Source organism: Stenotrophomonas sp. pho, assembly GCF_006228405.1.
Classification (GTDB): domain Bacteria; phylum Pseudomonadota; class Gammaproteobacteria; order Xanthomonadales; family Xanthomonadaceae; genus Stenotrophomonas; species Stenotrophomonas sepilia.
The window spans coordinates 3,450,539-3,681,224 of the sequence record NZ_CP029759.1 but is presented as its reverse complement, the minus strand read 5'-3'; the positions used below and the strand labels follow the sequence as shown (position 1 = coordinate 3,681,224).

General features: G+C 66.5%; 172 protein-coding genes, 2 tRNA genes, 1 other RNA gene and 27 pseudogenes (2 of these 202 cut by a window edge). 128 read left to right on the top strand and 74 right to left on the bottom strand.

Annotated features, from left to right (window positions below):
* The 5 genes from DL544_RS17190 to DL544_RS17170 all read left to right on the top strand — a co-directional run.
* A protein-coding gene (locus DL544_RS17190; protein ID WP_050562719.1) for an ion channel crosses the window boundary here: on the top strand, positions 1-380 show its 3' portion. 292 nt of this gene lie to the left of the window's left edge; 380 of the gene's 672 nt are visible here — the last part of the coding sequence; its start codon lies beyond the left edge, outside the window; it ends in the stop codon at positions 378-380.
* 259 nt (positions 381-639) lie between these two features.
* A complete protein-coding gene (locus DL544_RS17185; RefSeq protein ID WP_065185348.1) occupies positions 640-2,958 on the top strand; it encodes a winged helix-turn-helix domain-containing protein in 2,319 nt (772 codons plus the stop codon).
* Between the two features lie 115 nt (positions 2,959-3,073).
* Positions 3,074-3,973 (top strand): helix-turn-helix transcriptional regulator, encoded by a 900-nt coding sequence (locus DL544_RS17180; RefSeq protein WP_053497516.1) that lies wholly within the window; start codon positions 3,074-3,076, stop codon positions 3,971-3,973.
* 49 nt (positions 3,974-4,022) lie between these two features.
* On the top strand, positions 4,023-6,893 hold the full coding sequence (locus DL544_RS17175; RefSeq protein WP_032954497.1) for a TonB-dependent receptor plug domain-containing protein: 2,871 nt from the start codon (positions 4,023-4,025) through the stop codon (positions 6,891-6,893).
* Positions 6,894-7,059: 166 nt separating this feature from the next.
* On the top strand, positions 7,060-7,269 hold the full coding sequence (locus DL544_RS17170) for a hypothetical protein (protein WP_032954496.1): 210 nt from the start codon (positions 7,060-7,062) through the stop codon (positions 7,267-7,269).
* Positions 7,270-7,337: 68 nt separating this feature from the next.
* Here DL544_RS17170 and DL544_RS17165 read toward each other — a convergent pair.
* Together DL544_RS17165 and ppa are read right to left on the bottom strand one after the other, a co-directional pair.
* A pseudogene (locus DL544_RS17165) lies at positions 7,338-8,458 on the bottom strand (HDOD domain-containing protein).
* 152 nt (positions 8,459-8,610) lie between these two features.
* A complete protein-coding gene (gene ppa, locus DL544_RS17160) occupies positions 8,611-9,147 on the bottom strand; it encodes an inorganic diphosphatase (RefSeq protein ID WP_005410935.1) in 537 nt (178 codons plus the stop codon).
* A 184-nt stretch (positions 9,148-9,331) separates the two neighbouring features.
* Here ppa and DL544_RS17155 point away from each other — a divergent pair, with 184 nt between their 5' ends.
* From DL544_RS17155 to DL544_RS17135, 5 genes and pseudogenes are all read left to right on the top strand, one after another.
* Positions 9,332-9,823 carry a hypothetical protein gene (locus DL544_RS17155; protein ID WP_005419076.1) on the top strand — a complete coding sequence of 164 codons (492 nt, stop codon included), beginning with the start codon at positions 9,332-9,334 and terminating at the stop codon, positions 9,821-9,823.
* A 35-nt stretch (positions 9,824-9,858) separates the two neighbouring features.
* The gene (locus DL544_RS17150) at positions 9,859-10,314 is read left to right on the top strand and encodes a hypothetical protein (RefSeq protein WP_081275746.1); all 456 of its coding nucleotides are present in this window, start codon (positions 9,859-9,861) and stop codon (positions 10,312-10,314) included.
* A gap of 84 nt (positions 10,315-10,398) precedes the next feature.
* A complete protein-coding gene (locus DL544_RS17145; protein ID WP_065178353.1) occupies positions 10,399-10,899 on the top strand; it encodes an RNA polymerase sigma factor in 501 nt (166 codons plus the stop codon).
* Positions 10,900-11,002: 103 nt separating this feature from the next.
* A pseudogene (locus tag DL544_RS17140) lies at positions 11,003-11,937 on the top strand (FecR family protein).
* Between the two features lie 252 nt (positions 11,938-12,189).
* Positions 12,190-15,108 carry a TonB-dependent receptor gene (locus DL544_RS17135; RefSeq protein WP_139727622.1) on the top strand — a complete coding sequence of 973 codons (2,919 nt, stop codon included), beginning with the start codon at positions 12,190-12,192 and terminating at the stop codon, positions 15,106-15,108.
* A gap of 93 nt (positions 15,109-15,201) precedes the next feature.
* Here the strand turns inward: DL544_RS17135 and DL544_RS17130 are convergent, their stop codons facing one another.
* Positions 15,202-15,459: a DUF2789 domain-containing protein gene (locus tag DL544_RS17130; RefSeq protein WP_065185344.1), complete on the bottom strand. Its 258-nt coding sequence runs from the start codon at positions 15,457-15,459 to the stop codon at positions 15,202-15,204.
* 107 nt (positions 15,460-15,566) lie between these two features.
* Here DL544_RS17130 and DL544_RS17125 point away from each other — a divergent pair, with 107 nt between their 5' ends.
* Together DL544_RS17125 and DL544_RS17120 are read left to right on the top strand one after the other, a co-directional pair.
* The gene (locus tag DL544_RS17125; RefSeq protein ID WP_065178357.1) at positions 15,567-16,154 is read left to right on the top strand and encodes a biliverdin-producing heme oxygenase; all 588 of its coding nucleotides are present in this window, start codon (positions 15,567-15,569) and stop codon (positions 16,152-16,154) included.
* Positions 16,155-16,185: 31 nt separating this feature from the next.
* Positions 16,186-16,629 carry a YbaN family protein gene (locus DL544_RS17120; protein ID WP_065185343.1) on the top strand — a complete coding sequence of 148 codons (444 nt, stop codon included), beginning with the start codon at positions 16,186-16,188 and terminating at the stop codon, positions 16,627-16,629.
* Positions 16,630-16,748: 119 nt separating this feature from the next.
* On the opposite strand, the gene DL544_RS17115 is transcribed toward DL544_RS17120, so the two are convergent.
* Complete coding sequence (locus DL544_RS17115) at positions 16,749-18,776, bottom strand: sodium-translocating pyrophosphatase (protein WP_065185342.1); 2,028 nt, start codon at positions 18,774-18,776, stop codon at positions 16,749-16,751.
* Positions 18,777-19,084: 308 nt separating this feature from the next.
* On the opposite strand from DL544_RS17115, the gene DL544_RS17110 reads away from it, so the two are divergent.
* The gene (locus DL544_RS17110) at positions 19,085-19,588 is read left to right on the top strand and encodes a hypothetical protein (RefSeq protein ID WP_061480501.1); all 504 of its coding nucleotides are present in this window, start codon (positions 19,085-19,087) and stop codon (positions 19,586-19,588) included.
* A gap of 52 nt (positions 19,589-19,640) precedes the next feature.
* On the opposite strand, the gene DL544_RS17105 is transcribed toward DL544_RS17110, so the two are convergent.
* Both DL544_RS17105 and DL544_RS17100 read right to left on the bottom strand, forming a co-directional pair.
* On the bottom strand, positions 19,641-20,030 hold the full coding sequence (locus DL544_RS17105) for a DUF488 domain-containing protein (RefSeq protein WP_005419050.1): 390 nt from the start codon (positions 20,028-20,030) through the stop codon (positions 19,641-19,643).
* Between the two features lie 117 nt (positions 20,031-20,147).
* Entirely contained in the window at positions 20,148-21,404 is a 1,257-nt protein-coding gene (locus DL544_RS17100; RefSeq protein ID WP_139727620.1) for a 6-phosphofructokinase, read from the bottom strand.
* Positions 21,405-21,540: 136 nt separating this feature from the next.
* Here DL544_RS17100 and DL544_RS17095 point away from each other — a divergent pair.
* The 3 genes and pseudogenes from DL544_RS17095 to DL544_RS17085 all read left to right on the top strand — a co-directional run bounded on the left by DL544_RS17095 (position 21,541) and on the right by DL544_RS17085 (position 24,371).
* Positions 21,541-22,103: pseudogene (locus tag DL544_RS17095) on the top strand (adenylate kinase).
* Between the two features lie 328 nt (positions 22,104-22,431).
* A complete protein-coding gene (gene mpl / locus DL544_RS17090; protein ID WP_005419043.1) occupies positions 22,432-23,796 on the top strand; it encodes a UDP-N-acetylmuramate:L-alanyl-gamma-D-glutamyl-meso-diaminopimelate ligase in 1,365 nt (454 codons plus the stop codon).
* Positions 23,793-24,371: an LON peptidase substrate-binding domain-containing protein gene (locus DL544_RS17085; protein ID WP_005419042.1), complete on the top strand. Its 579-nt coding sequence runs from the start codon at positions 23,793-23,795 to the stop codon at positions 24,369-24,371. The genes mpl and DL544_RS17085 overlap by 4 nt, the downstream gene beginning before the upstream one ends.
* A gap of 122 nt (positions 24,372-24,493) precedes the next feature.
* Here the strand turns inward: DL544_RS17085 and DL544_RS17080 are convergent, their stop codons facing one another.
* On the bottom strand, positions 24,494-26,491 hold the full coding sequence (locus tag DL544_RS17080) for a bifunctional DedA family/phosphatase PAP2 family protein (protein ID WP_139727617.1): 1,998 nt from the start codon (positions 26,489-26,491) through the stop codon (positions 24,494-24,496).
* An 85-nt stretch (positions 26,492-26,576) separates the two neighbouring features.
* Between DL544_RS17080 and DL544_RS17075 the strand changes: the two genes are divergently transcribed.
* Positions 26,577-27,239 carry a serine/threonine-protein kinase gene (locus DL544_RS17075; RefSeq protein WP_065178361.1) on the top strand — a complete coding sequence of 221 codons (663 nt, stop codon included), beginning with the start codon at positions 26,577-26,579 and terminating at the stop codon, positions 27,237-27,239.
* Complete coding sequence (locus DL544_RS17070) at positions 27,236-27,742, top strand: DUF2867 domain-containing protein (protein ID WP_065178362.1); 507 nt, start codon at positions 27,236-27,238, stop codon at positions 27,740-27,742. Before DL544_RS17075 ends, DL544_RS17070 begins: the two co-directional genes overlap by 4 nt.
* Positions 27,743-27,797: 55 nt before the next feature.
* Here the strand turns inward: DL544_RS17070 and DL544_RS17065 are convergent, their stop codons facing one another.
* Positions 27,798-28,481, bottom strand: a complete 684-nt coding sequence (locus DL544_RS17065) for a hypothetical protein (RefSeq protein ID WP_065185339.1) — start codon at positions 28,479-28,481, stop codon at positions 27,798-27,800.
* A 108-nt stretch (positions 28,482-28,589) separates the two neighbouring features.
* Between DL544_RS17065 and DL544_RS17060 the strand changes: the two genes are divergently transcribed.
* The 3 genes from DL544_RS17060 (at position 28,590) to DL544_RS17050 (ending at position 31,604) form a co-directional block, all read left to right on the top strand.
* Entirely contained in the window at positions 28,590-29,408 is an 819-nt protein-coding gene (locus DL544_RS17060; protein WP_139727615.1) for an SDR family oxidoreductase, read from the top strand.
* A gap of 93 nt (positions 29,409-29,501) precedes the next feature.
* Positions 29,502-30,494, top strand: a complete 993-nt coding sequence (locus DL544_RS17055) for a YiiG family protein (RefSeq protein ID WP_139727613.1) — start codon at positions 29,502-29,504, stop codon at positions 30,492-30,494.
* 159 nt (positions 30,495-30,653) lie between these two features.
* Positions 30,654-31,604 carry a YiiG family protein gene (locus DL544_RS17050; protein WP_065185337.1) on the top strand — a complete coding sequence of 317 codons (951 nt, stop codon included), beginning with the start codon at positions 30,654-30,656 and terminating at the stop codon, positions 31,602-31,604.
* Positions 31,605-31,665: 61 nt separating this feature from the next.
* On the opposite strand, the gene DL544_RS17045 is transcribed toward DL544_RS17050, so the two are convergent.
* Entirely contained in the window at positions 31,666-32,538 is an 873-nt protein-coding gene (locus DL544_RS17045; RefSeq protein ID WP_065185336.1) for an ion transporter, read from the bottom strand.
* 63 nt (positions 32,539-32,601) lie between these two features.
* Between DL544_RS17045 and DL544_RS17040 the strand changes: the two genes are divergently transcribed.
* Positions 32,602-33,828 carry an acetylornithine transaminase gene (locus DL544_RS17040; protein ID WP_053497478.1) on the top strand — a complete coding sequence of 409 codons (1,227 nt, stop codon included), beginning with the start codon at positions 32,602-32,604 and terminating at the stop codon, positions 33,826-33,828.
* 53 nt (positions 33,829-33,881) lie between these two features.
* Here the strand turns inward: DL544_RS17040 and DL544_RS17035 are convergent.
* Positions 33,882-34,483: pseudogene (locus tag DL544_RS17035) on the bottom strand (HAD-IA family hydrolase).
* A 123-nt stretch (positions 34,484-34,606) separates the two neighbouring features.
* Here DL544_RS17035 and azu point away from each other — a divergent pair.
* The gene (gene azu / locus DL544_RS17030) at positions 34,607-35,056 is read left to right on the top strand and encodes an azurin (RefSeq protein WP_139727611.1); all 450 of its coding nucleotides are present in this window, start codon (positions 34,607-34,609) and stop codon (positions 35,054-35,056) included.
* A gap of 101 nt (positions 35,057-35,157) precedes the next feature.
* On the opposite strand, the gene hemL is transcribed toward azu, so the two are convergent.
* Together hemL and thiE are read right to left on the bottom strand one after the other, a co-directional pair.
* Positions 35,158-36,447 carry a glutamate-1-semialdehyde 2,1-aminomutase gene (gene hemL, locus DL544_RS17025; RefSeq protein WP_065178366.1) on the bottom strand — a complete coding sequence of 430 codons (1,290 nt, stop codon included), beginning with the start codon at positions 36,445-36,447 and terminating at the stop codon, positions 35,158-35,160.
* Between the two features lie 16 nt (positions 36,448-36,463).
* Positions 36,464-37,089 (bottom strand): annotated as a pseudogene (thiE, locus tag DL544_RS17020) (thiamine phosphate synthase).
* Positions 37,090-37,123: 34 nt separating this feature from the next.
* Here thiE and DL544_RS17015 point away from each other — a divergent pair.
* Complete coding sequence (locus DL544_RS17015; RefSeq protein ID WP_080375060.1) at positions 37,124-37,351, top strand: rubredoxin; 228 nt, start codon at positions 37,124-37,126, stop codon at positions 37,349-37,351.
* Positions 37,352-37,388: 37 nt separating this feature from the next.
* Here DL544_RS17015 and DL544_RS17010 read toward each other — a convergent pair whose 3' ends face one another.
* From DL544_RS17010 to DL544_RS16975, 8 genes are all read right to left on the bottom strand, one after another.
* Entirely contained in the window at positions 37,389-38,234 is an 846-nt protein-coding gene (locus DL544_RS17010) for a SirB1 family protein (protein WP_005419007.1), read from the bottom strand.
* 135 nt (positions 38,235-38,369) lie between these two features.
* Complete coding sequence (locus tag DL544_RS17005; protein WP_005419005.1) at positions 38,370-38,816, bottom strand: DUF192 domain-containing protein; 447 nt, start codon at positions 38,814-38,816, stop codon at positions 38,370-38,372.
* Between the two features lie 20 nt (positions 38,817-38,836).
* The gene (gene rpiA / locus DL544_RS17000; protein WP_005419003.1) at positions 38,837-39,484 is read right to left on the bottom strand and encodes a ribose-5-phosphate isomerase RpiA; all 648 of its coding nucleotides are present in this window, start codon (positions 39,482-39,484) and stop codon (positions 38,837-38,839) included.
* A gap of 23 nt (positions 39,485-39,507) precedes the next feature.
* Positions 39,508-39,987, bottom strand: a complete 480-nt coding sequence (locus DL544_RS16995; RefSeq protein WP_005419001.1) for an EVE domain-containing protein — start codon at positions 39,985-39,987, stop codon at positions 39,508-39,510.
* Positions 39,984-40,577 (bottom strand): 5-formyltetrahydrofolate cyclo-ligase, encoded by a 594-nt coding sequence (locus tag DL544_RS16990; protein WP_111200510.1) that lies wholly within the window; start codon positions 40,575-40,577, stop codon positions 39,984-39,986. The genes DL544_RS16995 and DL544_RS16990 overlap by 4 nt, the downstream gene beginning before the upstream one ends.
* Positions 40,578-40,660: 83 nt before the next feature.
* Positions 40,661-40,846, bottom strand: a non-coding RNA gene (ssrS, locus tag DL544_RS16985) — 6S RNA.
* A gap of 153 nt (positions 40,847-40,999) precedes the next feature.
* Positions 41,000-41,296 (bottom strand): cell division protein ZapA, encoded by a 297-nt coding sequence (locus DL544_RS16980; protein WP_005410899.1) that lies wholly within the window; start codon positions 41,294-41,296, stop codon positions 41,000-41,002.
* Positions 41,293-41,514, bottom strand: coding sequence for a TIGR02449 family protein (locus DL544_RS16975; RefSeq protein ID WP_005418996.1), 222 nt, complete (start codon positions 41,512-41,514; stop codon positions 41,293-41,295). The genes DL544_RS16980 and DL544_RS16975 overlap by 4 nt, the downstream gene beginning before the upstream one ends.
* A gap of 154 nt (positions 41,515-41,668) precedes the next feature.
* Between DL544_RS16975 and DL544_RS16970 the strand changes: the two genes are divergently transcribed.
* Together DL544_RS16970 and DL544_RS16965 are read left to right on the top strand one after the other, a co-directional pair.
* A complete protein-coding gene (locus DL544_RS16970; RefSeq protein WP_005418994.1) occupies positions 41,669-42,217 on the top strand; it encodes a UPF0149 family protein in 549 nt (182 codons plus the stop codon).
* A 5-nt stretch (positions 42,218-42,222) separates the two neighbouring features.
* Positions 42,223-43,545: an aminopeptidase P N-terminal domain-containing protein gene (locus tag DL544_RS16965; RefSeq protein WP_088123875.1), complete on the top strand. Its 1,323-nt coding sequence runs from the start codon at positions 42,223-42,225 to the stop codon at positions 43,543-43,545.
* Positions 43,546-44,069: 524 nt separating this feature from the next.
* Here DL544_RS16965 and pepQ read toward each other — a convergent pair.
* The 7 genes from pepQ to rph form a co-directional block, all read right to left on the bottom strand.
* A complete protein-coding gene (gene pepQ / locus DL544_RS16960) occupies positions 44,070-45,401 on the bottom strand; it encodes a Xaa-Pro dipeptidase (protein ID WP_065185332.1) in 1,332 nt (443 codons plus the stop codon).
* Positions 45,402-45,476: 75 nt separating this feature from the next.
* Entirely contained in the window at positions 45,477-45,851 is a 375-nt protein-coding gene (locus DL544_RS16955) for a PilZ domain-containing protein (protein WP_005418979.1), read from the bottom strand.
* Entirely contained in the window at positions 45,848-48,127 is a 2,280-nt protein-coding gene (locus DL544_RS16950; protein WP_139727609.1) for a DUF1631 family protein, read from the bottom strand. Before DL544_RS16950 ends, DL544_RS16955 begins: the two co-directional genes overlap by 4 nt.
* A gap of 202 nt (positions 48,128-48,329) precedes the next feature.
* The gene (gene hemW / locus DL544_RS16945) at positions 48,330-49,556 is read right to left on the bottom strand and encodes a radical SAM family heme chaperone HemW (protein ID WP_139727607.1); all 1,227 of its coding nucleotides are present in this window, start codon (positions 49,554-49,556) and stop codon (positions 48,330-48,332) included.
* Between the two features lie 56 nt (positions 49,557-49,612).
* Positions 49,613-50,209, bottom strand: coding sequence for an RdgB/HAM1 family non-canonical purine NTP pyrophosphatase (gene rdgB / locus DL544_RS16940; protein WP_005410891.1), 597 nt, complete (start codon positions 50,207-50,209; stop codon positions 49,613-49,615).
* Entirely contained in the window at positions 50,206-50,595 is a 390-nt protein-coding gene (locus DL544_RS16935) for a VOC family protein (protein WP_065185328.1), read from the bottom strand. The genes rdgB and DL544_RS16935 overlap by 4 nt, the downstream gene beginning before the upstream one ends.
* On the bottom strand, positions 50,592-51,317 hold the full coding sequence (gene rph / locus DL544_RS16930) for a ribonuclease PH (protein ID WP_049426699.1): 726 nt from the start codon (positions 51,315-51,317) through the stop codon (positions 50,592-50,594). Before rph ends, DL544_RS16935 begins: the two co-directional genes overlap by 4 nt.
* A 124-nt stretch (positions 51,318-51,441) precedes the next feature.
* On the opposite strand from rph, the gene DL544_RS16925 reads away from it, so the two are divergent.
* A complete protein-coding gene (locus tag DL544_RS16925) occupies positions 51,442-52,302 on the top strand; it encodes a YicC/YloC family endoribonuclease (RefSeq protein WP_005418965.1) in 861 nt (286 codons plus the stop codon).
* Positions 52,303-52,359: 57 nt separating this feature from the next.
* Here DL544_RS16925 and selD read toward each other — a convergent pair whose 3' ends face one another.
* From selD to fdnG, 8 genes are all read right to left on the bottom strand, one after another.
* Positions 52,360-53,439 (bottom strand): selenide, water dikinase SelD, encoded by a 1,080-nt coding sequence (gene selD, locus DL544_RS16920; RefSeq protein WP_053497458.1) that lies wholly within the window; start codon positions 53,437-53,439, stop codon positions 52,360-52,362.
* Between the two features lie 26 nt (positions 53,440-53,465).
* A tRNA-Sec gene (locus DL544_RS16915) sits at positions 53,466-53,561 on the bottom strand.
* A gap of 24 nt (positions 53,562-53,585) precedes the next feature.
* Positions 53,586-55,517 carry a selenocysteine-specific translation elongation factor gene (gene selB / locus DL544_RS16910; protein ID WP_139727604.1) on the bottom strand — a complete coding sequence of 644 codons (1,932 nt, stop codon included), beginning with the start codon at positions 55,515-55,517 and terminating at the stop codon, positions 53,586-53,588.
* Positions 55,514-56,938, bottom strand: a complete 1,425-nt coding sequence (gene selA, locus DL544_RS16905) for an L-seryl-tRNA(Sec) selenium transferase (protein WP_414603958.1) — start codon at positions 56,936-56,938, stop codon at positions 55,514-55,516. Before selA ends, selB begins: the two co-directional genes overlap by 4 nt.
* A gap of 3 nt (positions 56,939-56,941) precedes the next feature.
* Entirely contained in the window at positions 56,942-57,925 is a 984-nt protein-coding gene (fdhE, locus tag DL544_RS16900; protein WP_139727602.1) for a formate dehydrogenase accessory protein FdhE, read from the bottom strand.
* Between the two features lie 547 nt (positions 57,926-58,472).
* Entirely contained in the window at positions 58,473-59,120 is a 648-nt protein-coding gene (locus DL544_RS16890) for a formate dehydrogenase subunit gamma (protein WP_005418959.1), read from the bottom strand.
* Positions 59,117-60,034 carry a formate dehydrogenase subunit beta gene (gene fdxH, locus DL544_RS16885; RefSeq protein WP_053500839.1) on the bottom strand — a complete coding sequence of 306 codons (918 nt, stop codon included), beginning with the start codon at positions 60,032-60,034 and terminating at the stop codon, positions 59,117-59,119. Before fdxH ends, DL544_RS16890 begins: the two co-directional genes overlap by 4 nt.
* 10 nt (positions 60,035-60,044) lie before the next feature.
* A complete protein-coding gene (gene fdnG / locus DL544_RS16880) occupies positions 60,045-63,113 on the bottom strand; it encodes a formate dehydrogenase-N subunit alpha (protein WP_139727597.1) in 3,069 nt (1,022 codons plus the stop codon).
* A 290-nt stretch (positions 63,114-63,403) separates the two neighbouring features.
* Here fdnG and gmk point away from each other — a divergent pair, with 290 nt between their 5' ends.
* The 15 genes and pseudogenes from gmk (at position 63,404) to DL544_RS16805 (ending at position 83,572) form a co-directional block, all read left to right on the top strand.
* Complete coding sequence (gene gmk / locus DL544_RS16875) at positions 63,404-64,069, top strand: guanylate kinase (protein WP_005410878.1); 666 nt, start codon at positions 63,404-63,406, stop codon at positions 64,067-64,069.
* A gap of 110 nt (positions 64,070-64,179) precedes the next feature.
* Positions 64,180-64,479, top strand: a complete 300-nt coding sequence (gene rpoZ, locus DL544_RS16870; protein ID WP_005410877.1) for a DNA-directed RNA polymerase subunit omega — start codon at positions 64,180-64,182, stop codon at positions 64,477-64,479.
* A gap of 106 nt (positions 64,480-64,585) precedes the next feature.
* Positions 64,586-66,748 carry a RelA/SpoT family protein gene (locus DL544_RS16865; protein ID WP_005418955.1) on the top strand — a complete coding sequence of 721 codons (2,163 nt, stop codon included), beginning with the start codon at positions 64,586-64,588 and terminating at the stop codon, positions 66,746-66,748.
* Positions 66,749-66,928: 180 nt separating this feature from the next.
* Positions 66,929-67,315: a RidA family protein gene (locus DL544_RS16860; protein ID WP_005418954.1), complete on the top strand. Its 387-nt coding sequence runs from the start codon at positions 66,929-66,931 to the stop codon at positions 67,313-67,315.
* A 7-nt stretch (positions 67,316-67,322) separates the two neighbouring features.
* Positions 67,323-69,434, top strand: a complete 2,112-nt coding sequence (gene recG, locus DL544_RS16855) for an ATP-dependent DNA helicase RecG (protein ID WP_005418953.1) — start codon at positions 67,323-67,325, stop codon at positions 69,432-69,434.
* 331 nt (positions 69,435-69,765) lie between these two features.
* Positions 69,766-70,704 (top strand): nucleoside hydrolase, encoded by a 939-nt coding sequence (locus DL544_RS16850; RefSeq protein WP_065179092.1) that lies wholly within the window; start codon positions 69,766-69,768, stop codon positions 70,702-70,704.
* A gap of 88 nt (positions 70,705-70,792) precedes the next feature.
* Entirely contained in the window at positions 70,793-71,035 is a 243-nt protein-coding gene (locus DL544_RS16845; protein WP_005418951.1) for a type B 50S ribosomal protein L31, read from the top strand.
* Between the two features lie 296 nt (positions 71,036-71,331).
* Complete coding sequence (locus DL544_RS16840; protein ID WP_005418950.1) at positions 71,332-72,609, top strand: citrate synthase; 1,278 nt, start codon at positions 71,332-71,334, stop codon at positions 72,607-72,609.
* A 238-nt stretch (positions 72,610-72,847) separates the two neighbouring features.
* Positions 72,848-73,210 carry a NirD/YgiW/YdeI family stress tolerance protein gene (locus DL544_RS16835; protein WP_005418949.1) on the top strand — a complete coding sequence of 121 codons (363 nt, stop codon included), beginning with the start codon at positions 72,848-72,850 and terminating at the stop codon, positions 73,208-73,210.
* Between the two features lie 281 nt (positions 73,211-73,491).
* A complete protein-coding gene (locus tag DL544_RS16830; protein ID WP_065185323.1) occupies positions 73,492-74,001 on the top strand; it encodes a CS1 type fimbrial major subunit in 510 nt (169 codons plus the stop codon).
* Positions 74,002-74,052: 51 nt separating this feature from the next.
* Positions 74,053-76,778: pseudogene (locus tag DL544_RS16825) on the top strand (TcfC E-set like domain-containing protein).
* Positions 76,775-77,908, top strand: a complete 1,134-nt coding sequence (locus tag DL544_RS16820) for a CfaE/CblD family pilus tip adhesin (RefSeq protein ID WP_139727595.1) — start codon at positions 76,775-76,777, stop codon at positions 77,906-77,908. Before DL544_RS16825 ends, DL544_RS16820 begins: the two are co-directional and overlap by 4 nt.
* An 18-nt stretch (positions 77,909-77,926) precedes the next feature.
* Entirely contained in the window at positions 77,927-78,637 is a 711-nt protein-coding gene (locus tag DL544_RS16815) for a pilus assembly protein (protein ID WP_139727593.1), read from the top strand.
* Positions 78,638-78,703: 66 nt separating this feature from the next.
* The gene (locus DL544_RS16810; protein WP_139727591.1) at positions 78,704-82,756 is read left to right on the top strand and encodes an ESPR-type extended signal peptide-containing protein; all 4,053 of its coding nucleotides are present in this window, start codon (positions 78,704-78,706) and stop codon (positions 82,754-82,756) included.
* Between the two features lie 69 nt (positions 82,757-82,825).
* On the top strand, positions 82,826-83,572 hold the full coding sequence (locus DL544_RS16805; RefSeq protein WP_139727589.1) for a hypothetical protein: 747 nt from the start codon (positions 82,826-82,828) through the stop codon (positions 83,570-83,572).
* Positions 83,573-83,800: 228 nt separating this feature from the next.
* Here the strand turns inward: DL544_RS16805 and DL544_RS16800 are convergent, their stop codons facing one another.
* Entirely contained in the window at positions 83,801-84,445 is a 645-nt protein-coding gene (locus DL544_RS16800) for a hypothetical protein (protein WP_139727587.1), read from the bottom strand.
* Positions 84,446-84,634: 189 nt separating this feature from the next.
* A complete protein-coding gene (locus DL544_RS16795) occupies positions 84,635-87,058 on the bottom strand; it encodes a penicillin-binding protein 1A (RefSeq protein ID WP_111128205.1) in 2,424 nt (807 codons plus the stop codon).
* Between the two features lie 219 nt (positions 87,059-87,277).
* Here DL544_RS16795 and DL544_RS16790 point away from each other — a divergent pair, with 219 nt between their 5' ends.
* The 14 genes and pseudogenes from DL544_RS16790 (at position 87,278) to tkt (ending at position 103,521) form a co-directional block, all read left to right on the top strand.
* The gene (locus tag DL544_RS16790) at positions 87,278-88,336 is read left to right on the top strand and encodes a pilus assembly protein PilM (RefSeq protein WP_014038321.1); all 1,059 of its coding nucleotides are present in this window, start codon (positions 87,278-87,280) and stop codon (positions 88,334-88,336) included.
* Positions 88,336-89,220: a PilN domain-containing protein gene (locus DL544_RS16785; RefSeq protein WP_065185317.1), complete on the top strand. Its 885-nt coding sequence runs from the start codon at positions 88,336-88,338 to the stop codon at positions 89,218-89,220. Before DL544_RS16790 ends, DL544_RS16785 begins: the two co-directional genes overlap by 1 nt.
* On the top strand, positions 89,217-89,873 hold the full coding sequence (locus tag DL544_RS16780; RefSeq protein WP_057493352.1) for a type IV pilus inner membrane component PilO: 657 nt from the start codon (positions 89,217-89,219) through the stop codon (positions 89,871-89,873). The genes DL544_RS16785 and DL544_RS16780 overlap by 4 nt, the downstream gene beginning before the upstream one ends.
* Positions 89,873-90,406 carry a pilus assembly protein PilP gene (locus DL544_RS16775; RefSeq protein ID WP_005418914.1) on the top strand — a complete coding sequence of 178 codons (534 nt, stop codon included), beginning with the start codon at positions 89,873-89,875 and terminating at the stop codon, positions 90,404-90,406. Before DL544_RS16780 ends, DL544_RS16775 begins: the two co-directional genes overlap by 1 nt.
* 21 nt (positions 90,407-90,427) lie before the next feature.
* Entirely contained in the window at positions 90,428-92,398 is a 1,971-nt protein-coding gene (locus DL544_RS16770; protein ID WP_139727585.1) for a type IV pilus secretin PilQ, read from the top strand.
* A 173-nt stretch (positions 92,399-92,571) separates the two neighbouring features.
* Positions 92,572-93,596: pseudogene (locus tag DL544_RS16765) on the top strand (AAA family ATPase).
* A gap of 8 nt (positions 93,597-93,604) precedes the next feature.
* Positions 93,605-94,534 carry a DUF58 domain-containing protein gene (locus DL544_RS16760; protein ID WP_065179082.1) on the top strand — a complete coding sequence of 310 codons (930 nt, stop codon included), beginning with the start codon at positions 93,605-93,607 and terminating at the stop codon, positions 94,532-94,534.
* Positions 94,531-94,980, top strand: coding sequence for a DUF4381 family protein (locus tag DL544_RS16755; RefSeq protein ID WP_139727583.1), 450 nt, complete (start codon positions 94,531-94,533; stop codon positions 94,978-94,980). Before DL544_RS16760 ends, DL544_RS16755 begins: the two co-directional genes overlap by 4 nt.
* Positions 94,977-95,980 (top strand): annotated as a pseudogene (locus DL544_RS16750) (vWA domain-containing protein). Before DL544_RS16755 ends, DL544_RS16750 begins: the two are co-directional and overlap by 4 nt.
* Positions 95,977-97,808, top strand: a pseudogene (locus tag DL544_RS16745) (VWA domain-containing protein). The pseudogenes DL544_RS16750 and DL544_RS16745 overlap by 4 nt, the downstream one beginning before the upstream one ends.
* Positions 97,805-99,520 carry a BatD family protein gene (locus DL544_RS16740; protein WP_235646243.1) on the top strand — a complete coding sequence of 572 codons (1,716 nt, stop codon included), beginning with the start codon at positions 97,805-97,807 and terminating at the stop codon, positions 99,518-99,520. The pseudogene DL544_RS16745 and the gene DL544_RS16740 overlap by 4 nt, the downstream one beginning before the upstream one ends.
* Before the next feature lie 57 nt (positions 99,521-99,577).
* Entirely contained in the window at positions 99,578-100,897 is a 1,320-nt protein-coding gene (locus DL544_RS16735) for a dicarboxylate/amino acid:cation symporter (RefSeq protein ID WP_139727579.1), read from the top strand.
* Positions 100,898-100,974: 77 nt separating this feature from the next.
* Complete coding sequence (locus DL544_RS16730) at positions 100,975-101,397, top strand: hypothetical protein (protein WP_227837915.1); 423 nt, start codon at positions 100,975-100,977, stop codon at positions 101,395-101,397.
* 126 nt (positions 101,398-101,523) lie between these two features.
* The gene (gene tkt, locus DL544_RS16725) at positions 101,524-103,521 is read left to right on the top strand and encodes a transketolase (RefSeq protein WP_139727577.1); all 1,998 of its coding nucleotides are present in this window, start codon (positions 101,524-101,526) and stop codon (positions 103,519-103,521) included.
* 127 nt (positions 103,522-103,648) lie between these two features.
* Here tkt and DL544_RS16720 read toward each other — a convergent pair whose 3' ends face one another.
* Entirely contained in the window at positions 103,649-105,601 is a 1,953-nt protein-coding gene (locus DL544_RS16720) for an acetyl-CoA hydrolase/transferase C-terminal domain-containing protein (protein WP_139727575.1), read from the bottom strand.
* A 34-nt stretch (positions 105,602-105,635) separates the two neighbouring features.
* Complete coding sequence (locus tag DL544_RS16715; protein WP_065179076.1) at positions 105,636-106,193, bottom strand: flavin reductase family protein; 558 nt, start codon at positions 106,191-106,193, stop codon at positions 105,636-105,638.
* A gap of 118 nt (positions 106,194-106,311) precedes the next feature.
* Between DL544_RS16715 and DL544_RS16710 the strand changes: the two genes are divergently transcribed.
* From DL544_RS16710 to DL544_RS16700, 3 genes and pseudogenes are all read left to right on the top strand, one after another.
* Complete coding sequence (locus DL544_RS16710; protein ID WP_065179075.1) at positions 106,312-106,677, top strand: BlaI/MecI/CopY family transcriptional regulator; 366 nt, start codon at positions 106,312-106,314, stop codon at positions 106,675-106,677.
* Positions 106,670-107,871 (top strand): annotated as a pseudogene (locus DL544_RS16705) (M56 family metallopeptidase). Before DL544_RS16710 ends, DL544_RS16705 begins: the two are co-directional and overlap by 8 nt.
* Positions 107,868-108,431, top strand: a complete 564-nt coding sequence (locus DL544_RS16700; protein ID WP_139727573.1) for a hypothetical protein — start codon at positions 107,868-107,870, stop codon at positions 108,429-108,431. The pseudogene DL544_RS16705 and the gene DL544_RS16700 overlap by 4 nt, the downstream one beginning before the upstream one ends.
* Before the next feature lie 53 nt (positions 108,432-108,484).
* On the opposite strand, the gene DL544_RS16695 is transcribed toward DL544_RS16700, so the two are convergent.
* From DL544_RS16695 to DL544_RS16685, 3 genes are all read right to left on the bottom strand, one after another.
* Positions 108,485-109,285: an MBL fold metallo-hydrolase gene (locus DL544_RS16695; RefSeq protein WP_139727572.1), complete on the bottom strand. Its 801-nt coding sequence runs from the start codon at positions 109,283-109,285 to the stop codon at positions 108,485-108,487.
* An 11-nt stretch (positions 109,286-109,296) separates the two neighbouring features.
* Positions 109,297-110,115 (bottom strand): S1/P1 nuclease, encoded by an 819-nt coding sequence (locus DL544_RS16690; RefSeq protein WP_111201929.1) that lies wholly within the window; start codon positions 110,113-110,115, stop codon positions 109,297-109,299.
* 425 nt (positions 110,116-110,540) lie between these two features.
* On the bottom strand, positions 110,541-111,170 hold the full coding sequence (locus DL544_RS16685) for an OmpW/AlkL family protein (RefSeq protein WP_005418891.1): 630 nt from the start codon (positions 111,168-111,170) through the stop codon (positions 110,541-110,543).
* A gap of 192 nt (positions 111,171-111,362) precedes the next feature.
* On the opposite strand from DL544_RS16685, the gene gap reads away from it, so the two are divergent.
* The 11 genes and pseudogenes from gap (at position 111,363) to DL544_RS16635 (ending at position 124,378) form a co-directional block, all read left to right on the top strand.
* Positions 111,363-112,367, top strand: a complete 1,005-nt coding sequence (gap, locus tag DL544_RS16680; protein WP_005418885.1) for a type I glyceraldehyde-3-phosphate dehydrogenase — start codon at positions 111,363-111,365, stop codon at positions 112,365-112,367.
* Positions 112,368-112,492: 125 nt separating this feature from the next.
* Positions 112,493-115,164 (top strand): annotated as a pseudogene (locus DL544_RS16675) (DUF2339 domain-containing protein).
* A pseudogene (locus DL544_RS16670) lies at positions 115,161-116,536 on the top strand (DUF3999 domain-containing protein). The pseudogenes DL544_RS16675 and DL544_RS16670 overlap by 4 nt, the downstream one beginning before the upstream one ends.
* Positions 116,537-117,005: 469 nt before the next feature.
* Positions 117,006-117,299, top strand: a complete 294-nt coding sequence (locus DL544_RS16665; RefSeq protein WP_032954795.1) for a transposase — start codon at positions 117,006-117,008, stop codon at positions 117,297-117,299.
* Positions 117,296-118,156, top strand: a complete 861-nt coding sequence (locus DL544_RS16660; protein ID WP_065185370.1) for an IS3 family transposase — start codon at positions 117,296-117,298, stop codon at positions 118,154-118,156. Before DL544_RS16665 ends, DL544_RS16660 begins: the two co-directional genes overlap by 4 nt.
* A 280-nt stretch (positions 118,157-118,436) precedes the next feature.
* Entirely contained in the window at positions 118,437-119,612 is a 1,176-nt protein-coding gene (locus DL544_RS16655; protein ID WP_005418866.1) for a phosphoglycerate kinase, read from the top strand.
* A pseudogene (locus DL544_RS22085) lies at positions 119,609-119,767 on the top strand (HAD hydrolase-like protein); the annotation flags it as partial. The gene DL544_RS16655 and the pseudogene DL544_RS22085, both read left to right, overlap by 4 nt.
* Positions 119,752-120,261, top strand: coding sequence for an HAD family hydrolase (locus DL544_RS16650; RefSeq protein WP_479692450.1), 510 nt, complete (start codon positions 119,752-119,754; stop codon positions 120,259-120,261). The pseudogene DL544_RS22085 and the gene DL544_RS16650, both read left to right, overlap by 16 nt.
* Positions 120,262-120,439: 178 nt before the next feature.
* Positions 120,440-121,906, top strand: a complete 1,467-nt coding sequence (gene pyk, locus DL544_RS16645; RefSeq protein ID WP_005418863.1) for a pyruvate kinase — start codon at positions 120,440-120,442, stop codon at positions 121,904-121,906.
* Positions 121,907-122,101: 195 nt separating this feature from the next.
* Positions 122,102-123,106, top strand: coding sequence for a class I fructose-bisphosphate aldolase (locus tag DL544_RS16640; RefSeq protein ID WP_005418861.1), 1,005 nt, complete (start codon positions 122,102-122,104; stop codon positions 123,104-123,106).
* 129 nt (positions 123,107-123,235) lie between these two features.
* A complete protein-coding gene (locus DL544_RS16635) occupies positions 123,236-124,378 on the top strand; it encodes a hypothetical protein (protein WP_005418859.1) in 1,143 nt (380 codons plus the stop codon).
* Positions 124,379-124,470: 92 nt separating this feature from the next.
* Here DL544_RS16635 and DL544_RS16630 read toward each other — a convergent pair whose 3' ends face one another.
* A complete protein-coding gene (locus DL544_RS16630; RefSeq protein WP_111201764.1) occupies positions 124,471-125,070 on the bottom strand; it encodes an O-acetyl-ADP-ribose deacetylase in 600 nt (199 codons plus the stop codon).
* A 210-nt stretch (positions 125,071-125,280) separates the two neighbouring features.
* Positions 125,281-126,240 carry a cysteine synthase A gene (cysK, locus tag DL544_RS16625; protein WP_061479314.1) on the bottom strand — a complete coding sequence of 320 codons (960 nt, stop codon included), beginning with the start codon at positions 126,238-126,240 and terminating at the stop codon, positions 125,281-125,283.
* Between the two features lie 209 nt (positions 126,241-126,449).
* Here cysK and DL544_RS16620 point away from each other — a divergent pair, with 209 nt between their 5' ends.
* From DL544_RS16620 to DL544_RS16575, 10 genes and pseudogenes are all read left to right on the top strand, one after another.
* Complete coding sequence (locus DL544_RS16620; RefSeq protein WP_005418854.1) at positions 126,450-127,433, top strand: LysR family transcriptional regulator; 984 nt, start codon at positions 126,450-126,452, stop codon at positions 127,431-127,433.
* Between the two features lie 622 nt (positions 127,434-128,055).
* Complete coding sequence (locus tag DL544_RS16615) at positions 128,056-128,475, top strand: DUF2946 family protein (protein ID WP_005418850.1); 420 nt, start codon at positions 128,056-128,058, stop codon at positions 128,473-128,475.
* 72 nt (positions 128,476-128,547) lie between these two features.
* A pseudogene (locus tag DL544_RS16610) lies at positions 128,548-130,610 on the top strand (TonB-dependent copper receptor).
* Between the two features lie 273 nt (positions 130,611-130,883).
* Positions 130,884-131,990, top strand: coding sequence for an efflux RND transporter periplasmic adaptor subunit (locus tag DL544_RS16605; RefSeq protein ID WP_139727569.1), 1,107 nt, complete (start codon positions 130,884-130,886; stop codon positions 131,988-131,990).
* Positions 131,987-135,111, top strand: a pseudogene (locus DL544_RS16600) (efflux RND transporter permease subunit). Before DL544_RS16605 ends, DL544_RS16600 begins: the two are co-directional and overlap by 4 nt.
* Positions 135,104-135,688 (top strand): GNAT family N-acetyltransferase, encoded by a 585-nt coding sequence (locus DL544_RS16595; protein ID WP_065179506.1) that lies wholly within the window; start codon positions 135,104-135,106, stop codon positions 135,686-135,688. Before DL544_RS16600 ends, DL544_RS16595 begins: the two are co-directional and overlap by 8 nt.
* A gap of 178 nt (positions 135,689-135,866) precedes the next feature.
* On the top strand, positions 135,867-137,375 hold the full coding sequence (locus tag DL544_RS16590) for an alanine/glycine:cation symporter family protein (protein WP_005418815.1): 1,509 nt from the start codon (positions 135,867-135,869) through the stop codon (positions 137,373-137,375).
* The gene (locus tag DL544_RS16585; RefSeq protein WP_139727567.1) at positions 137,376-138,209 is read left to right on the top strand and encodes a TrmH family RNA methyltransferase; all 834 of its coding nucleotides are present in this window, start codon (positions 137,376-137,378) and stop codon (positions 138,207-138,209) included. It begins immediately after the preceding gene.
* 355 nt (positions 138,210-138,564) lie between these two features.
* A complete protein-coding gene (locus DL544_RS16580) occupies positions 138,565-139,377 on the top strand; it encodes a hypothetical protein (RefSeq protein WP_255312989.1) in 813 nt (270 codons plus the stop codon).
* A 10-nt stretch (positions 139,378-139,387) separates the two neighbouring features.
* A pseudogene (locus DL544_RS16575) lies at positions 139,388-140,838 on the top strand (alanine/glycine:cation symporter family protein).
* A gap of 127 nt (positions 140,839-140,965) precedes the next feature.
* Here DL544_RS16575 and DL544_RS16570 read toward each other — a convergent pair.
* From DL544_RS16570 to DL544_RS16555, 4 genes and pseudogenes are all read right to left on the bottom strand, one after another.
* Positions 140,966-142,387, bottom strand: a complete 1,422-nt coding sequence (locus DL544_RS16570) for a M28 family peptidase (protein ID WP_065179503.1) — start codon at positions 142,385-142,387, stop codon at positions 140,966-140,968.
* 244 nt (positions 142,388-142,631) lie between these two features.
* A pseudogene (gene mscL / locus DL544_RS16565) lies at positions 142,632-143,035 on the bottom strand (large-conductance mechanosensitive channel protein MscL).
* A gap of 54 nt (positions 143,036-143,089) precedes the next feature.
* Positions 143,090-143,806 carry a fumarylacetoacetate hydrolase family protein gene (locus DL544_RS16560; RefSeq protein WP_019660190.1) on the bottom strand — a complete coding sequence of 239 codons (717 nt, stop codon included), beginning with the start codon at positions 143,804-143,806 and terminating at the stop codon, positions 143,090-143,092.
* A gap of 75 nt (positions 143,807-143,881) precedes the next feature.
* On the bottom strand, positions 143,882-144,163 hold the full coding sequence (locus DL544_RS16555) for a hypothetical protein (protein WP_005410817.1): 282 nt from the start codon (positions 144,161-144,163) through the stop codon (positions 143,882-143,884).
* A gap of 178 nt (positions 144,164-144,341) precedes the next feature.
* On the opposite strand from DL544_RS16555, the gene DL544_RS16550 reads away from it, so the two are divergent.
* Entirely contained in the window at positions 144,342-144,677 is a 336-nt protein-coding gene (locus DL544_RS16550) for a Rieske (2Fe-2S) protein (protein WP_065196708.1), read from the top strand.
* A 246-nt stretch (positions 144,678-144,923) separates the two neighbouring features.
* Here the strand turns inward: DL544_RS16550 and DL544_RS16545 are convergent.
* The 4 genes and pseudogenes from DL544_RS16545 to thiS form a co-directional block, all read right to left on the bottom strand.
* Positions 144,924-146,769 (bottom strand): annotated as a pseudogene (locus tag DL544_RS16545) (SLC13 family permease).
* A gap of 27 nt (positions 146,770-146,796) precedes the next feature.
* Positions 146,797-147,530, bottom strand: a pseudogene (gene trmB / locus DL544_RS16540) (tRNA (guanosine(46)-N7)-methyltransferase TrmB).
* Positions 147,530-148,324, bottom strand: coding sequence for a thiazole synthase (locus DL544_RS16535; protein WP_005418798.1), 795 nt, complete (start codon positions 148,322-148,324; stop codon positions 147,530-147,532). The pseudogene trmB and the gene DL544_RS16535 overlap by 1 nt, the downstream one beginning before the upstream one ends.
* 117 nt (positions 148,325-148,441) lie before the next feature.
* Positions 148,442-148,642, bottom strand: a complete 201-nt coding sequence (thiS, locus tag DL544_RS16530) for a sulfur carrier protein ThiS (RefSeq protein ID WP_005418796.1) — start codon at positions 148,640-148,642, stop codon at positions 148,442-148,444.
* 240 nt (positions 148,643-148,882) lie between these two features.
* On the opposite strand from thiS, the pseudogene DL544_RS16525 reads away from it, so the two are divergent.
* From DL544_RS16525 to DL544_RS16490, 7 genes and pseudogenes are all read left to right on the top strand, one after another.
* Positions 148,883-150,702 (top strand): annotated as a pseudogene (locus tag DL544_RS16525) (autotransporter outer membrane beta-barrel domain-containing protein).
* A 116-nt stretch (positions 150,703-150,818) separates the two neighbouring features.
* Positions 150,819-150,892, top strand: a tRNA-Gly gene (locus tag DL544_RS16520).
* 253 nt (positions 150,893-151,145) lie between these two features.
* Positions 151,146-152,608: pseudogene (locus DL544_RS16515) on the top strand (site-specific integrase).
* Between the two features lie 1,036 nt (positions 152,609-153,644).
* A complete protein-coding gene (locus tag DL544_RS16505; RefSeq protein ID WP_231109041.1) occupies positions 153,645-154,292 on the top strand; it encodes a CPBP family glutamic-type intramembrane protease in 648 nt (215 codons plus the stop codon).
* 360 nt (positions 154,293-154,652) lie between these two features.
* A pseudogene (locus DL544_RS16500) lies at positions 154,653-156,771 on the top strand (peptidase domain-containing ABC transporter).
* Positions 156,768-158,012 (top strand): HlyD family secretion protein, encoded by a 1,245-nt coding sequence (locus DL544_RS16495; protein WP_065185271.1) that lies wholly within the window; start codon positions 156,768-156,770, stop codon positions 158,010-158,012. Before DL544_RS16500 ends, DL544_RS16495 begins: the two are co-directional and overlap by 4 nt.
* Positions 158,013-158,514: 502 nt before the next feature.
* The gene (locus tag DL544_RS16490; protein ID WP_010481480.1) at positions 158,515-158,736 is read left to right on the top strand and encodes a DUF2188 domain-containing protein; all 222 of its coding nucleotides are present in this window, start codon (positions 158,515-158,517) and stop codon (positions 158,734-158,736) included.
* Positions 158,737-159,038: 302 nt separating this feature from the next.
* Here DL544_RS16490 and DL544_RS16485 read toward each other — a convergent pair whose 3' ends face one another.
* A complete protein-coding gene (locus tag DL544_RS16485; RefSeq protein ID WP_139727565.1) occupies positions 159,039-159,542 on the bottom strand; it encodes a hypothetical protein in 504 nt (167 codons plus the stop codon).
* A gap of 145 nt (positions 159,543-159,687) precedes the next feature.
* On the opposite strand from DL544_RS16485, the gene DL544_RS16480 reads away from it, so the two are divergent.
* The 8 genes and pseudogenes from DL544_RS16480 to DL544_RS16445 all read left to right on the top strand — a co-directional run bounded on the left by DL544_RS16480 (position 159,688) and on the right by DL544_RS16445 (position 165,873).
* Positions 159,688-159,930 (top strand): hypothetical protein, encoded by a 243-nt coding sequence (locus DL544_RS16480; protein WP_005418653.1) that lies wholly within the window; start codon positions 159,688-159,690, stop codon positions 159,928-159,930.
* 97 nt (positions 159,931-160,027) lie between these two features.
* Complete coding sequence (gene rimK, locus DL544_RS16475; RefSeq protein ID WP_005418651.1) at positions 160,028-160,906, top strand: 30S ribosomal protein S6--L-glutamate ligase; 879 nt, start codon at positions 160,028-160,030, stop codon at positions 160,904-160,906.
* 258 nt (positions 160,907-161,164) lie between these two features.
* Entirely contained in the window at positions 161,165-161,644 is a 480-nt protein-coding gene (locus tag DL544_RS16470; protein WP_005418649.1) for a hypothetical protein, read from the top strand.
* Positions 161,645-161,738: 94 nt separating this feature from the next.
* Positions 161,739-162,209, top strand: a complete 471-nt coding sequence (locus DL544_RS16465; protein ID WP_005418647.1) for a hypothetical protein — start codon at positions 161,739-161,741, stop codon at positions 162,207-162,209.
* Positions 162,210-162,324: 115 nt separating this feature from the next.
* Complete coding sequence (locus DL544_RS16460) at positions 162,325-162,786, top strand: hypothetical protein (RefSeq protein ID WP_065178936.1); 462 nt, start codon at positions 162,325-162,327, stop codon at positions 162,784-162,786.
* Between the two features lie 161 nt (positions 162,787-162,947).
* A pseudogene (locus DL544_RS16455) lies at positions 162,948-163,624 on the top strand (response regulator transcription factor).
* Positions 163,587-164,957, top strand: coding sequence for a sensor histidine kinase (locus tag DL544_RS16450; RefSeq protein ID WP_061479297.1), 1,371 nt, complete (start codon positions 163,587-163,589; stop codon positions 164,955-164,957). Before DL544_RS16455 ends, DL544_RS16450 begins: the two are co-directional and overlap by 38 nt.
* 529 nt (positions 164,958-165,486) lie before the next feature.
* Positions 165,487-165,873: a hypothetical protein gene (locus tag DL544_RS16445; protein ID WP_065196692.1), complete on the top strand. Its 387-nt coding sequence runs from the start codon at positions 165,487-165,489 to the stop codon at positions 165,871-165,873.
* A gap of 79 nt (positions 165,874-165,952) precedes the next feature.
* Here DL544_RS16445 and coaE read toward each other — a convergent pair whose 3' ends face one another.
* From coaE to DL544_RS16430, 3 genes and pseudogenes are all read right to left on the bottom strand, one after another.
* On the bottom strand, positions 165,953-166,564 hold the full coding sequence (coaE, locus tag DL544_RS16440) for a dephospho-CoA kinase (protein WP_139727563.1): 612 nt from the start codon (positions 166,562-166,564) through the stop codon (positions 165,953-165,955).
* A 10-nt stretch (positions 166,565-166,574) separates the two neighbouring features.
* Positions 166,575-167,438 carry a prepilin peptidase gene (locus tag DL544_RS16435; RefSeq protein WP_005418626.1) on the bottom strand — a complete coding sequence of 288 codons (864 nt, stop codon included), beginning with the start codon at positions 167,436-167,438 and terminating at the stop codon, positions 166,575-166,577.
* Positions 167,439-167,445: 7 nt separating this feature from the next.
* Positions 167,446-168,704, bottom strand: a pseudogene (locus tag DL544_RS16430) (type II secretion system F family protein).
* A 356-nt stretch (positions 168,705-169,060) separates the two neighbouring features.
* Here DL544_RS16430 and DL544_RS16425 point away from each other — a divergent pair.
* The 3 genes and pseudogenes from DL544_RS16425 to pilB all read left to right on the top strand — a co-directional run bounded on the left by DL544_RS16425 (position 169,061) and on the right by pilB (position 171,939).
* Positions 169,061-169,473: pseudogene (locus DL544_RS16425) on the top strand (pilin).
* A 103-nt stretch (positions 169,474-169,576) separates the two neighbouring features.
* Complete coding sequence (locus DL544_RS16420; RefSeq protein ID WP_139727561.1) at positions 169,577-169,984, top strand: pilin; 408 nt, start codon at positions 169,577-169,579, stop codon at positions 169,982-169,984.
* Between the two features lie 224 nt (positions 169,985-170,208).
* On the top strand, positions 170,209-171,939 hold the full coding sequence (gene pilB, locus DL544_RS16415; protein ID WP_065185262.1) for a type IV-A pilus assembly ATPase PilB: 1,731 nt from the start codon (positions 170,209-170,211) through the stop codon (positions 171,937-171,939).
* Between the two features lie 169 nt (positions 171,940-172,108).
* Here pilB and DL544_RS16410 read toward each other — a convergent pair whose 3' ends face one another.
* Both DL544_RS16410 and DL544_RS16405 read right to left on the bottom strand, forming a co-directional pair.
* Positions 172,109-173,482 (bottom strand): sigma-54-dependent transcriptional regulator, encoded by a 1,374-nt coding sequence (locus DL544_RS16410; RefSeq protein ID WP_065178929.1) that lies wholly within the window; start codon positions 173,480-173,482, stop codon positions 172,109-172,111.
* Positions 173,483-173,542: 60 nt separating this feature from the next.
* Positions 173,543-175,155 (bottom strand): annotated as a pseudogene (locus tag DL544_RS16405) (sensor histidine kinase).
* A gap of 407 nt (positions 175,156-175,562) precedes the next feature.
* Between DL544_RS16405 and sucC the strand changes: the two are divergent.
* The 3 genes from sucC (at position 175,563) to DL544_RS16390 (ending at position 179,499) form a co-directional block, all read left to right on the top strand.
* Positions 175,563-176,732 carry an ADP-forming succinate--CoA ligase subunit beta gene (gene sucC, locus DL544_RS16400; RefSeq protein ID WP_005418614.1) on the top strand — a complete coding sequence of 390 codons (1,170 nt, stop codon included), beginning with the start codon at positions 175,563-175,565 and terminating at the stop codon, positions 176,730-176,732.
* A 24-nt stretch (positions 176,733-176,756) separates the two neighbouring features.
* Positions 176,757-177,632, top strand: a complete 876-nt coding sequence (gene sucD, locus DL544_RS16395) for a succinate--CoA ligase subunit alpha (protein ID WP_005418610.1) — start codon at positions 176,757-176,759, stop codon at positions 177,630-177,632.
* 232 nt (positions 177,633-177,864) lie between these two features.
* The gene (locus tag DL544_RS16390; RefSeq protein ID WP_065178926.1) at positions 177,865-179,499 is read left to right on the top strand and encodes an NAD+ synthase; all 1,635 of its coding nucleotides are present in this window, start codon (positions 177,865-177,867) and stop codon (positions 179,497-179,499) included.
* A gap of 114 nt (positions 179,500-179,613) precedes the next feature.
* Here the strand turns inward: DL544_RS16390 and DL544_RS16385 are convergent, their stop codons facing one another.
* Both DL544_RS16385 and DL544_RS16380 read right to left on the bottom strand, forming a co-directional pair.
* Positions 179,614-180,819 (bottom strand): lipase family protein, encoded by a 1,206-nt coding sequence (locus DL544_RS16385; RefSeq protein WP_139727559.1) that lies wholly within the window; start codon positions 180,817-180,819, stop codon positions 179,614-179,616.
* Between the two features lie 199 nt (positions 180,820-181,018).
* Positions 181,019-181,906 carry an outer membrane protein assembly factor BamD gene (locus tag DL544_RS16380; RefSeq protein ID WP_032960726.1) on the bottom strand — a complete coding sequence of 296 codons (888 nt, stop codon included), beginning with the start codon at positions 181,904-181,906 and terminating at the stop codon, positions 181,019-181,021.
* 113 nt (positions 181,907-182,019) lie between these two features.
* On the opposite strand from DL544_RS16380, the gene rluD reads away from it, so the two are divergent.
* Genes rluD through DL544_RS16360 form a run of 4 tightly spaced genes read left to right on the top strand, consistent with a single transcriptional unit; the run spans position 182,020 to position 184,718 of the window.
* Positions 182,020-183,009 carry a 23S rRNA pseudouridine(1911/1915/1917) synthase RluD gene (rluD, locus tag DL544_RS16375; protein WP_081275742.1) on the top strand — a complete coding sequence of 330 codons (990 nt, stop codon included), beginning with the start codon at positions 182,020-182,022 and terminating at the stop codon, positions 183,007-183,009.
* On the top strand, positions 183,009-183,779 hold the full coding sequence (gene pgeF, locus DL544_RS16370) for a peptidoglycan editing factor PgeF (RefSeq protein ID WP_139727557.1): 771 nt from the start codon (positions 183,009-183,011) through the stop codon (positions 183,777-183,779). The genes rluD and pgeF overlap by 1 nt, the downstream gene beginning before the upstream one ends.
* A 20-nt stretch (positions 183,780-183,799) precedes the next feature.
* The gene (locus tag DL544_RS16365) at positions 183,800-184,306 is read left to right on the top strand and encodes a DUF4166 domain-containing protein (protein WP_065178922.1); all 507 of its coding nucleotides are present in this window, start codon (positions 183,800-183,802) and stop codon (positions 184,304-184,306) included.
* Positions 184,281-184,718, top strand: coding sequence for a thiol-disulfide oxidoreductase DCC family protein (locus DL544_RS16360; RefSeq protein WP_005418590.1), 438 nt, complete (start codon positions 184,281-184,283; stop codon positions 184,716-184,718). Before DL544_RS16365 ends, DL544_RS16360 begins: the two co-directional genes overlap by 26 nt.
* A gap of 71 nt (positions 184,719-184,789) precedes the next feature.
* Here the strand turns inward: DL544_RS16360 and otsA are convergent, their stop codons facing one another.
* The 4 genes from otsA to DL544_RS16340 form a co-directional block, all read right to left on the bottom strand.
* Positions 184,790-186,154, bottom strand: coding sequence for an alpha,alpha-trehalose-phosphate synthase (UDP-forming) (gene otsA, locus DL544_RS16355; protein WP_065178921.1), 1,365 nt, complete (start codon positions 186,152-186,154; stop codon positions 184,790-184,792).
* Entirely contained in the window at positions 186,151-187,932 is a 1,782-nt protein-coding gene (locus DL544_RS16350) for a glycoside hydrolase family 15 protein (protein ID WP_139727555.1), read from the bottom strand. The genes otsA and DL544_RS16350 overlap by 4 nt, the downstream gene beginning before the upstream one ends.
* 41 nt (positions 187,933-187,973) lie before the next feature.
* Positions 187,974-188,714: a trehalose-phosphatase gene (gene otsB / locus DL544_RS16345; RefSeq protein WP_139727553.1), complete on the bottom strand. Its 741-nt coding sequence runs from the start codon at positions 188,712-188,714 to the stop codon at positions 187,974-187,976.
* Positions 188,715-188,938: 224 nt separating this feature from the next.
* The gene (locus DL544_RS16340; protein WP_139727551.1) at positions 188,939-191,374 is read right to left on the bottom strand and encodes a TonB-dependent receptor plug domain-containing protein; all 2,436 of its coding nucleotides are present in this window, start codon (positions 191,372-191,374) and stop codon (positions 188,939-188,941) included.
* A gap of 214 nt (positions 191,375-191,588) precedes the next feature.
* On the opposite strand from DL544_RS16340, the gene DL544_RS16335 reads away from it, so the two are divergent.
* From DL544_RS16335 to DL544_RS16315, 5 genes are all read left to right on the top strand, one after another.
* Positions 191,589-192,071 (top strand): DUF3574 domain-containing protein, encoded by a 483-nt coding sequence (locus tag DL544_RS16335; protein WP_021202058.1) that lies wholly within the window; start codon positions 191,589-191,591, stop codon positions 192,069-192,071.
* Between the two features lie 36 nt (positions 192,072-192,107).
* Entirely contained in the window at positions 192,108-192,965 is an 858-nt protein-coding gene (locus tag DL544_RS16330) for an SH3 domain-containing protein (protein ID WP_139727549.1), read from the top strand.
* 189 nt (positions 192,966-193,154) lie between these two features.
* Positions 193,155-194,084: an SH3 domain-containing protein gene (locus tag DL544_RS16325; RefSeq protein WP_134955699.1), complete on the top strand. Its 930-nt coding sequence runs from the start codon at positions 193,155-193,157 to the stop codon at positions 194,082-194,084.
* Between the two features lie 109 nt (positions 194,085-194,193).
* Positions 194,194-195,912, top strand: a complete 1,719-nt coding sequence (locus DL544_RS16320; RefSeq protein ID WP_065185255.1) for a thiamine pyrophosphate-dependent enzyme — start codon at positions 194,194-194,196, stop codon at positions 195,910-195,912.
* A gap of 757 nt (positions 195,913-196,669) precedes the next feature.
* On the top strand, positions 196,670-198,274 hold the full coding sequence (locus DL544_RS16315; protein WP_139727544.1) for a SulP family inorganic anion transporter: 1,605 nt from the start codon (positions 196,670-196,672) through the stop codon (positions 198,272-198,274).
* 197 nt (positions 198,275-198,471) lie between these two features.
* Here DL544_RS16315 and DL544_RS16310 read toward each other — a convergent pair whose 3' ends face one another.
* Positions 198,472-199,182: a glutathione S-transferase gene (locus DL544_RS16310; protein ID WP_065196686.1), complete on the bottom strand. Its 711-nt coding sequence runs from the start codon at positions 199,180-199,182 to the stop codon at positions 198,472-198,474.
* 169 nt (positions 199,183-199,351) lie between these two features.
* On the opposite strand from DL544_RS16310, the gene DL544_RS16305 reads away from it, so the two are divergent.
* The 3 genes from DL544_RS16305 (at position 199,352) to DL544_RS16295 (ending at position 203,591) form a co-directional block, all read left to right on the top strand.
* Positions 199,352-200,173 carry a DUF3014 domain-containing protein gene (locus DL544_RS16305; RefSeq protein WP_139727542.1) on the top strand — a complete coding sequence of 274 codons (822 nt, stop codon included), beginning with the start codon at positions 199,352-199,354 and terminating at the stop codon, positions 200,171-200,173.
* Positions 200,174-200,354: 181 nt separating this feature from the next.
* Positions 200,355-202,940 carry an ATP-dependent chaperone ClpB gene (clpB, locus tag DL544_RS16300; protein WP_005418568.1) on the top strand — a complete coding sequence of 862 codons (2,586 nt, stop codon included), beginning with the start codon at positions 200,355-200,357 and terminating at the stop codon, positions 202,938-202,940.
* Between the two features lie 93 nt (positions 202,941-203,033).
* A complete protein-coding gene (locus DL544_RS16295) occupies positions 203,034-203,591 on the top strand; it encodes a hypothetical protein (RefSeq protein WP_235646283.1) in 558 nt (185 codons plus the stop codon).
* Between the two features lie 39 nt (positions 203,592-203,630).
* On the opposite strand, the gene DL544_RS16290 is transcribed toward DL544_RS16295, so the two are convergent.
* The 3 genes from DL544_RS16290 to DL544_RS16280 all read right to left on the bottom strand — a co-directional run bounded on the left by DL544_RS16290 (position 203,631) and on the right by DL544_RS16280 (position 206,595).
* Positions 203,631-204,431: a MipA/OmpV family protein gene (locus DL544_RS16290; protein WP_069139331.1), complete on the bottom strand. Its 801-nt coding sequence runs from the start codon at positions 204,429-204,431 to the stop codon at positions 203,631-203,633.
* Positions 204,432-204,571: 140 nt separating this feature from the next.
* Positions 204,572-205,861, bottom strand: coding sequence for an ATP-binding protein (locus DL544_RS16285; protein WP_065178912.1), 1,290 nt, complete (start codon positions 205,859-205,861; stop codon positions 204,572-204,574).
* The gene (locus DL544_RS16280) at positions 205,858-206,595 is read right to left on the bottom strand and encodes a winged helix-turn-helix domain-containing protein (protein WP_005418539.1); all 738 of its coding nucleotides are present in this window, start codon (positions 206,593-206,595) and stop codon (positions 205,858-205,860) included. Before DL544_RS16280 ends, DL544_RS16285 begins: the two co-directional genes overlap by 4 nt.
* Positions 206,596-206,775: 180 nt before the next feature.
* Here DL544_RS16280 and DL544_RS16275 point away from each other — a divergent pair, with 180 nt between their 5' ends.
* Positions 206,776-208,062 (top strand): O-acetylhomoserine aminocarboxypropyltransferase/cysteine synthase family protein, encoded by a 1,287-nt coding sequence (locus DL544_RS16275; protein WP_065178910.1) that lies wholly within the window; start codon positions 206,776-206,778, stop codon positions 208,060-208,062.
* Between the two features lie 598 nt (positions 208,063-208,660).
* On the opposite strand, the gene ybaL is transcribed toward DL544_RS16275, so the two are convergent.
* The 4 genes from ybaL to DL544_RS16250 all read right to left on the bottom strand — a co-directional run bounded on the left by ybaL (position 208,661) and on the right by DL544_RS16250 (position 214,414).
* Entirely contained in the window at positions 208,661-210,358 is a 1,698-nt protein-coding gene (gene ybaL, locus DL544_RS16265) for a YbaL family putative K(+) efflux transporter (RefSeq protein WP_065178909.1), read from the bottom strand.
* Positions 210,359-210,549: 191 nt separating this feature from the next.
* Entirely contained in the window at positions 210,550-211,431 is an 882-nt protein-coding gene (locus tag DL544_RS16260) for an XVIPCD domain-containing protein (protein ID WP_005418536.1), read from the bottom strand.
* Positions 211,432-211,440: 9 nt separating this feature from the next.
* On the bottom strand, positions 211,441-211,749 hold the full coding sequence (locus DL544_RS16255; protein ID WP_005418535.1) for a hypothetical protein: 309 nt from the start codon (positions 211,747-211,749) through the stop codon (positions 211,441-211,443).
* Positions 211,750-212,026: 277 nt separating this feature from the next.
* Positions 212,027-214,414, bottom strand: a complete 2,388-nt coding sequence (locus DL544_RS16250; protein WP_139727538.1) for a TonB-dependent receptor plug domain-containing protein — start codon at positions 214,412-214,414, stop codon at positions 212,027-212,029.
* Positions 214,415-214,747: 333 nt separating this feature from the next.
* Between DL544_RS16250 and DL544_RS16245 the strand changes: the two genes are divergently transcribed.
* Positions 214,748-216,613, top strand: coding sequence for an ABC-F family ATP-binding cassette domain-containing protein (locus DL544_RS16245; RefSeq protein WP_139727536.1), 1,866 nt, complete (start codon positions 214,748-214,750; stop codon positions 216,611-216,613).
* Positions 216,614-216,691: 78 nt separating this feature from the next.
* Here the strand turns inward: DL544_RS16245 and ampR are convergent, their stop codons facing one another.
* Positions 216,692-217,558, bottom strand: a complete 867-nt coding sequence (ampR, locus tag DL544_RS16240; RefSeq protein ID WP_053501019.1) for a LysR family transcriptional regulator AmpR — start codon at positions 217,556-217,558, stop codon at positions 216,692-216,694.
* A 173-nt stretch (positions 217,559-217,731) separates the two neighbouring features.
* On the opposite strand from ampR, the gene blaL2 reads away from it, so the two are divergent.
* The 4 genes and pseudogenes from blaL2 (at position 217,732) to DL544_RS16220 (ending at position 222,321) form a co-directional block, all read left to right on the top strand.
* Complete coding sequence (gene blaL2 / locus DL544_RS16235; protein ID WP_005418531.1) at positions 217,732-218,646, top strand: L2 family extended-spectrum class A beta-lactamase; 915 nt, start codon at positions 217,732-217,734, stop codon at positions 218,644-218,646.
* Positions 218,647-218,730: 84 nt separating this feature from the next.
* On the top strand, positions 218,731-219,960 hold the full coding sequence (locus DL544_RS16230) for a cation:proton antiporter (protein WP_065178906.1): 1,230 nt from the start codon (positions 218,731-218,733) through the stop codon (positions 219,958-219,960).
* Between the two features lie 104 nt (positions 219,961-220,064).
* Positions 220,065-221,620: pseudogene (locus tag DL544_RS16225) on the top strand (hypothetical protein).
* Positions 221,621-221,679: 59 nt separating this feature from the next.
* Positions 221,680-222,321, top strand: coding sequence for a hypothetical protein (locus tag DL544_RS16220; protein WP_053501011.1), 642 nt, complete (start codon positions 221,680-221,682; stop codon positions 222,319-222,321).
* A 133-nt stretch (positions 222,322-222,454) separates the two neighbouring features.
* On the opposite strand, the gene DL544_RS16215 is transcribed toward DL544_RS16220, so the two are convergent.
* On the bottom strand, positions 222,455-223,201 hold the full coding sequence (locus DL544_RS16215; RefSeq protein ID WP_139727533.1) for a DUF3011 domain-containing protein: 747 nt from the start codon (positions 223,199-223,201) through the stop codon (positions 222,455-222,457).
* Positions 223,202-223,358: 157 nt separating this feature from the next.
* On the opposite strand from DL544_RS16215, the gene aspS reads away from it, so the two are divergent.
* The 8 genes from aspS to DL544_RS16180 all read left to right on the top strand — a co-directional run.
* A complete protein-coding gene (gene aspS / locus DL544_RS16210; RefSeq protein ID WP_065196678.1) occupies positions 223,359-225,110 on the top strand; it encodes an aspartate--tRNA ligase in 1,752 nt (583 codons plus the stop codon).
* Between the two features lie 16 nt (positions 225,111-225,126).
* Positions 225,127-225,447: a hypothetical protein gene (locus DL544_RS21335; protein WP_005418522.1), complete on the top strand. Its 321-nt coding sequence runs from the start codon at positions 225,127-225,129 to the stop codon at positions 225,445-225,447.
* A gap of 30 nt (positions 225,448-225,477) precedes the next feature.
* Positions 225,478-225,999, top strand: coding sequence for a GNAT family N-acetyltransferase (locus DL544_RS16205; protein ID WP_049415346.1), 522 nt, complete (start codon positions 225,478-225,480; stop codon positions 225,997-225,999).
* Positions 226,000-226,074: 75 nt separating this feature from the next.
* A complete protein-coding gene (locus DL544_RS16200) occupies positions 226,075-226,707 on the top strand; it encodes an esterase/lipase family protein (RefSeq protein ID WP_032954421.1) in 633 nt (210 codons plus the stop codon).
* Positions 226,708-226,882: 175 nt separating this feature from the next.
* A complete protein-coding gene (locus tag DL544_RS16195; protein ID WP_005418519.1) occupies positions 226,883-227,614 on the top strand; it encodes a YebC/PmpR family DNA-binding transcriptional regulator in 732 nt (243 codons plus the stop codon).
* Positions 227,615-227,719: 105 nt separating this feature from the next.
* The gene (gene ruvC / locus DL544_RS16190) at positions 227,720-228,241 is read left to right on the top strand and encodes a crossover junction endodeoxyribonuclease RuvC (RefSeq protein WP_005418518.1); all 522 of its coding nucleotides are present in this window, start codon (positions 227,720-227,722) and stop codon (positions 228,239-228,241) included.
* 13 nt (positions 228,242-228,254) lie between these two features.
* Entirely contained in the window at positions 228,255-228,848 is a 594-nt protein-coding gene (gene ruvA / locus DL544_RS16185; RefSeq protein ID WP_005418517.1) for a Holliday junction branch migration protein RuvA, read from the top strand.
* Positions 228,849-228,897: 49 nt separating this feature from the next.
* Positions 228,898-230,686, top strand: the 5' portion of a protein-coding gene (locus DL544_RS16180) for a potassium transporter Kup (protein WP_032954420.1). 131 nt of this gene lie beyond the right edge of the window; the window shows 1,789 of its 1,920 coding nt (coding positions 1-1,789); its start codon is at positions 228,898-228,900; the stop codon falls past the right edge of the window.

The following is a 230,686-nucleotide window of genomic DNA, read 5'->3' as shown; positions in this document are numbered from 1 at the left end:
TGCTGGAGAGCCTGCTGTACTTCTATACGGCCGGCGCCCTGATTGCCTACATGCTCCAGGACCACAAGGTCACCCGCGACGAACTGTTCGCCGCAGGCGCGACATTCACCTTGCTTGCATGGGCATTTGCGTTCGCATTCGCGGTATGCCAGCAGTGGTACCCGGGCAGCTTCCAGGGCACCGGCGGAGGCTCGCAGCGCAGTTGGATGGAGCTGCTTTATCTCAGCTTCAGCTTGCTGTCTGGCGTCGGCTTGAGTGACGTCGTGCCGTTGCATCCACAGGCACGCGCACTGGTCATGCTGGAGCAGTTTTCCGGCGTGATGTACGTGGCTTTGGTGGTTTCGCGGCTGGTCGGATTGACCATGTTGCGGCGCATGTGAAAATGAACGCCAGATAAAAATTTCGCGCCCGATAGGGCGCGAATGATGTCGCAAATTATGTGAATGCGTCGGCGAGAGAGAGCCTGATGTCGACCACGCGATAGGCGAGGTAACTTGCATAGGCTAGTATTCGCGCGCTCGATTGTTTTTGCGGTATGCGCCGATGCTTTGTGCGGAGTCTGGCTTTTCGCTGTTCCCAGGACGGGGCGGTATCGAAGGCAAACACTGCCCGGGACCTGTCTCTACTGTGTAGCAGAAAATGAACAGCAGCGAAATCCAGTTCCCGGTATCCGATCGGATCCGGATAGGAGAGTGCACCGTCACTCTGTCCTCGCGCGAAGTCGAGGTCGTCGGCGCGCGTCGCCCGCGCCGGCTGACGCCGAAGGCGCTGGGCGTGCTGCGCGTGCTGCTGCGGCAGCCGGGTCGCGTTGTCACCCGCGACGAGTTGTTCGCCGAGGTATGGCCGGACACGCTGCCGACCAACGATGTGCTGACCCAGGCCGTCACCCAGCTGCGCAAGGCGTTCAGCAACGACGACGACAACGGCCAGGCCTACATCGAAACCATCGCCAAGACAGGCTATCGGCTTCTGGTCCCGGTGCAGGTGCTGGACGATGCCGAGCCCGTGGCCGCAGGCGTCCCCGACGACGAAGGCATGGCCGCGCAGCCGGTGACCACTGCTGCGTTGCCTGCGCATCCACAGGCAGCGCGCCGCCGCTGGCGCCATATCCGTCGGCGCGTGCTGCTGGTGCTGGGCGTGTTGATGCTGGCCACGCTGCTGGTGTTGACCACGCTGCTGCTGCGTCGTGCACCGGCCGGCAGCTCGCCGGTGGAGGCTGCCGTGGAGAACGGTACGCGGGTGATCGGCAGCCCGCAGCGACCGTATCGGTTGATCACCGCAACCAGCGGCTTCGAAACCTATCCCACGCTGTCACCGGACGGTTCGCTGGTGGCCTATGAGGGCGCCAACGAGGATGGCAACGGCGGTGGCGCGATCAAGCTGCAGACCTCCGGCAACGCACCGGCGCGCCAGTTGCTGGCGCCACCGGCCGGTGCCGTCGATCGCTTCCCGAACTGGTCGCCGGATGGTCGCGAAATCGCCTTCGCGCGGTTCTCCGCCGACGGCGGCTGCCAGGTACTGATCGCCAGCGCCACCGGTGGCGCACTGCGCCAGGCCACACGCTGCGATGGCACGGAGCTGCTCAGTTTCGACTGGACGCCAGATGGGCGTGGCCTGGTGTTCGGCAGCATGGTCGGTCGCTACGCGCACCGTGGCATCCGCGTGCTGGACCTGGCCAGTGGCCAGTGGCGCGCGCTGGCCTACAGCGTCGACCAGGATGACTTCGACTACGCACCGCGTTATTCGCCTGATGGGCAATGGCTGGTGTTCGTGCGCAACCCGCAGCTGGGTGATCTGTGGCGGGTGCCAGCCGCAGGCGGTACGCCCGAGCAGTTGACCAACGAAGCGGCAGAGCTGCGCGGCTGGGCCTGGCTGGACGATGGCCGCACCATCGTCTTCGGTCGCCGCGTCGACAGCGAGGCGCGGCTCTATTACCTGGACGTCGAGCGGCACACGTTGCGCGATGCCGGCCTGGATGATGCGCAGTGGCCAGCGGTGTCGCGACGCGGTGGCATGCTGGCGTTCGTCCACCGGCGCGCGCAGTTCGGCGTGTTCAAGGTGCCGATGCAGGGCAGCGGCTCGCCCGAGCGACTGTTCGCCTCCAGTGGCCGCGATGGGCAGCCGATGGCAGCGCCTGATGGCCGCCAGCTGGTCTTCACCTCCGATCGTTCCGGCAGCTTCGCCCTGTGGTGGGCGGACATGCAGCGACCGGATTCGCTGCGTCCCATCGAAGGGCTGCGGCCGGAAGCGCGGCAGGCGCCTGACTGGTCGGCCGACAGCCGGCAGTTGCTCGTGGTTGGCCGCGATGCGCATGGGCGCACGGTGCTCTATGAAATCGCGCCACGCGATGAACGCCTGCAACCCTTGCCGGTTCCTGCCGAACAGCCGTTGCAGGCACTGTATGGCGCCTCGCCGCAGCAGCTGTTTGTGGTCGAGCGCGATGCCGACCAGCGCACGCGGTTGAGCCTGTTCGATCGCAGCGTCCAGCCCTGGCGCCGATTGGCCAGCATCGATGGGGTGTCGCAGGCGCGCTTTGACCGGAGCAGTGGCCGCGTGTTGTTCACCCGCTTGGCCGCCGGTGGCCTGTGGTCGGCGGATGCCGCGTTGTCCCCGGCCAGCGTGCAGCAGATCAGCGATGACCGGCCCAGCCGCTGGCGATACCGGGCCTGGACCGTGACCGGCAACAGCGGCATCGGCTACCTCGGTACCTCGACCACGTGTGGCACCACCTTCGTGCGCATCCAGCCCGGCCGCGAGGAGCCGGAACGTTGCCTGGACGCAGAACGGCTCAGCGCCGGCAACGGGCTCAGTGCCAGCGCCGACGGAAAGGACCTGTTCGTGGCGATGGCGGTCAGCGATGGCGCTGACATCGGCGTGATGCGGTTGCCCGAACGCCCGCCTGCACTGTTCCCCGCATTCTCCAAGTTGTTGTTGTTCAAGGGAAATGGGCCTTCGTAATTTCTTCGTCGGGATCTCGTCGCGAATTCGTGGCGATCTCGTCGGACCTTCCTGACGCAGTGCCGCCTGATTTGGCAAAACGGAGTCCTGTACTAGGCAAATCCGTGGTGCCCCCATGCGTCAACTCTCGCTGGCCGATCGCGGCCAAACTGTTTCCCTGGACCGGTCGCTCGACGACGTCGCACCGACCTGCCTGGGCGTGGCCCGGCTGGGCAGCCTGCAGACCGCCGGCTCCAGCTTCACTGTCTGGATGCAGGTGCGTGGCAGCTCGTGGGTCGAGGCCAAGGAAGGGCGCTTCCGCCTGCGCCAGGGCGAGTGGATCGCGTTCGAGAAGGAATCGCGGCCGCTGGTGCAGGCCGGTCGCAACGGGTTGTGCGTTGGCCTGAACCTGAACATCGAAGCGCTTCGCGTGCTGACCGAGATGGCCGACTGCGGCCTGTATGCAGGTCGTGGCCGGATGAACCGCACTGATGCGCGCGTGGCGCTGCGCCTGTGGCGCGACGCGCTGGCCAGCGGCCAGCCGGCACAGGCCCTGCGCCCGCTGCTGCTGCACCTCGCGGGCCTGCAGCGCGGCCTGGCCGACAACGTGCAGCGCTGCCCGGGCCGCTCGCGCAGCCGCAAGCGCCAGGTGTTCGGCCGCATGCAGCGCGCGCGCCTCTATCTGGAAGGCAACAGCCACCGGGTGGTGCGCATCGGCGAACTGGCCGAGCTGACCAACTTCTCCAGCTGGTACCTGTCCAAGACCTTCCAGAGCCTGTACGAGGAAAGCCCGCAGTCGCTTTCGGCACGACTGCGCCTCGAACGCGCCGCTGATCTGCTGCGCGACACCGACATGATGGTGGGCGAGGTCGCTGCCGCCAGCGGTTTCGACAACTGCTGCAGCTTCGCGCGTGCGTTCCGCGCCCGCTACGGCCAGTCCGCATCGCGCTTCAGGGAGAACGGCGGCTTGCTCCCGCCACAATCCGCAAAGTCTCCGGTTGGTTCGCGCAAATACAGCGCTGCAACGCAATCGTAACGTGCTGGGGTGTTTTAACACGCTGCTAACACGTACCTTGGAGAGATAGATGAACGTTCGTAATCCCGCAGTGCGGTTCGGCTTGCTGCCGGCCGGCATTGCGCTGGCGCTGGCGCCGGCCTTTGCTTCGGCGCAGGAAGCAAAGGGCACCACCGACCTGGACCGCATTTCGGTCACCGGCTCGCGCATCCGCGGCGCTGCCGTTGAAACCCAGCAGCCGATCGTCACCCTCAGCCGTGAGAACCTGGAAAAGCAGGGCTACACCTCGGTTGCTGACGTCCTGCAGAACCTGACCTCGGCCGGTTCCCCGGCCATTTCGCGTTCGGAGTCGCTGGCTTCGGGCGAGAACGTGGGCGGCTACTACGTCGACATCCGCAACCTGGGCGCCCAGCGCACCCTGGTGCTGATGAACGGCAAGCGCCTGGGCGCAACCACCGCCGGTTACCAGGATCTGAGCCAGATCCCGATGGCGGCCATCGAGCGCATTGAGATCCTGAAGGATGGCGCCTCGGCCATCTACGGTTCGGACGCCATCGCGGCCGTGGTCAACGTGATCACCCGCAAGCGCTTCGACGGCGCTGAAGCCAGCGTCTATGTCGGTCAGTACGGCAAGGGCGACGGCGACACCGAAACCTATTCTTTCACCCTCGGCAGCATGGGCGAGCGCGGCGGTGTCACCATGTCCGCCGAGTATTCCAAGCAGGATCCGGTGTGGGCGAAGGATCGTTGGTTCAGCCGTGACGGCAACGCCGGCCCGAACTACCCGCGTTCGGGCGCCAGCCCGATCAACCAGAAGGGTGGCTTCTGCGACCCGTGCGTCACCCCGAACTTGAAGCAGGGCGAGCCGGGCTATGTCGGCCCGAGCGACCAGCGCTGGTACACCCTGCGTGACGGCGGCAACCCGGCCAACCGCGCCGACTACCGTCTGGAAACCTCTGCTGACGCCGTCAATGCCAACGAGCAGATGATGGTGCAGACCGGTATCGAGCGTAAGTCGCTGTACGTCAACGGCAACTACGACTTCACCGACGCGATCTCGTTCAACGCTGACGTGCTCTACAACGAGCGCAACACCACCCAGCAGATCGCGGGCTATCCGTACCAGTCGGCGTCCTTCGGCACCCCGCTGTCGGCCGACAGCGCGTTCAACCCGACCGGTGAAGACCTGACCTTCCGACGCCGTCTGTGGGAAGTGCCGCGCACCACCGAAAGCCAGGTCAAGACCCTGCGCTTCGCCCCGAGCATCAGCGGCTTCTTCGACTTCGCCGGCAAGACCTTCGACTGGGACGTCGGCGCGCTGTGGAACCGCAACGAAACCACCAAGCGTGGTCACGGCGACATGAGCCTGATCGCATCGGAACAGGCGCTGGGCGCTTCGTTCATCGGTGCTGATGGCGTCGCCCGCTGCGGCACCAGCATGTCCGATCCGCTCGCCACCAGCGGCTGCCGTCCGTGGAACCCGCTGCTGCCGTTCGGCGTTGCCGGTGCCGGTTCGCTGGCCGACCAGGCCACCCAGGACTTCCTGTTCCCGTACTTCACCGATACCGGTCTGACCAAGACCACCAGCTTCACCGCCAACCTGTCGGGTTCGATCGTGACCCTGCCGGCCGGTGACCTGGGCTTCGCCGTGGGCGTCGAGCACCGCAAGGAAGAAGGCCGCTTCTCGCCGGACGCCTTCGCGCAGTCGGGCCAGTCCACCGGCCTGGGCGCGCAGACCACTCAGGGTGAGTACTCGCTGGACGAGGTCTACCTGGAACTGAACGTGCCGGTCCTGGCGGACATGCCGTTTGCCAAGGAACTGACCCTGAATGCTGCGACCCGTTACTCGGATTACAGCAACTTCGGCGACACCCTGAATTCCAAGTTCGGCTTCACCTGGCGTCCGCTGGACGAGCTGCTGGTTCGCGGTACCTGGGCTGAGGGCTTCCGTGCTCCGACGATCGACAACCTGTACGGTGGCCTGAGCAGCAGCTTCGAGTCGTACACCGATCCGTGCGGCATCACCGCGCCGGGTTCGGTCAACGGCAACGCGGCCTGCTCGGCGGCGGGCGTCCCGGTTGGTTACACCCAGCTGGGCCAGGGCCTGATTCCGTGCACCTCGACCCCGTGTGCGACGCCGGACCAGTTCATCTCGGGTGCCAACCCGAACCTGACCCCGGAAACCTCCAAGAGCACCACCATCGGCCTGGTCTGGAGCCCGCGCTGGGTGCAGGGCCTGGACATCTCGCTGGACTGGTACAAGTACGAAATCAGCGACATGATCATCGCTGACAGCGTCGACCGCATCCTGCGTGACTGCTACGTGTTGGGCGATGCTTCGCGTTGCGCCGCACACACCCGTGCAGGCGATGGCCACATCAACGGCATGACCTACGGCCTGGCCAACCTCGGCCAGATGGAAACCCAGGGCTACGACCTGGGCATCAAGTACCGCCTGCCGGAGCTGGCCATCGGCCAGTTCGCGATCGACTGGCAGACGAGCTACCTGGCCAAGTACGACGAGCAGGGCCAGAACGCTGACGGTGACAACATCACCATCGGCCGTGTGGGTGAGCCGGGCCTGTTCCGCGTGCGTTCGAACCTGGGCCTGACCTGGTCGAAGGGTGACTTCGGCGTGGCGTACACCGCGCGTTACTACTCGGGCATGAACGAAGCCTGCGTGGCCAACCGTCCGTGCGACGACGCCGACCGCTACCAGAACGGTGAGAAGTCGCCGCTGCGCAAGACCGGCTCCAACACCTTCCACGACCTGCAGGTCAGCTGGAAGGCACCGTGGGATGCCACCATCGCGCTGGGCGCCAACAACGTGTTCGACCATAAGGGTCCGATCATGTTCACCCAGCCGAACTCGAGCTTCGCCTACTACGGCGGCTTCGACGTGGGTCGCTTCCTGTACATGAAGTACACCCAGCGCTTCTGATCCATCGAAGTGCGATAGCAGAACGAGGAGGGCGGACCGCAAGGTCCGCCCTTTTCATTTCTGTAAGGAAATTCTGATCATGTCGAGAAGGTGAGTGCAGTCACTGTCTGCTCTTGTCACATTCAGCACAGTAGGCGCGTCCAATACCGGACACTGGGAGATGGATATGAAGCGCACGCTTTTCCGCCAGGTATCGGCCGCAGTCCTGATCTATGCAACGCTGGTGGGCTCGCTGTCCGCACAGAACATCATCGTCTGCGGCGGCGGTGTGTACTGCGAGCAATTCCGGCTGGAGTGCCTGGCCAAGGGCAACGCCCCGGCCCTGTGCGAGCGCCAATGGCGTCTGTGCGTGCTGGACGCCTGTCCGCAGCGCTGAGACAGGAAAAAGGGCGCGTCCGTTGGACGCGCCCTCATGCGAGGCGGAGGCAGGCGCCCGCGTGCCGCTCAGGCGTCAGTGGGTGTCAGTCCCATCAGTGCATTGGCGTGCTCGCGCCATTGCGGCAGTTTGTTCAGCACGCCTGCACGCTGCAGGTAGTCCTCGTCCACCGGATCGCCATTGACCAGCGCCAGGGCCACGTGCACCGCGCCGGTCACCCAGAAGCTGCGGGTGTTGGCGCGCTGCGGCTGCAGGTGGAAGGCCACCGCTTCGATGATCGGCATCGGCAGGCCCCACAGGCCCAGCAGGTAGGCGCCGGCCTCGGCATGGCCTGGGCGGGTATCGCCGGCCAGCGCGGGCTCGCTGCGCTCGTTGCGCACGCCGGGCAGCAGCAGGCCGATGTCGGCCAGCAGTGCGGCGGTCGCCCCCAGTTCGGCGCTGGACTCGGGCAGCAGGCGCGCGGCCAGCCGGGAGGCGAGCAGGGCGCGCTGCTGCAGTGAGTTGCGCTCGGCAGCCGACAGCGTCGGCGCGGAGAACACTTCGCTGGCCAGCACCAGGTCACGCAGCGTGGCCAGGCCCAGCCGGGTGACTGCGGTGCGCAGGTCGGCAATGGTGCGGCCCTGGCTGAAGAACGCCGAGTTCGACAGCTGCAGCACCTTGGCCGCGATGGCCGGATCGGCGGCGACCAGCTTGGCCACATCGGCACTGTCGGTATCGTCGTCATGTTCCAGGGCCTGGGTCAGGCTCAGGTACAGGTGCGGTGGCGATGGCAGTTTCTCGATACGGCCGATGGCATCGCGCAGGCGCGGGCTGTCCAGCACTTCGCGCAGTTCTTCCAGGCTGGTCAATGCCTCCAGCAGCACTTCCGGCGCCAGCGGCAGCGGCAGGAAGCGGTGGGCGACACCGATCAGGCGCGCCGGCGGCGGGCGGTTGCCATGGTGTGCATCGACCAGCGCGATGCGGATGGTTTCCGGGCGCAGTGTCCGGATCTGGCCCAGCAGCGTGGTGGCATTGAGATCGGGCAACTGCGGGCAGACGATCACCGCGTCCACGCCCTGCGTGGCCACCGCGGTCATCGCGGTCTGGCCATCGGCGGCGGTCAGCGGCTGCCAGTCTTCCCAAGATCGGCAATGAATTCGGTCAGCTCAGCCGGCAGGCTGGCTGCATCCCCAACAAGCAGAATACGCACGACACGTTCCCCTGGCTGTCTCGACGATGGATGTCGATGACGTGTGAAGTGACGCAATTTACCTAATACGGCAGCAAGAGTGATGTGCCGTCGTCATGAAACGTGACCCGCATCGCTCCGACAGGGTATCGCCGGAGCGATGCGGTTCAGGCTCAGGCCTTGCTGTCGAGATGGCGCTGGTGCGCCTCGATCAGGATCTGCTTGGCCTCAGCGGCGCCACCCCAACCGTCCAGCTTGACCCACTTGCCCTTCTCCAGATCCTTGTAATGCTCGAAGAAGTGGCCAATGCGCTCCAGCCAGTGGCTCGAGACCTGGGCGATGTCTTCGACGTGGGCGTAGCCGCTGAAGATCTTCGAGACCGGCACGGCCAGGATCTTCTCGTCGCTGCCTGCCTCATCGCTCATCTTCAGCACACCGACCGGACGGCAGCGCACGACCGAGCCCGGCACCAGCGGCAGCGGCAGCACCACCAGCACGTCGGCCGGATCGCCGTCGCCACACAAGGTGCTCGGCACGTAGCCGTAGTTGCACGGATAGCGCATCGGGGTGGACAGGATGCGGTCGACGAAGATCGCGCCGGTTTCCTTGTCCACTTCGTACTTCACCGGCTCCGAGTCCTTCGGGATCTCGATGATGACGTTGATTTCTTCCGGCGGGTTCTTGCCGGGCGAGACGAGTTCCAGGCCCATGGTGTGCTCCAGGTGGGGATATAGACGGATAGCTCACCATTTTATGCCTTTGCCGGGCGCTGTGCAGGGTAGGGCAGGGCCGACCTGGGTGCTCGGCCATGGCGGAGGAGCCAGAGCGGGGTTTCCCGATGGGTTCGACCCGGTCCCCGCGGCAGGCTGGACGTCCTTGCCAAGGAGACTTGCCATGAACTGGAACCGCTTGGGCTGTTGTGCCTTGCTGCTGCTGGCGCCGCTGCCCGCGCTCGCGCGCGGGTTGCATGTCAACCTGATTGACTATCCCTCCGACGAGGCCGGATGGGACCGTGCCTTTGCGCTGGAGGACGCGGTCGCCGGCGAATTCGCCGCATGGTGTGCCGACACCTTGTGTGAAGGTGATTACAGCAACTACCGGGTGATGGAGTTCCGCTGCGCCGTGCTCGCCCACCGCGGCACCGTGCAGCGCTGTGTCTGGGTGGTGGCCGCCAGCGAGCTGGAGGTTGAGCCCGACACGGGACACGTGCGGATCGACAACGGGAGCTGGGTCTGTCCGGTCGAAATGCAGCCCGGGGTGCCCGTCGACGCGTTCTACGCCTCCCTGGAAGCGCCGGGCGGCCTGACCGCGCCTTTGCCTGGGCTTGACCACGGCATCTTCGATGGGTTGCCTGAATGCCTGCGCACGCAGGGGAGGGTGGGCTGATGGGGAGCTTCCGTAGATGCTGGCTGTTGTGTGGCGTGCTGTCTGTCAGCCTGCCGTGCGCCGGTGTCGCGCAGGCTGCGCCTGCGTTCGTCGATGCGCGGGATTACGCCGGCCCGGGGGGCGGCCACGAGCGTTTCCTTGCTGCCGAGCGGCAACTGGTGCGTGGCTTCGATGAGGTATGTGGCGATACCTTCTGCGAGGGCGAGTACATCAATCTGTGGGCCATGCGCCTGCGCTGTTCCGTGGACCAGGCCACGGGGGTGGTTGTCCAGTGTGTATGGACCTTCGCCGGTAGCAACACCAGGGTAAAGTCCAGCGGCCTGATCACGGTCAACCGCGGACGCTATGCCTGCGTGCTGCCGCTGGCAACCGGAACACGCCTGGAAACCCTGTTGCAGGTGTGGGAAACGGGGGACGGGTTCGATGCGTTGCACGCGCCGCTGCCCGGCACGACTGCCAATACGTACGACGCACTGGTTGATTGCCTGTAGTCCCGGCAACGATACGAATGTGACTTATTCGCATTACCGGAGTAGCATGCGCGGTGCCTCCCGTCTGTCGTCCCGGCTCCGCGCATGTCCTCCAATGCTGCCTCCCTCACTGAGCTGCTGATCCGCGAGCGGCCCGCGCTGCTGCGCCGGGTGCAGCGCATCCTCGGGGGCGACAACGGCGCCGAGGACGTGATCCAGGCGGTCTGGTTCAAGGCCCGTGGGGTCGGTGACAGCCAGGCGATCGGCAACCCGCGGGCCTATCTGTATCGGCTGGCCGCCAACCTTGCCACTGACCACGGCCGCGAATCGAGCCGCCGCAACCGGCTGCTGGTCGACCACTACCTGTGGGGGGCCGACGAGGTGATCTCCACCGAGGAGCAGGCCATGGCACAGGATGAGCTGCAGCGGGTGCTCGATGCGGCGGGTCACCTGCCGGAGCCGACCCGCACCATCTTCCGGCTCAACCGCCTGCAGGGCCTCACCCAGGCCGAGATCGCACGCCGCTTGGGGGTGTCGGTGACCACCGTCGAGAATCATGTGCGCTCCGCGCTGCAGCGCCTGGCCTGGGCGCGCAGCGGTCGATGAGCGCGCCGGCTTGGGGCTGGCCTTCGCGCAGACGTCTTGATCACTGGACCGTGGATGCGGTCTAGTTCCCCGCCTGCGCTTGAATGCGCCTGTCCGCCAGCCGATGAGCCCGCCGAACATGCAGCCCGCCGCCAATGACGATGCCCTGGCCGAACAAGCCCGGGACTGGATCGCGTGGCTGGCCTCGGTGACATCAGCGATGCACGCATGCAGGCGTTCGAGCACTGGCTGCAACAGCCGGGGCACCGCAGGGCCTTCGAACACGAGCGCGCGTTGTGGCGCAGTGTCGGGCCGCGCCCACAGGCCGCCGGGGCCAGCCGATGGCGTGGGCCGCATCGACTGCGCTGGGCGATGGCTGTGGCGGCAATGCTGGCGATGCTGGTGGCATGGCCGGAGGCGTGGCTGCGCCTGCAGTCCGATCATCGCAGCACGCATCAGGTGCAGCACGTGCGGCTGCCCGATGGCAGTCGGGCGGTGCTGGATGCGGACAGTGCGATTGCCGTGCGCTTCGATGCGGACGCCCGCGAGGTCGAGCTGCTGCGCGGGCGCGCCTGGTTCGAGGTAAGCCCGGATGCACAGCGGCGTTTCAGCGTGCGCGCCGGCAATGGCCTGGTCGAGGACATCTCGACCGCGTTCACCGTGGCGCGTGGAGACGAGGGGGTGGAAACCCAGGTTGGGCAGGGCAGGGTGCGCGTGGCCAGCCCGGCCGACGGTGGCTGGACCTACCTGCAGCAGGGGCAGCGCGCCGTCTACACTGAACGTGGCGGGGTCATGCGACGGGCTGACGTGACCGCCGACAGCGTCGGCGCCTGGCGCCAGGGCGAGCTGCTGCTGGAGCAGGCCAGCGTCGCCGATGCGGTGCAGTGGGTGGGGCGCTATCGCGCGGGGCCGACCTTCGTGCGCGGTGATCTGTCACGTCTGCCTGCAGTGAGTGCTGCGTTGCGCATCGACCGCCCGGAACAGGCGCTGGATGCGCTGGCGGCAACGGCAGGTCTTCAGGTTACTCGTCTTCCATTCGGCGTCGCCATCGTGCAGTAGATCCACGCCACGCGTGGATGAGCGTCCCTGTGCCGACCATCGGTCGGCACCCACCGCTACCACCGGCCGACCAACGGTCGGCACCCACCGCGCCCGTCGGCATCCCCGCGACCGCAAATCGCTCTTGGGGTTGTCGCGCGCCCAGCCGTCTTACCCGGCGAACGTACCCGCCGTCGCCACGTACGTCGCCGTGTCCGCCCGTGTTGCGGATGACGCCGCGTTCGCGGCACCGATTACCTGACAGGTTCTTCCATGTTCGACTCCCACCGCTCGGGCCGCGTACTGCGCCCGTCCCGTCTGTGCATTGCGTTGCTTGCCGCCGGGCTGGTCAGTACGACGCCACCCGCACTGGCGCAGAGCGCCCGCAGCGAGCACGCGGCCGTACTGCGCTTTGATATTCCTGCACAACCGCTGGATGAGGCCCTGCGCAGCTACATGCGCCAATCCGGCGTGCAGGTGGTGTACCCCGCATCGCTGGCACACGGCGTAACCTCCCACGCGGTCAGCGGCAGCCTGTCGGCCGACCAGGCGTTGCAGCGCCTGCTGCAGGGCAGTGGCGTGGCGGTGCGCCGGGTCAGCGCCGATGCGGCCACTCTGGGGGCAGCAACGCCGGTGCCGGCCGATAGCGGTGTGATCGTCACCGACACGCTGAGTGTGGCCGGCGACCGCGTCGACAGCGGTGCGAACAACGACGAAGCGCGCCTGCTCGACAGCTATCGCAGCGTGGGTTCGACCACCACGCTCGACCGCACGCATCTGGAGCGTTTCCGCGGCACCTCCAACGGTGACATCGTCAAGGGGGTGGCCGCTGTCACCGCCGGTGATCCGCGCGTGGGCAACGGCTTCGACGTCAACATCCGTGGCATCCAGGGCCAGGGCCGCGTACCGGTGATCATCGACGGTGGCCAGTCCAGCATGGACACCTACCGCGGCTATGCGGGCCAGTCACAGCGCACCTACCTCGACCCCGACCTGATCTCCAGCTTGACCATCACCAAGGGCCCGAGCCTGCAGGCCAACGCGTCCGGTGGCATCGGCGGCGTGGTCGAGATGGAGACGTTGAAGATCGGTGACGTGCTGCGCGAGGGCCGCGACTTCGGCGTGCGCGTGCGCGGTGGCCTGACCAATGGCAGTGCCAACAACCTGCCATCATACAGTGCGGCGCCGCGCAGCGATCGCAGCGCTACCGGCAGCCAGTTCTTCAACGTGGCCGGTGCCGGTCACTGGGACCGCTTCGACCTGGTTGCGGCCTACGCGTACCGGGACAACGGCAACTACTTCTCCGGCAAGCATGGCTACGATGATTTCCCGCAGACGCGGCGCACGCTGGCGCCGCTGAATCCGCCGCGTACCGAAGTGTTCAATACCTCCTCGCGTTCGAAGTCGGCGCTGCTCAAGGGCACCTGGCGCATCGATGACACGCAGAGCCTGGAAGCCGGCTACCGCCGCTATGAAGGCACGGCCGGCGAGATCATGGCCTCGCAGATCATCCGCGTCGACCGTGACCGCATCCCGCAGTGGGACCCGGGCCACGTCGACATGGACAGCTACACCCTGCGCTATCGCTTCAATCCGGACAGCGGGCTGATCGACCTGCGCGTCAACGCTGCGTACACCGACACCGACAGCGTGATGTACAACAGCCTGACCGGCATCACCCCGTGGTACTTCGACCGCCGCACAGAGTGGTATGACGCACCCAGCTTCAGTGGCGATCCCGGTTACAAGGATGCCTACCGCAATCCGTTGCGGCAGAAGCGCTTCGGCCTGGATGCCAGCAATACCTCCAGGTTCGACACCCGCGCCGGTGCGTTCACGCTCGACTACGGCCTGTCCTACAGCGACGAAGACATCGCCCCGGGCAGCTCGGGCCCGATCATGCACGATGACCTGGTCAACAACCGCTTCCTGCGTAATGCCGAGCGCAAGGAATACAGCGCCGTGGCCGCGCTGAAGTGGCAGCCCGACGAACACTGGGAGCTGCTGGCCGGTGGCCGCTGGAACCGGGTGGACGTGCACGACCGCAACCGGCTGGCCACGCCCGATGCCTACGAGGTGCAGGGCCAGTACCGCTACACCGAGCTGCTCAACGGCAACCCGGCACTGCCCTCGTGGCGCGCCAAGCGCATCGCGTTGCTGAACTGGTATCCGGATGCCAACGGCAACTTCACCCAGGCCTCGCTGCTGGCCTCGCGGTACAAGAAGGGTACGGTGGGCGACATCGCCGGCTGGAACTTCTACGACGCCGGCAAGCCGCAGGATCTGGAAGTGCCGGTCAGCTGGAGCTGGTCGCAGCCGATCCGCCGTCGCGACACCGCGTTCTCGCCGACCGCCAGCGTGGCCTACCGTTTCAGCGAAGACACCCTGGTCTACGTGAAGTACGCCGAAGGCACCAAGCTGCCGAGCCTGTTCGAGACCACGCTGGGCCTGTTCACCGCTGCCAAGCCGGTCGGTGAGCTGAAGCCGGAGCGCGCGCGCAGCTGGGAAATCGGTGCCAGCACCCTCCGCTACGACCTGTTTACCGCTGGCGACCGCCTGGCGCTGAAGCTGGCGTACTTCGATACCCGCATCGACGACCTGATCACCCGTGACTACCGCACGCTTTCGGCCGGCCTGATCCGCAACGTCGATCAGTTCAAGGTCTCGGGCATGGAATTCCAGTCCAGCTATGACAGCGGCAAGGTCTTCGCCGACCTGTCCGCGCATTACTATGTCAAGGCCAAGACCTGCGCGCCGGACATCGCCGCCGAGCGTCGTGCCTATGGTGCGCAGCGCAGGAACGACGAGCTGGCCAATACATCCAACTGCGTGGACGGTGGCTTCGAGGGCTCGTACACCAACACCCAGAACCCGCCGCGCTACACAGTCAACCTGATCCTGGGCTCGCGCCTGTTCGACGAGCGCCTGACCTTCGGCGCCCGCATGGTCCACAACGCTGGCCCGATCAGCAAGTTGGACAAGGACTGGAACGTGGGCCTGTCGGCGATCCAGCAGCTGTACCGGCCGAACACCTTGGTCGACCTGTTCGCCAGCTGGAGCTTCAACGACCAGCTGTCGGTGGAAGCCGGCGTCGACAACCTGACCGACCGTTACTACCTGGACCCGCTGGCCCTGGGCGTGATGCCGGCACCGGGCCGCACCGCGCGGTTGGCGTTGACCTGGACGTACTGACCGCCAGCGCAGAGGGCCTTTGGTGGGTGCGGACCTCGGTCCGCACCGCTTCTGCCGTGCAATCGCCAGCGTCTGGTCACGCCCGGCGTCTGCTTACAGCCCGGTCGACGCCTTCACCGCATCTTCGTGCAGCGACTCGTTCAACTCGTCCACCACGGTGGTCCATGCCGCATCGGCCTGCAGCGACTCGGCCAGGAACTGGCGCTGGGCATCGTTCCAGTAGGGCGCCTCGACGACTTCGACGTCGGTGGCCAGCTGGTGCTCGCGGATGAAGCGGGCGATGCCTTCGGCGCTGGCGTCCAGGCCCAGCTGCAGGAACAGGTTGGTCATGCGCGGTTCGGTGGTGATCATCGTCGGTTCCGGATGGACAAGGGGATGGCCCATTATCGGTGTAGACGGCCTTGGGGAAAGCCCCGCGGCAGACGTCTACAGCAGGACGACCCTCCTGGCATTCCCCCATGAACGCACACATCGCTCCCGAAGACAGCCGCAGCCTGCGGCTCAAGGCCGCCACCCGCGACAGCCACGTTGCGCTGGACAAGCGCATCATGGCCGGTGACATCTTCGCCGACCGCAGCAACTTCGCCCGTTTCCTGCGCGTGCAGTATCGCTTCCACCGCAGCATCGATGCGCTGTATGCCAACCCTGCCCTGGGCGAATTGCTGCCCGATCTTGGAGAGCGCCGGCGCCTGACACAGGTCGCGCGCGACCTGCAGGACCTGGAGCAGGCCCTGCCTGGCGCGGACATCGACGCGCTGCCCTCGGACCTCGCGCTGCCGACTGCGTTGGGTTGGCTGTACGTGGCCGAAGGCTCCAATCTCGGTGGCACCCTTCTGTACAAGATGGCGGCCAGGCTCGGCCTGCACCGTGATTTCGGCGCCCGCCACTTGGCCGCCCATCCCGATGGCGCAGCGCGCCACTGGCGCGAGTTCACCGCTGTGCTGGACGCGGTGCCGCTGAGTGCCGAGCAGGACCAGCAGGTGATCGATGCAGCCGACGCTGCGTTCCGCAGCGTGTACCGCCACGTCGAAGTGGAATTCGCCTGATGGGCGGCGCGCGCCCGCAGGTGCAGCGCTGATGCGCTGGCTCTGGTTCGCGCTGGGCTGGCTGATGGTCGGCCTCGGGGTGATCGGCGCATTGCTGCCAGTCATGCCGACCACCATCTTCCTGATCCTCGCGGTGGGCTGCTTCGCGCGCAGCTCGCCGAAGTTCGAGCAGCGCCTGCTGGCGCATCCACGCTACGGCCCGTCGCTGCGGCTGTGGCGCGAGCAGGGTGCCGTGTCGGGCAAGGGCAAGGCGTTTGCCAGCGCAGGCATGGCGGCGGGCTTTGCCCTGTTCTGCTGGGGCGCGCATCCGTCGTGGCGCCTGTTGCTCGGCGTGGGCCTGTTCTTTGCCGCCAGCGCCGGTTACGTGCTCAGCCGGCCGGCACCGCGACCGGAGCCCCATCCGGTCGTGGAAGTGGACGACGCCAACGATCCTCGCGCGGCCCGCCGCCGCCCGAGGTGGCCGGCGACCCGGTGAACGTGATGGTGCCCGTGCGGTTCTTCCTGCGCGGGCGGTGACCGCCATCGGGGTCGGATCCCTTTCCTGCGGAAAGGGTTCTGACCCCGTCGAGCCTGCCATCCACGCGTCGCGTGGATCTACAGCAGCGGCACCAGCAGCAGCGCCACGATGTTGATGATCTTGATCAGCGGATTGATTGCCGGGCCGGCGGTGTCCTTGTACGGGTCACCGACGGTATCGCCGGTCACCGCAGCCTTGTGCGCTTCGCTGCCCTTGCCACCGAAGTGGCCATCCTCGATGTATTTCTTGGCGTTGTCCCAGGCGCCGCCGCCGGTGGTCATCGAGATGGCCACGAACAGGCCGGTGACGATCGTGCCGATCAGCAGGCCGCCCAGTGCGCGCGGCCCCAGCAGCAGGCCGACCACCACCGGCACGGCGACCGGCAACAGCGAGGGCACGATCATTTCGCGGATCGCCGAGCGGGTCAGCATGTCCACCGCCTTGTCGTACTGCGGCTTGCCGGTGCCCTGCATGATGCCGGGGATCTCGCGGAACTGGCGGCGCACTTCTTCCACCACTGCGCCCGCCGCGCGGCCGACCGCTTCCATCGCCATCGCACCGAACAGGTAGGGAATCAGGCCGCCGATCAACAGGCCGATGATCACCGTGTGGTCGCTGAGATCGAAGCGGAACTCCTGGCCGGGATTGGCTGCCTGCAGGTTGTGGGTGTAGTCGGCGAACAGCACCAGTGCCGCCAGCGCCGCCGAGCCGATCGCATAGCCCTTGGTCACGGCCTTGGTGGTGTTGCCCACCGCATCCAGCGGGTCGGTGATGTCGCGGATCTCCGAAGGCAGCTCGGCCATTTCGGCGATGCCACCGGCGTTGTCGGTGATCGGGCCGTAGGCATCGAGGGCGACGATCATCCCTGCCATCGACAGCATCGCGGTTGCGGCAATGGCGATGCCGTACAGGCCGCCCAGCGCGAACGCACCCCAGATCGCCGCACACACCGCCACCACAGGCAGCGCGGTGGATTTCATCGAGATGCCGAGTCCGGCGATGATGTTGGTGCCGTGGCCGGTGGTCGAGGCCTGCGCCACGTGCTGCACCGGCTTGTACTGGGTGCCGGTGTAGTACTCGGTGATCCACACGATCAGGCCGGTCAGGACCAGGCCGATCAGCGCGCAGCCATACAGCGCCATCGGTCCATGCACGTTGTCGGACATCAGTCCGGTGGTGATCGGGTAGAAGGCGATGGCGGCCAGCACGCCGGAAACGATCACGCCCTTGTACAACGCGCCCATGATCGAGCCGCCTGGCTTCACCTTGACGAACAGCGCGCCGATGATCGAAGCGATGATCGACACGCCGCCCAGTACCAGCGGATACAGCACCGCGTTGGCACCGGCTTCGGCCAGCATCAGGCTGCCCAGCAGCATGGTGGCGATGACGGTCACCGCGTAGGTCTCGAACAGGTCGGCCGCCATGCCGGCGCAGTCGCCGACGTTGTCACCGACGTTGTCGGCGATCACCGCCGGGTTGCGCGGATCGTCCTCGGGAATGCCGGCTTCGACCTTGCCGACCAGGTCGGCACCGACGTCGGCGCCCTTGGTGAAGATGCCGCCGCCCAGGCGCGCGAAGATCGAGATCAGCGAGGAGCCGAAGGCCAGGCCGACCAGCGCGTGCAGCGCCTGTTCCATCGGCAGGCCCATGCGCAGCAGCAGTGCGTAGTAGCCGGCCACGCCCAGCAGGCCCAGCCCGACCACCAGCATGCCGGTGATCGCGCCGCCGCGGAAGGCGACGTCCATCGCCGCGCTGATGCCGTTGCGCGCCGCCTCTGCGGTACGCACGTTGGCGCGTACCGACACGTTCATGCCGATGTAGCCGGCGGCGCCGGACAGCACCGCGCCGACTGCAAAACCAATCGCGGTGTACCAGCTGAGGAAGATGCCGACCAGCACGAACAGCACCACGCCGGCGATGCCGATGGTCAGGTACTGGCGGTTGAGATAGGCACGCGCACCTTCCTGGATCGCGGTGGCGATCGCGATCATGCGTGCATTGCCGGTGGGTTGGCGCAGGATCCAGCGCGCCGAGACGATTCCGAACAGGATCGCGAGAATGGCGCAGCCCAGCGCCAGTGACAGCCCGTGACGTTCCAGCATTAGACCCCTCCGCAGAATGGATGTAGGCATCCAGTGGCGATGAACGGCACCACGAGGGGGACGACGGGCTGCAGCCTGGAACCAACCCGTACCGACCTTGGCGGTCGTCCGACGTATGGCGGTGTTCAGCATTCCCTGGTGCCCGCAGTATGCGTGCCGCCACTTGTAGAGTCGAGCCATGCTCGACCGGCTCCTCGGAGCCGCGGCGCATGCCGTCGGGCCCTGGGCATGATTCGCGAGCCAACGGCCTTTGCACCCCGTTAAGGCAGCCTCTGCAAGCCTGCGCACAGCCCCGTAGGAGATTCCCCATGCGCCTGTCCCTGTTGATGCTTGCCGCCCTGGTCCCGGCCGCACCGGCCTTCGCTGCGGAAACGCCGGAACTGCAGCGTGCGGTCGGTGCGCCGCAGGCGGTGGGCGCGGTGCATACGCTGCGGCAGATCCCCGAGGCCTGCGCGCGGCTGGAAGGTGCGTTCACCGGTGATGCCGCCGCGCCATATCGCTTCTCCGCCGTCCGGACCAGCGAGCAATGCCAGCCACGCGCGCGCTTCGTCGATTACACCAAGGCGCAGCCGAGTGCCGACAAGGGCTGGAAGCTCAATGATGTGATCCGCGTGCCCAACGCCGCGTGCCCGGCGCAGCAGGCGGTGGTGCGGGTGTGGCGCCTGCCGTCGAGCCACAAGGTAGAGCTGGACGGGCAGGGCCAATCGCGCATTTACCTGGAGGAGGCGAAGAAGCAGGCCGCCGCCGGCCAGATTCCGCAGGTGACGATGTTCGCCGCGCAGCTGCAGATGGAAGGCAAGGCCTGCAATTGAAGTCGCGTGGGTGGTGCACCCGTGCCGTCATCCACGGCCGACATCCGGCTGATCAATCCGCCAGCATTGCCCCGCGCGCCACCAGCAGCTCGCGCAATGCCCTGCGGTGGCAGTGCGCTTCATCCTCGCAGTAGCAGCCCACGCTGATGTCGCTGTGTTGCGACATCGCGGCCAGAAGGTCCAGCGCGTGGGCGGCATCGGGCGCCTTCATCTCGGCCTTGTAATGGCGGAAGAAGGCGGTCCAATCGGCCGCCGTCGTTGCCTCATGTGCCCGCTTCACCAGCTCCGCGCTGGGTGACAGCGTAGGAAACCAGACGTCGTACCAGTCCTGTCGGGCGAACTCGCTGCGCGGCACGCCGCGCGGTGGGCGCCGAACGGTGCCGATGCGCAGTCCCTCGCCGGGTTGGCGCGGCGTACCGAGTCGGACAACACGCAGTGCCATGATGATCTCCATGAAAAGGGGACGGAGGGAATTAAGTCGTATCCGACCCACTGCTGATGCTGTTGGAGATGACAGAGGGGCGTATGCGACTTAATCCCCTCCGTTCCCTTTTTCAGGTCAGCCTTCGAAGGCCGGCAGTTTCTGCTTCACCGCTACGTTCTTCAGGGTGACGTACTTCGGCAGGCCATCGGTGCCATAGGGAAGCGGTGCTTCGCCCTTGATCAATGGTGACAGGTAGGCGCGCGCCCTGGCCGTGATGCCGAAGCCATCGCGGCGGATGAAACCAGCCGGCATCTTCTTCTCGTGGTTGGCGATCTTCGACAGCGGCGCCGCTTCGATCTTCCAGCGATAGGGCGCATCGCTGCTGCGCACGATCACCGGCATCACGCCATTCTGGCCCTTCAGTGCCAGCTGCACCGCGGCCTTGCCCACCGCCTGCGCCTGCTCCCAGTCGGTCCTGCTGGCCAGGTGGCGGGCCGAGCGCTGCAGGTAATCGGGCAGTGCCCAGTGCACCTTCAGGCCCAGCTGATCCTTGACCCGGCCGGCCAGGTGCGCCGCCACGCCGCCGAGCTGCGAATGACCGAACGAGTCCTTGCCACCGCCGGCATCGGCAACGAAGCGGCCATCGGCGGTTGCAATGCCTTCCGACGCCACCACCACGCAGTAGCCGACGCGCTCGACCACGGCTTTCACCTTGGCCAGGAATGTGGCCTCGTCGTAGGCGCGCTCGGGCAGCAGGATGATGTGCGGCGCTTCGTCATCACCGTTGCCGGCCAGCCCGGCGGCGGCGGCCAGCCAGCCGGCGTGGCGGCCCATCGCTTCGTAGATGAAGACACGGGTGGACGTTTCGGCCATCGCCGCCACGTCCAGTGCTGCTTCGCGCACCGAGACCGCGGTGTACTTGGCCGCTGACCCGAAGCCGGGGCAGGTATCGGTAACGGCAAGGTCGTTGTCGATGGTCTTGGGCACGCCGATACAGGTCAGGTCGTAGCCGGAGGCCTTGGCCAGCTGCGAGACCTTCAGTGCGGTGTCGGCCGAGTCGTTGCCGCCGTTGTAGAGGAACCAGCGCACGTCGTGGGCCTGCAGCACCTCCAGCAGGCGGTCATAGCGGGCGCGGTCGGCATCCAGCGATTTCAGCTTGACCCGGCACGAGCCGAAGGCGCCGCCCGGGGTATGGGCGAGGGCGCGGATCGCGGCGGCACTCTCCCTGCTGGTGTCGATCAGGTCCTCGCGCAGCGCGCCGAGGATGCCGTTGCGGGCCGCCAGGACCTTGATGCCCTTGGCCCGGGCCTGCTCGATCACCGCTGCCGCCGTGGCATTGATGACGGCGGTGACACCGCCGGACTGGGCATAAAGGAGAGTACCGTTGCGCATGCTTCTACCTGCTCGGGGGAGGGGACATTGCAGGGACATTACCCGGATGCGGTAAAGTGGCGCTATTGCGGTGCAGCGATACCGGACCGTCCGGGACGCGAACCTTCTTTGTTTTCAACACGTTGGAGTCAGGTCAATGCGATTGGTTCTGTTGGGACCGCCCGGTTCGGGCAAGGGGACACAGGCGACGCGCCTGAAGGAAAAGCTGGGGATCGCCCACATTTCGACCGGTGACATGCTGCGCGCGGAAATCGCCGCCGGCACGGAGCTGGGCAAGCAGGCCAAGACGGTGATGGATGCCGGCAACCTGGTGTCGGACGACATCCTGCTGGGCATGCTGGAGTCGCGCCTGACCCAGGCTGATGTCGCCAAGGGCTTCATCCTCGATGGCTACCCGCGCAATGTGGCCCAGGCCAATGCGATGGATGGCCTGCTGGCCAAGATCGGCCAGCCGCTGGACGCGGTGGTGCAGCTGGATGTGCCCACCGAGCTGCTGGTGGACCGCATCGCCGGCCGCGCCAAGGAGCAGGGCCGCGCCGATGACAACCCGGAAGCGGTGCGCCAGCGCCTGCAGGTCTACAACGACCAGACCGCCCGGTGGTCGATTTCTACGCCGGCCGTGGCACCCTGGCCCGCGTCGATGGCGTCGGTGAGCTGGACGAGATCGAAGCCCGCATCCTGGCAGCGATCAAGGCCTGATCCGGCGGGGCCGGCATGCGTCCGGTCCTTCAGGCGCAAAAAACACAGGCTTGGTCCGCGAGGATCAGGCCTGTGTCGTTTGATAGGCGCCAGCGAAGGGCTTGCTCAGGGCCCCGCAGCATGAGCTCCCTTGGGGATGGCCTCTTGGGGAGTAGGACCGGTTCGGGTACTGCGGCTGGCAGTTCGAATTGTGTCCGGGTTCACAGAACATCGCTATCGGGAATTCCCTGACAGCTGATTGGAGTTTTCTCACATCCCGTGTAGGGGTTGTCTTACCCGATAGCGGACATTGGCCCTATACAGCCGTCATCGGTCACAATCCTCGGTCATGAGCAGCGTACATATCCTTGCAATTGCCGGCACCTTCATGGGCGGCGTGGCCGCCCTGGCGCGGGAACTTGGGCATTCCGTCAGCGGCAGCGACCAGGCCATCTACCCGCCGATGTCGACCCAGCTCGAACAGCTGGGCATCACACTGGACCAGGGCTACCGTGCCGACAGCGTGCCGGCCGGTACCGACGAGGTGGTGATCGGCAACGCGCTGTCGCGCGGCAATGCCGCCGTGGAAGCCGTGCTCGATGCCGGCCAGCGCTATATCTCCGGCGCGCAGTGGCTGTCCGAGCAGGTGCTGCCGGGCCGCGACACGCTTGCCGTGGCCGGTACCCACGGCAAGACCACCACCACCACCATCCTCACCTGGCTGCTGGAAAGTGCAGGGCGCTCGCCGGGCTTCCTGATCGGCGGTGTCGCCGAGGATTTCGGTGTCTCCGCCCGCCTGGGCCAGGGGCGCGAGTTCGTGGTCGAAGCCGATGAGTACGACACGGCCTTCTTCGACAAGCGCAGCAAGTTCGTGCACTACCGGCCGCTGGTGGCCATCCTCAACAACCTTGAGTACGACCACGCCGACATCTTCCCGGACGTGGCCGCGATCCAGCGCCAGTTCCACCATCTGGTGCGTACCGTACCCGCACGTGGGCGGCTGATCGTCAACGGCGAGGATCAGTACCTTGCCGAAGTGCTGGCGATGGGCTGCTGGACCCCGGTCGAGCGCTTTGGATTCGATCCGTCGCTGGAATGGCATGCCGAGCTGCTGGCCGCTGATGGCAGCGCCTTCCGCGTGCACCATCGTGGGCAGGCGCTGGGTGATGTGCAGTGGTCGCTGCTGGGCCGCCACAACGTGCTCAATGGATTGGCCGCGCTGGCCGCCGCGCATGCAGTGGGCGTGGCACCTGCCCAGGTTATTCCGGCGCTGGCACGCTTCCGCAGCGTCAAGCGCCGCATGGAAGTGATCGGCAGCCATGACGGCATCACCGTCTACGACGATTTCGCCCACCATCCGACTGCGATCGCCACCACGCTGGAGGGCCTGCGTTCCAAGGTGGGTGATGCGCGCATCGTGGTCGCGATGGAGCCGCGCAGCAACTCGATGCGGCTGGGCGCACATGCGCAGGCGCTGGCTCCCTCGCTGGCGCTGGCCGATGAAGTGGTGTTCCTGCATCGCCCGGAACTGGCCTGGGATGCTGCGGCGGTGATCGCCGCGGTGCGTGGCGAAGCCCACGCGGTGCCCGATACCGACGCATTGCTGGCGCAGCTGCAGGCCAGCGCGCGCAGCGGCGACCACGTGGTATTCATGTCCAACGGTGGCTTCGACGGTGCCCCGCGCCGCTTCCTCGCCGCGCTGCAGGCCCGATGAGCGGCGACGGCTCGCTGCCGCTGTTCCCGCTGCACACCGCGCTGGTACCGGGTGCAGCGGTAGGCCTGCGCGTGTTCGAGCGGCGCTATCTGGACCTGGTCCGCGACAGCGGCCGCAGTGGTGAGGGGTTTGGCGTCTGCCTGATCCTCGAGGGCGAGGAGGTCGGCGCACCGGCGACACCGGCCGCCTTTGGCGTGCAGGTACGCATCGAAGACTTCGATGTCGGCGCCGACGGCGTGCTGCAGCTGCGCCTGCGCGGTACCCGTCGCTTCCATGTCGAGCGCACCCGCGTGCGCGACAACGGCCTGGTGGTGGCTGACGTGCGCTGGTGCGAGGAAGACCCCGATGACGAACTGCGGCCGCAGCATGCACTGCTGGCCACGGTGCTGGGGCACATCATCGAGCAGGCCGGCGAGGCCTATGCGCCGGCCAATCCGGCGCTGCTGGACCAGGCCAGCTGGGTCGGCTGGCGGCTGGCCGAGCTGCTGCCGCTGAGCGAGCAGCAGCGCCTTCAGCTGCTGCAGATGGACGATCCGCACCAGCGGTTGCAGCAGCTGCTGGGCTGGATGCCGTAGAAGCCATCCATGTAGGGCGTGGATCTGCTGTAGAGCCGAGCCCATGCTCGGCTTGATGGATCCCGCGAAGAGCAGCCGAGCATGGGCTCGGCTCTACACTGGGTGATCGCGACCGGTACTGGTCAGGGCGTGGTGGTCTTCAACCGCAGCACCGGCAACCCGGTTTCGCTGTGCACGTCCTCGCGCTGCGGCAGGTCCTGCACGGCGTCCTTTACGGCATTCAATGCCGGGTCGACGCCACGCAGCGGATGCCACATGCCGATCCACTCGAAATGGCGTTCGTAGCGCAGGGTCTGTGCACTGCCCAGCCACAGCGGCGTGTTGCCCGGCTGCAACTGCGCAGGGGCCGGCCACAGGCGCAGTACGTAGCGCTCATCACGGTGTGTACCCGGGCGTACCATCAACAGCGCTTCCACGCGGGTTTCCAGCGTCGCCGGCAGCACCGGCAGTTCATCGGCGCCGGTGTTCTTGTCCAGCATCAGCAGCGCCTGCTGCCAGCCAGCCTGCTCCTGCCGCTTCCAGCCGCGCGCTTCCAGTTGCGCCCGCAGCGGTGCCAGCGGACCGGCCACCTGTACGTCCAGCGGCCAGCGCTGGTCGTCATCGAACTCGTTGCGGCGCGCCGGCAGTGTCGCCCAGTCGTGCTGCCACCAGGCCTGCGTGTCCATTGCCTGCGGGGCCGGCAAGGTCGGCTCGAAGCGTTCCAGCTTCACCGGGATGTTGCGCGGTGCGTACCACATCGCGGCGACGGCGAAGACGCCGTAGAACAGCCATGCCACCGGCTTCACCCAGAACGAGCGGTTGAAGCGGCGGCGGTAGGCGATGCCCAGCACCAGCAGCCAGAAGGTGCCGAACAGCATGCCGCCGATCACATCGCTCAGCCAATGCGCGCCCAGGTACAGGCGCGAGAAACCGATCAGGCTGACCACGATGCCCGACACCAGGTACGGCCAGACGCGGGTACGGCCGGGCATCTCGCGGGCGATCAGCACCGCGAAGAAGCCGAAGGTGATGGTGGCCATCGTCACCGACACCGACGGGAAGCCGAAGCCGCTGCTGGCGTCGACCGGGCGCACAACATCGACGGTAGCGCCGAGCAGCATGGTCAGCGCCAGGCCGAAGGCCAGCGCGGCCAGCCAGTGCGCGGCCGCCATCCAGCGCCGGCGCCAGACCAGGTAGCCCATCGCCGCCGCAGTGGCCGGCAGCAGCACCTGCCAGGCGCCCAGCGACGCCAGCGCGGCCATCGGGTAATCGGCCAGCGGGTTGCGCAGGGCCAGCATTGCCTGGTGTACCAGCAGGTCGATCGCCAGTGGCTCGCCATGCGCGACCACCACGGTCAGCAGCGCGAACCAGCCCCAGCCCAGCACCAGCAGCATCAGCGCCAGCATCGCCAGCGGCACCGACTCGCGCCGCTTCGGATCCAGCACGCCGACGGTGTAGCGGCCCAGCGTCGGATGGCGGTTGGACCAGTCGAGCAGGCGTGCCAGCCAGTTGTCCATGCGCGCGGCCGACCAGCGGTAGCCGTACAGCACGAGGGCCCAGACCAGGCCAAGGATCACCGCCAGCAGGCCGACCACCACCACCAGCCGACCGGCTACTGCGGCCACCGCGTCATAGGCCTCGCCAAGAATCCAGCCGGGGGCCAGGAACAGCACCGCCCATGAAATGCTGGCGATACCACTGGCCTGTACATAGCGGCTGGCTGGCATCTTCATCATGCCCGCGATGGCCGGCACGAACGGCCGGATCGCGCCGACGTAGCGTGCCACCAGAATGCTCTTGAACGCGTTGCGGCGGAACAGGTTTTCGCCGCGGTCGAGCAGCTGCGGGTAACGGCTGAACGGCCACACGCCACGCAGGCGGTCGCCCCAGCGGCGCCCGATCCAGTAACTGATGCCATCGCCGGCGAATGCGCCCAGTGCGGCCGCCGCCACCGCGTAAGGTCCGGAGATCTGGCCCAGGCCGATGAACACGCCCACCGCAAACAGCAGCGGCAGCGCCGGCACGATGGCGCCGAGAATGATCACCGCATCGCAGAAGGCGATGAGGAAGATAACGGCACCCGCCAGCACGGGGTGAGCGGCAATCCACGCAAGCGTGGCGTCGATCCATGAAGAGTCCATTGCCCGATTATAGGGGCGTGAAGGTGACTGGTTCCCAGCCGCTTGGTGACCGTTTGCAACCGGCGCCATCGCCTAGAATGGGCCCATGCCGCATACGCCAGACACGCCACCACATGCTTTGAAGGCCGACAGCTTCGGTCGCATCCTCCGTGTGGAAGGGCCTGCCGGCCCCTTCGTACGCCGTGACCTGGGCGCCACGCCGCTGTGGTTGCGCCTGCCGGCCTGGTGGCTGGCCCGCCGCGAAGCGCGCGCGCTGCGCCATATCCATGGCATGGCCGACGTGCCGCAGCTGCTGGCGTGGAATGGGCATCATCTCGACCGCAGTTTCATGGCCGGCGACGCCATGTACCAGCGCCCACCGCGTGGCGACCTGGCCTGGTTCCGCGCCGCGCGTCGGCTGCTGCAGCAGCTGCATCGGCGCGGCGTGGCCCACAACGACCTGGCCAAGGAAGCCAACTGGCTGGTGACCGAAGACGGCCGCCCGGCATTGATCGACTTCCAGCTGGCAGTGATCGGCAACCCGCGCTCGCGCTGGATGCGCCTGCTGGCCCGCGAGGACCTGCGCCACCTGCTCAAGCACAAGCGCATGTACTGCCGTGGGTCGCTCACCCCAGTGGAAAAGCGCGTGCTCAAGCGCACCTCGTGGGTGCGCGAACTGTGGTTCGCCACGGGCAAGCCGGTCTACCGCTTCGTTACCCGTCGCATCCTGCATTGGGAAGACAACGAGGGGCAGGGGCCCAAGCCGTGAGTCCACTGCAGGTAGTGACCGGCCCACCGAGTGCGGGCAGCGTCCTGCGCCCACAGCTGGCCGGTGCCGACTTCGTGCACGCCTGCCAGGCAACAACCCATCGTGATGGGCGCTCGGCCTTGCAGGCCTATCGCGATATGGCCGCGACCATTCCCGGCTGGTTCGATGGGCTGATGGCGCTGCGCAATCGCGGCATGCGCCTGCTCGGCATGAAGCACCTGGGCTCGTTGCGCGCGGTGCAGGATGTTGCGGATCCTCAACCCGGGCAGCGACTGGGCATCTTCACCCTGCAGTCGCTCAGTGACGATGCCATCGTGCTGGAAGACGACGACCGCCACCTGCGTGTGCAGCTGGCCCTGCAGTGGCAGGGCGACGTACTGGAAGTGGCGACCGTGGTGCATACGCACAACGCGTTCGGGCGCGTATACATGCTGCCGGTTGCGCCGGTGCATCAGCTGATCGTGCCGCATCTGCTGAGGAAGCAGGCGCAGGCGTACCGGTAGATCCACGCGATGCGTGGATGCGCCCGCTGACGGCCTTGATGTAGTGCCGGCGACCTTACGGCGTTGCCGGCACTACCTGCTGGCCGATGAAGTTGCGCTTGGCGTCGAAGTCGTAGGCGATCTGCAGCTGGCCTACATCCGGGCAGGCGTGGCAGTCACGCAGCGGCGTGCGGTACAGCAGGCGGATGCCGCCGTTCTCCAGCGGCGTGGCCCCGCCCGACTGCGCCGGTGCGAACGGCGTGGCCTGCGGGTGGTCCTTCAGCAGGGCCTGCACGGCGGGGTCGGCACGCAGGGTGTCGTCCAGCTGCACGGCATCCACATCGATGCGCTTGCCGGTGGCGTCGACCAGGCGGGTGCCCTCGTTGGTGTTGGCGCGGAACGGATACTCGACCGTGGCAATGCCCAGGCCTTCGTTCTCGTGCCAGGCCGTCACGTAGGCCAGCTCGCCGCCGGTGGACAACTGTTCGGCGGCAGCAATGGCATCGGCGCTTGCGCCACCAGCGCGCATCGCATCGCGCAGGCACTCACGCGTGGCTGAATTCCCGCCCTGGCGGCAGGCGTTGAGGTCGCCATCCCACACCACTGCCTCGCTCCAGCGCAGCTTGCCGTCTGCGGCGGCTTTCTCCGCGCTGGGCGTGTCACCGGCCGACGGTTCCTTGCCGGGTTCCGGCGAACGGCCCTGGCAGGCGGTCAGCAGGGCAAGCCCCAGGGCAGGCAGCAACAGGCGGGAACGGCGCATGGCGTGGACCTCGTGCGTTGACTGGAGGCGCCAGTATCGTCAAGGCCGGGTGAACTCCACGTCGGCGCGGCATACTAGCGGCTCATTGCATACGCTGGAGTGTGGAACGTGGGCAGTCTGCAGGGCAAAACGCTTTTCATCACGGGTGCCTCGCGTGGCATCGGCCTGGCCATCGCACTGCGCGCTGCGCGTGACGGGGCGAACGTGGCCATTGCGGCCAAGTCGGCGGTGCCGAACCCGAAGCTGCCAGGTACCATCCACAGCGCGGCCGAGGCCGTTACCGCCGCCGGTGGCCAAGGGCTGGCGCTGAAGTGCGATATCCGCGAGGAAGAGCAGGTGCAGGCCGCGGTTGCGGCCACGGTCGACACCTTTGGGGGCATCGACATCCTGATCAACAACGCCAGCGCGATCTGGCTGCGTGGCACGCTGGATACGCCGATGAAACGCTTCGACCTGATGCAGCAGGTCAATTCGCGTGGCAGCTTCCTGTGTGCGCAGGCCTGCCTGCCGTACCTGCTGCAGGCGCCGACCCCGCACATCCTGACCCTGGCACCGCCGCCGAGCCTGGAACCGAAGTGGTGGGGCGCGCATACCGGCTACACGCTGGCGAAGATGGGCATGAGCTTCGTCACGCTCGGCCTGGCCGCGGAATTCGGCCCGCAGGGTGTGGCGGTGAACGCGCTGTGGCCGCGCACGGTGATCGCCACCGATGCGATCAACATGATCCCTGGCGTGGATGCGGCCGGCTGCCGCACGCCGCAGATCATGGCTGATGCCGCGCATGCGGTGCTGGTGCGCGAAGCGGCGGGCTTCCATGGCCAGTTCCTGATCGACGATGACGTGCTGGCGCAGGCGGGTATCACCGATCTTTCGGGCTACGCAGTGGATCCATCGCGTCCGTTGCTGCCGGATCTGTTCCTGGATTGATCGCGCGTCGCCGGAAGAGGCCGAGGGCTGCGACCTTCGGCCTGCTGCGCTAGAATGCGCGGCTGTAATCGTTTTCAACAGGGATGTGAGCACATGTCACGCACTCTTTCGGTCGCGGCGCTGGTCGCTTCGCTGTCGTTGATCCTCGTCGCCTGCGGTGGCAAGGCACCCGCCGCTGCGGGCGGCGCCGCTGCCTCCGGCACGCCGGACGCCAGCGCGGCGCCGTCCGACCCGCAGCAGCAGTTGACCGCCAAGCTCAACGCCTACATCGGCTGCTTCAACGCGCTTGATTCGAAGACCCACGGCAGCATCGAGTCCTATACGCGCTGGATCAAGGATGTCGCCGCCGGCCCGACCGGTCGCGAGACACAGGTGTACGGTCCGTTCGAGATCAGCGATTACGACATGAGGCAGTGCGATGCCCCCGTGACCGAGGCGATGGCTGCCAAGCCAGTGCTGGCCGAACTCGATGCTGCTGCTGGCCACTACCAGCAGGCGCTGAAGGCACTGGTGCCGATCAGCAAGGACGCGCACGACTACTACGATCGCCAGGACTACGAAGACGACCAGTTCGCCAAGGGCAAGCAGCTGCACGCGCCCCTGATGGTCGCCTTCAAGGATTTCGTGGCTGCCAGCGAAACGTTCAATGCCGAGCTGGAGCGCCAGAACGACGCCGCCCAGCGCGAGCAGCTCAAGGCACTGGAGCAGGCCGAGGGTCGCACGCGCGAGTACTACCGCCTGGCGATGATGCTGGAAGCCAAGGCCATCATGGATCTGATGAGCGAGGATGATTTCGATCAGGCCAAGGCCAGCGAGCGTCTGGATGCGTTCAACCGCATTTCCGACGAAGCGCATGCGAAGGTGGCTGACCAGGAGCCGGGCAAGCTGGACTGGAACAGCTTCGAGCGCGAAGCCGAGAACTTCCGTCGGGAAGGCAAGGAGCGGCTGCACCGGGTCAGCAGCAAGACGCCCTACAGCGATTTCGAACGGCGTATGCTGGATTCGCCCTCGATGGCGCCGCGCGGCTCTGCCAGCAAGCTGATGCAGGAATACAACTCGCTGGTTTTCCAGAGCAACCGCCAGTAATCGCAGCGTCCATCGTGTCATTTGTGTCGCAATCGAACAGGTCGATTGCGACGCATCGCATCGCACACTTCCGAACGGCAGGGCCTTTGCGAGGCCGCCGATGCGGGTGCTTGCGTCATGCGCGAGGATATCTACCGCCTCTTTCTGCAAGGAATCGATTTGAACGCTTCTGTACGCCTGCTTCCCCTTCTTCTGCTCGGCACGCTGGTCGGTACGGCCGGTTGCGACAAAGTGCCGGGGCCGGCGGCGGCCGATCCCGGCCTGGAGAAGGTCAACGCCTACATCGAGTGCTACAACGGCGTTGAACAACCCATCCACGAAGGCTTCCAGACCTACACCGGCTGGATGAAGGATCCCGAAGCCGGTCCGACCGGCAAGGAAACGCAGCCGCGCTCACCGGGCAAGGTGCTGTCGCACCGCGTGGAGTACTGCGGCCAGGCGCTGACCGATGCGCTGGCAAAGAACCCGTCTACCGCGCTGGATGCACCGGCGCGTGACTACCAGCAGGCCTTCCAGTCGCTGTACGCGCTGATCGAACGCGCCGACGGCTACTTCACCCGTGAGGACTATCGCCGCGATGGTGGTGAAGGCCTGCGCAGCCAGCACGCGCCGTTGATGCAGGCCTATGCCGGGTTCTTCAAGGCCAGCGAGGCACTGGATGCGGCACTGGAGAAGAACGAGAACGATCGTCGCGCGGCACAGCTGAAGCAGATCGAGGAGAGCGAAGGCCGTTCGCTGGCCTACTACCATCTGCGCCTGCTGGGCGATGGCAAGCAGCTGGCCATGGCCTTCCAGGGCGACGCACCGGATCTGGCGGCGTTGCGCGTACAGCTGGCCGATTACCAGGCGCTGGTGACGGAAATCCAGAACTCCGGGGTGGGCAAGGACGACCCGATGTGGGGCCACGTGCAGCGTTCAGCGGACAAGCTGGTACGCACCGCCGGGCGCGGCGTGGAGCGTCTGCAGCAGGGCAAGCCGATCACCGCCGAAGGGCTGGCTGCCGAGCGCAAGGCCTCCGGCAGCTGGGACACCTCGGCGCCGGAAGGTGCGCAATCCACTCTGCTGGACGCCTACAACGATCTGGTCTCCACCAGCAACCGCCTGCGATGAGCAGCGCGCGCATCCATGCATAAGCGCCAAGGGTAGTGCCGGCCGCTGGCCGGCATGCGCCTCAATGGTTGAACGGATCCGGTAGCTGACCGCCGCACTTGCGGCAATACCGTGCATCCGGCTCGTGGCCTTCCAGCCCACACTCCGGGCAGCCACGCGCATCGCGGCGCGCGGCCTGCTCGGCTTCACGCATGGTGCTGGCCAGTTCGGCGGTGTAGATGCCGGTGGGCACGGCGATGATGCTGTAGCCGATCAGGATCAGCACCGAGGTGACGAAGCGGCCGAGCACGGTCTGCGGCACGATATCGCCGAAGCCGACCGTGGCCATGGTCACCACCGCCCAGTACATGCTGGCCGGGATGTTGGTGAAACCGTGGTCGGGGCCCTCGATCACGTACATCAGCGCACCGGCGATGATGGTGATGGTGATCACCGTGAACAGGAACACCAGCACCTTGCGCCGGCTGCGCCACAGCGACGTCATCAGGACGCCGCTTTCCTCGATGTAGCGGGTCAGCTTCAGGATGCGGAACACCCGCAGGATGCGCAGCGCGCGCACCACCAGCAGGCTCTGCGCGCCGGGGATGAACATCGACAGGTAGGCGGGCAGGATCGACAGCAGGTCGATGATGCCCCAGATGCTCACTGCATACCGCAGCGGGCGCTTGACCACCGCCAGCCGCAGCAGGTACTCGGCGGTGAAGATGATCGTGAATCCCCATTCCAGGATGTACAGGCCGGTGGACCATTCGGCATGCAGGTGCTGCACGCTGTCGATCATCACCACCAGGATGCTGGCGACGATCGCCACCACCAGGATCAGGTCGAAATTGCGCGAAGGGCGGGTGTCATGGCGGTAGATGATGTCGAACCACCGACGGCGCCAGCCGGTCTCGGTGGCGGGGTTGAGCTGGGGGGCGGAAAACGGTCGCATGGGCGCATTGTGCCGCAGGGGTTCCGGCGCGAGAATGGGCGTTCCTGAACCCCGCCGACTGCCATGACCGCCGCGACCGATCCGCTGATCTCCCTTTCGCACTATTACCTGCCGGTCTACAAGCCCCGCCAGGTGGTACTGGAGCGAGGCCAGGGCGCCCGCGTATGGGACAGCCAGGGCCGTGAGTTCATCGACCTGGCTGCCGGCATCGCCGTGTGCGGCCTGGGCCACAACGATCCGGACCTGGTGGCCGCGCTGGTCGAGCAGGCCGGCAAGCTCTGGCACACCAGCAACGTGTTCTACAGCGCACCGCCGCTGCACCTGGCCGAGGAACTGGTGAAGGCCAGTCGCTTCGCCGAGCGGGTGTTCCTGTGCAACTCCGGCGCCGAAGCCAACGAAGTGGCGATCAAGATGGTCCGCAAGTGGGCCTCCAGCCAGGGCCGCCCGGCCGACAAGCGCGTCATCATCACCTTCCGTGGCAGCTTCCACGGCCGCACGATGGGCGCGGTGACCGCTACCGCCCAGCCGAAGTACCAGGAAGGCTACGAGCCGCTGCCTGGCGGCTTCCGCTACATCGATTTCAACGATGAGGTGCAGCTGGAAACCGCGATGGCCGCCGGCGACGTGGCGGCGGTGATGCTGGAGCCGATCCAGGGCGAGGGCGGCGTGATGCCGGCCAAGTCCGGTTTCCTCAAGCGCGTGCGTGAACTGTGCGACCAGCACAACGCACTGCTGGTGCTGGACGAGATCCAGGCCGGCATGGGCCGTACCGGCACGCTGTTCGCGCACTGGCAGGATGATGTGGTGCCGGACATGGTCACCCTGGCCAAGGCACTCGGTGGCGGCTTCCCGATCGGCGCGATGCTGGCCGGCCCGAAGGTGGCCGAGACCATGCAGTTCGGCGCGCACGGCACCACCTTCGGCGGCAACCCGCTGGCCGCTGCGGTGGCCCGCGTGGCACTGCGCAAGCTGGCCTCGGCGGAGATCGCCGCCAATGTCAGCCGCCAGTCGAAGGCGCTGCGCGATGGCTTTGCCCGCATCAACGACGAGTTCGGTGTGTTCAGCGACGTGCGTGGCCGCGGCCTGATGCTGGGCGCGGTGCTGGGCAAGGACTTTGCCGGCCAGGCCGGGGCGATCCTCGACCATGCCGCCGAGCACGGCCTGCTGACCCTGCAGGCCGGCCCGGACGTGTTGCGCTTCGTGCCGTCGCTGAACATCACCGACGAAGAAGTGGCCGAAGGCCTCAAGCGCCTGCGCGCAGCGATTGCTGCGTTCATCGCCGCGCGCTGAGGCCCCGGCGCTGGGGTCGGATCCCTCTCCTGCGGAGAGGGCTCTGACCCCGATCAGCCCACCGCGTAACGCTTCAACACCTTGCCCAATCCACGGCCATCGCGCACGGTTTCCGCGTGCAGGCCGGCGGCGCGTGCGCCGCGCACATTGGCGAACAGGTCATCGACGAACAGCGTGCGCGAAGGCGCCACGCCGAGGGCCTCAAGCGTGCGCAGGAAGACCTCCGGTGCGGGTTTGCGCAGGCCGAAATCGGCGCTGCAGAACACGCGTCCCTGCAGCGCAGGGAACAGTTCCGGCAGCAGGATGGGCAGCGCCTGCACCATCAGCGCGCCATTGTTGGTCAGTACCGCCAGTGGCAGCTGCAGGACCTGCAGCCGCTGCAGCACCGCGTGCTGCGGATGGCTGGCCGCCTGGCGTGCGGCGATCCAGCTGGGTACATCGACGGTCCTGCCCAGGCACTCCCCAGCCGCGCCAGATAGGCCGGACCCTGCAGCGTGCCGTTGTCATGCGCCGCTTCCAGTCCGCTGTCGAACAGCGCCGCCTGCACTGCGGCAGGGGTAACATCCAGTACCTGCGCCAGGTGCAGCACGCGCTGCGCGCGCTGGTACTGCACCAGCACGCCATCCACATCCAGCAGCAACAGGTCGATCCGCATCGGTCGAGCATGCCATTGCAGTGAGTGCGCGGGAAACCCTGGAGTGGGCATGCGACAGACGGTCGCAGACGCGGCCGCAGGGGCCTGCCTAGAATGGCGCTTGAATCCGCAGGAGAGGCAACGATGAAGGCTTGGTGGGTGGCAGTGGGACTGGGCGCGCTGATGCTGGCGCCGTCGGCGATGGCGCGGGTGTGTGCAGTGAACATCGACAGCACCGACCAGATGAGCTTCAGCACTCGCGAGATCAAGCTTGCCGCCGACTGCACTGCCGTGGACCTGACCCTGCGCCACACCGGCAAGCTGGCCGCTACCGCGATGGGCCATAACTGGGTGCTGACCCGCACTGCCGATTACCAGCCGGTGGCACTGGCAGGCATGCGCATGACACTGGCCGACAGCTACCTGCCGAAGGCTGACAAGCGCGTGCTGGCGCACACCAAAGTAATTGGTGGTGGCGAGATCACGCGCGTGCGCTTTTCCACCCAAGGCCTGCAGAAGGGCGGCGACTACACCTTCTTCTGCTCGTTCCCCGGCCACTTCGCGATGATGAAGGGCAAGTTCGTCTTCGGTTGAAAAAAGGGGACGGAGGGGATTGAGTCGTTTGTGCATAAACGACTCAATCCCCTCCGTCCCCTTTTTGTGCCAACCAAGGTTGGCACCTACCAGAGGGTGTCTCAGCCCTTGGCGGCCTTGAATGCTACGCGTGCGGCGGCGAGGGTGGCCTCGATCACGGCATCGTCGTGCGCGCTGGACAGGAAACCGGCCTCGTACGCCGACGGCGCCAGGAACACGCCCTGCTCCAGCATCGCGTGGAAGAAGCGGTTGAACGCTGGGATGTCACAGGCGGTGGCCTGCGCATAGGTCTCCACCTTCTCATCGGTGAAGAACAGCCCGAACATCGCGCCCACGCGGGTGGTGGTCACCGCCACGCCGGCTTCGGCGGCGGCCGCTTCCAGGCCGGCGCACAGGCGTGCGGTGCGCTCGGCCAGGTCGGCGTGGAAGCCCGGCTGCTGGATCAGCTCCAGCATCGCCAGGCCAGCGGCCATCGCCACCGGGTTGCCGCTCAGCGTGCCGGCCTGGTAGATCGGGCCGGCCGGGGCGATCTGCTGCATGAGCTCGCGGCGACCGCCGTAGGCGCCCACCGGCATGCCGCCGCCGATGATCTTGCCGAAGGTGGTCAGGTCCGGGGTGATGCCGTAGTGCCCCTGCGCACCGCCGAGGGCAACGCGGAAGCCGGTCATCACTTCGTCGAAGATCAGCAGCGCGCCGTGTTTCGTGCACAGTTCGCGCAGGTGCTGCAGGTAGCCCTCGCGCGGCGGGATGCAGTTGGCGTTGCCGACCACCGGTTCGATGATCAGGCCGGCGATGTCATCGCCCTGCTGCTCGAACAGCGCAGTGGCCGCTTCGAAGTCGTTGTAGGGCAGGGTCAGGGTCAGTTCGCTCAGCCCGGCCGGGACGCCCGGCGAGGTCGGCACGCCCAGGGTCAACATGCCGCTGCCGGCCTTGACCAGGAACGAGTCGCCGTGGCCGTGGTAGCAGCCTTCGAACTTGACGATGCGGTTGCGGCCGGTGGCGCCACGCGCCAGCCGGATCGCCGACAGGGTGGCCTCGGTGCCGGAGTTGACCATGCGCACCATCTCGCACGACGGCACCAGGCGGGTGATGGTCTCGGCCATGGTGACTTCGGCCGCGCATGGCGCGCCGAACGACAGGCCGTTGTCGATCGCCTTCTTCACCGCCTGGCGTACCGCCGGATGGTTGTGGCCGACGATCATCGGGCCCCAGGAGCCGACGTAGTCGATGTAGCGGTTGCCATCGACGTCGTACAGGTAGGCACCGTCGGCGCGTTCAACGAAGAACGGCTCGCCGCCGACCGACTTGAACGCGCGCACCGGCGAATTGACGCCGCCCGGCAACAGCTGCTGGGCGCGGGAGAACAGGGCGTGGGACTGGTCGTGGTTCATGGGGCTTTCCTGGGCATTACGCGAACTGGGCGAGGTAGGCGCGCTGGGTCGCGACCGGGTCTTCGGCGGCGAACACGCTGCTGACCACGGCGACCAGATCGGCGCCGGCGTCGATGATGGGACCGACATTGTCCGGCGTCAGGCCACCGATCGCCACCCGCGGCACGCCCAGTGCGGCGCTTTGCCGCAGCAGGTCGGTATGGGCGCGGCTGGTGGTGATCTTGGTGGTGGTCGGGAAGAACGCGCCGAAGGCCACGTAGCTGGCGCCGGCGGCCACGGCCCTCTCGGCATTGGCCAGCTGGTCATAGCAGGAGGCGCCGATGATGGCCTCGGGGCCGAGCAGGGCGCGCGCGCTGGGGATGTCGCCGTCGGTGCCGCCCAGGTGCACGCCCGCCGCGCCCACGGCCTTGGCCAGCGCCGGGTCGTCGTTGACGATCAGCGGTACGCCGTGGTCTGCGCACAGTGCCTGCAGCGCGGTGGCCTGCTCCCGCCGCAGCGCGTCGCTTGCGGTCTTGTTGCGGTACTGCAGCCAGGTGGCGCCCGCGGCCAGCAGCGGCGCGGTACGGGCCAGCAGGCGTGCGGTATCGGGCTCGTCCGGGTGATCAGGTAGACGCCGCGGGGCGCCGGGGAAGCAGAAGTCATCGATGGCTACCGGTGAGTGGACCGCGATGGGACAATGGCGGCCCGTGAATCCAGTCCTGATTATCCGATGAGCGATGCCACCCCCACCACCTTGCGCACCTGGATGTGCGTGGTCTGCGGCTTCCTGTACAGCGAAGCAGAAGGCTTGCCGGAGGAAGGCATCGCGCCAGGGACGCGCTGGGAGGACATTCCCGAGACCTGGACCTGCCCGGATTGCGGGGTGACCAAGGCCGATTTCGAGATGGTCGAGGTCGATGGATGAAGGCAGGCGTGGACTGTCGGTCCACACACCGACTCCCTCAATGCAGCCGCGGCATCGGCCCGCCGAGGTCGATCAGCTTCTCGCGCAGCCACTGCGCGTCGCTGGCTTCCGGGTTGCGCTTCAGGTACTGGCCCAGATCGTGGCGGGCACCGGCCAGGTACTCCAGCTGCAGGTAGGCCAGGCCGCGGTCGCGCAGCGCATCGTCCTGCTCCGGGGCCAGCTTCAGCAGGCGGTCGGCACTGCGCGCGGCGCGGTCCCACTCGCCGGCTTCGGCATACACGCCGTGCAGGTTGCGCAGCATGCGCATCAGGATCGCGCGCGCGGGTGCCGGGTCGAGGATCTGCGCCAGCACCTGGTCGTCGGGCATCTGCCCGCCCAGGTGTGACTTGGCCCGCTCGCGCAGTTCGTCCACGTCCAGCGGCCGGCCGCCGTTGAACGGGTCCATCACCAGCACGCCGTCGTCCACCGGCAGGCGCACCAGGAAGTGGCCGGGGAAGGACACGCCATCGAGCGGAATACCCAGCCGGCGCGCGACTTCCATCTGCACCAGCGCCAGCGAGATCGGGTTGCCCAGGCGGCGCTCGAATACCTGGTTGAGGTAGCTGTTGCGCGGGTCGTAGTACTCGTCGTGGTCGCCGCTGTAGCCCAGCTCGTCGAACAGGTGGCGGTTGATCGCCGCCATCTTCAGCGGGCTGTTGTCGATGCTCTCCACTTCCGAGCGGAGGTGCTCGACATGGCTCTGGATCAGCGCGTCGTAGGTGGACGGCTGCAGATCGGGGTATTCATCGCGCGCGATCAGCAGCGCGGTCGGCAACAGTGGCAGCGCCTCGTCTTCGAGGTCGGCCAAGGCATCCCAGTCGGGGAGTGTGATCCGGTCCTGCATGGCCACAGACTGGCGTCATTCGCAGGCGGTTTCAAGCGGTGTCGCGTGAAAAATTCAGGGGTCAGATCCCTTTCGCTTGCGAAAGGGATCTGACCCCGGTCGGGTTGGATTGCCGGCCAGCGGCCGGCACTACCGTTATTTTTCGATGCCCGGACCGAATTTCAGCTCCGTGCCGTCCTTGAGCTGCAGCTTCTCGGCCTGGCCGGCGTTGAGTTCCAGCACATAACGCGCCGGGCCGCCGCTGGGATAGGGCGGGCACATGTCGCCGGCCGAGCACGGCGGTACGTCGCGCTGCTGGCTGACCAGCTTGCGCTGGCTGTCGAAGTAAAGGATGTCCAGCGCGATCTTGGTGTTCTTCATCCAGTACGCCTGCATTTCCTCGCGGTCGTGGATGAACAGCATGCCGTGGTCGGCCGCCATCTGGTCGCGGAACATCAGCCCGCGCGCGCGGGTTTCATCGTTGGTGGCCAGCTCGACCTGGTAGCGGGCGCCGTCCAGCTCGACCCAATGGCGGGCCGCGTCGGTGGCGCAGCCGGCCAGGGCCAGCAGCGGAAGCATCAGCAGCGAACGCAACAGCGACATTGTCAGGATCCTTGGAAGGGTCAGAGCACGACCGGCGGCTCGCCACCGACGATCACCACATCGGCGCGACGGCGCGCGAACAGGCCGACGCAGACCACGCCCGGCAACTGGTTGAGCTCGCGCTCCAGCTTTTCCGGATCGGTGATCTGCAGGTTGTGGATGTCCAGGATCTGGTTGCCGTTGTCGGTGACCACGCCCTCGCGCCAGGTCGGCTGGCCGCCGGTCATGTCGCGGATCTGGCGGGCGACCAGGCTGCGCGCCATCGGGATCACTTCCACCGGCAGCGGGAACTTGCCCAGCACCGGCACCTGCTTGCTCGGGTCGACGATGCAGATGAAGCGCTCGCTGGCCTCGGCAATGATCTTCTCGCGGGTCAGTGCGGCGCCGCCGCCCTTGATCAGGCACTTGTTCGGGTCGCACTCGTCGGCGCCATCGACGTACAGCGACAGGTTGCCACTGTGGTTCAGCTCGATCACCTCGATGCCGTGCTGCTTCAGGCGTGCGGTGCTCTGCTCGGAGCTGGACACGGCGCCCTTGATGCGGTGCTGGATGCGGGCCAGGGCATCGATGAAATAGGCCACGGTGGAACCGGTGCCGACACCGACGATCATGCCGTCTTCGACGTACTCGATGGCTTTCTCGGCGGCCAGGCGCTTGGCTTCGGACATGGGAAGAACTCTCAGGCGGGGAATCAGGATTTCTTTTCCAGCGACAGCAGCAGCTTCCACTGCGCGGCGGTCACCGGGAACACCGACAGGCGATTGCCCTTGGCAACCAGCGGGAAGCCCTCGCCGAGCTCGTCAGCGTGCAGCTTGATCTCGTCCAGCGCGATCACCTGCTTGAGCTTGCGGTCGAAGGCCACGTCCACCAGCATCCAGCGCGGGTTTTCGCGCGTGCTCTTGGGGTCGTGGTAGTCGGATTTCGGGTCGAACTGGGTGTCGTCCGGGTAGGCTGGGCTGGCGACGGTGGCCAGGCCGACGATGCCGGGCACCTTGGTGTTGGAGTGGTAGAACAGGATGCCGTCGCCCACCTGCATGCCATCGCGCATGAAATTGCGCGCCTGGTAGTTGCGCACCCCGTTCCAGGGTTCGACCTTGACCTTTGCCAGGTCATCGATGGAGAAGGCGTCCGGTTCGGACTTCATCAGCCAGTAGCGCTTGCGGGCGGTCATGCGTTCACGGGGGCAGCGGAGGGGAACAGGGTGCCGTCTTCGGTGCAGATCGCATCCACCGGCACGTCCCACGACGCCACCGGCAAGGACTCGACCTGCTGCACCGCGAACGCAGCACCGACCAGCCAGGGCGGCGCCGGCCGGTCGTGGCGGAAGGCGAAGCTGCGATCATACCAGCCGCCCCCCATGCCCAGCCGGCGGCACTGTGCGTCGAAACCCACCAATGGGGTCACGACCAGCGCCATCCGTTCCGGTTCCAGGGTGTCTTCCACGGCCACGTCCGGCTCGGGGATGCCATAGCGGTTGCTGGTCAGCGGATGCCCGGGCCGCCATGGTGCGAAGCGCAGCACGTCGCCGGCCAGCACCGGCAGGCAGTAGGTGAGTCCTTCGGGCAGCTGCAGCTGCCAGCGGTGCAGGGCGATTTCGCCATCCAGCGCCCAGTAGCCGGCCACGGCGCCTTCGCGCGGGGCGAACGGCAGGGCGAGCAGGGCATCGGCAAGCGATTCGGCGGCGGCGATGCGCTCACCAGCGTTAAGGTCACGGCGGCGTTGCCGCAGGTCGTGGCGCAGGGCCTGGCGCGGGTCGGTCATGGCAGCGAGCGGCAAGGATCAGCCATCATTGTGCCGGAAAGAACAAGGGCGACGCCCGAAGACGCCGCCCTTGCTGGAATATTGCATTCTCCGCAATGTCGATGCATGCGAAACGACCTTGAACCCGGGGGCTCAAGTGGGAACGCTGGAGAACCATCGGGCTTCCCGCTACAAGGCGGACCTGCACTCCCGGCGCTGTCGCGCTCCCGGTGTCGTTCTTAAGGGACAAGGCGAATGTTTGCACATGCCGTCGAGTACCGCAGAGAACGCGTGGCCATTATAGCCAGCACGCAGGATCTGGATAGGCCGTTCGTCGGCAACAGTCCGTGCCAATTCAGACAAGCAAAAAGGGGACGGAGGGAATTAAAACGTTTCCAGCACGGAAGGGGCGAATGCGCCTTAATTCCCTCCGTCCCCTTTTTCTATGGGGTGCCGTCGATGGCGCGGTCCAGGCGCCGGTTCAGGTCGGCCAGCGTCTGCTGCAGCGCCACGGCCTGGCGGGCGTTCTCGTCGCGCAGCAGCTGCAGTTCGTGGGCCAGGTTCAGCGCGGCCAGCACGGCGACGCGGTCGACGGCGGCCATGCGGTTGCTGCCGCGGATCTCGCGCATGCGCGCATCGAGCAGGCGCGCAGCAGCCATCAGGCTGTCGCGTTCGTCGCCGCCAACGCCCACGGTGTATTCACGATCGAGGATGCGGACACTGACCGGTTCGGCGCTCATGTGTGCTGCTCCAGGGATTTGAGCCGGCTGATCATCGCTTCCACCCGCGAGCGCGCCTGTTCGTTCTTGGCCAGCAGCGTCGAGCGCTCGGCCACCAGCTGTTCCTGCTGGTGGCGCAGGCTGCGGTTCTCCTCGGCCAGGCGCTGGTTGCGTTCAAGCAACGCGTCCACGCGGGCGGCAAAGTCCTGCAGCTGGGCAAGGGGATCGGCGGGTTCCATGCGGGCACGATAGGCAAGCCGGGTGAGGGCGGTCAAGCGCTGTCGCAGCAAGGCCGGACGGCCACGAGAGGATGACGCAGGGTTGCTACACTACAGGGTCTCACGGGCGCGCGCGTGCGCACCCCGGGTTTCCTTATTCCGAACGAGCCGCACGATGACCGAACTTCCCTCCGTCGACGACGTTACCCGCGCCAGCCAGGCGCTGGGCCTGGGCGCTACCGCTGCCGAGCTGCACGGAGCGCTGTGCGGCTGGCTGGCCGCCGGCGGCGCCCCCGGCAACGATTGGCCGGCGCGCGTGCTGGCCGACGACACCCTGCCACCGGTGGCCGCCGACAGCGTGCTGGGGCAGCTGCTGCAGGCCACCATCAAGCAGCTGGAAGACCGCGACTTCGCCTTCGAACTGCTGCTCGCCGACAGCGACGACGTGTCCGCGCAGGCCGATGCCATGTTCAGCTGGACCCGCTCGTTCCTGGGCGGCTTCGGCCTGGGCAGCGGCGGCCGCCGCCCGGCCCTGTCCGAAGAGGGCGAAGAAGCGCTGACCGACATGGCCAGCCTGGCGCGTGCGTCCAGTGAGGATTTCGAGGCCGGCGGCGATGACGACGACGAAGCCCTGTCGGAGATCGAGGAATTCATCCGCGTGGCGGTGCTGCTGCTGCACGGCGACGTGGTGCTGGCCGCGCGCCATCGGCAGCGCCTGAACTGATGGATATCAAGCAGCGCACCGGCATCGCGGCCGGCGAATACAAGCGTCGCCGCCGCCAGCTGATGGACATGGCTGGCGAGGATGCGATCCTGGTACTGCCGGCCGCAGCCGAGAAGGTGCGCAGCCTCGATACCCATTATCCGTTCCGCCAGGATTCGGATTTCCAGTACCTGACCGGCTTCCCGGAACCGGAAGCGGTGCTGGTGCTGATTCCGGGCCGCCGCCATGGCGAGGCCATCCTGTTCTGCCGCGAGCGCGATGCCGAGCGCGAGGCATGGGACGGCAGCCGCGCCGGCCAGGAAGGCGCGGTAGCGCAGTACGGGATGGACGATGCCTACCCGATCGATGATCTGGACGACATCCTGCCGGGCCTGTTGGAAGGGCGCTCGCGCGTCTACTACCACTTCGGCCGCGACGCCGACTTCGATCTGAAGCTGATCGGCTGGGTCAACCGCGTGCGTTCGCAGGTACGCCACGGTGCGCAGCCGCCCCATGAGTTCCTGGAGCTGGGCCACCTGCTGCACGAGCAGCGCCTGTTCAAATCCGGCGCCGAAGTGGCACTGATGCACCACGCCGCACAGATCAGCGTGCGTGCGCATCTGGCGGCGATGAAGGCCGCCAGGGCCGGCATCCACGAGTATGAACTGCAGGCCGAGCTGGAACGCGTGTTCCGCGCCAGCGATGCGGTGCCTGCGTATTGCAGCATCGTCGGTGCCGGCCGCAACGGCTGCATCCTGCATTACCGCGACAACAACGCGCGGTCGCGCGATGGCGAGCTGGTGCTGATCGATGCCGGTGCCGAGTACCGCGGCTACGCCAGCGACATCACCCGCACCTTCCCGGTGAACGGCCGCTTCAGTGCCGAGCAGCGCGCGCTGCACGACCTGGTCGGTGAAGCGCAGGCGGCGGCGCTGGCCCAGGCCAAGCCGGGCGTGCCCTACGAGGCCGGCCATCTGGCCGCAGTGCAGACCTTGACCGAGGGCCTGCTGCGCCTGGGCCTGCTGAAGGGCACGCTGGAAAAGAATCTGTCCGAAGGCCTGTACCAGCGCTTCTACCGGCACAAGACCGGCCACTGGATCGGATTGGACGTGCACGATGTGGGCGATTACCGCCTCGCCGGTGATTCACGTCTGCTGGAGCCTGGCATGGCGTTCACCATCGAGCCGGGGCTGTACATCGGCGTGGACGACACGACGGTGGAACCGCGTTGGCGCGGTATCGGCATCCGCACTGAAGACGATGTGCTGATCACCGATGACGGCCATCGCGTGCTGACCGAAGGCCTGGCGCGCAGCGCCGATGAGATCGAAGCGGTGATGGCGGGGTAGGGTGTTTTTCTGCAGGGCTTGCGGCCCTGCACCCGCAGAGGCCACAGCAACAGCAACCGCAACAGCGGCATTCCGTGGGATGGCGGGGCACTGTGGGTTTGCGGGGACGCCGCAAGTACATCCCTGTAGGCTTGGTCGCCGCATCCATGCGGCTCACACCCCGCAAACCCACAGTGCCCCACCTTCGACAGGTTCGCGCGGCTGTTGGTGGGTGCCGATCGTTGGTCGGCACATCTGTCAGATATCGAATGAATCATCCACGCATGGCGTGGATCTACTGGTAGGTGTCGACCTTGGTCGACACAGAGCGAGCGCAGCAAGCGACCCGCTTTTGCTTTTCTTTCTTTCTTCCGTGGTTGGACGCACACGGAAACTGTCAGAGGTGGGGCGGGGTGGGTTCGCGGGGGTGTCCGCGGCATGGATGCCGCGGCCAAGCCTCCAGGGATGGATTCACGGCGTCCCCCGCGAACCCACCCCGCCCCGCCAAGCGCGGCTATTGCTCCAAGCAGCCAACCACGAGGGGCTCAGCCGTTGGCCGCCGCAAACGCCGGCCGCGTCAGGTTGTCCGCCTCGCCATCAGTGCACAGCACTTCGTCTTCGATGCGGATGCCGCCATACGGACGGAAGAAGTCCACGCGGTCCCAGTTGATCGCATCGCCGTGGCCGGCGTCCTTCACTTCGTTCAACAGCATGTCGATGAAGTACAGGCCCGGTTCGATGGTCACCACCATGCCCGGTTCCAGCACGCGGGTCAGGCGCAGGTACGGGTGGCCCGCCGGGCGCTCGATGCGGCCGCCTTCGTCGCTGGCCGCGAAACCGGCCACGTCGTGCACCTGCAGGCCGATCAGGTGGCCGATACCATGCGGGAAGAACGCGGCGCTGACGCCGGTCTCCAGCGCGGTCTGCGGCGAGACCTTGATCACGCCGAAGTCCTTCAGTACGCCCATCAGCGAAAGATGTGCGTCCACGTGCAGCTGCTTGTAGTCGCAGCCCGGGCGCACCGCTGCGCACATCCGCTGCTGGGCGGCGTCGACGGCGGCGATCATCGCCGCAAACTCGTCGTGGCTCTGCGCGGCGTAGGTACGGGTGATGTCGCTGGCGTAGCCGTGGGCACTGGCGCCGGCATCGATCAGGAAGCTGCGCAGCGGCTGCGGTGCCTTGCGGCCCAGCTCGGTGTAATGCAGCACAGCGGCATGTTCATTCAGCGCCACGATGTTGCCGTACGGCAGCTCATTGGCATCCTGGCCGACTGCCTGGCAGTACGCCATGTGGATGCTGAACTCGTCGGCGCCATTGCGGAATGCGGCCTCCGCAGCGCGGTGGCCGCGCACGCCCAGCACCTGGGCCTGGCGCATCAGTGCGATCTCATACGGTGTCTTGCTGCCGCGGTGCCATTCCAGGTAGTTCACCACCGGCGCCGGGTTGTTCGGTACGTAGTTGCCCAGCGCGCTCTGCGGCTCGCCGAGGATCGCGCAGCGCGATGGATCGGCCGGCAGCAGCGCCAGCGCGTCTTCCGGCTTGCGGATGATGTGGATGTCGAAGTGATCCACCCACCAGCCGCTGGGGGCATCCGGCACCACGTGCCAGTAGTCGAAGGGCTGGTGGAAGATCACCGCCGGGCGCTTGCCGGGGCTGAACACGATCCAGCTGTTGGGCACGCGGGTCAGCGGCAGCCAGGCCTTGAACTGCGGATTGACCGCGTACGGGTAGTCGCGATCATCGAACACCTGGTAGTGCAGAGTGCCGCTGGGCACCACCAGGTGGTCGAAGCCGCCGCGGGCCAGCGCCTGTTCGGCACGTCGGCACAGCACGGCCAGGTGGTCGGGATACAGGGCGCCGGGGTCTTGCTGGATCATTGCGGTGGCTCGACACGGAAAACGGCCCTAGATTCTGCCGCATAGCGGGAAAAACCGCTGTGCTGGAACCGGCACTCAGGCCGTCGAAACCGGCCCCTCGTCGCTGTCTTCGCCCACCCACTGGCGCAGCAGCTGCCGATGCTCGCGCGACAGGGTGAGGAAGCGGAAGCCGGTCCAGCTCTGTCCGGGGGCGTGTGCGGGTTCGCTCCACAGCAGGTGCACGCCCACGTCGATGTCCTGGTGGCGGCCATCGCCCAGCGGCAAGGGGAAGCGCAACTGGTACAGCGCATCCTCGCGCAACGGTGCGCTGGCCAGCATCAGCATGCCGGTTTCGGAGATATTGCCGAGCCGGCCGACCACGCTTTCGCGCATCTGGTCGGTGACCGGTACCAGGTCCGAGACCTGGCGGCGCGGCGCGCGGCGGGTATCCTGCGGCGGTTGGGTGATCATGCGGAAGTCTCCTGCGTATGGCCGGCCGCCAGTGCACGCAATGCGCCAAGGCTGGCCTCCCAGGCACGGTCAACCAGCCGGGCCTTGTCCTCAGTGACCAGCTGCGCCTGGCCGGCACTGATCTGCCGGGCCAGCGTATCCAGGTCGGTATCGGCGATCTTCTGCCCGCGCGGATTGACCAGCAGGGCGTGGCCGGTCAGCAGGCTGTACCAGGACAGGCGCTGGCGGCGCAGTGTGCCATCGCCGGTATCGATGTCGAACCAGCTGCCGAAGGGCAGGGAGGACAGCTGCTGGTAAGCGGCTTCCTCGGCACTGCTGCGCGGTGTGGCCGGCGTCGTGCCGGCGGCCGTACCGGCGTGCTCGCCCAGGCGCGCGCGTGCCTTCAGGCGGGCACTGAGTTCGGTACGCGAGGTGCTCTCGTCCTCGCCGCCAGGCGTGGCCAGCCTGCGTGCGACGGCGGCGGCTTCCTCGGCGTGGTAGCCGACCTGCAGCAGGGCGGCCTCGACCTCGGCAGCAAGCGTTGCATCGGTGCCGCCGGGTGCATCAACGGGTTGCGCGGTGATGGCGGCGATGCGTTGGGTCTGCTGCAGGCGTTCCTGCCACTGCGGTGAATCGTCGCCGTGGCGCAGGCGGGTCAGGGTGAGGGCATCGGCCCAGGCCTGACGCAGCAGGGTCTGCACGAAGCGGGGCGGCTCCTGCGCGTCGCAGCACTGGTCGATCTGTGCACTGGCCTGTCGCCGCGCGAGTTCCAGCCGCTCCTTGCCGCGTGCAGCTTCCACATGGCGGCGCTCGGCCAGCTCGGCGCGATGCGCTGCGGCACGCTGATGCTGCTGCACGTCCTCGTTCGCGCTGGCGAAGGCCTCCGGCGCCCGCGCATCCTGGCCCAGCAGGCCCTGCACGCTCTGTGCCATGCGCTGCAGCAACTGCGGGTCGACATCATCGTCGGCCAGCCAGTTGGCGCCGACTTCGGCAATCTGGTTGAGCAGTTCGCGCGCGGGGTGCTCGTCGCGCACGAAGAAGCCGGGGTCGGCCATTGCCGCACGTGCCAGCGGCACCTGCAGGCGCGCCAGCAGGGCGGCCGGCACCGGGTCCGGACGCTGCTGCTGCTGCACCTGCTGCATCAGCATGCGCAGCAGGTCGAGGCTGTCGCGGTCGTGGCTGCCCAGCTGGGCCTGCATGCCATGCTCGCTGCGCAGTTGCGCCACCACGGCCGCCTGCAGGTCGGCTACGCCGGTGGCGGCGCTGGACTGCGCCTGCAGGCGTGCGAGGACCGCATCCACGGCCGCGCTCGGCACTGCATCGCGATCCGCAGGTGCTGCGCTGGCATGGCGTGCCTGCTGCAGCAGCGCATGCAGCGCGCTGCCCGTAGAGGTGGTCAGGCCCGGCAAGGCCGCGCCGGCCATGCTGTCATCCTGGAAAGCGTCCTGCACCAGGCTCGACCAGGAGCCGGCCGGTGCCGATCCGTTCCAGCCGGTCAGTGGCGCGGCGGCACGCTTTGCCGGCTGCGTGGTGCGACCACCGCCCACCGACTGGGTGATGATCCGCCGGGTGCTCGATGAACGCGCCAGATAGGGGGTGTAGACCAGGCCGGGCAGCACGCCGTGCTGGGCCAGCAGGGCATTGGCACGGTCGAGGATGTCGCCCAGGCGTTCCAGTACCTGGCGTTCGAAGCTGCGGTACAGCGCCAGCTGAACGTCGACAGTGAGCGAATCCTGTTCGGCAATCCGGCGCAGCATGGCGCACAGTGCCTGTGGTGCCAGCGGCAGGGTGTCGGCCTCGAAGGCCGGTGCCGCCGCCAGTACGCCCAGGCGTTGGCCCAGCAGGTTCAGCGTGTTGGTCGAACGCAGCGTCTCCCTCCGCACCATCTCGGTCAGCAGCAGGTCGCGGTCCACTTCATGTTCATCGACCAGCGACAGCCCGAGCATGCCGGGCTGCGGCGGCGGCGTGGAACCGGGGCTGAAGTGGGCCGTGGGTTCGCGCAGCCGTATCAGCGCATCGGCCACGGCATCAAGCATGCGGTCAGCGAAATGACCGGAGAAGGCATGCAACTGGCCGCGCTGGGCCATCAGCTCCGCCTGCAGCTGCGGATTGCGCGCGCGATCCGCGTCGTGCAGCAACGTCTGCTCCAACGCTTCGACGGTCAGGATCAGCGGCGCGGCCAGCGTCTGCCGGCACAGGCCGATCAATGCGCCCAGCAGCTCACGCACCCGCGGTGGCAGGTCGCTGGCGGCCAGGCGGGTTTTGTCGGCAGAGGTAATGGAAAAGACAGCTGACATCGGCGAGCGGTACCCGGATTCCCGCGGATCGATCTTGTGAATCTACCGTGTCGGCCGCAGTCGGCGCTACTTTAGGGTGAACGTGTCTCGCGTCTGCTGGGGAGGGACGACGGATGAACGGTAGTGCCGGTCGCTGGCCGGCAGCGCTGTCTCCACCGGAGTGCCGGCCAGCGGCCGGCACTACCCGCTACGGCGGGAAGGTCTATTCCTCCAGGAACAGGCTGACCACATCGTTGGTGAATCGACGGCCCAGCTCGGTTGGCTTTACGTGGCCGTCCGCCACATCCAGCCAGCCGCGCTGCACGGCCTCGGCCAGGGGCGCATCCAGCACGCTGCGCGGCAGCCCGGTGCGCGACTCGAAATCGCGCAGGCCGAAACCTTCGTGCAGGCGCAGCAGGTTGAGCATGTACTCGAACGGCAGCCGCTCCGGCGCGATCACGTCGTCACCACCGAACGAGGCCGGGGTGCCCGCGCTGTCCAGGTAGGCCTGCGGGTGCTTCAGTTTCCAGCGGCGCAGCACGTGTTCCTCGGCACCGGAGCTGATCTTGCCGTGCGCGCCAGCGCCGATGCCCAGATAGTCACCGAAGCGCCAGTAGTTCAGGTTGTGCGCACTCTGGCGGCCAGGGCGTGCGTAGGCGCTGACTTCGTACTGGCTGAAACCGGCCTGCGCCAGCAGCGCCTGGCAGTGCTCCTGCATGTCCCAGGCATTGTCTTCATCGGGAATGCCCTGCGGCGGCCGCGCGAAGAACACCGTATTCGGTTCCAGGGTCAGCTGGTAGTGCGAGATATGGGCTGGTTGCAGTGCAAATGCACGATCCAGATCGGCCTCGGCACCGGCCAGGGTCTGTTCCGGCAGCGCGTACATCAGGTCGATGTTGAAGTTGTCGTAGCCCGCGTCCTGCGCCATCTTCACCGCGCGCTCGGCTTCGCCACTGTCGTGGATGCGGCCCAGGCGCTTGAGCATGGAGTCGTCGAAACTCTGGATGCCGAAGCTGAGGCGGTTCACGCCGGCCGCGCGGTAGCGGTCGAAGCGGCCATGCTCGGCGGTGCCCGGGTTGGTTTCCAGGGTGATTTCGGCATTGGGCGCGAAGCGCAGGCGTGCGCTGGCCTGCTGCAGGAAACGGTCGATTGCTTCCGGCGGGAACAGGCTGGGGGTGCCGCCGCCGAAGAACACGCTGTGCACCACCCGGCCCCAGACCAGCGGCAGGTCCTGGTCGAGATCGCGCAGAAGCGCATCGATGTAGCCATCGAACGGCAGCTCGCCCTTGGCCTGGTGCGAATTGAAATCGCAGTAGGGGCATTTGCGCACGCACCACGGCAGGTGCACATACAGCGACAGCGGTGGTGGCACCAGTCGCGGCGGGCTGTCGTGGGCAGCGGAGCAGGCTTCGCCGGGCAGGTGGTTGCAGTGGTCGTGGGCGTGCGGCATGGGCTTGTTCGGTAGTGCCGGCCACTGGCCGGCTTCCCTGGTTCGATCGGGTGGCGTCAGTACAGCGTCGCCAGCTGCTGCTTGAGCTGCTGCAGGGCGATGGCACGGTGGCTGATGGCATTCTTCAGTGCCGGCTCCATTTCCGCGGCGGTCAGGCCGTGGGTGGTGTCCAGGAATACCGGGTTGTAGCCAAAACCATTCGTGCCACGCAGCTCGCGGATGATCTGTCCTTCCCAGCGCCCTTCGCAGATCAACGGCTGCGGGTCGGTGGCGTGGCGCAGCAGCACGATCACCGCATAGAAGCGGGCGCTGCGCTGGCCGTCGGGAATGTCGGCCATCGCGTCCAGCAGCTTGGCGTTGTTGGCCGCCGCGTTGGTCGGGTGGCCGGCATAGCGCGCGCTGTACAGGCCGGGCGCGCCGCCGAGTGCGTCGACGATCAGGCCCGAATCATCGGCCAGTGCCGGCAGGCCGGTCGCTTCGCAGGCCGCGCGTGCCTTCAGCAGCGCATTCTCGACGAAGGTCAGGCCGGTCTCTTCCACGTCGCCCAGGCCCAGTTCGGCGGCCGAGGTGATCTGCAGCGGCAGGTCGGCGAGGATCTCCTGCATCTCCACCAGCTTGCCGGCGTTGTGGCTGGCCAGTACCAGTTTCTTCATTGACGGGGCTCCAGCAGGTCCCAGGTGTTGCCATACAGATCGCGGAACACCGCGACCGTTGCATAGGGTTCTTCGCGCGGCGCTTCCAGGAACTCGACTCCCGCGGCAAGCATCGCCGCGTGGTCGCGGTGGAAGTCGTCGGTGTTGAGGAAGAAGGCGACGCGGCCACCGGTCTGGTTGCCGATGCGGCTGCGCTGCGCCTCGTCGCTGGCACGGGCCAGCAGCAGGGCGGCGGCGCTGCCGTCGGTCGGGCCGACCACCACCCAGCGCTTGTGGCCCTGGTCGATGTCCTCCAGCAGCGCGAAGCCGAGCTTGGCGGTGTACCAGGCAATGGCTTCGTCATAGTCGGCCACCACCAGGGTGGTCAGGGCAAGGCGCCGGTTCATGCCGACAGCGCCGCCTGCTGCGCGGCCAGCAGCTCGGCCACGCCCTTTTCGGCCAGGCCCAGCAGCGCGTCCAGTTCATCGCGACGGAAGGCGTGGCCTTCGGCGGTGCCCTGCAGTTCGATGAAGCCACCACCGTCGTTCATCACCACGTTCATGTCGGTGTCGCAGTCGCTGTCTTCGGCGTAGTCCAGGTCCAGCACCGGGGTGCCGCGGTACACGCCCACCGACACCGCGGCCACCGCGCCCAGGATCGGGTTGCGCTTGATGTCGCCACGCTTCATCAGCACGTTCACCGCATCGACCAGCGCCACGTAGGCGCCGGTGATGGCGGCGGTGCGGGTGCCACCGTCGGCCTGCAGCACGTCGCAGTCGAGGGTGATGGTGCGCTCGCCCAGCGCGTTGCGATCCACGCAGGCACGCAGGCTGCGGCCGATCAGGCGCTGGATCTCCAGCGTGCGGCCACCCTGCTTGCCACGGGCCGCTTCACGGTCGCTGCGGGTGTGGGTGGCGCGCGGCAGCATGCCGTACTCGGCGGTGACCCAGCCTTCGCCCTTGCCGCGCAGGAAGCCCGGCACGCGGTTCTCGACGCTGGCGGTGCACAGCACACGGGTTTCACCGAAGCACACCAGCACCGACCCTTCGGCGTGGCGGGTGAAGCCGCGTTGGATGACGACCGGGCGGAGCTGGTCGGGCTGGCGGCCGCTGGGGCGGGAATCGGACATGGTGCGGGTTCCGTAATGGCGAGGGAGTACGCCGCCACGCCCGCGGCCTTCACGGGGCGGGCAAGGGGGCTCTGGTGAGGGCGCTAGGGTACCATTCCCCCTTTGCACGCACCGGACACATTCCATGATTCGAAGCATGACCGCCTATGCCGGCGGCGAGCGGGTCACCCCGTGGGGCACGCTGGGCTGCGAGCTGCGCTCGGTCAACCACCGCTTCCTGGAGGTCGGCACCCGCCTGCCCGAGGAACTGCGGGCGCTGGAACCGCAGCTGCGCGAGCGCATCGCCGCGCGCCTGAGCCGCGGCAAGCTGGATCTGGTGATGCGCCTGCGTGCGCCGGAAGCAGCGGCCAACCTGCAGGTGGACGAGGCCCTGCTGGGCCAGCTCGGCCGCCTGGCGCACCGGTTGACCTCCGATTTCCCCAACCTGCAGGTCAGCTTCACCGAGCTGCTGCAGCTGCCCGGCGTGACCCGTGGCGAGGCCACCGATGCCGCGGCCCTGCAGGCCGAGGCACTGGCCCTGCTGGACCAGGTGCTGGACGGCTTCGTCGAGGCGCGTGAACGCGAAGGCGGCAAGTTGTCGGCGGCCATCAGTGAGCGCGTGGACGGCATCGAACGCATCGCCACCGAAGTGCGCACCTTGATTCCGGCCATTCGCGACGGCCAGCGCGCCAAGCTGGCTGCACGCCTGGCCGACCTGCCGCACCCGGTCGACCCCGGCCGCGCCGAGCAGGAACTGGTGCTGTGGCTGCAGAAGCTGGACGTGGATGAGGAGCTGGATCGCCTCGGCAGCCACATTGTCGAGATCCGCCGCGTGCTCAGGCAGCGCGAGCCGGTCGGCCGCCGCCTGGACTTCCTGCTGCAGGAGTTCAACCGCGAAGCCAATACGCTGGGCTCGAAGTCGGTGGACAGCCGTACGTCCAATGCCGCGGTGGAGCTGAAGGTGCTGATCGACCAGATCCGCGAACAGGTGCAGAACATCGAGTGATGTTGCATCCAGCATTACAGCCGGGGCGCCTTCGGGCGCCCTTCTCATTACAGCGTCTCAGCGGACGCTGACACCCGGCAGGCCCGCGCTCAATCGCCCCACGACGGCTGCCTGGCCGAACCCTGCGTCGTGGAAGCAGGCCAGCACCGCGTCCACCGCTTCCGGGGCGCAGGACACCAGCAGCCCACCGCTGGTCTGTGGGTCGGTCAGCAGCGGCTGCCAGTGTGCCGGCAACCCATCGGCGAAACGCACCTCCGCACCATACGAGGCCCAGTTGCGGTTGGACGCGCCGGTCAAGCAGCCGCGCTGCAGCAGCTCCAGGGCCTGAGGCAGCAGCGGCACCTGTGCGCTGTCCACCTCCGCAGCGACACCACTGGCGCGACACACTTCCAGCAGGTGGCCGAGCAGGCCGAAACCGGTGACATCGGTCATCGCGTGCACACCGTCCAGCGCGGCCAGGGCCACGCCCACGGTGTTCAGGCGGGTGGTCGACGCGATCATCTGCTGGTAGCCGTCGGCGTCCAGCACTTCTTTCTTCAGCGCCGACGAATACACGCCCACGCCCAACGGCTTGCCCAGCACCAGCACATCGCCGGCGCGGGCATCGGCATTGCGCCTGAGCCGCTGCGGGTCGAGCACGCCGATCGCGGCCAGGCCATAGATGGGTTCCACCGAATCGATGCTGTGGCCTCCAGCGACCACGATGCCGGCATCGGCGCAGGCACGCTCGCCGCCCTGCAGGATGCCGCGGATGGTCTCCTGCGGCAGCGTGTTGATCGGCATGCCGACGATGGCCAGCGCGAACAATGGTCGTGCCCCCATCGCGTACAGGTCCGACAGCGCGTTGGTGGCGGCGATGCGGCCGAAGTCGAACGGGTCGTCGACAATCGGCATGAAGAAATCGGTGGTGGCGACGATTGCCTGGCGGTCATCGAGGCGGTACACCGCGGCGTCGTCGCTGGTCTCGCGGCCGACCAGCAGTTCGGCCGGTGCCGGAAGCGCTGGCACGCCGCGCAGCAGTTCGGACAGCACGCCCGGCGCGATCTTGCAGCCGCAGCCGCCGCCGTGTGCCAGCGAAGTCAGTCGTTGCGGGGCATCGGCCGTTGAAGGGGCGGGGGACTGCGCGTGCGTGGCCATGCCGACATCTCCTGCGGAAACACCAATGGCGGAAGGCAGCAGGAGTCGAACCTACCAGGGAACGATCGACGCCCCCTACTGGGTTTGAAGCCCAGCCGCATGCCCGGATGCGCATGCCTTCCGAAAGTACGGCGGCACCGGTGGGCTCAGTCGCGGGCTGCGTTCCACTGCAGGTCGCCGCGCGGCCGATGCTGGTCACCGACGCGTCGAGTGTAGCCAACGCGGTTGAAGAACTCCAAGATCTGGATGCTGCGCTTGCGGCCCAGGCCGATGGCATCGCGGAAGGTGGCCGCATCCACCGTGCCGGTGGCCTGCGACAGCTGCGCGACGATCGCGGCCAGCTCGGCAATGCGGGCCGGTGCATAGAACAGGTCCGGCACTACCTGGAACAGTTCGCCACGCGCGGTAGCGCGGCGCAGGACGGCGCGGACCTCGTCTTCGGCCAGACCAACGTCGGTGGCCAGCGTGCGCACCCACGGTGGATCGAAGCGACCGGCGTGCAGCTGCGGCAGCACGCATTCGAGCAGAAGTCGTTCGCGTTCCGGTGGCGCATGGTCATGGCCGGGCAGGCGCCACCAGGCGCCCACGCGCTGCACGCTGCCGTCGTCCAGCAGGCCTTGCAGCAGGGCATTCCACAGGCTCGCTGCAAGCGCGGGCAGCGTACTGCGCTGCAGGCGCCCGCTATCAACACCGGGCTCGTCCGGACGTCGCTCGTGCCAGCTGCGCAGCGACGTGATCACCTGTTCGCGAAGCGCCTGCCAGTGCGAAGCAAGGATGACCACCGTGTCTTCGTGGGTGACGATGCGCCGCGTGCCCGCAGGAAGATCGATCCGGTCGGCCGCGCGCCGGCAGTAGCGTTGCAGGGCGGCCATGGCTATGCCGAAGGAAGCCTGCTGCAACAGCGGGCCGATTCCCGCACCTGTGGCCAGCTGCTCCAGTGCGCCCAGCCAGGCGAGCCGTGCCTGGCTGCGCCGGCGCCGCTGTGGCGGGTCCGGATCGAGCACGATGCCACCACCCAGCGTGCGGATGGCCGCTGAATCACGGGCGATGAAGCGATCACCGCACATCGCGCAGACCGGTGCATCGAACACCAGTTGCACCAACTGTCCGTCGCCGTGATCGACGTCCTCCAGCAGCACCACATGGGCCTGCCGGTGCATCGTGCCCCAGTGGATGTGCAGCGGCGCCCAGTCGCGCAACGGTGTTGCCAGTGCGGAAAGCCGCAGGCGTACGTCGACGCGACGGGTCGCCAGCAGGGCGCGCGGGTCGGCGATCCAGTCGCCACGGTGGATGTCGTCGCGGGCGATGGCAGCCAGGTTCAACGCACAGCGCTGCCCGGCCATGGCGTGTTCGCTGGCCTGGTTCTGCGCGTGGATGCTGCGTACGCGCACGTCAGTGGCGGCCGGCATCAGCTGCAGATGCTCACCCACGGCAGCGATGCCGCCGTGCACTGCGCCGGTCACCAGCGTGCCGTGGCCGGCCAGCGAGAACACGCGGTCCACCGGCATGCGGAACAGCTCGCTGCGCAGTTCGGCCTGGCGCGTGCTGGCGTTGTCCGACGCCCACGCGTGCAGCTGGGTACGCAGCGCGTTGATGCCAGAATCGTCTGGTGCGGTGCTGTTGCAGGCGAATACGGGGGAATCCTGCAGCGGCGTTCCGGCCAGCAGCGCGGCGATCTCGATCTCGACCCGGGCGATGCGCGCGGCGTCCACGCGGTCGATCTTGGTCAGAGCGACTGCACCGCGATCCACGCCCAGCAACTGCAGGATCGCCAGGTGCTCGCGGGTCTGCGGCATCACACCGTCGTCGGCGGCGATCACCAGCAGGGCGACATCGATGCCGGTGGCGCCGGCCACCATCGTATGCACGAAGCGTTCATGGCCCGGCACATCGACGAAGCCCAGCGTCGCCTCGGCACTCCCGCCGCCTGTGCTTTCCACCGGGACATAGGCATAGCCCAGCTCGATGGAGATACCGCGCGTGCGTTCTTCCTGCAGGCGATCGGTTTCGATGCCGGTCAGTGCGCGCACCAGGCTGGTCTTGCCATGGTCGATATGCCCGGCGGTGCCGACGATCATGCCTGCAGCGTGCTCCATTGCGCGAGGAAGGCGGCTTCGTCGGTGGGTTCCAGGCAGCGCAGGTCCAGCCACAGCGCGTCATCGGCAATGCGGCCCAGCACCGGCCGCGGCAGCTGGCGCAAGCGCTTGGCCAAGCGATCCAGCCCGCCGCGGCGCGCGCTGGTAACGCGCAGTCCGGCGCTTGCCAGCTGCGCCTGTGGCTGCGCGCCGCTGCCGATCTGGCTGTACATCGAGGCCCGTTCAAGCGCGTAGCCGGCGGCCAGCGACGCGCGCATCGGCTGCAGCAGGCGGTGTGCCTGCTCGTCGATGTCATCCCGCAGGCGCGAAAGGCTGCGCAGGGTCGGCAGCCGCAGTGCCAGCCGTTCCGGTTCGCGGTACAGGGCCAGCACGGCTTCCAGTGCGGCCAGGCCCATCTTGTCCATGCGCAGCGCCCGCTTGAGCGGATTGCGGTTGATCCGCGCGATCAGGTCGGCGCGGCCGGCGATGATCCCGGCCTGGGGGCCGCCCAGCAGCTTGTCGCCACTGAATGAGACCAGGTCGGCACCGGCCGCCAGTGTTTCCTGCACGGTCGGCTCGTGCGGCAGGCCGAAGGCCGCCAGGTCACACAGGCTGCCACTGCCCAGGTCCACCACCAGCGGCAGGCCGTGCTCGTGCGCGATCGCAGCCATCGCCGCAGTGTCGACCTTGGCAGTGAAGCCGGTGATCGCGTAGTTGCTGGCATGCACTTCCATCAGCAACGCGGTACGTGCGCCGATGGCATGGGCGAAGTCGGCCGGGTGGGTACGGTTGGTGGTGCCCACTTCCAGCAGTCGCGCGCCGGCGCTGCGCATCACATCGGGAATGCGGAAGGCACCGCCGATCTCCACCAGTTCGCCGCGCGACACCACCACCTCGCGGCGGTTGGCCAGGCTGTTGAGCAGCAGCAGGACCGCCGCCGCATTGTTGTTGACCACGGTGGCGGCTTCGGCGCCGGTCAGTTCGCAGACCAGCGCCTGCACCCGTGCATCGCGGTCGCCGCGGCGGCCGCGGATGATGTCGAATTCCAGATCGACCGGCGCTGTCATTGCGCGGGTGACCGCCTGCACGGCGGCATCGGGCAACAGCGCGCGGCCCAGGTTGGTGTGCAGCACGGTGCCGGTCAGGTTGAACATCGGCTGCAGGTCCAGGCGTGCGTCGGCCGCCAGTGCGGCGCCGAGCGCCGCGACCAGCGACGGGCCGTTGATGGCCTGTTCGAGGCGTTCGGCCGAGAGCTGCGCGGCGCTGATACGGTCGCGTAGTTCCTGCAGGTGTGCGCGCAGCAGTTGGGTGATGCGGCTGCGGCCGTGGCGTTCGATCATGGCCGACAACGCAGGCAGGCGCAGCAGCCGGTCCAGCGAAGGCAGGGCGGCGGCCGATGCCGGCGTGGCGTGCATGCGTGGCATAGGTCAGTCGCCGTCGGATTGCCACAGCAGCGGGTTCTGGCTGGCGCGCGCATAGCCTTCCTCGGCCAGCAGCAGGTCCAGCGCCAGCGTGCCGAGGTCATCGGCCACCGGCTCCAGTGACGGATCTTTCTCCAGGTACAGGATCTTGCGATAGCTGTGGCAGTGGTCGCAGGTCTCGGCGCGCACCGCACTCTCGCGCACCGCCTCGCCGCTGTCACCGTCCACCTCGGCCAGGGCGCGATAGGCAATGTCCTTGCCGGCGGCGCCGCACTGGCTGCACTGCACGCGCACGTAATGCCACTGGCAGGCACACAGCGAGCACGACAGGTAGCGATAGGCGGCGTAGGGCGGGCGCGCCTGCACCACGCTGGCCACCGGCAGCGTGCCACAGAGCGGGCACAACCCTGGCGCATCGGCCAGCGGCTTCAGGTCGGTCGGATGGAAGCTGGCGGCGAGCACCGCCCAGTACACCTGCAGCGCGTTCATCACCAGCAGCGCAGCGACGGCGTCGACCGAGGGCGCGTCATCGCGTTCCAGCACCGCATGCGCCTGTGCATCCAGCCACGCATCATCAGCGGCGGCGACGCGCTGTAGTTCCTGCCGGGTTTCCACAGGCAGCCCGGTTTCGTCGGCACAGTGCCGGCACAGGGTGCGCAGCCAGTCGCGCCAGCGCCCATCCAGTTGCAGTGTGTTGGCCGGCCGCAACGGCATGCCGGCGCTAGCCGCCGCGCTCGACTGCTGCGCGCGCGCCTGTGCCTGAAGCCCCTCGCGTTGCTGCGGCGTCAACTCATCCAGCAGTGCCTGCTGCGCATCGGCCAGCGCCGCCAGCAGCTGCAGGTAGCCACCGATGGCACTGTGCGCGGCCAGGCTGCGCAGGCTTGCCGCGCGCGTAGCGAACAGTGACCCGGTATCAGGCAGGATGATGCGCGGCACATCGCGCGAGGCGAGCGTCTCGATCTCACCGGGTTCAAGGATGCGTTGCGCCATGTAGGGCCAGCCAGAAGAACCAGGCTCCATCCTCGCTGTTGTCGGCGCTGGCGTCCAGCGTGTTGCCGGCCATTTGAAAGGTTGGGGTCAGATCCGTTTTCCACAGAAAACGGTTCTGACCCCATCGGTTGGTTGAAAGTGGATCCCGAGCGTTGGTCGGGATTCGATCAGTGCCGACCAACGGTCGGCACCCACCGACAGATCGCGGCCAACTGTCGAAGGCGGGGTGGGTCCGGTTGCGAGAGCGTGAGCCGCATGGGCCCGAGGCATGCCTCGGGCGGGTTGGGCAGGACGCCCAACCCCGGTCTTGCCGTGTGCGCGGGACAGCGCACACGAGCAAGCGGCGACCGAGCTTACATGGGTGAGGGCGCTTTGCTTGCGAAGCACTGCTTCGCAAGCGCCCGAACGCACAGCCGCCAGCGGCTGGGCCGGGCCCCGGAGGGGTATTTGCAGCGTCTCCCGCAACCGGATCCCCCCGCCATCCCACGGATAGCCGCTGTTGCTGTTGCCTTGGCTTGAAGCAGGTGCAGGGCCGCAGGCCCTGCAGCTACCCCTGTTCCCGCCGCCCGCGCAGGATGTCCCGGAACCACTGTCGGTGGTGCTTGTACGCCCACCCATAGGTCACCTTGCCCTGGGTCATCGCCCGCACCGACCCCTTGATCCAGATCGCCGCATAGATGTGCACCACGATCGCGCAGATCAGCACCCAGCCGAACAACGCATGGGCGAGCACCGAGAAGCGGATCACCCCGATCGGGAAAAAATGGCTGAAGTACTGCCGCCAGATCACGAAGCCGGTCAGCAGCAGTGCCGACAGGCAGCCGATGATGGCCCAGAACAGCAGCTTCTGGCCGGCATTGAAGCGACCGACCGGCGGCAGCTTTTCATCCTCGTTGCGCAGTACATCGCGCATGCCGCGCATCCACGCGCGGTCGTCGGCGGTCGGCAGATTGTCGCGCCACATGCGCAACGCCAGCAGCGCAAAGCCCACCACCATGGCCAGGCCGATGAACGGATGCAGGATGCGCGTCCACGGTCCGCCACCGAACAGCTGGGTCAGCGGGAACAGGGCAGGGTGGAACAACGCCAGCCCGGACAGCGCGGTCAGCACGAAGCAGATCGCCACGATCCAGTGGTTGATGCGGGTCGGCGCGCGGTAACGGATGATCTGCCGCGGGTGCGGGGCGTACTTCATGGCCGCTGCTCCTCTTCGATCTTCTTCGCCTCGTGCTCGGCTTGTTCTTCTTCCTCGTCATTGACCGTGTTGCGGCCGATGCCGATGTAGTGCAGGAAGCCAGCAAAGGCCGTGGCGGCGATCGCCAGCACGCCCAGTGGCTTGGCTACGCCCTTCCAGACTTCCACCATCGGGCTGATGCGCGGGTCCTTGGGCAGGTCGGCGTAGAGCTCGGGCTTGTCCACATGCTGCAGCACGTACATCACGTGGGTACCGCCGACGCCCTGCGGGTCGTACAGGCCGGCGTTTTCATAGCCGCGTGATTTCAGGTCTTCCACGCGTCCGGCGGCGTGCTCGGTCATCGCCTGTTTGCTGCCGAAGGTGATCGCCCCGGTCGGGCAGGTCTTCACACAGGCCGGTTCCTGGCCGACCGCCACCCGGTCCGAACACAGCGTGCACTTGTAGGCCTTGTGGTCCTTCTTGGAGATGCGCGGTACGTCGAACGGGCAGCCGGTCACGCAGTAGCCGCAGCCGATGCAGTTCTCTTCCTGGAAGTCGACGATGCCGTTGGCGTACTGGATGATCGCGCCGGGCGACGGGCAGGCCTTCAGGCAGCCCGGGTCGCTGCAGTGCATGCAGCCCTCCTTCCGGATCAGCCACTCCAGCTTGCCCTTCTCGTCCTCGTACTCGCGGAACTTCATCACCGTCCACGACTGTTCGCTCAGGTCGGGCGGGTTGTCATAGCTGCCAACGCAGCTGCCCACTTCGTCGCGCAGGTCGTTCCATTCCATGCAGGCGACCTGGCAGGCCTTGCAGCCGATGCACTTGCTCACATCGATCAGCTTGGCGACCTGGCCGGTGTGCGCGCCCCGCGCCTCCGGCGAGGGCGTGGTGGTGGCCGAGCGGCGGATGATGTCCAGCGATTGCAGTGGCATGGCGTGTCTCCTACACCTTCTCGACCTTGACCAGGATGCACTTCGACTCGGGCGTCTGCGAGTTGCCGTCACCGATGGCATTGGTCAGCGTATTGGCGATATATCCGGGCTTGGCCGCACCGAGGAAGCCCCAGTGGATCGGCACGCCCACCTGGTGCACGGTCTTTCCATCGATCTGCAGGGCCTTGATCCGCTTGGTCACCATCGCAACGGCTTCGATATGGCCACGCTTGGAACTCACGCGCACGCGGCTGCCGTTGGTGATGCCCAGCTCGTCGGCCAATGCCGCACCGATCTCGACGAACTGCTCGGGCTGGATGATGGCGTTGAGCTTGCCGTGCTTGGTCCAGAAGTGGAAATGCTCGGTCAGGCGGTAGGTGGTGGCCACATGCGGGAACTCGTCCGGCGAACCGATCTGTGCACGGTCGCTGGCGAACACGCGTGCCGCGGGGTTGTTCAGCGTCAGGGCCTGGCCGGGGCTGAGCGGATTGCTGCGCAGCGGGGTATCGAACGGTTCGTAGTGCTCCGGGAACGGGCCTTCGGCCATGCCGGCCTTGGCGAAGAAGCGGGCGATGCCTTCCGGGTTCATGATGAACGGGCCCATCCCGCCGGCAGGATCTTCATCGGCCTTGAAGTCCGGCACGTCCACGTTGCCCCAGTTCTTGCCGTTCCAGGCCAGCAGCGTGCGGCGTGGATCGAACGGTTGGCCAGCCACGTCGCACGAGGCGCGGTTGTACATCACGCGGCGGTTGGCCGGCCACGCCCAGGCCCAGCCCAGCGTGTTGCCGATGCCTGTCGGGTCACTGTTGTCACGCCGCGCCATCATGTTGCCGGTCGGGCCCCAGGCGCCGATGTAGATCCAGCAGCCGGAGGACGTGCTGCCATCGTCGCGCAGCTCGCCGAACGCGGCCAGTTGCTCGCCGGCCTTGCGCACCAGCTTGGTCGGGTCCTTCGGATCGAACACGTCGGCCAGCGCCTTACCGTTGTATTCCATCGCCAGTTCTTCCGGCGTCGGCAGCTCCGGGTTGGAATACTTCCAGGCCAGGTCGCGTACCGGCTCCCACCACGCACCGCCATCCTTCTCGTACATCGCTTTGATGCGATGGAACAGCTCGGACATGATCTCGATGTCGCTGCGCGCTTCGCCCGGCGGGTTGGCCCCCTTCCAGTGCCACTGCAGCCAGCGCGAGGAATTCACCACCGCGCCGTTCTCCTCGGCGAAGGAAGTGGTGGGCAGGCGGAACACTTCGGTCTGGATCGTGCTCGGGTCGACGTCGTTCAGTGCGCCGTGGTTCTGCCAGAAGGCGATGGTCTCGGTTTCCAGCGGATCCATGCTGACCATGAACTTCAGCTTGGAGAACGCACTGATCAGCTTGCCCTTGTTCGGCGCCGAGGCCAGAGGATTGAAGCCCTGGCAGATGTAGCCGTGGATCTTGCCCTCGTTCATCAGCTCGTACGCCTGCAGCATGTCGTACGGCTTGTCGAGCTTGGGCAGGTAATCGAAGCACCAGTTGTTGTCGGCGGTGGCGGCATCGCCCCACCACGATTTCATCAGGCTGACGTGGAACTTCGGGTAGTTCTGCCAGAACGACATCTGGTTGGCGCGCAGGGGCTTCTGCGTGCGCTTGGCGATGTAGGCGTTGTAGTCCTGCTCATCCTGTTTCGGCAGCGTCAGGTAGCCGGGCAGCAGGTCGGACATCAGGCCGATGTCGGTCAGGCCCTGGATGTTGGAGTGCCCGCGCAGCGCGTTCATGCCGCCACCGGCCACGCCGATGTTGCCCAGCAGCAGCTGCACCATGGTGCCGGCACGCACGTTCTGTGCGCCGATCGAGTGCTGCGTCCAGCCCAGCGCGTACAGGATGGTCATCGCCTTGTCCTTGCCGGCGGTGGACGCGATCATGTCCCACACCTGGCGGATGCTGTCGGCCGGCGTGCCGCAGATGCGCTCGACCATCTCCACGGTGTAACGCGCGTAGTGTTGTTTCAGCAGGTTGTAGACGCAGCGCGGATCCTTCAGCGTCGGGTCGCTGCGCACGAATCCATCGTCACCGTAGGCATAGTCCCAGCTGGAACGGTCGTAGCTGCGCTTTTCTTCGTTGTAGCCCGAATACAGGCCGTCCTTGAAGGCGAACTCGTCCTTCACCAGGAACGACATGTCGGTGTAGTTCAGCACGTACTCGTGCTGGATGCGGTCCTCGGTCAGCAGGTAGTTGATCAGGCCGCCCAGGAACACGATGTCGGTACCGGTGCGGATCGGCGCGTACACATCGGCAACCGCGGCCGAGCGGTTGAAGCGCGGATCGACCACGATCAGCCGGGCCTTGTTGTGGGCCTTGGCCTCGGTCACCCATTTGAACCCGCACGGATGCGCCTCGGCGGCGTTGCCACCCATGATCAGGATCAGGTCGGCATTCTTGATGTCGACCCAGTGATTCGTCATCGCACCACGGCCTAGCGTCGGGGCAAGACCTGCCACCGTCGGGCCGTGTCAGACACGTGCCTGGTTGTCGAATGCCAGCATGCCGAGGGAGCGGACGACCTTGTGGGTCAGCACCGCGGTCTCATTGCTGGTGGCCGAGGCCGCCAGCATGCCAGTGGTCAGCCAGCGGTTGACCGTCTGCCCGGCTTCGTTCTTCTGCACGAAGTTGGCATCGCGGTCTTCCTTCATCAGCCGCGCGATGCGGTCCAGCGCATCGTCCCAGCTCAGCCGCTTCCACTCGTTCGAGCCCGGCGCGCGGTACTCGGGGTAGAGCAGGCGCGACTTGCTGTGGATGATGTCGGCCAGGCCGGCACCCTTCGGGCACAGCGTGCCGCGGTTGACTGGATGGTCTGGGTCGCCCTCGATGTGGAAAATGCTCGGCTCGGCGTTCTTGGCGCCATCGCCGAGGCTGTACATCAGGATGCCGCAGGCCACCGAACAGTAGGTACAGGTGTTGCGGGTCTCGGTCGCGCGGGTCAGCTTGTATTGCCTGACCTCCGCGAGCGCGATGCCGGGCGCGAAGCCCATCAGTGCCAGGCTGGAGCCGACCAGGGTTGTCCCGGTCACTTTCAGGAACTGGCGGCGGCTCATCGATGGCATGCCGTTCTCCTGGGATGGCGGGGAGGCGCAGGCCTCCGGGCTGTCGTTGGGTACGGGCCGGTTATAGCACAGGCCCCCGGATGCCCATGTGGCACAAGGCGCGGCGCCTGCCGGACGGGCCCGGAAAGGGCCTGCTCTGGTAAAGTTGCGTGCCCGCCCCCTGGGGAAGCGTCTGCCGGGCCTGGTTCCAGGATGTTCCGCGCAGCCCCCGCCGTCCTGGCGCGATCCTCCGCGCCGGATCTGGAACACCGAGGAAAAATTTTGCGAAATCAACCAATTGGGTTCCGCGCATGAGCGCCCCGTCGAAGCCGTCGGACGCCGTTGCGCGCGGCACGCTGTACATCGTGGCCGCCCCGTCCGGCGCCGGCAAGAGCAGCATCGTCAATGCCACCCTGGCCCGTGACCCGCAGATCGCCCTGTCGATCTCCTTCACCTCGCGCGCGATGCGCCCCGGTGAGGTGAACGGCCAGCATTACCACTTCGTCAGTGCCGAGAAGTTCGAGCAGATGATCGCCGCCGGCGACTTCTTCGAGCACGCCTGGGTGCACGGCGACTGGAAGGGCACGGCCCGGCAGTCGGTGGAGCCGCAGCTGGCCGCCGGCCAGGATGTGCTGCTGGAGATCGACTGGCAGGGCGCGCAGCAGGTGCGCCAGCTGGTGCCGGGCACGGTCACCGTGTTCATCCTGCCGCCGTCCAAGCAGGCCTTGCAGGACCGCATGCGCAAGCGCGGCCAGGACAGCGAGGCGGTCATCGCCCAGCGCCTGGGCGCGGCCCGCGATGAAATGCTGCACTTCAACGAGTTCGACTACGTCATCGTCAACGAGGTGTTCGACACTGCCGTGGACGAGCTGTGCGCCATCTTCACTGCCAGCCGCCTGCGCCGGGAGGCCCAGAAGGTCCGCCACGCCGGCCTGATCCAGGCGCTGCTGACCCCCGATCCGGGTGCAACTGACTGATTCCAAAAGAATCGGGTAGGGGTTGGCTTGATTTTGTCCAGCCCCTGCCAGTACACTCCGTCCCCTTTCCCTCATTCGACTGAGCGGCCGACCGGTCGCCGGGAGCCCGTATGGCCCGCATCACCGTAGAAGATTGCCTGGAAGTCGTTAACAACCGTTTCGAACTGGTCATGATGGCTTCCAAGCGTGCCCGTCAGCTCGCCAACGGCGTGCAGGCCACGCTGGACAACAGCGAGACCGAGGACAAGCCGACCGTGCTGGCGCTGCGCGAAATCGCCGCCCGCAAGATCGACAACGCCCTGATCGACGAAGTCGAGAAGGCCGAGCGTGAGCGCGCCGAGCGCGAAGCGCTGGAGTGGGCTGCCGCCGAAGTGGTGGCCGACGAAGACATGTCCAAGAACGACGATTGATCGCATCGATCAACGTAATCGTTGGATACACCGAACAGCCCGCCCCGTGCGGGCTGTTTCGCATTCAGGATTTGCCGTAAACGTCGCGCTGGAATAGGCTTCGGGCATGAACCCAGGCCCCACTGCCAAGGTCGCCGCAGCCCCCACTGCCGCCGTACCCGACTACGTCCTCCAGCTCGAACGCGCCGCCCATTACCTGCCGCCGGAACAGCTGCCGCTGTTGCGCCGTGCCTGGGAAGTCGGGGCCTCCGCGCACGCTGGGCAGACGCGCAAGTCGGGCGAGCCCTATATCACCCATCCGGTGGCCGTGGCCCAGGTGCTGGCCGAACTCGGCCTGGACGTGGAAGCGCTGATCGCCGCGATCCTGCACGACACCATCGAAGACACCCCGCTGACCCGCGAGGCGCTGGCCGCCGAGTTCGGCGAAGCCGTGGCCGAACTGGTCGACGGTGTCACCAAGCTGGACAAGCTGAAGTTCCGTGACCGCCAGGAGGCGGCCGCCGAGAGCTTCCGCAAGATGCTGCTGGCGATGTCGCGCGACCTGCGCGTGATCATGATCAAGCTGGCCGACCGCCTGCACAACATGCGCACGCTGGGCGCGCAGAGCCGCGAAGCGCGTGGCCGCATCGCCCGCGAGACGCTGGAGATCTACGCGCCCATCGCCCAGCGCCTGGGCATGAGCCTGGTCAAGAGCGAGCTGCAGAACCTCGGGTTCAAGGCGCTCTACCCATGGCGCCACGCCATCATCGAAAAACACATCCGCAGCCAGCCGGTGGTGCGCCGCGAAGCGATGGCGCAGGTGGAAGTGCAGCTGTCGCAGCGCCTGGCCAAGGAGGGCATCGAGCATCGGCTGATCAGCCGCATCAAGACCCCGTGGAGCATCTACAACAAGATGCGCGACGAGAACAAATCCTTCGACCAGGTGATGGATGTGTTCGGCTTCCGCCTGGTCGTGCGCAGCGTGCCCAGCTGCTATCACGCGCTGGGCTCGGTGCACGCCACCTTCAAGCCGCTGGATGGGCGCTTCCGCGATTTCATCGCCATTCCCAAGGCCAACGGTTACCAGTCGCTGCACACCGTGCTGTTCGGGCCGTATGGCTCGCCGATCGAAGTGCAGATCCGTACCGAGGAAATGGACCTGATCGCCGAACGCGGCGTGGCCGCGCACTGGACCTACAAGTTCGGCGGCGATTCGCCCAACAGCGCACAGAGCCGTGCCCACGCGTGGATCGTCGAGCTGATCGACTCGCAGCGCGCCGCCGGTTCCTCGCTGGAATTCCTCGACAACGTCAAGGTCGACCTGTTCCCTGACGAGGTCTACCTGTTCACCCCGAAGGGCAAGATCCTGGCCCTGCCGCGCAACTCCACCGCGCTCGATTTCGCCTACGCCGTGCATACCGACGTGGGCAACATGGCGGTGGCTTCGCGCGTGGACAAGAAACTGGTGCCGCTGCGCACCAAGCTGGTGTCGGGCCAGTCGGTGGAGATCATCACCGCGCGCTCGGCCACGCCGAAACCGCAGTGGCTGGAATTCGTGGTGACCAGCAAGGCACGCACCGCCATCCGCCACCAGCTCAAGCAGCTGGAGCACGAAGATGCCGTGCAGCTGGGCCACCGCATGCTCGACCGCGCGCTGGAAGCGATGGATTCGTCGCTGGAGCGCCTGCCGAAAGGCCGCTTGGATGCGTTCCTGGCCGAACACCGCTTCCCGCGCCTGGAAGCGCTGCTGGCCGAGGTCGCACTGGGCAACTGGATGCCGACCCAGGCCGCGCAGGCGCTGATGGCCTACGCCGAACTGCGTGGCGGCCCGCATTCGCGCCACCACTCGCAGGAGAAGATCCTGATCAACGGCAGCGAGCGCGGCGTGGTCACCTTCGCCGGCTGCTGCCAGCCGATTCCCGGCGACGAGATCATGGGCTACCACACCGCCGGCAAGGGCATCGTGGTGCACCGCATGGACTGCCCGAACCTGGCCGAGCTGCGCAAGTCGCCCGAGCGCTGGGTGCCGATTGGCTGGGACACCACCGTCTCCGGCGACTACGACACCTCGCTGGTGGTGGAAGTGGAGAACGGCACCGGCGTGCTGGCGCAGCTGGCCGCCGCCATCGCACAGAGCCATTCCAACATCGAACGCGTGGACTACCTGGACCGCGACTTCAACGCCGCCGTGCTGGCGTTCAACATCCAGGTGCGCGACCGCAACCACCTGGCCGAAGTGATGCGCCGCCTGCGCCGCCTGTCGGTCGTGCAATCGGTACGCCGCCAGTAGGTCCTGCGCGTACCGGTAGTGCCGGCCGCTGGCCGGCAACCCATGGATCCGCGACGGCATCGCGATTGCCGGCCAACGGCCGGCACTACCGAGGCGGCGCGGTAGATCCACGCCATGCGTGGATGCACCCCCAGCCGGTACAATCACCGCTCTGTTTTCCCCCAAGCACCGGAGCGACCCATGTCCCGCCAGATCATCAACACCGAAAAGGCCCCCGCCGCCATCGGCCCGTACTCGCAGGCCGTGCGCGCCGGCAACACCGTGTACTTCTCCGGCCAGATCCCGCTTGACCCGGCCACCGGCGACATCGTCGGCGCCGGTGACGTCGAAGCGCAGGCCCGCCGCGCCTTCGACAACCTCAAGGCCGTGGCCGAAGCCGCGGGTGGCTCGCTGGACAAGGTCGTGCGCCTGGGCCTGTACCTGACCGACCTGGGCGAGTTCGCCAAGGTCAACGCGGTCATGCAGGACTACTTCCAGGCCCCGTACCCGGCCCGTTCCACCATCGAAGTCTCCGGCCTGCCGAAGGGCGCCAGCTTCGAGGTCGACGCGGTGATGGTCATCGACTGACCGCCACGTGGCACGCAAGGCGGCGGTCACCCCGGTCCTGTCACCGTCCGGCGAAGCATCCCTGGCGATGCTTGCCGGCGTCGGTCCGGCCGTGGCCGCCAAACTGCAGGCACGTGGCCTGGCCACCCTGCAGGATCTCTGGCTTCACCTGCCGCTGCGCTATGAAGACCGGACCCGGCTGACCCGCATCGAAGACCTGCGCAACGGCGTGCCGGCGCAGGTGGAAGGGCGGGTGGTCGCAGTCGAGCGTGGCATGCGCTACCGGCCGATGCTGAAAGTGGCGGTGGAAGACGAAGGGCAGGGCACCCTGGTGCTGCGCTTTTTCCACTTCCGCCAGCAGCAGGTCGGGCAGTTCGCGGTTGGCACCCGGCTGCGCTGCTTCGGCACGCCCAAGCCCGGCCACCTCGGCCTGGAAATCGTCCATCCCAGCTACCAGGTGCTGGGCCGCAACGACGATCCCGAACTCGGCGACCGCCTCGATCCGGTGTATCCCACCGTCGAAGGGGTCGGCCCGATGACCATGCGCAAATTGATCGGCCAGGCGCTGGACCGCCTGCCCGAGGAAAGCACGCTGGAACTGCTGCCCAACGGTTGGCTCGATGGCCTGGGCCTGCCGCCGCTGCGCAGCGCGCTGCTGACCGTGCACCGGCCACCGCCGGATGCCGATCTGGCCGCGTTGGCGGCTGGTACCCACCCGGCGCAGCGTCGCCTGGCGATGGAAGAACTGCTGGCCCATCACCTCAGCCTGCGTCGCCAGCGTATTGCATTGCAGGCGCACCATGCGCCGCCGCTGGCCGGCCCCGGAAAACTGGCCAAGGCGCTGCTGAAGCAGTTGCCGTTCGCGCTGACCGGCGCGCAGGCACGCGTGTTCAAGCAGATCCGTGAGGACCTTGCGCGGCCCAGCCCGATGCTGCGGCTGGTGCAGGGCGACGTCGGCTCCGGCAAGACGGTGGTAGCCGCGCTGGCCGCCATGCTGGCGGTGGAGCAGGGCAAGCAGGTCGCATTGGCCGCCCCCACCGAGTTGCTGGCCGAGCAGCACCTCAACAATCTGCGTGGCTGGCTGGAACCGCTCGGCGTGCGCATCGCCTGGCTGGCCGGCAAGGTCACCGGCAAGGCGCGCGCCAAAGTGATGGAGCAGGTCGCCAACGGCGAAGCGCAGGTGGTGGTCGGAACCCACGCGCTGATGCAGGAGGCGGTGGTGTTCCAGGACCTGGCGCTGGCCATCGTCGACGAGCAGCACCGCTTCGGCGTGCACCAGCGCTTGGCGCTGCGCGACAAGGGCGCGGGCGGCAACAGCGTGCCGCACCAGCTGGTGATGACCGCCACGCCGATTCCGCGCACGCTGGCGATGTCCGAATACGCAGACCTGGATGTATCGGCCATCGACGAACTGCCACCGGGCCGCACCCCTGTGCAGACCGTGGCCTTGAACAATGACCGTCGCCCGGAACTGATCGAGCGCATTGCGCTGGCCTGCCAGGAAGGGCGGCAGGTGTACTGGGTGTGCACGCTCATCGAGGAAAGCGAAGAACTGGATGCCACCCCGGCGCAGGCCACCTACGAATCGCTGCAGGCGCTGCTGCCGGGCGTTCGCGTCGGGCTGGTGCATGGCCGCCTGAAGGCTGCTGAAAAGCTGGCGACGATGGTGGCGTTCAAGGCCGGCGAGATCGACTTGCTGGTCGCGACCACGGTCATCGAAGTGGGTGTGGACGTGCCGAATGCTTCGTTGATGGTGATCGAGAACGCCGAGCGCCTCGGCCTGGCCCAGCTGCACCAGCTGCGTGGCCGCGTGGGCCGCGGTTCGGCGGTGTCGCGCTGCGTGCTGCTGTACCAGGCACCACTCTCGCAGATGGCGCGTGAGCGCCTGCAGACCATGCGCGAAACCAACGATGGTTTCGTCATCGCCGAGAAGGACCTGGAACTGCGCGGCCCCGGCGAACTGCTCGGGACGCGCCAGACTGGCCTGGCCGGTTTCCGCATTGCCGACCTGGCCCGCGACGCTGGCCTGCTGCCCGGCGTGCATGAATTGGCCGAGCGCCTGCTGGCCCAGCAGCCCGCGTTGGCCGATCGCGTGGTGCAGCGCTGGATCGGCACCGCTGTGCGCTACGCCTCGGCGTAGGCACCCCGGGGTCGGAGCCCTTTGCGCAGCAATGGCCTCTGACCCCATTTCCGGGACGCTCATCCACGCACGGCGTGGATCCACTGTAGAGCCGAGCCCACGCTCGGCTGCTGTGCGCGCTGCGCGCGGGAGTCGAGCATGGCTCGACTCTACAGAGAGCTCTTCCCCGCCAGCCGCGGGAAACCCGTTTTTGACGTTGCTGTCGAAGTTGCCGGCCAGCGGCCGGCACTACCGCGGGTGCAGGGCGCAGCCCTGCCAGAACCCCAACCCCCGTACTTGCAACGGTCATCATCCCGGTCCACACTTCGTTGCCGATCTGAAGACGGCAACGATGACCCACAAGATCCCCCTGTTGATCGACACCGATCCCGGTGTGGACGACGCCCTGGCCCTGCTGATGGCCTTTGCCGATGAACGGCACGACGTGGTCGCCCTGACCATCGCCGCCGGCAATGTCGGCCTCGAATACACCGTCCGCAACGCCCTCAAGCTCTGTGACATCGTCGGCCGCCCCGACGTACCGGTGTTTGCCGGCAGCCCGGATCCGCTGCTGCATCCCTCCGTTGACGCTGCCCACGTGCATGGCCGTGATGGCTACGGCGACGTGGACCTGCCGCCGCCGAGCCGCCAGGCCGAGGCCGAGCACGCTGCCCTGGCCATCCTGCGCCTGTCGCACGAACACGCCGGCGAACTGATGCTGGTGATGTTGGGCCCGCTGACCAATCTGGCGCTGGCACTGAAGCTGGACCCGACCCTGCCCCAGCGCATCAAGCGCATCGTGGTGATGGGTGGCGCGGTTACCTGCCACGGCAACATCACCCCGGCAGCCGAATTCAACATCGCCTTCGATCCTGAAGCCGCGCACGTGGTGTTCACCTCGTTCAAGCACCTGCTGGTGTCGGACTGGGAGGCGACCGTTGCCCACGGCCTGCCGCTGGAGGGCGCCGAGAAATGGCTGCAGGCCGATTCCGACCGCGCCCGCTTCTACGAACTGATCTCGCGCAAGACCCGCGCGCTGTCGGAAGATGCCAAGGGCGGCCGCTGGTATACGGCCGATGCGGTGGCCATGGCGTGGGCGCTGAATCCAGAAGGGCAGCTGCAGGTCGAGTCACGGCCGCTGAACGTGGAACTGAATGGCACGTTCAGCCGAGGCGCCACCATCGTCGACTGGAACCGCCAGACCGGCCAGCCGGACAACTGCGATCTGCTGATGGCCTACGACCAGCAGCGTTTCGAGGCCCTGGTGCGCCAGGCCCTGGGCGCGGACTGACCTCGATTGACCGCCACCGGTTGCCCCGAGCGGCAACCGGTGCTTATAATGCCGCTCTTGACCACCAGCCCATTTACGGTGTGAGCCCATGAAGGCCGATATCCATCCGAACTACCGCGACGTCGTCTTCCATGACGTCACCTCCGATTTCAAGTTCCTGACCCGCTCGACCATGGGCACGAAGGAAACCATCCAGTGGGAAGACGGCAACGAATACCCGCTGGTCAAGGTTGAAATTTCCTCTGCTTCGCACCCGTTCTACACGGGCAAGCACAAGGTCATCGACACCTCGGGCCGTATCGACAAGTTCCAGAAGCGCTACGCGCGCTGATCTGTCGATCCAGCTTCGAACCGACGGCCGCGCTCTGCGCGGCCGTTTGTTTTTCCCCAACGCCAACCCAACGGGCGTTTGGATGGACGGAACACTGCGTTCGTGTGACAACGCTTTTGCCGATCCGGGCCGCTCAACGGCCGGTGTCCGGCCGCCTGTCGTATACGACTTCCGTCTAGCACCCGACAAATGCTGCTGTGCGATAATGATGTGATCCCCGGCACAGGCCGAGGACGTCATTCACGTGCCTGACCAATGCGCTTGGGCAGGCGCCTTCCCATGAAGGAGCGCACACAGTGTCCGATCTTGATCAGGTCACGCTCAACGCCGGCGATAAGTCCGTCGTTCTGCCCGTCATCAAACCCACCCTTGGCAACGACTGCGTCGACATCGCGAAGCTGACCAAGGAAACGGGGTTCTTCACCTACGATTCCGGCTTCACCGCGACGGCCAGCTGCAAGTCCGCCATCACCTACATCGACGGCGACAAGGGTGTGCTGCTGTACCGCGGCTACCCGATCGAACAGCTGTCGGAAAAGTCGAGCTACGTCGAAGTGGCCTACCTGCTGATCAACGGCGAGCGCCCGAGCGCCGAGCAGCTGAAGGCCTTCACCGATGAGCTGACCGCCGAAGCCAACGTCGACGATTCGATCAACACCCTGATCGGCAGCTTCGCCAAGGATGCCCACCCGATGGCGATCCTGGCGGCCGCGATCGCGCAGCTGTCGGCCATCTACCACGACTCGCTGGACCTGTCCGACGCCGAGCAGCGCCGCAAGGCCGCCGTGCGCCTGATCGCCAAGGTGCCGACCCTGTCGGCGCTGATCTATCGCCACGGCAAGGGCCTGCCGGCCAACAAGCCGGACACCTCGCTGGACTACGTCAGCCGCTTCCTGAAGCAGACCTTCGAGTCCGCTGACGGCCAGTACGACCTGAACCCGGACGTGGTGAAGGCGCTGGACCTGCTGTTCATCCTGCACGCCGACCACGAGCAGAACGCCTCGACCTCGACCGTGCGCCTGGTCGGTTCGACCGGCGCCAACCCGTACGCGTCGGTCGCTGCGGGCGTCACCGCGCTGTGGGGTCCGGCCCACGGCGGTGCCAACGAAGCCGTGCTGAAGATGCTCGAAGAGATCGGCAGCGCCGACAACGTCGAGTCCGCCGTGGTCAAGGCCAAGGACAAGACCTCCGGCTTCCGCCTGATGGGCTTCGGCCACCGCGTCTACAAGAACTTCGACCCGCGCGCCAAGGTCATCGGCGAGATGACCAGCAAGGTGCTCAAGCAGCTGGGCGTGCAGGATCCGCTGCTGGACGTGGCCGTGAAGCTGGAACAGGCTGCGCTGCAGGACGAGTACTTCGTCGCCCGCAAGCTGTACCCGAACGTCGATTTCTACAGCGGCATCATCTACAAGGCACTGCAGATCCCGACCGAAATGTTCACCGTCATGTTCGCCCTGGGCCGTACTTCCGGCTGGGTGTCGCATTGGCTGGAACAGCAGGTCGATCCGGAAATGAAGATCGGCCGTCCGCGCCAGGTCTACACCGGCAGCGACGTGCGCGACTACCAGGGCTGATCGCCCGCAGCAGATTCTGCTGAGAACGCCCCGCATCTGCGGGGCGTTTTTTTTGTGCCCTGATCGGCTTCGGCGGATGGCGACCGCGGAACGTTGGTCCGCACGATAAGAGCCCGCTTCCGGATCTGAACGCGTTCTGACAATGAATGTCGCATTCACATCTTTTCGGATCTATTGCATGGGTATCACGTCGAAGGCGATAGAACCTGTGCGTACTGATCCCTGTATGGAGAACGCCATGAACCGACTGATCGCCATCGCTTTCATCGCCACGCCGCTGGCCCTGCTGAGCCCGCAGGCCTTCGCGCAGTACACCGGGCCGGGGGCAGGGGCCGCTGCCAGCACCGTCGCCGACGCACGTGCGCAGCGCGATGATCATCCGGTGGTGCTGCGTGGCACCCTCACCGCCAAGATCGGTGACGAGCGCTACCAGTTCCGTGATGCCAGCGGCCAGATCGAGGTCGAGATCGATGACGAAGACCTGCCGCCGCAGGCCATCGGTGCCGATACCGTGGTCGAGCTGCGTGGCAAGGTCGACACGCATCGCTTCAAGCCCACCGACATCGATGTCGATCACGTCACCGTCGTGCCTGCAGGTTGAAGCCAACGGTAGCCGAGCGTGGGCTCGGCTCTACAAATTCAATGCAATGAGGTTTGTTGCATTGAACCGATGAGGGAAATTGCATAACCCTCGAACATTGAGCGAATTCAAGAATTCTCCTTAACACTCAGTGTTTTAGGAATGCTTGAATGGCCTGCATGGCAATGGATTTCTAACATTCTCTCCGTCGCCCGCACCCATCCCCGCGGGCGATGCTCCCCTCCCTTTTCTCCTTGGGGAGGGGAGCTTTCATATTCCCCCTTTGTCCGAGAGAGACAACCATGCACGCCATCATCAAGAAGACCGCGCTCGCGGCAGCGCTGGCCACCGCTTCGCTGTCCGCGCACGCGCTGGAAACCAAGATCTCCGTCTATGCCGACGTCGACCCGACCCTGGCACTGCTGCGTGATGACGGCACCCCGTTGCCGGACCTGGTCACGCTGACCCACGATCCGCTGCGCGGCCTGATTCCGGACACGCAGCGCGTGCGCATTCACTCCAATGATGACACCGCGGATATCGAGGCACGCATCGACGGTGCGTTTGCCCTCGCAAATGAAACCGGCACCGTCACCGTGCCGATGACCATCAGCCTCAACAATCGCGCACTGGGTGCCGCCGCCATCGAATACAAGGCAGTCGACCTGTTCACCGGCGCCGGCTCGACCCCGGGCGCCTCGATCTCGATGCCGTTGACCATCGCCCAGGCCACCCCGGCCCCGATCACCACCAAGGGTCGCTACAGCGGCATCGTCAACGTCGTGCTGAACCAGAAGGCGACCTCGCCGTAATCCCCGCGCCGGCCCGGTTCCCGGGCCGGCCGCTTCTCCAGCGGTACCCCCATGACCTCACACGCCCCCGCCGTCACCCGGCTGGCGGTCGCGCTCGCCCTGGCGTTGTCCACTCCGCTGGCGGCCGCGCGCGGCGTCCCGCCCGGTTTCGAAGATCTGGTCGAAGGACAGACCGAACAACTCGACATCCAGCTGTTCGGCCGCTCGGCCGGGCTGTCGCCGGTGCGCGTCACCCTGGAGCATGTGCAGCTGGAAGATCCCGCGCGCGTGCTGCAGGCACTGGACCTGTCCGCCGAGGCGCAGGCCGCGCTGCTGCCGGCACTGTCGCAGCCGCTGCCACGCAACAGCCACCTGGCCTGCCGCTTCGGTGGCGCCGAGGCCGGTTGCGGCTATCTGGATCCCCCGGAAGACCCTGCGGCCGCGCGCGCGCTGTATGACGAAGGCGAGGGCGCCGTGCGCCTGTTCGTGGCCCGCAAGTGGATCGGTGGCGAACCCGCCGCGGAACGCTTCCACGCGCTCAGCAGCAATGCCGAGAACGCTTTCCTGCACCAGCAGGTGCTCAACCTCACCGGTGGGCGTGACTACCAGTCGTTCAGTGCGCGCGGTACCGGCGTTCTGGGCCTGTTCCAGCGGGGCCATATGTCCGCCGACTGGTACTTCACCCAGCAGCGCTACCGCAGCAGTGGTGGCGATGCGCATTTCGAATTCGACAACGTTTATTACCGCCATGACCTGGGCCAGCAGTACTACCTGCAGGCCGGGCGCATGGACCGCCGCAACCTGTCCAGCCCACCGGGCGGCACCTTCGGTTTCAGCATGCTGCCGCTGGACCGCTTCGACGGTGCCCGCGTGGGCACCACCCAGGCTTACGTGGACAGCGATGCTGCCGTGCAGGCCTCGCCACTGACGGTCCTGCTCGCCCGCGATGCGCGCGTGGACGTGTTCGACGGCGAGCGCCTGCTGCAGACCTACTACCTGCAGGCCGGCATCAACCAGATCGATACCCGCAACTTCCCGTTCGGCAGCTACCTGGTGCGCATGCGCATCTACGAGGATGGCGTGCTGGTGCGTACCGAAGAAGCCCCGTTCGACAAGGGCGGTGACTGGACCGACAGCCAATGGCAGTGGTTCGTGCAGGGTGGCCGCCGCAACGAGCGCCGCAGCGACCGCTTCGACAGCGAACAGGTGGCGGTGGCCGGCATGCGTGTGCCATTGGCACGCGACCTGGCCGTTACCGCGGGCGTTGCCCATCTGGGCGGGCACAGCTATGGCGAACTGCGCGTGGACCTGCGCCGCGTGCTGGCCACGCAGGAGATGCGCGCAACCTTCAGCGGCATGCGCGGCAGCGATGGCAGCCACGGCCAGCAGCATCAGCTGTCATACCGCCGCAGCGCCTCCTGGAACATCTACCAGCAGCGCATGCGTGGCAAGGCCTGCCAGTTCGAGGCCGATGCACGGGACCGCCTGGGCTGCACCAACTCGCTCAGCGGATCGGTGTCGCTGCCGATCGCCGGTGGTACGGCCTACCTCGGACATACCCGGCGCCAGACCTGGCGCACCGGTTGGAGCCGTCCCGGTGACGATGATCCGTTGGCGCCACTGAATCCGTTCCTGCCGCCGCAACCGCTGCAACCGCACCGCGAGCCGCAGCTCAGCCGCACCTGGCAGGCCAGCTTCAGCCGCAGCCATCGTTGGCAGGATTTCAGCGTCTCCACGCGGCTGGGCCTGTGGCAGCAGCTCAGCCACGACAGTGCCCGCGACACGCGCACGCGCGACCGTGGCATCTACCTCAACGTAAGCTTCACCCGCCTGCAGCGCAGCCATGTTGGCAACGGCCAGCGCCGCTATGCGGTGGACATGCGCCAGCCGCAGCACCAGCGGCCGGAGATCAACTACAGCGTCGGCCAGAGCTATCGCCAGGAGGTGGACGCGCAGTTGCGTGAGCTGACCTCCGAGCTGCGCGCCAACAACAACGACCGCTACAGCGCATCGCTGGGCGGGCAGCTGCAGAACCGCTACGGACAGACCGGCGCCACCGTGGCGTACTACCAGCAGCATGGCCGCAGCGAGACCGCTTACAGTGGCACGCACAGCTCCGCCTTCGCGCTGGGCCGGCGGGGCGCCTACTGGGGCGCAGGCACCGGCGCCGATGCTGGGCTGGCGGTACAGGTGGCCGCCACCGATGACCTGGACCTGCAGGGCGTGGCGGCCGAACTGCAGGTGAGCGGCGCGGGCCGGCAACGGCTGCAGATCGGCGAGCCCGGCTGCTGCCGTTGACCGCCTACCAGTCGCACCGGGCCGAACTGCAGGATGCCGGCATCGATACCAGCATGGCCGCCATCCGCGTGAGCGGCACAGGCGGTGCGCGACCGATGTTCCTGGCGCCAGGGCGGCTGATGCGCATGCCGGTGCCGATCGAAGTGACCTACACCTTCATCGGCACCGCCCGCACGCTTGCCGGCGCGCCGCTGGGCGGCGCCCGCATCCTCAACGCGCCGGTGCCCGGCACCAGCGCCAACGGCGGCTTCGTCGCCGACTTCCCGCGTCGCGAGACAACGCTCTACCTGCTGCAGGACGACCGACTGCTGCACTGCCCGCTGCAGGTGCGCGAGCGCCGCCAGGTGGTGCTGCTGGTCGGTGCCGTGCGCTGCGAACCGCTGGCCGTGGCCCAGCTGCCGGCGGAGATCCGCCAGCAGGCCCGTGTCACCCGGCTGCTGCAGGAACGCGCGCTGATTGCCGCCACGCCCCAGACCGCTGCTGCAGGAGGAACGCCATGAGCCGGCGTTGGATGTTCGTGTTGATGCTGGTGTGTGCGCTGGTGCTGGTGATGCCGCGGGCGTGGGCGCAGTGGCCGCCGGAGACGCATCCCACCGACCAGAGCCGGGACATCGTGATGTCGTGGGACCGCTCGGCCGTGCCTGGTGACGTGGAGCTGTGGGCGCCGAGGACGGTGCTGGGGTTCAGTCATGACGTGGCGATGAAGTATGGGCAGATCCATGTGGTATGTGAGTCTGCTTCAGACAGTGAATTCGGTCGGTGCCCGACCGAAGGAGATTCATCGATAGTTAGCGGACCGTCCGAAGTCGCTTTGCGGCTTGTAGAGATCCGGACCGGCCTGCAGGCAGAGCTTCGGCTGCTCGGAAGCCTTCAGAGAATACTGAGCGATTGGACTTGCAGCCCGGACTACTGGGACAGCAGTCAGCGGGCGCTCTATGAAGCCTTCTATTACACCTGTGGTATCGATCAGCCAATCGGTACGGGTGCGAGGCTTGCGCTTCCACCATCAGAACTGGCGCGCCTCGTCGCAGGTCACTGGAAGGCCACGATGCGCCTGAACATCAAGGCCGACCCCGCCGCAGCACCCGTCGCCACAGCCACCTTCAACTTCGACTTCACCGTCACCGACTACGACGCGATCTCGATCTACTTTCCGGCCTTCGACACCGTCGCGCCGCTGGTTAACATGGACCTGCGCTACGACCCCATCAAGCAGATGGTAGGCGGCCGCAAGCAGCTGGAAATGTGCCTCTACGACGGCCTCGGCTCGCAGAGCGAATTCCTCGGCGTCACCGTGCGTGACAGCGGGCCGCGCCCGCCACCCGGCAGCGACTTCGCGGTCTGGCATCGCGATGGTGGCAGCGACGACCGCCAGCGCCTGGACTACCACGTCAGCCTGAACTACGGCGGGCGCGATATCCGCATGCGGCATGGCGTGGAAGAACTGCTGCATGGCATCGACAGCGCCGAACTGCGCCTGGTCAAGCTGCCCGGTATCAGCCAGCCGGTCTATTGCGTGCCCACGCCGCTGACATTGCTGACACCTCCCACCCCCGTCGCCAGCAAGCGCCCCGGTCTCTACGAGGGCGAGCTGACGGTCGAACTGCGCGTCCCCACCGCCAAACCCTGATCCCACACGGAGCCTGCCATGAACAAACTGATCGTCTGGATGCTGCCGTTGAGTGCGCTGCTTGCGCCAGCAGCACACGCCAACCTGTCCATCCATCCCATGCGAACCGCGATGGATGCCAAGCGCGGTGCGCAGATCCGCGTCTACTCGCAGTCCACCCGCCCGCAGTATGTACAGGCCAGCCTGCGCCGCATCGACCACCCGGCAACGCCCCGCGAACAGGAGCAGGATATCGAGGTCGCCGATTCGGCCATTGCCATTACGCCCGGCAAGTTCGCGCTGTCAGGCGGTGGCAATCGCCTGATCCGGCTGATCCCTTTGCAGCCGGTGCAGAAGGAAACCGCGTACCGCGTGTACTTCGAAGGTGTGCGCAGCCCGGAAGGCACTGAACTGGAAAGCAGCGACGACGCTGCGCACGCAGACGTCGGCGTCAGCCTGGTGTGGGGTGCGCTGGTGAACGTGGTGCCCGCCGACGGCGTGGTCGACCTGCAGGTGCGCGGCAACACGCTGCACAACAGCGGCACCCTGCGCGTGGGCATCGTCCATGCGGCCGAATGCACGGCCGCCGGCGTCTGCACACCGCACGACCTCTCGCACAGCCTGTACCCGGACGCCGATTTCACCCTGCCGTTCCAGCCACAGCCGGGCAATTCGCTGCGCCTGCGCTACCGGCTTTCCCAGGACGGCTATCGCGAGCACGTCCAGGACGTGGCCATCCAGTCCGGTTGATCCACCTCCCTGCGTCCCGCGCCTAGCGCGGGTTGCCTTTTCCGCACACTGTTAAGGAGAAAGACCATGAATCGAATCTATCGACGTATCTGGAACCGGGCCAAGGGGTGCTGGGAGGTAGCCAGCGAGCTGGCTGTAGTAAAAGGAAGCACCAGCGGCCCGCGCAGGCTGATTCCAGTACTGGTGGTCGCGTTGACGGCTACAGCCGCCATGCAGGATGCGACCGCAGGAGTTGACTACTATGGCTGCTCGGTCCTTGACTCTGGTTCCAACTATCTTCGCTGCCTTCCACATGCGGGTCAGACCGATGGAACCTTGTGGGCTAACGCTGCGGCCGATGCGAAAGAGTATCTGATCATTGGTGGCGGGACGTATCTGAGTGGCAGCTGGGGGGCGGGTTTCGGACACCAAAGCCGGATCGTTGGCAACTATGGATCCGCGTTTGGCTACAAGGCCACCATCAACGGCGTAGACAGTGTTGCCGTGGGCTACAACGCGACTGCCAATGGTGGTCACAGCACGGTTGTAGGCGCCAATGCCTACGGCAAGGGAATCGGCTCCACCGCATTCGGAAACAGCGCTGCGGCAACGCGTCAGAACGCGCTTGCGATCGGCAGTGGCTCGTTGTCACAGAGCGAGAATGCGGTTGCAATGGGCGCGAACGCATTTGCCAATGGCGTTGATGGCGTAGCCTTGGGCAGCAAAGCCTCGGTTGATACCGGCGGCGGCACGTCCGGCATCGCCATTGGTGCTGCTGCGAAGGCCGGGACGCCGGGTTACACCGGTGCAATCGCCATAGGCGGTGGCGCCGAGGCGCGCATTGATGGCGTAGCCCTGGGCTACGGTGCGTCGGCAGCCGCGCAAGGAGCAGTTGCGCTGGGTGTGCGTTCTTCCGCAACCGAAGTGAATACTGTCTCTGTGGGCAGTTCCACGCTGCGACGGCGGATTGTGAACGTGGAAGACGGCCGCATCACGGCTTCCAGCTCAGATGCCGTTACCGGCAAGCAACTGCATGCGATGAACGAGCGGGTCGATGGCTTGATCAAGCAGGATTCCGCGAGCGGCATAGTGCGTATTGCCAACAGCAATACCGGCACGGAAGTCAGCATGCGCAATGCAGTGTTGGCGACGCGAAAAGTGAGTGGCGTTTCTGATGGAACGTTGACGACAAGCAGTACGGATGCCGTGAATGGCCGGCAGCTCAACGCCACGAACACCAGGCTGGGGACAGTGGAATCGGCAGTGGGAACTGTAAAGGGAGACCTTGCCGACGTCCGTACGCTCGCCCAGTCGGCCACCAACCGTATCGATGCCACCACCCTGGCGCTGGGCAAGGGCGCAGTTGCAGAGTCGGGCAGCTACGGTATCAGCACCGCCATCGGCAACAACGCCAAGGCCTACAACGGTCGCAGTGTCGCACTCGGGTTCGATGCGCTGGCCGGCGTCGATGCAGAGGGAAACAAGGTGAACAACCAGAATGCCGGCGTGTCCATCGGAGCGAACACGCGCAGCGCAAACGGCGCGGTCGCGACCGGCTTCCGAGCCATCGCGAGCGGAAACTTCTCCATTGCCATAGGCGGTGATGCCAATGCGGCCGCCGAGCATGCCACTGCAATGGGGTACCTGAGCAAAGCCACAGCAAAGCAGTCCACTGCGCTGGGGCGTGGCAGCGAGGCCAAGGCGCAGTTCGCCACCGCGTTGGGCAATCTTGCGGTATCGGCCAACACCAGCGCCGTTGCACTGGGTGACCGGGCCAACGCCCGCCATGACAATGCAGTGGCATTGGGTGCCGGCTCAGTGACGGCGTCCGTCAACTCCGTATCGGTGGGCAGTGCCACTCTCAAGCGCAAGATCCAGTACATTGCCGATGGCGCGGTCAGCAATGGCAGTACCGATGCCATCACCGGCAATCAGCTGTTCGCGACCAACCAGGCCGTATCCACCGCGCAGAGCACGGCCACGAGCGCGCAGACGGCAGCCAACGCCGCCAAGGTCGACGCCGCCAAGGCACTGACCGAGACGACCGCGCTCGCCGGCCTGGTCTCTCAGACCGCCGCCAGCGGCAATGTCCGTTTGGGTGGGAAGAACAGCGGCACCGTACTGGACGTGCGCAACAGTGCCAACGCCAGCCGGAAGGTTGTCGGTGTGGCTGACGGCGACTTGGGTGACAGCAGCAATGAAGCGGTCAACGGCAAGCAGCTCAATGCCACCAACGTGCAGGTCGCTGCCGTGGAGAAAGCGGCTACGGCCGCGCAGGCGGATGCAACGGTTGCGAAGGCAGATGCTGCCAAGGCGCTGGTCAGCACGAGTGCGCTGGAAGGGCTGGTCAGCCAGACCGCCGCCAGCGGCAATGTCCGCCTGGGTGGGAAGAACAGCGGAACGGTGTTGGATGTGCGCAATAGTGCGAATGCGAGTCGAAAGCTGACTGGTGTGGCCGATGGTCTGGTCAATGCCAGCAGTTATGAAGCCGTCAACGGCAGGCAGCTCAATGCCACCAATGACAAGGTGGCGGCGGTGGAGAGCATTGCCAGGGCTGCGGGCACAGAGGCGGCGGCGGCAAAGACGGATGCAGCCAAGGCGTTGGTCGAAACCGCAGCGCTTGGCGGGCTTGTGGCACAAGTGTCTACGACCGGCAATGTGCGTCTGGGCGAAAGGAACAGCGGAACGACGTTGGATGTTCGCAATAGCGCCAATGCCAACCGGAAGATCAGTGGTGTGGCGGATGGCTTGCTGAGTACCAGCAGTACTGAGGCTGTATCTGGGAAGCAACTGCATTCAAGTAACTCACGGATCTCAGCTTTAGAAGGCGTGAGTCAGTATCTGAGTATTGGTGTGGCCCCCATCAGTGAATCTGCTGAAGCGGGAGCGGGAGGGGTCGCTATCGGCAACTCGGCCAGAACCGGTGCTGAAAGTGGCACAGCTGTTGGGACGCGAGCCAGAGCAATGGGGAGGAATTCAACTGCGATTGGGCGAGGAGCTACCGTTTTCGAGGAATCCGAGGATGGCTTTGCAATGGGGGCTGGTGCGGAGGTGGGGTCTGCAGGTGGCGGAGCAAATGATGGTGTTGCTATTGGTGCGGGTGCAAAGATCGGGAGTGGAGCCCATGGTTCGCTGGCACTTGGAAGAGACGCACAGGCAAATGAAGCTGGAGTTGTATCCTTCGGCAACAGCGGTATGCAGCGTCGCCTCGTGAACATCGCCCGTGGCACCGCCGACCACAACGCCACCACCGTCTCTCAGCTCAAGGATTCCCTCGCTACCCTCGGCGGTGGCGCCGGCATGGACGCAAGCGGCAACATCATCGCCCCGACCTACATGGTGCAGGGTGGAACTCAGAACACCGTCGGGGACGCGCTGATGGAGCTCGATGACGCTGTCATCACCGCAGGCCGTCGCGCTGACAAGGTGGAAGGTCAGCTCAGCTCGATCTTCCAGAATTCACCTTCGACCCGTGCCGACGGAGTTAACCAGCTCACCCTCGCCGGAACCCACGGCATGGTCATCTCCAACGTCGCCAATGGCCTGGTCGCGGCCGGCAGCCGCGATGCGGTCAATGGTGGCCAGTTGCATTCGATGCAGCAGCAGCTCAACGGCCGTATCGATGGCCTGGAGGAGCGCATCGATGCGCCGCAGCCGCGGGCAATGGCCGTCGCATCGGCGCCGGAGCAGGAAGCACCGGTGCCGCAGGCCGAAGGCGGCCAGCAGGCGGCATCGGCAGGCGAGGGTGAGAAGCCCGCACCGCAGCCGAAGACGAAGAAGGATGAGACGCCCAAGCCGCAGGTCGATACCGCTGAACTGGAGAAGATGCTGGCACGCGCCAACGAGTACACCGATGGCGCGATCAGCAACTTCGAACGTCGCCTGGACAAGATGGACAAGCGCTTCAACCGCATGGCGGCGATGAGCAGCGCACAGACCGCGATGGCGATGAACACCGCGGGCCTGGCCACCTACAACCGCCTGGGTGCGGGCGTGGGCTACAGCGAGGGTGAGTCGGCGATGGCGGTGGGCTACCAGCGCGTGCTCAACGAGAAGGGCTCGGCCACCTTCAGCCTCAATGGGGCGTTCACCAACAGCGGTGAGCGCAGCATGGGCGTCGGCGTCGGCATCGGCTGGTAAGCGATGGAGCCCCGGCGTGACGCGCGTAATCCGCCCCGCCGCGCCGGGGTCCTTGCCGAGGAAATGGCAATGTATCGATGGGTAAGCCGGTTCATCAGCTATCGCACGTTCTATCTGTGGCGGGCACGTTTTTACTACTACACCCGCAATCTGGACCGCTGGCTGCTGTTCGCCCTGCTGTGCGTGGCGGGCGTGGGCTTGGCGGCCTGGTACACCTGGCGGGTATCGAGTGTGCCGCCGCCGCGCGTGCATCCGGAGGCCGCCGCGCTGCGCGTGGAGAACATCACCCAGGAGGCGATCCATCGCATCGTGCTGGTGCGGCATGGCGGCCCAACCCCGGGCGAGCCGTTCACCACGCCGGAGGATGTCCGCGCCGGCACGCTGCGCACACTGCGGGTGCGGCAGCTGCTGGACAGTGCGGTGGTGTGGCAGCTGAAGGCCCACATGTTGGCCGACATCGCGGCGTACATCGATGCCACGGGAAGCTGCTTCCCTTTCCCGTGCTGGCAGGTGAGCCATCGGCTGGAACTCATGCGTGCGGCGGAGGCGGAGAACGCGGCCATCAACCGGGCGCTGGAGCCGGTGCTGGAGGTGCCGCTGGACAGGATGCCCAACCTCAACGGCGGTGAGCGCGCGCGGATACAGACGGCGTGGTCCGATCCGTTCGGCGATGTCTACAACCAGACCTGGTTGTTGGGCGATCTGCAGAACATGCACGCGCGGATGATGATGGCGTACCCGCAGCGGGCGGGAGCCCCCTGGCTGATGCGCCTGCTTGGCGATGAGACGGAGGAGCAGCACCATGATGTCTGGTAGGGCAACGCACCTCCTGTAGAGCCGAGCCATGCTCGGCTGCTCTTCGGTCAGCTATCCGGATGCCTGAAGCACCGTGCGGACCAACGGTCCGCACCCACCAGAAGAAGGAAGCAGGTAGCGCGCTTTCTGTAGAGCCGAGCCATGCTCGGCTGCTCTTAGGCCAGGTGTCCGCACGCCTGATGCACCGTGCGGACCAACGGTCCGCATCCACCAGAACCCGCGCAGCTGTCACCCGCCGATATACGCGGTGATCTCCGCTTCGGCCAGCAGCTGCCGCAGCTGTGCGACAGACGCGCGTCGCATCGGCTTCTCATCCACCGGCGACAGCGGCGCCTGGCGCAGCGCATCGTACGGCAGCACGGCCAGGTCAAAGGTCAGCTCCTCGGCACTGAACACCCACACCGGCACGTCCAGGCTGCGTTCGCGGTCCATGCGCAGCCGGCGCGTCCGCGATTCGGCGGGAATGCCGTGCTCGTCCAGGAAGCGATGCACGGCTTCCGGGTCGTCGCTGTGCAGGTGAAGCTGCACCGGGCTGTTGGCATCGGCGGTGCCTTCCAGTACCGGGCCGGCCAGCCGTGGGGCGAAGCCGTGCAGGAACTCCAGCGCGCGCATCGCAGCCTCGCGGCGGCGCTGCAGTTCATTGCCGTGCTGGGGCCCGGCGAACAGCCGCTGGTACTCGCGCAAGGCGTCTTCGATCTCGGTGTTGCGCGGCAGGGAGGCATCGTCGCGGATGCCGAGCCGGCTGGCGGCCTTCAACTTGGCCTGGTGGTAGTCGCGGATGCCGCCTTCAGCCATCAGGCGGGCGGCTTCGTGGGCGAGGCGGTGGCGCCGCTCGCGGGTCTGGCTGGCAGCATGCTGACGGGCGCGATGCATGCGATGACTCCTGTTGCGACCTGGCTACAGACTAGCGCACGGATGTGACATCCGCGTAGGTATTTCACGGAGGGGATGCAGAGCCGAGCCCACGCTCGGCTGCTCTACGCGGGGCCCTGAGCCGAGCATGGGCTCGGCTCTACAGTCGCATCGGTGCCAACCCACGGTTGGCACCCACTGCACCCTTCCTCAGAAGATATCGAACGCGGCGGCGTCGGCCTGCGGCGTATTGAGGTTCAGGTCGTAGTCGGTCAGGCGATCCATGTCTTCCACCTTCACCCACTCGGTCGCGCCGTTGAGCGTGGCCTGGACCATGCCGCTGGGCGGCTCGTTCTGCGCGATCGGGGTGTCCTTCAGCGCGGTGCGCATGTAGTCGATCCAGATCGGCAGCGCCGCCTTGCCGCCGTACTCGCGGTAACCCAGCGAGCGGAAGTCGTCGCGGCCCACCCACACGGTGGTCACGTACGGGCCGCCGAAGCCGGAGAACCAGGCGTCACGATGGTCGTTGGTGGAGCCGGTCTTGCCGCCCACGTCCTCGCGGCCGAGCACCTTGGCCTGCACACCGGTACCGCGCTGGACCACGTCGCGCATCATCGACACCAGCTGGTAGGCGGTGCGGGCGTCGATCGCGCGCGGAGCGGTGCGGGCATCCGGGTTGGCCGGAGCGGCGGCAGTTTCGGTCTTGGCTTCGGCCTTGGCCGCAGCGGCCGGGTCCACCTTCGGGGCCGGGGCGCCGAAGTTGAAGCCATCCACCACCTGGTTGACCGGCTGATCGCTGCTGCCGGCGCAGTCGCGGCAGGCCAGCGCCGGGTTTTCCTTGAACACCAGGTTGCCGTCGCGGTCATTGACCTGGTCGATCAGCCAGGTATCCACGCGCGAGCCGCCATTGGCGAACACCGCGTAGCCACGCGCCACCGACAGCGGGGTCAGCGATGCAGTGCCCAGCGACATCGACAGGTTCGGCGGCAGCTCCGATTCGGCAAAGCCAAACTCGCTGATGTACTTGCGCGCGTAGTCCACGCCCATGCCATCAAGCAGGCGTACCGAGACCAGGTTGCGCGACTGCACCAGCGCTTCACGCAGGCGCATCGGGCCGCGGAAGCCGCCGCCATCGTTCTGCGGGGCCCAGGTCTTGCCGCGGCGATCGCGGAACACGACCGGGGCGTCGAGCACGATCGAGGCCGGGTTGTAGCCCTTGTCGAAGGCGGCCGCGTAGACGAACGGCTTGAAGCTCGAACCCGGCTGGCGGCGGGCCTGGGTGGCGCGGTTGAACTTGTTGCCGGAGAAGCTGAAGCCACCCACCAGCGCCTTCAGCGCGCCGCTGTGAGCATCCAGCGAGACCAGCGCGGACTGGCCGCGCGGGATCTGGTCCAGCAGCCACTCCCCGTCCTTGGCACCGGCGCGTACGCGCACGATGTCGCCGCGCTGCACCAGCTTGCCCGGGGTCTTGTTGGTCCACTTGGCGGCGCCGGCCGGCAGCACGATCTCGGTGCGGTTGGCCAGCACCACCGTGGCGCTGCCATCGGCCGCGGTGCTGGCGACGATTGCCGGCAGCAGGCCGGCCTGGCCGTACATGCCGCGCAGGTGCTCGGCCAGCGCGGCGGTATCGTCGCCAGCGCCCAGCTGCACCTGCTTCTCCACGCCGTGCCAACCGTGGCGGTGGTCGTACAGCAGCAGGCCATCACGGACGGCCAGGTTGGCGGCGGTCTGCAGGGTGGAGTCGATCGTGGTGGTGACGTGGTAGCCCTTGTTGACCACGTCGCCGCCGAAGCGGGCGATCATTTCCTGGCGCACCAGCTCGGCCACGTAGGGTGCATCGACCTGCACCGGCGGCTCATGCGCGGTGGCGTGCATCGGCACGGCCTTGGCCGCGTCGGCCTCGGCCTGGCTGACGAACTTCAGGTCGGCCATGCGCTGCAGCACGTAGTTGTCACGGCGCTGGCGGGCACGTTCCGGGTTGGAGATCGGGTTGCCCGACGACGGGAACTTGGGGATACCGGCCAGCGAGGCCATCTCGTCCAGGTCCAGCTCGTTCAGCTTCTTGCCGTAATAGAACTCGGCGGCAGCGGCCACGCCGTAGGCGCGGTTGCCGAAGAAACTCTTGTTCAGGTACAGCTCGAAGATCTCGTCCTTGCTCAGCTCGGACTCGATCTTGCGCGCCAGCAGGATCTCGGCCAGCTTGCGGGTGTAGCTGTACTCGGAGCTGAGGAAGAACTGGCGGGCGACCTGCTGGGTGATGGTGGAGCCACCCGGCACGCGCTTGTCGTTGGTGGTGGCCAGCAGCCAGACCGCACGGCCGATGCCCATGTAGTCCACGCCGCCATGCTCGTAGAAGCGGGCGTCCTCGGTGGCCAGGAAGGCCTGCTTCAGGCGCTCGGGCACGTCCTTCATGGTGACCGGGGTGCGCCGGGTCTCGCCGAACACCGCCATCAGCTTGCCGTCGGCAGCGTAGACGTACATCGGCTCCTGCATTTCCACGTCGCGCAGGGTCTGCACGTCGGGAAGCTTGGAGGAAACGGCATAGTACAGACCGCCCACGGCGGCCGCGCCGATCAGCGCCAGGACCAGGACAATCAGGAAGATCCAGCGCAGCCAGCGGCGGAGTCGAGTCATCGGGTTCAGATTCCGATTGCGAATTTCGTGGTCGCAGAGTATAGATTACGCAAGGTGGCGGCTGGGGTCGGCACCGGGGAGCGCAAGGGGAACAGTCAGGGGCTGCATGGTGAATCCGTGAGGGATTTCACAGCAGGGCCGTTGCCATTTGCTAAGAATACGTTATTAATGCTCGGACGCAGGTCTTGCGTCCAAGTGCCCGTCGGCAGGGGAGAAACCGTGGGGCTCATCCCAAAAAGTCAGTCGCCGCTTGTAGGCGTCGACATCAGTTCGACTGCGGTAAAGCTTTTGCAGCTGTCCCGCAGCGGCAATCGTTTCCGCGTGGAACATTACGCTGTGGAACCTCTTCCGCCGAATGCGGTGGTGGAGAAGAACATCGTCGAAGTGGAGGCCGTCGGTGAGGCCATCCGCCGGGCGATGAACCGTTCAGGCAGCAAGGCCAAGTTGGCCGCTGCCGCCGTCGCGGGGTCGGCGGTGATCACCAAGGTGATCCCGATGCCGGCCGATCTCGACGAAAACGACATGGAAGCCCAGATCGAGCTGGAAGCGGTCAACTACATTCCGTATCCGATCGAGGAAGTGAACCTGGACTTCGAGGTGATCGGGTCGATCCCGAACAACCCGGAGATGGTCCAGGTGCTGCTGGCCGCGTCGCGTTCGGAGAATGTCGAGCTGCGCCAGTCCGCGCTGGAGCTCGGTGGCCTGCAGGCCAAGGTGATGGACGTGGAGGCCTTCGCGGTCGAGAACGCCTACGCCCTGGTCGCCAGCGAGCTGCCGGTGTCCATCGACGGCGTGGTTGCGCTGGTCGACATCGGCGCCACCATGACCACCCTCAATGTCCTGCGCGGCGGCCGTAGCCTTTACAGCCGCGAGCAGGTGTTCGGTGGCAAGCAGCTGACCGACGAGATCATGCGCCGCTATGGCCTGAGCTACGAGGAAGCCGGGCTGGCCAAGCGCCAGGGCGGCCTGCCGGAAAGCTACGAGATGGAAGTGCTGGAGCCGTTCAAGGAAGCCACGGTCCAGCAGATCAGCCGCCTGCTGCAGTTCTTCTATGCAGGCAGCGAATTCAACCGCGTCGATCACATCGTGCTGGCCGGCGGCTGCGCCGTGCTCGGTGGCCTGCCGGAGATGGTCGAGGAACAGCTGGGCGTGCCGACCGTGGTCGCCAACCCGCTGGCGCAGATGACCCTGGGGCCGAAGGTGAACGCGCATGCGTTGGCCCAGGATGCCCCCGCGCTGATGATCGCGACCGGTCTGGCGCTGAGGAGCTTCGACTGATGGCACGCATCAATCTATTGCCCTGGCGCGCCGAACGGCGCAAGCAACGCCAGCGCGAGTTCTACGCAATGCTGGGCATGGCCGCTGTCGGTGGCCTGCTGTTGTCGCTGATGATCTGGTTCTATTACGACCGCCAGGTGAGCGGTCAGATGGACCGCAACGCCTATCTGGAAGCCGAGATCGAGAAGGTCAAGGAACAGAACAAGGAGATCGATCGCCTCGACGCGCAGAAGGAACGCCTGCTGGCCCGCAAGAAGGTGATCGAGGAACTGCAGGCCAAGCGCTCGCAGATGGTCCACCTGTTCGACGCGCTGGTGCGCACCATTCCCGATGGCGTGGTGCTGACCGCGCTGAAGCAGGAAGGGGATGTGCTGACGCTGGAAGGCCGCACCCAGTCCAACGCCCGCGTTTCGGCCTACATGCGCAACCTGGAGACCTCCGGCTGGATGACCAATCCGGAGCTGTCGATCATCGAAGCGCGTGACCCGGAGAAGGACAAGGATGGCAAGGTCGGTCCGCTGGCCGACATCAAGGCGCTGCCCTACGTGTTCGTGGTCAAGGTGAAACTGCCGGCACAGAGCGAAGAGGTCTCGGCGACGCCGGGCCTGAACGCCGATGGGTCGGTGGCGACGGCTCCGCCGGCACCGGTGGCTCCGTTGGCCGCAGGTCCGGATGCCGCGACGCCTGCGGCTCCGGCAGCGGGCCAGCCGGCAGCGGCTCCCGCCGCACCGGCCGCTGCACCGCCGGCCACTCCGGCCAAGCCGAACCAACCGGCCGCTCCGGCCGCCGCGCCGGCCCCGGCACCTGCCCCGAAGCCTGAGGGCAGCCGCCTGGCGCAGCCGCCGCAGGCCTTCAATGCGCTGCTGCAGGGGGACCGCGCATGAGCCAGAAGATCGACATCAAGAACCTGGATTTCAACGACATCGGCAACTGGCCGCAGAAGGCCAAGATCGTCTTCTGCTCGTTGCTGGCGCTGGTCATCATGTTCGTGGCGTGGATGCTGCTGATCAGCGGCAAGCGCGAAGAACTGGCCGGCCTGGAATCGAAGGAAGTCGAGCTGCGCGCCGAGTTCACCAAGCAGCAGGAACGCGCGGTGAACCTGGGGCCGCTGAAGCAGCAGCTGGCGCAGATGGAGCAGGTGCTGCAGCAGATGCTGCGGCAGCTGCCGAGCAAGACCGAAATGCCCGACCTGATCATCGACATCTCGCAGACCGCGCTGTCCAGCGGCCTGACCAACGAGCTGTTCGAGCCGGAGCAGGAGCAGATCAAGGAGTTCTACGCCGAGAAGCCGATCAAGCTGCGCATGGTGGGCAGTTACCACCAGTTCGGCGCATTCGTCAGTGGCGTGGCCTCGTTGCCGCGGGTGGTGATCCTGACCATGCATGACATCAACCTCAAGCCCAAGGAAAAGACCGGCGGCAACGTCCGCAGCGGTGCACTGGAACTGTCCGGTACGGTCAAGACCTACCGTTACCTGGACGAGACCGAAGTGCAGGCGCAGCAGGCGGCCGACGCTGGCAAGGAGGGCAAGAAGTGATGCGCGCGCAGACCGTACGTGGTGCGATGGTGCTGGCTGTACTGCTGCTGGCCGGTTGCGGCCGTGGCGTGACCAGCACGCCCGGCGACGCACCGAACCTTGAGAAGTGGGTGGAAGGCGAGCGCGCGCGACCGGCGCAACCGCTGGAGCCGCTGCCGGTGATGCAGCAGTTCGAGACCTTTGAATACTCCGCGCAGGGCATGCGCGATCCGTTCACCGATGCCTGGACCAATCCGCAGCAAGGGAACGGCGGATTGCGACCGGACCCGAACCGGCGCAAGGAGCCGTTGGAAGGCTTCCCGCTGGATGCGCTGGACATGGTCGGCACCATCGGTACCGGTGCAGGCACCGTGGCGCTGGTGATGGGGCCGGACAAGGTCACCTACCGGGTTCGCCCGGGCGGTTACCTGGGGCAGAGCGACGGGCGGGTCACGGCGGTCTTCGAAGACCGCGTGGAGCTGATCGAACTGGTGCCGGATGGCGCGGGTGGCTGGCTGGAACGGCCGGCAACGCTCTCGCTTGAAGATCAATGATCGTTTACTGGGGATAGCACGATGACCTTTCACCAAGCCAAGGGGCTGCGTCCCATCCGGCGCTCTACCTTGAACCGTGTCAGCGCGCTGGGAGTCGCGCTGATGCTGGCCTGCGCTCCGGCGCTGGCTGCCGCACCGGCGGAAAAGCCGGTGGGCGCCACCGTGGCACCGGCCGCTGCGCCGGCAGGCCTGTCGGTGGCCAAGATCGATTTCAAGCGTGGCGATGACGGCGCCGGGCGCCTGATCGTGCAGTTCGACGGGCAGGGCGCGATCCCTGACCTGCGCACGCAGGGCAACAGCCTCGTGGTCGACGTCGGCAATGCCCGACTGCCGGCCAACCTGCAGAAGCCGATGAACGTCACCGACTTCGCCACGCCGGTACAGCGCATCGACGCCAAACCGTCCGGTGCCGGTACCCAGCTGGTGCTGAGCACCGGGGGTGCCGTGGATTCGCTGGCCTACCAGAGCGGCAATGAGTACGTGGTCGAGATCAGCCCGCGGCAGGCCCCGGCCGCCGTCGGCGCGGTCACCGCCGGCAGCGTCACCCAGGCGGCCAAGGCCGTCGGCCAGCGTGGTTTCACCGGCAAGCCGGTGACCTTCAACTTCCAGGACGTGCCGGTGCGCACCGTGCTGCAGTTGATCGCCGAGGAGTCCAACCTGAACGTGGTTGCGTCCGACTCGGTGCAGGGCAATGTGACCCTGCGCCTGGTCAATGTGCCGTGGGACCAGGCGCTGGACATCGTCCTGCGCGCCAAGGGCCTGGACAAGCGTCGCGATGGCAGCGTGATCTGGGTGGCGCCGCAGGCTGAACTGGCCAAGTTCGAGCAGGAGAAGGAAGACGCGCGCATCGCCATCGAGAACCGCGAAGACCTGCAGACCGACTACATCCAGATCAACTACCACAGCGCCACGCAGATCTTCAAAGCGCTGACCGAGGCCAAGGGCATTGGTGGCAGTGGCGGTGGTGGCAGCGGTGGTGGTTCGGGCAGCTCGTCGCAGGAAGACAGTGGCTTCCTGTCCTCGCGCGGCCGCATCGTGGCCGACGAGCGCACCAACACGCTGATGATCAGCGACATCCCGAAGAAGATCGCGCGCATGCGCGAGCTGATCAACGTGATCGACCGCCCGGTCGACCAGGTGCTGATCGAAAGCCGCATCGTCATCGCCACCGATACCTTCGCCCGCGAACTGGGTGCGAAGTTCGGTGTCAGCGGCAGCCGCGACAACGTGTACTTCAGCGGCAGCCTGGATGCCAACGCCAAGACCCGTGAGTCGCAGGTGACGACCGACCTGGCCAACGCCAAGGCCGAGCGTGACTGGGAAGCCGGTGGCCGGGTCGGCCCGCCGCCGGTGAAGTCCGGCTCGGCGATCACCCGTGGCCTGAACTGGAACCTGCCGGTGGCCGCCGCCAGCAACCCGGGGTCGCTGGCACTGTCGATCCTCAATGCCGGCTACCTGCTGGACGTGGAACTGTCGGCCATGCAGCAGGAATCGCGAGGCGAGGTGATCTCCAACCCGCGCGTGGTCACCACCAACCAGCGCGAAGCGATGATCAAGCAGGGCAAGGAGATCGGTTACGTCACCATCAGCGGTGGTACCGCTGGCGGCGTGGCGACGCCGAACGTGCAGTTCAAGGAAGTGGTGCTGGAGCTGAAGGTCACTCCGACCATCACCAACGACAACCGCGTGTTCCTCAACATGCAGGTGAAGAAGGACGAAGTCGACCAGCTGATCCAGCTGGAGGGCTACGGCACGGTGCCGTCGATCAACCGCCGCGAAGTCAATACCGCGGTGCTGGTCGAGGACGGGCAGACCGTGGTGATCGGTGGTGTCTACGAGTTCACCGATCGCAACAGCATCAGCAAGGTGCCGTTCCTGGGCGACGTGCCGTTCCTGGGCAACCTGTTCAAGAAGCGCGGCCGCAACAAGGACAAGGCCGAACTGCTGGTGTTCGTCACCCCGAAGGTGCTGCGCGTGGCCAAGCAGAACTGAGCCACCGCTCCGAAGTCTTCGAAGAAGGGCCGCCCTGTGCGGCCCTTCCTCGTTTCCGCCGGTAGATCCACGCCATGCGCGGATGCGCTGTTCAGCCGTTCTTGATGCCAATCGCAAGGCACCCTGCGATGATGTCGGGAACCCGTGCCGTCCTGCGCCGGTCAAAGGCCCCCATGAACCTGCCACCGCCGATGCCCGAAACTGTCTCGCCGCCGCCCGCGCCGGCAACCTCCCGCCTGCATGCGGCATTCACCCAGCTGCGCGATGCGTTGTCGACCGAGATCGTCGGCCAGGCGGCCCTGGTCGAACGCCTGCTGATCGCGTTGCTGGCCGACGGCCACCTGCTGGTGGAGGGCGCGCCGGGCCTGGCCAAGACCACGGCGATCCGTGCACTGGCCTCGCGCCTGGAAGCAGACTTTGCCCGCGTGCAGTTCACCCCCGACCTGCTGCCGGCCGACCTCACCGGCACCGAGATCTGGCGCCCTCAGGAGGGCCGCTTCGAGTTCGTGCCTGGCCCGATCTTCCACCCGATCCTGCTGGCCGACGAGATCAACCGTGCGCCGGCCAAGGTGCAGTCGGCGCTGCTGGAAGCCATGGGCGAGCGCCAGGTCACGGTTGGCCGCCATACCTATGCGCTGCCGCCGCTGTTCCTGGTGATGGCCACGCAGAACCCGATCGAGCAGGAAGGCACGTTCCCGCTGCCGGAAGCGCAGCTGGACCGCTTCCTGATGCATGTGCGCATCGGTTACCCGGACCAGGCCGCCGAATCGGAGATCCTGCGGCTGGCCCGTGAGCGTGCCCGTGGTGCATTGGGCGAGGCCGCGCCGGCGCCAGACAAGATGCCGATGCAGGACGTGTTCGACGCCCGCCGCGAAGTGCTGGACCTGCACATGGCACCGGCACTGGAGCGCTACCTGATCGAACTGGTGCTGGCCTCGCGTGATCCATCGCGCTACGACGCCGGCCTCGGCCGCCGCATCGCATGGGGGCAAGCCCGCGCGGTTCCATCGCACTGGAACGCTGCGCCCGCGCGCGGGCGTGGTTGGCTGGCCGTGACTTCGTCACGCCCGACGACGTGCGCGCGGTCGCCGCCGACGTGCTGCGCCATCGCGTGCTGCCCAGCTATGAAGCCACCGCCGAAGGCTGGGACGGCGAGCGCCTGGTGCAGGAGCTGCTGGCCCGGGTGCCGGCACCCTGAGCCTGCGCATGACCGATCCATCCGTGGAACAGGCACCGTCTGCGCTCGAAGGTGACGGGCTGCGCCCGCAGCTGGCCGAACTGGTCGCGCTGCGCCGGCTGGCACAGCGTCCGCCGCCGCCGCGCCGTGGCCGCACCGGCAACGCGGGCCAGGCACCGTCCCCGCTGCGCGGCCGCGGCATGGAGTACGCCGAGTCGCGCGAATACGTGGCCGGCGACGACGCGCGCCACATCGATTGGCGTGTGACGGCGCGCACCGGTCGCGCCCATACCAAACTGTTCCAGGCCGAACGCGAACGAGTCAGCCTGATCGTGGCCGATACCTCGCCGGCGCTGTACTTCGGCACCCGCGTGCGCTTCAAATCGGTGCAGGCCGCACGCGCCGGTGCTGTTGCCGCGTGGTCGGCGCAGCGCCGTGGCGACCGCGTGGGCGCATTGCGTGGCAGCGACCGCGAAGCGCCGATCGCTCCGGCAGGTGGGCCACGCGGCGTGCTGCGCGTGCTCGACGCGCTGACCCGCTGGTACGCACAGCCGCCAGCCGACGATCTGGGCCTGGAGCGCGCGCTGGACCATGCCGGTCGCGTGCTGCGCCCGGGGGCACGCATGCTGGTGCTGGCCGATCCGCAGCAGGCCATCCGCATTCCGCCCGCGCGCTGGAGCGCGCTGGCCCAGCATCACGACCTCAGCCTGGTGCTGCTGGTCGATCCACTGGAGCTGCGGCCACCGTCGGCGGCGTTGCAGTTCCAGACCGCGCAGCAGCGCATCGGTCTCGACCTGCGCCGCAGCGAAGTGCAGGCGCACTGGCAGGCGCACTTTGTCGAGCCGCTGCAGGAACTTCGGCGCCAGCTCGGCGCACGCCGTGTCGACGTGCAGGTGCTGTCCTCCGATGCGCCCAGCGACGCCTGGCTGGCGCCGTCGCCGACCGAGGTGCCGGCATGAGCGCCGCGCTGCCGTTGCGCGATGTGCAGCTGCCGCCAGCACCGTCATGGTGGCCGCCAGCCCCTGGTTACCTGATGATCGGCGCGGTGGTCGTGCTGGTGCTGCTGGTGATCGCCGTGGTGATGTGGCGACGTCGCCGCCGCCGCCAGCGCTGGTTGCAGCTGTTCGATCAGGAACTGGCAATCGCCCCCGACGCTACGGCCGAACTGGCGGCCATCGCGGGACTGCTGCGCCGTGCCGCACGCCATGCGAAGCCGGGCAGCGAATCATTGCGCGATGACGCCTGGTGGCAACGCCTGGACCCGCAGGGCACGTTGCCCGCTGCACGTCGCAGCCTGTTGGCCGAAGGCGCCTATCGCCCGCGCGTCGACAGCAACGACGTTGCCGCTGTGCGCAGCTGGGCCCGCGAACGCTATCTGGCGATGGTGCTGGAGCGGCGCCGATGAACCTGCTGGCAAGTTACTGGCCATGGCCGGACCTGCAGCTGGCGTGGCCGCTGGCCCTGCTGGCCCTCCCGATGCCGCTGCTGATGCGCTGGTGGAAGCGCCGTGCAGAACCCGGCGCCGCACTGCGTGTGCCCTATGCTGCCGCCGAGCTCGAAGCCCTGTCTGGTGGCGGCCGTGTTGACGCGTCGTGGCTGCGCACGCTGCTGCTGTGGCTGGGCTGGTGTGCACTGTGCATCGCGCTGGCACGACCGCAGCAGCTGGGCGAAGCCATCACCCCGCCGCAGCAGGGGCGGCAGATGATGCTGGCGATGGATGTGTCCGGCAGCATGGGCGAGGGCGACATGGTGCTGGGCGGCCAGGCGGTCGATCGCCTCACCGCGGCCAAGGCCGTGCTGGCCGACTTCCTGGATCGTCGTGCCGGCGACCGCGTTGGCCTGCTGATCTTCGGCGACCGCGCCTATACGCTCACGCCACTGACTGCGGACCTGGCCAGCGTGCGCGACCAGCTGCGCGACAGCGTGGTCGGGCTGGCCGGGCGCGAGACCGCCATCGGGATGCCATCGGCCTGGCGGTCAAGCGCCTGCGTAGCCAGCCGGAGGGGCAGCGCGTGCTGATCCTGTTGACCGATGGTGTCAGCAATGCTGGTGTGCTGGAACCCCTGCGCGCCGCGGAAGTGGCGCGCGCCGAGGGCGTGCGCATCCACACGGTTGCGTTTGGCGGCGATGGCAGCATGCGGTTGTTCGGCATTCCGATTTCCACCGACCAGGATCCGGTCGATGAGGCCACTCTGAAGAGGATCGCCAGCATGACCGGCGGCCAGTTCTTCCGCGCGCGTGATACCGCGCAGCTGGCCGGCATCTATGCCGAGCTCGATCGCCTGGAGCCAGTGGCCGCAAAGGGCCCGAGCCTGCGCCCTCGCGAGGAACGCTATGCGTGGCCGTTGGGCCTGGCATTGCTGCTGGGCGCATTGGCATGGCTGTGGCCGGAGCGTCGCCGATGATCGCGTTTGCTTCGAATCTTCCCGACTGGAACGCGCTGCACTTCCTGCGGCCCGAGTGGTTGTGGGCACTGCTGGCGCTGCCGCTGATCATCGCGTTGGCGCTGTACCGGCAACGGCGCAGTGATGCGTGGCGGCAGGCGGTGGATGCACATCTGTTGCCACATCTGCTGGCCGCCGGCGCGAAGCGTCGTGTGCGCCTGCCATGGGCGCTGCTGCTGGGCTGGACACTGGCATCGCTGGCGATGGCCGGGCCGAGCTGGCGGCAGCAGGCGCAGCCGATGTTCCAGGCCAGCGCACCGCTGCTGGTGGTACTGGACCTGTCCAGCCGGATCAGCGCAACCGATCTGCCACCGTCGCGCCTGCTGCAGGCGCGCGCGAAAGTGGGCGAGCTGCTGCGCGCGCGCCAGGGCGGGCAGGTGGGCCTGGTGGTGTATGCCGATGATGCCTACACCGTGGCGCCGCTGACTGATGACGGCCGCAATGTTGCGCTGTATCTGGATGCGCTGTCGCCGGACGTGATGCCACGCGATGGCCAGCGTGCCGACCGCGGCATCGACTGGGCAACACGGCTGATGCGGCAGATCGGTGCGCTGCAGGGGCAGATCCTGCTGGTCAGCGATCAGGCGGATGGTGAAGCTGCACTGGCGGCAGCGCAGGCACGCAGCCTGGGCCTGCAGGTGTCGGTGCTGGGCCTGGGCACGCCTGCCGGTGCGGCCTACCGCGATGGCAGCGGGCAGATCCGCCAGGCTGCGCTGGATGAAGGCAGCCTGCGCGCGGTGGCCACTGCCGGCGGCGGCCGCTATGCACGCATCTCCGCCGATGACAGCGATCTGCGTGCGCTCGGTGTACTCGACGCGCGCGAAGGCACGCCGGCGCAGCGGCCGGGCGAAGGCAAGCAGTGGCGTGACGAAGGCTTCTGGCTGCTGCCGCCGGTGATGCTGCTGGCATTGCTGGCCTTCCGCCGTCGTGCGCTGCTGGCCGCGGTGCTCGCGGTCGGCCTCGTGCCATGGATGAATGACGCGCAGGCGCAGGCACCTGCGACGCAGGCCTCGCAACCCGCGCAGGGCACGCTGTGGAAGCGTAACGACCAGGCGCAGCATCAGCGCCTGGCCGAGGGGGTCCAGGCTTACCGCAAGGGCGACTTCGCCACTGCGCGCAGGCAGTTCGAGGGTATCGACAGCGATGCCGGCTGGTACAACCTGGCCAACACGCTGGCACGCGAAGGCAACTACGACGAAGCGATCGCCGCCTACGACCGCGCGCTGGCGTTGCATCCCGGCATGGCCGATGCGGTCGCCAACCGTGCCGTGGTCGATGCCGCGCGCAAGCGCAGGCAGTCGGGTGGCAAAGGCCAGGATCAGCAGAAGCCACCGCAGAACGGGCAGCAGAAGCAGCAGAAGCAGCAGAACGATGCCCCGGGCCAGCAGAACCCGCAGGGCCAGAAGCCGCAGCAGGGACAGCAGAATCCCGGCCAGGGCCAGCAGGGGCAGCCCAAGGCGGGTGACGACAAGAACCCGTCGAGCCCGCAGCCCGGCGAGCGCGGCCGCGATGGCCAGCAGGCGCCACCACAGGTGGAGGATGCCAAGGCACAGGCCCAGGCCGATGAGCAGCAGCGCCAGCGCATGCAGCAGGCGATGCAGCAGGCACGCGAGGGCGAGGCTGGCAAGGACGGCAAACCCGTACCGGGGGGGAGGGCCGCACGCCGCGCGAGCGCGAGGAGCAACAGGCGGTGGAAGCGTGGATGCGGCGTGTGCCGGATGATCCGGGCGCGCTGCTGCGGGCCAAGTTCCAGCTGGAAAACGAACGCAGGAAGAGGGAAGGGCGATGACGCGGGCGATCAACATGCACGGGCACTGGTCACGGCCGGTACTGGCGGCGCTGTTGCTGTGGCTGCCGCTGCTGGCCTGGGCGCAACCACGTGCCTGGCTGGACCGCGACCGCATCGCGATGGGTGATACGGTCACCCTTAATGTCGAGAGCGATCAGGGCGCTCCCGACTTCACGCCATTGCGCACCGACTTCGACCTGAGCGGCCAGACCAGCAGCCGCCAGGTGGAATGGAGCAATGGCAGCATGCAGCAGCGCAACCTGTATGGCGTGGCGCTGACGCCGCGGCGCAGTGGTGCGCTGGTGGTACCGGGCCTGCAGGTGGGCAGTGTGCGCACTGCGCCGCTGACGCTGCAGGTCGATGCGGCCGCCGTGGCCAGGCCTGACAGCAATGCGATGGCCTTCATCGAAACCCTTGTCGATGACGATACGCCGTACGTGCAGCAGAGCGTGGGCGTGGTGGTGCGGTTGTATTTCGCCTCGCAGCTGGCCTCCGGCGAGCTGGTGCTGGATACCCCGGCGGGCGCGTCGTTGCAGCGCGTTGGCGACGACCGCACAGATGTGCGCCAGGTCAACGGGCGCCGCTACAACGTGGTCGAACGACGTTTCCTGCTGATCCCCGAGCGCAGCGGCGCGTTGCGGCTGTCCGGTGCGCGTTTCAGCGGGCGCAGTGCCGGAGGTTTCTTCGATGACTTCTTCGGGGGCGGCGATGGCCGCATGAATGCCACTGGCGCAGACCGCACGTTGCAGGTGCAGGCACAGCCGGCACAGGCGCCGCAGCCGTGGTTGCCCCTGCAGAGCCTGCAGCTGCGCTACACCAGCGCGCCCACCAGTGCCCGTACCGGCGAGGCAGCCAACGTGGTGGTCGAAGCGGTTGCCGAAGGCGCCACCCGAGCACAGTTCACCGACCTGCCGGTCCCCGATGTCGGCAACGCAGCGCAGGTGTTTGCCGAGCCGGCACAGTACGAAGAGACCTTCAACGGCAGCACGCCGCGCCTGAAGATCACCCGCCGCTATTCGATCGTGCCGCGCCAGCCGGGTTCGCTGGTGGTGCCGGGACCACGCCTGCCCTGGTGGGATGTGCGCAACGGCAAGGCACAGGAAGCCAAGCTGCCGGACCTGACGCTGGCCGTTGCGGCCGGTACCGGCGCTGCCACTGCCTCGCCGGCAGCGCTGCCACCGATCGACACCGCTGCCGCGCTGCCGGGCAGCGATGGACAGGATGCGCGTATCGCCGCGACCGATCCACGCGCCAGCGGCCTGTCCGAGCGTCCGTGGCCGTGGATGGCGGCGGCCATTGGCCTGGCGCTGCTGTGGCTGCTGACCCTGTTGTGGGGCTGGCAGCGAGGCCGACGCCCGCGTGTGGCGGCGCCTGCAGCCGGCACGCCCTCTGTGCCGACCGTGGTGAGCGGACGCGCGGGCCTGGCCGAACTGCGCCGCGCGCTGGATGGTGAGGGTTTCGATCAGGTGGAGGCGCGTCTGTGTGCGATGGCGGGCGTGGAGCGCATCGAGCAGGTGATCGCCCGGCTGGATGACCCGGCCCAGCGCCAGGTGTTGCTGGACCTGCAGCAGGCGCGCTGGGGCGGGCAGGGCGAACTGGCCCCTTTGCGCACGCGCCTGCGCGAGGTCTTCCGTGACGGACCGCACTGGTCGGCGGCTACCGGCGCCGCCGACACTGGCCTGGCGCCGTTGTATCCAACGCGGCGAACCTGAACCGGCGCCGCTTGCGCGCTTTGTTAGAGTGCATTCATTTTTCGAGGAAACCCGCGCATGACAGCAGCTGCTGCCGACAAGAAGAAGTTGCCCCTGCATTGGAAGATGGGCATCGGCTTTGCGATCGGCCTGATCCTGGGACTGATCGTGCACGCCCTGGGCGGCAGCGTCGATGGTCTGCAGGCCGGTGCCAAGTGGGTCATGGACTACGTCACCACCCCGGCGTCGGGCCTGTTCCTCAACCTGATCTTCATGCTGATCGTGCCGCTGATCTTCTCGGCGCTGATCATGGGCGTGTCGGAGATGGGCGACATCCGCGCCCTCGGCCGCATCGGCTGGAAGACCCTGGCGTATACCGTGCTGCTGTCCGGCATCGCGGTGGGCATCGGCCTGGTGCTGGTCAACCTGCTCAAGCCGGGCGCCGGCGTGGATCCGCAGGTCGCCGCGATGATGCTGTCGGAGAACGCCGAACGCAGCAAGGAAATCGTCGCTGGCATCCATGGCACGCCGAAGGGCATGGACATGCTGCTGTCGATCGTGCCGAGCAATGTGCTGCAGGCCGCGTCGGACAATGGCGCGATCCTGTCGCTGATGTTCTTCGCGCTGATGTTCGGCATCGGCATGGTGCTGACCGACAATGAGAAGGTCGCCCCGTTGCGCCGCGCCATCGAAGGCGTGTTTGAAATCTCGATGACCCTGATCAACCTGGTCATCCGCTTGGCCCCCTATGCAGTGGCCTGCTTCATGTTCAATCTGGCCGCGCTGTTCGGTTTTGAGCTGATCATCCGCCTCGGTGCCTACGTGGGCGTGGTGGTGCTGGCACTCGGCCTGCACATGATCGTGACCTACGGTACCGCGGTGTGGCTGTCCGGCCGCTCGCCGCTGTCGTTCTTCCGCGATACCCAGGAAGCGACGGTGATGGCGTTCTCCACCGCCTCCAGCAACGCGACCCTGCCGACCGCACTGCGCGTGGCCGACCAGATGGGCCTGCCGCAGCGCGTGTCGCGCTTCGTGCTGACCGTGGGTGCTACCGCCAACCAGAACGGCACCGCGCTGTTCGAGGGCGTGACGGTGATCTTCCTGGCCCAGTTCTTCGGCGTGGACCTGAGCATCGGCCAGCAGATCATGGTGATGGCGGTCTGCATCCTCGGCGGCATCGGCACAGCGGGCGTGCCTTCGGGCTCGCTGCCGGTGGTGGCGATGATCTGCGCGATGGTCGGTGTGAATCCGCTGGGCATCGGCCTGATCCTGGGCGTGAACCACTTCCTGGACATGTGCCGTACCGCCCTGAACGTGACCGGCGACCTGGCCCTGACCACGCTGGTGGCCAAGGGCGAGTCGCATGACGGACCGGCGCTGGGCACGCCCCTCGATTGAACGCGCCCTGAATGCCATGGATACTATCCCGACGCATGGAAGGCGTCGGGATTGGCGCCGTGCGAAAGGGAGCAGAAATGAGGATTTCGTACGTGATGGTCGCCGCCCTGGGCCTGCTGGCTTTCGACGCCAGTGCCCAGAAGGCCTGTGAAACCAACTACACCAAGACCGGCAGCTTCTTCGCCGGGCGCACCTTCACCACCTGGGACGTGGTGCCCAACGTTACCCCGGCCGACGCTCTCAAGCGTATCCAGATCGAGGGCGTGAAGTCGGGCCTCAAGGTGGCCAGCGTGGACAAGGACCTGGGCATGCTGACCCTGGAACAGAACGTCCAGTTCAATGGTGGCCAGACCACCCTGCCGTGGAACGTGCTGGTTGAAGCCGAGGGCAAGGGTTCGAAGATCACCGTGACCAAGACCACCCCGGCCACCTACGCCACTGGCGAGGACTTCCAGAAGAAGTCGATGTGTGGCGTGATCGAGGCTGCCGCGCCCAAGTAAGGGGTTGGCGGGACCAGATCCCTTTCACTGGCAAGGGATCTGGTCCTACGCCTGAACCCGGCCCCGGGTCTGTGGGACAATAGGCCGCCCGCACGTCCGCGGCCGCCTCCCGATTCCGACAGAACCATGACGCAGCCTACCCGTCGCCAGTTGGCCAACGCCATCCGCTTCCTCGCCGCCGATGCGGTTGAAACCGCAAAGTCCGGCCACCCCGGCATGCCCATGGGCATGGCCGACATCGCCGAAGTCCTCTGGAACGACTACCTCCGCCATAACCCGAGCAACCCGCACTGGTTCAACCGCGACCGTTTCGTGCTGTCCAACGGCCACGGTTCGATGCTGCAGTACGCGCTGCTGCACCTGAGCGGTTACGACCTGCCGATCGAGCAGCTCAAGCTGTTCCGCCAGCTGGGCAGCCACACCGCCGGCCACCCGGAGCGCCACGAGACCCCGGGCGTGGAAACCACCACCGGCCCGCTGGGCCAGGGTTTCGCCAATGCCGTGGGCTTCGCCCTGGCCGAGAAGCTGCTGGCACAGCGCTTCAACCGCCCGGAGCTGGAAGTGGTCGACCACCGCACCTGGGTGTTCATGGGTGATGGCTGCCTGATGGAAGGCGTGTCGCACGAAGCGGCCTCGCTGGCCGGCACCTGGGGTCTGCACAAGCTGGTCTGCTTCTGGGACAACAACCACATCTCCATCGACGGCAACGTCGAGGGCTGGTTCACCGACAACACCCCGGAACGTTTCGAGGCCTATGGCTGGAACGTGATCCGCGATGTTGACGGCCACGACCCGGAAAGCATCAAGGCCGGCATCGAGGCCGCGCTGTCGCAGAGCGACAAGCCGACCCTGATCTGCTGCCGCACCACCATCGGCTTCGGTTCGCCGAACAAGGCGGGCAAGGAATCCAGCCACGGTGCTCCGCTGGGCAAGGACGAGCTGGAAGCCACCCGCAAGCAGCTGGGCTGGGAATACGGCCCGTTCGAGATCCCGCAGGCGATCTACGACGGCTGGCGCGCCAATGGCGCCGGCACGCTGCGCCAGGCCGAGTGGGAACAGCTGTTCGACAAGTACGCCAGCCAGTATCCGGCGGAGGCGGCTGAGCTGACCCGCCGCTCGCATGGCGAGCTGCCGGCCGACTTCGTTGCCAAGGCCGATGCCTACATCGCCCAGGTGGCCGCAGAGGGCCCGACGATCGCCTCGCGCAAGGCCTCGCAGCTGGCCATCGAAGCCTATGCGCCGCTGCTGCCGGAAATCGTCGGTGGCTCGGCCGACCTGGCGCACTCCAACCTGACCCTGTGGAAGGGCAGCAGGTCGGTCGCCAGCGACGACGCCAACGCCAACTACGTGTACTACGGCGTGCGCGAGTTCGGCATGACCGCCATCGCCAACGGCCTGGCCCTGCACGGTGGCTTCATTCCGTTCGACGCCACCTTCCTGGTGTTCAGTGATTACGCCCGCAACGGCGTGCGCATGAGCGCGCTGATTCCGGCCCACGCCATCCACGTCTATACCCACGACTCGATCGGCCTGGGCGAAGACGGCCCGACCCATCAGCCGGTGGAGCACCTGGCCTCGCTGCGCTACATCCCGAACAACGATGTGTGGCGCCCGTGCGATGCGGTCGAGTCGGCCGTGAGCTGGAAGGCCGCGATCACCCGCCAGGACGGCCCGAGCTGCCTGGTGTTCAGCCGCCAGAACCTGCCGCACCAGCCGCGCAGCGCCGAGCAGATCGCCCAGATCGAGCGCGGCGGTTACGTGCTGGCCGATGCTGCCGGTACCCCGGACGTGATCCTGATCGCCACCGGTTCGGAAGTCTCGCTGGCTACCGAAGCCAAGGCCCAGCTGGATGCGGCCGGTATCAAGACCCGCGTGGTCTCGATGCCGTCCACCGACGTGTTCCTGCGCCAGGATGCGGCCTACCGTGAATCGGTGCTGCCGAACGCGGTGCGCAAGCGCGTGGCCGTGGAAGCTGGCGTCACCGGTTTCTGGCGCCAGTTCGTAGGCCTGGACGGTGCCGTGATCGGTATCGACACCTTCGGTGCTTCGGCCCCGGCCGACCAGCTGTACAAGCACTTCGGCATCACCACGGCGCACGTGGTGGAAGCTGCCAAGGCGCTGTAAGCAGCCTCTCGGCGCAACAAAGGAAAGGCCGGCGCAAGCCGGCCTTTCTCGTTGCCGGAAGAAAAAGGGGACGGAGGGAATCAAGTCGTATGTGCACAAACGACTTGATTCCCGCCGTACCCTTTTTTCAGGCGGTGCGTGCCAGTGCCAGGCGCAGCAGCCGCGCGTCCAGGCGTTCGGCGAAGTCTTTCGGTGCCTGCAGGCCCATGCGCTGCAGGTACACCGCATCGCCGTCGCCGGCCGGTTGCCGCAGCGCTGCCCAGACGGTGCGCAGCTTGTCGCTGCGGGTCTGCGTGTTGGCCTTCAGCCACGCCAGCGCTTTGACCAGCACCTGCTCGATCTCGTTGAAATCGCTGCCCAGCGGGTAGTCCGGCAGGCTGCCATCGGCACGGAATGGGGCCAGTGCCGCGGCCAGTGCCTGCGGCGTGTTGCGCTGCTGGCGCTGCGGGTCGGGCTGGGACGCCGCCAGCAGCTTGCGCGAGGCGTGTGCCTGCTGCAGCAGATCGCCCTGGAAGGGCGCTTCGGTGATCGCGGTCATCGCATGCACGCAGTCTTCGTCGGTCAGGCCGCGCAGATCGGCGATGCCGTATTCGTTGAGGTAAATGTCGCGCAGGTGGCGCGGGATGGTGGTGTGGCCGTAGTTCCAGCGCACGTTCGATTCCCGGTGGCCCTTGTCATCGCGTGCGGCACGGAACATCAGCACGCTGCGCGCTTCCGGCAGGGCATGTGCCATCGCCACGAAGTTGTACTGGCCGCCCACGCCGGACACCACGCGTCCATCGTCCAGCGCGTCCGATACCGCCGCGCCGAGCGCGGTAGCCATCATGCAGGAATTGAAGAAGCGCGCATGGCGGCGCTGCAGGCGCTCCAGTGCCTCGTTACCGCCATACAGCTGGTTGATCTCGCTGATGCGGCGCATGCCGATCGCACGGCATTCGTCTTCCGGCAGCGTGCGCAGCCACTCGTAGAACTCCGGTGAGCCCAGGTAGAACGCACCGTGCAGGTACTCGCCTTCGGCGGCCAGGGTGGCATGGTCGATGGACAGCGTGCTGCCATTTTCGATGCGTTGCATCAGCGCCAGGTCGTCGTGCACCTTGCGCTTGATCACCCCGGTCTGCACCAGCCTGCGGAAGCCCTCGTTGAGCATCTCGCTGCAGCCGTACAGTCCCACTTCGAACGGGTCCACGCCGCCGATCTCCTGCACCAGCGGGTGGCTGGCCAGCTGCGGATCAAGTGCATGCAGCACGCGGCGGTAGCGCGCGTTGTCGGTGTGGCGCAGCACCAGCGCATGGCTGAGCGCGTCGGCCAGCGTGCCGATGCCGATCTGCAGGGTGCCGCCGTCGCGCACCAGGGTGCTGGCATACAGGCCGATGGCGTAGTCGGCATCGCCGACCGGCTGCCGCGGCAGCCCGAACAGCGCCGGGTACGGTGGCGGTGGGGTGATCACCAGATCGAAGAACGACACATCGACCGTCGCCGAGCCGGCCAGGTAGGGCAGCTGCGGATCGATCTCGGCGATCAGCAACGGGCGCGGCAGGCCGCGCGCGGTCATCGCATCGAGCGTGTCCTGGGTGATGTCGTTGTTGCACGACAGCGAAAGCCGGCGGTCATTCGGCCGCATCGCCACCTTCTGCACGATCACCTGCGGTGCGCGCTGAGCGACCGCATCGGCGGCGTGGGTGTAGTTCAGGCTGGTATAGCTGGATTGCGCCTGCCGCGAACCGAGCAGGGCGCCGGACTGCATGTAGAACTCTTCCACCTGCACGTGCGCTGGCAACGCGTCGCGCGCGATCGCATCGGCATAGGCCAGGCGCGGGAAATCGTCGCCGAAGTGGCGCTGCGCAAACGGCGCCAGGAAGCGTGCCTCCAGGCCGTTGCCACGCGCGTTCGGCGGATTCAACGACAGCGCGGTGTACAGCTGCAGCGGCCGTGAGGGATCGTGCTCGACGCGCGCATACAGGGCGTTGAGCAGCCGATGTGGCTTGCCCAGCGCCAGCGGTGCCCCGATCCGCAGCGGCCCGTCCACGCGCGCTAACAACCAGTCGACGGCGGCGTCCAGGTCGGTGAGGTGTTCGGTCATGCGTGGCGGTCCTGCGTGCGGGGGAGTGCGGGCATTACAGCATGTCGGGCTTGAACCGCCGTCGACGCGAGACTTCCACGCCGGACACCATGAACTGCCCGTCGCCGCGGTAATGCACCGTGCGCGGCAGTTTCGGCCGGGACGCAACATGGGCGCGCACGATCTCCCAGATGAACAGGTTGCTCGACGCCACCTGGCTGTCGTCGTACAACCGGCATTCGAAGTTCGAGTGGCATTGCCCGACCAGCGGCGCACCGACCTCGCGCGCGGGCAGCGCATCGAGCCCGAAACGGGCGAACTTGTCGACCTCGCGGCCGCTGCAGTTGCCGATGTCCACCACGGTATCGAGCAGTTCCACGCCGGGTACGTTGATCACGCACTCGCCACTGCCGACGGCCAGTGCATGGCTGTGGTTTTCATTCCACAGGTAGGTGGCGACCAGCGACGGCGAGAAGCCCATCACCATGTGCCAGCCCATCGTCATCAGGTTGCGCTGGCCGCGCCAGGCGGTGCTGACCAGCACGATCGGGCCGGGTTCGAGGAAGCGTCGGGCCTGCTCGACCGGGAATTCCTTCTTGGGAAGCGCTTTCATCCGAAGCCTCGGCCGGGAGTGCTCGATGCTGGCGCAAAGCCGATGAATCCGGAGTCGAGGGGCTTGACAGGAGGTTCGATTACGCGCGTAATCAGATTATCGATTACGGATGTAAACAATGATCCCGATCAGCGAAGCCGAAGCCGTTGTGATGGAGGTGCTGTGGCAGCAGGCACCGCGCAGCGCCGATGATGTGGTGGCTGCGCTGGCTCACCGCGACTGGGCCGAGCCGACCATCAAGACCCTGCTCAACCGCCTGCTGACCAAGGGCGCCATCGCCGCTGAGCGCGATGGCCGGCGATACCTGTACCGGCCGCTGCTGCAGCGTCAGGCGTGGGTGGAGGCGCAGAGCCGGGACTTCATCGGCCGTGTCTTCGAAGGCCGCGTGGCACCGCTGGTGGCGCACTTCAGCGAACGTGGCCAGTTGAGCGCGCAGGACATTGCCGAACTGAAGAAGCTGATCCAGGAGCTGGATCATGACTGAGCTGCTCGGCGGACTATGGCAGGCCAGCCTGTGGCTGGCGGCAGGCGTGATCATGCTGGCTGTGCTGCGTCCGTTGCTGCTGCGGCTGGGTGGCGTTGGACTGGCCTATCGCAGCTGGTGGTTGCTGCCGATGCTGCTGTTGGCGCTGATGCTGCCGCTGCCGCAGGTTGCGCTGTTGCAGCAGGTACCGACGTTGCCGCTGAAAGTGATGCCCGGTGCCATCGATGCGCTGAGCCGACCGTCGCTGCCATGGGGTGGGCTGTTGCTGGCGCTGTGGGCGACGGGCGCAGGTGCCTGCCTGTTGCGCGACCTGCGCGCGCAGCGTCGCTTCGAACGGCGCATGGGCCCGCTGACGCCGCGCACCGATGGCAGCTGGCAGGCCAGTGGCGACCCCGGCCTGCCCGCGCTGGTCGGGCTGTGGCGGCCGCGCATCGTGGTCGGTCCTGACTTCGATCAGCAGTTCAGCGCGCAGGAACAGAGCCTGATCCTGCTGCACGAGCGCAGCCACCGCCGCAATGGCGATCACTGGGCCAATGGTGCGTTGCTGCTTATGCGTGCCGTGTTCTGGTTCCACCCGCTGGTGCCCTGGGCCGCACGCTGCTTCCTGCGCGACCAGGAACTGGCCTGCGATGCCCGCACCATCGCCCCGCAGCCTGCGCTGCGCGGGCTTTACGCCAGCACGCTGCTGAAGGCGCAGCTGGTCCACCCGGTTGCGCCAGCGGTCTGCCATTGGCGCAGCCAACCCGTGTTGAAGGAGCGTATCGCCATGTTGAAGCAGTCCAAGCGGAAGGCATTGCCGTGGGTATCGGGCAGGTGCTGGTCGTCGGGTTGTGCCTGGGAATGGGCGCATTGGCGTGGGCCAGCCAGGGCGATGCGATGGCTGGCCGCCCGGCAGCGGCGGTCATGGATCGGGAGATCCAGGTCGTCAAGATGCCACCGCCTTCCTATCCGAAATCCGCGGTCGAGGAGCGCCAGGTGGGCGTGGTGAACCTGCGCGTGGAAGTGGATGCCAGCGGCCAACCCACCGATGTCAGGGTGCTCAGTGCCACCAATCCGGGCGTGTTCGACGCGGTGTCGATCACCGCAGCGCGCAGCTGGACCTATCGGCCGGCGATGAAGAACGGCAAGCCGGTGGCAGGCGCAGTGAAGATTCCGATCACCTTTGCGATGGACAACAGCGAGGACGCCCAGTGAAGTCCGCGCCGCTGCTCGTGGTGGTAGCGCTGATGGTGGGGTGTGCGAGCCAGGAACGGCTGGCCACCGTGCACACCCGCAGCGAGAATGTCGGCCACCAGCGACTGCAGCCGCAGGCGGGCGGTGGCAGTGGGCAGTTGCAGGCGTATTCGCTGGGTGCGACCGAGGGCTACCGGATGCCGCAGTTGTACGCGGCACCGGACCCGGAGGTCGGCGATCGTGACCCGCGTGCGGAACTGGCGCCGACCACGATCTGCCTGCAGGTGGTGGTTGATGCCAACGGCGTCGTCGAGCGCAGCCTGCCATTGACCGATCGCCCGGAGTGCGCGGCAGGTGCTGCGGGCGAGAATGCGCCCCTGCTGCAGGCTGCGCAGGAGGCCGTGGCGATGTGGAAGTACTCGTCCGCAGCGGTCTGCCACTTCGCGGCTGGCAAGGTGCCTGCCGACCGCGGTGACTGCCGGGGCGCCGAACGGGTCGAGCCGGTGGCGGTCACCCTGCAGTACGCCTTCACCTTCGAGATTGTGAAGGGCCAGCATGTGGTGCGCACGCAGGGAAAATGAACGCTCGCGGTCCGTGATGGAAACCGATGGCGCCGGGCTCTGCCCGGCGTACGTCAGGCCCCGCCCTGGATGTTGGCCTTCACCGCCGGCTGCATCAGCTTCGGTTCTTCCAGCGTAGCATCGCGGGCCTGGCGCACGCTGACGAACTCCGCCTCGGCCACGCCGTCATGCACGTGGATGTTGTGCGCGCGCTGTTCGCCGATGGTCGTTTCGTTGGCGAAATCACGCCCGCCCGGGCCGTAGTCGTGGCAGACGAAAACCCGGGTGGTATCGGGCAGCGCCAGCAGGCGCTGGATCGAGCGGTACAGCTGCGCGGCATCGCCACCCGGGAAATCGCAGCGTGCGGTGCCGCCGTCGGGCATGAACAGCGAGTCACCGGTGAACAGCGCATCGCCGATCAGGTAGGCGATGCTGTCGCTGGTGTGGCCGGGCACGGCGATCACCTGTCCTTGCAGCTCGCCAATGGCAAAGGTTTCGCCGTCGCTGAACAGGTGATCGAAGATCTCATCGGCGGCCGGAAGCTGCAGGCCATAGCGCGGCGCGAACGTGGCCTGCACCGCGCGGATGCCTTCACCGATGGCCAGCGTGGCGTGCGGGAAGCGCTGCTTGAGCCGGCGCCCGGCCGACACATGGTCCGCATGGGCATGGGTTTCCAGCAGCCAGCGCAGCTGAAGGTCCTGCTGTTCGATGGCCTGCAATGCCCCGCGCATCGGTGATTCGCTGCTGGCGTCGGTGTCCGGGTCGTAGTCCAGGACCGGGTCGATCAGCGCCGCCTCACTGCTGGCCGGATCGCTGACCAGGTAGCTGAAGGTATTGCTGTCACGGTGGAAGAACGACTGCACCTGGACCGGCATCGGAATTCTCCTCAGCGCGTGCCGAGCACGCGGTTCAGCAACTGCGCCAGGTTCTCGCCGGCCAGTCGCAGCTGCGCTTCGGCCAGCGGCCGGTAGCGCTCGGTGTATTCGTCACCGATTTTACGCGTGGCCGGATAAACGCCAGCTTGCATGGAAATGCGGCAGCTGGCCTCGGCCCAGGTCTGTGGGTCGCGCTGCGGGTTGGACTGGCGCGCCAGCTTCGGCGCGCGCTGGCTCTGCAGCAGCGGCAGGTAGCCGGCGTCGTCCAGCTTGCGGGTGTTGAGCATGCCGCTGTCCCACAGCGAGTGCAGGTTGGTACCGCGGTTGCCGAACTGCAGCTGGAAATCGTTGCCGCCCTTGTCATGAGCGTAACCGGCATGCATCGGCTGGTGGATGTCGCCGACCAGGTGCACGACGAACTTCAGTGCCTGCAGGCGCTCGCCATCGGTCAGGCTGCGGTCGCCCAGGATGGCGCTCTGTGCTTTCAGGGCCTCGACGATGCAGTTGCCGTTCCTGCAGTGCTTCGGTGCTTCGTAATGGCAGTCGTCTTCGGCGATGTTGACGTAGTGCCAGCCGGCCGAACGACGGCCCAGGCCGGGGTCCTTGGCGCGCAGCTGGTCGGCCCACGGCGCGATGCTGGCCAGGGTGGCGTCCGCTTCGGTAGCCAGCAGGCGGTCCACTTCGGCGCGGGCGGCGGGGTTGAGGCGGGCGTCGGCGACTTCGGCAACCAGGCGGTGGCCTTGCGCGCCCCAGGCATGGGCGGGGGCGGAGACGGACAGCAGGGCCGGCGCCAGGGCGGCGGCGAGGAACAGGGAGTGCAGGGCTTTCATGCACATATTCTAGCGGGGTAGGTGGATTGAAGAGCGGCGCGTTCCTGTCTGCTGGGGCTGGCTGCAGGGGCAGGCGCTGCGGGACACGCTGCAAGTACGTCCCTGTAAGCTCGGCCGCGGCATTCATGCCGCGGACGGTCCCGCAGCGCCTGCCCCTGCAGCCCCATCCAACATGGCTGCGGAGGCGGATGCAAACGTCAAAGGCAACATCAAGAACAAATGCAGGATCAAAATCCGCCTTTTGCAATTGCAGGCAACCATTACGCCTCGGATGTACAGGCTCTGCTCCCCGCCTCGCCCCAGCTCCGGAACCGCTTCAGTCCCAGGCACAAAAAAGCCCCGGCAATCACCGGGGCAACATGCTGCGAGGGTTTTGCGTATAGCGGGGGAGCGGGGGCGAAGCCCCCCGCACTCAACACACCGCTTTAGAACTTGAAGACGTACGAAGCGCCGTAGACCAGCGGATCGATGTTGACGGTGCCGATCTTCTCGCCGTTCAACTTCACCTTGCTGTCGATGTCGATCCAGCGCATGTCCACGCGCAGGGCGCCCTTCTCGCCGATCGCGAAATCGATGCCCGCATGCGCGGCCAGGCCCCACGAATCCTGCAGCTTCAGCTTGCTGCCGGCCAATGCACCGGTGGTATCTTCGCTGAAGAAGGTGGTGTAGTTCACACCTGCACCGACGAACGGCGACACCTTGCCCTTGCTGTTGAAGTGGTACTGCAGGGTCACCACCGGCGGCAGCTGCTTGGTGCTGCCGACGCGGCCCAGGCCGTTGATGTTGATGTCGTGCTTGAACGGCAGCGCGGCCAGCACTTCGATGCCCAGGTTGTCGGCGATGAAGTACTCGCCGGTGATGGTCGGCTTGACGTCGTTGTCGACGTCGACCTTCAGGGTGCCGCCGGCCAGCCAGCCGTTGTTCGACTTCGGCGCCACCTGGTGCACGCCGGCCGAAACGGTCCAGTCGCCCTTGGACTGGGCCATGGCCGGGGCGGCGGCGAGGGACAGGGCGGCGGCCAGGCTGGCCACGATCAGGGAGGAGGTCTTGCGCATGGGGGTGTTCTCGTTGCTGGGTGGATGGCGACAGTCTCGGCCTCACGCCGCGCTAACGCTTTGATCCGGATCAAATCCTGTCCGCCGACCTGCTGGCGGCCCGGCCTGGCCCACGGTGGCCAGCCCCGGCCTGCTAGACTTGTGGGCCCTATCCATCCCGCCGCACCCGTCGCGGCTGCAGGAGCTTGAGAAATGGCAATCAAGGTTGGTATCAACGGTTTCGGTCGCATCGGGCGTAACGTCCTGCGCTCGGCGGTGCTGAACTTCGGCGACGACATCGAAATCGTGGCCATCAACGATCTGCTGGAGCCGGATTACCTGGCCTACATGCTCAAGTACGACTCCGTGCACGGCCGCTTCAAGGCCGACGTAGCGGTGCAGGGCAACGACCTGCTGGTCAACGGCAAGAAGATCCGCCTGACCCAGGAACGCGACCCGGCCAACCTGAAGTGGGACGAAGTCGGCGCCGACGTGGTGCTGGAAGCCACCGGCCTGTTCCTGACCAAGGAAACCGCGCAGAAGCACATCGATGCCGGCGCCAGGAAGGTCATCATGTCGGCCCCGTCGAAGGACGACACGCCGATGTTCGTGTTCGGCGTGAACGACAAGACCTACGCTGGCCAGGCAATCATCTCCAACGCCTCGTGCACCACCAACTGCCTGGCCCCGCTTGCCAAGGTCATCAATGACAAGTGGGGCATCAAGCGCGGCCTGATGACCACCGTGCATGCGGCCACCGCCACCCAGAAGACCGTCGATGGCCCGTCCAACAAGGACTGGCGCGGTGGCCGTGGCATCCTGGAAAACATCATTCCCTCGTCCACCGGTGCGGCCAAGGCCGTCGGCGTGGTCATCCCGGAACTGAACAAGAAGCTGACCGGCATGAGCTTCCGCGTCCCGACCTCGGACGTGTCGGTGGTCGACCTGACCGTCGAGCTGGAGAAGGAAGCCACCTACGCCGAGATCTGCGCTGAAGTGAAGGCACAGAGCGAAGGCGCGCTGAAGGGCATCCTCGGCTACACCGAAGACAAGGTCGTGGCCACCGATTTCCGCGGCGAGACCTGCACCTCGGTGTTCGACGCCGACGCCGGCATCGCCCTGGACGGCACCTTCGTCAAGCTGGTGACCTGGTACGACAACGAGTGGGGCTACTCCAACAAGTGCCTGGAAATGGCCAAGGTCATCGCCGCCAAGTAAGGCCGGTGTAGATCGCAGACGGACCCCGGCCTGGCCGGGGTTCGTCGTTTATGGGACCCACCCTGTCGTAGCATGGGGCGGTCGACCGCCGCCGCTGGGGCGCGGGATCGCATTGGAAGCACGCAATGGAAGCACTGATAGCCCTGGTCGTACTGGTTCTTCTGGCCATTCCGCTGTTGCTGGTGGTCGCGCTGGTGATGATTGCCGGCCTGCGCCGCCGCGTCGCTGCGCTGGAAAGCGCGATGGCCGCCGCGCCGGCCGCCGTCAGGCCGGCCGCCACCGCACCCGCGCCTGAACGGCCTGTGGCCGCACCTGCTGCCAGCGCCGATCCACCGTTCCTGCGGCCGGCCGCCGCTGCTGCTGCGCCTCAGCCCCCGCAGCCACCGGTGCGCGAAGCAACGCCCACCGAGGTGCCTGTCCCCCGTCCTGCTGCGCCACCGCCGGTGCCGCCGGTGCCGGTGCAGCCGCCGCTGCCTTCCGAACCGGAACTGCCCAATGTCATCGAGCGTGGCATCGGTGCGGTCAAGCGCTGGTTCACCGAAGGCAACGTGCCGGTCAAGATCGGCATGCTGGTGCTGCTGGCCGGTGTCGCAGCGCTGCTGAAGTACGTCAGCGACCAGGGCTGGCTGGTGCTGCCGATCGAACTGCGCCTTGCCGGCATCACCGTGGCTGCGCTGGGCCTGCTGGCCTTCGGTTGGCACCAGCGTGAACGCCGGCGGCTGTTTGCCCTGGCGCTGCAGGGCGGTGCCATCGGCGTACTGCTGCTGACCATCTTCGCGGCGTTCAAGCGCTTCGACCTGATTCCGCCGGCCTTTGCCTTTGCCAGTTCGATCGCACTGGTGGCCGGGCTGTGCGTGCTGGCGGTGGTGCAGAACTCGCGCACGCTGGCCGTACTGGGCATCCTGGCCGGCTTCATGGCACCGCTGTGGCTGTCCACCGGCAGTGGCAACCACGTGGGGCTGTTCAGCTATTACGCCGTGCTCAATGCGGGCATCTTCGCCATCGCCTGGTTCCGCCCGTGGCGCGCGCTGAACCTGCTGGGCTTCGCCTTCACCTTCGGCATCGGCACCTTCTGGGGCGTGCTGCAGTACGCACCGGACAAGTTCAGCAGCACCGAGCCGTTCCTGGCGCTGTTCTTCGTGTTCTACCTGCTGATACCGCTGCTGTACGCGCGTCGCCAGCCGGCCGGCCGCCGTGACCTGATCGATGGCAGCCTGGTGTTCGGCACGCCGCTGGTCGCGTTCTCGCTGCAGGCAGGCATGCTGCACGCGCAACCGATGACGCTGGCACTGTGCGCGCTGGGCCTGGCGGCGATCTACGCGGTGTTGGCCCGGGCGCTGATCGCACGTGCGTCGTACACCGTGCTGGCGCAGTCGCATGCCGTGCTCGCGGTGGGTTTCGCCACGCTGGCGGTGCCGCTGGCATTGTCGGCGCGCGCCACGGGCGCCGTGTTTGCACTGGAAGGCGCTGGCCTGGCGTGGTTGGGGCTGCGCCAGAAGCGGTGGCTGCCGCAGGTCTCCGGCGCGTTGCTGCAGATCGGCGCCGCATTCGCCTTCGTTGCCGGTGGCGACCACTGGCACGAAGACCTGCGCTTCCTGATCAACCCGACCGCCGTTGGCGCGCTGTTGCTGGCCCTGGCCGGCTTCGCGTCGGCGTGGAGCTACCAGCGCAGGCCGCGTCATGAGGTCGCACTGGTGTATTACCTGTGGGGCCTGCTGTGGTGGCTGGGCGGCCTGGTCCATGAGATCACCCGCTTCTTCCCGTACCGCACCGAAGTGGACGCGTTGCTGGTGCTGGCCGCGGTCACTGCCTGGCTGGCGGCCGAAGCGCAGCGTCGCCAGCCGGCGCGTGCGCTGGGCGTGACCGCGCTGGCCATGCTCGCGCTGGGCTTCCCGCTGGCCCTGATGCAGAGCGATGCACACCACCAGCCGTTCGCCGGCCACGGCGCGCTGGCCTGGGCGGTGTTCGCGGTACTGGGCGTGCGTACCCTGCTGTGCCTGCGCCAAGGCGGCGATACCGTGGCCCGCATCGCGCAGTTCCTGTGGTGGCTGCTGTGGCCGTCGCTGCTTTCGTTGCTGGCCTTGTGGGTAGTGGCGAGGCCGGCCTGGCGCAGGGTTGGACGACCCTGCTGGTGACCTTGCCGTGGCTGCTGATGGCGGCGCTGTCGCTGTGGCGCTGGAACGCATTGCGCTGGCCGCTGGGCGCGGCATTCGACAGCGCGCGCGTCCCGCTGCAGTGCGTGCTGTTCGGCCTGCTGGCGATCGGTTGGCTGCTGGGCCAGCTGCTGCCGGGCGACGCCGCACCGCTGCTGTGGCTGCCGGTGCTGAATCCGGCCGAGATCGGCCAGTGGCTGAGCCTGCTGCTGCTGGCGCGCTGGCTGTACGGCAGTGAGGCACCGCAGGCATTGCTGAACATCCGCATGCCGCTGCTGGCACTGGCGGCCTTCCTCGCGTTGACCAGCCTGGTGCTGCATGGCGTGCACCAATGGGGTGGACTGGCGTGGAATGCCTCGATGATGCGCTTCAGCCTGGCGCAGACCAGCCTGACCGTGTTGTGGAGCGTGCTGGGTGTGATTGCCTGGGTGTGGGGTTCGCGTCGCAGCCAGCGTGTGTTGTGGATGGTCGGTGCCGTGCTGATGGGCGTGGTGCTGGCCAAGCTGGTTATTGTCGATCGCCAGCACCTGGGCAACCTGCTGGGCATCGCATCGTTCATCGCCTACGGCCTGCTGTGCACGGTCGTGGGTTATCTGGCACCGGCACCGCCAAGCGCGGCGCCGACCGTGGAGGAAACGCAATGAGGAAGTGGAGCAGGGCGCTGCTGCCGGCGATGTTCGGCATGCTGGCCGCCGTCGTGGTACAGGCGGCTGATTACCGCACGCAGTATGCCGAGCAATGGCCGCTCACATTGTCCAGTGCGCAGTCCGGTGCCTACCGTATCGTGCTGGAGCCGGCGATCTACCGCCGTGCCGTGACCGCCGATCTCAGCGATCTGCAAGTGTTCAACGCGGCCAGCCAGTTGTTGCCGTCGGCACTGCTGGCGCCGGACCAGCCGCTGGCGCAGTCGCCGGTGCAGCGTGAACTGCCGTGGTTCGTGCTGCCGCCGCTGGCCGATGCACAGCGCAACGACCTGCAGCTGCTGACCGAGCGTGATACCGATGGGCGCGTGCGCCGGGTCGAAGCGCGGGTGGGTGGCGGGGCAGGGTCGAGCGGGCAGGGCGGCTGGCTGATCGACGCCAGCATGCTCGATCAGCAGCCGCTGGCGGCACTGGTGCTGGACTGGAACGACAGCGGCCAGCCGCTGCAGGTGCAGGTGCAGCTGGATGCCAGTGACGACCTGCAGCACTGGCGATCGATTGGCCGCGACGTGCCGCTGGTGGATCTGCAGCGCGCCGGCAAGCGCCTGCTGCAGCGCCGCCTGCAGGTGGACGGCGCTGCACGCTACCTGCGCATCCTGGCGCAGGGCGACTCGCGCCTGCCGACCCTGCGCGGCGTACTGGCGGAACTGCCGCCAGCTCCGGCCACGCTGCCCTGGGAATGGCTGTCGCTGGAGCCGACGTCGTCGGGCAAGGGCGAGTACACCTTCGAGATGGATGGCCGGTTCCCGGTGGCACGTGCCGATGTCGCCAGCACCGATAACAGCCTGGTGCAATGGACGCTGTTCAGCCGCGATGACGAGAGTGCGGAATGGCAACGTCGCAGCGCGCCGTGGATCGCCTACCAGGTGCAGCAGGGCACGCAGGGCCAGCGCCAGCAGTCGGCGGCACAGCCGCTGGGCGGGGTGCACCGCGACCGCTACTGGAAACTGGTGGCGAATCCGGCGGAAACCGCCACCGCGCCGACGCTGCGCCTGGGTTACCAGCCGGAAGTGCTGGTGTTCCTGAGCCAGGGTGCGGCGCCCTACGCACTGGCGGTGGGCAGCGCGACCGCGCGCCGCACGGACGCGCCGATCGGGTGCTGATCGAGGAACTTCGGCAGCGCAACGATCCTTCGTGGCAGCCAACACTGGCGCGCCTGGAAGGCAGCCCGGAGCCGCTGGCCGGCGATGCGGCGCTGAAGCCGCAGCGCGATTGGAAATCGTGGTTGCTGTGGGCGTTGCTGGGCCTGGGCGTACTGGTGGTGGGTGGCCTGGCGCTCAGCCTGCTTCGGCAGAAGCCTGCGCCTTCGGCGTAGGTTCCGGCGAACGGCGCAGCCCCTCGTGGGTGGGCGGTTGGTCGCGTAAAGCAAAAGCAGCGCTTGGCCGGGCGGGGTGGGTTCGTGGGGGACGCCGCAAGTACGTCCTTGTAGGCTTGGCAGCCGCATCCATGCGGCTGGCACCCCCGCGAACCCACCCCGCCCGGCCTCTGACAATTTCCGTGTGCGTCCACCCACGGAAAGAAAAAAAGGAGAGCAAAAGCTGCTTGGCAGGGCGCTCTTTGTAGAGCCGAGCCCATGCTCGGCTGCTGTTCGCGATAGACCCAGCCGAGCACGGGCTCGGCTCTACATTTTTCTCCGACACCAGAAACCGCTTTTGCCTTTGCCATCTGCATCACCTCAGGTGCCTGTCGAGGCCGGGGCGGTGTGGGCTGGCAGGGGTGTCTGATCTGGCCCCCCGTCAGCGGACGCCAAGAAGCGATACTTTGATCGCACTTGGAGGTCCCTTATGTCCCGTATCACCCGTCGTAGCTATACCGATGAGTTCAAGCACCAAGCCGTGGAGTTGGCCGAGTCGCTCGGGCCTGCCGCAGCAGCCCGTCAGCTGGAGATGTCGGTCAAGACGCTGGCAAATTGGCTTGACGCGGTCCGTGCTGGCCGGTCTCTGACCTCTGAGGCTCGCAGGCCAACCACCGACCTGGAAAGCGAGATCAGCCGCCTTCGGGCCGAGAACGCCAATCTGAAGATGGAGCGGGAAATCCTAAAAAAAGCGGCGGCGTTCTTTGCCAGAGAGTCCAAGTGAGGTACGCCTTCGTCGCCAGTCAAAGGACTCACTACCCGACCAGGTTGTTGTGTCGGGTTCTTGGGGTTTCTGTCTCTGGATTCCATGATTACCTGCGTCGGCAATGTGCCCAAGCGTGCGATGCCGATTCGGCCCTGCGTACCGAGCTTCGGGCCATTCATGTGACCAGCAAGCGCAGTTATGGGCGACGTCGGCTGGTCAGGGCCTTACGAGCCAGGAATCATCCAGTCGGCCACAAGCGCGTGGCACGGTTAATGGCCGAGGAGCGAATCCAGGGCAAGACCAAAGGCCGATTCCGACCCAAGTCCTCCGGCGGCTCATCTCAGCTCGCCCCCAACCTGCTGGATCGGCAATTTGCCCCCGGAACCGGACCGACGGCGTGGGTCGGGGATATCACGTATGTCCCCACCCGCCAGGGATGGCTGCATCTGGCCGTGGTCATCAGCGTCCAGACCCGGCAGGTGCTGGGCTACAGCGTTTCCAAGCGTCTGACTGAAGAGCTGGTGGTGAAAGCATTTGCCAATGCCTGGGCTCTGCATCCACAACGACCCGGCCTGATCTTCCATTCAGATCGTGGTGGGCAGTACTGGGGGAACGAGTTTCGCCAGCTGCTGCAGTCCCATGACGTGGTCCAAAGCATGAGCCGGCCTGGCAATTGCTGGGACAACGCGGTGGCCGAGAGCTTCTTTGCGACGCTCAAGACAGAAGAGGCTGCCGAGCCTTACGCCAGTAGGGAACAAGCCAGCCAGTGCATCGCTGCTTACATCCACGGCTTCTACAATCCAGCCCGGCTACACTCGGCGCTGGGCTACCACTCGCCTAACAACTACGCCCGGCAGCTCCGGGCTGCCGCCTGAAACGGCTTCATGGCGTCCGTTTTCAGGGGGCCAGATCAGTCAGCCGCATGGATGCGGCTGCCAAGCCTCCAGGGATGGATTCACGGCGTCCCCTGCCAGCCCACACCACCCCGGCCCACTCACAGCACCACGAAGCGCCAGCGCTTTGGCCGTTGCTGTTGCTGTTGCATTTGCCCTGCGCCTCTGCCTGCCGCAGGCATCGGCCCTCCCACCAGCCGCACCCGATACAATGGCCGTCTGCCGCAGACCGGCATCCCGTCCCCGAGCCAAAGAGTTGCCCATGTCCATTGTCCGCATGACCGACCTCGACCTCTCCGGCAAGCGCGTGCTGATCCGCCAGGATCTGAACGTGCCGATCGAGAATGGCCGCATCACCTCCGAACAGCGCATCACCGCTTCGTTGCCGACGCTCAAGCGCGCGCTGGAGCAGGGCGCGGCGGTGATGGTCACCTCGCACCTGGGGCGCCCGAAGGAAGGCGTGTGGAGCGAGGCCGATTCGCTGGCACCGGTCGCCCAGCGCCTGTCCGAACTGCTGGGCCGCGACGTTCCGCTGGTGCGCGACTGGGTCGACGGCGTCGACGTGCAGCCGGGCCAGCTGGTGCTGCTGGAAAACTGCCGCATGAACGTCGGCGAGGGCAAGGACGACGAGGCCCTGTCGAAGAAGTACGCCGCCCTGTGCGACGTGTTCGTGATGGATGCCTTCGGTACCGCGCACCGTGCGCAGGCCTCCACCCATGGTGTCATCCGCTTCGCACCGGTCGCGGCCGGTGGCCCGCTGCTGATGGCCGAGCTGGACGCGCTGGCGCAGGCGCTGGATGCACCGGCCAAGCCGCTGCTGGCCATCGTCGCCGGCAGCAAGGTCAGCACCAAGCTGGAGTTGCTGGCCAATCTGGTTGGCAAGGTCGACCAGCTGATCGTCGGTGGCGGTATCGCGAATACCTTCATCGCCGCAGCTGGCTACAACGTCGGCAAGTCCCTGTACGAGCCGGACCTGCTGGATACCGCGAAGAAGATCGTGGCCGATGCCAAGGCACGCGGCGCCGACATTCCGCTGCCGGTTGACGTGGTCACCGCCAAGCAGTTCCTGCCCGACGCTGCCGCGGAAGTGAAGGCGGTCGATGCCGTTGCCGAAGACGACCTGATCCTGGACATCGGCCCGCAGACCGCCGCGCAGTACGCGCAGCTGATCGAGAAGGCCGGCACCGTGGTCTGGAACGGCCCGGTCGGCGTGTTCGAGTTCGAGTCCTTCAGCAAGGGCACCGAAGCGCTGGCCCGCGCGATCGCCAGCTCGAAGGCGTTCTCCATCGCCGGCGGTGGCGACACCCTGGCCGCAGTCGACAAGTTCGATATCGCCGGCGACGTCAGCTACATCTCCACTGGTGGTGGTGCGTTCCTGGAATTCCTGGAAGGCAAGACCTTGCCGGCTGTCGCCGCACTCGACGCGCGCGGCGCATGAGCGCCGAGCGCGGCAAGGATGTGCTGTTCTTCGATCTCGACGGCACGCTGATCGATTCGCAGGTGGGCATCACCGCCTGCATCGCCTATGCGCTGCAGAAGATGGACCATCCGGTGCCGCCGCAGGAAACCCTGCTGGGCTGGATCGGTCCTTCGCTGCGCACCACCTTCGCGCCGTTGTTCGTCGAACCGGCGCGGGTGGAACAGGCTGTGGGCTACTACCGGAGCGCTTCGACGTCGAAGGCTGGCGCGAGCACACGGTGTACCCGCAGGTGGAAGGCACGCTGCGCACGCTGCATGGCCGTGGACACCGGCTGGCGGTGGTCACCGCCAAGAACGAGCCGCACGCGCGCCGCATCCTCGCCCACCTGCCGTTCGGTGGGCTGTTCGAGGAGATCGTCGGTTCAACCCTGGATGGCTCGCGCAGCCACAAGCCGGAACTGGTCGGCGAGGCACTGCGCCGGCTGCAGGTGCAGCCTGCACAGTGCTGGATGATCGGCGACCGGCGCATGGACATCGAAGGCGCGCGCCACCACGGCCTGCGTAGTGTCGGCGTGCTGTGGGGCTTTGGCGGAGAGGCGGAATTGACGGAAGCCGGTGCCAGCCAGCTGGCACGTGAGCCGGCGCAGCTGGAAGCGCTGCTGGCCTAGCTTCCTGTGGAGCCGAGCCCATGCTCGGCTCCACAGAACCGCCCCCCTGCGCCAGCGTATGTCCGGATGATGTCCATTCCATGACCCGCGAAGTCAGGCGGCACAAGGCTGTAACCGTATACATGCGGCGTGAAGGATGTGCTAATTTCCGTTCTTTATCGGGAGAGGCCCATCCACCATGTTCGAGCGTCAGCGTCGCACCAAGATCCTTGCCACCCTCGGTCCGGCCACTGACCCGCCGGGCGTGCTGGAGGATCTGTTCCGCGCCGGCGTCAACGTGGTGCGCCTCAACTTCAGCCATGGCGATCCGTCCGGCCAGGCCAAGCGTGCCGCCGAAGTGCGTGCCGCTGCGGCCCGCGTGGGCGTGGAAGTGGGCATCCTGGCCGACCTGCCGGGCCCGAAGATCCGCATCGAGCGCTTCGCCGAAGGCAAGGTGCAGCTGAAGGCGGGCGACCGCTTCGACCTGATCGCCAGCGAGAACGCCGGCCCGGGCACTGCCAGCGAGGTGGGCGTGAGCTACCTCGGCCTGCCGCAGGACGTCGGCCCGGGTGATGTGCTGCTGCTCGACGACGGCCTGATGCAGTTGCAGGTGGTGGAAGTACAGGGCGACCGTATCGTCAACACCGTGCTCAACGATGGTGTGTTGTCCGACCGCAAGGGCCTGAACAAGCAGGGCGGCGGCCTCTCGCTGGGTGCGCTGACCGAGCGCGACAAGGAGCTGATCGGCATCGTTGCCAAGATTGGCGTGGACTTCATCGCCGTGTCGTTCTGCCGCAATGCGCAGGACATGAACGATGCGCGCGACATCGCCCGTTCGCACGGCTGTGATGCCGCGCTGGTGTCGAAGATCGAGCGCACCGAGGCAATCGAGAACCTGGAAGAAATCGTCGAGGCCAGCGACGTGGTGATGGTCGCCCGTGGCGACCTGGGCGTGGAAATCGGCGATGCCGAGCTGCCGGGCCTGCAGAAGAAGATCATCAAGGCGTCGCTGGCGCAGAACAAGGTGGTGATCACCGCCACGCAGATGCTGCAGTCGATGGTGGAAAGCCCGATCCCGACCCGCGCCGAAGTACTGGACGTGGCCAACTCGGTCATCGACGGCACCGACGCAGTGATGCTGTCGGCGGAAACTGCCGCTGGCGCCTACCCGGTCAAGGCCGTGGAGGCGATGGCACGCATCTGCCTGGGTGCCGAGCGCCAGTTCCAGACCGAGACCGACTTCAACGCGTCGCCGCGCAACCTGGAACGTGCCGACCAGGCGATTGCCATGGCCACCATGTTCCTGTCGCAGCACGTGGGCGTGCGCGCGATCGTGGCGATGACCGAATCCGGTGGCACCGCACGTTACCTGTCGCGTTTCAGGGCCAAGGCGCCGGTGTTCGCGGTGACCCGCCATGACGGTGCGCGCCGGCAGATGGCGCTGATGCGCGATGTGTTCCCGATCAACTTCGACAGCCGCGGCCTGACCCCGCGTGAAGCCGCGCGCGGCAGCATCCGCCTGCTGGTGGAATCGGAACTGCTGCAGGCTGGTGATCGCGTCGTGTTCACCAGTGGCGAGCACATGGAAACCCACGGTGCCACCAATACCCTGCGCCTGCTGGAAGTGGGTGAGGACGGCCGCGCCATCGGCCTGGGCGACCTGTAAGTAGTGCTGCCCTGGGGCCGGCGCCGCGTTGCGGATCCGACCCCGGGGTCAGATCCCGCAGGGGCCCTGACCCCGACGGCAGGACACGGCGTGTCCGGTGCGGACATTGGAAGCGTTTCCATCCTGTCCTCCACGGCGAGGCAACGGGCCGCGGGGCTATACTTGTGTTTTTCCCGCACCCGCCACAGGAAATACATGAGCATCGAACAGCTGGCTGAAACCGCCCAGGCCATGGTCGCCCCGGGCAAGGGCATCATCGCGATCGACGAATCCACCGCTACCATCGCCAAGCGTTTCGCCGGCGTCGGTATCGAGAACACCGAGGAGAACCGTCGCGCCTACCGCGAGCTGCTGCTGACCACGCCGAAGCTCAACGAGCACATTTCCGGCGCCATCCTGTTTGACGAAACCATCCGCCAGTCGACCAAGGACGGCGTGCCGTTCGCCAAGTACATGGCCGACCACGGCATGATTCCGGGCATCAAGGTGGACAAGGGTGCGCACCCGCTGGCCGGCTGCCCGGGCGAGCTGGTGACCGAAGGCCTCGATGGCCTGCGTGAGCGCCTGCAGGAGTACTACAAGCTGGGCGCGCGCTTCGCCAAGTGGCGTGCAGTCATCAACATCGGCGAGAGCATCCCGTCGGGTACCTGCATCGAATCCAACGCCCATGCGCTGGCCCGCTATGCAGCGCTGTGCCAGGAATGCGGCCTGGTGCCGATGGTCGAGCCGGAAGTGATCATGGACGGCGATCATGACATCGAGACCTGCTACGAAGTCACCGAAGCCACCCTGCGTTCGCTGTTCGACGCCCTGTACCAGCAGAACGTGCTGCTGGAAGGCACCATCCTGAAGGCGTCGATGGTCATCTCCGGCAAGGGCTGCGATGAGCAGGCCGACGTCGAGGAAGTGGCCGAGTCGACCGTGATGTGCCTGAAGAGCACCGTGCCGGCGATCCTGCCGGGCGTCGTGTTCCTGTCCGGTGGCCAGAGCGACGAGCAGTCCACCGAGCACCTGAACGCGATGAACCAGCTGGGCAACCTGCCGTGGCCGCTGAGCTTCTCCTACGGCCGCGCCATGCAGCAGGCCGCGTTGAAGCTGTGGGCCAAGGACATGAAGGGCAACTACGCTGCTGCCCAGAAGACCGTGTACGAGCGCGCCAGGGACAACGGCCTGGCGGCGCTGGGCAAGTGGAACGGTTGATCCGTCCCATCGCTGGATGAACAAGGCAGCGCCGGCATCACGCCGGCGTTTGCTTTTGCGGGTATCTTTTCCGCCCCCATGCGCCTGGCCGGTGCGTGGGAACCACATGGAAGGCCAAGGAGAAACAACATGCGTTTGGCAGCAATCACACTGGCCGTAGCCACGGTCCTGGTCGCCGGCGGTTGCAACCGCATCGGCGGCGGCGCGGATGCGGGCAAGGCCGCGTCGCTCGATTTCGACAAGCCGGTATCCGGCGAGATCACCTCGCGCAGCGGCATCAACTACAACGACGGCAGCCACCACCAGCTCTACCAGATCAAGCTGGAAGACAAGCAACTGGTCGGACTGAAGCTGACCGGTTCGCTGAGCGGCTCGATTGCCGTGTTCAACAACGGCAGCCTGGTGGCCAGCAGCAACACCGGCTACGAGCGCGAAGGCGACGTCTCGCTGGCCTTCCGTGCCAACGGTGGCGGCATCTACCAGGTGGCGGTCAACGCCAACGGCTCGACCGACTATGGTCCGTACCGCCTGCGTGCCGAGAAGCTGGTGCCGTACGACGGCAAGCCGCTGGCGGGCAGCGGCGAGATCGTCGACATGCTGGCCGGTGGTTCCCAGGACTACACCCTGCAGGTGGACAAGGCCGGCCTGTACGAGATCCGCCTGGTGTCGGAGGTCTTCGATCCAGTGCTGAAGCTGTCGGGCCAGGGCGTGGATGCCGAGAATGACGACGGCGGTGACAGCACCAACTCGCGCCTGACCCTGTCGCTGAAGCCGGGCAAGTACACCCTGACCGCGCGTGGCCTGGGCGACGGCGTCAGCGGCATGTTCACCCTGTCGGCCACCCGCATCGAGCTGCCCGGCAATCTGGTCGAGCGCGATGGTACGGCGCTGCCGAAGTCGGGGAGCGTGTACACGATGCTCGACAACGATGGCCGCCGCCGCTTCCTGCTGTCCCTGGACCGCCCGGCCGATGTGCGCCTGGATGCGATCTCCAGCCAGGTCGATACCCTGCTGCGCGTGGTTGGCGGCGATGTCGAGCTGACCGACGACGACGGCGGCAACGGTACCAATTCACGCCTGGAAGAAACCCTGCCGGCCGGTCACTACACCGTCGATGTGTCCAGCCTGAACAATGGCGCAGGCATGGTGGAAGTGCGCGTGCAGGTGGATGGCGCGAGCGCCGACGGGGCCGCAGCCTCGGCGGCACGTGCCGCAGCCGACGCAGCCGCCGTGGCCGATGATGCCGCCGCGGTGGAAGCCTCCAGTCGCTGAGTGTGATCCACGCCGTGCGTGGAAGAGCACTACGCTGCAACGGAAAAGGCCGGGCAATGCCCGGCCTTTTCTTTTACCTGAAGCACCACGGTTCAGTGCGCGGCGGCAAAGCCCGCATCCCCCAGCGGCGGCAGCAGCGACCCGTGCGGTTCGCTGTCCGCGCTTTGCCCGGCGGCGCTCAACGCCTGCTGGTAGGCCTTGGCCGTCGCGGTATTGAACGCCACCAGCACGATGCGCATCGGTTGCGCATGGCTGCGCTGCCAGGCCAGTGTTTCGGTGACCGCGATCTGCGCGGCCTGGTACAACGGGTAGCCATACACGCCGCAGCTGATCGCCGGGAAGGCGATGGAGTGCACGCCCAGTGATTCGGCCAGCTGCAGTGACTTCCAGTAGCAGTTGGCCAGCAACGCCGGTTCATCGCGCTGGCCGTCGTGCCAGACCGGGCCTACCGTGTGCAGTACATGGCGCGCCGGCAACGCATGGGCACCGGTGGCGCGCACTTCACCCGTCGGGCAACGCACGCCCGGGCGCAGCTCCGGCAACTGCTCGCATTCGGCCCGCAAGGCGGGCCCGGCCGCACGATGGATCGCGCCGTCGACACCGCCGCCACCGAGCAGCGTTTCATTGGCCGCGTTGACGATCGCATCCACCGCCAGGGTCGTGATGTCGCCCTGCCAAACCTCGATCTTCATGCGTCCGTCTCCTGCCTGTGAGGTGATCCGCGCAGCATCTGCGCCGGCTGTTCCCACGGTAGGGGACAGGGCATCGATGCTGCGTCATGACCGTCTCACGCGCTGCGATCCAACGGCCTTCGCGCACGATGGCGGGCGACGCCTTCACGCAGGCTGAAGCGGGAAGGAGCCGGATCCTTTTCCGAACGGAAAAGGCTCTGACCCCGGCTGTTACGGCAGGCCGGCCAGCCAGTCGTCGTCGGATCCTTCGTTCACATCGGCGAACAGCGGCGTGGAGAAGTAACGTTCACCGGTGTCCGGCAGCATCGCAAGGATCACCGAGCCCGGTTCAGCGCGGGCAGCGATGTCCAGCGCGCTGGCCACGGTGGCGCCGGCGGAGATGCCGACGAAGATGCCTTCCTCGGCGGCCAGGCGACGCGCGGTGGCGATTGCACGATCGTCTTCGACCGAGACCAGTTCATCCACCACGTCGCGGTTGAGCACGTCCGGCACGAAGTCCGGGGTCCAGCCCTGGATCTTGTGCGGCTTCCAGTCATCCCCCTTGAGCAGGGCGGCGCCGGCCGGTTCGGTGGCGATGATGCGGGTCTGCGGGCGTGCCACCTTCAGCACTTCGCCTACGCCAGTGAGCGTGCCGCCGGTGCCCCAGCCGCTGACGAAGTAGTCCAGCCGCTTGCCGGCGAAGTCGCGCAGGATCTCGGCAGCGGTGGTGTTGCGGTGATACGCCGGGTTGGCCGGGTTGGCGAACTGGCTGGCCAGGAACCACCCGTGCTGCTCGGCCAGCTCGGCCGCCCTGCGCACCATGCCGCTGCCGCGCTCGGCGGCCGGGGTCAGGATCACCTTGGCGCCGTAGGCACGCATCAGCTTGCGGCGCTCGACCGAGAAGGTTTCGACCATGGTGGCCACGAATTTGTAGCCGCGCGCGGCGGCGACCATCGCCAGTGCTACGCCGGTGTTGCCCGAGGTGGCCTCCACGATCGTGTCGCCCGGCTTGAGCAGGCCGCGTGCTTCGGCATCGAGGATGATCGCCAGCGCCAGGCGGTCCTTCACCGAGCCGCCCGGGTTGAACGACTCGACCTTGGCGTAGACGCTGACCTGTGGCGGCGCCAGGCGCTGCAGCCTGACGATGGGGGTGTTGCCGACGGTATCGAGGATGGAGTCGTACAGGGCCATGGGAGCGCTCCGGAAACGGGGCCGCGACGGGTCACGGCGGGCGAAGGGGAGAGGGCTGGCCGTTCAGGCCAGCGGCTGCCGGCTGACCGTAGCGCCGGCATATGACGCCCGGAAATGACCAGATACCTTTCTTAAACAACCTTTGGTTATAAGCTGGTGACGGCAATTGACCCTAGAGTGGACTTCCGCCCCATGCCGCCTGCCTGCCCATGACGCTGACCCAGCTGCGCTACCTGGTAGCCATCGCCGACGCCGAGCTGAACATCACGCTGGCCGCCTCGCGCGTGCACGCCACCCAGCCCGGCCTGTCCAAGCAGCTCAAGCAGCTGGAGGACGAGCTCGGCTTCCTGCTGTTCGTGCGCAAGGGGCGCAGCCTGGAGTCGGTTACCCCGGCCGGAACCGAAGTCATCGCGCGTGCCCGCGCAGTGCTGGCCGAAGCCAACAACATCCGTACGTACGCGGCAAACCAGCGGCGCGAAAGCCAGGGCCAGCTGATCCTGACCACCACGCACACCCAGGCGCGCTTCGTGTTGCCGCCGGCGGTGGCGGCGATCAAGCAGGCCTATCCGCAGGTCAGCGTGCACCTGCAGCAGGCCGGTGAAACCGACGCGCTGGACCGCTTGAACCAGGGTGACGCCGATATCGCCATCATCAGCACCGCAGGCGGTGAGCCAACCGACGGCATCGCAGTGCCGCTGTTCCGCTGGCGGCGCCTGGTGGTGGTACCCAAGGGCCACCCGTTGGACCGCGCCGGCCGCGCACCGGACCTGGCCGCGCTGGCCCGCCAGCCGTTGATCAGCTACGAATCCTCGACCCGACCGAACTCTTCCCTGCAACGCGCCTTCGCCGCCAATGGGCTGGTGCCCGACCTGGCGCTGACCGCGCTCGATGCCGACCTGATCAAGACCTACGTGCGCACGGGCCTGGGCGTAGGCCTGCTGGCCGAGATGGCGGTCAGTTCCAATGACGAAGACCTGAGGTCGTGGCCGGCGCCGGATCCGATCAGCGAGTGCATCGCCTGGGCGGTGTTGCCGCGCGACCGCGTGCTGCGTGATTACGCGCTGGAGCTGGTGCACGTGCTGGCCCCACAGATTGATCCGCGCGACCTGCGGCGGGTGCTGGATGGAAACCAGGCCGCAGCGTGGCCGGTGCCACCGACCTGGGAGTCGCTGACCCAGACCATCACGGTGTGAGGTGGGTCGAGCAGGGCGTGCAGCCCTGCACCTGCCGAATCAAAGGCAAAAGCCGAAGCAACTGCAACTGCTGGCTTCCGTGGGGCGGCGGGGCGGTGTGGGCAGGCAGGACACGCCGTAAACCCATCCCTGGGGGCTCGATGGCGCCATCCATGGCGCCAACGGTCCTGCCTGCCCACACCGCCCCGCCTCTGACAGATTCCGATGGCTGTTGGTAGGTGTCGACCTTGGTCGACACGGTAGATCCACGCCATGCGTGGATGAAACCTGTCAGATATGGAAATGCATCTGGGGTCAGATCCGTTTTCCTGCGGAAAACGGATCTGACCCCAAGAGCCGTTTCAACAGACCGCAGAAGACTGTCGAAGGCGGGGTGGGTCCGGTTGCGGGGGCGTGAGCCGAGCCTGCATGGACGTATTTACGGCGTCCCCCGCAACCGGACCCACCCCGCCTACCCACAGGAAACCGCTTTTGCTTTTGCTGTTGCTTGGGCTCTTGCCGTGGACGTGGTCTCTGCAGGTGCAGGGCGCAGCCCTGCCGAACACCCCCGCGACGGGGTGTCGCAAACGCCTGCGACGGTTCGTCGCACGGGCAACCCTGGACCCGCCTCTACACTAGCGGGGTGACCCGCCTGTCCCGCCCGCAGCGCCTCCTGCTGCAGCTCGCCGTCCTGGCGACGCTGCTGATGGTGCTTGCGCCACTGGTCAGCCGGGCGCTGCAGGCGCCGCCGATGGACCACGCGGCGATGGCAGGCATGGACCACGCGCACATGCACCACGACGCTGCCGCAGTGGGTCAGAGCCCTCTGCACGGGCAACGGAGTCCGACCCCACCGGCCGATCCCCACGCCATGCATGGCGAAGCCTGCGAATACTGCGTGCTGGCCATGCGCCTGCTGCCGTGGCTGGCTGTACTGGTGCTGCTGTTGCCACTGCTGTGGCGGCCGCGGCTGGTATTCCCGTGGTCACAGCAGGTACTACCGGCACTGCGCTGGCCGGCACACGCCGCGCGTGGGCCACCGCGCGCCTCCATCGTCCGCTGATTTTCCTGTCGAATCTGCCGCACGACGCCTGACCGGGCGCCGTGCGCGCGTGCGTACCTTGGAGCTGTTCCGATGAAAATGACTTCCCGCCCCGCGGGCGCCTGCGTGCGCCTGCCGGTTGCCCTTGGCCTGGCCGCAGCTGCAACGCTCGCCCATGCCGCGCCCGCCGAAGAGGCGCGCACTCTCGATACGCTGGTGGTCACCGCCGCCGCGCCTTCGTCGCCACTGCACTGGGTGACCGATCCACGCCTGCCGCGGCAGCCGGTCCCTGCCAGTGACGGCGCCGATTACCTGAAGACCGTTCCTGGCTTCTCCGCCATCCGCAACGGCGGCACCAACGGTGACCCGGTGCTGCGCGGCATGTTGGGTTCGCGCCTGAACATCCTCAGCAATGACGGCAACCTGATCGGCGCCTGCCCCTCGCGCATGGACAACCCGCTGTCCTACATCGCACCGGAGAGCTTCGACCGCCTGACCATCATCAAGGGCCCGCAGAGCGTGCGCTGGGGGCAGGTGCCTCGGCCGGCACCGTGCGCTTCGAACGCGATACACCGCGCTTCGAGGAACCGGGCCTGCGTGCCGATGCCAGTACGCTGGTCGGTTCGCGCAACCGCAACGACCAGGTGCTGGACCTGACCCTGGGCAACCCGACCGGCTATGTGCGCGCCAGCGGCAACCGTTCCGAAGCCGATGACTACAAGGACGGCAACGGCGATGTGGTGCCATCGCAGTGGCGCAAGTGGAACGGTGACGTGGCGATCGGCTGGACGCCGGATGCCGACACGCTGCTGGAAATTTCTGCCGGTGCCGGCGATGCGATCGCACGCTACGCGGGGCGCGGCATGGACGGTGCCGCGTTCGAACGCACCAGCTACGCCGCGCGCTTCGAGAAGCGCAATCTGCCGGGTGCCTGGGACACAGTGCAGGCCAACGTGTACTACAACGAGGCCGACCACGTGATGGACAACTACACGCTGCGAACGCCGAATCCGCACAGCATGATGCCGATGCCGATGGCATCGAACGTGGACCGACGCACCCAGGGCGGCCGGGTCAGTTCCGAGTGGCGCCGGCAGGACGTGCAACTGGTGGCGGGTGTGGATGGCGAGGACAGCCGCCATCGTGGGCGAATGGGCATGGGCCGGGGCACCTATCGCCAGGCGGCGTGGCAGACCGATGCCAGCTTCCGCCGCTATGGCGTTTTCACCGAGTTGACCCTCGGCGCCGGCACCGATCAGCGCTGGATCAGCGGCCTGCGCATCGATCGTGCCAGCGTGCGTGATGAGCGGCAGTCGATCCGTGGAATGATGGGCAGCCGGCCCAACCCAACGGCCGAGCAAAAGCGCAAGGCGTGGCTCGGCAGTGGCTTCCTGCGCTACGAGCAGGACCTGGCCGACGGCCTGACCTGGTACGCCGGCCTCGGCCACAGCGAACGCATGCCCGACTACTGGGAGCTGTTCTCGCCCGACCACGGACCGGCCGGTGCAATGAACGCGTTTGCCGGCATCCAGCCCGAGCGCACCACCCAGCTCGACGTGGGCCTGCAGTACAAGGGACCGCGCGTGCAGGCCTGGGTCTCGGCCTATGCCGGGCAGATCCAGGACTACATCCTGTTCACCTACCACGGCAGCGGCATGATGGGCATGAGCCAGGCCAGCAACGTCGAGGCGCGCATTGCCGGTGCCGAGGCCGGGTTGGAAGTGAGCCTGACCGAGCAGTGGAAGCTGGGCGGCACGCTGGCCTATGCCTGGGGAGAGAACCGCGACCAGCAGCGTCCGCTGCCGCAGATGCCGCCGTTGGAAGCACGCCTGAGCGCGAACTGGGAGGGCCAGCGCTGGAGTGCCGGCGCATTGCTGCGCGCGGTGACCCATCAGCATCGTGTCGCAGATGGACAGGGCAACGTGGTCGCGCAGGACCTCGGGCCGAGCGCCGGGTTTGCCACCTTCGCGCTCAATGCCGCGTACCGTTTCAGTTCGCAGCTGCAGCTCAGCGCCGGCGTCGACAACCTGTTCGACCGCGCCTACAGCGAGCACCTGAACCTGGCCGGCAGCGCCGACTTCGGCTTCCCGGCCGACCCGGTGCGGATCAACGAGCCGGGGCGCAGCGTGTGGATGAAGTTGAACTACCGGTATTGATCCGCCGGGCATAAAAAAACGGGGCCGGATCCCCGCCAGGATCCGTCCCCGCCCGACGCCCTCGGTCGGGCAGGTTCGACTCTACGATGACGGCCGCGGTGGTGCACCACTGGATACACCCCGACACACGCCGACACTGCCCATGGCAGCCTTGCACGGAACGGGTTCAAGGCGCTATCGCAGCCTAAGTTCCACGCCGGTAAACGCTTGGCACATACCGCTTTTATGGGCACTTGCCTACACTCGGCGGCCGTGGATCAATCAGGACCGTTCATGTTGGCTCGTATCGCTTCGACCCTGGCCCTCGGCCTCAGCCTGGCCGTGCTGGCCGGGTGCGCAGGCAAACAGGAGGCCGCCGCACGTCGGCAGGGCGAAGCGGTGCCGGTCACCGCGCAGGTCGTGCAGCCCACGCAGTGGAACGACACCCTGCAGGCACTGGGCACGGCCAAGGCGCGCGAGTCGATCAGCGTCACTGCCAAAGTGAGCGAGATCGTCGAGAAAGTGCACTTCGAGAGCGGCCAGCACATTGCTGCCGGTGCGCCGATCGTGACGCTGCGCGGGCAGGCCCAGGAAGCCGCACTGGTGCAGGCGCAGGCCACTTTCCATGAAGCCGATCAGCTGTACAAGCGCCAGCGCGAACTGGCCGCCCAGCGGCTGGTGTCCAGCGCCACGCTGGATACGCAGAAGTCGATCCGCGACGCCGCCGAGGCGCGCGTGATGCAGATGCAGGCAGACATTGGCGACCGCCGTGTGCGTGCGCCCTTTGCCGGTGTGCTTGGCATCCGCCAGGTCAGTCCGGGATCGCTGCTGACCCCGACCACGGTCATCGCCACGCTCGACGACATCGAGCACATGCATGTCGATTTCCAGGTGCCGGAAGTGGAGCTGGCTGCGCTGGGCGTTGGTGACAAGGTCAGTGCCACCAGCGTGGCCTGGCCGGGTCGCACCTTCGAGGGCGTGGTCAGCACCATCGATGCGCGCATCGATCCGGCCACCCGTGCGGTGACCGTGCGCGCCGATTTCGCCAATGGCGACCACGCATTGCGCCCGGGCATGCTGCTGGACGTGCGCCTGTTCCGCCCCGAGCGCCCGGCGCTGGTGGTCCCGGAAATCGCCGTGGTACAGGTCGGCCGCGATACCTTCGTGTACCGCATCAAGGCCGACGACAGCGTCGAGCGGGTGGACGTGGTAACCGGCGCGCGCCGTGCCGGCGTGGTCGAGATCCGGCAGGGCCTGGAAGCAGGCCAGCGCATCGTGGTCGATGGCACCGGCAAGCTGCGCCCGGGCCTGAAGGTCGCTGCGAAGGACGCCGCACCGGCCTCTGGCGCCAAACCGGCTGACGCGCCGGCGCCGATCGCGACCGAGGGCCACGGCGGATGAAGCTGTCCGACATCTCCATCCAGCGGCCGGTGTTCGCCGTGGTGATGAGCCTGTTGCTGCTGGTGCTGGGCGTGATGTCCTTCACCCGCCTGACCCTGCGCGAACTGCCCGCCATCGACCCTCCGATCGTTTCGGTGTCGGTGGACTACACCGGCGCGTCGGCGGCGGTCATCGAAAGCCGCATCACCCAGGTGCTGGAAGATGCGCTGGCTGGCATCGAAGGCATCGATACGATCAACGCGCGTAGCACCAACGGCCGCTCGCAGGTCAGCATCGAGTTCACCTCCAACCGTGATATCGAAGCGGCGGCCAACGACGTGCGCGATGCGGTCAGCCGCGTCGCCGACCGCATGCCGGAAGAGGCGCGGCCACCAGAGATTGCCAAGGTCGAGAGCGATGCCGACCCGATCATCTGGTTCAACATGGTGTCCTCGACCATGGACACGCTGGAGTTGAGCGACTACGCCGACCGCTACGTGGTCGATCGTTTCTCCAGCCTCGATGGCGTGGCCCAGGTCCGCATCGGCGGCCGCCAGCGCTATGCGATGCGGATCTGGCTGGACCGTGACCAGCTGGCCGCGCGCGGGCTGACCACCGGCGACGTGGAAACCGCACTGCGCAACGAGAACGTGGAGCTGCCGGCCGGCCGCATCGAGTCGACCGACCGCGATTTCACCCTGCGCGTGGAACGCAACTACATCAAGCCCGAGGATTTCGCGACCATCCCGCTGGGCAAGGGCCGCGACGGCTACGTGGTGCGCATGGGCGACGTGGCGAAGATCGAGCTGGCCTCGGCCGAACGCCGCGCGTACTACCGCAGCAACGGCGAGCCCGGCATCGGCCTGGGCATCGTCAAGACCTCCACCGCCAACTCGCTGGACGTGGCACGCACTGCGCGCGCTGAGGCCGAGCGGGTGGCGCTGACCCTGCCCAAGGGCACGCAGATCTTCGTCGCCTTCGACAACACCACCTTCATCGAAGCTGCAGTGGACCGCGTCTACGCCACCCTGGTGGAAGCGATGATCCTGGTGCTGGCGGTGATCTGGCTGTTCCTCGGCAGCTTCCGCGCCGCGTTGATTCCGGCGGTGACGGTGCCGGTCTGCCTGGTGGCGGCGTTCATCGCGCTGTATGCGTTCGACTTCTCGATCAACCTGCTGACCCTGCTGGCGCTGGTGCTGTGCATCGGCCTGGTGGTGGACGATGCGATCGTGGTGGTGGAAAACGTGCAGCGCCGCATCGACCTGGGCGAACCACCGCTGGTGGCCTCCAAGCGCGGCACCGCGCAGGTCGCCTTCGCGGTGATCGCCACCACTGCCGTGCTGGTGGCGGTGTTCCTGCCGGTCGGCTTCCTGGAGGGCAACACCGGGCGACTGTTCCGCGAACTGGCCGTGGCGCTGGCCGCTGCCGTGGCGTTGTCCGCGTTCGTTGCGCTCACACTGACGCCGATGATGGCTTCCAAGCTGCTCAAGCCGCATACCGGGCAGGCCCCGCGAGGCCTGCACGGCTTCATCAACCGCAACCTGGAACGCCTTGCGGGTGCCTATGGGCGGGTTCTCGATCACCATGTCGACCGCACCTGGATCTACCTGCTGGTGATGGTGGCTGCGCTGGCCGCCAGCTGGGGCCTGCTCAAGCTGCTGCCGTCGGAACTGGCGCCAGCCGAAGACCGTGGTTCGTTCCAGATCATGATCGACGGCCCGGAAGGCGCCGGCTACGACTACACCGTGCAGCAGGTGCAGCAGGTGGAAGCGCTGCTGGCACCGCATGTCGGCCCGGACAAGCCGATCGTGCGTGCCAACCCCGCGTGCCGGGCGGCTGGGGCGCCAGCGAGGAAATGCATACCGGCCGCGTCAGCATCTTCCTGCAGCCGTGGCGCCAGCGCAGCGAGGGTACGCCCGAAGTCGCCAACGAACTGCAGAAGGAACTGGATACCATCCGCGGCGTGCGCGTACGCACGCAGGTGGGTGGTGGCCTGGTGCGCAGCGGCGGCCAACCGTTCCAGATCGTGCTGGGCGGCCCGGAATATGCCGAGATCGCGCAGTGGCGCGACCGCATCCTGCTGCGCATGGCCGACAATCCCGGCCTGGTCGGCCCCGATTCCGATTACAAGGAAACCCGGCCGCAGATGCGGGTGAACATTGACCGCCAGCGTGCGGCCGATCTCGGCGTGCCGGTCACCGCGATCGGTTCGGCGCTGGAAACCATGATGGGCTCGCGTCGCGTCACCACCTTCGTCGACAACGGCGAGGAGTACGACGTGCTGGTGCAGGCCGGTCGCGATGGTCGTGCCAGCCCGGCCGACCTGGCCGCGATCCGCGTGCGCGCCAACTCCGGCGAGCTGGTGCCGCTGTCCAACCTGGTCACGCTGAGTGAAGTGGCCGAGGCCGGCACCCTGAACCGCTTCAACCGACTGCGCTCGATCACCATCAGTGCCGGCCTGGCGCCCGGTTATCCGCTGGGCGAAGCCATCGCCTGGGCACAGAACGTAGCCCAGGAAGAGCTGCCGCAGTACGCGCAGGTGAACTGGAAGGGCGAATCGCGCGAGTACCAGAGCGCCGGCGGCGCGGTGCTGCTGACCTTCGCGATGGCGCTGCTGGTGGTGTACCTGGTGCTGGCGGCGCAGTTCGAGAGCTTCATCCATCCGCTCACCATCATGCTGACCGTGCCGCTGGGCGTACTCGGCGCGCTGGTCGGGTTGTGGGTGAGTGGCGGTACCGTGAACCTGTTCAGCCAGATCGGCATCGTGATGCTGGTCGGCCTTGCCGCGAAGAACGGCATCCTCATCGTCGAATTCGCCAACCAGCTGCGCGACGATGGGCGCAGCGTGCGCGAGGCGATCATCGAGTCGGCGATGGTGCGCCTGCGCCCGATCCTGATGACCTCGATCGCCACCGTGGTCGGCGCGATCCCGCTGGTGGTCGCCGGTGGTCCTGGTTCGGCCAGCCGTGGCACGATCGGCATCGTGATCATCTTCGGTGTGACCCTCTCGACCTTCCTGTCGCTGTTCGTGGTGCCGGCGTTCTACGCGCGGCTGGCGCCGTACACCCGTTCGCCGGAAGCGGTGAAGCGCGAGCTGGAGAAGCAGGAAGCGGAATCGCCGTCGGTGGGTGGTCATGCCTGACCGGCCTGTCGACGGGGTCGGATCCCTTTCCCAAGGGGAAAGGGCTCTGACCCCACCACTGCAGGGCGAAGGCTTCACTCTGCGCCCGTGGCAGCCCGGCGACCTGGAATCCCTGCTGCGCCACGCCAACGACGCCGAGGTGTCGCGCGGCCTGCGCGACCGCTTCCCGTATCCGTACACGCGCGAGGATGGCGAGGCCTTCCTCGCGGGCCGCGTACTGGCCCCCAGCACCCTGAACCTGGCCATCGAGATCGACGGCCAGGCCTGTGGCAGCGTCGGTGCCCAACAGGGGCTGGCCGAGCGTGGGCATACCGCCGAACTGGGTTACTGGCTGGGCCGGGCCTATTGGGGGCACGGCCTGATGACCCGCGTGGTCGGCCTGTTCGCCCCGTGGGTGATGGATGAGCTGCGCCTGTTCAGGCTGCAGGCCACCGTGGTCGACTTCAACCTCGGCTCGGCCCGGGTGCTGGAGAAGAACGGCTTCCAGGAAGAGGGCGTGGAGCGCTGTGCGGTCTACAAGCGCGGCGTGTTGCACGACCTGCGCCGTTTCGCCCGGGTGCGCACGCAGCTGCCCTGAACGGCCCGGGGTCAGATCCCTTTTCCAGTGGAAAAGGGATCTGACCCCTTCTCCGCTCTCCGGTCATGGCCCGGCGCGACCAATGGCGCTACCGCAGCGGCCTTCGATCAGGGAGAATCGACCGGTCCCCTCCAGCCGACGGGACGTCCTTACAACCCGCCGACTGGAGAGAGCGCGCGTGGAAGCAACCGTACACTTCATCAACAGCATCATCTGGAGCAAGGCACTGATCTTCGTGTGCCTGGGCGCCGGCCTGTTCTTCAGCCTGCGCACGCGCTTCATGCAGATCCGGGGGTTCCTCGAGATGTGCCGCCTCACCGTCAAGGGTGAGAAATCCGACGCCGGTGTGTCCTCGTTCCAGGCGCTGGCCATGTCGATGGCCGGCCGCATGGGCATCGGCAACATCGCCGGTGTGGCCACCGCCATCGCATTCGGCGGTCCCGGTGCGATCTTCTGGATGTGGGTGATGGGCTTCCTCGGCGCGTCCACCTCGTACGTGGAATGCACCCTGGCGCAGATCTACAAGACCAAGGACGCCGAAGGCCGCTACCGCGGTGGCCCGGCGTACTACATCGAAAAGGCCATGGGCCTGAAGTGGTATGCGCTGGCCTTCGCCATCGCCACGATCATCGCCGCAGGCTTCCTGATGCCGGGCGTGCAGGCCAACGCCATCGCCGACAGCATCATCAACGCCTGCCGTGGCACCGCGCTGTGCGGTCCGCTCGATGGCCAGGCCTTCGGCATGGAATCGGTGCAGGCGCTGAAGCTGGGGATCGGCATCGTGGTGGCGCTGCTGCTGGGCGTGGTGATCTTCGGTGGCGTCAAGCGCATCGCCAACTTCGCCGAGGTGGTGGTGCCGTTCATGGCTGCCGGTTTCATCCTGATGGCCATCATCATCATGATCATCAACTACGACCGCGTGCCGGAAATGTTCGGCATCATCTTCAAGAGCGCCTTCGGCACGCATGCCGCGTTCGGCGCGATGATGGGCCTGGCCGTGGAGTGGGGCATCAAGCGCGGCATCTACGCCAACGAAGCCGGCCAGGGCTCGGGCCCGCACGCGGCGGCCGCCTCGGAAGTCTCGCATCCGGCCAAGCAGGGCTATGTGCAGGCCTTCGCGATCTACTTCGACACCATGATGGTGTGCACCGCCACCGCGTTCCTGATCCTGGCCAGCGGTACCTACAACGTGTACTCGCCGGTGGAGGGCGCCGCGCCGATCTTCCAGGGCCTGGCCGGCATTCCGGAAGGCGCCGGTTACGCCCAGGCCGGCGTGGAAGCGGTGCTGCCGGGCTGGGGTTCGGCGTTCGTATCGGTGGCCATCTTCTTCTTCGCCTTCACCACCATCATGGCGTACTACTACATGGCCGAGACCAACCTCAGCTATGTGAACCACAACAGGAAGCGGCCGCTGACCGTGCTGCTGCTGCGCCTGGGCATCATCGGCATGGTGGTGTTCGGCGCGTTCCACAATGCCACCCTGGCCTGGGCGCTGGGCGACATCGGCGTCGGCCTGATGGCCTGGCTGAACATCATCGCCATCCTCATCATCCAGAAGCCGGCGATGCTGGCCCTGCGTGACTACGAACGACAGAAGAAGCTGGGCCTGGATCCGGTGTTCGACCCTGATGCCCTGGGCATCAAGAACGCCGATTTCTGGCGCCAGCGCAAGCAGGAGAGTGTGTAAGTGAACAACCCTTGGAACAACCGCCGCCCGTCCGCCCGTCCGCCGCGCGCAACGCCGTTGCCGCGCCCGGAGGTGCCGGCCACGGGCGGTGGTGGGCGCGGTGGCAGCGATGAGCTGCGTCTGTACGGCCTGAATGCCGTGCTGGCTGCGTTCGAAGCGCGGCCGCAGGCGCTGCGCAAGCTGTACCTGCTGGAAGCACGCATCCCGCGCCTGCAGCCGCTGTTGAAGTGGTGCGTTGCCAACCGCGTGGGCTACCGCGTGGTCGAGGATGGCGATCTGAACAAGCTCGCCGGCACCACCCATCACGAAGGGGTGGTGGCTGATGTGCTGCGTGCACCTGCACTGCCGCTGGCGCAGTGGCTGGAGCAGGTCGGCGAGGCCCCGGCGCTGGCACTGTGGCTCGATGGCGTGGGCAACCCGCACAACCTCGGCGCGATCCTGCGCTCGGCCGCCCACTTCGGTGCCAAGGCGCTGCTGTTGCCGGCCGGCAGCACGCTGGCCCTGTCCGGCGCCGCCGCGCGCGTTGCCGAAGGCGGTGCCGAAGCGGTGCCGCTGGTGCAGCTGCCGGAGACCGATCAGGCAATGGCGCAATTGCGCGCAGCCGGTTTCGGCCTGGCCGCGACCCTGGTCGAGGGCGGTGATGACGTGTTCCGCAGCTCGCTGCCGGCCCGCCTGGTGTATGTGATGGGTGCCGAAGGCGAGGGCATGGACCGCAGCCTGGCGGGGGCGTGCGACCTGCAGGTCTCGATTCCCGGCAGCGGCGCGGTGGAGAGCCTGAACGTAGCCTCGGCCACGGCGGTACTGCTGGCGCAATGGGCCAGCAGTCGCGGCTGATCCGACCCCAGCGGCTCGCCATGTTCGGGGTCGGATCCCTTGCCGCAGGCGAGGACTCTGACCCCTTCCGGGGCCGGCAATTGCGTCAAGCACGCATGATGTTTTGAAAGTTTCCTTATTGGTCAGCCGCTTCTGGCGACGCAGGGTGGAATTCCATCCCATGCTGTCCAGGAGTGGCTGTCATGCATCATCCTCGCCGTACCCTCGTCGCATTGCTGGTGCTGGCCAACGTCCTTGCCAGTGCCCACGCAGCGGCTGACGAACGCAGTCTTGACGGTGTCAACTTCACCGGCCCGCTGATCACCCCAATCCGGCCGGCCTGCCGCAGGGCAACTGGTACATCGAACCCTATCTGGTGCGGATCGACAGTCGCGATCATTACGACGATGGCGGCCATCGCCGCCGCAGTGGGCAACGTAGCGGTGCATGGGCCACGGTGGTGCCGATCATCTATGGCTTCAGCGACCGGGTGATGGGCCAGGTCAATCTCAGTGCATCGCGCTCGGAGTCCGGCGGTGCGCGCAGCAGCGGCTTCCGTGCCGGTGACACCACCGCGCGGCTGCAGTACCTGCTGCAGGCGCCGAATGCCGATGGCACCCGTCCGGCCATCTCGGTCGCGCTGGTGCAGCGTTTCAGCACCGGCAGCCACGATCGCATCGCCGGCAATCCGCTCGATGCGCAGGGCGACGGCGTTCAGCGCACCACTGCAGCGCTGGGCGTGCAGCAGGTCGTGTGGCTGGGCAATGACCGCCCCGTGCGCTGGCGTGCCCAGCTCAGTGCCGGGCCGGCACCGTCGCGCACCGCCATATCCGGCACCAGCGTCTACGGCACCGATGACAGCTTCCAGGGACATATCTCCCGCGGGTCGGTGCTGGGCCTGTCGGTCGGCGCCGAGTACAGCTTCAATTCGCGTTGGGTGGGCGTGATGGAGGTGGCCGCCAGCCGCGAGACAGGCCAGCGCCTCAGCGGCTTCGCACGCAACAGCAGCGGTGCGATCGAACGGATCGAAGAGCATCGCCCGGCCAGCCGCAGCGTCACCCTGGCGCCGGCCGTGGAGTACCACTTCAGCCCGACGCTGGGCCTGATCGCCGGCGTGGAGTTCAGCGTGGCGGGCCGCAACACCAGCCATATCGTCAGCCCCCAGATTGCCTTGGGCATGTTCTTCTGAGGGGCCGCCGATGAACATCGAATCCATCGTCAACACGATCCTTGGCGTCGTCTGGAGTCCCTACCTGGTGGTGCTGTGCCTGCTCACCGGCCTGTACTTCAGCGTGCGCACGCGCTTCATCCAGTTGCGTGCGTTGCCGGACATGCTGCGCCTGATGTTCCGCCATGAGCGCTCCGATGCCGGCGTGTCGCCGTTCCAGGCGTTGTCCATTTCGCTGTCAAGCCGCGTGGGCGTCGGCAACATCGCCGGCGTCGCCATGGCCATCGCCTTCGGCGGCCCCGGCGCGATCTTCTGGATGTGGATCGTCGCCTTCCTTGGCGCATCCAGTGCCTTCATCGAATCCACGCTCGCGCAGATCTACAAGGATCGCGACGGCAAGGGGCAGTACCGGGGCGGCCCGGCGTATTACATCGAAAAAGGCCTCGGCCAACGCTGGTATGCAGTGCTGTTCGCACTGGTGACGGTGCTGGCGGGCGCGATGCTGGCTGGCACCCAGTCCAATGCGATCACCAGCGCGGTGAACGAAGCCTGGGACGTCCCGGTGATGACCACCACCGCGGTTCTGCTGGTGGTGCTGGGTGCCATCCTCATCGGCGGTGTGCGGCGCATTGCGCGCGTGGCCGAATGGGTGGTGCCGCTGATGGCCGTGGCCTACCTGCTGGTTGCGGCGCTGGTGATGGTGCTCAACGCGGAAAAGGTGCCGGAGGTGATCATGCTGGTGCTGCGCAGTGCATTCGGCGTGGACGCAGCGTTCGGCGCGATGATCGGTACCGCTATCCAGTGGGGCGTGCGTCGCGGCGTGCTGTCCAACGAGGCCGGCATGGGCAGTGGTGCGCATCCGGCCGCCGCCGCGGAAGTCTCGCATCCGGTCAAGCAGGGCCTGGTGCAGTCGTTCTCGGTCTACATCGACACGATGGTGGTGTGCAGTGCGACCGCCTTCCTGATCCTGTCCACCGGCCTGTACAACGTCTACGACCCGCGGTGAACGGCATTCCGGATGAGGCGCGCCTGTTACTGGGCAATCTGCCGGGTGTCGAGGCCGGGCCACGCTTCGTGCAGCATGCGGTGGAATCCGCGCTCCCGGGCTTCGGCCGTTCGTTCGTAGCGCTGGCGATCCTGCCGTTCGCGTTCACCACCATCCTCGCGCTGTACTACATGGCCGAGACCAACGTCAGTTATCTGTGCCGCGATCGGCCGACGCCGTGGGTGATGGGCAGCTTCCAGCTGCTGTTCCTGGCAGCGACCGGGTACTCGGCGGTGAACAGTGCAACGGTGGCCTGGTCGCTGGGTGACATCGGCGTCGGCCTGATGAGCTGGTTGAACATCATCGCCATCCTGCTGCTGCAGAAACCGGCCTTGGCGGCGCTGCGTGACTACGAGCAGCATCGCCAGGCCGGCAAGGATCCGCTGTTCAACCCGAAACTGCTGGGCGTGCGCAACACCAGCGTGTGGGAAGGCTGACAGGATCGGGGTCAGAGCCCTCGCCAAGGGCGAGGGCTCTGATCCACGCCATTGCCCGGTGGGTGCGAACCGCGATTCGCACCACTTTTCCCGCTGCGCTCGCCGGGCATGGCCCGACGCTACAGCATCATTCGTTCGGCGGCGTGGTCGCCTTGGCCTCGCTGCCGAAGCTGCCATCCGCTTCCGCCGCCAGGTAGGCGAACACGGTGTACGCGGCTACGTTCTGCGCCAGTGCCTTCGGGTCGATCTTGTCCAGCGTGTCGTCGGCGGTGTGGTGCAGGTGGAAGTAGTCCGAGCCATCCTGCGCCAGCCACGCCCACGCACCGCCCTTGGCGGCCAGTGGGCCGACGTCCGGGCCCGGGCCACCCTTGTCGGCCTGGTACTCGATGCCCAGCGGCTTCATCACTTCGGCAATCTGCTTCGTCGCTTCACGCGAGCCGTCCGGATTCGGCGAACCGGTATTGAAGGCGTAGATGCGGCCTGCGCCGAAATCGCTCTCGGCGGCCAGCTGGTGCAGGGCCACGTCCTTCGCGTGCGCTTCGGCATAGGCCTTGCCGCCATACAGCCCCTGTTCCTCATTGGCGAAGGCGATCACGCGGATGGTGCGCTTCGGTGCCTGCTTGAGCTGGCCGATCAGGTGGCCGGCGGCCATGGTGATGCCCACGCCCGCGCCGTCATCCACCGCGCCAGTGCCCAGGTCCCACGAATCCAGGTGACCGCCGATCACCACCACTTCCTTCGGCAGGCTGCGGCCGGTGATCTCGCCGATCACGTTGTAGGAGGTGGCGGTGCCATCCCAACCGCAATCCAATGCCATCTTCACCGTGGTGCTGCCACGCGCCAGCAGGCGGGCCAGCTGGTCGGCATCGGGCACCGACAGCGCGGCCGACGGCACTGGGGTCAGGCCCTCATCGAAACGGGTGATGCCGGTGTGCGGCACGCGGTGCGAGTCGGTACCGGCCGAGCGCATGAGGAAACCGACCGCGCCCTTGCGGATCGCTTCGGACGGCCCCTTGCTGCGGATCGCACCGCCGCGGCCGTAATCGCGGCCATCGCGGAACGGCAGCATCTGGTAATCGACGAAGGCGATCTTGCCCTTCAGCGAACCCGCCGGTGCGGCCTGCAGCGCGGCCAGGTCGGCGAAGCGCACCACCTCGGCTTCCACGGTGCCGCCTGGGCTGCCGCCCAGCGCAGTGATCTGCAGCGGCTGCGGGTTCCTGCCGGTCACGGCGGCGTGTTCACTGCGCCGCTCCCACTTCGGGAATGTCACCGGCTCCTTCCACACCTTGTCGAAACCGAGGGCCTTGAACTTGGCTTCGGCCCAGGCCACGGCGCGGGCGTCGGCTTCGCTGCCGGCGATGCGCGGACCGATCTCGGTGGTGAGCGACTCGACCACCTTCCAGCCGGTGTCATCGGCCAGCGCCTGGTCGCGCAGCTGTGCGGCGGTGGCCAGCGACGCCGGGGGCAGGGTAGTGGTGTGCGGCGCCGCGAAGGCCGGGGCGGCCAGCAGGGCGAGGGAGGATGCGATGGCAAGGACGCGGCGACGCATGGACAACTCCGGGAAGGGACCTAAGCCTTGGAGCTTAACAGTCGTTCAGCCCGGCGCATGGGCGGGAGGTCATGGCTGGCGCGAACGCTGTTTTCCGCCATGACCGGCAAAGCGAAAGCCCCGCCAGGACGGGGCTTTCGCCTGCTTCTGTAGAGCCGAGCCAATGCTCGGCTGCCTTTTGCAGATCAGCCGAGCGTGGGCTCGGCTCTACAGGTGGGAGGGGCGCCCATAGGCGCCCGATACCTCATTTCTTCAGGCTGTCGCGGATCTCGCGCAGCAGCACCACTTCTTCGGCCGGCGCCGCCGGGCAGCTTCCTTCTTCCGCGACAGCCGGTTGATCGCCTTGACCACGATGAAGATCGCGAAAGCCACGATCACGAACTGGATGACGGTGTTGATGAAGTCGCCGTAGCCAACCACCACCGCCGGGATCTCCTTGCCATCCGGTCCGAGCCGGGCTGGCGACAACGTCCAGGCCAGGCTGGAGAAATCCACGCGCCCGATCAGGTAGCCCAGCGGCGGCATGATGATCTTCTCGACCAGCGCCGTCACGATCTTGCCGAAGGCCGCGCCGATCACCACGCCGACGGCGAGGTCAATGACGTTGCCGCGCATGGCGAATTCCTTGAACTCGGTGAGCATTCCCATTGTTGTTTTTCTCCGGTGGGGAAGTGGACAGCGCGCAGGGTAGCGCAGGTGATGTCAGCCGGCGATCACGCCGTGGCGCTCGGCCACGTTTTCAAGGCGGGCACTGAAGCGGTCGCCGGGCTTCAACGCAGCCACCCCGGACGGGGTGCCCATGAACACCAGGTCGCCGGCACGCAGCTGCCACAGCTTGGACAGCTCATGCAGGATCTCCGGCACGTTCCAGATCATCTGGTCGAGCAGTGCCTGCTGGCGCACTTCGCCGTTGACCTCCAGCGACAGGTTCAGCGCGGCGAGGTCGCCGACTTCCTCGGCGTGGACGATTTCGCTGATCGGCGCGGAGGCGTCGAAGCCCTTGGCCGCGTCCCACGGGTGGCCCTTGTCCTTGGCCGCGGCCTGCAGGTCGCGGCGGGTCAGGTCCAGGCCGACGGCGTAGCCATAGACCAGCGCATCGGCGTCGGCCACGGCCAGCTCGCCTGCGGGCGCATCGCGGCCGATCGCCACCACCAGTTCCACTTCGTGGTGCAGGTTGGCGGTTGCTGGCGGATAGGGGATGGCATCGTCGTGGCCGACCACGATGGCGTCGGCCGGCTTGCTGAAGAACATCGGGCGGCCGCGGTCATCGGCCGCCGGCACCGCCGCGCCCATTTCGCGGGCGTGGTCGGCGAAATTGCGGCCGACGCAGTAGATGCGGTGCACGGGGAAGCTGCCGCCACCGGCTACCGGTACACGCGGCAGGGCTACGGCAGGGATCACATCGGAGACATCGGACATGCGGGCATCCAGGAAGGGCGTGCCCGCAGTCTAGAACGCATGGCGCCCGCCGTCAGCGGGCGCGGAAGGCCTGGATCAGCGCGAGGCCGGCAACACCGGCTTGCGCACCACGCGGTACTCGCCTTCAACCACGGTCGGGTCAACCGGACGCGCAACGCCCGGCTTGCGCGAGGCCAGCAGCTTCCACGCCAGGCCGACCAGGATCATCGCCGCGCCAACGAACACACCGATGAACACCATCGCCGCCAGGATCGCCAGGCCGAGCAGGCCAACGGCAACGCGCACCAGCGGGTGACGCGGCTTGCGCGGCGCGAACAGGGTGCGGAACTGGTTGAAGGCGGATGCGCGATTGAACATGGCGGCTCGATAGGCTGGGATCAGCGAAAACAGAGTATCGGGACGCGCCACTGTCATTGAGTGAAAAACTCGTTAAATATAGCCTGTGCTTATTACGGATCAATGACTTGTGTTCATGTCGCAGCCAGTCACCTGAGCAGGCATGCGACAATTCCGGTTTACCGTCCGAGCCTTCGCCATGACTATCGCTGCTGCCCTGATCGCCCTTGATGCCATTGCCGATGGCGCGTTTGCCGAGGTCGAAGCGGTGGTCGATGGCGATGCCGAATCGCTGGTGCTGTACCGCGACGGCGCGCAGGTGCGCGCGTTCCTGAACATCTGCCCGCACGCTGGCCGCCGCCTGGACTGGGCCCCAGGCCAGTTCCTGAAGAGCCGTGAGGGCCACCTGGTATGCGCCGCGCATGGCGCCTCGTTCACGCTGGACAGCGGCGACTGCATCGCCGGCCCGTGCAAGGGTGACCGCCTGCGCGCGGTGCCGGTGGACGTGCGCGACGGGCAGGTCTACCTGGCTTGAGGCCAGCTAGTGGGTCAGAGCCGTTTTCCGCAGGAAAACGGCTCTGACCCCATCAAGCCAGGAGCAGTCGAGCATGGCTCGACGCTACAAAGGCATCCACGCATGGCGTGGATCTACCGTGTCGACCAAGGTCGACACCCACCAGCGGCACAGAATGGCGTTTCGACAGTTCTCCGCCAGCTGTTGCCGTTGCTGTTGCTGGCGCTTCTGCAGGTGCAGGGCGCAGCCCTGCAAACAGCCCCAACCTCAGAACATCAGGTTGATCATCAGCACCACCACGCAGGTATAGATCAGCGACAGCGGGCCGCCGACCCGCCACATCTCGCGCGGGTGTAGTTGGCCGGGCCAGTGATCATCGAGATCACCGGGTTGGAGGCCGTCATCAGGTTGTTGGACGCCGACAGCGCCACGATCAGCGCGAACGCGGTCGGGTTGCCCCCGCCGCCAGTGCCAGGTTCACCGCGATCGGCACCATCACGATGGTCGCACCCACATGGCTGATCACCAGCGAGAACGCCGTGGTCAGCAGCGCCAGCGCCACCTCCAGCACCCACACCGGAATGCCGGTCGGCAGCTTGTCGATGGTATGGCCGGCCACCCACGCGGCCGCACCGCTGGAGTCCATCGCCCAGCCGAGCGGAATCAGCCCGGCCATCATGAACACCGTCTTCCAGTTGATCGAGGCATACGCCTCGTCCATACGCAGCACGCCGGTCAGCAGCATGCCGGCCACGCCGGTCATCAGCGTCAGCGCCACCGGCAGCTTGCTGGTCAGCGCGATCAGGATGGTCAGCGCGAAGATCGCCATCGCAATCTTGAACTTGTGCGGGCGCTGCTCGCCGGTCGGATAGTCGGTCACCACCACGAAGTCGCGGCTGCGCGCGGCCTGCGCCAGGTCGGTCCAGATGCTGTGGAACACCAGCATGTCGCCGGCGCGCAGCTGCACGTCGCGCACGTCCTCGCGGATCACCTGCTTGTCGCGGTTGATCGCCAGCAGGCTGATGCCGCGCTCCTTGCGAAGTCGCAGATCGGCCGCACTCTTGCCGATCACGTTCGAGGTCGGTGGCACCACTGCCTCGGAAATGCCGGCGCGGCTGGGGTTGAACAGGTCACCCAGGTGCTTCAGGCGCGAGGACATGCGCAGGAACTGGTTCTGCGCGAAGTCGCTGATCTGCTGGCGCGGTCCCATCGCACCGAGCACGCTGCCGACCCAGATGCGCATCTCCGCCGGCGGTGCCAGGCGGGTGTCGTTGCCGGTCTTCAGGGCCAGCAGCAGTGGCGCATCGTGCAGGGTCTCGGCCTCGCCCAGGGTCATGCCCACCAGCGGGCTCTCGGCGGTCACCACCAGCTCGAACACATCGCCTTCGATGCCATAGGTCTTGGCGAAGTAGCTCTCGGTGCGCGCCGGGGTGACCCCGTCATTGACCAGGCTTTCCTCTTCGATCAGCTTGCGGTCGCCGTAGTAGCGGAAGTACAGCAACGAAGCGATCAGCAACGCCACACCGATCGGCAGCGGCGCGAACATGCGCAGCGGCTCGATGGTGGCCAGGCCGGAGGGAAGGTTGTTGTTGGCCGAGGCCAGCAGATCGTTCAGCAGGATCAGCGGCGAATTGCCGACCATGGTCAGTGCACCGCCCATCACGATCGCCGCCGAGATCGGCAGCAGCAGGCGCTGCATCGTCAGCCCGGTGCGCGCTGCCAGTCGTGAGGCAACCGGCAGATACAACGCCATCACCGACGGGTTCTGCATGAAGGAGGAGTTCAGGCCGGCGATGGCGGTGGTCATCATCAGCAGCCGTTGCTCGACACCGTGGCCGCGCCGCAGCAGCCAGGCCGCCAGCCGGTTCAGCGCCCCGGTGCGGTCCAGGCCCGCACCGAGGATGGTGGTGGCGATGATGCTCATCACCGCGTTACCGGAGAAACCGCCGAAGATCTCCTCCGGCGCGATCAGCCCGGTGACACCAAGCACCACCAGCACCACCAGCGCGACCACGTCGGCGCGGATGCGCTCGAACAGGAACATCGCCATCGTGAAGCCGACCAGCCCGAGCACGAGCTTCATGTCGTTGGTCAGCGTCAGCGCGGTATCCATGTGGGGCGCGGCGTCCTCAGGCGATCGTCAGGTGCGGTCGTACAGCAGGTCCCAGACGCCGTGGCCCAGCTTCTGGCCGCGGGTCTCGAAGTGCGTCTGCGGGCGCCAGTCCGGGCGCGGCACGCTGCCCCGCGGGCCGGCGCGGTTGACCAGCCCGGCGGTTGCGTCGAGCACGTCCCACATCTGCTCGGCGTAGTCTTCCCAGTCGGTCGCGCAGTGCAGGCGGCCCCCGGGCGCAGCTTGCGCACCAGCAGTTCGGCGAATGCCGGCTGCAGCAGGCGGCGCTTGTTGTGGCGCTTCTTGTGCCACGGGTCCGGGAAGTAGATGCGCACTTCATCGAGTGCGCCGTCAGCGATCTCGTTCTGCAGCACTTCCACCGCGTCGTGGTGGTACAGGCGCACGTGGTCGGCATCGTCCTCGGCCAGCGCGTTCAGCAGCCGGCCCACGCCCGGGGCGTGCACCTCGATGCCGATGTAGTCGCGCGATGGGTCGTGCTGGGCCGCGAAGCGCAGCGCGGCACCGTTGCCGAAGCCGATCTCCAGCACCTTGTGTGCCGGGCGGCCGAAGGTGGCGTCCAGGTCGCGCGGCTGGCCGTTGTAATCGATGCCGAAGCGCGGCCAGCGTTCGTCGAACGCGCGCTGCTGGGCGGGGGTGAAGCGACCCTGGCGCAATACGAAGCTGCGCACCTCGCGGCGGCCCTCGCTCACGGTGAAGGGCTTGGGCGGGGCCTTGGAACCGGCGCTGTCAAAAGGATTGGTCATCAGCCGATCAGCCCGTCCACCGGCGAGGAGGCGCTGGCGTAGCGCTTGCGCGGGATGCGCCCGGCCAGGAAGGCCTCGCGGCCGGCCTCGACCGCCTTGCGCATCGCGCTGGCCATCAGCACCGGGCTGCGCGCACCGGCAATGGCGGTGTTCATCAGCACGCCGTCGCAGCCCAGCTCCATCGCGATCGCCGCGTCCGACGCGGTACCCACGCCGGCATCAACGATGATCGGGACCTTGGCGTCTTCGATGATCTGCAGCAGGTTGTACTTGTTCTGGATGCCCAGGCCCGAACCGATCGGCGCGGCCAGCGGCATCACCGCAGCGCAGCCGATCTCTTCCAGGCGCTTGGCCAGGATCGGGTCGTCGGAGGTATAGACCATCACCTCGAAACCGTCCTTGACCAGCTGCTCGGCGGCCTTCAGGGTCTGCATCACGTCCGGGTACAGGGTCTTCTGGTCGCCGAGCACTTCCAGCTTGGTCAGGTTGTGGCCGTCCAGCAGTTCACGGGCCAGGCGGCACGTACGCACCGCGTCCTCGGCGGTGTAGCAGCCGGCGGTGTTGGGCAGGATGGTGAAGCGCTCCGGCGGCAGCACGTCCAGCAGGTTCGGCTCGCCCGGGTTCTGCCCGATGTTGGTGCGGCGGATGGCCACGGTGACGATCTGGGCACCAGCGGCCTCGGTCGCCAGGCGGGTTTCTTCCAGGTCCTTGAACTTGCCGGTGCCGGTCAGCAGCCGCGAGCCATAGGTCTTGCCGGCGATCACCAGCGAATCGGGGGAGACATGAACGTTCATGGCGCGATTATCGCTTATCCGCCTGAAGATGGGGTCACGTAGAAGGCGGGGTCGAGCGTGGGGTCAGATCCCTTTGCCACCGGCAAAGGGATCTGACCCCTGAACACCCGCGCAGCCTCAGCCCCCACCCAGCGCGTGCACGATCTCCACCACGTCGCCCTCGGCCAGGACGTGCTCGCCATGGCGGCTGCGGCTGACGATCTCGCCGTTGACCTCGACCGCGACCCGGCGTTGCAGCAACTGCTCGGCCTGCAGCAGATCGTGGAGGGTCGCCGAGGCGGGCAGGGTACGGGGTTCGCCGTTGAGCTGGATGTTCATCGCCGCATTGTCGCCTACGGCCTGCGCGGATCGGAACCCTTGCAAATTGCCTCGGCCGCCAGCCCCGGCACAGCGCTGTCCGACGCTGCCGGGCGACAATCCATGCGGCGGCGCAGCGTGAGCAAAACGCGGCGCAGTGAAACCATTCACCGTGCGCCGGCGTACGTCCGCCGGGTCCTCAACGATATCCCCACAGGAGTTTCTTACATGCTGCTCAGCAAACGCCCGATCCGCTCCCTGATGGCGGCCGCGATCGCGCTGGCCGCGGTTCCGGCCATGGCAGGCGAATCCCCGTATTCCAAGGCCGTGTTCTTCGGCGACAGCCTGACCGATGCCGGCTATTTCCGCCCGCTGCTGCCGGCCGATGTGCGTCCGGTCACCGGCCAGTTCACCACCAACCCGGGTTGGGTGTGGTCGCAGCAGGTCGCCAACTACTATGGCCTCAATGGCGCCGCCAACGGCAACGGCCAGAGCGGTGACAACTATGCAGTCGGCGGTGCCCGCGTGTCGGTGGACGAGGCCGGTGGCCTGGGCGTGATTCCGTCGCTGAAGTCGCAAGCAACCCGCTACCTTGCCGCGAACGGTGGCAAGGCTGACGGCAACGCCCTGTACACCGTATGGGGAGGGGCCAATGATCTGTTCGCGGCCACCCGTGCGGCGGCAGGTGGCGCGTCGCAGGCCCAGGTGCAGGGCATCATCGGCGCAGCGGTCACCGACCAGATCGCGCTGGTGGGTGCGCTGAAGCAGGCCGGCGCCCAGTACGTGCTGGTACCGAACCTGCCGGATGTGGGCATCACCCCACAGTTCCGCGGCCCCAATGCCGCCGCCGCCACCGCACTGTCGGCCGGCTACAACAAGGCCCTGTACGGTGGCCTGAAGCAGGCGGGCATCGAGTTCATTCCGCTCGATACCTTCAGCATCCTGCGTGAAGTGACCGCCAACCCGGGCATGTACGGTTTCACCAACGTCACCAGCACCGCCTGCAAGATCGATCCGGCCAACTCGACGCAGAGCATCCTGACCTGCAACCCGACCAGCTACGTCAGCCCGGATGCGGCCAACACCTACCTGTTCGCCGATGGCGTGCACCCGACCACCGCCGGCCATCAGCTGCTGGGCCAGTACGCCGTGTCGGTGCTGGAAGCGCCGCGCCTGCAGCAGGTGCTGAGTCACTCGGCGCAGACCATCGGCCGCTCGCGCGCCGACCAGGTCAGCATGCACCTGGGCGGCCGTCCGGCTGACGGCCTGTCCTGGTGGGGGGCGTGCGGGGTGACCTGCAGCGCTACGACCACGCCGACCTGTACGACGGGCTGGCCCCGGCCGGCCTGTTCGGTATCGACTGGGCACGCGACGGCATGGTGTTCGGCGGCTTCGCCGGTTTCGGTCGCCTCAACGCCGACTTCGGCAACAACCGTGGCGACTTCACCCAGAAGGACACCTCGGCCGGTCTGTTCGCTGGCTGGTACGGCGACCGCATCTGGGTGAACGGTCAGGTCAGCTACACCTGGCTGTCCTATGACGTGAACCGCAAGGTCCAGCTGGGCCCGGCCACTCGTGAGCATGGTGGTTCGCCGGACGGCAGCAACCTGACCGCCGCCCTGAACGCCGGTTACGAGTTCGGCACCGAAGGCGGCTTCCGTCACGGCCCGATCGCTTCGGTGATCTGGCAGAAGGTGAAGATCGACGGTTACTCCGAAAGCGCCGCGGCCGGCACGCTGGCAACCGCGCTGGGCTACGACCGCCAGAATGTCGATTCGACCGTCGGCCGCATCGGCTGGCAGGCCCGCTTCGATGGCGGCACCCTCAAGCCGTACGCGCAGGTGACCTACGACCACGAGTTCGAGGACACCAAGCAGGCCAGCGCCTGGCTGCAGACCCTGCCGGAACTGGGCAGCTACCGCGTGCCGGGCCTGAAGTTCGACAAGAACTACGCCACCGTCGTGCTGGGTGCCCGCACCGAACTGTTCGGCCTGCAGAGCAACTTCGGCCTGAGCGCGTCGACCGGCCAGAAGCGCGCGCAGGACGCCACCCTGTTCGCCAACTTCAGCGGCACGTTCTAAGCAGCAACCGCCGGGGTCGGATCCCTTTCCGCGAGGAAAGGGCTCTGACCCCTCGCGGATGCGGTGGCCGCCATTGCGCAACACCGGGCCAACCGCATAGACTTTCACCGCGCACTGCGGGCGTAGCTCAATGGTAGAGCTGTAGCTTCCCAAGCTACTGACGTGGGTTCGATTCCCATCGCCCGCTCCATTTGTCACGTGATCTGCGCTTAAGTTGTTGATAGCGCACGTGGGAACTGGCAGAAGAACGAATGCTCAAACGACCTGTTTAGGTATCGTTCGAGGTATCGTTTTTGCCCAAGCCGCTGCTTCTTGCTCGTCCCAGTGGGCCATACGCCCGCTTTCTTGTGCCCATCGATCTGCGTGGCGCCGTCGGTTCGCGTTTCCTCGTTCGTCCTCTCCATGAGCCTGCCGGCGATAGGGCACGGCTGGTGGCCGCCTGCATGGGCGTGGCACTCTCTCAGGCATTCGAAGCGATACGCCAGGGGACGCGGTGGATCTGAAGAAGGCACTGGAAGCGGCACGCGCTGCTGGGCGCAGGGACCTGATCATCAAAGGCATGACCCTGCGCAACGGAACACATGTTGCTGAGGCTCAGCTGGAAACACTCCAGGACGTGGAGATGCTGGAGCGGCTGATGGGCCAAGTGGCGGAGAAGGATCCGCTGGCTGCTGCGGTGGCCGGCTACCCTCCTCAGGTGCCCACGTCGGCTGCGGCCCCGTCAGGACCACTGCTCTCCGCCTGCATCGACAAGCATCTGGCCAGCTTGGGAAAGCTGGCGCCGAAGACCATCATCGAAAGTCGGCACAGCCTGCGAATTCTGTTGGGCCTTGTTGGGGACATTCCTGTCGCCACACTGGACGCTGACCACGTGCAGGCCTTCATGGACGCAGTGGAGCATTGGCCCAGAAACGCAACCAAGCACAAGCTGTATCGCGACCTCAGTGTCCAGGAGGTTCTCGCGCTCTCCAAACGCAACGGCGAAAAGGCACCGGCCAGTGCGACGCTCAGCAAGCATTGGGACAGATTGAGGGTGTTCATTTCGCACCTGCGCAAACAGCGGCTTCTACAGCTTGACCCGATGGAGGGCATCGCCTCACCGTCGGACCGTCGGGGAGTGGAGGAGCCGGAAACGGGTCGTCCGTTCACGCATGACGAACTGAAGGCGGTGTTCGGAGCAGGTTTCTTGCGCTGGGCCTCGAAGTATCCGCACCGCTTCTGGGGGCCGATATTGGGTTTGTACAGTGGCGCGCGCGTGAACGAAGTGGCGCAGCTACGCGCAGCAGATGTGATGCATGTGGATGGTGTTGCCGGCTTCCTGGTCACAACTCGGGGAGACGGAAACAAGGTCAAGAACACGAGCTCACTGCGGTTCGTTCCATTGGCGAAACCGGTGTTGGATGCAGGTTTCCTCCATTTCGTAGATGAGGTGCGAGGGTGCGGCGTAGATCGCCTTTTCCCGGACCTTCCCAACAGCACAGGACTGGGCTTTGGGCGTCAGCTGTCACGTCAGTTTCCGACCTACATCAAGCGGCAAGGTGTCACCGAAGAGGGCATGGGATTTCATGCCTTTAGGCATTACTTCATTACCCACACGGATCGAGCGCTGCTGGCCACCGGCATGGAGGTCAGTGCCAGGGACGTGGCCATTGGCCGCATCACCGGACATGGCAAACCGCCCAAATCGATCTTGCGAAAAGTCTACGTGGACAACAGCGGGTTGGCCGTGCCAGCGGCAGTTCAGCCAGAGACCTTGCCTCTGCGGGTGGAGACGTTGGCGATGTTCAATCCGCCGGTGACCCTGCCGTCGCATGTGCCGGGTCAATTTGGGGAGAACTTGCAACGGGCCGCTACGGAAGCCAAGCGAATTGCGCGAGAGGCAAAAAGAAACAAAACATCCGCATGACTGCCGCGGCTGGGATGGCGTTGGCCCGGCAAGACGTGGAAGCCGATGAGGCGCGGTTTCCACTCACTTCGAAAGCAGAAGTTCAGCCTCTCGGACGCGCAGGCATACCGTCCGAGTTGCGGGTCCAGGTGGTTGAGCGAGCTGACGACGAGCACCAAGCCACGTATAGCCGCAAATTCACCGTCCAAGAAGATCTGCATGGCCCGGGCGTGAACACCCCTGGGCTGGCAGTGCTGGACTTCAACTTGAACCTACCGGTTCTCAAGGCACTCCTGTCCGAAGGTGCTCCGCGAAAGCGCGCGAAAGCAAAGCCCGAGCACGCTCCAGCCTGAGGCGGCAGGAGCAGGGCAAGAGTTTGGCTTCCGTCGGAGCTGGCCAGACGAGGCATTGGTCGGCCCGCTGCGAAGTCACAGGTGCATCAAGCAACACAGTGGCCCGAGGCAGCCTCGGCTGCGGACAGCCCGTGAACATATATTGTTATGTCATAACATTTCAAGTGGCCTCAGTTGGATTGTGCGGAAGGGCCGTCACAGTCTTGAATGAAAGCGCCTGCTGGGTGCACCAATGTGAACCACGAAGGCCACAGCGCGTCGCTGACGAAGCTCCGGCGCATCGAGATTATTGGTTAACTCGATGCCGCCACGCTTGGTCTCGAGGCGAATTCGCAACTCTCATTACTCCGACAGCATCGCAATGGAGGCTATATGCGTGATCTTAGTCAATTGGAACTTGCAGAAGTGTCAGGCGGTACGAAGGGCATCAACATTCAGATTGGTTCGAGCGAAGGAAGCCACGTCAGCGGAACTCTCCACAGCTTCATGGAGACCGCGTATATGTATGGAAGGGTTGCGCCCTTCAGTGGAATCGGCGCTGCTGGTCTAATCTACCATCACCTCATGGCTCAATGATCCAGAATGCCTGATCGGGCGCCAGCGTGAATACGAGGCCGAACCTCTGAGGCACAATTCAGAATGATGTAGGCGCGTTAGCTAAGGCCCAGGCCCAATTCCGGGCCTGGGCCCTCGGGAGAAAGTTCTTGCTCAGGAGAATCGCGCACTGGAGGCCTCGCCCCATAGCGGAGAACAAGATATTCGTAGCTGCAATTGCAACTGTGGGCGCCGGTGCGGCACTTGGAGTTCTGAAATACTTCGACGTTTTTGGATCAAGAGCGATCGTCGAACTTCTCGCCTTCGCGGTTTGTGTCTGGCTACTTCCCAATGAGCCGAGGAGAGAGTGGACTTTCCGGCTTGGCGCTGCCTTGGTGGCCATTGGGATCGCTGGAGGCGCGATTTGGGTTTACGTCGTTGGAATCCCTGCAATACCACATACAAAATTCATCCCCTTTAGCGAAATTCCAATCAATTTCTATGTTCTTGGCTTGATTTCGACCTGCATTATCGGACCTCTTTTCGAGGAGAAGGTAGTGAGACACCTGCTCTTTGATGGCGTATCTCACTACTTCGGGCGCGTATTGGGAACCATCATGGTTAGCGCGGCATTTGCTGCGGTTCACGTCGACGCCGTTATCTCGTCATTCCTATTTTCGATACTGCTATGCATTTTGGCCTATCCATTCAACCTGAGCATAACCCAGCTGGCTACAGTCCACGGCACAATAAATCTCACAATAACGCAGTGGGTCATATTCTACCCGACGCTCAGGGACTACGGAATTCAGTCGTGAGCACCAGCGGACCTTCCCATGCAGCGCCGTGCGTTCAAGCCAGCGACTCGCGCAGGCAAGCACGAATGTCAACGCGGAGGAGCCTTTGATTCAAATGACCAAGCACAGTGACGCCAGCATCCTTGCTTTCGCTCTTGTAGCAGCCTTTGCTTTTTTTGTAGCTGGCTACCATGGCGGGAAATACCTCGCAAAGCAAGAAGATTCTGATAAGCGATCGGAACAGTCTCAGTAGTTTGAATTCACGATTAAAGGGGTGGGGAGTTCTACCCCGTCCCTTCTCGCATCACGCGCAGTTCTGCAGAACCTCCAACAACTACCCTGTTCAATTCGCCATTTCTAGCGATAGAGAGATGCTATCTTATTGACGCCGTGATTCAATCCGAGGCAGCGGAATGCGGTCTTGCATGCTTAGCCATGGTCGCGTCGCATCATGGCAACAACATTGGACTGCGGGAACTCCGCCGCCGCCATGCCCTCTCACTTAAGGGCTCGACGCTTGCTCAAGTCATTGAAATTGGAGGCGCGCTCGGCTTTCGTTGCCGCCCACTACGCCTGGACTTGGAGCACCTGAGTCAACTTCAACTACCCTGCATTGCGCACTGGGACCTCGACCACTTCGTTGTAATCAGCAAGGTCCGTCGAAATGGCGTGACCGTTCTGGATCCCGCCTTTGGCAAACGCAAGCTTTCTCTGGATGAGGTCTCGCGCCACTTCACCGGAATTGCGCTGGAGTTGCACCCAACTGCCGAGTTCCGTGCAGTCCCGCGCCCGCCGGCCGTCTCGCTCGCGCAGCTGACGGGGAAGATCGAGGGATTCTGGCGTGCTCTAAGCTTGCTGCTGCTTCTGTCCATTGCTCTTCAGGTGTTTGTTCTGATAGCACCATTCTTCATGCAATGGACCGTGGATCAGGCCCTCATTGCTCATGACAGGGACTTGCTGACTGTGCTGGGCACTGGGTTTGCCCTCGCGCTCCTGCTGCAGGTCTGCATCGGGCAGATCCGAGGCCGAGCGGTCATCTGCCTATCAAACCGGCTCAACCTGCAATGGACCGGCAATGTCTTCCGGCACCTGTTGCGTTTGCCTCTGGACTTCTTTGAGAAGCGTCATCTGGGTGATGTCACCTCACGGATGGGGAGCGTCCAAGCCATACAGCGAACGCTAACAACCAGTTTCGTTGAAGCGTTCGTTGATGGCCTCATGGCGGTGGTGACGCTGGGAATGATGCTGCTCTACAACTGGAAGCTTGCGCTGGTTACGTTGATTGCAGTTGCTCTGTATGCAATCGCGCGTGCTTGTGCCTTCGCCCCGCTCAGGCGAGCCACAGAGAGGCAGTTGATCGCCGGGGCACGGCAGGAGAGCCACCTGCTCGAGTCCATCCGGGGGTTCAATCGTTGAAAGTTGCTGGCCGAGAGTCCATTCGCCAGGCCGGCTACTTCAATCTCATGAACGAAACGGTCAACCATGACGTTTGGCTCGCAAAGTTTGGGTTGAGCTTCGGCGGAGCCAATCAATTATTGTTCGGCTTGGAGCGCATTGCGGTGGTTTGGCTGGGTGCACTACTGGCAATGGAAAACGTCTTCTCCGTCGGCATGCTGATTGCCTACCTCGCCTACAAGGACCAGTTTTCACAACGAGTGGGAGCCTTGATCGACAAGTGGGTGGAGTTCCGCATGCTCCGTCTTCACGGCGAACGGCTCTCCGACATTGTTCTTACCGAACCAGAGAACCTCGCTTCCAGCACCAGCGCTCTGTCGCCGGACGGCATCCGAATTGAGGTTGAAGGGCTTGGATTCCGCTACGCCCCCGGAGAGCCCTGGGTGCTGAGGAACTGTAGTTTTGTAGTGGATCCTGGTGAGTCAGTCGCCATCATCGGCCCATCTGGCTGCGGAAAGACCACGCTGATCAAGATTCTCCTCGGCCTTCTCCAGCCGACGGAAGGTGAGATCCGCATCGGAGGCGTGCCCTTGTCAAAGGTCAGCGTAAGCGAGTATCGCAGCATGATCGGCGCGGTGATGCAAGATGACCAGCTCTTCGCGGGAAGTGTCAGCGAGAACATCGCCTTCGAAGACGATCACCATGATGAATCCAGGGTGCGTGAAGCCGCAGAGTTGGCCGCTGTGCATGACGACATCGCAGCGATGCCCATGGGCTACAACAGCCTGATCGGCGACATGGGGGGACCCTCTCTGGTGGTCAGAAGCAGCGGGTGATCCTTGCACGCGCCCTGTATCGCAAGCCCCAGTTGCTCTTCTTGGACGAGGCAACCAGCCATCTGGATGTTGAGCGGGAAAGGCTGGTGAATGAAGCCGTCCGACAACTTGAGCTGACCCGGGTGATCATCGCCCATCGGCCAGAGACCATCGCCAGTGCAGACCGGGTGCTGATCATGCACGCGGGCGCGGTAGCGCGCGAGTTGGTGCAGAACGCATCAAGCTCCGCGAAAGCCGCACGGGACGGCCTTGAGGGGGGCCTCGCATGAGCGGCCTCTTCCGCAAGGAAGCCATCGATGCCCAGCGACGAAGCTGGCTCGGTGGAGTGTCCCTGGCGCAACCGCTCCGTTTCTGGATTCTTGCGGTGTTCGCAGCGATGGCTGCCTCGGCCATCGTCGGCTTCCTCTACCTGGGCGAGTATTCACGCAGATCCAGGGTTATGGGCGAGCTTGTGCCTGATCTCGGGCTTTCCACCGTGGTCGCTCCGTCGGCTGGCGTGGTTGCGAGACTGGATGTCGAAGAAGGCGACCACGTCCGGCGCCAGGACGGGCTGCTGACGATCAATGTGCCGCGGGTCACCTCCTCAGGGCAGGATGCCGTGTCCACGTTGCTTGACGCACAGCGCTCCCGTATGGCCAGTGTGGAGGCGATGAGCGAGTTCCAGGACAGGCAGCTCGCGGCACAGCAGGAGGGAGCCAAGGCCCAACGCTCGGCGATGCTGCGCGAGCTTTCGCAGATTGAGGCAGAGATCCACACCCGCGGCGAGCAGGTGCGAATTGGTCGCGAGACCCTCGCCCGATTTCGGAGCGTCGAGGATGAGCGCTACGTAAGCCTGGTTCAGATCAACCAACAAGAGCAATCGATACTCGAGGCGGTCAACGCGCAACAAGCCCTTCAACGCCAAGCGACCTCGATTCGGCGGAACCTGGCTGAACTGGAGCAGCGGCTCGCAGAAATTCCCCATCAGAGGCTCTCCGCCAAGGCGGCCTCGGAACGTGATCTGGCTGCATTGAGCCAGGAGACCGTCCGGATGGAGGCCGACGGGGAGCTGCTGCTTCGCGCACCAGTAACTGGACTGGTAGCAAATCGACTCGTCGAGGCCGGCCAGGCGGTGCAGCCGGGCCAACCCATTCTCAGTCTACTTCCCAAGGGATCCGAGCTTCGAGCACAACTGCTGGTGCCCAGCTCGGCCATTGGGTTCGTCAAATCAGGCGACCGGGTTCTCCTGCGCTATCAAGCCTATCCTTACCAGAAGTTCGGTGCCCACGAAGGAACGGTCATCCGCATCTCTCGCAGCGCGTTGACAGGATCCCAGAAGGACGGCGATGCAAGGCAGTCCTTGTATCGGGTCCTGGTCTCGTTGGACCAACAAGGAGTGCTGGCATACGGGAAGATGGAGACGCTCCGCCCAGGCATGCAGCTTGAAGCCGATATCATGGGCGAGCGCCGCAAGCTCTACGAATGGCTGCTGGAGCCTCTCTACTCCGTGACTGGAAAACTGGGAGGCTAGTAGCGGGTGCTAGCGATGCTGTCCCGGAAGTCAAAATCGTTTGTTTACCGGAAGAGCAGCGGATAGACGACAACCGCGGTGCCAGCAGCGCTGGTCAGCACGCCCAGCACTTCGGCCTGCCACTCGAAGGGCAGGACAATCATGACTTGGACGCCATTACACGAGGCCGTGGTCATGGGCGATGTTGCCGCGCTCACGCCACTAGGTTCCTGGAGGCGTGGGAACGGCGTGACCCTGCCGCCACGTGTGCGACGCTCCTTGCCGCAGGCGCTGAGCCAAACGCCCCGAATTGCCGACACGAGACGCCGTTCGGTCTGGCTTACCCGCGAGCTTTGAAGGCCTTCCTCTCGGCGTGAACTGAGACGCGTTTGCAACATCCGCAGCTGCGGAGTGAATTGGCGTGTTTTTTTGTGAATTAACTATATCTGGTGTTGATTTTGTAATTTTTACACAAGATCATGGGTTTGGGCGGTCGTCGCCCAAAACCATTGTCGAGGTCGAAATGGGCAAGAATCAGCACGTGGTGAAGCGGCCGGATGGCTGGGCGGTGCGTGGCGAAGGCAACTCGCGCGATACCTCTCACCACCGGACCCAGGAAGAGGCAAGGCAGCATGCGCGTGAGATCGCCATCAACCAGCGCAGCGAAGTGGTGATCCACGACCGTCAGGGCCTTATCCGGGACAAGGACAGTTACGGGAACGACCCAAATCCTCCTAAGGGTTGATCAACAAGGCCGCCGTTTGGCGGCCTTGTCTTTTGCTGGAGCTTGGGTTACCGACGGGGCAATGCGCACTCGAGCCATCCCCACCAGTGGGAGCAAGTGGACGCATTGCCCTGCTGGTTGCTGGCCCTTCTGCAAGCCTGTTAGGCTTCCAGGTATCGTTTGAGGTATCGTTTTTCAGTCGAATGTTCCGGACATTTTTCTTATGGAACAGTCGGTTAAGCGGATTTGGGTTCGATTCCCATCGCCCGCTCCATCCTTCAAGACCGCGCCGCTTTCCGCCGCGCAGGTCCCTCCAGACCGCCTCAGTACGCCGCGAACACGCTGGCCAACACGTCGGCATCCAGCACGCGCCCCTGATCGCGATTATGCGTGTGCAGGTACCAGACCTCGCCCGGTTCCAATTGCCGTGTCAGGTGCCACTGGTTTTCCCGGGCCAGAATATCCACCCGGCCCTGGCAGCCGAGGCAGAAGCGGGCCAGAGGCTTGATCGCGGCGGCCTTGCCATTGACGTTCAGGGTCAGTGCGGGGGCCGCGTAGGTTTTCAGTTCCCCGGATGACGGATTCTCGGTGATGGTGACCGTGTCCCGACGCAGCGTGGCCACCTGCGCCTGCACCAACGGTTGCAGCCACAGTTCGATGGTGTCGAACAGCACATGCAGCGATTGGATCCAGTCCTGGTACTGCTTTTCGACGGCGGCGGCCCTGGCCTGCTCCGCGTGTGCAGATTGCTGCAGCTTCTGTGCAAGTTGCTCCATTTTCGACATCGGGATTTCCGCTTTGGGAGGAGCTTCCATGGTGATCGGCACGCTCGCCTGCTTCCAGCCGAAAGCGACATTTTCGTAGAACTCCTAGAGGCGCTGCGGAGGGGCGCGTAACGCTTCAAACTTTTCCCATGGGCAGGCCGGCACTGAGCAGCTAGCGTGAGCGGATACTGATCAGGAGCTGCCTTCCATGAACTGCCGGAACGACGTCGTCGAGCGCATCCATCGGATCTTTCTTTCCGCCGGCGTCGGCTCGAACAAGCAGCTTGAAGCCGTGCGCGCGCTGGGGCGTGCCGGTGGTCCCAAGGCCGCGGAACTGCTCGAGCAGATCTACCAGCAGGCGTTCAGCAATTCTGCCCTGCAGATGGCCTGCGTGGCGGCGCTGGGCGAAGCGGCCCGTGGCTTCCAGGTCAGTGCTGAACGGGACAGCTGAAGCTTCATCCACAACGCTCGAGATCGTCGACGACGGGCATCATCCGCCCGCCACACGCCCGCGCTATGCTGCGCGCCTGCCGACCGATCCCGCCGCGATGAAGCTCGCCATCCTGTCCCGCAACAGCTCCCTGTATTCCACCCGTCGGCTGGTCGAGGCGGCGCGCGCGCGCGGCCATACCGTGCGCATCCTCGACCCGTTGCGCTGTTACATGCGCATCGCCGCCGATGGCTTTTCCATGCACTACAAGGGCCGGCCGATGACCGGCGTGGACATGGTCATTCCGCGCATCGGTGCCTCGATCACCCGCTACGGCACCGCCGTGCTGCGCCAGTTCGAACTGATGGGCGCACGCACGCCCAATCCGTCCGATGCCATCCTGCGTTCGCGCGACAAGCTGCGCGCGCACCAGCTGCTGGCGGCCAAGGGCATCGACATGCCGGTTACCGTGTTCGGCGACAACCCCGATGACACCGTCGATCTGCTGTCCATGCTCGGCCCGCCGCCGCATGTGGTGAAGCTCAATGAAGGCACCCAGGGTCGCGGCGTGATCCTGACCGAAAAGGCCAGTGCCTCGCGCGGCATTGTCGAAGCGCTGCGCGGCCTGTACGCCAACTTCCTGATGCAGGAATTCATCGGCGAGGCCAAGGGCGCCGACCTGCGCTGCTTCGTGGTGGGCGACCAGGTGGTGGCGTCGATGCAGCGGCAGGCACCGGAGGGTGACTTCCGCTCCAACCTGCACGCTGGCGGCACCGCCGTGGCGGCCAAGGCCAGTCGCGCCGAGCAGCAGGTGGCGGTGCGTTCGGCCAAGGCGCTGGGCCTGTCGGTGTGCGGCGTGGACCTGATCCGCTCCGCGCGCGGCCCGCTGGTGCTGGAGGTCAACTCCACGCCGGGGCTGGAGGGCATCGAAGCGGCCTGCGGTGTGGACGTGGCCACACGCATCATCGAACACGTAGAGAAGATCAAAAAGCCTTGATTATTCATGGGGTTGTGATTCTCATGGGTAAATGATCCGGGGCTTTAACGAGGCTTTAATCGGCCCCGGCGTAGGCTTCAGCGAACCGCAGCTCTGCCTCTCAGCAGGATCGGTATCGGGATACGACTTCAGGCCCAGGCGGGTGCACCGCCTGGGCCTTTTTTATGCCTGTCGGCTCTGTGCCCAAGGTCTCTTGTGGAGGCCGCGTGACGGTCGTAGAGTTGGCCCTTCGTTCCGGGATGGATCGGGAGGTTGGCGATGTACCGCATCATGACGATCGCGTTGCTGCTGGGCCTGTCTGGCGCTGTTGCCGCCAAGCCGGAGAAAGTCGCTGTACAGATGGACCGGCAGGGGTCGGTCGCCGAGCAGATGCGCCAGGTGGAAACCGCGCTGGCTGCCCCCGACTATGCCGAACTGTCTGCCGAGGATCGCGGCCAGGTGCAGCAGGCGCTGTCGCGTATCCGCCAGCACATGGGCGAACGCCAGACCGTGCAGGAGCTGCCGCCGCAGTTGCAGGCCGAGGTCTTCAACGAGCAGGAACGCATCAACACCCTGATGGCGCGTGGCCATGACGACAGCCGGCAGATCTGCAGGTACGAACGCACCACCGGCAGCAACATGCCCAGGAGCCGCTGCCTGACCGTGGCCGAACGGCGCCGGATCGAAGAGAAAGGCAAGGCGCTGATCAACGACCAGCGCAGCTACAACACGCTCAGCCCACCGCCCGCCGGGCGTTGACCGCACCGCCTTTCGGTCCACCGGGGTGCCGTAACGGCGTGTCGGTGGCACCGCAGGGTCGGTGTTCCACTCATGGAAGAACCTGGAGGTAACAATGCAGCGCATGACCCCCTTCGCCCTGATGCTGGGCCTGGCACTGGCCACCACCGCGCACGCCAAGCCCGAGAAAGGGCAGGTGAAGTTCGACGCCAACGCACCGGTGGCCGAACAGATCCGCAACGTTGAGACGGCGATCAACACCGAGGACTACAGCGAGATCGGGCTGGAAGACAAAAGCCGTGTGCAGCAGGCGCTGGGCCGTATCAAGATCAAGATGGGCGACCACGAACGGGTAGAGCAGTTGAGCCCGCAGGACCGCACCGAGATCTTCAACGACCAGGAAGTGATCAACACGATCATGACCCGCGCCCATGCCGACAGCCGCATGGTCTGCCGCCGCGAGCGCACCACCGGCAGCAACATGCCGCAGAGCGTCTGCCTGACCGTGGCCCAGCGCCGCAAGGCGCAGGAAGACAGCCGCAAGGCCCTCAACGACAACCAGCGTTTCAACAACTACAAGCCGTAACCGTGGTTGGACCGGTCGCAGGCCGCCATCGGTCACCCTGCCGTGCGTCCCTTGTGGACGCATCGGCGCAACCGTAAAGTCGAGACCCTATTCATGGACGAACATGGAGCTCGTCATGTACCGCACCACTATGCTCGCCCTGATGCTGTCGCTCGGCCTGGTGGCCACCGTGCAGGCCAAGGCGCAGAAGGACACCGTGCAGATGGATTCTTTCACCCCGGTATCCGAGCAGATCCGCCGCGTTGAAACGGCCATGGGCAGCGAGGACTACAGCGAGATCGGGCTGGAGGACAAGAGCCGCGTGCAGCAGGCGCTGAACCGGATCCGGATCAAGATGAATGGCCGCGAGAAGTTGGATGAGCTGGCCCCGCAGGAGCGCAACGACCTGTTCAACGAGCAGGAGATCGTCAACACCATCATGACCCGCGCCCAGGCCGACAGCCGCATGATCTGCCGCCGCGAGCGCCTGACCGGCAGCAACATGCCGACCAGCGTCTGCCTGACCGTGGCCCAGCGTCGCAAAGCCCAGGAAGAGAGCCGCCGGGCGCTGACCGACCAGCAGCGCATCAGCCGCTGAGCGCTCGCCCCGGGGGCGTTTGCCGGTGTCGTCCCTCCGGTACGAAATGTTAAGAATGGAACCTGTATCGTTCAGCAGGTAGACGTCGCGTCCACCCGCACAGGGGCATCCTGAGCAGGTGGGCCTGGCCCCCGACGACCCTTCAAGAACCAGAGGTCCCAGTGCGCATTCTCGTAATCGAAGACAACAGCGACATCGCCGCCAACCTTGGCGACTACCTTGAGGATCGTGGCCACACCGTGGACTTCGCCGCCGACGGCGTGACCGGCCTGCACCTGGCGGTGGTCCACGAGTTCGACGCCATCGTTCTGGACCTGAACCTGCCGGGCATGGACGGCATTGAAGTCTGCCGCAAGCTGCGCAACGAAGCGCGCAAGCAGACCCCCGTACTGATGCTGACCGCCCGCGACTCGCTGGACAACAAGCTGGCCGGTTTCGATTCCGGCGCCGACGACTACCTGATCAAGCCGTTCGCGCTACAGGAAGTGGAAGTGCGCTTGAACGCTTTGTCGCGCCGCGGCAAGGGCGTGCAGACCCGCGTGCTGGAAACCGGCGATCTGGAATACAACCTGGACACGCTGGAAGTGCGCCGCCAGGGCAAGCTGCTGCAGCTCAACCCGACCGCGCTGAAGATCCTGCAGGCCCTGATGGAGGCCGCGCCGGCCGTGGTTACCCGCCAGGAACTGGAGACCCGCGTCTGGGCGAAGAGCTGCCCGACTCGGATTCGCTGCGTGTCCACATCCACGGCCTGCGTGCGGTGGTCGACAAGCCGTTTGAAGTGCCGCTGATCCAGACCCGCCATGGCATCGGATACCGCATCGCCACCCCGGAAGCCTGATTCCGTGGCAACCAAGGGGGAGCGCCGGCGTTCGCCGTATCGGCGGCGCCTGCGCAGCCGCATCATCGTCTCGTTCGTGTTGTTGGGCTTCTGCCTGACGACACTGTTCGCGTTTGCCACCAACTGGGCCCGCATGCGCGTGGAAAACCAGCTGGTGGAAGACGTGATGAACCGCAACATCAACGAGTACGTGCGGCGGTTCTACGAGAGCCCGGATCGCAACCCCGATCTGCCCGTGCAGCAGATGCGCGCGCGCCTCGTCAAACCCGACAAGTTCGAGGCGTTGCGCGAGGAAGAACCGGACTGGGCCGCGCTGCCTGATGGCAACCACAACATCTCCGGGGTGGACGAGCGCGGGCAACCTTATGCGTACAAGCTGGCCGTGCGCAAGACGCCCGACGCCTGGGCATTCCTGGCTTACGACATGACCGACAGCGTGCGTGGCGGGCAGCAGCTCAACCGCGCGCTGGTGCTGTCGGTGCTGGTGTTCAGCCTGTTGTCGCTGGTGCTGGGCTGGTGGTCGGCGTCGAAGGTGATGAAGCCGGTCTCGGACCTGGCCGCGCGGCTGCGTGCCTATCGCGGCGGCACGAGCGAGCCCGAGCCGCTGGCACCACGTTTCCCCGATGACGAAGTGGGGCAACTGGCGCAGGCGCTGGATGACTATTCGTCGCGGCTGACCGAAGTGGTGCAGCGCGACCGTGAGTTCAATGCCGACGTCAGCCACGAGCTGCGCACGCCGCTGGCGGTGATCCGTGGCGCCACCGAACTGCTGCTGACCCGGCCCGGCCTGGATGAGAAGGTGCTGCAGCGTCTGCAGCGCATCCAGCGCGCCGAACAACAGTGCAGCGACCTGATCGGCGCACTGCTGCTGCTGTCGCGCAACGAACGCGGGCAGGGCACCAGCAACGTCGCCCGCGTAGCCGAACAGCTGCTGGACGCCCACCGTGCACAGCTGGGCGGCAAGCCATTGGAACTGGCACTGGAAGGCGAGCGCAACCTGGTGATCGATGCGCCGGAAGCCGCGTTGTCGGTGGCGCTGGGCAACCTGATCGGCAACGCGGTGAAGTACTCGCAGGATGGCGAAGTGCGCGTCTTTGTCGGCAGTAATTCGGTGTCGGTGACCGACAGCGGACCGGGGCTGAGCGAAGAGGATGCCGCCAAGCTGTTCCAGCGCGGCTATCGCGGCACGCATGCCGGCCATTCGCAGGGCGGTGGCATCGGCCTGTCGATCGTCAGCCGCCTGTGCGATCTGTATGGCTGGCAGGTGAGCGTGCGCCCCGGTGGCGAGCGCGGCGTGATCGCCACCCTGACGTTCTCGCCGAAGCCGTTGTAGGGGCCTCTGCTTTGGTGGGTGCCGACCTTGGTCGGCAATGGCTCTGCTTTGGTAGGTGCCGACCTTGGTCGGCACGAATCCGGCCGGCGCCGTATAGCGCCCAGTGTCGCTTGTGCCACTGAATCCCCCTCGCAGGAACCCAGGGCCAGAAGCCCAACACGACATCACCGTGACCGCTGTCACGCCGCGTGCGTGTCCGCATGCACGCATTCGCACCCTCAACTGCGGCTTGAGAATTTCCTTACAGATCACAGCGCTGCGTGATGGCCAGATGGGTCGGCCGGGGCAGGTGCCCTGGCCGGGATTGGCGTCCCGAAAAAAACCGACAATTCAAAAGCTCCAGATGTGCAGCGGCCATCATGGAAAATGCATCACCTGCCTCGTTTCGGCGGATGGTGCGTGGGGATTCGTCAGAATCCGCTGGAGTCTTTTTCCTTAGCTTTTGAATTGTTGGGTCTCCGGTACGCCAACCCGCACCGTCCGCCACCTTGCATCCGCAGGTGGCTCGTCGTCTGCGAGGAGATTCACTATGTCCGCACGCCCCTTGTTCCCCCAACTGCACGCCCTGATCGGCGAAGCCGCTGACCTGCTGCCGGTCGACGTCGCCGAGCGCATCGAAGCCCTGCTCGATGATCCCAAGGATCTGCTGCCTGCGCTGCTGGCCCGCATGGACGGGCGCGATGCAGCCGACGGCCGACGATTGGAAGCACAGGGCCTCAGCCCGGCACAGGCGGCCACCATGGCCGGCCTCAGCCGCACCCTGGCCGGCTTGAATGCACTCATGCAGGTGCTGCACGCCGCCGAAGCCGCCCGCGAGCAGGGCGGTGCCCACCAGCAACTCAGCCCGGATGTCGTAGATGGATTGCTGCTTGGCGCACGAGAACTGGCCCGCTATGCCCGCCTGCAGCTGGAGTAGATCCACGCCATGCGTGGATGCGCCTCGGTAGTGCGTCGATTGGCTTCGGTAGTGCCGGCCGCTGGCCGGCAATCACGCCTCAGCCCCCAGCCAACCCCAGATACCGCGCATGCAGCGCTTCCACCTGCGCCTGCAGGTCCTCGGGATGTCCATCGTTGACCACCACATCATTGGCCAGTGCCAACCGCTGCGTGCGGCTGGCTTGGGCGGCGATCATCTTGTCGGCCAGTGCGGCGTCGATGCCGTCGCGCTGCATCAGCCGGGCGTGCTGCACGGCTTCGGGCGCATCCACCAGCAGCACCCGGTCCAGCCACGGGTAGGCGGTTCGCCCGCCGACCTCGGTCAGCAGCGGAATGGCGGCAATCGCATAGGGGCTGGCGGCCTGCTCGCATTGCTGATGCATCAGCAGGCGGATGGCCGGGTGGGTGATCGCTTCCAGTGCCGCCCGTTCGGCTGGATCGGCGAACACGTGGGCCCGCAGGCGTGCCCGATCCAGGCCGCCGTCTGCCTGCAGCATGTCGGCGCCGAAACGCTCGGCGATGCGGCCCAGGGCGGGGCTGCCGGCAGCGACCACCGCGCGGGCGGCCAGGTCGGCGTCGGCCACCACGATGCCCAGCGCCTCGAAGCGCCGGGTCACCTCGCTCTTGCCGGCGGCAATGCCGCCGGTCAGGCCCACTACATACCGGCTCATGGGATTCCCCTCAGCGCAGCCCGCTCAACACCAGGTACTGCTCGACCACCGGCGCGCCCCACATGAAGTACAGCCAGCCCGCGATGGCCAGGTAGGGGCCGAACGGAATCGGCGTGGCGCGGTCACGGCCCCGGGTGTACAGCCAGATCGAACCGATGATGGCGCCCAGCACCGACGACAGCAGGATGATCGGCAGGATGCCCTTCAGCCCGCACCAGGCGCCGAGGGCGGCCAGCAGCTTGAAATCGCCGTGGCCCATGCCTTCCTTGCCGGTCAGCTGCTTGAATAGCCACCAGACCATCCACAGCGACAGATAGCCCACCGCCGCGCCGACCAAGGCAGGCTTGGCCGGCATATACAGGTTGTCGATGTTGCCTATCAGGCCCAGCCACATCAGTGGCAGGGTCAACTGGTCGGGCAGCAGCTGGGTGCGCAGGTCGATGCCGGACAGGGCGATCAGGAAGCAGGTCAGCACGATGGCGCCGAAGCCCTGCCAGCCGAAGCCGAACTGCCAGACGCAGGCCAGAACCAGCACTGAAGTCAGGGCCTCGACCAGCGGGTACTGCAGCGAGATTGGCGCCTTGCAGTGGCGGCACTTGCCGCCCTGGATGATCCAGCTGAACAGCGGGATGTTCTCGTACCAGCTCAGCTTGTGCTTGCAGTGCGGGCAGTGCGAGGGCTCGACCACGATCCCCGGTGGCGGGGGCTCGTAGAAGTCCGGTTCTTCCAGGACCTCGCGCGCATCGCGCTTCCACTGCCACTCCAGCCGCTTGGGCAGGCGCAGGATGACGACGTTGAGGAAACTGCCCAGCAGCAGCCCCAGGGCGGCCGCGGCGGGGTAGCCGAGGCCGGGATGCTGGTCGAGAAATGCCATGTAGTGATTATCCGACGACGGAAGCGAGCTTGAAGATCGGCAGGTACATGCCGATGACCATGCCGCCGACGATGGTACCAATGATCACCATGATCACAGGCTCCAGCAGGCTGCTCAGGGCGTCAACGGCATTGTTGACCTCCTGCTCATAGTACTCGGCCACCTTGAACAGCATGGCGTCCAGGGCACCGGCCTCTTCGCCGATCCCGGTCATCTGGATGACCATGTGCGGGAACAGGGCGGTCTGCTTCATGGCCATGTTGACCGGGTAACCGACCGACACGTCGTCGCGCATGCGCAATACGGCATGCTCGTAAACCGTATTGCCGGTGGCGCCGGCCACGATGCCCAGGGCCTCCACCAAAGGCACGCCGGCCTTGAAGGTGACGGCGGTGGTACGGGCGAAGCGAGCGATCGAGCTGTTGTGCATGATCTGCCCTATGACTGGCAGCTTCAGGACCAACCGGTCCATGCTGTGCTGCATCTTGGGCGATCGTTTGTATGCTGCAATGAAGCCGACGATCGAGCCAATGATGACCAACAAGATCAGCCACCACCACGAGACCATGAACCTCGACATGTTCACGATCATCTGGGTAAAGGCTGGCAGGTCCGCGCCAAAGCCCTTGAATACGTCCTCAAACTGCGGGACTACCCAGACCAGCAGGATGCCACTCACCAGCAGGGCAACCGCCAAGACCATGGCGGGATAGAACATCGCCTTCTTGATCTTGCCCTTCAGCGCTTCAATGTTCTCTTTATACGTGGCGACGGTGTCCAGCACCGTCTCCAGCACGCCGGCGCCTTCGCCGGCACGCACGAGGTTGCGGTAGAGTTCATCGAACTGCACAGGATGCTTGCTGACGGCCTCATACAGTGAAGAGCCGCCTTCAATATCCGTTCGGACTGAGTCCACCATCTTCTTCATGCGCGGGTTCTTGTGCCCGCTGGCGATGATGTCCAGCGCGCCGACGATCGGCACCCCGACTTCATCATGGTGGCCATCTGACGGCTGAAGAACGCGATGTCCTTCGGTGAAATCTTGCTGCCGGCCGCGCCGAACAGCGGTTTGGACTTCAGCTTGACCACGCCAGGATTGATGCCTTGGCGGCGCAGTTCGGCCCGCAGCAGGTTCGCATTCTTCGCGGCCTGCTCCCCTTTCATCTTCACGCCCCGCTTGTCGGTCCCCTCCCAGACAAACGGTTGCAGCTCCGTGGTGCTGCGCGCCACGGGCTCCTTCTTGATCGCACTGCGACTGACAGACATATCGGCTCCCCAAGACCCGCCATCCCCAGGCGGGCATCTAGCCCCTGATGGTAGCGGGTTCATGCCCGTCTGGGCAGTTGCCAAGGGGCCCATGATGCGAATTCGTGCCGGGTGCCGACCAAAGGTGACGCACTGCGTCACATTGCCGCGTCCATCGCAGATTCGCATCCAGGGGGTTCCCATCCGAGAAATAGCTGCCATCATGGGCGCGGGGAAATCCAGGGGGAGGCGTGCCGGGGTTGGCACGCAACCTGCGTTGATCCACCCGCAGGGGGCAGGACCCGCTCAGCTGACCGCTGGTCAGACCGATCCTGTGCTCTGAAATCAACCACCACTTATCTTGGGGATGTACCAAAATGAAGAACCAGAAGGGCTTCACCCTTATCGAACTGATGATCGTCGTTGCGATCATCGCCATCCTGGCCGCCATCGCCCTCCCGATGTACCAGGACTATGTGGCCAAGTCGCAGGCCACTGCTGGCCTGGCCGAAATCACCCCGGCAAGACTCAGTTCGAAGTTGCCATCAATGAAGGCAAGACTTCGACCGATATCGCAAATATCGCTGCGATTGGCCTGAAGAATTCTGATCGTTGCACCATCACCATGAGCTTCGCTGAGACGGGCAATATCGTTTGCACCCTGAAGGGCAGCCCGAAGCTGACGACCTCGAAGGGTGCAATTACCCTGACCCGTGCTACTGACGGTACTTGGGCCTGCACCTCGAACGTCGACGCGAAGTATCTTCCGAGCGGCTGTAAGGCTCCGTAATTCGTAATAGCTTTTCTGTTCAAAAGAGGCCCCGCGAGTCGGGGCCTTCTTTTTGGGAGCGTCCTAAATAGAGACGCTGTGGAATCCTTGGGGAGGATTTCGTATGCGTGAAGAACGTGGTTTTTCATTAATTGAGTTGATGGTGGTAGTCGGTGTCTTGGCAATTCTCGCGCTGATCGCGCTACCGATCTATCAGAACTACATGGCCAAAGCCCAGTTAGCCGCGGCATTTGCAGAAATACGACCTGGAAAGACCACCGTTGAAACTGTGGTGCAGGACAGTCGGGACACTGCGCTCGTAGACGCTGCCTATATAGGCTTGAAGCGCTCGGATATCTGTTCCGCTGTAACGGCCGAGCTGGATGTCAGTGGTGTGGGAAGCATCACTTGCAAAGTTGGTGGCAGCCAAGCAATCAGAGGCAAAGACCTCATCCTCCGTCGCGCAGCCGACGGCACCTGGACCTGCGACGGCAGCGCCTTCGAAGCGCGCTATCGCCCAAACGGCTGTTGATCACACTTCGGCCTGCCAATGGGATGTTGGCGGGCCGTTGACGGGGCTATCATCCCCGGGGGAGTCAGGATCGTGCCTGCCGGGCTGGGAGTGCCGGGCGAGGCAGTCATGCTGAAGGATTGGCGTCGTCGTCGGCCAGCGGGTCGCGGCAGGTTCTGCTGCCCTGTGCGGTGCCCCTGGAAGGCGCGCCGCACTGCCTGACCCATGATGAGCCAAGGATCCATATGAACGCCGTAACCACCGCCAATCTCGTCGGCATCACCGGTCTGGCCCGCCGCCTGGTCCAGGATGGGGCACTCGACGAGGCTTCCGCCCGCGACGCGATGGCCAAGGCCGCTGCGGCCCGCCAGCCGCTGCCGACCTGGTTCGCGCAGAACAAGGTGGTCGGGGCGGCCCAGTTGGCGGCCGCCAATGCGGTCGAGTTCGGCATGCCGCTGTTCGACGTGTCCACGTTCGACGCCAGCCAGAACGCGATGAGCCTGGTCAGCGAGGAGCTGCTGCGCAAGCACAACGTGCTGCCGCTGTTCAAGCGCGGCGGCAAGCTGTTCGTGGGCACCAGCAACCCGACGCATTCGCTGGACGAGATCAAGTTCCACACCAACCTGGTGGTGGAGCCGATCCTGGTGGATGAAGACCAGATCCGCCGCACGCTCGAGCAGTGGCATGCCAGCCATGACACGCTGGGCGACGCGCTGGGCGGTGACGACGATGGCATGGGCAACCTCGATGTTGCAGCCGGAGACGAGGATCTCGGCGCCGGCGGCGACTCCGGCATCGATGCCAAGGGCGACGACACCCCGGTGGTGAAGTTCGTCAACAAGGTGCTGGTGGACGCGATCCGCAAGGGCGCCTCGGACATCCACTTCGAGCCCTATGAAGACGACTACCGCGTGCGCCTGCGCATCGACGGGTTGCTGAAGATGGTGGCGCGCGCGCCGGTGAAGCTGAACCAGCGCATCGCCGCACGCCTGAAGGTGATGGCGCAGCTGGACATCGCCGAGAAGCGCGTGCCGCAGGACGGACGCATCAAGCTCAACCTGTCCAAGACCAAGCAGATCGACTTCCGCGTGAGCACGCTGCCGACCCTGTTCGGCGAGAAGGTGGTGCTGCGTATCCTGGACGGCAGCGCGGCCAAGCTGGGCATCGACAAGCTGGGTTACGAGCCGGACCAGCAGAAACTGTTCCTGGAAGCCATCCACAAGCCGTACGGCATGGTGCTGGTGACCGGCCCGACCGGTTCGGGTAAGACCGTGTCGCTGTACACCGCGCTGGGCATCCTCAACGACGAGACGCGCAACATCTCCACCGCCGAAGACCCGGTGGAAATCCGCCTGCCCGGTGTCAACCAGGTGCAGCAGAACAACAAGCGCGGCATGACCTTTGCCGCGGCACTGCGCTCGTTCCTGCGACAGGATCCGGACATCATCATGGTCGGCGAAATCCGCGACCTGGAAACGGCCGAGATCGCGATCAAGGCGGCGCAGACCGGCCACATGGTGCTGTCCACGCTGCATACCAACGACGCGCCGCAGACCATCGCGCGCCTGATGAACATGGGCATCGCGCCGTACAACATCACCAGCTCGGTGACGCTGGTGATCGCGCAGCGCCTGGCGCGCCGGCTGTGCAGCAACTGCAAGCGCCCGGCCAATCTGCCCGAGCATGCGCTGCTGGCCGAAGGCTTCACCCAGGCGCAGCTGGACGCGGGTATCGAGCTGTACGAGGCGGTCGGCTGTGATGAGTGCACCGAGGGCTACAAGGGCCGTACCGGTATCTACCAGGTGATGCCGATGACCGACGAGATCGCCACGATCGTGCTGGCCGGTGGCAATGCGTTGCAGATTGCCGAGGCCGCGCAGCAGATCGGGGTGAACGATCTGCGCCAGTCGGCGTTGAAAAAGGCCGCTGCGGGCATCACCAGCCTGGCCGAGATCAACCGCGTTACCAAGGATTGAGGTCGATCCACGCCATGCGTGGATGCCGCGATGCATGAGGTTGCCGGCCAGCGGCCGGCACTACCACATTGGTGGGTAGATCCACGCCATGCGTGGATGCCGTGATGCATGAGGTTGCCGGCCAGCGGCCGGCACTACCAGGTTGGTGGGCCCGCGTCGGGCCCTGTGTTTACTCCATCCCCAGCTTCTTCAGCTTGTAGCGCAGCGCACGGAACGTGATGCCCAGCTGCGCGGCGGTGCGGGTCTTGTTCCAGCGGTTTTCTTCCAGCGCGCGCTGGATGGCGCTGCGCTCGAGCTGTTCGATGTACGAGGGCAGGGCGGCGTTGCCGGGCTGCAGGTCAGCCACGGCTTCGGCATGTGCTGCGCTGCCGGGCGTGCGCGGGGCATGTTGCGGCAGGCGCAGGTCGTCGGCGCCGATGCGGTCTTCTTCGGCCAGTGCCAGTGCACGCTCCAGGATGTTCTCCAGTTCACGCACGTTGCCGGGGAAGGCGTACTGGGCCAGTGCGTCCAGTGCCGACGGCGCCAGCAACGGCGTCGGGCGGCCGTGGCTGCGGGCCAGCCGTGCCAGCACCGACGCGGCCAGTTCCGGCAGGTCCTGGCGACGCTCGCGCAGCGGCGGCACCCTCAGCTCAATCACGTTGATGCGGTAGTAGAGGTCGTGGCGGAAACGGCCGTCCTCGACCAGTTCGGCCAGGTCCTTGTGCGTGGCCGAGAGGATGCGCACGTCCACCGGCTCTTCGTTGGCCGCACCGACCGCGCGCACCGATTTTTCCTGGATCGCGCGCAGCAGCTTCACCTGCATCTGCAGTGGCAGCTCGGCCACTTCGTCCAGGAACAGGGTGCCGCCATGCGCGGCCTGGAACAGCCCGGGCTTGTCGGCGTGGGCGCCGCTGAAGCTGCCCTTGCGGTGGCCGAAGAATTCGCTCTCCATCAGCTCGCCGGGAATGGCGCCGCAGTTGACCGGCACGAACGGGCCGGCCGCGCGGGCACCCTGGGCATGGATGGTGCGCGCGACCAGCTCCTTGCCCACGCCGGATTCACCGAGGATGTAGACCGGCGCCTGGCTGCGCGCGACCTTGCCGATGGTGGTACGCAGCACGTCCATGGCCGGCGAGTCGCCAAGCAGGCGTGCGCCCTGTTCGGCGGCAGGGCCGGGCACGGGGCGCTCGGTGTTGTTGAGTTCCAGCGCGTGCTTGACCAGGCCACGCAGCACGGCGATGTCCACCGGCTTGCTGACGAAATCGAAGGCGCCGGCCTTCAGCGCTTCCACCGCCAGGTCCATGCTGCCAAAGGCAGTGATCATCGCCACCGGCGTGCGCGGGTAGTGCTGGGCGATCTCGCTGACCAGCTCGATACCGTTGCCGTCGGGCAGGCGCATGTCGGTGATGCACAGGTCGTACGGATTGCTGGCCAGCAGTTCGCGCGCTTCGGCAAGGTTGGCTGCGGTACTGATGCGCAGCCCCATGCGGCCGAGCGTGAGTACCAGCAGTTCGCGGATGTCGCGTTCGTCGTCGACGACGAGGGCGCTGCGGGTTTCGTTCATGGGCGTGAAAGATAAACGAGGGGGCTGGAAGCGACAAATGTTTGACGCACAGAATCGAGATCAGGTGGGCAACAGCGTATGCGGGCCGGGCAGCACCAGGCGGAAGCAGGAGCCTCCAGCGGGAACCGGGATGTAGTCCAGCCGCGCCTGGTTGGCCCGGCACAGCTCGCGGGCGATGTACAGACCCAGCCCGGTGCCATGCTCGGACGTGGTGAAGAACGGCCGGAACAACTGCGCGGCCACGCTCTCGGGAATGCCGGGCCACGATCCATCACGTCGATGACCGCGCTGCGCTCGTGCTGCGCCACGCGCAGGCGCACCCGCGCCGGTTGCTGGCCGATGCGCCCGTACTTGAGCGCGTTGTGCACCAGCACGGTCAGCACCTGGTAGAGGTGCTTGCTGTCGACCTGGGCCAGCACCGAGGTGTCGTTGATGATCGGCTCGATGCTGTCGGTCTCCAGCGTCTGCCCCTGCTTGTACTCCAGCACGAAGCGGCGCACGAAGGCGGCCAGGTCGACGTTTTCGGGCGTGGCGCGCTCGCGCCGGGCCAGACCCAGCACGCTTTCGACGATGCCGTTGGTGCGCTGGCACTGCTGGCGGATGATCTGCAGCAGGCGGCGGTCGCTTTCGTTGAAGCCGGTGCCTTCCTCCAGCAGCTGCACCGCGTAGTTGATCGCGGCCAGCGGGTTGCGGATCTCGTGGGCGAGGCTGGCCGAGAAGCGTCCCATTGCTGACAGGGTGAGCGATTCGGCACGGCGCGAGACCACGCTGGAGTCGTCCAGGAACACCAGGGCCAGCTCGCTGCCGGCCAGCAGGCGCGCAAAGCGGGGCTGCACTTCGGGCTGGTCGGGGTTGAGCTGCAGCGGCAGTTCGTCCTGCGCCCAGCCGTTGCGCCAGCGCTGCAGGCGACGGGCCAGTTCCGGGGCGGCGCTGGCCAGGTCCAGGCGGCCGCTTTCGCCGCTGCCGTCGCTGTCACCGAGCAGCATCGAGGCGGCCTCGTTGGCCAGGGTGACGCGGTTGTCGGCGTCGACCACCAGCACGCCGGTACGCATGCGGCGGATGATCAGCTCGTTGATCTGGAACAGGTTGGCTACTTCGTCGCCGCGCTGGTTGGCCAGCTGCTGGTTGCGGCGCGCGCGGCTGCCGACCTGGTAACTGATGAAGGCCAGCGCCAGGTAGCTGGTGGCGAACATGGCCAGTTCGGCCAGGGTACGGGTGGGATCGCCGCCTTCCAGCAGCTTCCAGGTGTATTCCACGCCGGTGGCGAGGCTGGCGGCCAGGGCCAGGCCCAGCCCCAGGCTGAGCGGCAGCAGGGTGGCGGCAGCGGCGATGTTGAACAGCAGCGACATCGAGATGCCGGCGCTGGCACCCGGCAGGGCATGCGACAACAGGGTGGCGGCGACAATGTCCACCAGCACGCCGCTGACCACGATCGGGCGCAGCCAGCGTTCGTTGCGGCCGATCACCAGCGCCAGCAGCGACAGCACCAGGTAGATGGCGGCGACGGTGTCGGCCAGCCGCGGGTGGTGGGCTTCGCCGACCATGGCCGACAGGGGGCTGTAGAGCAGGGCGGCGATGACCGAGGCGATCAGCACCCGGTACAGCGCGAAGAAATACAGCTCACGCCGCGGAATCGATTCGATGCGGTCGATCAATGAAGCACTGGGTGACACGCCGGAACTCCCCTTCTGGCTGCCTGGGTCTGGAATCTGCGGCGGGCCTGCCCGGCGTCCCCTGAGGCCGGGCGGTACGTCGCTTCGATGTGGCTTGCGGTGGAAGCCGTCGAGCACCCCCGACGCTACACACCCTGGCTGACCAGTATAGGGCCGCCGGCGGGCGCCCGCCGGTGCGGCCCGGATCGCGCATTTGGCCTGGGATGGATACCGCTGGCCAGCCGGCCCCGGGCGCAACTGCCTGAATGACGGCGGAAATCTGGCCGGGTCTGGCGTTTTGTACAGACTTCTTTGCGCCCCGGCGCCGGCTCGGCCACAATAGTGGGCCCGCCGCGGTCCGTGCCGGTGCCTCTTCGAGGGGGCACCTGAGGAATTGCGTGCGGTCGTTCCTATTCCCACGGTGACGCATGAATTTCCACGAATACCAGGCAAAACAACTGCTTGCCGAATACGGCATCCCGGTCCCGGCCGGCAAGGTCGCGGCGACCCCGGACGAGGCGGTTGAAGTCGCCCAGTCGCTGGGCCAGGGCCCCTGGATGGTCAAGGCGCAGATCCACGCTGGCGGCCGCGGCAAGGCTGGCGGCGTCAAGTTCTGCAAGACCGTCGACGACGTGAAGGCCGCAGCGGCCAAGATGCTCGGCACCAAGATGGCCACCTACCAGACTGCCGGCGTCGAGCTGCCGATCAACCTGGTGCTGGTGACCACCGCCGGTGAGATCGTCAAGGAGCTGTACCTGTCGGTCCTGGTGGATCGCGGCACCCGCACCATCAGCTACATCGCCTCTTCCGAAGGCGGCATGGAAATCGAGCAGGTCGCTGCCGAGACCCCGGACAAGATCCACACCCTGAACGTGGACTTCGTCGAGGGCGTGCAGGGTTACCACGGCCGTGACATCGGCTTCAAGATGGGCCTGACCGCCAAGCAGGCCGGCCAGTTCGCCAACATCATGGTGAACCTGTACCGCATCTTCAACGAGAAGGACCTGGCGCTGGTTGAGATCAACCCGCTGGCGATCCTGGACGATGGCAACCTGTACGCGCTGGACGGCAAGTTCAACAGCGACGACAACGCCAACTTCCGCCACAAGGAACTGGTCGCGATGCGCGACAAGTCCCAGGAAGATGAAACCGAAGTGACCGCTTCGGAGCTGGACATCAACTACGTCACCATGGACGGCAACATCGGCTGCATGGTGAACGGTGCCGGCCTGGCCATGGCCACCATGGACGTCATCAAGCTCAACGGCGGCGAGCCGGCGAACTTCCTGGACGTGGGCGGCGGTGCGAACAAGCAGCGCGTCATCGAAGCGTTCAAGCTGATCCTGTCCTCGGACAAGGTTGAAGGCATCTTCGTCAACATCTTCGGCGGCATCGTCCGCTGCGACATGATTGCCGAAGGCATCATCGCCGCCGTGAAGGAAGTGGGCGTCAAGGTTCCGGTCGTGGTGCGCCTGGAAGGCACCAACGTGGAAGAGGGCAAGCAGCTGCTGCGTGACAGCGGCATGGCCATCATCCCGGCTGACAACATCAACGACGGCGCCAAGAAGGTCGTTGAAGCGGTCAAGAACGCCGCCTGATCCACGACACCGAAGGAAATTCCCATGTCTGTTTTGATTAACAAGAACACCAAGGTGATCGTGCAGGGCTTCACCGGCCAGCAGGGCACCTTCCACGCCACTCAGATGATCGAGTACGGCACCCAGGTTGTTGGCGGCGTGACCCCGGGCAAGGGTGGCACCACCCACATCGACCTGCCGGTCTTCAACACCGTTGCCGACGCCGTGCAGAGCACCGGCGCCAACGCTTCGGTCATCTACGTGCCGCCGCCGTTCGCGGCCGACGCGATCCTGGAAGCTGCGGCTGCCGGCATCAAGGTCATCGTCTGCATCACCGAAGGCATCCCGGTGCTGGACATGCTGCGCGTGAAGAACGTGCTGACCCGTTCCTACCCGGACACCGTGCTGATCGGGCCGAACTGCCCGGGCGTCATCACGCCGGGCGAGTGCAAGATCGGCATCATGCCGGGCCACATCCACAAGCCGGGCAAGATCGGCATCGTGTCGCGTTCGGGCACCCTGACCTATGAAGCGGTCAAGCAGACCACCGAAGTCGGCCTGGGCCAGTCCACCTGCATCGGCATCGGCGGTGACCCGATCAACGGCCTGAACTTCGTCGACTGCCTGAAGCTGTTCAACGAAGACCCGCAGACCGAAGGCATCATCATGGTCGGCGAGATCGGCGGTGACGCCGAAGAAGCCGGCGCCGAGTACATCAAGAACCACGTGAAGAAGCCGGTCGTCGGTTTCATCGCCGGTGCGTCGGCTCCGGCCGGCAAGCGCATGGGTCACGCGGGCGCGATCGCCTCGGGCGGCAAGGGCACCGCGGAAGGCAAGTTCGCCGCGATGGAAGCGGCTGGCGTGGTCACCGTCCGTTCGCCGGGCGACCTGGGCGCCGCCATCGCCAAGCTGGTGAAATAAGATCGACTGCCTCGCGCAGGCGACGCTGTAGAGCCGGCCGCTGGCCGGCTGCCTGAAACAGAAAGGCCGCCTTTGGGCGGCCTTTCTGCGTCTGGCGCCCTGACGGTTCCGGTAACCCCATCCACGCATGGCGTGGATCTACTGAGCCGGGGCTGTCCACGCAGCGAGCGTGCCCGGCGCGCGCATGGCGCGGCGTTACAATGGAAGCATTGCAACCACAGGCTGGATTCCCATGGCTTCGATCCGCATCGCGATGGCGCAGTTCGACTTCCCGGTCGGCGACGTCGCCGGCAACACCGAGCGCATCATCGAGATGATCGGCCAGGCGCGCGATGAGTACGGCGCCGAGCTGGTGATGTTCCCCGAGCTGGCGGTGAGCGGCTACCCGCCGGAGGACCTGCTGCTGCGCCCGGGTTTCCTGTACGAGTGCGAGCAGGCGTTGACCCGCATCGCCACCGCCTGCCGTGGCATCACCGCCGTGGTCGGCTGGCCACAGGCGGCTGGCGCGGTGGTCTACAACGCTGCCAGCGTACTGCGTGACGGCCTGGTCGAGCAGACCTACCGCAAGCGCGAACTGCCCAACTACGCGGTCTTCGACGAGCGCCGCTACTTCGACGTCGATCCGGATGGTGGCAGCTGCGTGTTCGAGGTCAATGGCATTCCGGTCGGCCTGCTGATCTGCGAGGACCTGTGGTTCGCCGAGCCGCTGGCCGACACCATGCGCGCGGGTGCGCAGCTGGTGGTGGTGCCGAATGCTTCGCCCTACGAGCGTGGCAAGCATGCGCAGCGCGACGCCGTGCTGGCCGCGCGTACCCGCGAGAGCGGGGCGGCCATCGCTTACCTCAACGTGGTGGGCGGCCAGGATGCGCTGGTGTTCGACGGTGCTTCGGTGGTGGCGGATGGTGATGGCACGGTGCACCCGGCCGCTGCTGCCTTCGTCGACCAGTGGCTGGTGGTGGAGTATGACGGTGAGACCCGCCGCTTCATGCCGCATGTGTGGATGGACGACGGCGACGAGAGCATGGACGCGCTGGCCTGGCGCGCGGTGACCCGTGGCATCCAGGACTACTGCCGCAAGAACGGTTTCAGGAAGGTGTGGCTGGGCCTGTCCGGTGGCATCGACTCGGCCCTGGTGCTGGCATTGGCCGTGGATGCGATGGGCGCGGAGAACGTGACCGCCGTGCGCCTGCCGTCGCGCTACACCGCCGGCCTGTCCAACGACCTGGCCGCCGAGCAGTGCCGGGCGCTGGGGGTGAAGCTTGAGGCTGTGTCGATCGAGCCGGCGTTCAAGGGCCTGATGGAATCGCTGGCGCCGATGTTCGAAGGCACCGCGCCGGACGTGACCGAAGAGAACCTGCAGTCGCGCAGCCGCGGCGTGATCCTGATGGCGCTGGCCAACAAGTTCGGTGGCCTGCTGCTGACCACCGGCAACAAGAGCGAGTACGCGGTCGGCTACGCCACCATCTACGGCGACATGTGCGGTGGCTATGCGCCACTGAAGGACCTGTACAAGACCGAAGTGTTCGGCCTGTCCAAGTGGCGCAATACCGTGGGCGGCGCACCGGTGATCCCGCCGGCGGTGATCAGCCGCCCGCCGTCGGCCGAGCTGCGCGAGAACCAGCTGGACCAGGACTCGTTGCCGGCCTATGACGTGCTGGACGGCATCCTCTACCGCTACATCGACCAGGAGCAGTCGCGCGGCGAGATCGTGGCCGCCGGCTACGACGCAGCCGTGGTCGACCGCGTGCTGCGCCTGGTGCGCATCAGCGAGTGGAAGCGGCACCAGGCCGCGCCGGGGCCGAAGGTCTCGCGCCGCGCGTTCGGCCGCGAGCGGCGCTACCCGATCAGTAACGGCTACAAGGGCTGAGGCAGCGCTTGGCGGGTCGTGCCGGCCGCTGGCCGGCAACCCCTTGGCCCCTCCCCGGTGGGTGCGGAGCTTGGTCCGCACGATGGTCGAAGATCATCCACGCTTGGCGTGGATCTACCGGACTCCGTCGAGCAACTGTTCGAGACCGGCGGTTTCCGCAGCGTCGTTGAAGGGATCGTCCCCCAGTCGCGCACGTACGAACCACAGGCCATCGGCCGCCGCTGCGTCCAGCGTGCCCCGGTGGTCGACGGGGTAGCGCCGGAACGCGACCGGCTCGCCTCGCAGGGCCAGCCCAGCGGCGTACAGCAGGGTGGTCAGGTAGGGCACATCGCGGTCCTGGCTGCCATGGCCCAACATCAGCGGTTGGCTGAAGCCGCGGCGCGGTACGCCGAGATAGTCGTACAGCACCGCCCAGATGCCCGGCACGCTGGCCAGCGGCGCAGTGAACATGCTGCCGGTGTCGACGCCGTCCAGCGTGGTGGCCAGTTCGCCCAGGCACTGCTCGCGTGCCACCGCCACCCGCGCGCGGCCTTCATCGCTGAGGACGCGGTCGATCTGCGGGGCGACCTGCAGCAGGCCATCGAGCAGATACGCGTGATACGCGTTGAGCGCGCCCGGATTGGCGGTGCGGTTGTCCGGCTTCATCACCAGCGCGGTCAGTTCGACTGCGGTGGGCGTGCCGGTGGTGAAGCTGCCGCGGTACTGCAGCGACGGTCCGCCATAGGTGGGGGCGATGTGGCCCGCCGTGAGCGCGGCGGCACCGCCCTGCGAATGGCCGACCGAGACCCAGCGCGGCGACAGCGTCCCGTTGCCGAGGTACTGGCGGCTGGCCTTGATCATGTCGATGGCGTTGCGCGCGGCAGTGCGCACATGCAGATAGGCATGGTCGCCTGAGCTTCCGAGGCCCTGGTAATCCGCGGCGACCACTGCATAGCCCTGTGCCAGGAACCGATCGAGAAAGCGCCCGTCGCGTTCGGGTTGGTAGGGGCCGGAGACCGAGGGCGCACAACGATCCGCAATGCCCTGGGTGCCATGCGCCCACGACACCACCGGCCAACCGCCGATGGGCGGCGTGCCGGCGGGCAGGTACAGCAGGCCGGTGCCTTCGGCCAGCTGCCCGCGGTGGTCAGGGGTGCGGTAGTGCAGTTTGTAGGCCTGGGCGGCCTGGGACGGCACCCAGGTGGCGCGATAGGGGGCTGCGGACAGCAGTTCGCCCGCTGCGTCCTGTGCGGCGGCCGGCGGCGCCGAGGTCAGCGCCAGCAGCGCGATGGCGAGGAGGCAGGACAGAGGGCGGATACTGCAGCAGGGCAGACGGGCCATGGGGCGCTCCGTGATGGCCGGTGTGGCCGTGGCGCTGCAGTGTGGATGGCCGTGCCCGGGCAGGCTGCGACCGGCGTCGCATCCGCCGTGGATTCGTAGCATTCCTAGGTGCCGGCCCCGGCGCGGGGAGGCGGACGAGGAAAGCAGTCGAGCATGGCTTGACTCTACAAAGAAGAAGGGCCCCTTTCGGGGCCCTCGCTTACTTCTTTTCCAGTCGCGCGTTGCGCTGGCCGGTGCTGGCGGACTTCTCGCCGGCGAACGGGTTCAGCTTGCGGATCATCCACGGGTACTTCGGCCACTTGCCTTCCAGCCACGGGTGGTCCGGCTGGTTCAGCTGCAGGACGCGGCGGGCGTCGTCGGCCAGGGTCTTGTTGCCCAGGTGGGTGTAGGAATCGGCCAGCACGGCCACGGCGTCGTACTGGAAGGCGCTCTGCGGGTAGGTTTCCAGCAGGTAGTTGGCGCGGCCCACGGCTGACACCCAGGCGCCGCGGCGCATGTAGTACAGCGCGTTGTCCAGCTCGTGCTGGGCGAACACGTCACGCAGCTCCAGCATGCGCTGGCGCGCATCGGCGGCGTAGCGGCTGTTCGGGTAACGATCAACCACGATGTTGAAGTCCGAGTACGCCTGGTGCGGCGTGGACAGGTCGCGGCGGCTGGCATCCAGCGACCATACGCGGCGCAGGAAAACCGTACTGCGGTTGGAGTTGGCCAGGCCGCGCAGGTAGTACAGATAGGCAATGTTGCGGTGGGTCGGGTAGGTACGGATGAAGCGGTCGATGCTGGACACCGCGTCATCGTGCTTGCCGGCCTTGTACTGCGCGTAGGCGGTTTCGATCATCGCCTGCTCGGTGTACGGACCGTACGGATACTGGGCCACCAGACGGCGGAAGCTGGCTTCGGCGCCGCTCCAGTTGCCGCCCTGCATCAGCTTGTGGCTTTTCTCGTACAGCTGTTCGACCGGCACGCCTTCATCGGGGCGATCACCCTTCTTGGCGCCGCGATGGCAGCCGGTTGCGGCGATGACCAGCACCAGCAGCAGGGCGGTGAGGCGGACGGGCGCGGAGAGCATGGCGGAGCGTCGGATCATGGGGTCGAGGCGGGACGCGGCTGGAATACGAAGGGTCGATGATAGCCTAGTGTCCTGTCCAGCGACTGAAACCGGCCGCCGGGACCCCAAAATTTCAAAGAATGCCCCCTGCCATGTCTGAACAACCCTCTGAATCGGCCCGCCAGGCCATCGTCCCCGACACCGCCGCCGGCCGCCGTTTCGACGCGGTCGTGGCCGAACTGTTCCCCGAATACTCGCGCTCGCGGTTGACCGAGTGGATCAAGGCCGGGGAGGTCCTGCTGGACGGTGCCCGGGTGCGCCCGCGCGATCCGCTGCGCGGCGGCGAGGTGGTGACCCTCAACGCGGTGCTGGAAACCCAGACCGATGCCCAGCCGGAGGACATCCCGCTGGACGTGCTGTTCGAGGACGAGCACCTGCTGGTGATCAACAAGCCGGTGGGCCTGGTGGTCCATCCGGGTGCCGGCAACCACAGCGGCACCCTGGTCAACGCGCTGCTGTTCCGCGATCCGTCGGTGGCGGTGCTGCCGCGCGCCGGCATCGTGCACCGCCTGGACAAGGACACCAGCGGCGTGATGGTGGTGGCCAAGACCTTGGAAGCGCAGACCGCGCTGGTCGAGCAGCTGGCGGCACGTGACGTGCACCGTCAGTACCTGGCCATCGTGATGGGCGCTTTGGTGGCCGGTGGTACAGCCGATGCCCCGATCGACCGCCACCCGCGCGACCGCCTGAAGATGGCGGTGCGTGAGGACGGCAAGGAGGCGGTGACCCACTACCGCCTGCGCGAGCGCTTCCGGGCACACACCGCGCTGGAGTGCCGCCTGGAAACCGGCCGTACCCACCAGATCCGCGTGCACATGGCGCACGTGCGCCATCCGATCATCGGCGACCCGCTGTATGGCGGCGCGCTGAAGCTGCCCAAGGGCGCCAGCGACGAGCTGGTGGCCGCGCTGCGCGGCTTCAAGCGCCAGGCCCTGCACGCCGAGACCCTGGAGTTCATGCACCCGATCACCGGTGAACCGGTGCGCAACACCGCGCCGGTGCCGGAGGACATGCTGCACCTGATGAAGGTGCTGCGCGAAGACAGCGAAGCCTTCGCCGCCCGCGAGCGGGACCGCTGGTGATGGCGGCCGCGCTGCCGTTGCTGCAGGCCGACTGGCCGGCGCCCGCAGGCGTCCATGCGCTGACCACGCGCCGGCACGGTGCGGGCATCTCGCCGGCGCCGTTCGCGCAGTTCAACCTGGGCAACCGGCACTCGGCCGATGGTGATACCCCAGCCAACGTTGAGCACAACCGCCAGCTGCTGCAGCAAGGGCTGGCGCTGCCGTCGGCACCGCACTGGCTGCGCCAGGTGCACAGCAGCACCGTGCTGCGCTTCGATGCACCGCCGACGCCCGGCGCGAGCGAGCCGGTGGCCGACGCGGCGGTAACCTCGGTGCCGGGCGTGGTGCTGGCGATCCTGACCGCCGACTGCCTGCCGGTGGTGTTCGCCGCCGCGGACGGCAGCGAGGTGGGCGCGGCCCATGCCGGCTGGCGGGGGCTGGCCGACGGCATGCTGGAGGCCACGGTGGCCGCCATGCAGACGTCGCCGGCGCAGCTGCGGGCCTGGTTGGGCCCGGCCGCCGGGCCGTCCGACTATGAGATCGGCGAGGAGGTCTATCACGCCTTCGTCGGCCATGATCCCGCTGCTGAGCGGGCGTTCGTCGCGACCCGTCCCGGACACTGGAAAGTGGACCTGTTCGCGCTGGCGCGGCAGCGCCTGCAGTCTGCGGGGATGGACCCGGCACAGGTGTATGGCGGCACGGTGTCGACGATGGCCGACCCGGACCTGTATTCGCATCGGCGCGATCGTCGCACCGGGCGCATGGCGACCCTGGCCTGGATCGCGCCCTGACTCCGCCGCTGTTCGCGCGCGTGCTGGGGCCGGCCTTTGCCACCTTGGCAGGACCGGTGCAGGCGCTGCATGCCGCGCCGTTGCCCTGCCGCTACGTGGGGCGGGCGCGTATCGTGAGGGGGCGGCACTGGCTGGTGCCGCTGCTGGCTGCGTTGGCGCGGTTGCCACAGGACGGTGACGCGCTGCCCACCGAGGTGGCGTTCAACCGCTACCGGCAGGGCGAGCAGTGGGCGCGGCGGTTCGGCCGCTGGCCAATGGTGTCGCGGCTGTGGGCGCACGACGGGCATCTGCGCGAGCAGCTGGGCGCGGTGCGCTTCGAGTTCGCGCTGCAGGCCCGCGACGGTGGTATCGACTGGTCGGTGCGTCGGGTCTGGGCGTTCGGGCTGCTGCCGCTGCCGACGCGTTGGTTCGGCGGTGTGCGCTGCCGTGAAGCCTGGCAGGGCGAGCGCTACACTTTCCTGGTCGATGTGACGCTGCCCTGGGCCGGAGCCCTGATCCGCTATGAAGGTTGGCTCGAACCGCAGTGACGCTGCCGCCGAGGCGGGCAGCGCGGTGGTCGTGTTCGATGGCGTGTGCGCACTGTGCAATCGCTGGGTGCGGTTCCTGCTGCGTTTCGACCGCAGGGGGCGCTACCGCTTTGCAGCGATGCAGGGGCAGAAGGGCAGCGCGATGCTGCGCGCGCACGGGCTGGATCCGCAGGACCCGATGTCGTTCCTGCTGCTGGATGCACAGGGTGCCTGGACCGACACCGATGCGATCCTGCGCGTACTTGCGGGGCTGGGCGGCGCCTGGCGCCTGGCCGGCGTGCTGCGGCTCGTGCCGCGCGGCTGGCGTGATGCGGCGTATCGCGCGCTGGCACGCAACCGCTACCGCTGGTTCGGTCGGCATGACACCTGCCATCTACCCGCACCGGAACAGGCCGCGCGGTTCCTGGATTGACGAAAAAGGGGACGGAGGGGATTAAGTCGTTTGTGCATAAACGACTTAATCCCCTCCGTCCCCTTTTTTCTTCAGCCTTCCAGCGCGTCGAGGTAGCTGCGGCGCCAGTGGTTGATGTCGTAGGTGCGCAGATGTTCCATCATCGCGTGCCAGCGTTCCTTGCGCCTGCTCAGTGACATCGTCGCTGCGGTGGCGATCGCGTCGGCCACGCCGTCGAGGTCGTGCGGGTTCACCAGCAGTGCCTGCTTCAGTTCGTCGGCGGCGCCGGCCAGCAGTGACAGCACCAGCACGCCGGGATCCTCCGGGTCCTGCGAGGCCACGTATTCCTTGGCCACCAGGTTCATGCCATCGCGCAGCGGCGTGACCAGGCCGACCGCCGCCGCTCGGTAGAAGCCGGTGAGCGTGGCATGGGTGAAGTTCTGGTTGACGTAGCGCAGTGGCGTCCAGTCCGGCTCGGCGTGGCCACCGTTGATGTGGCCGGCGATCTGTTCCAGTTGGCTGCGCAGCTGTCGGTACTCGGTGACATCGCCGCGCGAGACCGGCGCAATCTGCAGGTAGGTGAGCGAGCCGCGCTGGTCGGGGTGACGCTGCAGGTAGCGTTCGAAGCCGAGGAAGCGTTCGGGCAGGCCCTTGGAGTAATCCAGGCGATCCACGCCAATCGCCAGCTGGCGGTCCCGCAGGCTGCTGCGCAGGTTCTTCACTGCGGCCTTGGTGGCGGCGGTGCCGGCCTGGCGTGCGATCAGGTCGGTGTCGATGCCGATCGGGAAAGCCGCCGCGCGGAATCGGCGCCCACCGGGTGCTTCCAGCTCACCGTTGTCGAGCACGCGGCCACCACCGAACAGGCGCAGGTAAGTCTGGAAGCGATCGGCATCGCGCTGGGTCTGGAAGCCGACCAGGTCGTAGGCGTACAGCGCGGAGAACAACCGCAGGTGGTCGGGCATGGCCTGCAGCAGGTCGGCCGACGGCATCGGAATGTGCAGGAAGAAGCCGATGCGGCAGCCGATGCCGCGCTCGCGCAGCAGTGCGCCGAGCGGGATCAGGTGGTAGTCGTGGATCCAGACGATGTCGTCCTCGCGCAGCAATGGTGCGAGCTTGTCGGCGAACAGCGCATTGACCTTGTGGTAGGTCTCGCGGGTGCCGCGGTCGTAGTCGACCAGGTCCAGCCGGAAGTGCAGCAATGGCCACAGCGTGCGGTTGGCGAAACCATTGTAGTAGCCATCGACCTCGCGCTTGCTCAGGTCCATGGTGACGTAGTCGATGTCACCATCCTTCTGCCGGTGCAGCGTGCCGCTGCCTTCCTTTACGGTCTTGCCGCTCCAGCCGAACCACAGGCCGCCGCGCTCCTTCAGGGCGGCCAGCAGGCCGACCGCCAGGCCGCCTGCGCGGTTCTCGCCGGGCACGGCCACACGATTTGATACCACGACCAGACGACTCACGATGCCTCCTGCCAGGACCGCGACAGGCGCATCGCGGCGGTGATCAGGCCGACATGCGAATAGGTCTGCGGGAAGTTACCCCAAGCCTCGCCGGTGTCGAAGGCCAGATCCTCCGACAGCAGGCCCAGGTGATTGCGCTGCTTCAGCAGCAGCTCGAACATCTCGCGCGCCTCGTCCAGGCGCCCGATGGCGGCCAGTGCGTCGATGTACCAGAACGTGCAGATGGTGAAGCTGGTTTCTGGCTCACCGAAGTCATCCGGAGCGACATAGCGGTACAGCGAATTGCCGTGCTTGAGGTCACGGCCGATGGCTTCGACGGTGGCGATGAAGCGGGCGTCCATCGCGTCGATGAAGCCGATGTCGGCCAGCAGCAGCAGCGAGGCGTCCAGGCGATGGCCACCGAAGGTATCGGTGAAGTGGCCCAGCTCTTCGCTCCACGATTCGGCCATGATGCGCGCGTGGATGGTGTCGGCACGTGTGCGCCAGTAGTGGGCGCGGTCATCGCGCTTCAGCCGCACGGCGATCTTGCACAGGCGGTCGCAGGCGGCCCAGCACATCGCGCTGGTGTAGGTGTGTACCTCGGTGCGGCCGCGGAACTCCCACAGGCCGGCATCGGGTACGTCGTGCAGGGCGAAGGCCTGCTCGCCGAGGGGTTCGAGGCGGGCGAAGGTGTGCGCATCACCCGGGTCCTGCAGGCGCCGGTCGAAGAACAGCTGCGTGGACGCCAGCACGACGCTGCCGTAGACATCGTGCTGGCGCTGCACCCAGGCCAGATTGCCGCGTCGTACCGGGCCCATGCCGCGGTAGCCGGACAGGCTGGGGACCTCATCTTCGTCCAGCTTGGCTTCGAAGCCGATGCCGTACAGCGGCTGCAGCGTGCCGTCGGTGGTGGCCAGGTTGAAGATGTAGCCGAGGAACTGTTCCATCGTGCGCGTGGCGCCGAGGCGGTTCAGCGCCCGCACCACGAACGCCGCATCACGCAGCCAGCAGTAGCGGTAGTCCCAGTTGCGCACGCTGCCGGCGGCTTCAGGAATGGAGGTGGTCATGGCCGCGATGATCGCGCCGCTGTCCTCGTACTGGCACAGCTTCAGCGTGATCGCACTGCGGATCACCGCGTCCTGCCATTCCAGCGGAATGGACAGGTAACGCACCCATTCGCGCCAGTAATCGCGGGTACGCTGGAAGGCCTCCTGCACATAGCCGCTGATCGAACGGTTGAGCGATTCATCCACGCCCAGGATCAGGTGGATGGGATGGTTGAGCACGAACGGCAGGCCATCGCGCACGAAGCGCACCGGCACGTCGGTGGTCAGCCGCAGCACGTGTTCGGGCAGCACCCAGCGCACATGGTTGCTGCCCCAGGTGGATTCCGGAACGCGCGCGCCCCAGTCCGCCAGCGGGCGTGCGCGTACGGTGATGCGCGGGCTGCCAGCCAGCGGACGCACCTGGCGGATCAGGCTGACCGGGCGGTAGAAACGGTCGTTCTGGCGCCAGCGTGGGGCGAAGTCGAGGATTTCCAGTTCGCCGCCGTGCATGTCGCGCAGCACGGTGCGCAGGATCGCCGTGTTGGTCAGGTATTCCTGCTCGCTGCTGGCGAAGTCTTCCAGCTCGATGGCGAAGTCGCCACCGGTCTGCTGGTTGGGGCCGAGCAGCGCACAGAAGGTAGGGTCGCCGTCGAAGGTGGGCAGGCAGCTCCAGACAACGCGGGCACGTTTGTCGACCAGGGCGCCGAAGCTGCCGTTGCCGACCACGCCCAGATCAAGATCGGGTTGGGTCATCACGCGGTACATCTCGGTTGCGGCCGTGGGGGTTGGCCGGGTCAATAGGCATTCTCACGCAGCCAGGCGTGCACGCTGCGTATGTCGGGCAGCGCGAACACCGCCGCGCTGGGTTCACGTTCGCCCACCAGCACGCTCCAGCCATGCTGGCCGTTGGCGGCATCGAAACCGAACTCATCGGTCAGGTCATCGCCGAGGAACACCGGCAGGCGACCGCGGAAGGGCAGGTACTGCATCATCCGAAGCACCGCACGGCCCTTGTCGGTGCCGACGGGCACGAACTCGACCACATGGTCGCCGGGCTGCAGGCGGTAGCTGGCACGGCCCCGCACGTGGCGGTCGGCGAAGGCGCGGACGTCCCTGGCTGCATGCGGCGCGCCGCGCCAGTGCAGGGCCAGGCCGACACCCTTGTCTTCCACCAGCACGCCGGGATGGCCGTGGGCGAAGCGCATCGCCTGCTGGTGCAGTGCGTGCAGCCATTCGGCGGTGTCGTCGTCGTGTTCGTCGCGCAGTACGCGGCCATCCTGCCCACGCAGTTCATGGCCATGCAGGCCCGCAGCAGGCAGTTGCAGCGGAGCGAACAGTTGATCCAGCTGTTCGAGCGGGCGACCACTGACCAGTGCCACGGCACCTTCCAGGCGGTCGCTGATGCGGCCGATGGCTTCGCGCACATCCGGCAGCAGCTGCACGGCATCCGGGCGTGCAGCGAATTCAATCAGGGTGCCGTCGACATCAAGGAACAACGCGCAGGCGTCATCCAGCAATGGCGGCGGCGGACGCAGGGGAGCGGTTCAGCCATGACGCCCAGCTTGCCAGCGTGGGCGTGTACGTGGGGTCGAGGGCAGGCTACGGATCGGGGTAGTGCCGACCAACGGTCGGCACCCACCCAGAGCGATCACCTCCGGTGGGTGCCGACCGTTGGTCGGCACGAAGCGGAGGCTTGCATGGAACCCAGGCAGTGCGGACCAACGGTCCGCACCCACCGGGAGTGATTGGTCCAATGCAATCAGAACGTATAGCGGACGCGGCCGTAGTAGTACGCACCGTTGCTGCCGATCGGCGACAGCACGTCGTACGGCAGGTTGCCGAAGTAGTGGATATCGCTGTTGGATCGATCCGGATAGTTGTCGGTCAGGTTCTGCCCGCCGAGAGCCACGCTCCACTGCGGGGTGATGCGGTATTCGACTTCCGCATCCAGCTGCCACTCGGCCTGGTAGGTCTGGCGCGGGATGTAGCCGTCACCGAAGTTGAACACGCGGGTGGCGCTGCCATAGCGGTTCACGCGGGTGCTCAGCGACCAGTGGTCGTTGCTCCATGCGGCCGAGAAACTACCACGCGTGCGCGGCGTGGCGTCGGTCAGCGTGTTGGTCTCTTCGATGCCGAACAGCACGTAGTCCGGATTCAGCGCGCGCAGCTGGGCCGGGGTGGCCAGCACGTTCTTCAGCGTGGTCTTGGTATACGCATAGGTGCCGGTCAGCAGCAGCTGGCCATCGCCCAGCGACTGGCGCCAGTTGCTCACCAGCTCGGCGCCACGGGTGCGGGTGTCGGCGGCGTTGACGAAGAAGCTGGCGCTCTGCAGGCCGCTGACGCCGTAGTTGGCGGCCACGTAGTCGGTCAGTGCATCACCGGTGATGCTCTCCGACAGTGCAATGCGGTCATCGATGTCGATCTGGAAGAAGTCCAGCGAAAGGTCGAAATGCTCGCCGATGCGGCTGGTGAAACCGAGCGAGGTGTTCAGCGATTTCTCTGGTTTCAGGTTCTGCGCCCCCAGGCCGCGTGCGATCGGATTGTTGACTGACAGCAGGCGGCCCTGCACCAGCTGGCCACCTGCGTTGTAGCCGGTGGAGGTGGACTCGTAGCCGATCTGTGCCAGCGACGGCGCACGGAAGTTGTTGGAGATGGCGCCACGCAACGCGAACGCCGGGGTGAATTCGTAGCGCAGGCCGAGCTTGCCGGTCAGTTCACCGCCGAAATCGTCGTTGTGCTCGTAGCGCGCGGCCAGATCGGTGGAGAACTTTTCGCCGAACTGGCTGGACAGGCTGGCATAGGCGCTGGCCACATCACGCGACAGGGTGGCTGCATCCTGCGGGGTCAGGCCGCCACCGGCCTGCGAACCGGTCGGGCGGTCGGTGAACGGGCCGGCCGCGTAGCTGGCCGGGTCACCGGGGCGGGTCTGGTAGCGCTCGTAGCGCGCTTCCACACCCAGGCCCAGGGTGTGGCTGATGCTGTCGCTCTGGGTGAACACGCGGCTCAGATCGAGATTGCCCACCGTCTGTGCGTACTGGTAATCGGCGGTCTTGAAGCGGGTCGGGCTGGTCGGGCCCAGCGAGGCGTTGAGCGAATCGCGCAGGCGGTAGGTGAAGTCGTTCTGGCCATAATCCAGGCTGCCGTCGTAGCTCCACTCGCCCCACTGGCCGCGCACGCCGGCCACGGCCTGTACGTCGCGGTTCTCGCCTTCGGAGATCGGTCGGTAGCCGTTCGGATAGACCTGCTTCCAGTTGGCATCGCCATCGGGATAGCGGAAGTAGTTCGCGCCTTCGGTATCCCGCTGGTTGAAGGTACCGAACGCGTAGAACGTCGAGGTCTGGCCCACCGGGATCTCGGTGTTCAGCCACAGGTTGATGTCCTTGCTCTTGCCATCGCCCAGCACATAGTTGCGCTTGCCCTGCAGCACCAGGTTGTCCGGAGTCTGGTCCCACGGCGGAATCTGGTCGAAGCCGGCGCGGTTGGTACCGTTGCGGTGCTTGTATTCCAGGCCGACGCGCAGGAAGCCGCCGTCTTCGCCCAGCGAGGTGCCGACCTTGGCGCTGAGGTTGCCGGTCTGGCCATCGGTGAGGGTGCGGCCGATCGGCTTGAGGTCGGTGTGGTTGGCACCGTAGCTCGCCTCGATCTCGCCGCCGTCACCGCCGTTGTCGAGGATCACGTTGATCACGCCGGCCACGGCGTCCGAGCCGTACAGCGCCCCGGCGCCATCGCGCAGCACTTCAATGCGCTTGATCGCGCTGACCGGAATCGAATTGAAATCGACCGGGGTGGTGCCCTTGCCGATCTTGCTGTCGGTGTTGACCAGCGCGGTGTGGTGGCGGCGCTTGCCGTTGACCAGCACCAGCACCTGGTCCGGCGACAGGCCACGCAACTGCGCAGCGCGCACATGGTCGGCGCCACCGGAGTTGGACTGGCGCGGGAAGTTGAACGACGGCAGCAGCGCCTGCAGCGCGCTGCCCAGCTCACCGTTGACCACGCCCGCCTTGCGGATGTCCTCGGCGGTGAGCACATCCACCGGCGAGGTGGATTCGAGCACGGTGCGGTCGGCGGCACGGGTGCCGGTAACGATCACCGTATCCAGGTTGGTGGCGTCCTGGGCCAGGGCCGGGGCGGCCGCGGAGGAAAGCGCGAGGGCGATGGCGAGGCCGAGCGGCGACGCGGGCAGGCGGGCGGACATGGGGGCTCCAGCAACAACGACGACGGGGGAAGGGGAGATAGTTTCACTTACATCCATCCGGATGAAGCGATATATTATCTTCGCGTGATGACCGGTGCGGATGCAAGCCCCTGCCGGTCCGGCATGAGCTGATGCCCGGTTGGCGTCAGCACGCCGGGCCGGTGGCGCTGTACGCTGCCGGCTCGCCTTGTCCCCCTTCCCCGGAGCTGTACCGATGAAACACCTTGGCCTCGTCTTCGCCGTGCTGTTGGCCACCAGCGGCTGCGCCAGCCTCTCATCGCAGGCGCCCAGCGCCTATGCCACGGCCACTACCGCCGAACTGAAGGGCGACGCCGCGCGCCCGTCTTCCGCGCACGGCTGGGTGCGCAGCGAGCTGTACTTCGGCGTGGGCGAGGAGCAGGGCGCCGGCAACCGCCCGCAGGCCGACACCATCAGCGACGCGCAGTGGCGCACCTTCCTGGACAAGGAAGTGACCCCGCGCTTCCCGGATGGCCTGACCGTGTTCGATGCCTATGGCCAGTGGCTGTTCCGCGGCGATGCCGCGCCCAACCGCCTGCGCACCAAGGTGCTGGTGGTGCTGCATGAGGACACCCCGCAGCGCCGCGCCGATATCGAAGCGATCCGCCTGGCGTGGAAGCAGCAGACCAGGCATCAGTCGGTGCTGTGGTCGCGGCAGCCGGTCGAGGTATCGTTCTGAGTTGAAGGTGCCGCTGCGGTGCCGCAGGGAGCAATGATGAACTACAGGGAATGCCTGCTGGGCCTGGTGTTGGCCGGCACGCTGGCACCGACGGCGCACGCCGGTGGGGACGACGGCGAAACCTTGCGCTTCCAGGTGGCCGCGCACGTGCAGGCACATGCCGATCCCCTGCAGGATGGCAGCATCGCCGTGCAGCTGTCGCCGTCGGGAAAGCGCCAGACGCTGGCGGGCGCGGCGGATGCCGACGGCACTTCGCGATGGTCGCTCGAAGATGTCGATTCCGATGGTTACCCGGAACTGGTCGCACGCGCCCCGGTCGGCATGGTCAACGAAGCGGTGGCGGTGTACCGGTTCGATCCCGCCAGTGCCGGGTTCCGCGCGCTGCGGGCTGCAACCCACGGCAGGGAGAGCTGCGGCGAGCTGATGGGCCTGATGGTCGACCACCTGAGCCGCACCCTGACCAGCAGCTGCCGCAGCGGGCCGATGTGTTACGCCGACCAGTACCGGTTCGCGGGTGCGAAGCTCTACCTGTACCGCGCCGAGCGCGTGTTGATGCTGGGCGACACATTGAACGCCGCGCTGCAGTGGGAGCAGACCGACGAGCAGGGTCCGCTGGCCGTCTGGCGCACCTATGATCCCGCCGGCCGTGTGCTGGAAAGTGCCATTGCCGATGGCCTGGGCGCACCGCCGGATGGACCGTTGCGCGGCCAGCAGGCCACCGTGGTACCCGCGCGGCTGTTCCTGTTCGACCGGCCTGGTGCGTCCAGCACCAAGCGTTACCTGGTGCAGGGCGATCGCGTGGAATTGCAGGATGAACAGAACGGCTGGGTGAAGCTGCGCTATCGCAGCCCGAAGCAGGGCGCGGTGGAGGGCTGGATCAACGTCAACGATTGATTGATCTGAACTGACAGCGATCAAACGCCCGGATGTCCGGGCGACTGCTGCCTGGTGTGTTTCTCGCTTGCAGGACTGGAGTTCCCTCGGTCCCGGAAGCAATTTCGGATTTCTTGCATGGAGCCTCCGGGCACTCCGCCACATGATCGTGGTGCCGGCTGAAAAGCCAGTTTCTGCACGGGCATTCCAATGACAATGGGGATCGGCTTCCCGCCGCGACTGAAGTGGTTGCTTGAGAGAGGGAGCCTGCGGTCGGTTGTTGCGCTGACTTCGCTGATTCTTCTCCAGATTGGGTTGTTTCAGCCGGGTACTGCCTGGTCGAAGCCAATCGGGGAACAAGCGCAGCTATCGTTCGAGGTAGCGCCAGCAACACCGGTGACGGTCTCCCATCAACGTGACGGGAGCATCCAGGTCCAACTCCCCTCTGGCGCGACACAGCAGCTGCCAAGCGCTCCATCGGAGTCGCCAGAATCTGAAACAAAGCTGATGGCGTTGGATGTGGATTTTGACGGTCAGCTTGATCTGGTAGTGCAGATACCCGTTGGAATGGTGAATTTTTCAACCCTCGTCTATAAATTTGATCGGAATCTGGGCAGGTTCATGACACTGCCCGTTATCCAGAATGCGAGGCGAAGTTGCGGGGAGTTCGGCTGGATCGAACTGGATTCCGAGAATCAGGTGCTCCGTAGTAGCTGCCGAAGTGCCATCTGGCGTGTTGATGTATACCGTCCTTCCAACGGAGTTCTGTACCTTTATCGCTCCGAGCGTATGCTTGCGTTGCCCAAGTTGGACGGAGAAGTGCTGAGCTTGGAGGCGACGCGGTTTGATGGCCCGCTAGCCGTTTGGACCGGCTACTCGGCGACCGCAGAGATTGAAGAGCAGGTCATCAATGACGGACTGGCTGTGCCCGACAACGGCAGCCCGCTGGTTGCGTTGACAGCCACCGTGGTACCCGCGCGGCTGTTCCTGTTCGACCAACCCGGCGCATCCAGCACCAGGCGTTACTTGGTCCGCGGCGACCGGGTGGAACTGCTGGATGAACAGGGCGGCTGGGTGAAGCTGCGCTACCGCAACCCGAAGCAGGGCGCGGTGGTGGGCTGGATCAACGTCAACGATTGACGAGACGTCTACCCGCAGTCTGCACATTGAGGCGATGGGCAACTTGCCCACGGAGGCATCACTTCATCGGGTCTAGCCTCGGGGGTTCCCCCGTTCGAGGATGTATCCGATGAGCAAGCGCGTAGCCGAAATCGTGGTGGACGCCCTGCAGCAGGCCGGTGTCCGCCGTTGCTACGGCATCGTGGGCGATACGCTCAACCATGTGACCGATGCGATGCATGGCAGCGAGATCGCCTGGGTGCACGTGCGCCATGAAGAAGTGGCCGCATTCGCTGCCGGCGCCGATTCGCTGGTGAGCGGCGAGTTGACCGCCTGCGCGGGTTCCTGTGGTCCCGGTGGCCTGCACTTCATCAACGGCGTGTTCGAGAGCAACCGCAACCGTGCGCCGATGGTGCTGATCGCCAGCCAGGTGGTGACCAGCGAGCTGGGCATGGAATTCCCGCAGGAAGTGGATTTCAAGGCGGTCTATGGCAGCTGCACGGTGTTCTGCGAGCAGGTGCACAGCCCGGAGCAGGCGCGACGCGTGGTGGCCCTGGCCTGCCAGGCCGCGATCAGCCGCCGTGGCGTGGCGGTGGTGATCCTGCCGGCCGATATCAGCCAGGCCGAGGTGAAGCACGACGTGCCGTTCTCGGTGCATTACACCCAGCCGGTACTGCGCCCCTCCGACGCCGAGCTGCAGCGCATCGCCGAGCTGCTGGGGCAGGGCAAGCGCATCGGCATCTACGCCGGTGCCGGTTGCCAGGGCGCGCACGCGCAGCTGCTGGAGCTGGCCCGGCGCTTGCAGGCCCCGATCGCGCATACCTCGCGCGCGAAGGATTTCGTCGAGCCGGACAACCCGTACAACATGGGCATGACCGGCATCTTCGGCATCGAGTCCGGCTTCCACACGCTGATGGAGTGCGACACGCTGCTGCTGCTCGGCGCCGACTTCGCCTGGGGTCAGTTCTACCCGGACAAGGCCACCATCATCCAGGTCGACCGCGATGGCAGCCACCTTGGCCGCCGCCACCCGGTGAACCTCGGCGTGGTCGGCGATATCGCACCGACGCTGGATGCATTGCTGCCGATGCTGCCGCCGCGCGAGGACGGCAGTTTCCTGGACGAGTGCATCGAGCATCGCGACAAGGCGCTGAAGAAGCGCGAACAGGAAGAGCAGCCGGGCGAAGGCGAATTGATCCATCCGCAGCACCTGACCGCGCTGCTCTCGAAGCACGCCACCGAGGATGCACTGTTCACCGCCGACGGCGGCTCGCCGATGGTGTGGGTGCTGCGCCATATCCGCGTGAACGGCCGCCGCCGCACGCTGACCAGCCTGCTGCACGGCACGATGGCCAACGCGATGCCGCAGGCGCTGGGACTGCAGAAGGCCTTCCCCGGCCGGCAGGTGATTTCACTGTCCGGCGATGGTGGGCTGGCAATGCTGCTGGGCGACCTGTTGACCGCGGTACAGGAGAATCTGCCGATCAAGGTGGTGGTGTTCAACAACGGCTCGCTGAACTTCGTCGAGCTGGAGCAGAAGGTGGAAGGCCTTCTGGATAACTACACCGACCTGAAGAACCCGGACTTCGGCCGCCTGGCCGAAGTGATCGGCTTCCATGGCCGCACGGTCACCCGCAGCGAGGATCTGGAGGAAGCGGTGCAGGATTTCCTGGCGCAGCGCGGCCCGGCATTGCTGGATGTGCACACCAGCCGCGCCGAGCTGGTGATGCCACCACAGATCGAGGCCAAGCAGGTCGCCGGCACGGCGCTGTATGCGGCCAAGGCGGTATTGAACGGCCGCTTCGACGACGTGAAGCATCTGCTGGTGGACAACTTCCTGAAGAAGTAGGGGTGGTCGATGCAGGGCTGGGCCCTGCACCTGCGGAGGTGAAGGTCGAAGCAACAGCAACAGCAACAGCAACAGCAACAGCAACAGCTGGGTATCCGTGGGATGGCGGGGTGGGTCCGGTTGCGGGGGGCGCTGCAAGTCCCCCTCCGGGGCCCGGCCCAGCCGCTGGCGGCTGTGCGTTCGGGCGCTTGCGAAGCAATGCTTCGCAAGCAAAGCGCCCTCACCCATGTAAGCTCGGTCGCCGCATCCATGCGGCTCACGCCCCCGCAACCGGACCCACCCCGGCTTAGACAGATCATCGCGATCTGCCGGTAGATCCACGCCATGCGTGGATAGCGTGGAAATGATCGAATTGTTCTTGTGGAGCCGAACCGTGCTCGGCTCAGAAGCTTCGCGTACAGCAGCCGAGCATGCGCTCGGCGCTACAACGAGAGCCTGCCTTTGCTTTTGATCTTTTGATTCTCTTCCGTGGCTGGCACGCGCAGGAAATTGTCAGGGGCCGGTCGGGATGGGCTGCGCAGGACCGTTGGCGCCATGGATGGCGCCATCGAGCCCCCAGGGATGGGTTTACGGCGTGTCCTGCGCAGCCCATCCCGACCGGCCCAACTGGCAATGCCAGTCGACTAACAGTCGGCTCTACCCGCGCCCAGCCACGAGGGGCCCCGCCGTTGGCTGGAACCCATCATTCCACGACGGAATTGGCGCCCAGGCGCCGCTGGGCCTACCATCGGCGGTCCCCACCCCCACCGCCCCTTCCATGTCCGCTCCCGCTTCCGCCGCACCGCGTCGCTGGTTCGTCGCCGGCGACTTCAACGGCTTCTTCGGCCTGGTCGTCGACAACCTTTCCATCCTCGGCTTCATCGCCATGGCCCTGGTCGGGATCTTCCAGTTCCCCGCCGACGTGGTGTTCGGCCGCATGTTCCCAGGCACGGCCTTCGGCGTGCTGATAGGCAACCTGCTGTACACCCTGATGGCACGCCGGCTGGCCGCGCGCAGCGGCCGTGACGACGTCACCGCCATGCCGCTCGGCCTGGATGCCCCCACCAGCATCGGCATGGCCCTGCTGGTGCTTGGCCCGGCCTTCATCGCGTTCAAGCAGCAGGGCATGGACCCGCACGCGGCGGGCATCGCCACCTGGCAGCTGGGCATGGCGGCGCTGGTCATCATGGGCGTGCTCAAGTTCGTGCTGTCGTTCTTCGGTGAAGCAGTCACCCGTGCGCTGCCGCGTGCCGCGCTGCTGGGTTCCATCGCCGGCATCGCGCTGGTGCTGATGGGCCTGTTGCCGCTGCTGGAGACGCTGCGCTCGCCGCTGGTCGGCTTCACCACGCTGGGCCTGCTGCTGTATGTGCTGATCGCCAAGGGCAAGCTGCCGGTGCGAGGCCCGGGCGTGCTGCTGGCCTTCGTGTTCGGCACCGCGCTGTACTACGGCCTGGGCCTGGCCGGGCTGGGCGCCCCCGGCTTCCATGTACCGGAGTGGGTGCCGCCGCAGGTGGTGCTGCCGCTGCCGACACTGGGCTTCCTCGACGGCCTGCCCACCGCGATGACCTACCTGCCGCTGCTGCTGCCGTTCGGCCTGCTGATGGTGGTCGGCGGCATCAATGTTTCTGAAAGCGCGCGTGCGGCCGGCGATGACTACCGCACCCGCGACATCCTGCTGGTGGAAGCGGTGGCTACGCTGGTGGCAGGCGTCTGTGGCGGCGTGGCGCAGACCACGCCGTACATCGGCCAGCCTGCGTACAAGCACATGGGCGCGCGCAGCGGCTATACGCTGCTGACTGGCCTGTTCGTCGGCATCGGCGGCATGCTTGGCATCATCTCCGGGCTGGTGCAGTGGCTGCCGCTGGCGGTGCTGGCACCGATCATCGTGTACGTGGCCATCGACATCACCACCCAGGCCTTCCAGGCCACGCCGCGCCACCATACCGGCGCGATGGTGTTCGGTTTCCTGCCGTCGGTGGCCTACCTGCTGGCGATCAAGGCACCCGGCTGGATCACACCGGGTCAGCTGCCCCAGCTGCTGACCAAGCTCGACGGCCACGGCCTGCCGGAGCTGGCGGTGATCTTCACCCTCGGCAACGGCTTCATCATCACCTCGATGCTGTGGATTTCGGCGGTGGCGGCGATGGTCGATGGCCGCCTGCGCCGTGCCTGCGGCTTCCTGCTGGTGGCGGCGGTGCTGACCCTGTTCGGGCTGATCCACTCGGTGGATCCGCGCGGCGGCATCTACCTGCCGTGGGAGCTGGAAGGATTGGCGCGCATCATCAGTTTGCAGTTTGCCGGTGCCTACGTGGCCCTGGCGGTGCTGCTGGGCTTGCTGTCGCTGCAGAAGCAGCCGGTGAAGCCGCTGGGTGGGAACAGCTGATCCCACGGTAGTGCCGGCCGTTGGCCGGCATGCTCATGGGTATCCAAGGGCCGGCGCATTGCCGGCCCTTCTGCTTCTGCCGCCTTGTAGAGGCGAGCCTGCGCTCGGCTGCTCTGAGCCGAGCATGGCTCGGCTCTACAGGGGCGTGTTGCAGGCGGCGAATGCTTACAGCGCGCTCTGCCGGCCAGCGGCCGGCACTACCGCTCGGCGTCCAGCTCCGGGTAATGGCGGAAGATGCCATTCGTGTTGAATGCCAGCCGCCGTTCCGAGCCCAGGTAGGCGGCGATGTTCGGCCGCTTCGCCACCCGCTCCTGCAGCGCGCGCAGCAGGGGCACGGCGGGCGCCAGTGCCTGCATGCGGCGCGGGAACATGTAGTCCAGACCACTCAGCAGCTGGAACAGCGACAGGTCCACATACGAATGCTCGCGCAGTGCATGGCGGCCACCGTTGGCGGCGAGCACCCGTTCGAAGTAGCCCAGGAACTTCGGCAGGCGCTCGCTGCGCAGCGACGCGGCACGTGCCTTGGCCTCGGTCTTCTGCTCTTCGTAGTATTTTGATGCGGCGATCGGATGGTGAGTGTCATGCACCTCGGCCACCAGGTCAGCGATGGTCAACTGCAGTTGCAACGCCTGCATCCGCCGCGATGCGGCCTGCGGCACCAGATCCAGCGTCGGGCCGAGGAAGTCCAGGATGGCGGCGACCTGCGCAATGACCTGGCGACCGGCCTTCAGGAACGGCGGCGCGAAGGGCTGTGCCCCGTCACTGCTGCCGTCGAGAAACGGTTGCATCACCGCATCACCGTGCACCCGCGCCATGTCGATGTAGTCGGCGCCGGCATCTTCCAGCGCCAGGCGCACGAACTCGCCACGGCCCTGGATACCGGTCCAGTAGTACAGCGCATACTGCATGGCAGTGTCTCCGCAGGACAAGGCCCACAGCCTCGCGCGCGGCACGCAAAGCAGGCGTGAGCGCGGCTTTGGCGTGGGCCGAAGCCGAACGGCAGCGGAACAGGCAGGGAACCGGCTGGAACCGGTGGGGTCACACCTTCTCCATGCGTGTGAAACGAGGTGCTGCATCATGCAGAGTGGAAAGGCGGTATGGCCCTGGGTGCTGGGTGTGGTGGTGATCGGCGGCGCGGGCGGTTGGTTGTTCCGCGATCAGCTGAGGCACCTGGCAGACGGTGCTTCGGTGCCGGTGCACTCAACCCCCGCCAGCACCAGCGCACCGCCGCAACCGCAGGCGGCCGCGGACCCCGCGCCAGCACCGCCGCCGATCAGGCATCCGCTGGACACCGAGGCCGCCGCTGACCCGGCGCTGCCCAAGTTGGCCGACAGTGATGCGGCTGCCTGGGGCGCATTGAGCCAGCTGTTCCAGGGCGAGGGCCCGATGACCCTGCTGCTGCGCGATCACCTGATCCAGCGCCTGGTCACCCAGGTCGACAACCTGGACAAACCAAGCGTGCCGCCGACGGCGCTGGCCGCACGGCCGCTGCCGGGCAACCTGCAGGTCGAGCCTGGCGAGGGCGGGGAACGCATCGCGGCAAGCAACTCGGCGCGTTACGCGCCCTATGTGCAGGCCTTCACTGCGCTGGATCCAGCGGCAACGGCTACGGCGTACAAGCGCTTCTATCCGTTGATCCAGCAGGCCTACGTCGACCTGGGCCGGCCCGAGGGCTACTTCAACGACCGTCTGGTGGCGGTGATCGACCATCTGCTGGAGACCCCGGAACTGGTGCAGGCGCCATTGGTGCAGCGTGATGAGCGCGGTCGCTACCGCTTCGTCGATTCCACCCTGCAGTCGCGCTCGATAGGCCAGAAGGCGCTGTTGCGCATGGACGCCGCGCAGGCGCGGGCGGTCAAGCAGCAGCTGCGGGCGATCCGCAGCGCGATCACCGGCTGAGTCCGCTCACCGCGCCGAACTGATCGGGATCAACGCGCCGACCACACCCGTTCCGGCATGCTGGCCGCAGGCTGACTGGCCTCGGGGTGCAGTCGCAGCCACCCTTGAAACGGGGTGGGGCAACCGCATCTTCCCAGCATCGCCGGCGCGGGCCGGCCCTGATGACCGATGAGGATTCGCAATGCGGATGGACAAGCTCACCTCGCGTTTCCAGCAGGCGCTGGCAGACGCACAGTCGCTGGCCGTGGGCCGCGACAACAGCATCATCGAACCGGTTCACCTGTTCAGCGCGCTGCTTGACCAGCAGGGCGGCAGCACGCGCCCGCTGCTGGCCCAGGCCGGGGTGAACGTGCCGGTGCTGCGCGAGCGCCTGACCGAGGCGCTGGATGCACTGCCGAAGGTGTCCGGCCAGGCCGGCAACGTCTCGATGGGCAATGACCTGGGGCGCCTGCTGAACCAGACCGACAAGCTGGCCCAGCAGCACGGCGATGCCTTCATTGCCAGCGAGTGGTTCGTGCTCGCGGCGCTGGAAGACGGCGGCACGCTGGGCATGGCGCTGCGCGCCGCCGGTGCCGACAAGACCCGCCTGCAGGCGGCTATCGACAAGCTGCGCGGCGGCGAGAACGTGCAGTCGGAGAACGCCGAGGAGCAGCGGCAGGCGCTGGAGAAGTACACCATCGACCTGACCGCGCGCGCCGAGAGCGGCAAGCTCGACCCGGTGATCGGCCGTGACGAGGAAATCCGCCGCACCATCCAGGTGCTGCAGCGCCGGACCAAGAACAACCCGGTGCTCATCGGCGAGCCCGGCGTGGGCAAGACCGCGATCGTGGAAGGGCTCGCCCAGCGCATCATCAATGACGAAGTGCCCGAAGGCCTGCGCGGCAAGCGTGTGCTGTCGCTGGACATGGGCGCGCTGATCGCCGGCGCCAAGTTCCGCGGTGAATTCGAGGAGCGCCTGAAGGGCGTGCTCAACGACCTGGCCAAGAACGAAGGACAGATCATCCTGTTCATCGACGAGCTGCACACCATGGTCGGCGCCGGCAAGGCTGATGGCGCGATGGATGCCGGCAACATGCTGAAGCCCGCCCTGGCGCGTGGCGAGCTGCACTGCATCGGCGCGACCACGCTGGATGAGTACCGCAAATACATCGAGAAGGACGCCGCGCTGGAGCGCCGCTTCCAGAAGGTGTTCGTCGGCGAACCCACGGTGGAGGACACCATCGCGATCCTGCGCGGGCTGAAGGAAAAGTACGCCGTGCACCACGGTGTGGAAATCACCGACCCGGCCATCGTGGCTGCCGCCACGCTGTCCAACCGCTACATCACCGACCGCCAGCTGCCGGACAAGGCCATCGACCTGATGGACGAAGCCGCCTCGCGACTGCGCATGGAGATCGATTCCAAGCCGGAGGAGCTGGATCGCCTGGAACGCCGGGTAATCCAGCTGAAGATCCAGCGCGAGATGCTGAAGAAGGAAAAGGACGAAGCCTCGCGGCAGCGCCTGGCCGATCTCGAAAAGGACATCGATGCGCTGGAGCGCGAGTTCTCCGATCTCAATGAAATCTGGAAGTCGGAGAAGGCGGCGCTGCAGGGCGCCACCAAGATCAAGGAACAGGTCGAGCAGGCCAAGCTGGAGCTGGAAGCTGCGCAGCGCCGCCAGGATTTCGCCAAGATGAGCGAAATCCAGTACGGCCTGTTGCCGCAACTGGAAAAGCAGCTGGCCGCCGCGCAGGAAGCCGAGCACAAGGACTTCAAGCTGGTACAGGACCGCGTGACCGATGAGGAGATCGCCGAGGTCGTTTCGCGCTGGACCGGCATCCCGGTCAACAAGATGCTCGAAGGCGAGCGCGACAAGCTGCTGCGCATGGAAGAAGTGCTGCACAACCGTGTGGTCGGCCAGGAAGAGGCGATCAAGGTCGTCTCCGATGCGGTACGCCGCTCGCGTGCCGGCCTGTCCGATCCGAATCGTCCGGCCGGCTCGTTCCTGTTCCTCGGCCCGACCGGCGTCGGCAAGACCGAGCTGTGCAAGTCGCTGGCCGAGTTCCTGTTCGACAGTGCCGACGCGATGATCCGCATCGACATGAGCGAGTTCATGGAAAAGCACAGCGTCGCCCGCCTGATCGGTGCGCCCCCGGGCTACGTCGGCTACGAGGAAGGCGGTTACCTGACCGAGGCCGTGCGTCGTCGCCCGTATTCGCTGATCCTGCTCGATGAGGTGGAGAAGGCGCATCCGGATGTGTTCAACATCCTGCTGCAGGTGCTGGACGATGGCCGCCTGACCGACGGCCAGGGCCGCACTGTGGACTTCCGCAACACCGTCATCGTGATGACCTCGAACCTGGGCTCGCATCAGATCCAGGACATGAGCAGCGACGACAGCCCGGAGGCCTACACGCAGATGAAGGCAGCAGTGATGGGCGTGGTGCAGGCGCACTTCCGTCCGGAGTTCATCAACCGCCTGGATGACATCGTCGTGTTCCACCCGCTGGACAAGCAGCAGATCAAGCAGATCGCACGCATCCAGATGCGCGGGCTGGAGAAGCGCCTGGCCGAGCGCGGTTTGAAGCTGGCGGTCTCCGATGCGGCATTCGATCTGCTCGGCAACGTCGGCTTCGACCCGGTGTATGGCGCGCGCCCGCTGAAGCGCGCGATCCAGTCGCAGCTGGAGAATCCGCTGGCGCAGCAGATCCTGTCCGGTGCCTTCGTCAACGGTGACACCATCGAAGTCGGCAACGACGGGGGACGCCTGGTCTTCGCCAAGGCTTGAACCGGTGGCGCGCCTGCCCTGGCTGGCGCGCCACCAAAGCCCTGGCAAGGCACAATGATCCCGTTTCACTTTCGCAAGGACGAGGAGAACCGCATGGACGTTACCCGAAGGGTTTCACTCTGCATGGCGCTGGCGCTGGCGCTGGCGCTCGCTGCTGTTTCTGGACACGCTGCAGCCGTCGAACAGGTCCAGCTGCCGCCGATGAAGGGTTACCAGCAGGCCCACCAGAGCACCGACGCACAAGGCAACCGCATCACCGAGTACGTGCCGCAGGGCCAGACCGTGCAGGACTGGACCGACATGGTCACTGTCAATGATGCGCCGAACAGTGGCCATGTGAGTCCGCGCGAGTTCCTCGGCATCATCGAGGCGGGGTGGCGCATGGCCTGTCCGGCAGCGCAGAGCCACTGGATCCGCGAAGGCGAGGAGGGCGGACGGCCATTCGCGCTGCTGATGCTCAGTTGCCCGCTGAACCCCGGCACCGGCAAACCGGAGTTCACCTGGATCAAGGGCATGCAGGGCAGGCAGGGCTTCCACACCGTGCAGAAGTCGTTCCGCGCCGAGCCGGAGAAGGACGACGTCGTGCAGTGGATCGGCTGGCTGCGCGAGGTCGGCTTGTGCGGCAGCGGCGCCGCACAAGCCTGCCACTGATCGCAGCGAAAGAGGGCGCCCCGCGGCGCCCTTCATGCATCAGAAGCGGTGCGTATAGCCGCTCATCACGCCGAACTGATTGGCCTTCTGCACGATCGGGCTGTCGGCGGCATCGCCGAGCAGGCGCGTGCCTTCGGCCGAGATGTACCAGTTGCCATTACGGCCCACGCGGTGGCTCCACTTCAGGCCGACACCGGCGCTGACCAGGCCCGCCTTCGGTTTGTGCTCGGCAAAGCCGGTGCGCGCGGCCTGTTCCGGACTGACGCCGTACCAGGTCTGCATGTAGCCACGGTTGCCGTAGTCGGTGGAGACGCTGCCGCTGACCACGCCACCGGCCAGGTCGAACAGCGGCATGCTCAGGTTCAGGTGGATCTGCTGGGTAGCCAGTCCGTTCTCAGCCTTGTCCTCGTCCTTGCGGGTGAACTGCCAGGAGCCGCTCAGCACGGCCTCGCCCAGCGTATATCCAGCCGAGACACCGACCAGGGGACGGGTATCGATATCGCCCATGCCGCGCAGGAAGTCCGAACCGCCGAGCAGCGAATCCTTGTCCCTGCGGATACCGCTGGCACCGACATAGGCGCGCACGCGGGTGTGCTCGCCGAGGGTCGTGCCCCAGCCGATGCCACTGGTGCCCAGAAACCAGCCCCCCGGCGAGGTGACATCGAAGGACAGCGAAGGCGTCGCACGGTACTCCTCGCTGCCGCTGTAGCGCGGCGCCACGCCACCGCCGGCGGCGAGCTCGAAGGTCCAGTGGTCATCCTTGGCGTGGGCGATCGGGGCGGCGAACAGCGGCAACAGGGCCAGGTGGAGCAGGGCGGGGGAACGGCGAAGCTGGGACATGGAAACTCTCGACAATGGGAGGAAAGCAGCGCGCGCATCCGGCGAGTGCTGCAGGGTCGCTAGCGTGGCGATACGCCGGCGACCGATCCGTCCGCAGTTGTGCGGGAGTTGTAATCAACTGTAATTGCGCCCGTGGGCGTTCAGCTGGCAGCCAGCGGCCAGTGCATTTCCAGGCGTGCGCCGCCGAGGGCGGCGCGACCGATGCGCAGTTCGCCGTGGTGGCGTGCGGCAATGCGGCCGACGATCGCCAGGCCCAGGCCGAAGCCGCCGGTGTCGCGGCTGCGGCTGTCATCCAGGCGGGTGAACGGGCGGACCACCTTTTCGCGGTCAGCCTCGGCGATGCCGGGGCCGTCGTCGTCCACGCGCAGGCAGGCGCGCCCGCCCACACTCACCAGCGACACGTCCACCTGCGAGCGCGCGTGGCGCAGGGCATTGCCGACCAGATTGCTCAGCGCCAGCTGCAGCAGGCGCGGTTCCGCTTCCAGCCGAGGCAGGGCGCTGGGCTGCACGCGCAGCACCAGGCCGGCACGTTCGGCATCGCGGCGGGCATCGGCCAGGCAGGCCTGCAGCCAGTCGTTGGCTTCGATCCGCTGCATCGGTTCGCCCTCGCTGGGATGCTCCAGCCGTTCGTAGGCCAGCAGTTCGCTGACCAGCCGGTTGAGCTCGGCCAGGTCGCCATGCAGGCCCTGCGCCAGTCGTTCGCGGCGCTCGCGGTCATCGCTGTCCTGCATCAGGTCCAGGCCGAAGGCCACGCGCGCGATCGGCGTACGCAGTTCGTGGGAGATCGCATGGGTCAGGTCGCGCTGGCGCTGTACCAGTTCGGCCACGCGCGCGGCCATGCGGTTGGAATGGTCGACGATGACCCGGATCTGCGAGCGTGGCGAGACCTGCGCGCGTGCCTGCAGATCGCCGGCGCCGATGCGGTCGGCATGCACGCGCAGGGCATCCAGATCGCGCCAGAGCAGGCGTACCCAGGCGTACAGGCTGGCGCCGACCAGCAGCAGGATGCTGAGGTAGGCCGCGATGGTCATGTACGTGGTCATCTGCACCGCGCCAGGCACGCGCAGGTGCAACCAGCGACCATCGATGCCTTCGATGGGCAGCAGGACCTGCTGGTACTGATCGCGCACGATGAAGCCATCGGCCTGCACGGCTGCCTGTTCCTGCGGGGTCAGCGCGGGAGGCTTGTCGAGCAGGGTCAATGCGATGCCATAGTGCGGTTGCCACTGCTGCAGGCGCTCACGCTGCTGGCTACCGTCCAGGCCGGCCAGGCCGCTGCGCAGGGCGTACACCTGCCCGCGCACCTGCTGGACGAAAACGCGATCCTGCACGGGCGTATAGATGCTGTCGAGCACCCGGTTGAGAAAGAACACCGAGGCCAGGAAACAGGCGCCGGTGATGAACCACAGCCACAGGAACAGCCGCTTCATGCCGTCCAGGCCGACGGATTGAACTGGTAGCCGCGGCCCCACACGGTCTTGATCCGCCGCGGCTCGCGCGCATCGTCGCCGAGCTTGCGACGCAGCTTGCCGATGCAGACGTCAACGCTGCGGTCCAGGCCGTCGAAGCCGATACCGCGCACCGCCTGCAGGATCTGGTCACGGGACAGGATCTGCCCCGGCTGGCTGGCCAGCAGCCACAGGATCTCGAATTCGGTGGTGCCCACGTCCACCGTGGCACCGTGCAGGTGTACCTCACGCTGCATGCGGTCGATCAGCAGTTCACCGTGCATCAGCCGGCTGGGCGTGCCGGTGTTGCTGCTGCCGTGGCGGCGGCGCAGCAGGGCGCGCAGCCGGGCCAGAAGCAGGCGTGGTTCGATGGGCTTGTGCACATAGTCGTCGGCGCCCGATTCCAGGCCCAGCACCTGTTCGATGTCGTCCTCGCAGGCGGTCAGCATCAGGATCGGCACATCGGAGAAGCTGCGGATCTGGCGGCACACGTCGATGCCGCCCAGGCCGGGCAGCATCAGGTCCAGCACCACCAGCTCCGGCGCGTGCTGGCGGCAGGCCGCGCCGGCCAGGTCGCCGCGTGCGATGTGCTGCACGGCGAAGCCATGCTGGTGGAGGTAGTCGCTCACCAGTTCGGCCAGGCGACGGTCGTCCTCTACCAGCATGACCGACGTAGGCGAACTGCTGGTGGTGGGATGCCAGGGCGATGGCTGCATGGGTGGGGCCTCCGTGCCCGGGCAGCAGCGCCCGGCGGCGCAGCCTAGCAGCGCCCCATGACGACTGCCTGAATCGCGGCCAACCTGATAACCGCCGGTACGGGCGTCATCGCCAGTGGCTTTCAGTGGCGGGCGCGGGCTGGCCTATGGTGGCGGTTTCCCCGGATGGAGCCTGGTGCAATGAGCGAACCGCAGTGGCAACTGGAAACCCTGGCCGTGCACGGTGGCTACCGTCCCGACCCGACCACCCGCGCGGTGGCGGTGCCGATCTACCAGACCGTGGCGTATGCCTTCGATGACACCCAGCACGGCGCCGATCTGTTCGACCTGAAGGTGCCCGGCAATATCTACACTCGCATCATGAACCCTACCACCGACGTGCTGGAGCAACGCCTGGCCGCACTGGAAGGTGGCATCGGTGCGCTGGCGCTGGCCTCGGGGCAGGCCGCGATCACCTATGCCCTCCAGACCATCGCCGAGGCCGGTGACAACATCGTCGCCTCCAGCGCGCTGTATGGCGGCAGCCTCAACCTGCTGGCACACACGCTGCCGCAGTATGCCATCCAGGCGCGCTTCGCCGACCCGGCCGATCCTTCTGCGTTCGCCGCGCTGATCGACGAGCGCACCAAGGCGGTGTTCGTCGAATCGATCGGCAACCCGCGCGGCAACGTCACCGACATCGCCGCCATTGCCGAGGTCGCGCATGCCGCGGGTGTGCCGCTGATCGTCGACAACACCGTGGCCACGCCGTTCCTGCTGCGCCCGTTCGAGCACGGTGCCGACATCGTCGTGCACTCGCTGACCAAGTACCTGGGTGGCCACGGCAACAGCCTCGGCGGTGCAATCATCGACTCCGGCCGCTTCGACTGGGCGGCGCAGCCGAAGCGTTTCGCCCGCCTCAACCAACCCGACCCCAGTTACCACGGCGTGGTCTATACCGAAGCACTGGGGCCGGCGGCCTACATCGGCCGGGCGCGGGTGGTCCCGCTGCGCAATACCGGTGCCGCGTTGTCGCCGTTCAATGCGTTCCTGATCCTGCAGGGCATCGAAACCCTGGCCCTGCGCATGGAGCGCATCAACGCCAATGCACTGGCCGTCGCGCAGTTCCTGAAGGCGCACGACAAGGTCGCCTGGGTGCGTTACGCGGGATTGGCCGACGATCCCGAGCATGGCGCCGCGCAGCGCTATCTGGGTGGGCACGGCTCGGGCGTACTGACCTTCGGCCTGCCCGGCGGCCGTGAAGCCGGCGCGCGCTTCCTCGATGCCCTGAAGCTGTTCACCCGCCTGGTCAACCTGGGTGATGCGAAGTCACTGGCCACCCATCCGGCCTCGACCACCCATCGCCAGCTGGATGCCGCGGAGCTGGCCAAGGCCGGCGTCAGTGAGGACACCGTGCGGCTGTCGATCGGCATCGAACACATCGGCGACCTGCGCGCCGACCTGGAGCAGGCCCTGGCCGCCGCCTGATAGCCACGCGCTTGGTCGTCATCGCCACAGGCGATCACCGCCGGCCACGCGATGCGCTAGGGTGGAACTGCCTCTCCAAGGCGTGGCAATGTGGCGATCCAGATCCCCGGTCGATGCGGGTCGACCGGGGATTTTTTTGTTTCCGGGGTCAGATCCGTTTTCCTGTGGAAAACAGATCTGACCCCATGTGCCGACGGTCGGCATCAATCCTGGTAGATCCACGCCATGCGTGGATGGATCACCATCGGAATCGAACATTCCGACAGTTCATCAAACAGCATCCACGCATGGCGTGGATCTACTGCAGAACGCGGGAAATTGTCGAAGGCGGGGTGGGGCCGCTTGCGGGGGCGTGAGCCGCATGGGCCCGAGGCATGCCTCGGGCGGGTTGGGCAGGACGCCCAACCCCGGTCTTGCCGTGTGCGCAGGATTGCGCACACGAGCAAGCGGCGACCGAGCTTACATGGACGTACTTGCAGCGGCCGCTGCAAGCGGACCCACCCCGCGATCCCACGGAATGCCAGCTTTTGCTCTTGTCGTTGCCGTTGCCGTTGTTTGGGCAGGTGCAGGGCTGCAAGCCCTGCCGCAAGCACACCCCTCATACAACAGGAATGTTGTGCTGCCTCAGGTTCCGGTACGGCGGCGTGGACATGATCATCTCCGCCAGCGAATAGGCCAGCTCGCGCTCGGCCATCACCGTGCCATCGGCACCGTGCTCCAGCAGATGCTTCACTTCGGCATCGCTGTGCGCACGTGCCAGCAGGGTCAGGTCCGGGTTGATCGCACGCAGCTTGGCCAGTGCCTCGCCGGCTTCCAGCGGCTGTGGGATCGCCAGCACTGCGATCTTGGCCCGCTCCGGATGGGCCTCGGCCAGCACCCGGTCGGCGGCGGCGCTGCCACGGATCGCTGCCAGGCCCCTGGCGTGCGCCTGCTCGACGTGCTCCTTGTTGTCATCGATCACCAGCACCGGCACGCCGCGATCGCGCAGTACCTGGGCCAGCTCGCTGCCCACCCGGCCATAGCCGATCACGATGGCATGGTCATGTAGGTCGCGCGACGGGCCGGTCGCCTCCTCCGGCTCCGGCGTTTGCGGCTGCTTTTCCTGTTTGGCCTGCCATCGGTCGAGCAGGCCGAACACCAGCGGGTTGAGCATGATCGATACCAGCGCGCCGGCCAGCACCAGCGACTGGCCTTCCTTCGGCAGGATCTGCAGCGCCACGCCGAGGCCGGCGATGATGAAGGCGAACTCGCCGATCTGGGCGAGGCTGGCCGAGATGGTCAGCGCAGTGCTGGTCGGGTGGCCGAACGCACGCACGATGAAGAACGCGGCTGCCGACTTGCCGAACATGATGATCAGCACCGTGGCCAGCACCTGCCACGGATGCTGGACGAGGATGTTGGGGTCGAACAGCATGCCGACCGAGACGAAGAACAACACCGCGAACGCATCGCGCAGCGGCAGCGAATCGTGCGCGGCCTTGTGGCTCAGTTCCGATTCGTTGAGCAGCATGCCGGCGAAGAACGCGCCCAGCGCGAACGAGACGCCGAACAGCATCGCCGAGCCGAACGCCACCCCCAGCGCGATTGCCAGCACCGACAGGGTGAACAGTTCGCGCGAACCGGTACCGGCGATACGTTCGAGGATCCAAGGGATGACCCGGCGCCCGACCACCAGCATCACCGCCACGAACAGGCCCAGCTGCACGAAGGTCCAGCCGATGTCGGCCAGCACGCTGCCCAGCGAGTGCGACTCCTTGGCCGCGTCGGGGCCGAACACACCGGCCATCACCGGCATCATCACCAGTGCCAGCACGCAGGCCAGGTCTTCCACGATCAGCCAGCCGACCGCGATCTTGCCGCGCATGGTTTCCAGCAGACGGCGTTCCTCCATCGCCCGCAGCAGTACTACGGTACTGGCCGTGGCCAGCGAGAAACCAAAGATGACGCCGTGAATGGCCGGCCAGCCCATCAGCGAGGCCACGCCCCAGCCGAGCAGGGTGGCCACCGCGATCTGGCCGATGGCGCCGGGGATGGCGATGGCCTTGACCGCCATCAGGTCCTTCAGCGAGAAGTGCAGGCCGACGCCGAACATCAGCAGCATCACGCCCAGTTCGGCCAGCTGGTTGGCCAGCGCCTGGTCGGCGACGAAGCCGGGGGTGAACGGGCCTACGCAGATGCCAGCAACCAGGTAACCGACCAGGGGAGACAAGCGGAGCTTGTTGGCCAGCGCGCCGAAGATGAAGGCGAGCCCCAGGCCAACGGCCACGATGTTGATCAGGTCGGTGTCATGGTGCATCGGCACTCGCAGGAAATCGGGGGTGCCCCGATTTTCACCGATGAGGCCAGATACGGCAAACCCGGCCAGCGTATCGGATCGTTGCGTGGGCGGCTTGTACGGGCGAGATATCAAGCCTTGTTGAGAGATGGCAGGCCCTGGCGGGCCGAATGGTGCCTACCTATGGGGGCTCCAGGCGTAGCCGTCGATGATCACACCATCTGCCGGCGCTGGGTCTCTTCAAGGGCAGGCTCGGCCTGCTGCGGCGAGGCGGCCAACTGCTTGTCCAACTGATGAATCTGCCGCAGCGACTCCGCAACGGATGGCTGAAGCGCCGTTTCAATGTTGATGGGGGCACGCAGATGGCCCGGGTCATCCAAGGCTCCTTGAATGACGAAGATGTTCTCCGGCCTTGGGGGCTGACCAGTCGGCAAGCCCAATACCACATGGTCGATCCGTTCCAGACCTTGTGCCCGGGCAAGTTGGGTGAGGCTGGCCGCCATGCGTTGGCTGGATTCATCAGATGTGCGACCCAGCGATGCGTCCAGCGCATGGACGCCGGCGAGTGCCTGCTGGTGAAGCGATGCCGAGGCATCGCTCAGCGATGGGATGCTGGTTTCCGGCCGTTCGGTTGCCGGTTGCGGCTGCGAAGGACTGGTGGGCCGCACGCGCTCTGCCTTGCGAATGGACTCGATCAGCTCCCGCGGCGTATCGGTGAACAGCAGTTCGCCTGCATCCAGGGACTGCCCAGTAACCTTGTTCACGGTACTGGTCGCCCACGATGCGCAGGTATTGCCATATGACCAGGTGACATTTTCGCCCAAGGCCTGGTCAAGTCGCTTGACCTGCTCGGGAGTCAATTCGTAATAGCGTGAGGCCGAAGATGTGGCCCGGGCTTCCATGCCTTCGCGGATGTCCGAACCTGGACCATTGTCCTCAACGAGTGGATGGTTGTCTGGCCACAGGCCATGGAACGTCGTATGGCCGTTTCGCGTCACCGAGATCCAGGCGTGGCCGTCCACGAACTGATTGAACGACCCCTGTGTATTGGGGTCTACGTGACTATGGATGCCGAGGACGACCTTGTCGCTCATGGAATGCCCTTACGGAAAAATCTGTGTTTCGCCATCGGCGTACAGCATCACCACGCGCGGCGCCATCAAGGGAATTTCCTGACGGGCCGGGCCAGCAGGTCCGGGCTTCACGTCGCGCCGCAGCATGGTTGTGCATTGGCCGGATATGGGACAGCGATCGACAACGACTTTCATGGTGTCCCCTTCCACGACATAGCTCATCCCTGCCGCGTAATACATGCTTTCCATCGGTTCATTGAACTGGACCTGGAGCTTCGACGCGGAGAGCTGGGTGACGACGACCGGCTCAAGGCTCGATTTGGAATAGCTGGGTTTCACGTGATCTCCTGAACACCCTGACAGGGGGCCGCCAGCGCAACCCACGCGAGCGCAGCGTACACATGGCGGCGAGTGATGCAGGCTCTCGTCACGGAGCGGCTCCTTCGTTGGTCCGCTGATTATGCACGGGACGGCCCATGAGGCGCGTGCAACAGAGCACAGCCTGGAAACCGGGTGCAGGAGCTGGCAACGTATACGGTCAGGACCGCGCCTGCCCCGAGGTCGCCGGCGGGTGTGTGGAGCAGCGCCGGGCAGGGCACGGCGCCCCCATTACCGCTTACCAGGTGTACTTGATCCGCCCGTACACATACGCGCCGTTGAAGCCGAACGGCGAGTAGTTGCTGTACGGCAGCATGCCGAAGGTGGAGTTCTGCAGGTCTTCGGTGCGGTCCGGGTACTTGTCCAGCAGGTTGTCGGCGCCCACGGTCAGGGTCCAGTTGCTGCTCGGCTTGTAGCTGGCCGAGGCATCCACCACCCAGGCATCGCCGTAGGTCTGGTCGCGCAGCGCGGTTGCCGAGTTGCGCACGGTGAACTTGCCGTAGCGGGTTGCGGCCAGGCCCAGTTCCCAGTGGTCCGAACGCCAGGTGCCGCTCAGGATCGCCTTGTCGCGCGGGTAGCTGTCCTCGATGCGACCGATCTCATCACGGCCGATCAGCGACTGGGTCAGGCCCAGGGTGCCGAACACCGCCGGAGTGCCGCCGACACGGCGCACTTCGGTGCCGTTGTAGCTGTAGGCGGCGGTCAGCTCCAGGCTGCTGGCGCTGAACGGCACCGTGTAGCTGGACACGAAGTCGACGCCACGGGTGCGCGTATCCAGGCCGTTGGTGAAGTACGAGAACGCGGTCACCTGCGGCAGGCCGAGGGTGCCCAGCAGCGCGCTGGTGGCGGCGTTGGTGGTGATGCTGGACGACAGCGCGATGCGGTCATCGATGTCGATCTGGTACGCATCGACGGTGATGTACAGACGGTCGACCGGCTGCAGTACCAGGCCCAGGCTGTAGGAGGTGGAGGTTTCGGCCTTCAACGGCGAGGCACCCAGCGCCTGCGCGGCCGGGCTGGTGGTCGGGAAGGTGCCGCGTTCAACGAACACGCCATTGAGGAACTGGCTGGTGACCGCCTGGTAGCCCTGCTGCGCCAGCGACGGTGCACGGAAGCCGCTGGAGGCGGTGGCACGCAGCGCGACCTTGTCGGTGAACGCATAGCGCGCCGACAGCTTGCCGGAGAAGCGGTCGCCGAAGTCCGAGTAGTCCTCGTAGCGGCCGGTGATGCCGGCCGAGAACTTTTCGGTCAGGTCCGCTTCCAGGCCGGCATAGACCGCGTAGTTGTGGCGGTCGGCATGCACTTCATTGGTCGGGGTGAAGCCGGCGAAGCCCTGCGCGCCGCTGCCGGTGTACGAGTTCAGTTCGCCCGGGTTCTGGTCCCACTTCTCCTTGCGGTACTCACCGCCGAAGGACAGCGTGACCGGGTAGGCAAGGCCCCAGTCCAGCGACTTGGTCAGGTCGGCGTTGAAGATGTCCTGCTGGTACTTCAGCGTGCCGTCGTAGAACGAGCGCGGGCTGGTCGCACCGAGGCTGTAGTTGATGCTGTTGCGGGTGTGGAAATCGAGGGTGTTCTCGCCGTGGTTCAGGCTCAGGTCCCAGGTCCAGCCGCTGTCGGTGTTGCCCTTGACCCCGGCCACCAGCGAGCGGTCCTTGGAATACTGGTTGATCTCCGGCACGTAGCCGTCCGGATAGGTCTGCGCCAGCAGCGCGCTCTGCCCGCTGTGGTTGCGCGAACGGTAGAACGCAAACGAGGTGATGTCGCGATTGCTGAGCAGCGCGCTGGCGTAGCCGGTCACGTGGTCGCTGAAGTCGAAGCTGGCGTTGGCCGACGCAGCAGTGGCATCCACGCGCGGGTCGCCGACGATGAAGGTCTTCTGGCCGATGCTGGGGAAGTTGCCGGTGTTCGGCGTGGTGCCGCGGTACGGGCCGGCGCGGTTGCTTTCATCCTGCTGGCTGATCTGGCCGGCCACGTGCACGCGGCCTCGGCCGTTGCCGAACTCGACGCCGGTATCGCCGGAAAGCTGGTACTTGTTGCCGTCGCCGGCGGAGTACTGGCCGTAGTCCACGGCCAGGCTGCCGCCACTGCCGCTGCCCTTGAGCACGATGTTGATGACGCCGGCAATGGCGTCCGAGCCGTACTGCGCCGACGCGCCGTCGCGCAGCACTTCCACGCGCTCGATCGCGGCGATCGGGATCGCGTTGATGTCCACCGCAGACGAGCCACGACCGATGCTGCCGTTGACGTTGATCATCGCTGAGGTGTGGCGGCGCTTGCCGTTGACCAGCACCAGCACCTGGTCCGGCGACAGGCCGCGCAGTTGCGCCGGGCGCACGCCGCTGGTGCCGTCGGTCAGGGCAGGGCGCGGGAAGTTCAGTGAGGGCAGGGCGCGCGACAGGGCGGTGGCCAGTTCACTGGTGCCGGTGGACTGCAGCACTTCAGGGGTGATGATGTCGATCGGCGACTGCGATTCGGCGACGGTGCGGTCAGCCACGCGGGTGCCGGTGACGATCACGGTGTCCAGGGTGTTGGCGGCGGTGCCGGCCTGCTGGGCGGCGGCGACGAACGGAGAGCCACCGAGTGCGACAGCGACGGCGGCGGCGATCAGGCTGGTCTTGCGGGTCATCGGGATGGGCTCCGGTTGGCGGGGCGGCACCGGAATCGACATCACGGGGGTGAGGCGGACGGCGGTTGTTGCGGTGCGCAATACAGCAATTAACGGGATATTCAGTGCCTGTCAAATGCCGGTCATCGGAAAAAACGTTGCAGCAGCAACCATTTAGCCCGGACAGGCATCGGCGGGGAGGAGACCCGGGACGCGCGCGGCGAGGACGTGGGAGAGAGGAACGTCGGCCACTGCGCATCCCGGGACGCGTCAAGTATTCGTTAACGCTAGAATTGCGTCGCAGGAACAGTGCTCACCAGCACATTCCATCCGGTTATATGGACCCCTTCCCCGATGATCTCCCTTCGTAATTTCGCCTTGCGCCGCGGCGAGCGGCTGCTGTTGTCCAATGTCGACCTGACCCTGCACGCCGGTTACCGGGTAGGTGTGGTCGGCCGCAACGGTGCTGGCAAATCCAGCCTGTTCGCGGCGGTGAAGGGCGAACTGGAGGCCGACAAGGGTGACGTCGACCTGCCCGGCAAGGTCCGTATCGCCAGCGTGGCCCAGGAAACCCCGTCGCTGCCGGACCCGGCGCTGAGCTTCGTGCTGGGCGGCGATACCGAGGTGGCCGCGGTGCTGACCGAAGAGGCCGAGGCGACCGCCCGCGAAGACTGGGAGGCGGTGGCCAACGCACACACGAAGATGGCCGAGATGGGCGCCTACGACGCCGAAGCGCGCGCCGGCAAGCTGTTGCACGGCCTTGGTTTCCCGGCCGAGACCCACCACCGCGCGGTGTCCTCGTTCTCCGGTGGCTGGCGCGTGCGCCTGAACCTGGCCCGCGCGCTGATGATGCCCAGCGACCTGCTGCTGCTCGACGAACCGACCAACCACCTCGATCTGGACGCGGTGTACTGGCTGGAACAGTGGCTGCTGAAGTACCCGGGCACCCTGCTGCTGATCTCGCATGACCGCGAGTTCCTCGACAACGTGGCCACCCACACCCTGCACCTGCACGGCGGCGGCGCCAAGCTCTACCCGGGCGGCTACACCGATTTCGAGCGCCAGCGCGCCGAACAGCTGCGCCAGCAGCAGATCGCGCACGAGAAGGAGCAGGCCGAGCGTGCCCACCTGCAGAGTTTCATCGACCGCTTCAAGGCGCAGGCCAGCAAGGCCGCGCAGGCGCAGAGCCGCATGAAGCGCCTGGCCAAGCTGGCCGGCACCGAAGCGGTGCGCGCCGAACGCGAGTTCCGCATCGAGTTCGCGCCGCCGGCCAAGCTGCCGTTCTCGCTGATCCGCCTGAATCACGTCGAGGCCGGCTATGGCCAGGACGCAGTGATCCTGCACAACGTCGGCTTCGGCCTGGAAGCGGGCCAGCGCATTGGCCTGCTCGGCCCGAACGGCGCCGGCAAGACCACCCTGGTGAAGACCCTGGTGGGTGAACTGGCGCCGATCGTCGGTGAGCGCATGGCGCACCCGGACCTGAAGATCGGCTACTTCGCCCAGCACACGGTGGAGTCGCTGCACGAAGGCCAGTCGCCGATGGAGCACTTCCGCGAGATTGCGCCGGATGCGCCGAACCAGTCGTTCCGCGATTTCCTTGGCAAGTGGAATTTCCCCGGCGACCGTGCGTTCGAGCCGGTCGATGGTTTCTCCGGTGGCGAGCGCGCGCGCCTGGCGCTGGCGCTGATCGCCTGGCAGCAGCCGAACGTGCTGCTGCTGGACGAACCGACCAACCACCTTGACCTGGAAATGCGCGAAGCGCTGGCCGAAGCGCTGGCCACCTTCGAAGGCGCAATCGTGATGGTCTCGCATGACCGCCACCTGATCGGCCTGGTCTGCGATACCTACTGGCGCGTGGCCGATGGCGTGGTCGAGCCGTTCGACGGTGACCTGGATGCATACGCCGCGTGGCTGCGCACCCGTCCGCAGGCGCAGGGCACGAAGGCCCGCATGGAGCAGGTGGAAGAGCCGGTGGTGGTCAAGACCGCCCCGGTGGCACAGGTGGTGCAGAAGAAGCCCGTGAACCCGCACAAGCTGGCCGCCGCCGAGGCCAAGGTGGCCGAGCTGGAAGGTGTGCTGGCCGAGCTGGACCGCCAACTCGCCGACCCGGCCAACTATGCCGATGCCAGCCGCATGGCGGTGATCGGCCGTGACCGCGAAACCGCTGCCGCGCAGCTGGAAAAGGCCGAAGCGGCCTGGATGGAACTGCTCGAGTCCTGACCGGTAGTGCCGGCCGCTGGCCGGCAGCGCGATGCGCCCACAACGATCAAGGGATTGCCGGCCAGCGGCCGGCACTGCCTACGCGCCCTGCGCCTGCAGCCACTCGCGGAAGCGCTTGGCCGGCTCGCGCTCGGCGCGCGAGCGTAGCCGCGTCAGCCAGTATCGGCCCAGCTCCAGCGTGGTGCCGAACGGCTGCAGCAGGCGGCCTTCGGCCAGTTCCTGCTCGAACATGCGCAGCGGCAGCAAGGCCACGCCGGCACCGCCGGCGGCGGCCATCGCCACCGTCAGCGAGGAATCGAACACCGGCCCACGTGCTTCCACGCCGCTGACGCCGGCCGCCTGCAGCCAGCGCGGCCATTCGTCGCTGCGATAGGAACGCAGCAACGGCAGCGTGGCCAGGTCGCGCGGCTGCTTCAGCCGCCGCGCCAATGCCGGGGCGCACAGCGGCGCGAAGGGCGCATTGAGGATCGCCGTGCAGGCCTGGCCCTGCCAGTCGCCATCACCGAAGCGGATGGCCAGATCCAGCCCCTCGCCGGCCAGGTCGATGCGGTTGTTGTGGGTCTGCAGGCGCAGCTCGATGTCCGGATGCGCGGCCTCGAATGCGGCCAGCCGTGGCAGCAGCCAACCGGTGGCGAAGGTGCCGACCACCCCCAGCGTCAGCACTTCGCGGGCGGGCCCGCCGGTGTAGCGCGCGATGCTGGCCGAGATGCGTTCGAACGATTCGTTGAGCACCGGATACAGTGCTGCGCCTTCATCGGTCAGCGCCACGCCGCGCGGCAGGCGATGGAACAGGCGGATGCCGAGCCGGTCTTCCAGACCCCGGATCTGGTGGCTCAGCGCGGCCTGGCTGACGCACAACTCGAGCGCGGCACGGGTGAAGTTCTGATGGCGGGCGGCGGCTTCAAAAGCACGCAGCGCGTTGAGCGGCAGGGTCGGGTGCAGCATCGGAAAGCCGTGAGCCAGGGTGATGGCTGATCCTACCGTTCAATAAGGAATTTCGTAAATCTCAACAAGTTGATTACGACAGGCATGAGTTCAACTTATGGCTTGCCTTGATTCTTCGCGCTGGTCGGCTGCAGGGGAAGCGCCAATAATCGAGCGGTCACCAGGAGAACCCTATGCTCGCCCGTCGCCGATTCCTGCAGTTCAGTGGTGCTGCTGTTGCTTCCTCGCTGCTTGCCCCGGCGTTGGCGCGAGCTGTTTCCCCATCGTCCGGCATATCCGCCGCGAACGCCGCCATTGCCGGCGCCGCCGATTTCGCCGCGCTGGAGAAAGCCAGCGGTGGCCGTCTGGGCGTCACCGTGCTGAACACCGGTAACGGCCGTCGCATCGGCGGACATCGTCAGGACGAGCGCTTCCCGATGTGCAGCACGTTCAAGTCGATGCTGGTTGCCCATGTGCTGAGCCTTGCCGATGCAGGCCGCGTTTCGCTCGACACACGTGTGCCCATCGCCGAAAAGGATCTGCTGTCCTACGCCCCGGTGGCGCGCCGCCATGTGGGCAAGGACCTGACGGTGCGCGATCTGTGCCGGGGCACGCTGACCACCAGCGACAACACGGCGGCCAACCTGCTGCTGGAGGTGGTGGGCGGGCCGTCGGCGCTGACGGCATTCCTGCGCGGGCAGGGCGACAGCGTTACCCGCAATGACCGCAACGAGCCGGACGTGAATCTGTTCGCGAAGGGAGACCCGCGCGATACCACTAGCCCGGCCGCGATGGCCACCAGCTTGGCCCGCTTCGCGGTGGGCAATGGCCTGCAGCCGGCATCGCGCCAGCAGTTCACTGATTGGCTCATCGACAACCAGACCGGCGATGCCTGCCTGCGCGCCGGGCTGGGCAAGCGCTGGCGGGTGGGGGACAAGACCGGCAGCAACGGTGATGACACGCGCAACGACATTGCCGTGCTGTGGCCGCATGCGGGCGGCGCAGCGTGGGTGGTCACCGCCTATCTGCAGGGCGCGTCGGTCGATGACGATCAGCGCGCAGCGGTGCTTGCACGGGTGGGGGCGCTGGCCGACGCGATGATCGGATGAGGTAACCGGGGTCATTCGAAAATGGCTTGCCGGATCGGTTCAGCGCGCGCATCCTGCGCGCGTTCCAACCCCACGGAAGACCCCATGAGCCATGAACTGATCTACCTGTTGCTGATCTTCGCGCTGCTGGTGATCCCACGCGCGTTGCAGCGTTTCAGCCTGCCTGCCCCGTTGACCTGCCTGCTGTTCGGCATCATCGGCATGCTCTGGCTGGGAGATCAGGCACATGATGCGGTGATCGGACTGCTGGCCACCCTGGGCATTTCCTCGCTGTTCCTGTTCGCCGGCCTGGAAGTGGATCTGCAGGCGCTGCGCCGGGGAATGTGGCCGCTGCTGGCACATCTGGTCATCCGTACCGGCACGCTGTTCGGCGTCGGCTGGTTGGCCTGGCGTTACGCAGGATTGCCGTGGCAGGCCGCCGGGCTGCTGGCGTTGGCGCTGCTGACGCCCTCCACCGGTTTCATCATGGACTCGCTGTCGCGGCTGGGCCTGAGTGAGGACGAACGGTTCTGGGTGACCAGCAAGGCCATCGCCGGTGAGCTGCTGGCGCTGGCTGCCTTGTTCATCGTGCTGCAGGCCGGCGATCCGGGCCACATGGCGCTGTCCAGCCTGGCGCTGCTGGCGATGATGGTCGGCCTGCCGCTGCTGTTCATCGCGCTGGGCCGCTGGGTGGCGCCGCACGCGCCGGGTTCGGAGTTCTCGCTGCTGGTGATGGTCGGCATGGTGGCGGCCTACATCACCTACCTGCTGGGCGTGTATTACCTGGTCGGCGCGTTCATTGCCGGCCTGGTCGCGCGCCTGCTGCACCAGCGCATGCCGCTGCTGGCCTCGCACGAGAACCTGCACGCGCTGCGTCTGTTCGCCTCGTTCTTCGTGCCGTTCTATTTCTTCAACGCGGGCACCAAGGTGCCCAGCGAAGCGTTGAGCTTCGAGGCGCTGGGGCTGGGCATCGTGATCACCCTGGTGGTGCTGCCGCTGCGCATCGGCGTGGTCTGGCTGCAGCGCCGGGTGATGTTCGGCGAGAGCTTCCGCAGCAGCCTGCGGGTCTCGCTGGCGCTGGCCCCGACCCTGATCTTCACCCTGGTGCTGGCGGCGATCATGCGCGAGCGCTTCCAGATACCCGCAGTGCTGTTCGGCGCGCTGCTGCTGTACGCCGCACTGACCACGCTGCTGCCGTCGCTGGTGTTTCGCACGCCGTTCGACGTCGATCCGGTGGAGCAGGAACCGGCGGGCGAGGGCGAGGCCGCACCGGTCGCGGCCACCGAAGTCAGCCACGCCGAGCCGCCGAAGGCGCCGCTGCCACCGCTGGGCTGAGCCGCAGCCGCGTGCAGCGGCTTGCACTCCCGCGCGTCAACACAGACACTGCGCGCCCGTGAAGCGCGCCCTGCCGTGGGCGGCCACAGCCAGGAGCAACAGGCGTGACCCAGGAAAGCAACCCAGACCGCAGCCTGTTGCCGGGCAAGATCCTGTTGTGGTTTTCGGCAATCGCGCTGCTGGTCCTGCTGGGCTGCAGCTGGTCGATGCCCCGGTCGATGCCTCCGGTTTCCGGCAGACGCAGACTGCCCTGTCGATCGACTGGTTGCTACGTGGCGGGCCCTGGCTGGACTACGTGACCCCGGTGCTGGGCGCGCCCTGGTCGATCCCCTTCGAGTTCCCGTTCTACCAGTGGCTGGCGGCGTTGCTGTCCAGCGTCACCGGCATGAGTGCCGACAACAGCGGGCGGCTGGTCTCCACCGTCTTCCATGCCGGCTGCATCTGGCTGGTCTATCGCACGCTGCTGGCATGGCGCCCTGACCGCACGCTGGCGCTGTGCGTGGCCGGCGCATTCGCCGTCTCACCGTACGCGCAGTTCTGGGGGCGCTCGGTGATGATGGAGTCCAGCGCGGTGTTCTTCGGCCTGCTTTTTGTCTGGGCGATGGCACGCCTGCGCAGCCAGCCGCGCGTGTGGGTGGGCCTGGTCGCCATCGTCGCGGCGGTGCTGTCGGCGGCCATCAAGGTCACCTCGTTCTTCGGCTTTGCCGCGTTCGTTGCGCTGGCCTTCCTGTGGCTGGCCCTGCACGAGCACGGCTGGCGCCCGCGGTGGCTGCAGCAGCATTGGCAGCTGCTGTTCTGGGGTGGTCTGTCCGCGCTTGCCGCGCTGGCCACGCTCAGCCTGTGGCTGCAGCATGCCGATGCGCTGAAGGCGCAGTCGGCGCTGGGCCGGCAGATCACCTCCGATGCACTGTCCACCTGGAATTACGGCACCCTGCAGCAGCGCCTGGATCCGGCTACCTGGTGGGGCACGGTGTTCAAGAAGCGCTTCTCCGGTGCGATCGGCTCCAACTGGATCTTCCTGGTCTTCGTCATCGCCGGGCTGTGGCAGAAGCGAACGCGCACGGCGGTGGGGATCCTGCTGCTGGCCTACCTGGCGCCGTTCCTGGTCTTCACCAACCTGCACATCGCCCATCCCTACTACCAGGCGGCCAATATCGTGTTCGCCACGTCGATCATCGGCTTGGTGCTGTGGTCGACGGTGCTGGCGGCCGAAGCGGCGGGCAAGCCGCGCCGTGGCGTTGCACTGGCGATCTTCCTGTGCGTGCTGTCGGTGGGCTTTGGCCTGGTGAAGTCGCTGAAGGACATCAAGGAAGCGCGCGAGCCGACACCGGTTTTGCAGATCGCCGAGGCCATCCGGACCGGCACCCCGGCGCAGGGCGTGGTGGTCGCGTTCGGTCAGGACTGGTCCTCCGAGCTGCCGTATTTCTCCGGCCGCCGCGCCGTGATGATTCCGGACTGGGCATCGGACGACGTGCTCGCATCGCTGGCTGCAGATGACGCAGCACTGGGGGGACTGCCGCTGGCCGCGCTGGTCAGCTGCCCCAACCAGGTGGGCAGCAGCCCCGAGCGCGTGCAATGGCTGGCCGAGATCACCCGGCGCTATGCCGCCGGTGGCCAGAAGCAGGACGTGGGCGGTTGCGAGGTCTGGCTGCACCCCTGACGTGACGTGGCCGGTCAGCGCGGTTTGCGCGCACCGGCCCGGGTCGTTAGGGTTGGGGCATGAGACTGCCTGCCGTTGTTGCCGCTTCCGCCCTCCTGCTCAGCCTCGCTGCCTGCTCGCAGCGTTCCGATACGGTCGCCCATGATCTGGCGACCGCACCGGCCGATGCCTTCATGGCCGCCATCGCCGCGCATTGCGGCCAGGCCTTTGAAGGCCGGGTGGTGGAGGACACGCCGGCGCCGACCGGCAAGGACCCGTTCGCCGGGCAGCGCCTGGTCATGCATGTGCGCGGCTGTGCCGATCCTGCCCATGAATTGCGGATTCCCTTCCATGTGGGGGATGACCACTCGCGCACCTGGGTGCTGACCCGCACCGAAAACGGCCTGCGCCTGAAGCACGATCATCGCCATCAGGATGGCAGCGCGGATGCGATCACCCTCTATGGCGGCGACAGCACGCCACCGGGCACCGCCGAGCGCCAGCAGTTCCCGGCCGACTCCGATTCGGTGGCGATGTTCCGTCGTGCCGACATGCTGGCCTCCACGCACAACACCTGGGCGATGGAGATCGACCCCGACCAGACCTTCGTCTACGAGCTGGGCCGCCCGGACGGCCGCCGCTTCCGCGTGAAGTTCGACCTGAGCAAGCCGGTCGATCTGCCGCCGCCGCCGTGGGGTGACGACAAAGCGCCCGCACCGTGATCGCGGGGTCGGATGCCTCCTGTAAAGCGCTCCGCCCCCGGAAAGACCCCCAGTAGATCCGCGCCATGCGTGGAAGCGGGATACCTGGTCGGGTCAGAGCCCCGGCCGCTGGCCAGGGATCCGACCCCGTAACTCAACGCGTACCGAAGCGCGCCCGGCAACCGTTGCTCACCCACACCTGGCCCCGTGCGTAGCCCCAGCTGCGGCCCTCCTGGCAGGCGCTGCCGGACAGCTGCTGCTGCAGCACCGGCCGGCCCTGGCGCTCATCCCAGTCACAGTTCTGCGTGCGGTTGTTGTTGCTGCTGCAGGTGATGGAGTAGTTGCTGTTGCCGCCGCCCCAGCCACCGCCCCCGCCGCCACCCCATCCGCGAGCTTCGGCGAATTCGGCGCGGCAGCCGTTGCTGACCCACACCGCGCCGTTGCGCACTCCCCAGGTACGGCCTTCGTTGCAGGGGCTGCCGGACAGCTGGCGGACCAGGCGGGCATTGCGCCAGCCGACCGGGCAGCTGCGTTCGCGATTGTTCTGGCTCTCACAGCGGATGGTTTCGCCGGGCCGGCCGTTGTTGCCGCCCCAGCCACCGCCGTTGCCGCCGCCCCAGCCACCACGGGCCTCGACGAATTCGGCGCGGCAGCCGTTGGTGACCCAGATGCTGCCATTGCGGCTGCCCCAGGTGCGGCCCTCGTCGCAGGCGCTGCCGGACAGCTGGCGGACCAGCTGCGCATTGCGCCAGCCTGTGTTGCACACGCGTTCTCGGTTGTTCTGGCTCTCGCAACGGATCACCCCGCTTTGCGCGGCGGCCGGGGCGGAGGGCAGGGCGAGCGTGGCGATGGTGCCCAGGCTCAGGGTCACGGCCAGGCGGGCCAGGGACAGCGGATTCATGGCGGCATCCCATACGGTGGCAGGTGCCTGACTATAGGGAGGGGGATGATCAAGCCGGTGTGACTGGCCGGATTTGCCCCGGCCGGGCCTCGGCCGCAGAATACGAGGCTTTCCGGCCCCCATCCGGTGCCGGCGTTCTCCAGCGGAGCTTCCCCCAATGCGTACCCACTTCTGCGGCCTGGTCGACGAGACCCTGATTGGCCAGACTGTCACCCTCGCCGGTTGGACCGACGTGGCCCGTAACCAGGGCGGCGTCTGCTTCATCGATCTCCGCGATCATGAAGGCATCGTGCAGGTGACCGTGGAGGTCGACAACGCCGAAGTGTTCGCCGTGGCGGCTTCGCTGGGCTACGAGGACGTGCTGCAGGTGGAGGGCGTCGTGCGCGCCCGCCACGCGGTGAACGACAAGATGCGCACCGGCAAGGTGGAAGTGATCGCCACTGCCATCACTGTGCTGAACAAGGCTGCGCCCCTGCCGTTCCACGCCCACGAGAACCCGGGCGAGGAAACCCGCCTGAAGTACCGCTACCTGGACCTGCGCCGTCCGGAAATGCAGCGCATGCAGCGCACCCGCATCAAGCTGGTGCAGGCCCTGCGCCGCCACCTGGACGAGAAGGGCTTCCAGGACATCGAGACCCCGATCCTGACCAAGGCCACCCCGGAAGGCGCGCGCGACTTCCTGGTGCCGGCGCGCATGCACCCGGGCGAGTTCTACGCCCTGCCGCAGAGCCCGCAGCTGTTCAAGCAGATCCTGATGGTGGCCGGCTTCGACCGTTACTACCAGATCGCGCGCTGCTTCCGCGACGAAGCGCTGCGTGCCGACCGCCAGCTGGAATTCACCCAGCTGGACATGGAATTCGCCTTCGTGCGCGAGCGCGACGTGCAGGACTTCGTCGAAGACATGATCCGCGCCATCTTCAAGGAAGTGGTCGACATCCAGCTGGATGCCAGCTTCCCGCGCATGACCTGGGCCGAGGCGATGCGTCGCTACGGTTCGGACAAGCCGGACCTGCGCATCGCGCTGGAGCTGGTCGACGTGGCTGAACTGGTCAAGGACAGCGAGTTTGCAGTGTTCACCGGCCCAGCCAACGATGCCGAAGGCCGCGTCGCCGCGCTGCGCATCCCGGGCGGTGCAGCGCTGAGCCGCAAGCAGATCGACGAGTACGCCGCGCACGCTGCCAAGTACGGCGCCAAGGGCCTGGCCTACATCAAGATCGCCGACAACGGCGAGGTCAGCTCGCCGATCCAGAAGTTCTTCAGCGAGGCCTCCTTCGCTGCGCTGGTCGCCCATGTTGGCGCCGGCAACGGCGACATCGTGTTCTTCGGTGCCGGTGGCTACAACAAGGTCTCCGACTTCATGGGCGCGCTGCGCCTGAAGGCCGGCAAGGACTTCGGCCTGGTCGCCGATGGCTGGGCGCCGCTGTGGGTCACCGACTTCCCGATGTTCGAATGGGACGAGGAAGAACAGCGCTACGTCGCGCTGCATCACCCCTTCACCGCACCGGCCGTGGATGACATCGCCGACCTGCGCGCCAACGCCCGTACCGCCGTCTCGCGCGGCTACGACATGGTGCTCAACGGCAATGAAATCGGCGGCGGTTCGATCCGTATCCACCGTCCGGACATGCAGAGCGCAGTGTTCGAGCTGCTCGGCATCGGCGCCGAAGAGGCCCGTGCCAAGTTCGGATTCCTGCTCGACGCGCTGAACTACGGCGCGCCGCCGCACGGTGGCATCGCCTTCGGCATCGACCGCATCGCCGCGCTGATGGCCGGCACCGAGTCGATCCGCGACGTCATCCCGTTCCCGAAGACCACCGGTGCACAGGATCTGATGACCGACGCGCCGTCGCCGATCGTCGACGCGCAGCTGGCCGAAGTGCACATCCAGGTTCGCCCCAAGACCAACTGATCAGGAGATCCAGGCAATGACCGAGTTTGCGTTTTCGCTGGAGTGGGAAAAGCTGGGCAATGAAGGCTCCGAGGCCAACCTGGTCACCGAGCGTGCACGTGTGTTCGGTGGTTGGCTGGTCCGCGTCGGTACCAACCCGGCGGCAATGGCCCTGACCTTCGTCGCCGACGGCGAAGGCCGTTGGGACGGTGAAGACTTCGGCGTCGAGGATTACGAGGACGACGAAGAGGAAGAGTACGACGAGGACGAGGAAGGCGAGGAAGAAGACGACGAGGACGAAGAAGAGTACGAGGAAGAGGACGAGGAAGAAGAAGCGGAGTCGCCTGAAAAGGCTTGACCCCGCTTCGCCCTGGCGTCAACTTCCTGCATGTATTCGATCCGCCGCGCCACTGTGGACGATGCGCCGACCCTGTCGGCGCTGGCCGCCCGCACATTCACCGAAACCTTCGGCCATCTGTACCCGCCGCAGGACCTGCAGGCCTTCCTGGAGGAGGCCTACACGGTCGAGCGCCAGCGCGTGATCCTGGCCCACCCCGATTACGCGGTGTGGCTGCTGGAACTGGATGGGGAAGCGGTCGGCCATGCCGCCGCCGGCCCCTGTGGCCTGCCGCATCCGGATGTGAAACCCGGTGACGGCGAACTCAAGCGCCTGTACCTGATCAAGACGCAGCAGAGCTGCGGCTGGGGTAGCCGCCTGCTGGAAACCGCGCTGGCCTGGCTGGAGCGCGAAGGCCCGCGCACGCTGTGGCTGGGCGTGTGGTCGGAGAACTTCGGCGCGCAACGCTTCTACGCCCGCTATGGTTTCGAGAAGGCCGGCGAGTACCTGTTCCCGGTTGGCGATACCAACGATCTTGAATTCATCCTGCGCCGCGCACCGCGCGCGGCCTGACATTCACCGCCGCTTGCTGCGCGCGCGTGTTCAATCACCTCACGTTCCTGCCCCGCTGACCGCCAGGCTGTTTGCATGACTCCCCCCGTATTGCTGCTGCATGGCATCTGGAATGCCCGCGCCTGGGTCGGGCCGCTGGCCTGGCGCCTGCGCGCGCGTGGTTTCCAGGTGCATGCGTTCGGTTACTCCTCGGTGTTCGGTGGTCCCGACGTGGCGGTGCCCCAGCTGCTGGAACGGTTGGCCGACGCCGGGCCGTTGTCGCTGGTCGGCCACAGCCTGGGCGGGTTGCTGGCGCTGGAAGCGCTGCGGCGCAATCCGCAGCTGCCGGTGCAGCGGGTGGTCTGCCTGGGTTCACCGCTGCGCGGCAGTGGCACCGCACGCTCGTTGTCCGAGCACGGCTGGGGCCTGGCGCTGGGACGCAGCAGCGAGCTGCTGCTCGATGGCCTGCCGGACTGGCAGGGCAGGGCCGAGGTTGGCCTGATTGCCGGCTCGGTGCCGCACGGGCTGGGCAGCCTGCTGGGTGCCATCGACGATGCCTCCGATGGCACCGTGGCACTGGCCGAGACCCGGCTGCCGGGCCTGGCCGACCATTGCGTGGTCCGCACCAGCCACAGCGGCCTGGTGGTGTCGCCCGACGCCGCGCGGCAGACCGCGCATTTCCTGCGTCATGGCAAGTTCGACCACAGCCGCGACGCGGCGGCGGCATAGGGGCGGGAAGGCAGGGCCGCCCTGTAGAGCCGAGTCCATGCTCGGCTGCATTCCGTCGGGCCCATTGAGCCGAGCATTGGCTCGGCTCTACAACAATACGGGCCTAGACACGGTTGCAGCGCCCGATCAGGTAGAATCCGCGCCTTGATCCTGAAGCAGCCAGACGGTAGCACCCATGGGTAGAGGCCCCTCCATCGAAGCCCGCAAGAACGCGTCCGACGCGAAGCGCGGCAAGATTTTCACCAAGATCATCCGCGAGATCGGCGTTGCCGCGCGCGGCGGTGGAGGCGACCCCAACAACAATCCGCGCCTGCGCGTGGCCGTGGACAAAGGCCTGGCCGTGAACATGTCCAAGGACGTGATCGAGCGTGCCATCAAGAAGGCGACCGGTGAGCTGGAAGGCGTCGACTACGAGGAAGTCCGCTACGAGGGCTACGCCCCGGGTGGCGTGGCCGTGATCGTCGACTGCCTGACCGACAATCGCGTGCGCACTGTGGCCGACGTCCGCCATGCGTTCAGCAAGTGCGGTGGCAACATGGGCACCGAGGGCTCGGTGGCCTTCATGTTCAAGCGCCTGGGCGTGCTCAGCTTCGCCGCAGGGGCCGACGAGGAAGCCATCACCGAAGCGGCCATTGAGGCCGGTGCCGATGACATCGTGGTCTACCCCGATGACGGCTCGATCGATGTGGTCACCAGCCCTGACGCGTTCAACGCGGTGAAGGATGCGATGGCCGCCGCCGGCCATGTCGCCGACCACGCCGAGATCACCTTCCGCGCGGACAACGACATCAAGGTTGAAGGCGACGTCGCCCTGCAGGTCAAGAAGCTGCTGGACATGCTCGAAGACCTGGACGACGTGCAGGACGTGTATTCCAACGCCGAACTCGGCGCCGACGCCTACGCCTGAGCCGTCTTCGACGGCCTGGGCGCGGGCCGTTGAACGGTCACCGCGGACAGTCATGAGCCCCTACGCCTGCCAGCGCATCCCGTTCCGCCCCGCCAGGAGTGCAGCATGACCCGCATCCTCGGCATCGACCCCGGTTCGCAGCGGACCGGGGTCGGCATCATCGATGTCGATGCCGCCGGCCGCGTCACCTACGTGCACCACCAGCCATTGGTGCTGCTGGGCGCCGACGACTTCCCGCAGCGCATGAAGCTGCTGGTGCTGGGCCTGGCCGACCTGTGCCGCGAGTACCAGCCGCAGGAAGTGGCCATTGAAAAGGTGTTCATGGCCCGCAATCCCGATTCGGCGCTGAAGCTGGGCCAGGCCCGGGGCGCGGCGATCTCGGCCGTGGTGCTGCGCGACCTGCCGGTGCACGAATACGCCGCCAGCGAGATCAAGCTCGCCGTGGTTGGCCGTGGTGGCGCCGAAAAGCAACAGGTTCAACACATGGTCGGGCTCATGCTCAACCTGAAAACCAAGCTGCAGGCCGACGCGGCCGACGCGTTGGCGGTGGCGATCACCCATGCCCACGTACGGGCAACGGCCAACCGCCTGGGGCTCAGTGCCCGCCAGGCGTGGGGCCGCAAATGAGGAGCTGCACGCAATGATCGGTCGACTGCGCGGCATCGTCGCCTACAAGGCGCCGCCGTGGCTGGTGGTGGACGTGAACGGGGTGGGCTACGAACTGGAGGCGCCGATGAGCACCTTCTACGACCTGCCCGAGCTCGGCCGCGAGGTCACGCTGTACACCCACTACGCGCAGAAGGAAGACAGCGTTTCGCTGTACGGCTTCCTGCGCGAGGGGGAGCGGCGCCTGTTCCGCGACGTGCAGAAGGTCAGTGGCATTGGCGCGAAGATCGCGCTGGCGGTGCTGTCCGGCGTTTCCGTCGAGGAGTTCGCGCGCATGGTCCAGGCCGGTGACATCACCGCGCTGACCCGCATTCCCGGCATCGGCAAGAAGACTGCCGAGCGCATGGTGCTGGAACTGCGTGACCGTGCCGCCCAGTTCGGTGCCGGCGGCGCGCTGCCCACCGGCAGCGGCCCGGCCCCGGCCGACCCGCTGTCCGATGCCACCGTGGCCCTGCAGCAGCTGGGCTACAAGCCGGCCGAAGCGGCACGCATGGCCCGCGACGCCTTCAACGAAGGCGACGAAGTGGCCACCGTGATCCGCAAGGCGCTGCAGTCGGCGCTGCGCTGAGCCGCGTCCCTTTCCTTCAACGAACCGCCTGAGCGTCGCCAGGAGTCCCATGTCCAGCAGTCAAACCCCGCACGCAGCTGCCCCCGGCAGCCACGGTCACGCCCCTCCAGCAGGAGGCATGGCGCTGATCATCGGTGCGATCGGCGTGGTGTTCGGCGATATCGGTACCAGCCCGCTGTACACGCTGAAGGAGGCGTTCTCGCCACACTACGGGCTCAACAGCGACCACGACACCGTGCTGGGCGTGCTGTCGCTGGCGTTCTGGGCGCTGAACATCGTGGTCACGCTGAAGTACGTGACCATCATCATGCGCGCCGACAACGACGGCGAGGGCGGCATCATGGCGCTGATGGCGTTGACCCAGCGCACGCTGCGCAACGGCTCGCGCTCGGCCTACGTGGTCGGCATCCTCGGCATTTTCGGTGCCTCGCTGTTCTTCGGCGACGGCGTGATCACCCCGGCGATATCGGTGCTGGGTGCGGTGGAGGGCCTGGAGGTGGCCGCGCCGGGCCTGCATGCCTTCATCGTGCCGATCACGGTGGTGGTGCTGTTGATGGTGTTTGCGGCGCAGCGCTTCGGTACCGAGAAGATCGGCAAGGCCTTCGGCCCCATCACCTCGGTCTGGTTCATCTCGCTGGCGGCGATCGGCATCTACAACATCGTCGATGCGCCGGAAGTGCTCAAGGCGTTCAACCCCTGGTGGGCGATCCGCTTCTTCATGGAGCACAGCTGGCATGGGATCTTCATCCTCGGCGCAGTGGTGCTGGCGGTGACCGGTGGCGAGGCGCTTTACGCCGACATGGGCCACTTCGGCGCCAAACCGATCCGCCACGCCTGGTATTTCTTCGTGCTGCCGTGCCTGGTGCTGAACTACCTGGGGCAGGGCGCACTGGTGCTCAACCACCCCGAGGCGCTGAAAAACCCGTTCTTCGAGGCGGTGCCGCCGTGGGCGCTGTACCCGATGATCATCCTGGCCACCATGGCGGCGGTGATTGCCTCGCAGTCGGTCATCACCGGTGCGTTCTCGGTCTCGCGCCAGGCGATGCAGCTGGGTTACATCCCGCGCATGCGCATCAAGCACACCTCGCACGACACCATCGGCCAGATCTACATCCCAGGCATCAACTGGGGCATCGCGGTAATGGTGATCGGCCTGGTGCTGGCCTTCCGCAGCTCGTCCAACCTGGCAGTGGCCTACGGCATCTCGGTGTCGGCCACCATGCTGATCGACACCCTGCTGCTGGCCCTGGTGGCCCGGTCGCTGTGGCCGAAGGCGCGCAAGTGGATCCTGCCGCTGTGCGTGGTGTTCTTCATCATCGACCTCGGCTTCGTCATCGCCAATGGTGCCAAGCTGCTTCAGGGCGCCTGGTTCCCGGTGGTACTGGGCATCTTCCTGTTCACCATGATGCGGACCTGGCGCCGTGGCCGCGAGCTGCTGCGCGATGAGATCCGCAAGGACGGCATCCGCCTCGATACCTTCCTGCCTGGGCTGATGCTGGCACCGCCGGTGCGCGTGCCGGGCACTGCAGTGTTCCTCACCGCCGACCCGACCGTGGCCCCGCATGCGCTGATGCACAACCTCAAGCACAACAAGGTGCTGCACGAGCGCAACGTGTTCCTGCACGTGGAGACCCTGCCGATCCCGTATGCGATGGAAGGGCAGCGGCTGAAGATCGAATCGGTGGGCGACGAGTTCTACCGCGTCTACGTGCGCTTCGGCTTCATGGAGACCCCGGACGTGCCACTGGCGCTGATGCGCTCGTGCGACCACGGTGGCATCTACTTCGACCCGATGGACACCACCTTCTTCGCCAGCCGCGAAACCATCGTGGCCACCG

What these genes read in the sequence shown, in the direction of transcription:
- DL544_RS17185 (WP_065185348.1), top strand. Translation starts at nt 640, where the DNA reads ATGAACAGCAGCGAAATCCAGTTCCCGGTATCCGATCGGATCCGGATA.
- DL544_RS17180 (WP_053497516.1), top strand. Translation starts at nt 3,074, where the DNA reads ATGCGTCAACTCTCGCTGGCCGATCGCGGCCAAACTGTTTCCCTGGAC.
- DL544_RS17175 (WP_032954497.1), top strand. Translation starts at nt 4,023, where the DNA reads ATGAACGTTCGTAATCCCGCAGTGCGGTTCGGCTTGCTGCCGGCCGGC.
- DL544_RS17170 (WP_032954496.1), top strand. Translation starts at nt 7,060, where the DNA reads ATGAAGCGCACGCTTTTCCGCCAGGTATCGGCCGCAGTCCTGATCTAT.
- ppa (WP_005410935.1), bottom strand. Translation starts at nt 9,147, where the DNA reads ATGGGCCTGGAACTCGTCTCGCCCGGCAAGAACCCGCCGGAAGAAATC.
- DL544_RS17155 (WP_005419076.1), top strand. Translation starts at nt 9,332, where the DNA reads ATGAACTGGAACCGCTTGGGCTGTTGTGCCTTGCTGCTGCTGGCGCCG.
- DL544_RS17145 (WP_065178353.1), top strand. Translation starts at nt 10,399, where the DNA reads ATGTCCTCCAATGCTGCCTCCCTCACTGAGCTGCTGATCCGCGAGCGG.
- DL544_RS17135 (WP_139727622.1), top strand. Translation starts at nt 12,190, where the DNA reads ATGTTCGACTCCCACCGCTCGGGCCGCGTACTGCGCCCGTCCCGTCTG.
- DL544_RS17130 (WP_065185344.1), bottom strand. Translation starts at nt 15,459, where the DNA reads ATGATCACCACCGAACCGCGCATGACCAACCTGTTCCTGCAGCTGGGC.
- DL544_RS17125 (WP_065178357.1), top strand. Translation starts at nt 15,567, where the DNA reads ATGAACGCACACATCGCTCCCGAAGACAGCCGCAGCCTGCGGCTCAAG.
- DL544_RS17120 (WP_065185343.1), top strand. Translation starts at nt 16,186, where the DNA reads ATGCGCTGGCTCTGGTTCGCGCTGGGCTGGCTGATGGTCGGCCTCGGG.
- DL544_RS17115 (WP_065185342.1), bottom strand. Translation starts at nt 18,776, where the DNA reads ATGCTGGAACGTCACGGGCTGTCACTGGCGCTGGGCTGCGCCATTCTC.
- DL544_RS17110 (WP_061480501.1), top strand. Translation starts at nt 19,085, where the DNA reads ATGCGCCTGTCCCTGTTGATGCTTGCCGCCCTGGTCCCGGCCGCACCG.
- DL544_RS17105 (WP_005419050.1), bottom strand. Translation starts at nt 20,030, where the DNA reads ATGGCACTGCGTGTTGTCCGACTCGGTACGCCGCGCCAACCCGGCGAG.
- DL544_RS17100 (WP_139727620.1), bottom strand. Translation starts at nt 21,404, where the DNA reads ATGCGCAACGGTACTCTCCTTTATGCCCAGTCCGGCGGTGTCACCGCC.
- mpl (WP_005419043.1), top strand. Translation starts at nt 22,432, where the DNA reads ATGAGCAGCGTACATATCCTTGCAATTGCCGGCACCTTCATGGGCGGC.
- DL544_RS17085 (WP_005419042.1), top strand. Translation starts at nt 23,793, where the DNA reads ATGAGCGGCGACGGCTCGCTGCCGCTGTTCCCGCTGCACACCGCGCTG.
- DL544_RS17080 (WP_139727617.1), bottom strand. Translation starts at nt 26,491, where the DNA reads ATGGACTCTTCATGGATCGACGCCACGCTTGCGTGGATTGCCGCTCAC.
- DL544_RS17075 (WP_065178361.1), top strand. Translation starts at nt 26,577, where the DNA reads ATGCCGCATACGCCAGACACGCCACCACATGCTTTGAAGGCCGACAGC.
- DL544_RS17065 (WP_065185339.1), bottom strand. Translation starts at nt 28,481, where the DNA reads ATGCGCCGTTCCCGCCTGTTGCTGCCTGCCCTGGGGCTTGCCCTGCTG.
- DL544_RS17055 (WP_139727613.1), top strand. Translation starts at nt 29,502, where the DNA reads ATGTCACGCACTCTTTCGGTCGCGGCGCTGGTCGCTTCGCTGTCGTTG.
- DL544_RS17045 (WP_065185336.1), bottom strand. Translation starts at nt 32,538, where the DNA reads ATGCGACCGTTTTCCGCCCCCCAGCTCAACCCCGCCACCGAGACCGGC.
- DL544_RS17040 (WP_053497478.1), top strand. Translation starts at nt 32,602, where the DNA reads ATGACCGCCGCGACCGATCCGCTGATCTCCCTTTCGCACTATTACCTG.
- azu (WP_139727611.1), top strand. Translation starts at nt 34,607, where the DNA reads ATGAAGGCTTGGTGGGTGGCAGTGGGACTGGGCGCGCTGATGCTGGCG.
- hemL (WP_065178366.1), bottom strand. Translation starts at nt 36,447, where the DNA reads ATGAACCACGACCAGTCCCACGCCCTGTTCTCCCGCGCCCAGCAGCTG.
- DL544_RS17015 (WP_080375060.1), top strand. Translation starts at nt 37,124, where the DNA reads ATGGCGGCCCGTGAATCCAGTCCTGATTATCCGATGAGCGATGCCACC.
- DL544_RS17010 (WP_005419007.1), bottom strand. Translation starts at nt 38,234, where the DNA reads ATGCAGGACCGGATCACACTCCCCGACTGGGATGCCTTGGCCGACCTC.
- DL544_RS17005 (WP_005419005.1), bottom strand. Translation starts at nt 38,816, where the DNA reads ATGTCGCTGTTGCGTTCGCTGCTGATGCTTCCGCTGCTGGCCCTGGCC.
- rpiA (WP_005419003.1), bottom strand. Translation starts at nt 39,484, where the DNA reads ATGTCCGAAGCCAAGCGCCTGGCCGCCGAGAAAGCCATCGAGTACGTC.
- DL544_RS16995 (WP_005419001.1), bottom strand. Translation starts at nt 39,987, where the DNA reads ATGACCGCCCGCAAGCGCTACTGGCTGATGAAGTCCGAACCGGACGCC.
- DL544_RS16990 (WP_111200510.1), bottom strand. Translation starts at nt 40,577, where the DNA reads ATGACCGACCCGCGCCAGGCCCTGCGCCACGACCTGCGGCAACGCCGC.
- DL544_RS16980 (WP_005410899.1), bottom strand. Translation starts at nt 41,296, where the DNA reads ATGAGCGCCGAACCGGTCAGTGTCCGCATCCTCGATCGTGAATACACC.
- DL544_RS16975 (WP_005418996.1), bottom strand. Translation starts at nt 41,514, where the DNA reads ATGGAACCCGCCGATCCCCTTGCCCAGCTGCAGGACTTTGCCGCCCGC.
- DL544_RS16970 (WP_005418994.1), top strand. Translation starts at nt 41,669, where the DNA reads ATGACCGAACTTCCCTCCGTCGACGACGTTACCCGCGCCAGCCAGGCG.
- pepQ (WP_065185332.1), bottom strand. Translation starts at nt 45,401, where the DNA reads ATGATCCAGCAAGACCCCGGCGCCCTGTATCCCGACCACCTGGCCGTG.
- DL544_RS16955 (WP_005418979.1), bottom strand. Translation starts at nt 45,851, where the DNA reads ATGATCACCCAACCGCCGCAGGATACCCGCCGCGCGCCGCGCCGCCAG.
- DL544_RS16950 (WP_139727609.1), bottom strand. Translation starts at nt 48,127, where the DNA reads ATGTCAGCTGTCTTTTCCATTACCTCTGCCGACAAAACCCGCCTGGCC.
- hemW (WP_139727607.1), bottom strand. Translation starts at nt 49,556, where the DNA reads ATGCCGCACGCCCACGACCACTGCAACCACCTGCCCGGCGAAGCCTGC.
- rdgB (WP_005410891.1), bottom strand. Translation starts at nt 50,209, where the DNA reads ATGAAGAAACTGGTACTGGCCAGCCACAACGCCGGCAAGCTGGTGGAG.
- DL544_RS16935 (WP_065185328.1), bottom strand. Translation starts at nt 50,595, where the DNA reads ATGAACCGGCGCCTTGCCCTGACCACCCTGGTGGTGGCCGACTATGAC.
- rph (WP_049426699.1), bottom strand. Translation starts at nt 51,317, where the DNA reads ATGTCCGATTCCCGCCCCAGCGGCCGCCAGCCCGACCAGCTCCGCCCG.
- DL544_RS16925 (WP_005418965.1), top strand. Translation starts at nt 51,442, where the DNA reads ATGATTCGAAGCATGACCGCCTATGCCGGCGGCGAGCGGGTCACCCCG.
- selD (WP_053497458.1), bottom strand. Translation starts at nt 53,439, where the DNA reads ATGGCCACGCACGCGCAGTCCCCCGCCCCTTCAACGGCCGATGCCCCG.
- selB (WP_139727604.1), bottom strand. Translation starts at nt 55,517, where the DNA reads ATGATCGTCGGCACCGCCGGGCATATCGACCATGGCAAGACCAGCCTG.
- selA (WP_414603958.1), bottom strand. Translation starts at nt 56,938, where the DNA reads ATGCCACGCATGCACGCCACGCCGGCATCGGCCGCCGCCCTGCCTTCG.
- fdhE (WP_139727602.1), bottom strand. Translation starts at nt 57,925, where the DNA reads ATGGCGCAACGCATCCTTGAACCCGGTGAGATCGAGACGCTCGCCTCG.
- DL544_RS16890 (WP_005418959.1), bottom strand. Translation starts at nt 59,120, where the DNA reads ATGAAGTACGCCCCGCACCCGCGGCAGATCATCCGTTACCGCGCGCCG.
- fdxH (WP_053500839.1), bottom strand. Translation starts at nt 60,034, where the DNA reads ATGCCACTGCAATCGCTGGACATCATCCGCCGCTCGGCCACCACCACG.
- gmk (WP_005410878.1), top strand. Translation starts at nt 63,404, where the DNA reads ATGAGCGCCCCGTCGAAGCCGTCGGACGCCGTTGCGCGCGGCACGCTG.
- rpoZ (WP_005410877.1), top strand. Translation starts at nt 64,180, where the DNA reads ATGGCCCGCATCACCGTAGAAGATTGCCTGGAAGTCGTTAACAACCGT.
- DL544_RS16865 (WP_005418955.1), top strand. Translation starts at nt 64,586, where the DNA reads ATGAACCCAGGCCCCACTGCCAAGGTCGCCGCAGCCCCCACTGCCGCC.
- DL544_RS16860 (WP_005418954.1), top strand. Translation starts at nt 66,929, where the DNA reads ATGTCCCGCCAGATCATCAACACCGAAAAGGCCCCCGCCGCCATCGGC.
- DL544_RS16850 (WP_065179092.1), top strand. Translation starts at nt 69,766, where the DNA reads ATGACCCACAAGATCCCCCTGTTGATCGACACCGATCCCGGTGTGGAC.
- DL544_RS16845 (WP_005418951.1), top strand. Translation starts at nt 70,793, where the DNA reads ATGAAGGCCGATATCCATCCGAACTACCGCGACGTCGTCTTCCATGAC.
- DL544_RS16835 (WP_005418949.1), top strand. Translation starts at nt 72,848, where the DNA reads ATGAACCGACTGATCGCCATCGCTTTCATCGCCACGCCGCTGGCCCTG.
- DL544_RS16830 (WP_065185323.1), top strand. Translation starts at nt 73,492, where the DNA reads ATGCACGCCATCATCAAGAAGACCGCGCTCGCGGCAGCGCTGGCCACC.
- DL544_RS16820 (WP_139727595.1), top strand. Translation starts at nt 76,775, where the DNA reads ATGAGCCGGCGTTGGATGTTCGTGTTGATGCTGGTGTGTGCGCTGGTG.
- DL544_RS16815 (WP_139727593.1), top strand. Translation starts at nt 77,927, where the DNA reads ATGAACAAACTGATCGTCTGGATGCTGCCGTTGAGTGCGCTGCTTGCG.
- DL544_RS16810 (WP_139727591.1), top strand. Translation starts at nt 78,704, where the DNA reads ATGAATCGAATCTATCGACGTATCTGGAACCGGGCCAAGGGGTGCTGG.
- DL544_RS16805 (WP_139727589.1), top strand. Translation starts at nt 82,826, where the DNA reads ATGTATCGATGGGTAAGCCGGTTCATCAGCTATCGCACGTTCTATCTG.
- DL544_RS16800 (WP_139727587.1), bottom strand. Translation starts at nt 84,445, where the DNA reads ATGCATCGCGCCCGTCAGCATGCTGCCAGCCAGACCCGCGAGCGGCGC.
- DL544_RS16795 (WP_111128205.1), bottom strand. Translation starts at nt 87,058, where the DNA reads ATGACTCGACTCCGCCGCTGGCTGCGCTGGATCTTCCTGATTGTCCTG.
- DL544_RS16785 (WP_065185317.1), top strand. Translation starts at nt 88,336, where the DNA reads ATGGCACGCATCAATCTATTGCCCTGGCGCGCCGAACGGCGCAAGCAA.
- DL544_RS16780 (WP_057493352.1), top strand. Translation starts at nt 89,217, where the DNA reads ATGAGCCAGAAGATCGACATCAAGAACCTGGATTTCAACGACATCGGC.
- DL544_RS16775 (WP_005418914.1), top strand. Translation starts at nt 89,873, where the DNA reads ATGCGCGCGCAGACCGTACGTGGTGCGATGGTGCTGGCTGTACTGCTG.
- DL544_RS16770 (WP_139727585.1), top strand. Translation starts at nt 90,428, where the DNA reads ATGACCTTTCACCAAGCCAAGGGGCTGCGTCCCATCCGGCGCTCTACC.
- DL544_RS16760 (WP_065179082.1), top strand. Translation starts at nt 93,605, where the DNA reads ATGACCGATCCATCCGTGGAACAGGCACCGTCTGCGCTCGAAGGTGAC.
- DL544_RS16755 (WP_139727583.1), top strand. Translation starts at nt 94,531, where the DNA reads ATGAGCGCCGCGCTGCCGTTGCGCGATGTGCAGCTGCCGCCAGCACCG.
- DL544_RS16740 (WP_235646243.1), top strand. Translation starts at nt 97,805, where the DNA reads ATGACGCGGGCGATCAACATGCACGGGCACTGGTCACGGCCGGTACTG.
- DL544_RS16735 (WP_139727579.1), top strand. Translation starts at nt 99,578, where the DNA reads ATGACAGCAGCTGCTGCCGACAAGAAGAAGTTGCCCCTGCATTGGAAG.
- DL544_RS16730 (WP_227837915.1), top strand. Translation starts at nt 100,975, where the DNA reads ATGAGGATTTCGTACGTGATGGTCGCCGCCCTGGGCCTGCTGGCTTTC.
- tkt (WP_139727577.1), top strand. Translation starts at nt 101,524, where the DNA reads ATGACGCAGCCTACCCGTCGCCAGTTGGCCAACGCCATCCGCTTCCTC.
- DL544_RS16720 (WP_139727575.1), bottom strand. Translation starts at nt 105,601, where the DNA reads ATGACCGAACACCTCACCGACCTGGACGCCGCCGTCGACTGGTTGTTA.
- DL544_RS16715 (WP_065179076.1), bottom strand. Translation starts at nt 106,193, where the DNA reads ATGAAAGCGCTTCCCAAGAAGGAATTCCCGGTCGAGCAGGCCCGACGC.
- DL544_RS16710 (WP_065179075.1), top strand. Translation starts at nt 106,312, where the DNA reads ATGATCCCGATCAGCGAAGCCGAAGCCGTTGTGATGGAGGTGCTGTGG.
- DL544_RS16695 (WP_139727572.1), bottom strand. Translation starts at nt 109,285, where the DNA reads ATGCCGGTCCAGGTGCAGTCGTTCTTCCACCGTGACAGCAATACCTTC.
- DL544_RS16690 (WP_111201929.1), bottom strand. Translation starts at nt 110,115, where the DNA reads ATGAAAGCCCTGCACTCCCTGTTCCTCGCCGCCGCCCTGGCGCCGGCC.
- DL544_RS16685 (WP_005418891.1), bottom strand. Translation starts at nt 111,170, where the DNA reads ATGCGCAAGACCTCCTCCCTGATCGTGGCCAGCCTGGCCGCCGCCCTG.
- gap (WP_005418885.1), top strand. Translation starts at nt 111,363, where the DNA reads ATGGCAATCAAGGTTGGTATCAACGGTTTCGGTCGCATCGGGCGTAAC.
- DL544_RS16665 (WP_032954795.1), top strand. Translation starts at nt 117,006, where the DNA reads ATGTCCCGTATCACCCGTCGTAGCTATACCGATGAGTTCAAGCACCAA.
- DL544_RS16655 (WP_005418866.1), top strand. Translation starts at nt 118,437, where the DNA reads ATGTCCATTGTCCGCATGACCGACCTCGACCTCTCCGGCAAGCGCGTG.
- pyk (WP_005418863.1), top strand. Translation starts at nt 120,440, where the DNA reads ATGTTCGAGCGTCAGCGTCGCACCAAGATCCTTGCCACCCTCGGTCCG.
- DL544_RS16640 (WP_005418861.1), top strand. Translation starts at nt 122,102, where the DNA reads ATGAGCATCGAACAGCTGGCTGAAACCGCCCAGGCCATGGTCGCCCCG.
- DL544_RS16635 (WP_005418859.1), top strand. Translation starts at nt 123,236, where the DNA reads ATGCGTTTGGCAGCAATCACACTGGCCGTAGCCACGGTCCTGGTCGCC.
- DL544_RS16630 (WP_111201764.1), bottom strand. Translation starts at nt 125,070, where the DNA reads ATGAAGATCGAGGTTTGGCAGGGCGACATCACGACCCTGGCGGTGGAT.
- cysK (WP_061479314.1), bottom strand. Translation starts at nt 126,240, where the DNA reads ATGGCCCTGTACGACTCCATCCTCGATACCGTCGGCAACACCCCCATC.
- DL544_RS16620 (WP_005418854.1), top strand. Translation starts at nt 126,450, where the DNA reads ATGACGCTGACCCAGCTGCGCTACCTGGTAGCCATCGCCGACGCCGAG.
- DL544_RS16605 (WP_139727569.1), top strand. Translation starts at nt 130,884, where the DNA reads ATGTTGGCTCGTATCGCTTCGACCCTGGCCCTCGGCCTCAGCCTGGCC.
- DL544_RS16595 (WP_065179506.1), top strand. Translation starts at nt 135,104, where the DNA reads ATGCCTGACCGGCCTGTCGACGGGGTCGGATCCCTTTCCCAAGGGGAA.
- DL544_RS16570 (WP_065179503.1), bottom strand. Translation starts at nt 142,387, where the DNA reads ATGCGTCGCCGCGTCCTTGCCATCGCATCCTCCCTCGCCCTGCTGGCC.
- DL544_RS16560 (WP_019660190.1), bottom strand. Translation starts at nt 143,806, where the DNA reads ATGTCCGATGTCTCCGATGTGATCCCTGCCGTAGCCCTGCCGCGTGTA.
- DL544_RS16555 (WP_005410817.1), bottom strand. Translation starts at nt 144,163, where the DNA reads ATGTTCAATCGCGCATCCGCCTTCAACCAGTTCCGCACCCTGTTCGCG.
- DL544_RS16550 (WP_065196708.1), top strand. Translation starts at nt 144,342, where the DNA reads ATGACTATCGCTGCTGCCCTGATCGCCCTTGATGCCATTGCCGATGGC.
- DL544_RS16535 (WP_005418798.1), bottom strand. Translation starts at nt 148,324, where the DNA reads ATGAACGTTCATGTCTCCCCCGATTCGCTGGTGATCGCCGGCAAGACC.
- thiS (WP_005418796.1), bottom strand. Translation starts at nt 148,642, where the DNA reads ATGAACATCCAGCTCAACGGCGAACCCCGTACCCTGCCCGCCTCGGCG.
- DL544_RS16495 (WP_065185271.1), top strand. Translation starts at nt 156,768, where the DNA reads ATGAGCGGCCTCTTCCGCAAGGAAGCCATCGATGCCCAGCGACGAAGC.
- DL544_RS16490 (WP_010481480.1), top strand. Translation starts at nt 158,515, where the DNA reads ATGGGCAAGAATCAGCACGTGGTGAAGCGGCCGGATGGCTGGGCGGTG.
- DL544_RS16480 (WP_005418653.1), top strand. Translation starts at nt 159,688, where the DNA reads ATGAACTGCCGGAACGACGTCGTCGAGCGCATCCATCGGATCTTTCTT.
- rimK (WP_005418651.1), top strand. Translation starts at nt 160,028, where the DNA reads ATGAAGCTCGCCATCCTGTCCCGCAACAGCTCCCTGTATTCCACCCGT.
- DL544_RS16470 (WP_005418649.1), top strand. Translation starts at nt 161,165, where the DNA reads ATGTACCGCATCATGACGATCGCGTTGCTGCTGGGCCTGTCTGGCGCT.
- DL544_RS16465 (WP_005418647.1), top strand. Translation starts at nt 161,739, where the DNA reads ATGCAGCGCATGACCCCCTTCGCCCTGATGCTGGGCCTGGCACTGGCC.
- DL544_RS16460 (WP_065178936.1), top strand. Translation starts at nt 162,325, where the DNA reads ATGTACCGCACCACTATGCTCGCCCTGATGCTGTCGCTCGGCCTGGTG.
- DL544_RS16450 (WP_061479297.1), top strand. Translation starts at nt 163,587, where the DNA reads ATGGCATCGGATACCGCATCGCCACCCCGGAAGCCTGATTCCGTGGCA.
- DL544_RS16445 (WP_065196692.1), top strand. Translation starts at nt 165,487, where the DNA reads ATGTCCGCACGCCCCTTGTTCCCCCAACTGCACGCCCTGATCGGCGAA.
- coaE (WP_139727563.1), bottom strand. Translation starts at nt 166,564, where the DNA reads ATGAGCCGGTATGTAGTGGGCCTGACCGGCGGCATTGCCGCCGGCAAG.
- DL544_RS16435 (WP_005418626.1), bottom strand. Translation starts at nt 167,438, where the DNA reads ATGGCATTTCTCGACCAGCATCCCGGCCTCGGCTACCCCGCCGCGGCC.
- DL544_RS16420 (WP_139727561.1), top strand. Translation starts at nt 169,577, where the DNA reads ATGCGTGAAGAACGTGGTTTTTCATTAATTGAGTTGATGGTGGTAGTC.
- pilB (WP_065185262.1), top strand. Translation starts at nt 170,209, where the DNA reads ATGAACGCCGTAACCACCGCCAATCTCGTCGGCATCACCGGTCTGGCC.
- DL544_RS16410 (WP_065178929.1), bottom strand. Translation starts at nt 173,482, where the DNA reads ATGAACGAAACCCGCAGCGCCCTCGTCGTCGACGACGAACGCGACATC.
- sucC (WP_005418614.1), top strand. Translation starts at nt 175,563, where the DNA reads ATGAATTTCCACGAATACCAGGCAAAACAACTGCTTGCCGAATACGGC.
- sucD (WP_005418610.1), top strand. Translation starts at nt 176,757, where the DNA reads ATGTCTGTTTTGATTAACAAGAACACCAAGGTGATCGTGCAGGGCTTC.
- DL544_RS16390 (WP_065178926.1), top strand. Translation starts at nt 177,865, where the DNA reads ATGGCTTCGATCCGCATCGCGATGGCGCAGTTCGACTTCCCGGTCGGC.
- DL544_RS16385 (WP_139727559.1), bottom strand. Translation starts at nt 180,819, where the DNA reads ATGGCCCGTCTGCCCTGCTGCAGTATCCGCCCTCTGTCCTGCCTCCTC.
- DL544_RS16380 (WP_032960726.1), bottom strand. Translation starts at nt 181,906, where the DNA reads ATGATCCGACGCTCCGCCATGCTCTCCGCGCCCGTCCGCCTCACCGCC.
- rluD (WP_081275742.1), top strand. Translation starts at nt 182,020, where the DNA reads ATGTCTGAACAACCCTCTGAATCGGCCCGCCAGGCCATCGTCCCCGAC.
- pgeF (WP_139727557.1), top strand. Translation starts at nt 183,009, where the DNA reads ATGGCGGCCGCGCTGCCGTTGCTGCAGGCCGACTGGCCGGCGCCCGCA.
- DL544_RS16360 (WP_005418590.1), top strand. Translation starts at nt 184,281, where the DNA reads ATGAAGGTTGGCTCGAACCGCAGTGACGCTGCCGCCGAGGCGGGCAGC.
- DL544_RS16350 (WP_139727555.1), bottom strand. Translation starts at nt 187,932, where the DNA reads ATGACCCAACCCGATCTTGATCTGGGCGTGGTCGGCAACGGCAGCTTC.
- DL544_RS16340 (WP_139727551.1), bottom strand. Translation starts at nt 191,374, where the DNA reads ATGTCCGCCCGCCTGCCCGCGTCGCCGCTCGGCCTCGCCATCGCCCTC.
- DL544_RS16335 (WP_021202058.1), top strand. Translation starts at nt 191,589, where the DNA reads ATGAAACACCTTGGCCTCGTCTTCGCCGTGCTGTTGGCCACCAGCGGC.
- DL544_RS16330 (WP_139727549.1), top strand. Translation starts at nt 192,108, where the DNA reads ATGAACTACAGGGAATGCCTGCTGGGCCTGGTGTTGGCCGGCACGCTG.
- DL544_RS16325 (WP_134955699.1), top strand. Translation starts at nt 193,155, where the DNA reads ATGACAATGGGGATCGGCTTCCCGCCGCGACTGAAGTGGTTGCTTGAG.
- DL544_RS16320 (WP_065185255.1), top strand. Translation starts at nt 194,194, where the DNA reads ATGAGCAAGCGCGTAGCCGAAATCGTGGTGGACGCCCTGCAGCAGGCC.
- DL544_RS16315 (WP_139727544.1), top strand. Translation starts at nt 196,670, where the DNA reads ATGTCCGCTCCCGCTTCCGCCGCACCGCGTCGCTGGTTCGTCGCCGGC.
- DL544_RS16310 (WP_065196686.1), bottom strand. Translation starts at nt 199,182, where the DNA reads ATGCAGTATGCGCTGTACTACTGGACCGGTATCCAGGGCCGTGGCGAG.
- DL544_RS16305 (WP_139727542.1), top strand. Translation starts at nt 199,352, where the DNA reads ATGCAGAGTGGAAAGGCGGTATGGCCCTGGGTGCTGGGTGTGGTGGTG.
- clpB (WP_005418568.1), top strand. Translation starts at nt 200,355, where the DNA reads ATGCGGATGGACAAGCTCACCTCGCGTTTCCAGCAGGCGCTGGCAGAC.
- DL544_RS16295 (WP_235646283.1), top strand. Translation starts at nt 203,034, where the DNA reads ATGGACGTTACCCGAAGGGTTTCACTCTGCATGGCGCTGGCGCTGGCG.
- DL544_RS16290 (WP_069139331.1), bottom strand. Translation starts at nt 204,431, where the DNA reads ATGTCCCAGCTTCGCCGTTCCCCCGCCCTGCTCCACCTGGCCCTGTTG.
- DL544_RS16285 (WP_065178912.1), bottom strand. Translation starts at nt 205,861, where the DNA reads ATGAAGCGGCTGTTCCTGTGGCTGTGGTTCATCACCGGCGCCTGTTTC.
- DL544_RS16280 (WP_005418539.1), bottom strand. Translation starts at nt 206,595, where the DNA reads ATGCAGCCATCGCCCTGGCATCCCACCACCAGCAGTTCGCCTACGTCG.
- DL544_RS16275 (WP_065178910.1), top strand. Translation starts at nt 206,776, where the DNA reads ATGAGCGAACCGCAGTGGCAACTGGAAACCCTGGCCGTGCACGGTGGC.
- ybaL (WP_065178909.1), bottom strand. Translation starts at nt 210,358, where the DNA reads ATGCACCATGACACCGACCTGATCAACATCGTGGCCGTTGGCCTGGGG.
- DL544_RS16260 (WP_005418536.1), bottom strand. Translation starts at nt 211,431, where the DNA reads ATGAGCGACAAGGTCGTCCTCGGCATCCATAGTCACGTAGACCCCAAT.
- DL544_RS16250 (WP_139727538.1), bottom strand. Translation starts at nt 214,414, where the DNA reads ATGACCCGCAAGACCAGCCTGATCGCCGCCGCCGTCGCTGTCGCACTC.
- DL544_RS16245 (WP_139727536.1), top strand. Translation starts at nt 214,748, where the DNA reads ATGATCTCCCTTCGTAATTTCGCCTTGCGCCGCGGCGAGCGGCTGCTG.
- ampR (WP_053501019.1), bottom strand. Translation starts at nt 217,558, where the DNA reads ATGCTGCACCCGACCCTGCCGCTCAACGCGCTGCGTGCTTTTGAAGCC.
- blaL2 (WP_005418531.1), top strand. Translation starts at nt 217,732, where the DNA reads ATGCTCGCCCGTCGCCGATTCCTGCAGTTCAGTGGTGCTGCTGTTGCT.
- DL544_RS16230 (WP_065178906.1), top strand. Translation starts at nt 218,731, where the DNA reads ATGAGCCATGAACTGATCTACCTGTTGCTGATCTTCGCGCTGCTGGTG.
- DL544_RS16220 (WP_053501011.1), top strand. Translation starts at nt 221,680, where the DNA reads ATGAGACTGCCTGCCGTTGTTGCCGCTTCCGCCCTCCTGCTCAGCCTC.
- DL544_RS16215 (WP_139727533.1), bottom strand. Translation starts at nt 223,201, where the DNA reads ATGAATCCGCTGTCCCTGGCCCGCCTGGCCGTGACCCTGAGCCTGGGC.
- aspS (WP_065196678.1), top strand. Translation starts at nt 223,359, where the DNA reads ATGCGTACCCACTTCTGCGGCCTGGTCGACGAGACCCTGATTGGCCAG.
- DL544_RS21335 (WP_005418522.1), top strand. Translation starts at nt 225,127, where the DNA reads ATGACCGAGTTTGCGTTTTCGCTGGAGTGGGAAAAGCTGGGCAATGAA.
- DL544_RS16205 (WP_049415346.1), top strand. Translation starts at nt 225,478, where the DNA reads ATGTATTCGATCCGCCGCGCCACTGTGGACGATGCGCCGACCCTGTCG.
- DL544_RS16200 (WP_032954421.1), top strand. Translation starts at nt 226,075, where the DNA reads ATGACTCCCCCCGTATTGCTGCTGCATGGCATCTGGAATGCCCGCGCC.
- DL544_RS16195 (WP_005418519.1), top strand. Translation starts at nt 226,883, where the DNA reads ATGGGTAGAGGCCCCTCCATCGAAGCCCGCAAGAACGCGTCCGACGCG.
- ruvC (WP_005418518.1), top strand. Translation starts at nt 227,720, where the DNA reads ATGACCCGCATCCTCGGCATCGACCCCGGTTCGCAGCGGACCGGGGTC.
- ruvA (WP_005418517.1), top strand. Translation starts at nt 228,255, where the DNA reads ATGATCGGTCGACTGCGCGGCATCGTCGCCTACAAGGCGCCGCCGTGG.